General features: G+C 48.0%; 223 protein-coding genes, 4 tRNA genes, 1 other RNA gene and 3 pseudogenes (1 of these 231 cut by a window edge). 118 read left to right on the top strand and 113 right to left on the bottom strand.

The genetic code is table 11. The annotated features are described in order from the left end of the window. The 3 genes in view from JOY44_RS12320 to rnhA are tightly spaced (at most 55 nt apart) and all read left to right on the top strand, a layout consistent with a single transcriptional unit that may run on beyond the window. Positions 1-253, top strand: the final stretch of a protein-coding gene (locus tag JOY44_RS12320; RefSeq protein WP_171574046.1) for a cytochrome c biogenesis protein CcdA. Its footprint begins 482 nt before the window's first position; the window shows 253 of its 735 coding nt (coding positions 483-735); its start codon lies off the left edge, out of view; its stop codon occupies positions 251-253. Positions 254-308: 55 nt separating this feature from the next. Then, positions 309-1697 carry a cytochrome c biogenesis protein gene (locus JOY44_RS12315; RefSeq protein WP_171574045.1) on the top strand — a complete coding sequence of 463 codons (1389 nt, stop codon included), beginning with the start codon at positions 309-311 and terminating at the stop codon, positions 1695-1697. A gap of 19 nt (positions 1698-1716) precedes the next feature. Next, entirely contained in the window at positions 1717-2598 is an 882-nt protein-coding gene (gene rnhA / locus JOY44_RS12310) for a ribonuclease HI (RefSeq protein WP_171574044.1), read from the top strand. Between the two features lie 9 nt (positions 2599-2607). On the opposite strand, the gene JOY44_RS12305 is transcribed toward rnhA, so the two are convergent. The 3 genes from JOY44_RS12305 to btpA all read right to left on the bottom strand — a co-directional run bounded on the left by JOY44_RS12305 (position 2608) and on the right by btpA (position 5091). Continuing rightward, positions 2608-3582: a vitamin K epoxide reductase family protein gene (locus JOY44_RS12305; protein ID WP_171574043.1), complete on the bottom strand. Its 975-nt coding sequence runs from the start codon at positions 3580-3582 to the stop codon at positions 2608-2610. 193 nt (positions 3583-3775) lie between these two features. Beyond that, positions 3776-4195 carry a hypothetical protein gene (locus JOY44_RS12300; protein ID WP_171574042.1) on the bottom strand — a complete coding sequence of 140 codons (420 nt, stop codon included), beginning with the start codon at positions 4193-4195 and terminating at the stop codon, positions 3776-3778. A gap of 26 nt (positions 4196-4221) precedes the next feature. Then, on the bottom strand, positions 4222-5091 hold the full coding sequence (gene btpA / locus JOY44_RS12295) for a photosystem I biogenesis protein BtpA (RefSeq protein ID WP_245404923.1): 870 nt from the start codon (positions 5089-5091) through the stop codon (positions 4222-4224). A 415-nt stretch (positions 5092-5506) separates the two neighbouring features. Here btpA and rimO point away from each other — a divergent pair, with 415 nt between their 5' ends. From rimO to JOY44_RS12280, 3 genes are all read left to right on the top strand, one after another. After that, on the top strand, positions 5507-6862 hold the full coding sequence (gene rimO / locus JOY44_RS12290) for a 30S ribosomal protein S12 methylthiotransferase RimO (protein ID WP_171574040.1): 1356 nt from the start codon (positions 5507-5509) through the stop codon (positions 6860-6862). Positions 6863-6973: 111 nt separating this feature from the next. Continuing rightward, complete coding sequence (locus JOY44_RS12285) at positions 6974-8428, top strand: DEAD/DEAH box helicase (protein WP_171574039.1); 1455 nt, start codon at positions 6974-6976, stop codon at positions 8426-8428. Positions 8429-8517: 89 nt separating this feature from the next. Then, positions 8518-9309, top strand: coding sequence for a PolC-type DNA polymerase III (locus tag JOY44_RS12280; RefSeq protein ID WP_171574038.1), 792 nt, complete (start codon positions 8518-8520; stop codon positions 9307-9309). Between the two features lie 60 nt (positions 9310-9369). Here JOY44_RS12280 and JOY44_RS12275 read toward each other — a convergent pair whose 3' ends face one another. The 4 genes from JOY44_RS12275 to pilM all read right to left on the bottom strand — a co-directional run bounded on the left by JOY44_RS12275 (position 9370) and on the right by pilM (position 14581). Further along, complete coding sequence (locus JOY44_RS12275) at positions 9370-11691, bottom strand: type IV pilus secretin family protein (protein WP_171574037.1); 2322 nt, start codon at positions 11689-11691, stop codon at positions 9370-9372. 67 nt (positions 11692-11758) lie between these two features. After that, entirely contained in the window at positions 11759-12622 is an 864-nt protein-coding gene (locus tag JOY44_RS12270; protein WP_171574036.1) for a pilus assembly protein PilO, read from the bottom strand. Next, a complete protein-coding gene (locus JOY44_RS12265; RefSeq protein WP_171574035.1) occupies positions 12619-13467 on the bottom strand; it encodes a PilN domain-containing protein in 849 nt (282 codons plus the stop codon). Before JOY44_RS12265 ends, JOY44_RS12270 begins: the two co-directional genes overlap by 4 nt. A gap of 1 nt (position 13468) precedes the next feature. Continuing rightward, complete coding sequence (gene pilM / locus JOY44_RS12260; RefSeq protein WP_171574034.1) at positions 13469-14581, bottom strand: type IV pilus assembly protein PilM; 1113 nt, start codon at positions 14579-14581, stop codon at positions 13469-13471. 392 nt (positions 14582-14973) lie between these two features. Between pilM and JOY44_RS12255 the strand changes: the two genes are divergently transcribed. Next, complete coding sequence (locus tag JOY44_RS12255) at positions 14974-16482, top strand: sensor histidine kinase (protein ID WP_171574033.1); 1509 nt, start codon at positions 14974-14976, stop codon at positions 16480-16482. A gap of 31 nt (positions 16483-16513) precedes the next feature. Here the strand turns inward: JOY44_RS12255 and JOY44_RS12250 are convergent, their stop codons facing one another. From JOY44_RS12250 to JOY44_RS12235, 4 genes are all read right to left on the bottom strand, one after another. Next, entirely contained in the window at positions 16514-17578 is a 1065-nt protein-coding gene (locus tag JOY44_RS12250) for an IS4 family transposase (RefSeq protein ID WP_171573521.1), read from the bottom strand. 129 nt (positions 17579-17707) lie between these two features. Next, positions 17708-18736, bottom strand: a complete 1029-nt coding sequence (locus tag JOY44_RS12245; protein ID WP_171574032.1) for a hypothetical protein — start codon at positions 18734-18736, stop codon at positions 17708-17710. A 202-nt stretch (positions 18737-18938) separates the two neighbouring features. Next, positions 18939-19229, bottom strand: coding sequence for an Asp-tRNA(Asn)/Glu-tRNA(Gln) amidotransferase subunit GatC (gatC, locus tag JOY44_RS12240; RefSeq protein ID WP_171574031.1), 291 nt, complete (start codon positions 19227-19229; stop codon positions 18939-18941). Positions 19230-19368: 139 nt separating this feature from the next. Further along, on the bottom strand, positions 19369-19890 hold the full coding sequence (locus tag JOY44_RS12235; protein ID WP_171574030.1) for a photosystem I assembly protein Ycf3: 522 nt from the start codon (positions 19888-19890) through the stop codon (positions 19369-19371). Positions 19891-20166: 276 nt separating this feature from the next. Here JOY44_RS12235 and JOY44_RS12230 point away from each other — a divergent pair, with 276 nt between their 5' ends. Next, positions 20167-21468 carry a hypothetical protein gene (locus JOY44_RS12230; protein ID WP_197985234.1) on the top strand — a complete coding sequence of 434 codons (1302 nt, stop codon included), beginning with the start codon at positions 20167-20169 and terminating at the stop codon, positions 21466-21468. Between the two features lie 60 nt (positions 21469-21528). Next, entirely contained in the window at positions 21529-22509 is a 981-nt protein-coding gene (locus JOY44_RS12225) for a hypothetical protein (protein ID WP_171574029.1), read from the top strand. 19 nt (positions 22510-22528) lie between these two features. On the opposite strand, the gene JOY44_RS12220 is transcribed toward JOY44_RS12225, so the two are convergent. Beyond that, a protein-coding gene (locus JOY44_RS12220) for an IS5 family transposase (RefSeq protein ID WP_415881109.1) occupies positions 22529-23358 on the bottom strand; the annotation gives its coding sequence in 2 pieces (ribosomal slippage) (positions 22529-22968 and positions 22968-23358; 831 coding nt in all). A gap of 59 nt (positions 23359-23417) precedes the next feature. After that, positions 23418-24647 carry an aminotransferase class I/II-fold pyridoxal phosphate-dependent enzyme gene (locus tag JOY44_RS12215; RefSeq protein WP_171574028.1) on the bottom strand — a complete coding sequence of 410 codons (1230 nt, stop codon included), beginning with the start codon at positions 24645-24647 and terminating at the stop codon, positions 23418-23420. Positions 24648-24785: 138 nt separating this feature from the next. On the opposite strand from JOY44_RS12215, the gene JOY44_RS12210 reads away from it, so the two are divergent. Beyond that, entirely contained in the window at positions 24786-25604 is an 819-nt protein-coding gene (locus JOY44_RS12210) for an acyl-CoA desaturase (protein WP_171574027.1), read from the top strand. 159 nt (positions 25605-25763) lie between these two features. Here the strand turns inward: JOY44_RS12210 and JOY44_RS12205 are convergent, their stop codons facing one another. The 3 genes from JOY44_RS12205 to JOY44_RS12195 form a co-directional block, all read right to left on the bottom strand. Further along, positions 25764-27029: a glutamate-5-semialdehyde dehydrogenase gene (locus JOY44_RS12205; RefSeq protein ID WP_171574026.1), complete on the bottom strand. Its 1266-nt coding sequence runs from the start codon at positions 27027-27029 to the stop codon at positions 25764-25766. Between the two features lie 4 nt (positions 27030-27033). Further along, complete coding sequence (locus JOY44_RS12200) at positions 27034-27354, bottom strand: hypothetical protein (RefSeq protein ID WP_245404922.1); 321 nt, start codon at positions 27352-27354, stop codon at positions 27034-27036. A 355-nt stretch (positions 27355-27709) separates the two neighbouring features. After that, positions 27710-27781 (bottom strand) — tRNA-Gly (locus JOY44_RS12195). A gap of 77 nt (positions 27782-27858) precedes the next feature. On the opposite strand from JOY44_RS12195, the gene folB reads away from it, so the two are divergent. Next, on the top strand, positions 27859-28227 hold the full coding sequence (folB, locus tag JOY44_RS12190) for a dihydroneopterin aldolase (protein WP_171574025.1): 369 nt from the start codon (positions 27859-27861) through the stop codon (positions 28225-28227). 59 nt (positions 28228-28286) lie between these two features. Here folB and JOY44_RS12185 read toward each other — a convergent pair whose 3' ends face one another. After that, complete coding sequence (locus JOY44_RS12185; protein WP_171574024.1) at positions 28287-29243, bottom strand: hypothetical protein; 957 nt, start codon at positions 29241-29243, stop codon at positions 28287-28289. A 105-nt stretch (positions 29244-29348) separates the two neighbouring features. Continuing rightward, positions 29349-30317, bottom strand: a complete 969-nt coding sequence (locus JOY44_RS12180; protein WP_171574023.1) for a glycosyltransferase family 9 protein — start codon at positions 30315-30317, stop codon at positions 29349-29351. Between the two features lie 164 nt (positions 30318-30481). Between JOY44_RS12180 and ispD the strand changes: the two genes are divergently transcribed. Further along, complete coding sequence (gene ispD, locus JOY44_RS12175; protein WP_171574022.1) at positions 30482-31177, top strand: 2-C-methyl-D-erythritol 4-phosphate cytidylyltransferase; 696 nt, start codon at positions 30482-30484, stop codon at positions 31175-31177. On the opposite strand, the gene JOY44_RS12170 is transcribed toward ispD, so the two are convergent. After that, complete coding sequence (locus JOY44_RS12170; RefSeq protein WP_171574021.1) at positions 31174-31566, bottom strand: hypothetical protein; 393 nt, start codon at positions 31564-31566, stop codon at positions 31174-31176. The genes ispD and JOY44_RS12170 overlap by 4 nt on opposite strands. A gap of 16 nt (positions 31567-31582) precedes the next feature. Between JOY44_RS12170 and JOY44_RS12165 the strand changes: the two genes are divergently transcribed. Then, a complete protein-coding gene (locus tag JOY44_RS12165; RefSeq protein ID WP_242541775.1) occupies positions 31583-32764 on the top strand; it encodes an alpha/beta hydrolase in 1182 nt (393 codons plus the stop codon). A gap of 27 nt (positions 32765-32791) precedes the next feature. Here JOY44_RS12165 and JOY44_RS12160 read toward each other — a convergent pair whose 3' ends face one another. The 3 genes from JOY44_RS12160 to JOY44_RS12150 form a co-directional block, all read right to left on the bottom strand. Then, on the bottom strand, positions 32792-33442 hold the full coding sequence (locus JOY44_RS12160; protein ID WP_171574019.1) for a cupin domain-containing protein: 651 nt from the start codon (positions 33440-33442) through the stop codon (positions 32792-32794). A 139-nt stretch (positions 33443-33581) separates the two neighbouring features. Then, entirely contained in the window at positions 33582-34154 is a 573-nt protein-coding gene (locus JOY44_RS12155) for a sigma-70 family RNA polymerase sigma factor (RefSeq protein ID WP_171574018.1), read from the bottom strand. A gap of 221 nt (positions 34155-34375) precedes the next feature. Then, positions 34376-35059, bottom strand: a complete 684-nt coding sequence (locus JOY44_RS12150; RefSeq protein ID WP_171574017.1) for a ferritin-like domain-containing protein — start codon at positions 35057-35059, stop codon at positions 34376-34378. Positions 35060-35619: 560 nt separating this feature from the next. Here JOY44_RS12150 and JOY44_RS12145 point away from each other — a divergent pair. After that, positions 35620-36141 carry a photosystem I reaction center subunit XI gene (locus tag JOY44_RS12145; RefSeq protein WP_197985229.1) on the top strand — a complete coding sequence of 174 codons (522 nt, stop codon included), beginning with the start codon at positions 35620-35622 and terminating at the stop codon, positions 36139-36141. Positions 36142-36306: 165 nt separating this feature from the next. Here JOY44_RS12145 and JOY44_RS12140 read toward each other — a convergent pair whose 3' ends face one another. The 3 genes from JOY44_RS12140 to JOY44_RS12130 form a co-directional block, all read right to left on the bottom strand. Further along, entirely contained in the window at positions 36307-37380 is a 1074-nt protein-coding gene (locus tag JOY44_RS12140) for an IS630 family transposase (RefSeq protein WP_171571797.1), read from the bottom strand. Between the two features lie 386 nt (positions 37381-37766). Further along, positions 37767-38345 carry an HdeD family acid-resistance protein gene (locus JOY44_RS12135; RefSeq protein ID WP_171574016.1) on the bottom strand — a complete coding sequence of 193 codons (579 nt, stop codon included), beginning with the start codon at positions 38343-38345 and terminating at the stop codon, positions 37767-37769. Positions 38346-38605: 260 nt separating this feature from the next. Then, the gene (locus JOY44_RS12130; RefSeq protein WP_171574015.1) at positions 38606-38971 is read right to left on the bottom strand and encodes a hypothetical protein; all 366 of its coding nucleotides are present in this window, start codon (positions 38969-38971) and stop codon (positions 38606-38608) included. 347 nt (positions 38972-39318) lie between these two features. Between JOY44_RS12130 and JOY44_RS12125 the strand changes: the two genes are divergently transcribed. Continuing rightward, positions 39319-39675 (top strand): hypothetical protein, encoded by a 357-nt coding sequence (locus tag JOY44_RS12125; RefSeq protein ID WP_171574014.1) that lies wholly within the window; start codon positions 39319-39321, stop codon positions 39673-39675. A 151-nt stretch (positions 39676-39826) separates the two neighbouring features. Here JOY44_RS12125 and JOY44_RS12120 read toward each other — a convergent pair whose 3' ends face one another. Continuing rightward, positions 39827-40027: a chlorophyll a/b-binding protein gene (locus JOY44_RS12120; RefSeq protein WP_171574013.1), complete on the bottom strand. Its 201-nt coding sequence runs from the start codon at positions 40025-40027 to the stop codon at positions 39827-39829. A gap of 676 nt (positions 40028-40703) precedes the next feature. Here JOY44_RS12120 and fusA point away from each other — a divergent pair. Then, the gene (gene fusA, locus JOY44_RS12115; RefSeq protein WP_171574012.1) at positions 40704-42788 is read left to right on the top strand and encodes an elongation factor G; all 2085 of its coding nucleotides are present in this window, start codon (positions 40704-40706) and stop codon (positions 42786-42788) included. 163 nt (positions 42789-42951) lie between these two features. Here fusA and JOY44_RS12110 read toward each other — a convergent pair whose 3' ends face one another. The 5 genes from JOY44_RS12110 to JOY44_RS12090 form a co-directional block, all read right to left on the bottom strand. After that, a complete protein-coding gene (locus tag JOY44_RS12110) occupies positions 42952-44208 on the bottom strand; it encodes a cation:proton antiporter (RefSeq protein ID WP_171574011.1) in 1257 nt (418 codons plus the stop codon). A gap of 450 nt (positions 44209-44658) precedes the next feature. Continuing rightward, positions 44659-44925 (bottom strand): hypothetical protein, encoded by a 267-nt coding sequence (locus JOY44_RS12105; RefSeq protein WP_197985228.1) that lies wholly within the window; start codon positions 44923-44925, stop codon positions 44659-44661. A 23-nt stretch (positions 44926-44948) separates the two neighbouring features. Then, complete coding sequence (locus JOY44_RS12100) at positions 44949-45947, bottom strand: HAD-IC family P-type ATPase (protein WP_171574009.1); 999 nt, start codon at positions 45945-45947, stop codon at positions 44949-44951. Positions 45948-45994: 47 nt separating this feature from the next. Then, positions 45995-46189 carry a heavy-metal-associated domain-containing protein gene (locus JOY44_RS12095; RefSeq protein ID WP_171575943.1) on the bottom strand — a complete coding sequence of 65 codons (195 nt, stop codon included), beginning with the start codon at positions 46187-46189 and terminating at the stop codon, positions 45995-45997. Between the two features lie 95 nt (positions 46190-46284). Continuing rightward, positions 46285-46761 carry a heavy metal-responsive transcriptional regulator gene (locus JOY44_RS12090; RefSeq protein WP_171574008.1) on the bottom strand — a complete coding sequence of 159 codons (477 nt, stop codon included), beginning with the start codon at positions 46759-46761 and terminating at the stop codon, positions 46285-46287. A gap of 325 nt (positions 46762-47086) precedes the next feature. On the opposite strand from JOY44_RS12090, the gene JOY44_RS12085 reads away from it, so the two are divergent. From JOY44_RS12085 to JOY44_RS12060, 6 genes are all read left to right on the top strand, one after another. Then, positions 47087-47941 (top strand): pentapeptide repeat-containing protein, encoded by an 855-nt coding sequence (locus JOY44_RS12085; protein ID WP_171574007.1) that lies wholly within the window; start codon positions 47087-47089, stop codon positions 47939-47941. A 64-nt stretch (positions 47942-48005) separates the two neighbouring features. Then, positions 48006-49127: a sensor histidine kinase gene (locus tag JOY44_RS12080; RefSeq protein ID WP_171574006.1), complete on the top strand. Its 1122-nt coding sequence runs from the start codon at positions 48006-48008 to the stop codon at positions 49125-49127. 215 nt (positions 49128-49342) lie between these two features. Next, entirely contained in the window at positions 49343-49705 is a 363-nt protein-coding gene (locus JOY44_RS12075) for a PAS domain S-box protein (RefSeq protein WP_171574005.1), read from the top strand. A gap of 17 nt (positions 49706-49722) precedes the next feature. After that, positions 49723-51390, top strand: a complete 1668-nt coding sequence (locus JOY44_RS12070) for a sensor histidine kinase (protein WP_171574004.1) — start codon at positions 49723-49725, stop codon at positions 51388-51390. A 271-nt stretch (positions 51391-51661) separates the two neighbouring features. After that, positions 51662-52351, top strand: coding sequence for a DUF305 domain-containing protein (locus JOY44_RS12065; RefSeq protein WP_171574003.1), 690 nt, complete (start codon positions 51662-51664; stop codon positions 52349-52351). Between the two features lie 370 nt (positions 52352-52721). Beyond that, positions 52722-53453, top strand: a complete 732-nt coding sequence (locus JOY44_RS12060; RefSeq protein ID WP_171574002.1) for a class I SAM-dependent methyltransferase — start codon at positions 52722-52724, stop codon at positions 53451-53453. Here JOY44_RS12060 and JOY44_RS12055 read toward each other — a convergent pair. Further along, positions 53374-53607 (bottom strand): annotated as a pseudogene (locus tag JOY44_RS12055) (IS630 family transposase); the annotation flags it as partial. The gene JOY44_RS12060 and the pseudogene JOY44_RS12055 overlap by 80 nt on opposite strands. 68 nt (positions 53608-53675) lie before the next feature. Between JOY44_RS12055 and JOY44_RS12050 the strand changes: the two are divergent. Continuing rightward, positions 53676-54185 (top strand): helix-turn-helix domain-containing protein, encoded by a 510-nt coding sequence (locus JOY44_RS12050; RefSeq protein WP_171573305.1) that lies wholly within the window; start codon positions 53676-53678, stop codon positions 54183-54185. Continuing rightward, positions 54179-54748, top strand: coding sequence for an IS630 family transposase (locus tag JOY44_RS12045; protein WP_171572047.1), 570 nt, complete (start codon positions 54179-54181; stop codon positions 54746-54748). Before JOY44_RS12050 ends, JOY44_RS12045 begins: the two co-directional genes overlap by 7 nt. Here JOY44_RS12045 and JOY44_RS12040 read toward each other — a convergent pair. Continuing rightward, positions 54745-55596 (bottom strand): IS630 family transposase, encoded by an 852-nt coding sequence (locus JOY44_RS12040; RefSeq protein ID WP_171574001.1) that lies wholly within the window; start codon positions 55594-55596, stop codon positions 54745-54747. The two genes, JOY44_RS12045 and JOY44_RS12040, sit on opposite strands and share 4 nt — an antisense overlap. A gap of 262 nt (positions 55597-55858) precedes the next feature. On the opposite strand from JOY44_RS12040, the gene JOY44_RS12035 reads away from it, so the two are divergent. Both JOY44_RS12035 and JOY44_RS12030 read left to right on the top strand, forming a co-directional pair. Further along, positions 55859-56101, top strand: a complete 243-nt coding sequence (locus JOY44_RS12035; protein WP_171574000.1) for a hypothetical protein — start codon at positions 55859-55861, stop codon at positions 56099-56101. Positions 56102-56242: 141 nt separating this feature from the next. Beyond that, entirely contained in the window at positions 56243-56434 is a 192-nt protein-coding gene (locus JOY44_RS12030) for a hypothetical protein (RefSeq protein WP_171573999.1), read from the top strand. A gap of 133 nt (positions 56435-56567) precedes the next feature. Here JOY44_RS12030 and JOY44_RS12025 read toward each other — a convergent pair whose 3' ends face one another. The 3 genes from JOY44_RS12025 to rplS form a co-directional block, all read right to left on the bottom strand. Further along, the gene (locus tag JOY44_RS12025) at positions 56568-57428 is read right to left on the bottom strand and encodes a dienelactone hydrolase family protein (protein ID WP_171573998.1); all 861 of its coding nucleotides are present in this window, start codon (positions 57426-57428) and stop codon (positions 56568-56570) included. Positions 57429-57655: 227 nt separating this feature from the next. Further along, positions 57656-57728, bottom strand: a tRNA-Trp gene (locus JOY44_RS12020). Positions 57729-57842: 114 nt separating this feature from the next. Further along, entirely contained in the window at positions 57843-58208 is a 366-nt protein-coding gene (rplS, locus tag JOY44_RS12015) for a 50S ribosomal protein L19 (RefSeq protein WP_171573997.1), read from the bottom strand. A gap of 139 nt (positions 58209-58347) precedes the next feature. Between rplS and JOY44_RS32825 the strand changes: the two genes are divergently transcribed. Both JOY44_RS32825 and JOY44_RS12005 read left to right on the top strand, forming a co-directional pair. After that, on the top strand, positions 58348-58695 hold the full coding sequence (locus JOY44_RS32825; RefSeq protein ID WP_171573996.1) for an S-layer homology domain-containing protein: 348 nt from the start codon (positions 58348-58350) through the stop codon (positions 58693-58695). Between the two features lie 121 nt (positions 58696-58816). Then, positions 58817-60136: a four-carbon acid sugar kinase family protein gene (locus JOY44_RS12005; protein WP_171573995.1), complete on the top strand. Its 1320-nt coding sequence runs from the start codon at positions 58817-58819 to the stop codon at positions 60134-60136. Positions 60137-60241: 105 nt separating this feature from the next. On the opposite strand, the gene ribH is transcribed toward JOY44_RS12005, so the two are convergent. After that, the gene (gene ribH, locus JOY44_RS12000) at positions 60242-60823 is read right to left on the bottom strand and encodes a 6,7-dimethyl-8-ribityllumazine synthase (protein WP_171573994.1); all 582 of its coding nucleotides are present in this window, start codon (positions 60821-60823) and stop codon (positions 60242-60244) included. Positions 60824-60945: 122 nt separating this feature from the next. Further along, on the bottom strand, positions 60946-61134 hold the full coding sequence (gene psbZ, locus JOY44_RS11995) for a photosystem II reaction center protein PsbZ (protein ID WP_171573993.1): 189 nt from the start codon (positions 61132-61134) through the stop codon (positions 60946-60948). A gap of 214 nt (positions 61135-61348) precedes the next feature. Between psbZ and JOY44_RS11990 the strand changes: the two genes are divergently transcribed. Continuing rightward, a complete protein-coding gene (locus tag JOY44_RS11990; protein ID WP_171573992.1) occupies positions 61349-63064 on the top strand; it encodes a hypothetical protein in 1716 nt (571 codons plus the stop codon). A 47-nt stretch (positions 63065-63111) separates the two neighbouring features. Here the strand turns inward: JOY44_RS11990 and JOY44_RS11985 are convergent, their stop codons facing one another. Together JOY44_RS11985 and JOY44_RS11980 are read right to left on the bottom strand one after the other, a co-directional pair. After that, positions 63112-64218 (bottom strand): sensor histidine kinase, encoded by a 1107-nt coding sequence (locus JOY44_RS11985; protein WP_245404921.1) that lies wholly within the window; start codon positions 64216-64218, stop codon positions 63112-63114. Between the two features lie 4 nt (positions 64219-64222). Beyond that, positions 64223-64927, bottom strand: a complete 705-nt coding sequence (locus tag JOY44_RS11980; RefSeq protein WP_171573991.1) for a response regulator transcription factor — start codon at positions 64925-64927, stop codon at positions 64223-64225. Between the two features lie 227 nt (positions 64928-65154). On the opposite strand from JOY44_RS11980, the gene JOY44_RS11975 reads away from it, so the two are divergent. Beyond that, a complete protein-coding gene (locus JOY44_RS11975; RefSeq protein WP_171573990.1) occupies positions 65155-66951 on the top strand; it encodes a hypothetical protein in 1797 nt (598 codons plus the stop codon). A gap of 149 nt (positions 66952-67100) precedes the next feature. Further along, complete coding sequence (locus JOY44_RS11970; RefSeq protein ID WP_197985224.1) at positions 67101-68456, top strand: homoserine dehydrogenase; 1356 nt, start codon at positions 67101-67103, stop codon at positions 68454-68456. A gap of 1 nt (position 68457) precedes the next feature. Here JOY44_RS11970 and JOY44_RS11965 read toward each other — a convergent pair whose 3' ends face one another. After that, a complete protein-coding gene (locus JOY44_RS11965) occupies positions 68458-69177 on the bottom strand; it encodes a hypothetical protein (RefSeq protein WP_171573989.1) in 720 nt (239 codons plus the stop codon). Positions 69178-69313: 136 nt separating this feature from the next. Further along, complete coding sequence (locus tag JOY44_RS11960; protein WP_171573988.1) at positions 69314-69553, bottom strand: hypothetical protein; 240 nt, start codon at positions 69551-69553, stop codon at positions 69314-69316. A 158-nt stretch (positions 69554-69711) separates the two neighbouring features. Between JOY44_RS11960 and JOY44_RS11955 the strand changes: the two genes are divergently transcribed. Genes JOY44_RS11955 through JOY44_RS11930 form a run of 6 tightly spaced genes read left to right on the top strand, consistent with a single transcriptional unit; the run spans position 69712 to position 73739 of the window. Continuing rightward, positions 69712-70512 carry a hypothetical protein gene (locus tag JOY44_RS11955; RefSeq protein WP_171573987.1) on the top strand — a complete coding sequence of 267 codons (801 nt, stop codon included), beginning with the start codon at positions 69712-69714 and terminating at the stop codon, positions 70510-70512. Beyond that, complete coding sequence (locus tag JOY44_RS11950) at positions 70499-70843, top strand: helix-turn-helix domain-containing protein (protein WP_171573986.1); 345 nt, start codon at positions 70499-70501, stop codon at positions 70841-70843. Before JOY44_RS11955 ends, JOY44_RS11950 begins: the two co-directional genes overlap by 14 nt. Then, positions 70756-71397 (top strand): IS630 family transposase, encoded by a 642-nt coding sequence (locus tag JOY44_RS11945; protein WP_171571819.1) that lies wholly within the window; start codon positions 70756-70758, stop codon positions 71395-71397. Before JOY44_RS11950 ends, JOY44_RS11945 begins: the two co-directional genes overlap by 88 nt. Next, entirely contained in the window at positions 71369-73102 is a 1734-nt protein-coding gene (locus tag JOY44_RS11940; protein WP_203032017.1) for an NACHT domain-containing protein, read from the top strand. The genes JOY44_RS11945 and JOY44_RS11940 overlap by 29 nt, the downstream gene beginning before the upstream one ends. Then, complete coding sequence (locus JOY44_RS11935; RefSeq protein WP_171573984.1) at positions 73099-73446, top strand: type II toxin-antitoxin system RelE/ParE family toxin; 348 nt, start codon at positions 73099-73101, stop codon at positions 73444-73446. Before JOY44_RS11940 ends, JOY44_RS11935 begins: the two co-directional genes overlap by 4 nt. Next, positions 73443-73739: a helix-turn-helix domain-containing protein gene (locus tag JOY44_RS11930; protein ID WP_171573983.1), complete on the top strand. Its 297-nt coding sequence runs from the start codon at positions 73443-73445 to the stop codon at positions 73737-73739. Before JOY44_RS11935 ends, JOY44_RS11930 begins: the two co-directional genes overlap by 4 nt. A gap of 68 nt (positions 73740-73807) precedes the next feature. Here the strand turns inward: JOY44_RS11930 and ychF are convergent, their stop codons facing one another. Continuing rightward, on the bottom strand, positions 73808-74899 hold the full coding sequence (gene ychF / locus JOY44_RS11925) for a redox-regulated ATPase YchF (RefSeq protein ID WP_171573982.1): 1092 nt from the start codon (positions 74897-74899) through the stop codon (positions 73808-73810). Positions 74900-75061: 162 nt separating this feature from the next. On the opposite strand from ychF, the gene JOY44_RS11920 reads away from it, so the two are divergent. Continuing rightward, positions 75062-75328, top strand: a complete 267-nt coding sequence (locus tag JOY44_RS11920) for a hypothetical protein (RefSeq protein WP_171573981.1) — start codon at positions 75062-75064, stop codon at positions 75326-75328. 62 nt (positions 75329-75390) lie between these two features. Beyond that, positions 75391-76872, top strand: a complete 1482-nt coding sequence (locus JOY44_RS11915) for an aminotransferase class I/II-fold pyridoxal phosphate-dependent enzyme (protein WP_171573980.1) — start codon at positions 75391-75393, stop codon at positions 76870-76872. On the opposite strand, the gene JOY44_RS11910 is transcribed toward JOY44_RS11915, so the two are convergent. Beyond that, a complete protein-coding gene (locus tag JOY44_RS11910; RefSeq protein ID WP_171573979.1) occupies positions 76869-77285 on the bottom strand; it encodes an FHA domain-containing protein in 417 nt (138 codons plus the stop codon). The two genes, JOY44_RS11915 and JOY44_RS11910, sit on opposite strands and share 4 nt — an antisense overlap. Before the next feature lie 180 nt (positions 77286-77465). On the opposite strand from JOY44_RS11910, the gene cbiT reads away from it, so the two are divergent. The 4 genes from cbiT (at position 77466) to rlmN (ending at position 81351) form a co-directional block, all read left to right on the top strand. Then, positions 77466-78065 carry a precorrin-6Y C5,15-methyltransferase subunit CbiT gene (gene cbiT, locus JOY44_RS11905; protein ID WP_171573978.1) on the top strand — a complete coding sequence of 200 codons (600 nt, stop codon included), beginning with the start codon at positions 77466-77468 and terminating at the stop codon, positions 78063-78065. 204 nt (positions 78066-78269) lie between these two features. Continuing rightward, positions 78270-79139, top strand: a complete 870-nt coding sequence (locus JOY44_RS11900) for a phosphatidate cytidylyltransferase (RefSeq protein ID WP_171573977.1) — start codon at positions 78270-78272, stop codon at positions 79137-79139. Between the two features lie 70 nt (positions 79140-79209). After that, a complete protein-coding gene (locus JOY44_RS11895; RefSeq protein ID WP_171573976.1) occupies positions 79210-80202 on the top strand; it encodes a ligase-associated DNA damage response exonuclease in 993 nt (330 codons plus the stop codon). Positions 80203-80253: 51 nt separating this feature from the next. Then, positions 80254-81351, top strand: a complete 1098-nt coding sequence (rlmN, locus tag JOY44_RS11890; protein WP_171573975.1) for a 23S rRNA (adenine(2503)-C(2))-methyltransferase RlmN — start codon at positions 80254-80256, stop codon at positions 81349-81351. Here rlmN and JOY44_RS11885 read toward each other — a convergent pair. The 4 genes from JOY44_RS11885 to JOY44_RS11870 form a co-directional block, all read right to left on the bottom strand. Continuing rightward, positions 81348-82031, bottom strand: a complete 684-nt coding sequence (locus JOY44_RS11885; protein WP_171573974.1) for a MotA/TolQ/ExbB proton channel family protein — start codon at positions 82029-82031, stop codon at positions 81348-81350. The two genes, rlmN and JOY44_RS11885, sit on opposite strands and share 4 nt — an antisense overlap. A gap of 109 nt (positions 82032-82140) precedes the next feature. After that, positions 82141-83388: a hypothetical protein gene (locus JOY44_RS31175; RefSeq protein WP_197985223.1), complete on the bottom strand. Its 1248-nt coding sequence runs from the start codon at positions 83386-83388 to the stop codon at positions 82141-82143. Then, positions 83385-83876 carry a hypothetical protein gene (locus tag JOY44_RS11875; protein ID WP_197985222.1) on the bottom strand — a complete coding sequence of 164 codons (492 nt, stop codon included), beginning with the start codon at positions 83874-83876 and terminating at the stop codon, positions 83385-83387. The genes JOY44_RS31175 and JOY44_RS11875 overlap by 4 nt, the downstream gene beginning before the upstream one ends. Continuing rightward, positions 83845-84228 (bottom strand): hypothetical protein, encoded by a 384-nt coding sequence (locus tag JOY44_RS11870; protein ID WP_171573973.1) that lies wholly within the window; start codon positions 84226-84228, stop codon positions 83845-83847. Before JOY44_RS11870 ends, JOY44_RS11875 begins: the two co-directional genes overlap by 32 nt. A gap of 205 nt (positions 84229-84433) precedes the next feature. Here JOY44_RS11870 and JOY44_RS11865 point away from each other — a divergent pair, with 205 nt between their 5' ends. Then, on the top strand, positions 84434-85225 hold the full coding sequence (locus tag JOY44_RS11865; RefSeq protein WP_171573972.1) for an ABC transporter ATP-binding protein: 792 nt from the start codon (positions 84434-84436) through the stop codon (positions 85223-85225). A gap of 3 nt (positions 85226-85228) precedes the next feature. After that, entirely contained in the window at positions 85229-85852 is a 624-nt protein-coding gene (locus JOY44_RS11860; RefSeq protein WP_171573971.1) for an ABC transporter permease, read from the top strand. 253 nt (positions 85853-86105) lie between these two features. On the opposite strand, the gene JOY44_RS11855 is transcribed toward JOY44_RS11860, so the two are convergent. The 4 genes from JOY44_RS11855 to JOY44_RS11840 all read right to left on the bottom strand — a co-directional run bounded on the left by JOY44_RS11855 (position 86106) and on the right by JOY44_RS11840 (position 92946). After that, a complete protein-coding gene (locus JOY44_RS11855; protein ID WP_171573970.1) occupies positions 86106-90050 on the bottom strand; it encodes an AAA-like domain-containing protein in 3945 nt (1314 codons plus the stop codon). 39 nt (positions 90051-90089) lie between these two features. Beyond that, a complete protein-coding gene (locus JOY44_RS11850) occupies positions 90090-91394 on the bottom strand; it encodes an AAA-like domain-containing protein (RefSeq protein WP_171573969.1) in 1305 nt (434 codons plus the stop codon). A 425-nt stretch (positions 91395-91819) separates the two neighbouring features. Beyond that, on the bottom strand, positions 91820-92173 hold the full coding sequence (locus JOY44_RS11845) for a histidine triad nucleotide-binding protein (protein ID WP_171573968.1): 354 nt from the start codon (positions 92171-92173) through the stop codon (positions 91820-91822). Positions 92174-92415: 242 nt separating this feature from the next. Then, on the bottom strand, positions 92416-92946 hold the full coding sequence (locus tag JOY44_RS11840) for a glycoside hydrolase family 19 protein (protein WP_171573967.1): 531 nt from the start codon (positions 92944-92946) through the stop codon (positions 92416-92418). A gap of 388 nt (positions 92947-93334) precedes the next feature. Between JOY44_RS11840 and JOY44_RS11835 the strand changes: the two genes are divergently transcribed. Further along, on the top strand, positions 93335-94861 hold the full coding sequence (locus tag JOY44_RS11835; protein ID WP_171573965.1) for a YifB family Mg chelatase-like AAA ATPase: 1527 nt from the start codon (positions 93335-93337) through the stop codon (positions 94859-94861). Positions 94862-94955: 94 nt separating this feature from the next. On the opposite strand, the pseudogene JOY44_RS11830 reads toward JOY44_RS11835, so the two are convergent. Beyond that, positions 94956-95414 (bottom strand): annotated as a pseudogene (locus JOY44_RS11830) (IS630 family transposase); the annotation flags it as partial. A gap of 88 nt (positions 95415-95502) precedes the next feature. On the opposite strand from JOY44_RS11830, the gene JOY44_RS11825 reads away from it, so the two are divergent. Beyond that, positions 95503-96386 (top strand): IS630 family transposase gene (locus tag JOY44_RS11825; RefSeq protein WP_197985220.1). Its coding sequence is split into 2 segments (ribosomal slippage): positions 95503-95829 and positions 95832-96386, totalling 882 coding nucleotides; the frame shifts between segments, so codons are not numbered across the junction. Positions 96387-96391: 5 nt separating this feature from the next. On the opposite strand, the pseudogene JOY44_RS11820 reads toward JOY44_RS11825, so the two are convergent. After that, positions 96392-96788 (bottom strand): annotated as a pseudogene (locus tag JOY44_RS11820) (IS630 transposase-related protein); the annotation flags it as partial. A gap of 619 nt (positions 96789-97407) precedes the next feature. On the opposite strand from JOY44_RS11820, the gene JOY44_RS11815 reads away from it, so the two are divergent. Both JOY44_RS11815 and JOY44_RS11810 read left to right on the top strand, forming a co-directional pair. Beyond that, positions 97408-98316, top strand: a complete 909-nt coding sequence (locus JOY44_RS11815; protein ID WP_171573963.1) for a serine/threonine-protein kinase — start codon at positions 97408-97410, stop codon at positions 98314-98316. Further along, a complete protein-coding gene (locus tag JOY44_RS11810) occupies positions 98307-98471 on the top strand; it encodes a hypothetical protein (RefSeq protein ID WP_171573853.1) in 165 nt (54 codons plus the stop codon). The genes JOY44_RS11815 and JOY44_RS11810 overlap by 10 nt, the downstream gene beginning before the upstream one ends. Before the next feature lie 65 nt (positions 98472-98536). On the opposite strand, the gene JOY44_RS11805 is transcribed toward JOY44_RS11810, so the two are convergent. Beyond that, the gene (locus tag JOY44_RS11805) at positions 98537-98785 is read right to left on the bottom strand and encodes a Ycf34 family protein (RefSeq protein WP_171573962.1); all 249 of its coding nucleotides are present in this window, start codon (positions 98783-98785) and stop codon (positions 98537-98539) included. A gap of 204 nt (positions 98786-98989) precedes the next feature. Here JOY44_RS11805 and JOY44_RS11800 point away from each other — a divergent pair, with 204 nt between their 5' ends. The 3 genes from JOY44_RS11800 to JOY44_RS11790 all read left to right on the top strand — a co-directional run bounded on the left by JOY44_RS11800 (position 98990) and on the right by JOY44_RS11790 (position 101839). Continuing rightward, entirely contained in the window at positions 98990-100393 is a 1404-nt protein-coding gene (locus JOY44_RS11800) for a CCA tRNA nucleotidyltransferase (RefSeq protein ID WP_242541774.1), read from the top strand. A 198-nt stretch (positions 100394-100591) separates the two neighbouring features. Beyond that, positions 100592-100789, top strand: coding sequence for a hypothetical protein (locus JOY44_RS11795; RefSeq protein WP_171573961.1), 198 nt, complete (start codon positions 100592-100594; stop codon positions 100787-100789). Between the two features lie 153 nt (positions 100790-100942). After that, entirely contained in the window at positions 100943-101839 is an 897-nt protein-coding gene (locus tag JOY44_RS11790) for a S66 peptidase family protein (RefSeq protein WP_171573960.1), read from the top strand. A gap of 23 nt (positions 101840-101862) precedes the next feature. On the opposite strand, the gene mrdA is transcribed toward JOY44_RS11790, so the two are convergent. The 4 genes from mrdA to JOY44_RS11775 all read right to left on the bottom strand — a co-directional run bounded on the left by mrdA (position 101863) and on the right by JOY44_RS11775 (position 105334). After that, positions 101863-103635 carry a penicillin-binding protein 2 gene (gene mrdA, locus JOY44_RS11785; protein ID WP_171573959.1) on the bottom strand — a complete coding sequence of 591 codons (1773 nt, stop codon included), beginning with the start codon at positions 103633-103635 and terminating at the stop codon, positions 101863-101865. Between the two features lie 607 nt (positions 103636-104242). Continuing rightward, positions 104243-104365: a hypothetical protein gene (locus JOY44_RS32365; RefSeq protein WP_281063301.1), complete on the bottom strand. Its 123-nt coding sequence runs from the start codon at positions 104363-104365 to the stop codon at positions 104243-104245. Positions 104366-104563: 198 nt separating this feature from the next. After that, positions 104564-104842: a hypothetical protein gene (locus JOY44_RS11780; protein WP_171573958.1), complete on the bottom strand. Its 279-nt coding sequence runs from the start codon at positions 104840-104842 to the stop codon at positions 104564-104566. Positions 104843-105001: 159 nt separating this feature from the next. Further along, positions 105002-105334 carry an STAS domain-containing protein gene (locus JOY44_RS11775; RefSeq protein ID WP_197985217.1) on the bottom strand — a complete coding sequence of 111 codons (333 nt, stop codon included), beginning with the start codon at positions 105332-105334 and terminating at the stop codon, positions 105002-105004. Positions 105335-106176: 842 nt separating this feature from the next. On the opposite strand from JOY44_RS11775, the gene JOY44_RS11770 reads away from it, so the two are divergent. The 3 genes from JOY44_RS11770 to glgA all read left to right on the top strand — a co-directional run bounded on the left by JOY44_RS11770 (position 106177) and on the right by glgA (position 109734). Next, complete coding sequence (locus JOY44_RS11770; RefSeq protein WP_171573957.1) at positions 106177-107085, top strand: MBL fold metallo-hydrolase; 909 nt, start codon at positions 106177-106179, stop codon at positions 107083-107085. A 36-nt stretch (positions 107086-107121) separates the two neighbouring features. After that, positions 107122-108066, top strand: coding sequence for a bifunctional riboflavin kinase/FAD synthetase (locus JOY44_RS11765; RefSeq protein ID WP_171573956.1), 945 nt, complete (start codon positions 107122-107124; stop codon positions 108064-108066). 192 nt (positions 108067-108258) lie between these two features. Continuing rightward, positions 108259-109734 carry a glycogen synthase GlgA gene (glgA, locus tag JOY44_RS11760; RefSeq protein ID WP_171573955.1) on the top strand — a complete coding sequence of 492 codons (1476 nt, stop codon included), beginning with the start codon at positions 108259-108261 and terminating at the stop codon, positions 109732-109734. Positions 109735-109747: 13 nt separating this feature from the next. On the opposite strand, the gene JOY44_RS11755 is transcribed toward glgA, so the two are convergent. Then, complete coding sequence (locus JOY44_RS11755; protein ID WP_171573954.1) at positions 109748-110890, bottom strand: alanine--glyoxylate aminotransferase family protein; 1143 nt, start codon at positions 110888-110890, stop codon at positions 109748-109750. Positions 110891-111025: 135 nt separating this feature from the next. Here JOY44_RS11755 and JOY44_RS11750 point away from each other — a divergent pair, with 135 nt between their 5' ends. The 9 genes from JOY44_RS11750 to JOY44_RS11710 all read left to right on the top strand — a co-directional run bounded on the left by JOY44_RS11750 (position 111026) and on the right by JOY44_RS11710 (position 117007). Then, positions 111026-111262: a CopG family ribbon-helix-helix protein gene (locus tag JOY44_RS11750; protein ID WP_171573953.1), complete on the top strand. Its 237-nt coding sequence runs from the start codon at positions 111026-111028 to the stop codon at positions 111260-111262. Continuing rightward, the gene (locus JOY44_RS11745) at positions 111262-111600 is read left to right on the top strand and encodes a type II toxin-antitoxin system PemK/MazF family toxin (protein ID WP_242541773.1); all 339 of its coding nucleotides are present in this window, start codon (positions 111262-111264) and stop codon (positions 111598-111600) included. Before JOY44_RS11750 ends, JOY44_RS11745 begins: the two co-directional genes overlap by 1 nt. 262 nt (positions 111601-111862) lie before the next feature. Then, entirely contained in the window at positions 111863-112279 is a 417-nt protein-coding gene (locus JOY44_RS11740; protein ID WP_171571820.1) for a helix-turn-helix domain-containing protein, read from the top strand. Beyond that, positions 112192-112833 carry an IS630 family transposase gene (locus JOY44_RS11735; RefSeq protein ID WP_171571819.1) on the top strand — a complete coding sequence of 214 codons (642 nt, stop codon included), beginning with the start codon at positions 112192-112194 and terminating at the stop codon, positions 112831-112833. Before JOY44_RS11740 ends, JOY44_RS11735 begins: the two co-directional genes overlap by 88 nt. 104 nt (positions 112834-112937) lie before the next feature. Then, complete coding sequence (locus JOY44_RS11730; protein ID WP_171573951.1) at positions 112938-113204, top strand: GmrSD restriction endonuclease domain-containing protein; 267 nt, start codon at positions 112938-112940, stop codon at positions 113202-113204. A gap of 235 nt (positions 113205-113439) precedes the next feature. Then, positions 113440-114317, top strand: a protein-coding gene (locus JOY44_RS11725) for an IS630 family transposase (RefSeq protein ID WP_242541772.1) whose coding sequence is annotated in 2 segments (ribosomal slippage) — positions 113440-113769 and positions 113772-114317 — 876 coding nt in all. Because the reading frame shifts where the segments join, the coding sequence is not laid out codon by codon here. Next, positions 114304-115920 carry a DUF262 domain-containing protein gene (locus tag JOY44_RS11720; protein ID WP_171573950.1) on the top strand — a complete coding sequence of 539 codons (1617 nt, stop codon included), beginning with the start codon at positions 114304-114306 and terminating at the stop codon, positions 115918-115920. The genes JOY44_RS11725 and JOY44_RS11720 overlap by 14 nt, the downstream gene beginning before the upstream one ends. Positions 115921-116240: 320 nt before the next feature. After that, positions 116241-116615: a DUF433 domain-containing protein gene (locus JOY44_RS11715; RefSeq protein WP_171573949.1), complete on the top strand. Its 375-nt coding sequence runs from the start codon at positions 116241-116243 to the stop codon at positions 116613-116615. After that, on the top strand, positions 116612-117007 hold the full coding sequence (locus tag JOY44_RS11710) for an ACP S-malonyltransferase (RefSeq protein ID WP_171573948.1): 396 nt from the start codon (positions 116612-116614) through the stop codon (positions 117005-117007). The genes JOY44_RS11715 and JOY44_RS11710 overlap by 4 nt, the downstream gene beginning before the upstream one ends. Before the next feature lie 19 nt (positions 117008-117026). Here the strand turns inward: JOY44_RS11710 and JOY44_RS11705 are convergent, their stop codons facing one another. From JOY44_RS11705 to JOY44_RS11695, 3 genes are all read right to left on the bottom strand, one after another. After that, positions 117027-118070 (bottom strand): ABC transporter permease, encoded by a 1044-nt coding sequence (locus tag JOY44_RS11705; protein WP_171573947.1) that lies wholly within the window; start codon positions 118068-118070, stop codon positions 117027-117029. Positions 118071-118106: 36 nt separating this feature from the next. Continuing rightward, complete coding sequence (locus tag JOY44_RS11700; RefSeq protein WP_171573946.1) at positions 118107-119579, bottom strand: ABC transporter ATP-binding protein; 1473 nt, start codon at positions 119577-119579, stop codon at positions 118107-118109. A gap of 188 nt (positions 119580-119767) precedes the next feature. Further along, a complete protein-coding gene (locus tag JOY44_RS11695; protein WP_197985215.1) occupies positions 119768-121039 on the bottom strand; it encodes a BMP family lipoprotein in 1272 nt (423 codons plus the stop codon). Between the two features lie 409 nt (positions 121040-121448). Between JOY44_RS11695 and JOY44_RS11690 the strand changes: the two genes are divergently transcribed. Then, positions 121449-121904, top strand: coding sequence for an Hsp20/alpha crystallin family protein (locus JOY44_RS11690; RefSeq protein WP_171573945.1), 456 nt, complete (start codon positions 121449-121451; stop codon positions 121902-121904). Between the two features lie 227 nt (positions 121905-122131). Then, positions 122132-122392, top strand: a complete 261-nt coding sequence (locus JOY44_RS11685; protein WP_197985207.1) for a hypothetical protein — start codon at positions 122132-122134, stop codon at positions 122390-122392. Positions 122393-122638: 246 nt separating this feature from the next. Here the strand turns inward: JOY44_RS11685 and JOY44_RS11680 are convergent, their stop codons facing one another. Then, entirely contained in the window at positions 122639-123271 is a 633-nt protein-coding gene (locus JOY44_RS11680; RefSeq protein WP_171573944.1) for a hypothetical protein, read from the bottom strand. Positions 123272-123743: 472 nt separating this feature from the next. Between JOY44_RS11680 and JOY44_RS11675 the strand changes: the two genes are divergently transcribed. From JOY44_RS11675 to JOY44_RS11665, 3 genes are all read left to right on the top strand, one after another. Then, entirely contained in the window at positions 123744-124085 is a 342-nt protein-coding gene (locus JOY44_RS11675; RefSeq protein WP_171573942.1) for a rhodanese-like domain-containing protein, read from the top strand. A 198-nt stretch (positions 124086-124283) separates the two neighbouring features. Then, the gene (hrcA, locus tag JOY44_RS11670; RefSeq protein ID WP_171573941.1) at positions 124284-125417 is read left to right on the top strand and encodes a heat-inducible transcriptional repressor HrcA; all 1134 of its coding nucleotides are present in this window, start codon (positions 124284-124286) and stop codon (positions 125415-125417) included. A gap of 121 nt (positions 125418-125538) precedes the next feature. After that, the gene (locus JOY44_RS11665) at positions 125539-126627 is read left to right on the top strand and encodes a Gfo/Idh/MocA family protein (RefSeq protein WP_171573940.1); all 1089 of its coding nucleotides are present in this window, start codon (positions 125539-125541) and stop codon (positions 126625-126627) included. Between the two features lie 22 nt (positions 126628-126649). Here the strand turns inward: JOY44_RS11665 and JOY44_RS11660 are convergent, their stop codons facing one another. From JOY44_RS11660 to JOY44_RS11635, 6 genes are all read right to left on the bottom strand, one after another. Beyond that, the gene (locus JOY44_RS11660; protein WP_171573939.1) at positions 126650-127444 is read right to left on the bottom strand and encodes an alpha/beta hydrolase; all 795 of its coding nucleotides are present in this window, start codon (positions 127442-127444) and stop codon (positions 126650-126652) included. Between the two features lie 375 nt (positions 127445-127819). Then, on the bottom strand, positions 127820-129001 hold the full coding sequence (locus tag JOY44_RS11655) for an RtcB family protein (protein WP_171573938.1): 1182 nt from the start codon (positions 128999-129001) through the stop codon (positions 127820-127822). A 125-nt stretch (positions 129002-129126) separates the two neighbouring features. Beyond that, the gene (locus tag JOY44_RS11650; RefSeq protein ID WP_171573937.1) at positions 129127-129999 is read right to left on the bottom strand and encodes a tRNA (5-methylaminomethyl-2-thiouridine)(34)-methyltransferase MnmD; all 873 of its coding nucleotides are present in this window, start codon (positions 129997-129999) and stop codon (positions 129127-129129) included. Positions 130000-130021: 22 nt separating this feature from the next. Further along, positions 130022-132760, bottom strand: coding sequence for an adenylate/guanylate cyclase domain-containing protein (locus tag JOY44_RS11645; RefSeq protein ID WP_171573936.1), 2739 nt, complete (start codon positions 132758-132760; stop codon positions 130022-130024). A 418-nt stretch (positions 132761-133178) separates the two neighbouring features. After that, positions 133179-136073 carry a hypothetical protein gene (locus tag JOY44_RS11640; RefSeq protein WP_171573935.1) on the bottom strand — a complete coding sequence of 965 codons (2895 nt, stop codon included), beginning with the start codon at positions 136071-136073 and terminating at the stop codon, positions 133179-133181. 19 nt (positions 136074-136092) lie between these two features. Beyond that, positions 136093-137421, bottom strand: coding sequence for a P-loop NTPase fold protein (locus JOY44_RS11635; RefSeq protein WP_171573934.1), 1329 nt, complete (start codon positions 137419-137421; stop codon positions 136093-136095). 386 nt (positions 137422-137807) lie between these two features. Here JOY44_RS11635 and JOY44_RS11630 point away from each other — a divergent pair, with 386 nt between their 5' ends. Both JOY44_RS11630 and JOY44_RS11625 read left to right on the top strand, forming a co-directional pair. Continuing rightward, positions 137808-138434, top strand: coding sequence for a DedA family protein (locus JOY44_RS11630; protein WP_197985205.1), 627 nt, complete (start codon positions 137808-137810; stop codon positions 138432-138434). A gap of 281 nt (positions 138435-138715) precedes the next feature. Beyond that, the gene (locus JOY44_RS11625; RefSeq protein ID WP_171573933.1) at positions 138716-140443 is read left to right on the top strand and encodes an ABC transporter ATP-binding protein; all 1728 of its coding nucleotides are present in this window, start codon (positions 138716-138718) and stop codon (positions 140441-140443) included. 11 nt (positions 140444-140454) lie between these two features. On the opposite strand, the gene JOY44_RS11620 is transcribed toward JOY44_RS11625, so the two are convergent. Both JOY44_RS11620 and JOY44_RS11615 read right to left on the bottom strand, forming a co-directional pair. After that, entirely contained in the window at positions 140455-142443 is a 1989-nt protein-coding gene (locus JOY44_RS11620) for an ABC1 kinase family protein (RefSeq protein ID WP_197985203.1), read from the bottom strand. 450 nt (positions 142444-142893) lie between these two features. Then, positions 142894-144294 carry a TldD/PmbA family protein gene (locus tag JOY44_RS11615; RefSeq protein WP_171573932.1) on the bottom strand — a complete coding sequence of 467 codons (1401 nt, stop codon included), beginning with the start codon at positions 144292-144294 and terminating at the stop codon, positions 142894-142896. Positions 144295-144574: 280 nt separating this feature from the next. Here JOY44_RS11615 and JOY44_RS11610 point away from each other — a divergent pair, with 280 nt between their 5' ends. From JOY44_RS11610 to JOY44_RS11600, 3 genes are all read left to right on the top strand, one after another. After that, the gene (locus JOY44_RS11610) at positions 144575-146818 is read left to right on the top strand and encodes a CapA family protein (protein WP_171573931.1); all 2244 of its coding nucleotides are present in this window, start codon (positions 144575-144577) and stop codon (positions 146816-146818) included. A gap of 65 nt (positions 146819-146883) precedes the next feature. Then, on the top strand, positions 146884-147756 hold the full coding sequence (locus tag JOY44_RS11605; protein ID WP_171573930.1) for an aldose epimerase: 873 nt from the start codon (positions 146884-146886) through the stop codon (positions 147754-147756). A 353-nt stretch (positions 147757-148109) separates the two neighbouring features. Further along, positions 148110-148523 carry a hypothetical protein gene (locus JOY44_RS11600; RefSeq protein WP_171573929.1) on the top strand — a complete coding sequence of 138 codons (414 nt, stop codon included), beginning with the start codon at positions 148110-148112 and terminating at the stop codon, positions 148521-148523. Between the two features lie 147 nt (positions 148524-148670). On the opposite strand, the gene JOY44_RS11595 is transcribed toward JOY44_RS11600, so the two are convergent. The 3 genes from JOY44_RS11595 to JOY44_RS11585 all read right to left on the bottom strand — a co-directional run bounded on the left by JOY44_RS11595 (position 148671) and on the right by JOY44_RS11585 (position 151591). After that, complete coding sequence (locus JOY44_RS11595; RefSeq protein ID WP_171573928.1) at positions 148671-149126, bottom strand: DUF29 domain-containing protein; 456 nt, start codon at positions 149124-149126, stop codon at positions 148671-148673. Positions 149127-149251: 125 nt separating this feature from the next. After that, entirely contained in the window at positions 149252-150166 is a 915-nt protein-coding gene (gene minC / locus JOY44_RS11590) for a septum site-determining protein MinC (protein WP_171573927.1), read from the bottom strand. Between the two features lie 126 nt (positions 150167-150292). Then, positions 150293-151591: an FIST N-terminal domain-containing protein gene (locus tag JOY44_RS11585; RefSeq protein WP_197985201.1), complete on the bottom strand. Its 1299-nt coding sequence runs from the start codon at positions 151589-151591 to the stop codon at positions 150293-150295. Between the two features lie 359 nt (positions 151592-151950). On the opposite strand from JOY44_RS11585, the gene JOY44_RS11580 reads away from it, so the two are divergent. The 7 genes from JOY44_RS11580 (at position 151951) to JOY44_RS11550 (ending at position 157577) form a co-directional block, all read left to right on the top strand. Next, positions 151951-152172 carry a Calvin cycle protein CP12 gene (locus JOY44_RS11580; RefSeq protein ID WP_171573926.1) on the top strand — a complete coding sequence of 74 codons (222 nt, stop codon included), beginning with the start codon at positions 151951-151953 and terminating at the stop codon, positions 152170-152172. A gap of 130 nt (positions 152173-152302) precedes the next feature. Beyond that, the gene (locus JOY44_RS11575; protein WP_171573925.1) at positions 152303-152905 is read left to right on the top strand and encodes a DUF3177 family protein; all 603 of its coding nucleotides are present in this window, start codon (positions 152303-152305) and stop codon (positions 152903-152905) included. Positions 152906-152915: 10 nt separating this feature from the next. Further along, entirely contained in the window at positions 152916-153209 is a 294-nt protein-coding gene (locus JOY44_RS11570) for a hypothetical protein (RefSeq protein WP_171573924.1), read from the top strand. 151 nt (positions 153210-153360) lie between these two features. Beyond that, the gene (glmM, locus tag JOY44_RS11565; RefSeq protein ID WP_171573923.1) at positions 153361-154878 is read left to right on the top strand and encodes a phosphoglucosamine mutase; all 1518 of its coding nucleotides are present in this window, start codon (positions 153361-153363) and stop codon (positions 154876-154878) included. 388 nt (positions 154879-155266) lie between these two features. Continuing rightward, complete coding sequence (locus JOY44_RS11560) at positions 155267-156691, top strand: hypothetical protein (RefSeq protein WP_171573922.1); 1425 nt, start codon at positions 155267-155269, stop codon at positions 156689-156691. Positions 156692-156708: 17 nt separating this feature from the next. Further along, the gene (locus JOY44_RS11555; RefSeq protein ID WP_197985200.1) at positions 156709-157119 is read left to right on the top strand and encodes a ribonuclease domain-containing protein; all 411 of its coding nucleotides are present in this window, start codon (positions 156709-156711) and stop codon (positions 157117-157119) included. 20 nt (positions 157120-157139) lie between these two features. Further along, a complete protein-coding gene (locus JOY44_RS11550; protein WP_171573921.1) occupies positions 157140-157577 on the top strand; it encodes a barstar family protein in 438 nt (145 codons plus the stop codon). A 50-nt stretch (positions 157578-157627) separates the two neighbouring features. Here the strand turns inward: JOY44_RS11550 and JOY44_RS11545 are convergent, their stop codons facing one another. Continuing rightward, positions 157628-158089, bottom strand: coding sequence for a GNAT family N-acetyltransferase (locus JOY44_RS11545; protein ID WP_322091347.1), 462 nt, complete (start codon positions 158087-158089; stop codon positions 157628-157630). Positions 158090-158409: 320 nt separating this feature from the next. Here JOY44_RS11545 and JOY44_RS11540 point away from each other — a divergent pair, with 320 nt between their 5' ends. Then, the gene (locus JOY44_RS11540) at positions 158410-159135 is read left to right on the top strand and encodes a hypothetical protein (RefSeq protein ID WP_171573919.1); all 726 of its coding nucleotides are present in this window, start codon (positions 158410-158412) and stop codon (positions 159133-159135) included. A gap of 17 nt (positions 159136-159152) precedes the next feature. Here JOY44_RS11540 and tsaD read toward each other — a convergent pair whose 3' ends face one another. Then, positions 159153-160196: a tRNA (adenosine(37)-N6)-threonylcarbamoyltransferase complex transferase subunit TsaD gene (gene tsaD, locus JOY44_RS11535; RefSeq protein WP_171573918.1), complete on the bottom strand. Its 1044-nt coding sequence runs from the start codon at positions 160194-160196 to the stop codon at positions 159153-159155. 164 nt (positions 160197-160360) lie between these two features. On the opposite strand from tsaD, the gene JOY44_RS11530 reads away from it, so the two are divergent. Continuing rightward, positions 160361-160846, top strand: a complete 486-nt coding sequence (locus JOY44_RS11530; protein WP_171575931.1) for a Photosystem I reaction center subunit III — start codon at positions 160361-160363, stop codon at positions 160844-160846. A 36-nt stretch (positions 160847-160882) separates the two neighbouring features. Then, the gene (psaJ, locus tag JOY44_RS11525) at positions 160883-161011 is read left to right on the top strand and encodes a photosystem I reaction center subunit IX (RefSeq protein WP_171573917.1); all 129 of its coding nucleotides are present in this window, start codon (positions 160883-160885) and stop codon (positions 161009-161011) included. Positions 161012-161407: 396 nt separating this feature from the next. Here the strand turns inward: psaJ and JOY44_RS11520 are convergent. The 3 genes from JOY44_RS11520 to remA form a co-directional block, all read right to left on the bottom strand. Further along, positions 161408-162291, bottom strand: a protein-coding gene (locus tag JOY44_RS11520) for an IS630 family transposase (protein ID WP_197985024.1) whose coding sequence is annotated in 2 segments (ribosomal slippage) — positions 161408-161962 and positions 161965-162291 — 882 coding nt in all. Because the reading frame shifts where the segments join, the coding sequence is not laid out codon by codon here. A 174-nt stretch (positions 162292-162465) separates the two neighbouring features. Further along, entirely contained in the window at positions 162466-163059 is a 594-nt protein-coding gene (gene gmk, locus JOY44_RS11515; protein WP_322091346.1) for a guanylate kinase, read from the bottom strand. 197 nt (positions 163060-163256) lie between these two features. Then, complete coding sequence (gene remA / locus JOY44_RS11510) at positions 163257-163520, bottom strand: extracellular matrix/biofilm regulator RemA (protein WP_171573916.1); 264 nt, start codon at positions 163518-163520, stop codon at positions 163257-163259. A 91-nt stretch (positions 163521-163611) separates the two neighbouring features. Between remA and JOY44_RS11505 the strand changes: the two genes are divergently transcribed. The 15 genes from JOY44_RS11505 to JOY44_RS11435 all read left to right on the top strand — a co-directional run bounded on the left by JOY44_RS11505 (position 163612) and on the right by JOY44_RS11435 (position 180837). Next, positions 163612-165396, top strand: a complete 1785-nt coding sequence (locus JOY44_RS11505; RefSeq protein WP_171573915.1) for an NFACT family protein — start codon at positions 163612-163614, stop codon at positions 165394-165396. A 339-nt stretch (positions 165397-165735) separates the two neighbouring features. After that, positions 165736-166926, top strand: coding sequence for a glycosyltransferase (locus JOY44_RS11500; protein ID WP_242541771.1), 1191 nt, complete (start codon positions 165736-165738; stop codon positions 166924-166926). A gap of 103 nt (positions 166927-167029) precedes the next feature. Further along, positions 167030-167734 carry a sugar transferase gene (locus tag JOY44_RS11495; protein WP_171573914.1) on the top strand — a complete coding sequence of 235 codons (705 nt, stop codon included), beginning with the start codon at positions 167030-167032 and terminating at the stop codon, positions 167732-167734. 243 nt (positions 167735-167977) lie between these two features. Beyond that, positions 167978-169090: a hypothetical protein gene (locus JOY44_RS11490; RefSeq protein WP_203032016.1), complete on the top strand. Its 1113-nt coding sequence runs from the start codon at positions 167978-167980 to the stop codon at positions 169088-169090. Between the two features lie 119 nt (positions 169091-169209). Further along, complete coding sequence (gene hemE / locus JOY44_RS11485) at positions 169210-170274, top strand: uroporphyrinogen decarboxylase (RefSeq protein WP_171573912.1); 1065 nt, start codon at positions 169210-169212, stop codon at positions 170272-170274. 227 nt (positions 170275-170501) lie between these two features. Next, on the top strand, positions 170502-171467 hold the full coding sequence (locus JOY44_RS11480) for an NAD-dependent epimerase/dehydratase family protein (protein WP_171573911.1): 966 nt from the start codon (positions 170502-170504) through the stop codon (positions 171465-171467). Positions 171468-172102: 635 nt separating this feature from the next. Beyond that, positions 172103-172309, top strand: a complete 207-nt coding sequence (locus tag JOY44_RS11475) for a DUF2949 domain-containing protein (protein WP_171573910.1) — start codon at positions 172103-172105, stop codon at positions 172307-172309. 122 nt (positions 172310-172431) lie between these two features. After that, the gene (gene zds / locus JOY44_RS11470) at positions 172432-173901 is read left to right on the top strand and encodes a 9,9'-di-cis-zeta-carotene desaturase (protein ID WP_171575928.1); all 1470 of its coding nucleotides are present in this window, start codon (positions 172432-172434) and stop codon (positions 173899-173901) included. Between the two features lies 1 nt (position 173902). After that, positions 173903-174367, top strand: a complete 465-nt coding sequence (locus JOY44_RS11465) for an SRPBCC family protein (protein ID WP_171573909.1) — start codon at positions 173903-173905, stop codon at positions 174365-174367. Between the two features lie 59 nt (positions 174368-174426). Then, positions 174427-177219 carry a DNA mismatch repair protein MutS gene (gene mutS, locus JOY44_RS11460; RefSeq protein ID WP_171573908.1) on the top strand — a complete coding sequence of 931 codons (2793 nt, stop codon included), beginning with the start codon at positions 174427-174429 and terminating at the stop codon, positions 177217-177219. Positions 177220-177428: 209 nt separating this feature from the next. Next, positions 177429-177932 (top strand): helix-turn-helix domain-containing protein, encoded by a 504-nt coding sequence (locus JOY44_RS11455; RefSeq protein WP_171573907.1) that lies wholly within the window; start codon positions 177429-177431, stop codon positions 177930-177932. Continuing rightward, on the top strand, positions 177929-178504 hold the full coding sequence (locus JOY44_RS11450) for an IS630 family transposase (protein WP_171575927.1): 576 nt from the start codon (positions 177929-177931) through the stop codon (positions 178502-178504). The genes JOY44_RS11455 and JOY44_RS11450 overlap by 4 nt, the downstream gene beginning before the upstream one ends. A 130-nt stretch (positions 178505-178634) precedes the next feature. Beyond that, positions 178635-179441 carry a septum site-determining protein MinD gene (gene minD, locus JOY44_RS11445; RefSeq protein WP_171573906.1) on the top strand — a complete coding sequence of 269 codons (807 nt, stop codon included), beginning with the start codon at positions 178635-178637 and terminating at the stop codon, positions 179439-179441. Between the two features lie 31 nt (positions 179442-179472). Then, positions 179473-179955: a cell division topological specificity factor MinE gene (gene minE / locus JOY44_RS11440; protein WP_171573905.1), complete on the top strand. Its 483-nt coding sequence runs from the start codon at positions 179473-179475 to the stop codon at positions 179953-179955. A 21-nt stretch (positions 179956-179976) separates the two neighbouring features. Next, positions 179977-180837: a shikimate dehydrogenase gene (locus JOY44_RS11435; RefSeq protein ID WP_171573904.1), complete on the top strand. Its 861-nt coding sequence runs from the start codon at positions 179977-179979 to the stop codon at positions 180835-180837. 83 nt (positions 180838-180920) lie between these two features. On the opposite strand, the gene JOY44_RS11430 is transcribed toward JOY44_RS11435, so the two are convergent. Beyond that, a complete protein-coding gene (locus JOY44_RS11430; protein WP_171573903.1) occupies positions 180921-182123 on the bottom strand; it encodes a hybrid sensor histidine kinase/response regulator in 1203 nt (400 codons plus the stop codon). 136 nt (positions 182124-182259) lie between these two features. On the opposite strand from JOY44_RS11430, the gene JOY44_RS11425 reads away from it, so the two are divergent. The 3 genes from JOY44_RS11425 (at position 182260) to JOY44_RS11415 (ending at position 184023) form a co-directional block, all read left to right on the top strand. Beyond that, positions 182260-182592 carry a ribbon-helix-helix domain-containing protein gene (locus JOY44_RS11425; protein WP_171573902.1) on the top strand — a complete coding sequence of 111 codons (333 nt, stop codon included), beginning with the start codon at positions 182260-182262 and terminating at the stop codon, positions 182590-182592. A gap of 951 nt (positions 182593-183543) precedes the next feature. Beyond that, positions 183544-183828 carry an Npun_R1517 family heterocyst differentiation transcriptional regulator gene (locus JOY44_RS11420; protein ID WP_171573901.1) on the top strand — a complete coding sequence of 95 codons (285 nt, stop codon included), beginning with the start codon at positions 183544-183546 and terminating at the stop codon, positions 183826-183828. Between the two features lie 122 nt (positions 183829-183950). Further along, a tRNA-Glu gene (locus tag JOY44_RS11415) sits at positions 183951-184023 on the top strand. Positions 184024-184118: 95 nt separating this feature from the next. Here the strand turns inward: JOY44_RS11415 and JOY44_RS11410 are convergent. From JOY44_RS11410 to JOY44_RS11365, 10 genes are all read right to left on the bottom strand, one after another. After that, entirely contained in the window at positions 184119-184601 is a 483-nt protein-coding gene (locus tag JOY44_RS11410) for a transposase (RefSeq protein WP_415881125.1), read from the bottom strand. Beyond that, complete coding sequence (locus JOY44_RS11405) at positions 184592-184960, bottom strand: transposase (RefSeq protein ID WP_171573899.1); 369 nt, start codon at positions 184958-184960, stop codon at positions 184592-184594. Before JOY44_RS11405 ends, JOY44_RS11410 begins: the two co-directional genes overlap by 10 nt. A 159-nt stretch (positions 184961-185119) precedes the next feature. After that, positions 185120-185193, bottom strand: a tRNA-Pro gene (locus JOY44_RS11400). A gap of 105 nt (positions 185194-185298) precedes the next feature. Next, complete coding sequence (locus tag JOY44_RS11395; protein WP_171573898.1) at positions 185299-187134, bottom strand: ABC transporter ATP-binding protein; 1836 nt, start codon at positions 187132-187134, stop codon at positions 185299-185301. Between the two features lie 104 nt (positions 187135-187238). Beyond that, a complete protein-coding gene (locus JOY44_RS11390; protein WP_171571797.1) occupies positions 187239-188312 on the bottom strand; it encodes an IS630 family transposase in 1074 nt (357 codons plus the stop codon). Between the two features lie 116 nt (positions 188313-188428). After that, positions 188429-189553, bottom strand: a complete 1125-nt coding sequence (locus JOY44_RS11385; protein ID WP_171573897.1) for a tetratricopeptide repeat protein — start codon at positions 189551-189553, stop codon at positions 188429-188431. Positions 189554-189737: 184 nt separating this feature from the next. Then, complete coding sequence (locus JOY44_RS11380; RefSeq protein WP_171573896.1) at positions 189738-191066, bottom strand: M16 family metallopeptidase; 1329 nt, start codon at positions 191064-191066, stop codon at positions 189738-189740. 155 nt (positions 191067-191221) lie between these two features. Beyond that, positions 191222-192514: a M16 family metallopeptidase gene (locus tag JOY44_RS11375; RefSeq protein ID WP_171573895.1), complete on the bottom strand. Its 1293-nt coding sequence runs from the start codon at positions 192512-192514 to the stop codon at positions 191222-191224. 247 nt (positions 192515-192761) lie between these two features. Next, positions 192762-193787 (bottom strand): ABC transporter permease, encoded by a 1026-nt coding sequence (locus tag JOY44_RS11370; protein ID WP_171573894.1) that lies wholly within the window; start codon positions 193785-193787, stop codon positions 192762-192764. Between the two features lie 10 nt (positions 193788-193797). Then, complete coding sequence (locus tag JOY44_RS11365) at positions 193798-193944, bottom strand: hypothetical protein (protein WP_203032015.1); 147 nt, start codon at positions 193942-193944, stop codon at positions 193798-193800. Positions 193945-193989: 45 nt separating this feature from the next. On the opposite strand from JOY44_RS11365, the gene JOY44_RS11360 reads away from it, so the two are divergent. Next, positions 193990-195345, top strand: coding sequence for a cytochrome P450 (locus JOY44_RS11360; protein ID WP_171575926.1), 1356 nt, complete (start codon positions 193990-193992; stop codon positions 195343-195345). 8 nt (positions 195346-195353) lie between these two features. Here the strand turns inward: JOY44_RS11360 and JOY44_RS11355 are convergent, their stop codons facing one another. Next, positions 195354-196970: an ABC transporter substrate-binding protein gene (locus tag JOY44_RS11355; protein ID WP_171573893.1), complete on the bottom strand. Its 1617-nt coding sequence runs from the start codon at positions 196968-196970 to the stop codon at positions 195354-195356. Between the two features lie 276 nt (positions 196971-197246). On the opposite strand from JOY44_RS11355, the gene JOY44_RS11350 reads away from it, so the two are divergent. After that, positions 197247-197729: a hypothetical protein gene (locus JOY44_RS11350; protein ID WP_171573892.1), complete on the top strand. Its 483-nt coding sequence runs from the start codon at positions 197247-197249 to the stop codon at positions 197727-197729. Positions 197730-197820: 91 nt separating this feature from the next. Here the strand turns inward: JOY44_RS11350 and purN are convergent, their stop codons facing one another. From purN to yqeK, 4 genes are all read right to left on the bottom strand, one after another. Continuing rightward, positions 197821-198462, bottom strand: coding sequence for a phosphoribosylglycinamide formyltransferase (purN, locus tag JOY44_RS11345; RefSeq protein WP_171573891.1), 642 nt, complete (start codon positions 198460-198462; stop codon positions 197821-197823). A 7-nt stretch (positions 198463-198469) separates the two neighbouring features. Continuing rightward, positions 198470-198679, bottom strand: coding sequence for a hypothetical protein (locus JOY44_RS11340; RefSeq protein WP_203032014.1), 210 nt, complete (start codon positions 198677-198679; stop codon positions 198470-198472). 64 nt (positions 198680-198743) lie between these two features. Further along, complete coding sequence (gene rsfS, locus JOY44_RS11335; protein WP_171573890.1) at positions 198744-199169, bottom strand: ribosome silencing factor; 426 nt, start codon at positions 199167-199169, stop codon at positions 198744-198746. Positions 199170-199286: 117 nt separating this feature from the next. After that, positions 199287-200018, bottom strand: a complete 732-nt coding sequence (gene yqeK, locus JOY44_RS11330) for a bis(5'-nucleosyl)-tetraphosphatase (symmetrical) YqeK (protein ID WP_171573889.1) — start codon at positions 200016-200018, stop codon at positions 199287-199289. 160 nt (positions 200019-200178) lie between these two features. Between yqeK and JOY44_RS11325 the strand changes: the two genes are divergently transcribed. Further along, entirely contained in the window at positions 200179-201717 is a 1539-nt protein-coding gene (locus JOY44_RS11325; RefSeq protein ID WP_171573888.1) for a dolichyl-phosphate-mannose--protein mannosyltransferase, read from the top strand. 137 nt (positions 201718-201854) lie between these two features. Here JOY44_RS11325 and trmB read toward each other — a convergent pair whose 3' ends face one another. The 4 genes from trmB to JOY44_RS11305 all read right to left on the bottom strand — a co-directional run bounded on the left by trmB (position 201855) and on the right by JOY44_RS11305 (position 205633). Then, positions 201855-202490, bottom strand: coding sequence for a tRNA (guanosine(46)-N7)-methyltransferase TrmB (gene trmB / locus JOY44_RS11320; protein ID WP_171573887.1), 636 nt, complete (start codon positions 202488-202490; stop codon positions 201855-201857). A 39-nt stretch (positions 202491-202529) separates the two neighbouring features. After that, positions 202530-203372, bottom strand: coding sequence for an ATP-dependent sacrificial sulfur transferase LarE (gene larE, locus JOY44_RS11315; RefSeq protein WP_171573886.1), 843 nt, complete (start codon positions 203370-203372; stop codon positions 202530-202532). A gap of 92 nt (positions 203373-203464) precedes the next feature. Then, positions 203465-204769 (bottom strand): pentapeptide repeat-containing protein, encoded by a 1305-nt coding sequence (locus JOY44_RS11310; protein WP_171573885.1) that lies wholly within the window; start codon positions 204767-204769, stop codon positions 203465-203467. Positions 204770-205369: 600 nt separating this feature from the next. After that, the gene (locus tag JOY44_RS11305; RefSeq protein ID WP_171573884.1) at positions 205370-205633 is read right to left on the bottom strand and encodes a ParB N-terminal domain-containing protein; all 264 of its coding nucleotides are present in this window, start codon (positions 205631-205633) and stop codon (positions 205370-205372) included. A 210-nt stretch (positions 205634-205843) separates the two neighbouring features. Here JOY44_RS11305 and JOY44_RS11300 point away from each other — a divergent pair, with 210 nt between their 5' ends. Beyond that, positions 205844-207532, top strand: coding sequence for a SpoIID/LytB domain-containing protein (locus tag JOY44_RS11300; protein ID WP_197985186.1), 1689 nt, complete (start codon positions 205844-205846; stop codon positions 207530-207532). Positions 207533-207709: 177 nt separating this feature from the next. Here the strand turns inward: JOY44_RS11300 and JOY44_RS11295 are convergent, their stop codons facing one another. Continuing rightward, a complete protein-coding gene (locus JOY44_RS11295; RefSeq protein ID WP_171573883.1) occupies positions 207710-208009 on the bottom strand; it encodes a ferredoxin in 300 nt (99 codons plus the stop codon). A gap of 375 nt (positions 208010-208384) precedes the next feature. On the opposite strand from JOY44_RS11295, the gene JOY44_RS11290 reads away from it, so the two are divergent. After that, positions 208385-209359 carry a Gfo/Idh/MocA family protein gene (locus JOY44_RS11290; RefSeq protein WP_171573882.1) on the top strand — a complete coding sequence of 325 codons (975 nt, stop codon included), beginning with the start codon at positions 208385-208387 and terminating at the stop codon, positions 209357-209359. 121 nt (positions 209360-209480) lie between these two features. Here JOY44_RS11290 and JOY44_RS11285 read toward each other — a convergent pair whose 3' ends face one another. The 4 genes from JOY44_RS11285 to JOY44_RS32145 form a co-directional block, all read right to left on the bottom strand. Then, complete coding sequence (locus JOY44_RS11285; RefSeq protein WP_171573881.1) at positions 209481-210422, bottom strand: GNAT family N-acetyltransferase; 942 nt, start codon at positions 210420-210422, stop codon at positions 209481-209483. 108 nt (positions 210423-210530) lie between these two features. Continuing rightward, positions 210531-210740 carry an N-acetylmuramoyl-L-alanine amidase family protein gene (locus JOY44_RS11280; RefSeq protein WP_171573880.1) on the bottom strand — a complete coding sequence of 70 codons (210 nt, stop codon included), beginning with the start codon at positions 210738-210740 and terminating at the stop codon, positions 210531-210533. Between the two features lie 242 nt (positions 210741-210982). Next, a complete protein-coding gene (locus JOY44_RS11275) occupies positions 210983-211753 on the bottom strand; it encodes an OB-fold protein (protein WP_207211191.1) in 771 nt (256 codons plus the stop codon). 297 nt (positions 211754-212050) lie between these two features. After that, complete coding sequence (locus tag JOY44_RS32145; RefSeq protein WP_171573878.1) at positions 212051-213256, bottom strand: N-acetylmuramoyl-L-alanine amidase; 1206 nt, start codon at positions 213254-213256, stop codon at positions 212051-212053. Between the two features lie 231 nt (positions 213257-213487). Here JOY44_RS32145 and nei point away from each other — a divergent pair, with 231 nt between their 5' ends. Further along, complete coding sequence (gene nei / locus JOY44_RS11265; protein ID WP_171573877.1) at positions 213488-214309, top strand: endonuclease VIII; 822 nt, start codon at positions 213488-213490, stop codon at positions 214307-214309. A gap of 14 nt (positions 214310-214323) precedes the next feature. Here nei and JOY44_RS11260 read toward each other — a convergent pair whose 3' ends face one another. Both JOY44_RS11260 and JOY44_RS11255 read right to left on the bottom strand, forming a co-directional pair. Beyond that, the gene (locus tag JOY44_RS11260) at positions 214324-214767 is read right to left on the bottom strand and encodes a hypothetical protein (RefSeq protein WP_171573876.1); all 444 of its coding nucleotides are present in this window, start codon (positions 214765-214767) and stop codon (positions 214324-214326) included. Between the two features lie 28 nt (positions 214768-214795). After that, complete coding sequence (locus JOY44_RS11255; protein WP_171573875.1) at positions 214796-216295, bottom strand: site-2 protease family protein; 1500 nt, start codon at positions 216293-216295, stop codon at positions 214796-214798. Between the two features lie 254 nt (positions 216296-216549). On the opposite strand from JOY44_RS11255, the gene JOY44_RS11250 reads away from it, so the two are divergent. Together JOY44_RS11250 and recR are read left to right on the top strand one after the other, a co-directional pair. Continuing rightward, positions 216550-217281 (top strand): hypothetical protein, encoded by a 732-nt coding sequence (locus tag JOY44_RS11250; RefSeq protein ID WP_197985185.1) that lies wholly within the window; start codon positions 216550-216552, stop codon positions 217279-217281. Between the two features lie 89 nt (positions 217282-217370). After that, positions 217371-217964, top strand: coding sequence for a recombination mediator RecR (gene recR, locus JOY44_RS11245; RefSeq protein ID WP_171575923.1), 594 nt, complete (start codon positions 217371-217373; stop codon positions 217962-217964). 51 nt (positions 217965-218015) lie between these two features. Here recR and JOY44_RS11240 read toward each other — a convergent pair whose 3' ends face one another. Next, complete coding sequence (locus JOY44_RS11240; RefSeq protein WP_171573874.1) at positions 218016-218585, bottom strand: response regulator; 570 nt, start codon at positions 218583-218585, stop codon at positions 218016-218018. 362 nt (positions 218586-218947) lie between these two features. On the opposite strand from JOY44_RS11240, the gene lipA reads away from it, so the two are divergent. Both lipA and psaX read left to right on the top strand, forming a co-directional pair. After that, positions 218948-219901, top strand: coding sequence for a lipoyl synthase (gene lipA, locus JOY44_RS11235; protein WP_197985184.1), 954 nt, complete (start codon positions 218948-218950; stop codon positions 219899-219901). A 171-nt stretch (positions 219902-220072) separates the two neighbouring features. After that, complete coding sequence (gene psaX, locus JOY44_RS11230; RefSeq protein ID WP_171573873.1) at positions 220073-220189, top strand: photosystem I protein PsaX; 117 nt, start codon at positions 220073-220075, stop codon at positions 220187-220189. Positions 220190-220298: 109 nt separating this feature from the next. On the opposite strand, the gene JOY44_RS11225 is transcribed toward psaX, so the two are convergent. Further along, on the bottom strand, positions 220299-221273 hold the full coding sequence (locus JOY44_RS11225) for a branched-chain amino acid ABC transporter permease (RefSeq protein ID WP_171573872.1): 975 nt from the start codon (positions 221271-221273) through the stop codon (positions 220299-220301). 502 nt (positions 221274-221775) lie between these two features. On the opposite strand from JOY44_RS11225, the gene JOY44_RS11220 reads away from it, so the two are divergent. Continuing rightward, positions 221776-224367, top strand: a complete 2592-nt coding sequence (locus JOY44_RS11220; protein ID WP_171573871.1) for an AMIN domain-containing protein — start codon at positions 221776-221778, stop codon at positions 224365-224367. A gap of 10 nt (positions 224368-224377) precedes the next feature. On the opposite strand, the gene JOY44_RS11215 is transcribed toward JOY44_RS11220, so the two are convergent. Continuing rightward, positions 224378-224998 carry a DUF3172 domain-containing protein gene (locus JOY44_RS11215; protein WP_171573870.1) on the bottom strand — a complete coding sequence of 207 codons (621 nt, stop codon included), beginning with the start codon at positions 224996-224998 and terminating at the stop codon, positions 224378-224380. A 181-nt stretch (positions 224999-225179) separates the two neighbouring features. Here JOY44_RS11215 and JOY44_RS11210 point away from each other — a divergent pair, with 181 nt between their 5' ends. Then, positions 225180-226526, top strand: coding sequence for an ABC transporter ATP-binding protein (locus JOY44_RS11210; protein WP_171573869.1), 1347 nt, complete (start codon positions 225180-225182; stop codon positions 226524-226526). A 17-nt stretch (positions 226527-226543) separates the two neighbouring features. On the opposite strand, the gene JOY44_RS11205 is transcribed toward JOY44_RS11210, so the two are convergent. Continuing rightward, the gene (locus JOY44_RS11205) at positions 226544-227266 is read right to left on the bottom strand and encodes a VCBS repeat-containing protein (RefSeq protein WP_171573868.1); all 723 of its coding nucleotides are present in this window, start codon (positions 227264-227266) and stop codon (positions 226544-226546) included. A 236-nt stretch (positions 227267-227502) separates the two neighbouring features. Here JOY44_RS11205 and JOY44_RS11200 point away from each other — a divergent pair, with 236 nt between their 5' ends. Further along, the gene (locus tag JOY44_RS11200; protein WP_171573867.1) at positions 227503-228402 is read left to right on the top strand and encodes a hypothetical protein; all 900 of its coding nucleotides are present in this window, start codon (positions 227503-227505) and stop codon (positions 228400-228402) included. Positions 228403-228488: 86 nt separating this feature from the next. On the opposite strand, the gene queC is transcribed toward JOY44_RS11200, so the two are convergent. Beyond that, positions 228489-229199: a 7-cyano-7-deazaguanine synthase QueC gene (queC, locus tag JOY44_RS11195; protein WP_171573866.1), complete on the bottom strand. Its 711-nt coding sequence runs from the start codon at positions 229197-229199 to the stop codon at positions 228489-228491. A gap of 26 nt (positions 229200-229225) precedes the next feature. Here queC and ssrA point away from each other — a divergent pair. The 3 genes from ssrA (at position 229226) to JOY44_RS11180 (ending at position 230270) form a co-directional block, all read left to right on the top strand. Beyond that, positions 229226-229614: a transfer-messenger RNA gene (ssrA, locus tag JOY44_RS11190) on the top strand. A 53-nt stretch (positions 229615-229667) separates the two neighbouring features. Beyond that, the gene (locus JOY44_RS11185) at positions 229668-230024 is read left to right on the top strand and encodes a VOC family protein (protein ID WP_171573865.1); all 357 of its coding nucleotides are present in this window, start codon (positions 229668-229670) and stop codon (positions 230022-230024) included. A 6-nt stretch (positions 230025-230030) separates the two neighbouring features. Further along, entirely contained in the window at positions 230031-230270 is a 240-nt protein-coding gene (locus JOY44_RS11180; protein WP_171573864.1) for a hypothetical protein, read from the top strand. 18 nt (positions 230271-230288) lie between these two features. Here the strand turns inward: JOY44_RS11180 and lipB are convergent. After that, a partial coding sequence (lipB, locus tag JOY44_RS11175) for a lipoyl(octanoyl) transferase LipB (RefSeq protein ID WP_171573863.1) occupies positions 230289-230686 on the bottom strand: 398 nt, incomplete at its 5' end.

The raw sequence follows: 230686 nt of genomic DNA, 5'->3' as shown, positions 1-230686 counted from the left end.
TTGCAGCACGCCAGTTTTAGCAACGCTACTCGCCTGGATTTCCACCACAAAAGACCCAGTGTTAGGTAGTCTGCTGCTGCTGGCATACACAGCGGGCTATGTGACTCCACTGATTGTGGCAGGAACGTTCACCGCCTCGATTAAAAAGTTGTTGGAACTGCGGCGCTGGTCAGGATGGATTACGCCTGCCAGCGGTCTTTTGCTCGTTATATTTGGGGTTTTCTCCCTGCTATTTAGAGCAACCAGTTTTTAGATTTTGGGTTGATGTTTCATTACCAATGGGGCAATTGTTCAAAGGCACTAAGGCAATGACTGCAAAAGATACTTTTTTATCAAAATTTTCTACCATCGGCGCTGTTCCTCAAACTTTTTTTAAGCGTGAACTGGTGCCGTTTTTGGCAGATCTAAGGTTAGCGATCGCTCTACTCTTGCTAATTGCTCTCTTCAGCATCTCCGGCACGGTTTTAGAACAGGGGCAATCGATCGCGTTTTACCAAGCAAACTATCCCGAACAGCCTGCCCTATTTGGTTTCCTCACCTGGAAAGTGTTGCTTGCGTTAGGACTCGACCATGTGTATCGTACGTGGTGGTTTCTTGGGTTGCTGGTCCTGTTTGGGTCTAGTTTGACGGCCTGCACCTTTAAGCGGCAAATTCCTTCCCTACGCTGGTTTTCTCGCACCTGGAATTTTTATACGCAGCCGCGCCAGTTTCAAAAATTTGCTCTAAGCGCCACTTTAAATCAGCGATCGCTAGATGATTTAGCGCCGCTCTTGGAAAACCGCCGCTACCGCATTTTCCGGCAAGGAGATTCGCTCTATGCTCACAAAGGGCTGATTGGACGAATTGGTCCCATCATCGTTCACATTGGCATTCTAGTAATTTTGCTGGGTGGCATTATGGGTGCCCTGACTGGCTTTATTGCCCAAGAAATGATTCCCAGTGGCAGCACCTTTCAAATTCAAAATATTACGGATGCTGGACCGTGGGCAACGCCTCAAATCCCCAAGGACTGGTCGGTTAAAGTCAACCGCTTCTGGATCGACTACACGCCAGAAGGCAACATTGATCAGTTCTACTCCGATATGTCTGTGTTAGACAGTGCCGGTAAAGAAGTGAAGCGGAAGACGATCCATGTGAATGAACCGCTGACTTACAAAGGGGTAACTTTGTATCAGGCATCTTGGGCGATCTCGTCTGTGCGGGTGCGCCTGAACAACAGTCCAATCTTTCAACTGCCCATGGCGCAGTTGGATACTGGCGGCAAAGGGCAACTTTGGGGCACCTGGATTCCCACAAAGCCTGACCTGAGTGAGGGAGTATCGCTGATTGCCAAAGACCTTCAGGGCACCCTCATTATTTATGGTAACGATGGCAAGTTGATTTCCACAGCGCGAGCAGGGATGGGCACTGAGGTAAATGGAGTCACTCTAAAAATCTTGGAACTGGTTGGTAGTACTGGGCTGCAAATTAAAGCTGATCCTGGAATTCCCCTGGTTTATGCTGGATTTGCTTTGTTGATGGCAGGAGTGATGATGAGCTATGTTTCCCACTCTCAAATTTGGGCATTGCAAACGGGTGGAGAATGCCATGTAGGTGGCACCACTAACCGCGCTCAAGTTACGTTTGAACGAGAAGTGATTAGCATTTTGGATCAGTTAGAGCAGACCAACGAATCAGCTCTGAGCTTGATATCTTGATCGTTGAAATGGATGAATAATGATTCAAAGCATTTATACAGATGGCGCTTGTAGCGGCAATCCGGGACCGGGTGGCTGGGGCGTGGTAGTTTATTTCAGCGATGGCTCTCGTCATGAACTGGGTGGAGCAGATCGGCAAACCACCAATAATCGGATGGAAATGCAAGCCGCGATCGCAGCGCTGAAATTTCTCGCCGATCATCACACGGATACCATCGAACTCTACACCGATAGCGAATATGTCAGAAAAGGCATTACTGACTGGATCAAAGGCTGGAAAAAAAAAGGCTGGAAGACCTCCACAGGTAAAGATGTCGTCAACAAAGACCTCTGGCAAGAATTAGATCTTTTAAATTCTAAACAGGTGCAATGGCGTTATGTGCGTGCCCATGCTGGCAATGAAGGCAATGAACGATGCGACGCGATCGCCCGTGCCTTTAGCCTTGGTAAAAATCCTAAGCTTGCCCAAATTCAAACGAGTCAGATAATCGTTTCTGACGAACCTGAATCCCTAACTCTAAACACCTCTCTTAAATCGGTCGAAATTGAGCTGCCAGCTGCCTTGAAGCTCAACCCAACCCAATCCACTTCTACACTGACCAATATTGAAACTCTTGAACCGATGACATCAGATTCCTCTCTCACGCCAGATACGGTGGATGGCGCTTCCCGTGAGGTCAAAGTCGCTCAACTACGCGACACTGTTGAAGCTCTTCGCATTGCCGATGAGATTGCAGAAAAAAGCTACTTAATCACCAGTTCAGAACTTGCAGATTTAATGGATGTTAACGCCAGCGCTGTCACCAGTCGTGGAGATAATTGGGTCTGGCGCAACTGGACAGTCTCCCGCGTTCGCCGCGAGGGGAACCAGATCCTTTGGCAGCTTGAACGGCTGAGCTGAAAGCTATAGCTATATCGCATTCTTAAAGTTACGTGGTCCTTGATAGCCCGATTTGGTGGCTAAATCGGTCAGTTGCTGAGTGCCCGTCAAATACTGACCCTTAATTTCCCAGGTAGGAAACCCAAAACTTTGTCCAGTTTGCTTCTCAATTTTGGGCGCAACTTCTTGGCAGAGCGCTGCTTTGGAGTTCACTGCATCCGAGGCACATTCCACATAGGGATAAATTGCAGCGGCTTCCTTGCCAAACAGTTCTTTTTGATCATTACAGTGAGGGCACCAGTAGGCTCCATACATTTTTGCCCCAATCTGCTTCAGATGCTTTGCCAATTCAATTTCAGCCGTAGAAGAAGTATTGACGATCGCAGGTCCTGCATTACCATCCGATCCTCGACCATCAACGGGGGAAAGATTTGCATAAATCAGCAGAGTTGCAATCAGGGTAACCATCAGCGTAATGATCCCCGTCATCACCAGTTGACCCACATCCTCCCAGTCGCGTCCAATCAAAGTGAGAACAAACATGCTGAGAGCAAACACGGCAGAGGCAATGCAGTAATAACAAATCCCGCCTGCACCAAATTTTGAAACAAACTGCGTCACCATGATGTACATCAGGTAACCGCTGAAGACGGTCATAGCGGTTGCGCCAATAAACAACAGCCGCCAAGTCAATCCTTCCAGGTTGGTTCGCAGTTTCCGGTTTTGTTCAACGTTGATTGCCAAGGGCGCTAGCGCAAAGACTGCCATGCCGATATAAGCAGCTAAACCAAACAGAGCCAGGGGTAACCCAAACACAGTGGCATAAGGGCTGTCTAAGACTCGTTCACAACCACTGGTGGGACAGGCAGCAACGGTTTTTGAAAGCTTAGTGATAGTAATGTATGCCGTATTGATCGCACCAAGAATCGCGATCGCCCCAATAATTTGGCGTGACCAACGATGAATCCATGGAACATTACGACGACGACCGGCAAGACTAGACATAGCTCAACCCCATACAACTATCAGCAGACTTGGACGTGGAACCTCGTCTTTATTTTGCCTTATCCTGTTCCGAATTGTGTTTAAGGAACACTCTAAAGTTTCACAAACACTGCGTCAGGAGAGTCAATTTAGGCAAGGCAAAGGTTTTTACAACACGATCATTACAACAAGCCGACAGGCTCATCAAGCCGGATTAAAACTTGGTGGAGCCTTTGTAGCCAGACCATTTTGCTAATTCTTCTAAAGATTGGACTCCGACGTATTGCTTTCCATTGATTTCCCAAGTTGGGTATGCGGTCACCTTGGCTGCTTTGCATAGGTTCGGCTTAGCATTTGCTCCACGGGGATCGCATTCAATATAACTAATGGATTGAATTGCAGACTTGCCAAACAGCTCTTTTTGATGAGTACAGTATGAACACCAATAAGCGCCATACATTTTGGCATTGATCTTCTTTAAGTGCAGAGCTAAATCTGTTAATGCACTGCTGTCAGAAACGCTTGCAGAAACTCCACTAGCAGGTTTAGCACTGATAGCTGAGGGGTAAACAGTTATCGCTCCTACGCCAACAGAAAGACCCACTAAAGCGATCGCGTAAATTTGACGATTCATATCAATGTCCTCTAACCGAATGCAAATTAGGAGTGCAAGCGAACGGAGGAGAGAGATTGAGGTTCAGACTCGATCGGTACCCCCCGACGTACAGCCTCTACAAATCGACTAACCCGGATCGGATCAATCGGCTGGTCACGACGACCATGGCGCTTTAACGAGCTACAAGTAATCACGCCATCAGCCGCCTGCATTAAAGTAGCCACATTCTCGCAATCTGCACCACTTCCAATAAATACGGGAGTACTGTGAGCGGCAGCCTTGGCAAGCTCTAGGTCTTCTAAGCTGGGAGGGCTACCTGTTGCCCAACCGGATAAAATGATCGCATCCGCAAGCCCTCGTTCAATCGTATCTTGCACGGCAACAGTCAGGTTTGGAGAGCTAAGTGGACGGGCATGTTTGACTAGTACATCTGCAAAGATTTTGACATCGCTGCCTAATTCCCGGCGATAGCGCAATAGTTCGTAGGCACAACCTTCAATCAAACCCTGGTCGGTTGCCATTACACCCGTCAGCACGTTTACTCGAATAAATTGAGCGTTGGTACAAGTGGCGATCGCCAAAGCACTCCGAGCGTCATTCCGCAACACATTGATGCCAATCGGTAGCGTTACCATATGCATCAATCGCTGCACAATCAGGCTCATGGCACTGATCACGGCTGGATCAGCTTGACCGCTAGTAAATGGCACGTCGAAAAAGTTTTCGACGATGATGCCATCTACTCCACCGGATGCTAAAGCCACTGCCTCTTGCTCTGCGCGTTCTAAAACACTTTTGAGGTTACCGCCCCATTGGGGCGATGTCGGCAAAGGCAGTAGATGGACAACGCCAATCACTGGATTGGAGGTTTTGAAAGTTTGGATTAAGTCCACGTGTTTATGAATCGGACTCATCTAAATGTGAAGAGAATCAATCAACTTGGGCAGATGACAATTAAATAGGTGAAATGTGACAAACGAAGAGTATCTGCATAACACAGGCTCCACTTTGTTATTCATCCTTATCTTTGCGGCTACTGCTCTATCCAAATAATAGCGTTTCACTGGAACGATCCTTGCAGTAAATCATAGCGTTCTCCTAAATGCGTTAGGATTGCCATTGTTAATTCTAGATGAAGCTTTATCTTGTAAAGTATCGTAATACTTGCATTTTCAAGTTAGTATGTAGATTGAACATTATCTGAGCGATTGCACTCAGAAACCGAACAGCCAATGCTAAGTAGGTTTGATGCGAGGGGAGAAGTCCGTCGCGACGCGATCGCCGAAGGCCGACGACTGACAACCCTCTCATAGGATTATTACTAGCTTCATGGGCAATAAGCCAACAATTGCTGTCTCACATCTAGGCTGTGAGAAGAATAGGATTGACACTGAGCATATGCTGGGTTTGCTGGTTCAGGCTGGCTATTCAGTAGACGCGAACGAGGAATTAGCAGACTACGTTATTGTCAACACCTGTAGCTTTATTCAATCTGCTCGCGAAGAATCTGTTCGCACGCTGGTTGAACTTGCTGAAGCCGATAAAAAAATTGTGATCACAGGGTGCATGGCGCAGCACTTTAAAGAGGAGTTGCTAGACGAACTGCCCGAAGCAGTGGCTTTAGTAGGCACAGGTGACTATCACAAAATCGTTGATGTAATTCAACGCGCGGAAACTGGAGAGCGGGTTACAGAGATTTCTTTGCAGCCTACTTACATCGCTGATGAAACCACTCCTCGCTATCGCACTACGACTGAGGGAGTTGCTTATCTTCGGGTTGCTGAAGGATGTGATTATCGCTGTGCGTTCTGCATCATTCCTCACTTGCGCGGAAATCAGCGATCGCGCACTATTGAGTCCATTGTTGCCGAGGCTGAACGGTTGGCGTTAGAAGGGGTACAAGAGCTAATCTTGATATCCCAGATTACGACAAACTACGGGATCGACATTTACGGCAAGCCCAAACTAGCTGAACTCTTGCGAGCGCTTGGCAAAGTAGATGTTCCCTGGATTCGCATTCACTACGCATATCCAACCGGATTAACGCCTGAAGTGATGGTCGCGATTCAAGAAACGCCAAACGTTTTGCCATACATGGATTTACCTTTACAGCATTCACACCCTGAAGTGCTGCGATTGATGAATCGTCCTTGGCAAGGGCAGGTAAATGATACGATTATCAGTCGTATTAAGGAGTCCGTTCCTAACTCTGTTTTGCGAACGACCTTTATAGTGGGCTTTCCAGGTGAAACAGACGAACACTTCGAGCATTTACTAGAGTTCGTTAAAAGACATGAATTTGATCATGTAGGCGTGTTTACGTTTTCCCCGGAGGAGGGAACTCCCGCCTATACTCTTCCAAACCAACTTCCTCAAGCTGTTATGAACCAGCGCCGTCAAGCCTTAATGCAGGTTCAGCAGCCGATTTCTTTTAAGAAGAATCATCTGGAAATTGGCAAGGTTGTCAACGTGTTGATTGAGCAAGAAAATCCTGAAACTGGGGAATTGCTCGGTCGCTCATCTCGTTTCTCGCCAGAGGTTGATGGCTTGGTATACGTTTCTGGTGAAGCGAGTTTAGGGTCTTTGGTGCCAGTCGCCATTGACGATGCTAGTGAATATGACCTGTATGGTCATATCGCAACCGCAGCGGATTTATTTGACCATCAATCTTTAGCTGTTCTCTAAATCGCTGCATTCCAAGAGCAACTCTTTTGAGAGTTGTGGCTTTGTTAGGTTCTTTTCCTTACGTTTAAGCTTTTTGATACCGTCTAATTTCTGATATTTATAGGAGATTCAATGACCCTTTCGTTTAGTAGCCTTGGTCTATCTGATGCCCGTGTCCGTTTTCTAGAATCCATGGGATTCACAGCGCCTACTTCAATTCAAGCAGAAGCGATCCCCCATTTGCTGGCTGGTCGTGATGTTGTAGGTCAAGCCCAAACAGGTACTGGCAAAACAGCTGCGTTTTCCTTGCCAATCCTAGAGCAGATCGATGTGATGTCCCCCGTGGTACAGGCACTCGTTCTAACTCCTACCCGCGAACTTGCGATGCAGGTTTGTCAAGCGATTCGCGATTTTAATGACGATCGCCGTCTGAAAATTGTCTCCATCTATGGAGGGCAAGCGATTGAACCCCAGATTTCTCGCCTGCAACGGGGTGCTCAAATGGTTGTAGGAACTCCAGGTCGGGTACTTGATTTGTTGAGCCGCGGTGACTTGAAATTAAACAATGTCCAGTGGTTAGTGTTGGATGAAGCCGATGAAATGCTAAATATGGGCTTTATTCAAGATGTGGAAAAAATTCTGAATCAAGCTCCTACCGAGCGTCAAACAGCGTTTTTCTCCGCCACGATGGAGCCATCGATTCGTAAATTGGTTGCCAAGTTTTTGCGATCGCCGATCACTGTCACAATCGAGCAACCTAAAGCTGCTCCTAGCCGGATTAATCAAGTTGCCTACATGGTTCCTCGCGGTTGGACAAAACCTCGTGCACTTCTGCCAATCCTAGAACTAGAAGATCCCGATACTGCTCTCATCTTCGTTCGCACCCGCAAAGCAGCGGCTGACTTAACCAGTCAGTTACAGGCAGCAGGGCACAGCGTAGATGAATATCATGGTGATTTAAGCCAATCTCAGCGTGAGCGCCTGTTGCTACGATTCCGTCAGCGTCAAGTTCGTTGGGTTGTGGCAACTGATATTGCGGCTCGTGGAATTCATGTAGATGACTTAACTCATGTGATTAACTATGATCTGCCTGATAGCGTAGAAAATTACGTCCACCGGATTGGACGCACAGGACGAGCAGGTAAGGAAGGTACTGCGGTAACCCTGGTTCATTCCATGGATCGTCGCAAGCTGAGAGATATCGAAAACCATGTTCGTCAACGCTTAGAGATTGTCTCTATTCCCACTCGTGCTCAAATTGAGGCCCGGCAGATTGAAAAGCTGCAAGATAGCCTGAAAGAAGCTTTGGCTGGCGAACGGATGGCATCTTTCTTGCCGATTGTGGCGCAACTTTCGGAAGAATATGAACCTCATGCGATCGCAGCGGCAGCGTTGCAAATGGCGTATGACCAGATCAGACCTTCTTGGATGCGTTCCTCTCAGGAAAATGGTGGGGATTACAACGATGATGACAGAAGTTCTTCACCTAAAACGAAGCCTGTCAAACGTTCTAAGCCTACTATTAATCAGCGCCAAACCGCTTCGAGTTCCAATCGCTCCTCGTCCAATGGCACCCCTCATGCCTAAGCAGTAACTTTGAATTGATTGATTAGTTCTAAGAGGCGCGAAATTTCGCGCCTCTTTTATTAGATGTTTTGTAGGGTTTACAGGCTGCTGTGCTATCAACCGATTTATTATTTTTTTATCGTCAGGTGAGTCATCAGGCTTTAACAGTAGTAGATGTGGAAACCACAGGATGTCATCCCAACTCTAGCCGCGTAATTGAAATTTCGGTTTTGCAGGCTACCTTAAAGTCGGGTATTCATCACCAACAAACTCACTTGATTAACCCACAAGTGCCAGTGCCAGAAAGCATTACTCGATTTACGGGCATTTCTCAAGACATGGTAGCTCAAGCACCCTTAGCGGAAGATGTTTGGAAAAGCTATCTGCCGTTATTAAATAGCGGTACGTTGACTGCTCATAACCTTGCGTTTGACTACGGATTCCTTCAATCAGAATTTCATCATTTAGGCATTTGTTTTACGCGCTCCAACGCTGAACAACTATGTACAGTGATTTTGGCAAGGTTGATGCTACCTGATTTGCCATCTCGCAGTTTGCCAAACTTAGTGCAGCACTTTGGCTTTCCAGTTAATACCTCTCATCGGGCAGAGGCAGACACTCTTGCGTGCTGGCTATTGACAAAACTGTTATTGACAGAAATTCAAAATGAGCCAGACGAAATATTGCTAGATCGCTTTGCTAAACAATGGTTATCGCTACGAGATGCCGCTGCAATTTTAGGGGTTTCTACTCAACAGGCTCGAGCCTCTCTTAAACTAGCCAACGTTAAACTGCGTTTAGTTGGGCAGTATCAGACTCCTCAATATCAGCGAGGAGATGTGGAGCGCCTCTTTCGAGAGAATCAAGGCTCCAATCAACTTTCTTTACTGCAAGATTTTTAGCCATAAAAAAGGCTTGGCGATCGCCAAGCCTAAAGAATCACATTGCAAGACGATCGTTTACTATCGCTGCCCTGCATCAATGATTTTTTGTCCTTCTGCGCTGGGCGTATAGCCATACCCAAAGCCGCTAGCGTTCGTGTCATCCAGAACTCGAGGGGTTAGCAGCACAATCACCTCTTGACGGGCACTCTCTTTCTCCGTGCGACGGAACAAAGCACCCAAAAGGGGAATGTCGCCCAAAATCGGAACTTTTTGAATCGAAGACTGGTCAAGATCTTGAATGATGCCCGACACGATCAGTGTTTGTCCATCTCGCAGACGAATCTGTCCTGATTGCAATCGACGCTCCGACAGGAGCGTAATCGTATTGTTGTTGTTACCAGCTAGCACTTGAGCCGTGGCATAAGGACGGGCGATTGAAGGAGCCACCGACAGCGAAATGAAGCCATTGTCGTCAATTCGGTCTACTTGAATCGGTAAAATCAAACCTGCTTTGCCTCTTTCTGCGGTGATAGTAGTGGTGGTGCTGCCTACGCCACCAGTAATTACAGAGGTGAAGTTAGTAATCACATCTTGAGTCAAGTTTACAGTCGCTGTTTGCCCTTCCTGTACGATCACTGTTGGATCGGTGAGGATCTTAGCATTGCCTGTTCTAACGGATGCCTGAAGTTGCAGCAAAAACCTGCTCACAAAGCCAACAGGATTGCCGCCTAGCAGATTGGCGACCGATGAGCCAATGTTCGTGGCATTGGACGCAAGGTCGTTAGTAAAATTAGTGCCTGATGTGCCCGGTGTAGACCTGCCAAAGTTAAGTACTGCCACGCCTGCCTGGTTGATTACCTGGGTGTCGTTGACCCCAAACGCGAAGCTGCTACCAAAGCGATTGAATGATGCCAAATTAATGTCAATCACGCGCACGTTAACTGCAACCTGACGGCGACGAATATCCAACTTAGTCAGTTGAGATATCGCAATGTTGACTAACTTTGGGCTTCCCGTTAGTGTGACTGAGTTGGTGCGTTCATCTCCCAACACTGACAACCCTCTCAAAATTGGCACCGAATCTATCAGTTGTAGCCGTTGCGACTCAATTCGAGTTTCTGTTGTAGTTTGGGTTTGGGCAATGGGTGTGGCAGTGGCGGCGGTTGAGAAGGGAACGGCGATCGCGCTAGTTACCAATCGCTCACGGCTGACGGCACTTTCTGCCCCCAAACCCACCAAAAAGTTGAGGGCTGTTGTGACTGGAACTTGGTTGAGACGCAGACTTTGCACAACCAAACTGCGGGCTGAATTGGGTAGGCGAGAGCCGACAAAAATGGTTCGTCCAATCCGATTGGCTTCTAACCCAGTGATTTGCAACACATAGTTGAAGACATTTTGAATGGGTTCGTTTTCAATATCTAAAGTGATTTTTGGCCCATCCAGTGCTGCCTGTGTAGGTGTTTGTGTCGCTTGCCCTGTAGCTGGAGGAATGGAGAACGCAAGGTTAAGTCCAGCAGACCGAGCCAAGAGAGACAGAACTTCACGAGCAGAAGCATCCCTCAGCACTAAACGAGGCACTCGTTCAGCGGTGCCCAACTCAATAAGATCAGAAACAGAAGAGGTGGATTGAGAAACGGCAATGTCACCAACTGGGGGCGGAACCGCACGAGGCAAAGGAATTGGAGCGGATGGCGGCAGAGCAATTGGTTGCCCCGGAAACTGACTCGGCTGAAGTGATGACGGACGAGAAGGAGTGATTGAAGGTGTATTGAATTGACCTGAAGGAGTGACTGACGCAGGAGGTATTTGCGCCAGCTGTGAAGTAGAAGAAAAAGGAGCCTGAGCCGCTGGAGCGGTTAAGGGCTGAACTGTTGGTAGCGGCGCTTGAAATGATGGCGCAGGCAGGGGTGGAAGCGTGGCGCGTGCTTGAGTACTGCGAAGGGAAGCATTCGAGGGTTTTGCGGCAGTAGTGATGGGCTTGGTAATGGGCTTCTTGCTAGGAGCCACCTTAGCTGCTTTGGCAGGTGTTGGAGTCAAGCTGAACAAAAGCGCTCCTTGATTGCGCGTGACTTGCCCAACAAGCGCAGATCCACTACTCATAACGGTGACCCGGACGCTATTGCGATCAATTGGGGCAACGGTAACCATAGAAATGCCAGGAGCAGGATTTGCCTGCTGAAACCGACCTCCTGGCATTTCAAGCTGCGTGTTAATCAAATCCGCAGTCCAAGTACGACCGCGATTGACTGAAAATACCTGTGGGCGATCGCCACCATTGGTCTGTAACAACAGCTTGACTCCACTTGCAGCAGGAGTTAGCTGTACAGACGTAACCTGAGCTGTAGCCAAAGCAGGCTGAGCTGCTACCGCGATCGCAGCACTGCTCAACAAACTAGTCATCAAAATTTTAGTTAATCCCTGGTCCGGTTTCACGGTTCCTCCTCACATCATAAATAAGCGCGGGACGTTACTTTGTCTGGGCAGGCTGAGTTGCTGGAGCAGCCTTTACCACTTCTTCTGGTCCTAATGGCAGCAATGCCTCTAGCTGAAACTTGGTCGTAATTTTAGGGTCGGGTTGACAAGGTGATAATCGAGTGAAATCTCCAACACCGGTATAAATCGTCGTATTTTTTGATTTGTCACCTAGGCTGGATGTCAGTTCCCGAATAACTAGTAGAGGCTGAAGTCGCTCAATACTTTGCAAAATGGCAGCCGTCTGTTCATAATTACCAGCTAACTCTACTGAAACAACTTGACGCTTCAGCTTTCCGTTTACCTGAGCACCATAAGAACTATCCGTAATCACACCCGTAAGCACCTTATTGGGCGTAAAGCCTTTCAGCTGAGCTTTGGCAGCCAGCTCACCGTACTTGTCCTCAAACTCACGAACATTTTGCTGGATGTAGGGTGGGCAAAGGGCTAGCTTTTGTGATCTTCGCCTCCCTAAATCCACATTACGAGCATCAATTTGACGATTGAGATCTAGCAAGAGCGTATCTAGCGAAGCTTCACTCGCAAATAGAGTGAGTACATCGTCTCTTTGCCGCTTGGCATCCTCCAGCTCCTTCTTGGCAACGTCGATTTCTTGTAAAAGAGCCTGCTGCTGCTGAATATCACTTTCGGTTTGTTTCACTTTGGCATCCAACTGTTGGTATCGCTCCCATTCGGGCAAGGCCAAATAGAACAGCAAAGCTCCGGCACCAATTAGACCTAGCAATGCAAGCGCAATGCCGCTGACTATCGGAGTAAAGCGTATGCCGAAGACCGTCGGATGATCCGGTCCTGCATCAAACGGTTGATCACCAGGAATAAAGTCTCCACCTGCACTCATGGCTTAACGACCCCCTTCTGGCGTAACGATTCAATTCGAGTAACTAAGCCAGTAGCTTTTTTGCTTTCTAGCTCTTGCAATAATTCCGAGGCAGGTACGTCTGTTAGCTCAGTTTGAATAACAAATGCAACTTCACCCGGCAACTTTATCTTGTCTCTATCTCCTGCTGGGCTTGCTCCGCCTACTTGAATCGCTGGGGGGGATTTCGGCTCGTTCAGCGTGGCACCAACTATTCTGGTTGTGTCGGACTTAACAAATTTTGACCTTTGCAAGATTAGTAAAAAATCGTTGACATCATTAAAGCTGGTTGCTGTACCTATGATTTGAATCATGCCACTAGGGGGCGGTGCAGGAGCTGTCGTGCCTGCAGTAGGGCTAGGCGAGGGACTTGGAGCAGCAGGGCTGGGTTTAGGTAAGGCAGAGATTTCTTGCGCGGTCAGCTCTTTAATACCGAGAATGCGAACTTTGGGCGGGGTGCGAGCGCTAATGTCCCCAAACGTTGCCGACCAGGGCTTAATAGTGTTGAATACGCTCGCAAATGCAGCAGTATCTTCCTTTGCCTGTCTAGTTTGAGTTCTGACTGAGGCTAATCTTGCTTGTTCTGTTTTAATTGCGCTAATCTCAGCGTCCAACTCTGCTTGTCGTTGGACAAGTTTCTCGTTTTGAGATTGCAGAAACAACCAGCCTCCGGCGGCAAGTCCTACCAAGCCTAATCCTGTGATACCTCCTAACCAGATGGGTCGCTTACTTTCAGGCGTACCTAAATCTCGCCGTCGGGGACTTTGAGAAGGTTCTGATCGATACTCTGGGCGATCCTTTAAAAAATTTATGTTTAGACCATACATATTACAAAACCTCCCGCAATCCTAAACCCAGCACAACACTAAGTCCTGCTCTTTCAATAGGAGGAATTTCTTCGCCTACTTCCAGATCGAGTGCTGCAATTGGATCAACTTGAGTACAAGGAAGGCTGAGCCGACTAGCAAAAAATTCATCCAGTTGTCCTATTGCCGCACCTGGACCTGCCAGCAGAAGCTGAGCGACTTCCAAGTTTTCCCCCTGATTTAAGTAAAAATCGATTGAGCGCCGTAGCTCATCTGCCAACTCACCAATGATTCGCAGCATGGCAGCCGAGCCTGGATTAGTACCGCCCATTTTTCCGGTACTGCCGATGGTATCGGATGGCACGATGGGAATGGTCATTCCCTGCAACAACTCTGTTGTGCGAGGAGCTGGCATATTCATGGCGCGGCAAAGAGCGCTTTGCATTTGGTAAGTGCCAATGGAAACCGTTCGAGAGAACTTGGGAACTCCGTCTTGAGCGATCGAAATTTCTGTACTTTCGAATTCAATATCCACGATCGCCACCGCTTCCTGAGAAGAAAATTGCCGTAACTGCTCTCGAATTGTGCGAATCAAGGCAAAACTTGCCACTTCTAAATTGTTTAGTTTTAATCCGGCTGCTTCAAAAGTGCGAATGTAAGCGTCAGTAATTTCTCTACGGGTTGCTACCAACAAAACTTGAATTTTTTCAATGCCATCATCATCAGTAAATAGACCTAACTTTTGATAATCAACGTCGGCTTCTTCGCGAGGGAAAGGTAGATATAAACCGGCCTCTTGATTTAGCACCATCTCGCGCAGTTCATTGTCATCAAGTTCAGCAGGTACTGGAATAATCCGGGTGACTGTATCGCGACCACCCATGACCGCTGTGGTTACTTGCTTTGTTTTAATCTTATGTTCTGTAAATATTGATTGTAGTAGCTCTGCCATCCCTGGAGGGTCCATAATTTGCCCCTCCTGAAACATCCCTTCAGGTACTGGAGCCGAAGCTAAAGTAGCAAGCTTAAGTGACTGCCCCTGCTTGCGTAACTGCGCTACGTTAATGCGGTCTGGGGCAAGCTCAACACCAATCCCCTTAGATTTTTTAGACAGTAAATTACTTAAGGCTTTCACTAGAATGCTGCCTGTTCAACTAAAGTTTTGGACAAAGATAATTCACAATTTGCAAATGCAACCAAAGGGATTCAAGAACTAATGTATGGTACTCAACTTTGATTGAAATGAGCACTTTAAAATTAAAAAGATGACTTACTTTAATTATAAAGATGACTTAGACGACTTGCTTCATACTCCTTTCTACTACTGATTAATCTCTGGTTGAATCTTGCAAAGAGAAATTATAGAGGCGTTCCTTAAATTTGAAGCATTGTCGAGTTAGAAATTTAGTTGCTTCTTTTATCAGCGATGTTACACACAATTTTGGGAATTGCGCACAATTTTTCACTAGAGCGTTAGCTCGATCGCCATACTGCCACAATAGCAAGGGTAGATTTTGAGTTTTGAATATGTTTCAAGCTACTCGTCGTCGCTTGGCGCTTTGGTATACAGCTGTTACGGCTGTCCTGTTGCTGCTGTTTGCCAGTGGTGTTTTTTTGTATGTTCGCACTACGCTCATTGAGCGTGTTGATGACACGCTGAACCATGTGGTAGAGGTGGTACGGCGATCGCTCGTGATTGAACAGACCGACCTTCCCACTGAAGGTGGGCGACTACGGGTCAACATTGAAGCTAGCTTTCGCAATAACGCTGCCACCGCAGAAGCTGATCGGATTGATATTGAATGGTTTAGTCCGATGGGAGAGTTGCTGTGGTCAACGCTTTCTGCACCGCTACAAGTGCCATTACGCTCTACGCCCAATGGCGAAACTGTCAGAATTACCCCAAAAAATTCACCCGATGCGATTCGTGAAACGTTAGCGAAGCTTTCCACAGATCTCCCTGCGGAAATCGACCGCCTCACACTTGCAAGCGTGTCCCAAATTTCTGAGCCACTCGTTTTGCGGCAAGTCACCCAACGTGTTGAGTTGGAGCAACAAGTGCTGGGCTATCTCCGGGTTAGCCATCCTTGGTTCGAGGTAACTAAGCCTAGCCGCGAATTCTTCTTTGATCTCGCAGTAGGAACTGGGCTAATGGTGGGCGCGGTGGGTGCGATCGGCTGGTTTTTATCCGGGTTAGCCATGCAGCCAATTCGCGAGTCTTATCAACGGCTAAAGCAATTTACAGCCGATGCTTCCCATGAATTGCGTAGCCCGATCGCAGTGATTCAGACCAATGTTCAAGTGGCGCTGGCAGATCCGGATCCTGACCCGCTCATTCAGCAACATCATTTGCAGGTTGTAGAACGATTGACCCGACGATTGGGGCGACTGGTCGATGACTTACTGTTTCTGGCACGTCAAGATAGCGGTAGCGTACAGGCACAATGGTTGACGGTTGATCTCGAATTGCTATTAGAGGAAGTGATTGAAGAACAGCAAATTTTGGCAAGTGAAAAAGAGATTGCGATCACTTTACAGCGAGTTGAACCCATTAAGGAACCAGAAGTAACAACCTCTTTAGTAGCTCCAGCCCCAGCCGAGATGACTGGGCAAGCAACGGCAATCATGACTAAACTGCCTTCAAAAAGCTGGGCAGTGGTGCAAGGCGATCGCGATCAGCTTTTTCGGCTGTTTACCAACTTGATTGGCAATGCAGTGAAATATACGCCTGCCGGTGGTGCTGTCAGTCTAAACCTTCAGCGAGTTGGACGACAGAATCATAGTTCCTTGCAAGTGACGATTACTGATACAGGCATTGGCATTCCGCCAGAGGCTTTACCCTATTTGTTTGACCGCTTTTATCGCGTTGATCCTGCCCGTAGCCAAGCCTCTGCCAAAGGTTCAGGCTTAGGATTGGCGATCGCTCAGGCGATCGTGCAAAACCATCAAGGTCAGATTCACATCACTGGCATCCCAAACCAAGGAACCACTGCCACTGTGACTTTGCCCCTACGGCAGGAAGAAGTGAAAGGATAAAAGCGTTTCGTTCGCGCAGTGTATTCATAAGCTAAGTACAGGACAAAAGTTGTAGGGATTGCACAAAGTCGGACTCATTGGACAAGGATGGATTGAGTACCAAATGGCGCAAATAATCGAACCCTAAGCGAAACAGACTTTTGGCGCGACGACCGTGTTTTTTAATCTTAATGGGCTGCCATTGATGCAACCATAACCCGGTTCGCATCGCCCAACATAAAGCTAAAGTCAACAAGGCAAACAATTTACTCAACCGTTCATCATCGGTAAAGTGCGTCGATTCCAGACAGAACCCGCGAGTTTTGAAAATACCAAACAGCGTTTCAATTCCCCAGCGCAAGGCATAGTCTTTGACCAAATCTTGCGCCTTGAGGGGAGCAATCACCACGAGTAACTCCCCATCATCAAGTCGTAGCGCTTCAACGGCAACTGGGTAGCCCCAGACTCGGCAGGTGCCTGTGAGTTGTTGGGATTGACCGGGTTGCAGATGGGCAAAGACGACTCGCGCCGCCAGCACCCTGCCATCATGCTCAATCTGGTCACTGCTGCGAATCCGTAAGCGAAAGGCGAGGGTAGGTTCGAGTAGAAGATAGCGCACCCAGGCTTGCCCAATGAACTCGCGGTCGGCACACAAGTAGTTCACTCTAGCGGTGGGGAACCGTTTGGCAAAGGTCTCCATTAACCGCATCCGCTCGTCACTGTTGGAATTCCCCCGCTTGTCCAACAGCCACCACAGTACCGGGAAGGCAACTCCTTCATGAACTATGCCCAAAGTCAAAATGTTGTACCACTGAGTGCCAAATTTCCAGGTGGTGCGATCCAGGCTCAACACCCAGTCCTCCGGAATCTGCATCCAACTCACCACGACGCTAGCCAGTTGAGCTTCGTCGAGCGCAAACCCTCGGAAAAATCGCTGCAATCGCTTGTAGCTCGATTCGGGCAATGCCCTACCACCAAAGCCTACACACAGTTCGCTCAAGTTCACTGTCTTGACTTTCAGCAAGGCTAACAAGAACAATGCCAGAAATGAAATCCTCGCTCCGTGCCAGTTCAATTGTTCTTGGAGGACTCGCTTTAATTCGCTATATTGGCTCATAGGGTTTCTCCAGAGTGTGGTAATTCTGATGAAACCCTACCCTGCTCATCCTTTCAAGCTTTTTGTCCCGTACTGAGATTCATAAGAAGTATTTTGAGTTTGCTATTCGCCAATCGCAATTCTCAATCGTCATTTTCCATATTCTTCAATACCCAGTAGGTTCACTTCTTCGTAAGCTGCAAGTTGTAGTTTTAAGGCTTGGTTGTGTTCTTCAATTTCTTTCAACTCATGCAAGCGTTCCAAAATGCGTTGGGTGAAGTTTTCAGCATCTGGTAACTGGTCGGCAATCCAAGACGTGTCGATTTCTATTTCAATCATTTTCAGCATGTGTTGATATTCCCGCACTAACCGATGATTGTTGGCAATCTGCTTATTCAGAATATCAATGGCAGTAGTTGAGCGATAAATCCGAGCTGAGTAAATCGCCTGATCAACCTGCGTCATCTTTTGCTTAAGTGCTTTTATCTGTTCAATTAATACTTGATTCGATTGACATTCATGAGTGAGTTCAGTAACTCGCTGCTCTAATTTACGTTGCTGTGATAGCAACCGCTGATCTGCAATTAGCCGCAGTCCTTCTGCTTGGGTAGGATTCAACACGGGGTTGCTAAGGTGGGCATTGTTCGTGAGTTTGAGATATGTCAGCACACCAATCGCGCTAAAGATGGAGGTAAAAAATACATTGCCACCATTCAGAAAAGACAACAGCACAAATCCAGTCACAATGGTAATCAGGGTGATGACATGCTGATTGGTGCCAGGAACCGGATTGGGTAGGACGTAGCTTTTGCCCGTAGTGTGATTGGCGATCGCAACTAATTGCTTCATCACATATCCTTGCATGGTGTAAAGCACTGACACGACATCTCCCCGATGAACAGGAATCACATCGCTCTTACCAGGCACAGAAAACTGAAGGCATTTTAGGGTGCGATCTGCAGTCGTAATTTGAAATGTGTAATGCTGTTTGTAAAAACTTGGAAGCTTAGAAGTTAGGTATAGCAAGGCTTCCGTAATAGATGAGCGCCTAGATAGCTTGCCATAGACTACTCCATATTGCTGACTACAAGATGAACAGGTTACCTGAATAGGAGGGATGCGGCGAGGCAAGTCGCTGATCGGTTTTTTACAGGAAGGGCAATATAGTGAAAGTCTCATTACCAGATTTAATCAAGGGCAGACAAGGGCAATTCCACACCACGATTGCCTTCACATGGGAAGGGGCAATCGATTGTTCCTGGATCTTAGCGAGTCTTTGCAATTCTTGGGGTTTTAATAGTCAAGGTTTGTGAGATTTAGGAAACAGATGTTAGGGGTGAAGTCGAGAAAGTTCTGCTCTCGTTTCCTTAGTGATGATTTTTTAATCAGTGGCGATAATTTGAGGAACTTTAAAGAATTCACCGTCGCGATCGGGAGCGCTCTCCAAAATGGCTTCGCGATCGCTATGGGTTTCCAACACATCTTGCCGCGTGATGTTGCTGGCATCGATCGCTCGAAAAGTTGGCTCAATGTTGGTCACATCCAGTTCGTTCAACTGCTTGAAATAATCCAAAATGCCGTTTAACTGCGTTGTGAACATTTCTTCTTCAGCAGTCGATAATTCTAATCGCGCTAGATGGGCGACTTTCCGAACTTGTTCGAGAGCAATCATAGGAATAAGGAAATTAGGGAGCAGGAATAGAAAGTGAAATTAAGTAGAGACCCTCATCTCCAACTGTTCTCCCCAAGGAGAGGAATTTAGGATAAGGACGATTTGCAACATCTACATTAGATGGAGTTTGTCTACTGCTCTAGAAAAACACGTCAACTTGTGATCGTCCTGTAATCTTCATCCAGTTTTGGGCTTCAATATAGTTGTTTGGAGCGTTGCGGATGGCGCGTTTCCAGTAGTCTGCTGCTTGATCAAACCATTCTTCCGCTTCTTCTTCGTTGCCTTCTTCTTGGGCCCGCTCACCCTTATAGTGAAAGATAACGGCAACGTTGTTCAACGTTTGGGGCATTCGAGGATTTATCTCGATCGATTGAAAGTAGTAATCTAGCGCTCGATCATGTTCGCCATTACTCGCATGAATCAGCCCAATGTTGTAGAGAATATAGCTGCGATCGTTGTCGTCTTCTTCTAATTTGAGAGCTTCATTATAGTTATCAAGCGCCTCGGCATACTCTCCGTCGGCTTGGGCTGACATTCCATCCCGATAATAGGCAAAAGCAACCTTTTCCTTTCTAGTCGCAGGTAGCAGTTTAAGAATTAGGTCTGCCATGACCGTAAAACTTTTGTCGATAAAATTGTCATTGCGTTGAGTTCTGGGCATATAGCAAAGGAGAGTAAGGTCGGCTGATCTGCTGAATCTAAAAGATGTGCGATCGCGAAATGCCTTCTAGTTTAACGTCCTCTGGGGAGCAAAGAATAGGCAAAAAGCGTTAAGAAGAGTATCAAGTATCAGGGATGAAAGGCAAAAAATTGCTTTTTTCTAGCCTCCAAACCCGTACCCCTAGAGCCTATAACGCTAATACGGTTTTCTCTCCTCCCAAGCGCCATACAGACTTTCTATACTGTAGATCACAGTCTCAAACAAAGAAGTGAAAAGATGTCCGTGACTCCAAACCCAGCCATTATGCAAGCCGTAGAGCGATTGGACTACCGCGTTACCGTAGGGGATGTGGCGGCTCAAGCTGGGTTGGAGCTAGCAGTGGCAGAGCAAGGCTTGTTAGCGCTGGCATCACAGGTTAGTGGTCATCTTCAGGTGGCTGAAACGGGCGATGTGGTGTATCTCTTTCCTCAAGAATTTCGTTCCATCTTGAGAAACAAATATTTTCGGTTTCAGCTTAAGGAATGGTGGGAGAAAATCTGGCGCGTTCTCTTTTACCTAATTCGGATTTCCTTTGGCGTTGTGCTGATTGCTTCTATTCTGCTGATTTTCCTGGCAATTTTGCTGATTACCCTGTCATTGAGTGCATCGAGTAATAACGATAATGATTCTGATAGTGGGATTGGAATGCCATCTATGGGGTTTGGTCCTGATATTTGGTGGATTTTTTACCCTGATTACTCTAGACCCCGTGCTGCTTATCGCTCTGATGCAGGTGGAGAAAAGCCCTCTCTCAATTTTTTAGAAGCAATATTTTCGTTTTTGTTTGGGGATGGCAACCCGAATGCAGATTTGGAAGATCGGCGCTGGAGGGCGATCGCAACTGTAATTCGCAACCAAAAGGGTGCTGTAGTTGCTGAGCAGTTGGCACCCTATCTAAACGATTTGGGTCAGGGCTATGCTCGTGATTACGAAGAATACATGCTGCCCGTGCTCACTCGCTTTAATGGACGACCCGAAGTTAGCCCAGAAGGAGGCTTAGTTTACCATTTTCCTGAATTGCAAACGAGCGCGATCGAGCAACGATTGCAGCCCATTGCTGCTTATTTAAGAGAGTTACCTTGGCGATTTAGTCAGGCAAGTGGTGGACAAATTGCGCTGGCGATCGGGTTAGGAGGATTGAATTTAATCGGTGCTATTGCTTTGGGTAATCTTTTAGCAGGAGGCACTGTGGCGGCACAGATGGGTGGCTTGGTTGCTTTTGTGCAGGCGATTTTCTGGGTCTTATTGGGCTATGGCTCAGCTTTCTTGACTATTCCGCTCTTACGCTATTTTTGGATTCAGTGGCGCAACCGCAAAGTAGAAAGTCGTAATCAAGCGCGTCAAAGTCGAGCAGTTTTTCTCAATGAAGCCGACCAAGATTTGCAGAAGAAGATTCTTTATGCCCAGCAGTTTGCTGCGGAAACCGTCGTTGGGGCAGATAATTTGGCATACACAACAGAACAAGATCTGATTGAACAAGAAATTAAGCAGGCAGACAAGATTGATACTGAATGGCAACGCCGTTTGGAACAAGGGTGATCGGTGTGTTATTCGCTCACTGAACACGGTAGGATACAGATGCATTAACAGAATTTAACAATGGTAGAACGTCCGATCAAAAAATCTGAGCGACTGGAAAAAGTTGCCTCAGAAGGAGAGAGCTTACCTGTTCAGCCGTCTGTACAGCGGGAAGATCGTCCTCGTCCAGTTCGTAGCGAAGATCGTGCAGATCGTGCGACTGGAGACCGTCCGACTGAAGATCGTCCCAGTAGAGATCGTCCGAGTCGTGATAAAGACCGTCCGAGTGAAGACCGTTCGAGCCGTGACAGAGACCGCGATCGCAAAGGCAAAGGTGGCGATCGTAAAGAAGAGTTCAAACCTCCTGCCAACGTGGCTTTAATGAGAGGACCAAAACCACCACGAGTCAAGTCCAAAGCTGAGATTGAAGCTGAAGAAGCTGCCGCTGCTGAAGCTGCCGCGAAAGCTGCTGCACAGGCTGAAGCTGAAGCCGCCGCAAAAATCGCCGCTGAGGAAGCTGCTGCAAAAGCGGAGGCGGAAGCCTTAGAAGCCGCGAAAGCTGCTGAGGAAGCCGCTGCAAAAGCGGAGGTAGAAGCTTTAGAAGCAGCAAAAATTGCTGAGGAAGAAGCAGCAAAAGTCGCTGAGGAAACAGAAGTCCATAAGCCTGCAATTACACCCGAAGAACCTGTTGAAGCAGTTGTATCCAAACCGGGTAAACCAGTCTTGAAAAATGTGGCTAAGCCTGCGGCAGAAGTTGTTTCTGTACCAGCAGAGCCTGTAGATGATGGGGTCATCGAACCTGTTGGAGCGGCAGAAGTTATCTCCATTCCGGAAGAGACTGTAGATGATGCAGTAATTGAACCTGTTGAAGCGGCAGAAGTTATCTCCATTCCGGAAGAGACTGTAGATGATGTAGTAATTGAGCCTGCTGAAACAGGCGATGAGATCTTATCCGAACCTGTTGCGGAGGTTCCAGAAATGGGAGGTGCCCCTGTGGAAGCAACCCACGATGCACCTGTTGAGAAGGCGAAAGAAACTGAATCTGTCGAGTCTGACAGCTAGAGTAGAACTCTTGCGTGAATCAAGAAGAGAGCGCAAGTTCAAAGTTGATGATTGCTGCAATGAGATTGAAGCGCAACCCGAAGCGCTTGCGTCGATTTCGATACCGTTCAGCGAGAATCCGAAAAATCTTGAGCTTGCGATTCACATGCTCAGCGACCACCCGCAATCGGGCTAGATTTCGGTTGTGCTGCCGCTCCGCTTTGCTCAGTTTGCTTTGACGCGGTTTTTTGGTTGGAATACAAGTAGAGGGATGTAGCTTTGCCATACCTTGATAGCCCTTATCCGCCAAACACAACTGCTCTGGTAGCATCGGCAGACGATGTAACTTGAACAGCCGAAAGTCATGGATTCTCCCTTTACCAAACGCTGTACAAATAATTTGTCCAGTGACTTGATTGACCAGCACTTGAGCTTTTAGCGTATGCCGCTTTTTCTTGCCGCTGTAGTAGCGTCGCTGTTTTTTTGGGGACGCTCAATCGGGCTTTCAGTGACATCGACCGCCCACACACTCCAGGTACTGGCATTCTGATATAGGTGCTTTTTGCCGGGTAGCCGGAACTTACCTGACTTTATTAATCGACTTTCAACCTTCTGAATCAAGCGGCACACTGCCGACTCACTCAATCCCCAAGTGGTGGCAATGTGAAACTGGGTGCGGTATTCTCGCCAGTACTCGAGTACGACTAGCAGTTGGTCTTCCACTCTTAATTTGCACTGTCCACCCCGCTTCCCTGTTCGGTCAAGCTCAGGACGCTGTACGTCCACCATCTGCGCGAAGGTTTGTGGGTGGATTCCGCAGCGGCGTTTGAATAACTCAGGCTTGAGTTGGCTCAGTTGTTTGTAGGTCATCAGCCCTCCTTGACCTATTTGTAGCCACTTCCCTCTATTCACGCAAGAGGTCTAGTCAATTAAATGGCAGCGATCGCATCAATGGCAGCTTCTAACGCGATCGAAACATGAGTCCAGTGAGTTCCTCCCTGACAAAAAACCGTGTAGGGTTCTCGCAAAGGTCCATCTGCTGAAAGCTCGGAGGTGCTGCCATCAATAAAAGTGCCGCCTGCCATGACTAATTCACTTTCATAACCGGGCATTTCTGCGGGCACCGGGTCAAGATAGGAGCCAATTGGCGACTGTTGTTGAATGGCACGACAAAAAGCAATTAGTTTATCCGGTGAACCCAATTGGACTGCTTGGATTACATCTCGGCGGGGAGCCATCGGCAAGGGGTTCACGGGGTAACCCAATTGGTCAAACACATAAGCGGTTAAATGGTTGCCCTTCATAGCTTCTCCCACCATTTGAGGAGCCAGAAAAAGTCCTTGAAACAACAGCCGATTTTGGTCGAAGGTGGCACCACCGGAACTGCCAATCCCAGGAGCTGTCAACCGACAGGCTGCCATTTCTACTAGGTCTGCTCGTCCTGCAACATAGCCACCTGCGGTCACAATGGTGCCGCCCGGATTTTTAATTAGCGAACCTGCCATGAGGTCGGCTCCAACACTCGTGGGTTCACACGACTCAATGAATTCGCCATAACAGTTATCCACAAAGCAAATCGTGTTTGGGTTCTGCTGTTTAACAATTTGAACGATTTTTTCAATATCCGCGATCGCCAAACTAGATCGCCACGAATATCCACACGATCGCTGAATCAATACCAGGCGCGTCTCTGATTTGATAGCATGGGCTAATGTTTGCCAGTCAACCTCGCCTGTTGTTGTGAGATCTAACTGGCGATAGTGAATCCCAAACTCTGCTAAGGAACCCTGCTGATGCCCCCGTAGACCAATTACTTCTTCCAACGTGTCATAAGGGGCACCAGCCACGGCGAGCATTTCGTCTCCGGGGCGAAGAACGCCATACAGCGCACAAGCGATCGCGTGCGTCCCAGACACAAACTGAACCCGTACCGCAGCAGCCTCTGCCCCCAAGGCTTGCGCGAATACTCGATCCAATACTTCCCTGCCCAAATCGCTATGCCCATACCCTGTCACCCCAGAAAAGTGGTGAGCGCCGACTCGGTGCTGACGAAAGGCTACTAGCAAGCGTTTCAAGTTTTTCTTGACCTGTGTGTCAATACCAGAAAAAATCAGGGATAGTGCTTGTTCTGCTTCCTTTAAAAGAGTTGGACTGTTCATTTTCCGCTTGCTTCTCCAAAATAATTCTCAACGCCTTGTGCTGCGGTAGCTAATCTACCAATCTCCGCGGCAAGACCTTTAGAACGAGCATCTAGCTTTGCGCCAATTTGGCATTGTACTTCTCATTGGGACGAATGCATGACTGTTGCAACTTCAAATAAGCCACTTAAATTAGATTTACCAGTAGTTTTATTCATGGTGATCGTGCATGGTGGTGCTCTCTTTGCCCTGTTACCAAGTAACTTTAGCTGGGCAGCCGTAGGAGTCGCGGTTTTCCTCCATTGGGTTACTGGCGGCTTAGGAATTACCCTGGGTTTTCATCGCCTCGTTACCCATCGCAGCTTTCAAACGCCAAAATTGATTGAATATTTCCTGGTTTTATGTGGCACCTTATCCTGCCAGGGCGGTGTGACTGAATGGGTGGGAATGCACCGTTTTCATCATCTCCATTCAGATCAAGACCAAGATCCTCATGACTCGAAGCGGGGCTTTTGGTGGAGCCACATGGGCTGGATGCTGTTTGATATTCCGATGCGTGATCAAGTGCCTCGGTTTACGAAAGACATCAACGATGACCCGGTTTATCAGTTTTTTAACAAGTACTTCATCCCGCTTCAGATTGCATTGGCAGTGGTACTATATGCGATTGGTGGGTGGCCATTCGTAGTATGGGGCGTGTTTGTTCGGTTGATCGCGGTGTTTCACTGCACTTGGTTGGTGAATAGCGCGACTCATATGTTTGGCTATCAAAGCCATGAATCCAATGACAACTCCCGCAATTGCTGGTGGGTTGCTCTGCTAACGTACGGTGAAGGTTGGCACAACAACCATCATGCCTATCAACACTCGGCTCGCCACGGCTTACAGTGGTGGGAAATTGATATGACCTGGATGACTATTCAACTTTTGCAGTCGCTAGGGTTGGCAAGCAAGGTTAAATTGGCAGGGAAAGATTAACTCTTTTGCAATCACGTCAGTAGACAGACCGAATCAGATAATGTAGATGGCGCGAACCGCCTTCTCCCAAAATCCCTCTTCTTAAGAAGAGGGATTTTGAATATCAATCTCTTCTTAGGAAGAAGTGTTGGGGATGAAGATTCTTGACCAATGTAGGACTCAGAATTGTCCTGTTCCTTGAATAATGTGCTTCACCGTCGTGAGCGTCTCTACACTGATAGGACCCCGACGGTGTCCTTTTTGGTTAGACATGCCCAGAAAAATAGAATCCCCTCGTTTGGGATTGCGAGAAAATCGGGGGGACGCATTGATGTATGTGGAGGCGCTGTTGATGCCCAGAGCAAATTGACGGCTTTCCTGATAGGACTCGGTGACTAAACAATCGGCATGTCCGCTGCTGTTTAAGTTAATCCAGGCGATCGCGTCATCCAAACTGGCAACGAGCTTAAAGGCAATCACCTTCGCTAGGTAAGCCTGCTGCCATTCTCCCTCTTCTGCTAACCGCAAATCAGGAAATTCGGCTGACAGGATGCCATCTCCACGCAACTCAAACCCTTTTTCTCGCAGACTATCCCACAACATCAGCAGCGAAGAGGGATTTTGGCTGGGGTGAATGAGTATTTTCTCAATCGCATTCACGGGATCAGGTTCGCTCTGGTGACTGTCTAAAATCATCCAGCGAACCGCTTCTAAACTGCCGGAAGGCGACCAATATAAGTAACAGTTGCCCATGGCAGATTTTAAGACAGGAGCCGTTGCCTGTCGTACAATCTGCTGCACTAAGCTCGGACGACCGTAGGGAATAATCAAATTCAAGTACTGATCTTGGACAATTAAATCTCTTACTAGGGTGCTGTGGTCGGATGCTACTGCTTGAAGACACCCTTCTGGTAAGCCTACTTTCTCAATCGCTGACCAAAGCGCCTGGGCGATCGCCGCATTGGAATGGCTAGCCTCTCCACTTCCCTTCAAAACCAAACTATTGCCCGTTTTGATGCACAAACCTGCCGCTACTGCTGCCAACTCTGGGAACGCTTCGTAGATCATGGCAATGACACCCAAGGGCATCAATTGGGAGTAGGTTTGGCAGTGATCAATTTGGTACGCCGCGTCCATAACACGCCCAATTGGATCGGGTAGCTCGCTCAGACGCTTGAGGAGTTGAATAGCAGTTTGCAGCCGTTCAGGGGTCAGTTTTAGCCATTCTAAAATCAGGTCAGGCACCGCCATTTCTCGACTGGCTTCTAGATCTAAAGTGTTGGCTTCAAGAATGTCATTTTGCGCCTGCTTTAGGGCCTCTGCCATGGCGTAAACTGCCTGACTACGCAGAACCCCTCTAGTGGTAGATAGATGAATAGAAGCCCGATGTGCAGCTTGCACAGCAGCGATCGGATCAGAAGTGAGACCAAGAAAATCCGTTGTCATTGGGTTACCGTCTATATGCCAGTAAGACCATCAAGGCTGGAAGGAGCGCCAGCAGAATAATGCCAATCACCAGAACAGCACTATGCGAGGTCGGTTTGGCATTCAGTGCCAGCGGTAGCCAAATCACTAGCATGATAAAGACGATGCCCAGCGCGATCGGCAAGTAGCTATCTCTAAAATTAGGGTTGGCTACGTTCCACTGATGCCCATTCCATCGCCATGCTTTTTTGTAGGGATAACTGCTGGCTAGTTGCTCCAACACCTGTCCACTTTCATCAACTACAAAAATTTGTTGGCAACGATTGCACCCAAAAGCTTCTGTCAAAGCGATCGGAGTAAGATGCCCTCTACGCCGACAAGGACAAGGATATTCTTGGTTGAAATCAATCTTCTGGAATTTTTGCGGTTGCACAGGCAGCACCAGGACTGAAATTGCTAGTTTCTTTAGCTAAGAATGGCTACCCATCCGTTTGAGTAAGTTTGGATAATCAAGTATTTTTATTCATTAAGCAAGATTTGAAATTTGCTTTAGTTTACTTGTAAACACAAGGCTTACCAATTGTTGGAATTTTACCACTCTAGCTTTGAAGTCGTCAGTGCTTAAATAAAACGCGATCGCTGCCAGTATGGTAAAAAGAAAGGCTCTCAGGAGCCTCTCTTAGAAGAACTATGCGTTTAGAAGCGGGTGACGCGATTCGAACGCGCGACATCAACCTTGGCAAGGTTGCGCTCTACCACTGAGCCACACCCGCATAATTCGGACGATCATTAGATTCGCATTTTACAATGCATTCTGTCAACCCTAATCTTACACTTTCTAATTTCTCTCATGGACATTATTCGTCTCACAGGCATTCGTGGTTATGGTTATGTCGGCGCGCTGCCAGAAGAACAGGTTTTGGGACAGTGGTTTGAGGTCAATGTAACGCTCATGCTAGATTTGAAAACCGCAGGGCAAAGCGACCGCTTAGAGGACACTCTTAACTACTGCTCAGTGGTTGAGACGGTACAACACTTGATTCAAACTTCCAAGTTTGCTCTCCTGGAAAAACTGGCAAGCGCGATCGCCGATGCCATATTGCAGGCGAACCCTGCCGGAATTCCCATTCATCAGGTCACCATTGCGCTGACCAAACTGACCCCACCCATCCCAAACTTCAGCGGTCAGGTGACGATTGAAATTACGCGCAAGCCTTAAGCCTTTATGGGGAGCAATGAACTAAATTTAAAAACAGGAAAATGCTGACAAACAATGAGCTAGGGAGTTTGGATGGTTTGAGCGATCGCGGCGGCTACTTCTTTACTCTTCCAATAGCTGCCATGGGCATCACCCCCATTGATTAATGGCAGCATCGTTTGACTAAAAAGTTTCATCAAAGAGTTGCCAGGAACCACAATATCCTCAATTCGCACAGTGTTCTGCGCACCTTCTAGCAAGATGGGTAGAACGCCTGCTAATGGATATGCGATCGGATCACCGGGATGAGCATAGTTACGCCAGGGTAAGGGGTTGCCGTCTCGTCTCCCATAAAGCGTCTCCAGCAATTCTTTCAGTTTTGGCGTGAGGTTAAAACTGCGACCACCGGCGGCATTAATTAGGCTGAACAGAGAAATCGGCGATCCCATCGTGTGGATACTGGCAACTGGAATGCCGAACTCTTCGTTTTCTTGAGAGCCCAACCCAAAAAAGCCAGCACGAATATTGTCAATATTTTGTCGAGTTTCGAGGTCTACCTCAGCGGCATCCCAACGGGGTGCAAACAGAATATCAAATAAGATGACGGTGCCCCAGCTATGAGTCACCAGATGCAGGCGATCGCCCCGCAATTTACTACTATCTGGCGGCGATTGTAGCTCACCTAAAGTCAGCCCCATTTGTTGCAGGGCTTGAGTACTAATTTGCCGCACCACTTTAGCGCTCACATGGCGGCTGAGGTACAGAGCCGCATCACCGACAAAGGGCAAAATCTGCTGGGTTCGCAGTTTTTGAAACCAAAAATCAGACCACTTCGGTGAAGCCTTCAACCCTTCTAGCAGTAGTTTAGTGGCTTCTTCACTGACGTTTCCCCAGAACAGGTAAATGGGCTTCAAATTTCTAGATGGGTTTTTAACGGAGGCTTGAATGCGATCAAATAGATACTGAGCATCTCGGCGAAAGCCTGGTTCGCTGTGGGTATTTACTCCATGAATAAATAGCACGTAGTCTGTTGGCATTTTAGAAGCCTCTAATTTCAGTTCATTTCTGGGGAGATGATTCTAAAATTAGGATACGAGCGATCGCGCTTTGACTACGATAAACTTTCGCAACGCGATCGCTTTTTAAGCAGTTTGGCCTGCCCAAATCTTTTCTAATACCGTGGTGGGGTCAATATCTGACATTTTGCCGCTGAGGGATTTGATTCCCATGAAGCGATCGCTTGGGGGCAGCAAAAATTTTGGTTCTGTCGGTCCAAATACCGCCATCATATAAGTTTTCACAGCAACAGCTAAGTGCATGGGGGCACTATCGGTACAGAGCATCAGGCTAGCCCCCGCAATCATAGCGGTGAGTTTGCCAACGTCGGTCGGTATAGTGACTTTTAGGTTGAGATTCGCCCGCACTAATGTTTGGACAAATTCTTCGTCATCTGGACCTTGCACAACGACGATTGGTAGCTCGGGCTGTCTCTGGACGAAATCCTGGATAATTCCCTGCCAATTTTCTACTGGATAAATCTTGTCAATTCCTTTTTCTTTAGCAAGTTGGCTAGAACCACCGTGAATGAGTACATAGCCACCGTTGCCAATGCCCAATCGTTGACGTTCGTTATCGGCCCAGTCTAAATCGCCTGCTGGCACATTTACCGCCAAGTCAGGGCATGGGGTCGTAATGCTTAAGCCCTTAAGCAAATCGTGATACATGGCAGCGGCATATTGGTTTTTATTCAGCGGTACTGGGTTCGTCAAAAACCGATTTCCGCCCCCAGAATATCCCACACGGACGGGAACGCCCGTTAACCACAGTAAAAAACCCACTGTCCATTTTTGACCCAGTGCCAACGCGATTTTATATTCGCGATCGCGCAGGGTGCCCAATAAATTACCATAGTCTGCTAGGCTATTTCGTCCCTTAAAGTCAAACGGGATTACGGAATGGATAGACTTGCTAACCCGGTACGCAGCAGCGGCTCGCGGTTCAACCACTACATCAATTTCCGCATCAGGATAGTTCTGCTTCAGGTCATCCAGGGTTGGAAAAAATAGAATTTGATCGCCAATTCCACCAGGAACCAAGGCTATGATTCGCATAATTCTTTACGCTAAATTCGCTCTTATTCTAAGGGTTAACCGCTAAAGGATAAACCATTTATTCTCTACATTTACCTTTTGCTTTCTCTCTACTTTCCCGCCCCTCTGCTCCAAAGTGTACTGATTGGCGATAATAGAAAGAATTTGTCTCGCGGAGGTGCAGTATGTACCTACTTATTCCAGCCGCAGGATCGGGTCGCCGGATGGGGAGCGATCGCAATAAGCTCCTGTTACCCGTTTTTGGTAAGCCGTTAATTGCCTGGACGCTGCTTGCCGCTAAAGCTTCTCGCTCAATTCGGTGGATTGGCGTGGTGGGTCAACCCGATGATTTTCCTGACTTTAAAGACATCATCAATGGAGTTGGTATGAGCAAAATGGTGCATCTGATTCCTGGTGGCACCACTCGGCAAGAATCCGTTTTTTGTGGATTGCAAGGCTTGCCTGCGGTTGCTGAACGAGTGCTGATTCACGATGGTGCGCGTTGTTTGGTCACGCCTGCTTTATTCGATCGCTGCGCCGAGGAGCTACTCACCTGCGCAGGGTTAATTGCGGCGATTCCTGTGAAAGATACCATCAAAATTGTGGAGCCGACTAAAAAACTCATTACTGGCACCCCCGATCGCCGTAACCTGTGGGCAGCCCAAACCCCTCAAGGCTTTCAGGTTGAGGTGTTAACCCGCTGTCATCGAGAGGGGGCAGAGAAAGGATGGCAGGTGACGGACGATGCCATGCTGTATGAGCAATGCGGTTTGCCGGTCAAAATTGTGCCCGGTGAGGAGACAAACTTGAAAGTGACCACGATAATGGATTTGGCGATCGCCGAGTTCATTTTGCGGCAGCGGTCAAAAGAAGGAGCTTAATAGCTCCAAGTACCCCGTTCTTGAAGCAGCAATTTTTTCCCTTGATACACTTGCAGTGTGCCATCTTCTCTTACAAAGTAGCGGTAATTTCTATTTTGAAATTGATAGCCCAAAAAACGGCAGGGAGTAATTCCATCCTGGCAGGTGGTATGTAGAGTTTTACCAACCAGCCGGATGGATTGACCCGTTTTCAAGTCTCTCCCAAAATATCCAACATTGTTGCAGACAACAACGCCTTCAGGGCAATTTCTAGTAATTTTGACGTTAAAGCTTTTGGTTTTTAATGTCTCTGCCCAAGCATCTACCGTCGCCAGCAGGAGAATGGTTGTGGTCGCTACAGCACCGACGACCAAACGCGCTTCTAGCCCTTTCTTCAAAGAATTAATCATAGTGTTTCGAGCCATATTGCAACTTTTACTTCTATTTTTTAGCATCACCGGACTATTTTTAAGCATTTGGATTATCACAACAGCCCCCGCCTTTCCGCTTTATCCCTTATCAGTGGGTGCGCCAGAACTAAGTCCGGGTTTGCTGTTGGTCAATGGAGCGATCGCCCTACTGGCACTATTGATTTGGCACTATCAACACAAATGGCTGGCGCTGGTGATTTTAGGCATGAGTGTGGTGGCGGCGTTACTAAGCACCTTACCACTGCTGCAACTACCTGCCACCAATCAACGGTTTGCCGCAGAAATGGCGCGATCGCTAGGCGTTCAGCCGCAGACGATTCAACTGGCCAACGGGCGATTGCAGCCTTTTTCATGGCAGACCTTTTTTACAGGAATTCCGCTTTCTCCGGTGCGCTACGATGCCGACATTCAATTCGCTGCCCCCGATGGAATGCCCTTAAAGCTTGATTTGTATCGTCCCGTTCAAGCAGGGCAACACCCGACAGTGGTGATGATTCATGGAGGCGCATGGCAACGGGGCGGTTCTCGCGACAATGCTTCGGTCAGCCGCTACTTAGCAGGACAGGGCTATACCGTAGCCGCGATCACTTATCGGTTTGCACCCCGCTATCCCTTTCCCGCCCAGATCGAAGATGTGCGATCGGCGCTGGAGTTTATTCGCCAAAATGCCGCCAAATTCGAGATTGATCTAAATCGAATGGCAGTCATGGGGCGATCGGCGGGGGCACATTTAGCAATGCTGGCAGCGTATCCTACTAAGCCGCCGTCTAATGAGCCATCTTTTCGCGCTGTGGTGAATTATTACGGTCCTGTGGATTTGACCAAAGGCTACTTTGATCCCCCTAATCCCGACCCAATCGATTCTAAGAAAACGTTAAAAGCATTTTTGGGCGGAACTCCTGACCAGTTTCCTGCTCTCTATCAAACGGCTTCCCCGATTAATTTCGTCCGTCCCAAGCTCCCGCCAACGCTGCTGATTTACGGTGGACGCGATCACATTGTGCAGGCAAAATTTGGACGATACCTATCTGAAAAATTGCGAACAGCCGACAACATCGTTACCTTTCTCGAAATTCCTTGGGCAGAACATGCCTTTGATGCTGTGCCCAATGGAATTAGCAATCAAATAGCGCTGTATTACACCGAGCGCTTTTTGGCATGGGCGATGAGAAATTAACAAGTGGCGATTGACAACCCGCGATCGCTAAACTTGGGCTTCTTCCAAAATTTCGTCATGCAGAGAGGTGCGGAAGAAGAACATACAGCCGCCATGGGTTTCGGGTGCGTGGGTACTGCTGGGAACTGAGCGAATGTAATCTCCACTGCCGTACACCTTATTTCCCATGATCAAGTCGCCTTGCAGCATGAAAATTTCTTCTACATCAGCGTGATAATGCAAGGGATAGCGGACTCCAGGTTCTGCCCGAAACAGCCCAACCGCTTCACGTTTGACCAAATCGATGTGCAGCCGTGCAATAGTTACCCCAGGAACTTTGTACCGTTCCCATTTAATCGCTTGGTGACGAACTTCACTGCGGTTAATCAGCGAGGTGGCGCTGCGTTCGAGCAATCGGGCAACCAGACTTGGAAACGCTGATGCAGATTCTTGAACCGACTGAACTGGGGGAAGGGTGCGCCCAATTCGCTGAAAAAGGCGGTCTTTCAGGTTGGCAGGCAGTTGAACCTGATGAATACCGTAGGGAATAGCAGCCACGATCGCTTCGATTTCTGCCAATTCTGTTGCTAGATCTTGATCGGCGACAATTTGGGTTTCGACCCAAGCGAGATCGCCCTCATTCAGCAATCCAAGGGCATACAGCGGAGCCAATTCACAAAAACAGCGGTGTTCATCCATTACACATCACTACCAAACAGTAGGTATATACGTATTCTATTTGCACCTTTCCCATGCACAACCTAGCATTCGCGATGGCGAACCCACTTCCGCCAGTTTGGTGAACCGGGGTTAGCGTTCAGTGAGCATCTTTCTCAAGTTAGAGTTCCCAACTGCCAAGGGCGATTCGCAACTTGTTCAATCCTAAACGGACGCGGGTTTTGACCGTCCCCAAAGAAAACCCAGTTTGAGCAGCAATCTCGCTCTGAGTCATGCCTTTGTAATACGCCAACTCTAAAACTAAACGCTGCTCTGGAGGTAAGGTTTTGAGGGCAGATAGCACTTGAGTTTGGCGTTCGGAGATCAGAGCATCTTCTATTGGATCTACGCTAAATCCGGCAATTTGGATCTCTACAGCATCCGTAGAAGTGGTGGGAAGTTTCGCAGACCGCTGAATTGCCCGGAGGCGATCCAGGATACGACTGCGAGCCAGCATAAATAGCCATGTATCCACGCGACCTTTTTGAGTGTCATAGCGCTTGGCGATTCGCCAAACTTGGGAAAACACATCTAATACAACTTCTTCGGATTCTTCAACGGAGCCTAGACTTTTGAAAGCAATTGAATAAAGAACGCGCGCATAGCGGTCATACAACTGAGCAAGCGCCGTTTCATCCTGTTGAGCAATTCGGGCAAGGATGAAGGATTCATCAAAAACTGGCTGGGTTGCCATTTAGGAAAAGTCCTTCTCCAAATTTGCAAGGTTAACCTATCGATGATGTATCAAGAAAACAGGCACCATACACCAGCGCTTTGCTTCTTTGAAATCAACATTGATGTCATTTAACCATATGCGACTATCTGCTCAAATAGTCTAAAAGCGCGATTTAGGTAAAAGAGAGTGGGAGTCGGGACGGGCAACCCGATAAAGATTGTGCCCCGACTGGAGTGGAACTATACGGTTAAGACCCAGCGATCGCGGTTTTGAGCGCTGACAAATGCGGCAGGCACCACCTCAAGGTTTACACCGAGGGATTTAAATGCTGCCCGAATAACGGTGGCATGAGAAGCTTCGGTTGCGCCAATGCTAGCGCCTGCGGTAATTAGAGCAGGGGTTTTGAGCCTAGACACTTCTTGGGTGTAGGCGATCGCGGCATCGGTTTCCAGTGCTAGCGCCAACTTAGCAATGTTCACATCCGAATCGATATTTCCCTCTTTCTTTTTTATGTAGCCAGATAGGTCATAGCTAGTTTGAGCGATGACCGGAGTGCCACCCAAGCTACGAATTGCAGATGCCAATACATCTCGATGTTGTTTATGGTCTGCCTGATTTGCAAGGGCGATCGCCAAGACTGCTTTGCCAACACTAGTATTCGTTAGCTTGCCAGCCGCAAAGGTATAGGCCCAAATCGCCTGATGCTCGTAAAACAGCGCACCATTGAGAACTTTGATGTCGTTTTGCTTGTCCATCGGAGCGGCAGCGTCGCTCCGGTTAGGCAATAAAGCTTGCAGCCCAACGGCTCCAGCTACACCCAAACTTGCGATCGCGCCATTGACCAACAAATCGCGGCGGGATTTAGCCACCCGTTGCGTCCGACGAGAAGGGGCAGGGGGCAAACTCAGGCTTTCACGTTCCATAATCGGTGTTTCCTCGTAACTTAAAAAAGGATAAAAGTGCCTAAGAGGCAGAGCGTTGCGATCAAAAGCATCAACATCTCCATCTCTGATAGGTCTATGCAGATTCCGTGCTAAGTAAACACAGGTAAGCAAAGATAATCGACTGCTAAAATGTGTCTTTTCAGCAAGTCTGTGTGGATATACGTCATCTCTCTCTAGATGGATCTGTATGTAAGAAGTTTTTTATAAAGTAGTAGCTTCAAGCTCATCTCATCTTGAATAAAGCAATGGTCTTTAGCGTGCCAGTATTTTCCACTAGACAACAAACGCCATGTCAACTTGTGGTTATAGGCAGAATTCTACCTAAGCGGGTAGGCGTAGAGAAACTCATAGCATTCTCGCCAATGAAGTAGTAATGTACCCCCGCTTTCCACTGTCAAATTGGCAGTTTTCGACTTACCTTGTACCGCAAGAATGATTTTCTCTATGTAAAACTTGTTTATCTTTGTTTGAATCTATATCCACACGTTGAATATCATAGATACGGTTGGATTGAGTATGTTTACTGAGGCAAGCAAACAATGATTAGTGATGCTGTTACCCGCTCAAATAATAATCCTAATGATCCTAGAAATCGAACTGTTATTCACCCCGTAGACGATATCTACAGTGCAAACCTAGAAACGCCTATTAATTCTTCAGGTTTAACTAAGGCGTTTCTTAATAACTTGCCTGCTTACCGCCAAGGAATTAGTGTTTTTCGGAGAGGACTAGAGGTTGGCATGGCTCATGGATATTGGATTTTAGGTCCTTTTACAGTGCTAGGTCCTCTTCGTGATACTTCTATTGCCAATCTAGCTGGGCTACTTTCTACAATTGGACTGTTGATCATTTCAACTCTCATAATCTCTTTGTATGGAGGTAGCAACCCTCCTGCACCGACATTAACATTGACTACTCCACGACCTCCGGAAGAATTCAAAACATCAGAAGGATGGAATGAGTATGGAGGTGGCTTTTTAATTGGTGGAGTAGGTGGCGCGATCGCAGCTTATTTTTTACTATCGAACTTTTCAGTGATTAAAGAATTGATTAACCGCTAACGCTATTTTCTCTAAAATTCCGCTTTAATAAAGCGATGAAGTTAGCTAACTGTTGCAACCTTCATCGCTTTTTATTTTATAAGGACATTCAAAGGGGTTTTAATGAATCGCTTGTAAGTTTTACTTCTTATACGGAATTGCGGAAGGCAGTACTTTTTGACCAGATTAAATTGCTTGAATCCAATCAAAGCCCACTTTGCCTTGAACTATCACAGGATGCTGCATCAACCATTGGCACCGCTTGACTAAGACATCCTCTAAAGCATCAAGATTGTCAAACACTTGATTAGCGATTGCTTCGCGCAGCAAAGACCAGACACATTCAGTGGGTTGCAGTTGGAGGGTATAGGGCAATAGCGGGTAGAAGAAAATGCCGGGGGGCACCTGAAGTTTTTGGCTCATATGCCACGCGGCCTGATCAACCAATAGAATGATCAACTGCTGACGATGGGGATTGACCTGAGCCGCAAATAGCTCTAACGCCATCTGCATCATGGAGACATTGGCACGGGGCAATAAAAGGAAGTAGCTCGCTCCAGTGGCAGGATGGACAAAACCATAGGTGTAGACCCATTGATAGCGGCGAGAATGATGCGCTGATGGGCGTTCTCCTATGGGTGCCCAAACCCGCCTGACAATGGGTTGCAAGCCTAATCGAGCTTCGTCTTCCGCCCAAATTACAATCTCCCGATTGGGAAACAACGAGCGCAACCACGCCACATGACCTGCTAATCCTGCTTTGAACTCTGCTTGCTGCTCAAGGGTTGCGCTTTGATGATGCACCGGACGCGGCACCTGCAAGCTCAACCCCAAACGTCGTAGATACTTCCAGGCTGTTGAGGGGTGTAAGCAAATGCCAAAGTAGGTTTCGATATACTCCCCAACTTTCGGTCCACTCCAGAGTCCGCCATCATCCGGGGCACTCTGTAAGCGTTGCCGCAATAGCCGTTGCTGTTCATCACTTAAAGCCAACCGATTGCCCCCAGGGTTCAAGCGTTGCCGATTGACTAGTCCGACCGCACCCTCGGCGTTGTAGCGACGGGCAATTTTCCGCACTCCACTACAACTGAGTCCACAAATCTCAGCGGTTTGTTCGATGCTCATCGGAGTCTTTGGATGACTGAGCAATCGAATCACCAACCAACGGTTTTTCTCGCCAGCATCTTGGCACTGAACATACCGCTGAGTTAGATCTGCGTAGTCTAGATGAGGGCTAATTTGAGTGCGGGGTCGAGGCATGGACAGAGTACCTTTTTCATCTTGCTAAATGATACTCCCCTACTCAATTCCGTATTACGTTCAGTAGAAGATAGCTATTTTTTATTTTCAAGAGCTCGGCTGCTATCCACTGACTACTCAAGCAGGATAGATATAGCGATCGCACTCAGTTGCAATCATAAAGAAAGTTTGAATCATGTGCTTGCCATCTGCTTAAAACTGCACACCTCAAGAATCCATAGAGCCAGAATATTTTATGGCGCTTATTGTTAGCTCAATATGCAAGTAGAAACTCAATGAATAGATAAGTCAGAGCATATCTTGCATTTGAGCAACAGCTCAAAAACATTCACAAGACACTCCCCGACTTATATCAGTGTCAACTCGAATAGTAAGCGACTTTTAACTTACGCTTCGAGGTTAGAGGGGTTCAAAGTAGAACGCCCACCTAAAGACAACATCACCCGCGAAATGCCTGTGCATAGGATGCTGACTCCGACTAAAGTGCCAATCACCCAAGGCGCGTTTAGAGGCCACTGTGCCCAAATCATGCCGCCTAAAACAAGCGTAACGATGCTATTACCTAAAAGATATAACCAATTTTTTTGGGGACGTACCTTAAACGCCATAATCAGTTCAAACACGCCTTCAGTCAGCAAGAATGTGCCCAGCAAAAGCGTTAAGGACAAAATTCCTGTTCTCGGAGTGACTAACAACATCACCCCTGTCCCGATATAAAGAGCACCAAGCAGAATTTGCCAGATGAATCCTTGGCTAGCACGGTTTTGGAAACCATAAGCGATCTTGGCTCCACCCGCAGTAATCAAAAATAGGGCAATCCATGTTTCTGCAAAAATCGTAGAAAGACCAGGAAGAGCGATCGCAATCACACCCAGCACAACTAGCAGAATACCAATGCCAAGAGAGCCAGTGCCGACCGATGGAGAATCAATTTTTTGAGGGGTTGGAGAAACGTCAGTCGTCATAGTGATTGACCATACTTACTAAACTTTCTATTAGCCTATAAAAGCCTTCATAGTCAAAACAGCACCCGAAGATAGATCTATCAAAACATTGCTAAGCAAAGGTATATTTTCTGACCCTAGTAATAGCTTCTACACGACTAGTAAACAGGATTTAAACCTAAAAATCTCGCTCAATCTAAATCTAGATCAAGCGAGATAAAATGCAACTTTTTTCAACCAATCATCTGAGTAGAGAAATGTATGAAACCGAGAATCAGCGCTTACCACCAGATTCTGTTACCGTTTTCATCCATTCTTGCTAGCCGAATCATGTCAGAGATTTTTTCAGCGTCTTTAACGTGGTGCAGCGCTTGTTGAGTGCCGTCTGGCATGTTGAATATGAAGTAAGTTGGCACAACAATGTGATCGCCTGTGATATCAGGTGCATCCACAGCGACTTGTTTAGCCTTCTCTTCAAGCGTTTTTGAATTGTCGATGCGATCGCCTGGGTTGACGGTTAGCGGTGCCTCTGCGTTGTTAATTGCTGCTTTTTGAGCACGCTTTTGAGCAGGATCAACCTCTTCTGGGGTTAAAGGTTGTTGAATTTCTTTAAACTGATGATTAGATGCTGTCTCTTCGTAAGCCATGGTTAAATCCTCAAATTTATTCTTCTAATCTTAGTAAGAACAAAATTTCTAAGCGTCTTCCAAAAGAGCCAGTTATCGATTACTAAGAATCATCAAAAGTAATGCTTCCTTTGTCAAAAACTATCTTGGTAACAAGCCATCTAAATAGGTAGAGCAGCTAACTGATGAGTAAAATTTATGAGTTGCGAAGCTATCCAAATAGGATGAATTTGTAGAGATATTCAGCCCGTGACAAGTGAGTATATCCCTATGGAAAATGGGTGGAAACCCTTCAGGGCAAGCTGTTACGGGAGTTATACGGACTTTATAATAGGACTATAGCGTAATACATAAGCAGTAGAAGCAGTATGAAAGTTCAATCGTCAACGCTAGTACATTTAGGGTTTGGCAAGTACGTACGATCAGACCACGTTACAGCATTGATTCCTGTTGAAGCAGAACGAGGTCCAGGTCGGCGAACCTTTGTTTATGTGGATGGGCATCCTGACCCAGTAATTGCATCTAGAACTGAGGACACTATTGTGCGAGATATGGTGCAAGAACCTCGCGAAGTGATTCAAGCTCGACAGCAGCAAGATGTTTTGCAAGACTTGCTACAAGATTTGACTAAGGTGAACCCCACAGTACGTCGCATTAGTCGAGACGAAGGTGGGCTTGATTTAGAACAGCTAGAACGCAGAATTCGTCAGGTGCTAGAAGATTAAACACTAACTGGGGCACTTTGAAAGCGCTCCAGTTAATTAGGATGTGTGCATTAAAAAGCTAACTGCTTTGACCATCAAAATACCCATTGATTTTGGTCAAAGCAGCTAGCTATTAAACTTGAGGGTTGCAAAGATTGAGGATAGATTGCCTTTAAGGAACCAGATGAAAGATGTTGCGAACAACACTGTAACCAGCAATATCCCAAGCTAGATAAGCGACAAAACCAATCATGGCGAGTCGTCCGTTCCAAATTTCAGCTTGAGGTGTGAAACCAAACAAGAAAGCATTACGATCTTTACCGTTGTAGGCATTAGCAACTGGAGGTATAGCGTTGGGAGTACGAGTTTCCATGATTGAATCTCCTGAGTGGTGAAGTTTTACTAACAAACATAACTTTAGATTAATAAGTATTGCTAAAGATGAAATCTATCTGTAGTGATAGATCACCACAGCAATGTTGCTGCGCAACTTCAACGTCGTTGAAATTCAAAAAATTAAGTATTGGCTTGGCGGTTTAAATTTCTAGAAAAAATAAAATCTTTGCTTGGCTCCACGCTGTACTGTTGAGCGATACCGCACAGGGTTTATCGTTTTGAGTATGATGGAGGGAGTTGATAGATCTATTCTGAGTAAGATCTGCCCAAGTGAGAACAGCAAAAACATTTGCCTAAGCAGAGCTTTCTACTAGGCGTAGAAAAGAAGTCTCAGTAAGTGAGCTAAATTCTAAAAATGACTGGGGTGGGATTTGTAAAGATTGAGAGGGCGCAGGATAGCGTGGTTAAACAAAAACCTTTTGCACAGATAGGCAGAAGGATAGCGTAGAAGATTTGCGCCCCCTACCTTAATCTTTTTCCCTGCGTCAGCATAACAATTTACAATTAGAAATGTTGTTAGAACACGGCACAAGGATTTTTAATCTTCTGCACGACAAATCTCGCTTAAAACAGGCGAAAGCAGCACGACTCCCCTTGGGTAACGCTTGAAGGTGGTCATCAACAGTTTGTCGCATTCAATCTAGAGAACAATTATGAAAGACCTCACTCGGTATCGCAACATTGGCATCTTCGCTCACGTAGATGCAGGCAAAACCACCACAACTGAAAGAATCTTAAAACTGACTGGCAAGATTCACAAAATTGGTGAGGTTCATGAAGGCGCGGCAACAACAGACTTCATGGAACAGGAACAGGAGCGTGGTATCACAATCCAATCTGCGGCGACAACCTGTTTTTGGAATGACCACCAGCTAAATATCATTGATACGCCAGGGCACGTAGACTTTACGATTGAGGTGTATCGATCGCTAAAGGTACTAGATGGCGGTATTGGCGTTTTTTGTGCGTCCGGTGGGGTTGAGCCGCAATCCGAAACGAACTGGCGCTATGCCAATGACTCTGAAGTAGCGCGAATTATTTATATCAACAAGCTCGATCGCACCGGTGCTGACTATTACCGCGTCGTCAAGCAAGTTGAAACCGTGCTTGCCGCTAAACCATTGGTAATGGTGCTTCCCATTGGCGTGGAAGAGAAATTTTCTGGCGTGGTTGATCTGCTGACTCGCAAAGCATGGGTGTGGGATAACTCCGGCGATCCTATGAACTATGAGATCCAAGATGTTCCCGCTGACATGAAAGACGACGTGGAAACCTACCGTGAGCAGTTAATTGAGCTAGCGGTTGAGCAAGACGACACCCTGATGGAGAAATATCTGGAAGGGGAAGAGTTAAGCATCGAAGAAATTCAACGGTGCATTCGCAAGGGTACTCGCGATCTGGCCTTCTTCCCAACTTACTGTGGCTCATCGTTTAAGAACAAAGGCGTGCAGTTGGTGTTGAATGCAGTGGTTGACTACCTGCCCAACCCAATGGAAGTGAAACCCCAGCCAGAAGTGGATTTGGAAGGTCAACTGACCGGTACTTTTGCGGTCGTTGATTCAGAAAAACCGCTGCGGGCGCTTGCCTTCAAGATTATGGACGATCGCTTTGGCGCATTGACCTTTACTCGTCTATATTCCGGTAAGTTGTCAAAAGGCGACACGATTCTCAATACAGCCACAGGCAAAACTGAGCGGATCAGCCGCTTAGTTGAGATGCACGCAAACTCCCGCGAAGAAATTGATTCGGCGCAGGCAGGCGACATTATTGCGATCGTGGGTATGAAGAATGTGCAAACAGGTCATACACTCTGTGATCCCAAAAATCCTGCCACTTTGGAGCCGATGGTCTTCCCTGATCCAGTGATCTCCATTTCCGTTAAGCCGAAAGTCAAAGGCGGCGACGAAAAGATGGCAATGGCGCTGATCAAAATGGTTCAAGAAGATCCGTCCTTCCATATGGTGACCGATGAAGAGAGCGGCGAGACGATCCTGAAAGGGATGGGCGAACTGCATTTAGACATCAAAGTGGATATTCTCAAGCGGACTCACGGCATCGAAGTGGAAGTCGGCAAGCCTCAAGTGGCTTATCGTGAATCCATTACCAAGCGTCTGGAAGACAGCTACACCCACAAGAAACAATCCGGTGGATCGGGACAGTATGGCAAAATTGACTACATCATTGAACCGGGTGAACCCACTAGTGGCTTCCAGTTTGAGTCGAAAGTGGTTGGTGGTGCAGTGCCCAGAGAGTATTGGACTTCGGTTGAAAAAGGCTTTGAGAGCAGCATTGGCAAGGGCGTACTGGCTGGATTTCCCTGTGTGGATTTGAAATTCACTTTGACTGGCGGTGGTTTCCACCCAGTTGACTCCTCCGCGATCGCCTTTGAAATCGCTGCAAAAGCTGCCTATCGTCAAACCATTCCTAAAGCCGGACCTCAACTACTTGAACCCATCATGAACGTGGATGTATTCACGCCGGATGACTATATGGGCGATGTCATTGGTGACCTCAACCGTCGTCGCGGAATGATGAGATCTCAAGAGACCAGTGCCATGGGTGCACGGATTAAAGCCGATGTGCCCCTCAGCGAAATGTTTGGCTATATTGGCGATCTCCGTACTATGACCTCTGGGCGTGGACAGTTCTCCATGTCGTTTTCCCACTATGCCCCTTGCCCTAGCAACGTGGCGGAAGAAGTGATTAAGGAAGCGAAAGAGCGTCAAGCGGCGGCTTAGTAGTATATTCAATCCCGCATCAGCGCTTGGCGATCAGCATTTATTGATTGCCAAGCGCTGATTTTTTATGAACAGAATACTGAATCAAATTCACGTTGCGAACTGCTAAGCCAGCGCAAGTCCTATGTCCTGCCAACCCTCGGAAAAAATACTTGATAGACCATTAAGCAGCCTCACTTTTTGCCTCAAGTGCTCTTTTTTTCCGGCGCTCAATATGCCGCTCATACCGATTCATTAAAGGAGTTGAGGAAATCCCATGGATGAGAACTGAAACGATGACGGTGATAAAGGTAATCCAGGCAATTTGTTCGCCGACTTCTCCCTTTAAACCTGATCCTAGAGCATAGGCAAGGTAATAGAGGGAACCCACGCCGCGAATGCCAAACCAGCCAAACAGCAACCGTCTCATCGGGCTATAGTTTTCACCCGTTGTGCTAATCCAAGCTCCCAACGGGCGGATTAAAAAAATCAATGCGCCTGCTATTAAAAGACCTTGGGGCAAAAAACGCAGAATAGGTTCAATTCTCAATAAAGACCCCAGCAGTAAAATTGTGGCAATTTCCAACAGTTTTTCCAAAGTTTCGGAAAACTCAAGCTGAGAGAACCGTTTCTCTGGATCGTGATACGTTTTTTGGGCAACTACACCCGCAACAAACACTGCTAAAAACCCATAACCATTGACTACTTCTGTGAGCGAGTAAGTCAGCAGAATCATACCCAGCGCCACAAAATCTTCCATCAAGCTATCAATGGTGATGAACTGTTGAGCTTGTTTATCTAGCCAGACTACCGTTCTGGCGACGATGATTCCCATGACTAAACCGACAGCGATCGCCCAAATCACATCAACCGCGATCCATTGAGTGATCCAGTTTTGCCAGTTGTCGTCCTTTAGCCAATGCAACCCAAAATAAACAAACGGAAACGCCAAAGCATCGTTTAAACCACCTTCTGAAGTCAGACCAAAGCGTAATTCATCCTTATCATCTGGATGTGAAATTTGCACTTCAGATGCCAAAACAGGGTCAGTCGGGGCAAGAATCGCACCCAATAAAATAGCTACACCCCAATCGAAACCTAAGCAAAAATGGGCGATCGCGGCAACTGCAAAAATTGTTAGCGGCATTAATAACCCAATCAATCGAATCGTCGAGTTCCATGCCCAGGTTTGAAGAGGGCGATTCATCTTTAAGCCGCAGCTAAACAGCGAAATCAAAACGACAAATTCGGTCAGCCGCTCTAAAAATTCTGCTTCAGGACGCAACTGAATTAAATTCAACCCGTAGGGACTTAAAAAAATCCCGACTAGTAGATAAATTAAGGCGTAAGAAAGCGGTAAGCGAGAGATTAAACCAGAGCCTAAAGTAACAAATAAAAGTAATAATCCAATCACCAATAGCTTAAGAATGTAAATATCCATTATTCCTGAGCTAATACGCCTAAACTTAAATTGACACCTTGATTATCATTGATGAGCAAGTCGATTTAAGCCCAAAAAAATAGGCCTAAAGAGAGATTTAGGAAGATTAAAAAGTAGAACTTTAAGCTTGGTAGTAACTCAAAAAAAACTTGCTGCTCTTGCCAGAACATTTCTCGAAGCGTACTTTCAGATGGAGCCTAGCGATCGCCCATTTCCTAGCGTCACAGTTTTTTCAGAGGCTGATGTTGGGAGTTTGCACCAGGGATACGCAACTCTTCATCACTTGCAAGAATTGATTACTGGCTGATTATTTGCACAAATCGCGTTCTAGACATGCCATTGTCATGATGAACAGTCCTCGTAATACCGAATGGTTTTAATCGGTACACCACTTTCTTGCACCACAATCTGGCTCGGCTCATAACCGCCATCCACTGTAACCGTGATTTCCTAAACACCCCTGTCTGCGATCGCTTTGCGAGATTTCGGTTTACTCAGCAGAAACCACCAAAGTTCTAAGCCAATTAGACTTAATCCACCTAGTGTGACTGCAATCTTGTTGCTAAGCGGCTGGTCAATCCGTTGAAATTGATTGGATTGGGCGGTGTGCCCTTGCATATCGTTCATGGTGGCTTCGGCTGCACTTGCCCCTGAGAATGCACTTAGCAGAAACCCAAACCCTACCAATGTCCCGAAAAATGTTGCTTTCTTAAACATAGTTATTCCTTCTACCAATTCTTTTAGTGGCTCGGCTTTGGCTGAAAGTTACGTAGGCGGAGGGCATTAGTGACGACGGAGACAGAGCTAAACGCCATGGCACCGCCAGTGATAATCTGGTTGAGCAACCAGCCAAAGATGGGGAAGAGAATTCCGGCGGCAATGGGAATCTCAACCACGTTATAAACGAAAGCAGAGAAAAGGTTCTGGCGAATGTTGTAAATGGTGGCGCGGGAAAGCTCAATGGCGATGACGATGCTTTGAATGTCTCCAGAGATCAGCGTGATGTCACTGGCCGCGATCGCCACATCTGTTCCGGTGCCGATCGTCATCCCCACATCGGCTTGTGCCAACGCAGGCGCATCGTTAATGCCATCGCCCACCATGGCCACAATTTTGCCTGTCGATTGCAGTTTGGAAATCTGCGCCACTTTTTGATCGGAGCGCACTTCGGCAATCACAGTTTCAATACCCACTTCACGGGCAATCGCTTCTGCTGTCTGACGATTATCTCCAGTTAAGATCACCACCTCCAGCCCCAAACGCTGTAAGGCTTGCACTGCATTTTTAGAGGAGGATTTCAGTGCGTCCGAAATGCCCATCACTGCCTGAAGTTTGCCATCCACTGCCAGTAAAACGGCTGTCTTACCCAAGGATTCCAATCGCTCTTTGTCGCGTTGCAGTGCTTGTGTGTCAATCCCCAATTCCTGCATCCAGCGCCGAGTGCCAATCTGCAAAAAACGATCTGAAACACTTCCTTGCACGCCGCTTCCCGCGATCGCCTCAAACGCTTTGACATCTGCCAGTTCGATCTCTTGGGACTGAGCATACCGCACCACGGCTTCAGCTAAGGGATGTTCTGAATTGCGTTCAACAGAAGCAGCTAACCGTAGTAAAGTCTGCTCATTGAGATCGGCGGTGCCGTGAATAGTGATGAAATCTGTGACTGTGGGCTTGCCTTGCGTCAGCGTACCCGTTTTATCTAGAACAATCGTCTGAATATGATACGCCGCAGTGTCCATAAGGATAAAAAGAGCCAATGATGCTCTGATGATTTGGCAGAAGCTGATTAACCTACTGTGTAACCTGCGGCGGCGATCGCTTGCTTGATAGCCGTTTCTGATTGTTGAGTTTCGATTTTGACTTGCTTTGTTTTCGGATCTGCTTCAACGGTTGCGGTTGCGTCGATCGCGGTTATCGCATTCGTAATGGTGGTCACACAAGCAGAACAAGCCAGATTGGGAACCTTGAATTCGAGCGTCATGATGTCAATCCTTAAATCACTACCTCTATCTTGGAGTCTCCAGTTCACTAGAGAGTCAAGCCCTTGCTCAACAGTTCCGCAGAAAGCATCTTGACTCACACCGTAATCTCTTCTCGTTCACAGAAATGGAAGCGCTCAGCCATTGCTTCAGTTTGCAAATTTGGACAAATAGTTTGGTCTGCAACGTCTTCTGATGAGTAATCGTGCCAGCCTGACAACAACCCTTGCAGTTCAGAGCGCAACAATTGTAATGATTCAATCTGCTTAGTAATTTGTTGAACTTTCTTCTGGAGATTTTGCTTGACCTCATCGCAAGGCAGTTGTCCCTGGTCATGCACCATCAGAAGGTCTTGAATCTCTCGCAGGCTCAGACCCAACGCCTGCGATCGCTTAATAAACGCCAGCCGACCTAACACCGTTGGCTCAAATAATCGGTAGTTCGTTTCTGAACGGTGAACCGTTGGCGTGAGCAACCCAATCTCTTCGTAGTAGCGAATCGTTTTGATGGGGAGATCGCTACTGGTTGACACTTCGCCAATTTTCAAGAAGTTCTTTGTATCGGTGATAGTCATTTTCTCCACCTTGCCTCTTACCACTTCAAGGACTTGCCACTTTCATTGTGGAGTCTCTAGTTCACTGGAGGGTCAAGAGAACAGTGGACTAGAGGCATGTTTAAAGTATGCTCAGACTCTCAACATCCCCTGTATTAGCGATAAACACAACTCTCCAAGGGTTTAGCGGCATAAATAATTTAGCGGCAATGGCTCTGAACCAGTCAAAGGTGCGATAGCGGTTTGATTAAACTTTGTATCAAATTAGACCGATTTTTTGCTACCGAGAGTGATTAAGGGCACATTAAGTCTGGATTTGGTTTTCGGCTAATTCGGGGGGCGGAAAATGTACGACTATGAACTTTTGCAAGAATACCTGGAAGGTCAACGAGATTTCAGGGGTGTTGATCTCTCTCACATCAGCCTACTGGGAGCGAACCTGGCAGACATCATTTTGGAGGGTGCTAATCTCACTGGAGCGAGTTTGCCCTCAGCCTATCTGGCTGCGGCTAACTTTTCTAGAGTCAATTTAACAGAGACTAATCTCCATCAGGCATTTTTGAGCAGAGCCAACCTGAGCTTCGCCAAACTCAACCACGCCAATCTGAGCGATGCCGATTTAACGAAAGCAAACCTAAAGGGAGCCTCACTCGTGCGGGCAAACCTCAGTGGTGCAAAGCTGAGTGGCGCAAACCTAACTGGAGTGAACCTACGTGAAGCTAATTTGCAGGCAGTGAATTTTTGCGGAGCAGACTTACGGGGGATTAATCTGCGGTCAGCCAATCTGATGGACGCAAATTTGAGTTGGGCAAACCTGAGTGGTGCCCGCTTAAGTGGAGCCAAGCTGCACGGAGCGATCTTAACCGGGGCGAAACTGAACGAAGCTTACTTGAACGGTGTGGATTTACATGAGACTGATCTCAGTGGCATTAACCTGAGTGAAGCAAAGCTGAATGGTGCTAATTTGCAAGCGGCAAACCTCACAGCCGCAAACCTGAATGCCGCCCATTTACGGTCAGCCATTCTGTCATGGGCAATACTGCGGGCAGCCGATCTGAGTGATGCTGATTTGCGCGGTGCTAGCCTGAAGCACACGAACCTGGAGCGATCGCTGTATACGGAAGATACCCAATTTCCGCGCGGCTTTGACCTGCTCGCACACGGTGCCTACCTTGCCACCGATGACACAATGGCAGCTTGAGATCACCGCTGCCCCAATTCGCTCAAACATAAACTAAACAAATTTTTAGATCGAGGCATAGAACATGGTGCCAATGGACATAACGACCTGCCTGCTGATGACTGAAGGACAGCAGGAATGCTGGCAAGCGCTTTGCCATGATCTCACGGCCAGACTGACCACCGCTGAAATTGAACTGCAAAATGCTCATGCCGACTACCAACAGGTCGAGGCTGCACGCCAACAGCTTGAGGAAAAACTAGAGGAAACGCAAGCTCAGCAACAGGCTTTAATCGATGCCTCTGCGGCGCAAACGCGACAGTTTAGCGAAACCCTCAAACAACTGCGGCAAAATCAGGCTCAGATTGTGCAGGCTGAGAAGATGTCCAGCTTGGGGCAACTCGTCGCAGGCGTAGCCCATGAAATTAACAACCCCGTTAACTTTATCTATGGCAATCTCTCCCACGCTGGCGATTATATTCAAGATCTGACCACCCTGTTAGCACTGTATCAAAACCACTATCCTCAGCCCGTTGCGGCGATTCAGGCAAAAGCAGAGGCAATTGATCTCGACTTTCTCATAGAAGATTTGCCCAAGCTTTTAACCTCTATGAAAGTAGGGGCTGAACGCATTCAGAAGATTGTGCTGTCTCTGCGTAGCTTTTCGCGCATGGACGAGGCTGAGGTAAAGGAAGTCAACATCCACGAAGGCATCGATAGTACGCTGATGATTTTGCAAAACCGACTGAAGGCAAAGCCGGATCGCCCCAAGATCGCGGTCGTCAAAAACTACAGTGAATTGCCTGAGGTGGAGTGTTATGCCGGACAGCTAAATCAGGTGTTTATGAATTTGTTGGCAAATGCGATCGATGCACTGGAGGAGAGCATTGAAGCAACCCAAAATCCGGCACCGAAAATCACCATTTGTACGGAAGTTTTAAACTCCGATCGCATCCGCATTCGCATTGCTGATAATGGTCCGGGTATTCCAGAGCCAGTGCAGCAAAAGTTATTTGACCCCTTTTTTACCACGAAACCTGTGGGCAGAGGCACGGGTCTAGGTTTGTCAATTAGTTACCAGATTATCACTGAGAGACATGCTGGTAATTTGAAATGTGTTTCCTCACCAGAGCAGGGAGCAGAGTTTGTGCTGGAGATTCCAGTGCGATCGCGACAAAAATCGATCGCAGTGTCTCCAACCAAATGACCCATCTCCGTCCAGCCGGATTCTACGTTCGTTTCAACAACATTCGCCTTGAGCACCGTTGCCATAGCGTGACACCAGGCACTACCAATCGATTAAGTTCGTCTAAGAAATAAATTTGTGTTTTGAAAGTCAGTCAAAATAAAACTACTCTTTAATTCTATTTATCTAATGGTCAACACTATTTTGAGACTCAACAAAACCTTACGGAAACGACCATGAAAACCATTGACGAGATTAGGAGCGAAACGGCACTTCCTGCTGTCATTACGAACCAGTTTGGGTTCATCATTTATATCAATGCCTCCTTTGAAGTCACTTTTGGTTGGTCAGCCCAAGACATCATTGGACAGCCCTTAGCAGTCCTGATTCCCATGCTGTATCACGATTCCCATAATCTCGGCTTTTCTCGTTTTGCCATGACGGAACGTCCTACGGTGCTCAATCATCCACTTGAGTTGATGGCTGTTACGAAAGATGGACAAGAAATCCTTTCTGAACATTTCATCACCGCAGAGCATAAAGACGGACAGTGGTTCTTTGGCGCGCTTCTCCGGCCCCTTGCCCCTTGCCCAGCCTGAGCGCCTAAGGAGCAGCCATGACAGATAATTTAATTGGCCTCATCCATGAGCTTCAGGCAACGTTAGGCAAAATGGAGGTTGCTCTGGGTGCGATTAGTGAAGCGATCGTCTGGACTGGAGAAGATGGCAGAATTCAATGGTCGAATGCCACCTTTGACCAACTGATAGAGCGGCAACGGTTTGACGTGCTGGGAGCCAACCTCCTCGACCTTCTGCCGTTGCATCAACAGGGACAGGCAGTTTCTTTAGAACAGCATCCCCTGAATCAAGCCTTAACTGGGCAAGCCAATCAGACCAATATCTATGAATTCAACCAGGCGACTCAGCGCTTTTTGCTCGATATTTCCTCAACGCAAATTGAATTCAAGGGACAACAAATCAGCGCAGTGCTGGTGATTCGAGATGTGACGGCGCGTCATCAACTGGAGCAGCGCCGAGCCATCCAATTTTCTGTGACACGCACGTTAGCGCAAGCAGTCACATTAGAGGAAGCAATTCCGAGGATTCTGCAAGCCATTTGTCAGGGAGATGGCTGGGAGTTAGGAAACCTTTGGCAGCCCGATCCTCAGTCTCAATCTTTGCGCTGGCAGATGAGCTGGCATCATCCGGCTGTCGATTACCCAAATTTTGATGCGCTGAGTCGGACAACCTTACTGGCGCTTGGCGAAGGTCTACCAGGGCGAGTGTGGTTAACCAAGCAGCCTGCCTGGATTCCGAATATTATGCTGGATGCTAACTTTCCGCGGGCCGTTATTGCCATCCAGGAACATCTGCAAACAGCCATTGCCTTTCCCATTTTGAACCAGGGCGAAGCAGTCGGCATTATGGAATTTTTTAGTCCGACGTCGCGCCAGCCGGATGATGACTTCCTGCTAGTGATGCTGGATATTGGCAGTCAAATCAGTCAATTCTGGCAGCGGAAACAGGCAGAGATGCAGATTCAGCAGCAGTTACACGAGTTAGAAAAACTGAATCAGGTTAAGGACGAATTCTTAAGCACCGTTTCGCATGAACTCCGGACACCGATCGCGAATATGCGAATGGCAATCGAACTGCTCAAAACAAGCTCTACGCTGGAGCGCCGCGAACACTATCTAGAAATCCTGCGATCGCAGTGCCTTCGGGAAGCATCCTTAATTAACGACTTGCTGGATCTCCAACGCTTGGATGCCATGTCCTACAGCCCTGTGCATCAAACGATTGTTTTGCGAGACTGGGTGTTTCAGGTGATTGAACCCTTTCGATCTCGCGTGCAAACCCATCAACAACAGCTTCAGATTGAGTTGCCAACCTCAGACTTGTCAATCACAATCGACTGTACAGGATTGGAACGGATCATTGTCGAGCTACTAAATAACGCCTGTAAATACACACCGAAAGGAGGCGAAATCAGTTTAGACATTTGGTCGCTCAAGGAGGCAACAGCGTTAGCCACGACGGTTGTTTTAGTCGTTAGTAATCAAGCGACAATTCCTGCAATGGATTTGCCTCACATTTTTGAAAAGTTTTATCGAGCAACTCAAACAGATATTTGGAAGCAGGGAGGCACAGGCTTGGGTTTGGCGTTAGTGCAAAAATTGGTGGAGCAGATGCACGGCACGATTGGCGTTGAGAGTAGTCACGATAAAACAATTTTTACCGTTCAACTGCCCACTATGCGAGGTTTGGATGTCGTCGTACCTTGAAAATATTGCCTTATCTCTCTCGTGTCACTCTAGCTAAAGTAAACCTGTATAAAAAGCTGTAACCTTTTCATAGTTGGCTTTTCGGCATATACGCTTCATTGACCCAGGCTCTGAAGTGCCGGAAATAAGCTGTAAATACCAAGACTTCTACTGAATAGTGATGTTGTCATTTGGCATTGATTTATTCTTCAATTGACTCTCCAGTTAGCTGGAGCATTCAGAATAGTAGCGTTATCCTCTTCCATTCTTTATCTTCAGCCACGATAAACGTATGTCACGCAAATTCTTCGCAAAAACAGGTTTTTTGGCTCTTGTGCTAGGGGCGATCGCGACCAGTAATCTGATAAACGCCTGCTCAACTTCGGCTCAAAACCAAGTCTCACCAAATCCCTCTGCAACCAACGCTGGATCGATGCAGGGCATGGATCACAGCAAGATGGGCGGTATGAACCACGGCATGGATCTGGGACCTGCTAATGCCGAGTTTGACTTGCGCTTTATTGATGGCATGACTCCTTATCATCAGGGTGCGATCGTGATGGCACAGGAAGCGCTCCAGAAATCAAAGCGCCCAGAAATCAAAAAACTAGCAACTGGTATCCTTCAGGCTCAAGACAAAGAAATTACCCAGATGAAACAGTGGCGAAAAGCCTGGTATCCCAACATGGGCGCTACCCCAATGGCATGGCATACAGAAATGGGACACTCCATGTCGATGTCCGAAGAACAAAAGAAAAGCATGATGATGAGCATGGATTTAGGGAAGGCTGATGACCAGTTTGATCTACGCTTTCTCAACGCTATGATTCCGCATCATGAGGGTGCAGTAGTGATGGGGCAGGATGCCTCAAGTAAATCGAAGCGTCCTGAAAGTCAGAAGTTAGCTCAAGAAATCATTGCCTCTCAAACTGCTGAAATCAAGCAAATGCAGCAGTGGAAACAAGCCTGGTATAAGCAGTAGGTTCCGAGAGTTCATATCGTGTTGTCGATTTACATCTGTGGTTGGTTGGAATCACATCACGTAGCTGCAACGATTTCACTGGTGACCCATTATCCAAAAGCACCCGACAATTACAAAGTCTTGAGGTTTAAGGTCGCACCTCTGGCTCACGTTGTTGTGGGGGTCAATCCCTGTCAGGGAAAGCCCTGCACAGATGTCTTACCTGCAAACATCAAGCGTTCTTGAAGCTTCTAACCCGCCATGAGAACCACTTTGATTAGAGATTGTCTACATTGATGGAATTATCTGATGCCGTGTTAAGTTCAGCCCAATCAATTGGAGGAGCCATCTATGCGGGGCATATTCATTTTTATCGATTTGAGAAAACGACATGGTTGAATTTGTCGTTCAACAACAATATGACCAGCTTGCCAAAATCTATGATCAGCGTTGGAAAACATACATTGAAAATACGCTGAATTTTACAAAACAGTGGGCAAATATTCCTCCAGAAGCAACCGTTTTAGATATAGCTTGTGGAACAGGTGAGTTTGAGCGATTGCTGTTGCAAGATAACCCAAATCAGCACATGTTAGGGGTTGATATTTCAACAGAAATGCTAGCGATCGCTCGTCAAAAGCTGCATCACTGCTCTTCTGTTAGGTTTGAACAAGGAAGCGCGACGGAACTTCCCTCAGCCAATGAACAGTTTGATATCGTAGTTTGTGCAAGTTCTTTTCATTATTTTGATCAACCGGTAGATGCACTAGCGGAGATGAAACGAGTGATCAAGCCCGGTGGAAAAGTAGTGATCCTAGATTGGTGCAAAGACTATCTCCTATGTCGTTTATATGATGCCGTCTTGAAGTTAACGGATCCAGGCTACAGACAGTGTTATACGCAGTCAGAATTTCATAGTTTTTTCTCTACTGCTCAACTGACTATTCAGGCTGCAACCAAGATTCGATTTGGATTAGCGTGGGAATTCATGATTGTTACTGCTACTAATACGGAATTGCGGAAGGCAGTACTTTTTGACCAGATTAAATTGCTTGAATCCAATCAAAGCCCACTTTGCCTTGAACTATCACAGGATGCTGCATCAACCATTGGCACCGCTTGACTAAGACATCCTCTAAAGCATCAAGATTGTCAAACACTTGATTAGCGATTGCTTCGCGCAGCAAAGACCAGACACATTCAGTGGGTTGCAGTTGGGGGGTATAGGGCAATAGCGGGTAGAAGAAAATGCCGGGGGGCACCTGAAGTTTTTGGCTCATACCAATTTAAATTGAGTAAGCGGCAAATGGACTAGACTGAGCGGAGTTGTTTGGAGAGTCTAGTCATGGCAGGTGTAACGTCAATAGACGTGAAAGAAAGTTTGGATGACTTAGCTCAACAGTTGCGGCAAGCCGAAACGCCAAGCGCTAAAGAACGATTGCAAGTGCTCTACTGGTTGAAACAAGAGAATGCGCCGAGCATTAGTGCGATTGCCAAAGCGGTCGGGAAACATCGAAACACGGTGCAAAGCTGGCTATTGATGTATCGCACTGGAGGAGTGGGGGCGATGCTAGAAATCAAGAAATCGCCGGGGGGAGTGCGAGTGATACCCCAATGGGCAGAGGATGCTTTGGCAAAGCGGTTACGACAGAGACACGGCTTTCAAAGTTATGGAGCAGTACAACAGTGGTTGGCAGAAACCTTGGGAGTAGAAGCGGAGTATCACGCGGTCTACCAAATGACCCGCTATCGGCTCAAAGCCAAGCTAAAGGTTGCTCGTCCTCAAAATTGCCAGCAGGATAGTGAACAGCGATCTGCTTTTAAGCAAACCTCAAGGGCGACCTCAGCTTGCTGAGTCAGTATGCTCGCCACCGGGGGCAGGATGAACGTCCCATTCGCTATTTTGCTCAGGATGAGAGTCGTTTTGGACTGCATACTCTGATGGGACGATTGATCACGGCGTGTGGCATCAAACCGATTGGGCAGTGGCAGTGGTTGTTCAAAGCGTTCTGGCTCTACGGGGCGGTTGAACCTGCCACGGGAGAGTCCTTTTTTCTGCAATTTTCTCATGTTGATACCGAGTGTTATCAACGATTCTTGAATGAATTTTCCAACGCTTATCCGGATAGTCTGAACGTCTTGCAAGTGGATAACGGGCGGTTTCACAAGGGTAAAGCGTTGGTGGTGCCAGAGAACATCATCTTGTTATTCCAACCGCCTTACTGCCCTGAGCTAAATCCTATTGAGAGGTTGTGGGAACATCTCAAGGCAAGTTTGAAGTGGGCTGCGTTCAAAACGCTCGACCAACTACAAGTCAAAATCGATCAACTCCTGGCTGAGTTAACACCACAAGTAATTGCTTCTCTCACAGGTTATTCCTTTATCCTGGATGCCCTATCTGCCTTGAATACTGTTTAAATTGGTATCATATGCCACGCGGCCTGATCAACCAATAGAATGATCAACTGCTGACGATGGGGATTGACCTGAGCCGCAAATAGCTCTAACGCCATCTGCATCATGGAGACATTGGCACGGGGCAATAAAAGGAAGTAGCTCGCTCCAGTGGCAGGATGGACAAAACCATAGGTGTAGACCCATTGATAGCGGCGAGAATGATGCGCTGATGGGCGTTCTCCTATGGGTGCCCAAACCCGCCTGACAATGGGTTGCAAGCCTAATCGAGCTTCGTCTTCCGCCCAAATTACAATCTCCCGATTGGGAAACAACGAGCGCAACCACGCCACATGACCTGCTAATCCTGCTTTGAACTCTGCTTGCTGCTCAAGGGTTGCGCTTTGATGATGCACCGGACGCGGCACCTGCAAGCTCAACCCCAAACGTCGTAGATACTTCCAGGCTGTTGAGGGGTGTAAGCAAATGCCAAAGTAGGTTTCGATATACTCCCCAACTTTCGGTCCACTCCAGAGTCCGCCATCATCCGGGGCACTCTGTAAGCGTTGCCGCAATAGCCGTTGCTGTTCATCACTTAAAGCCAACCGATTGCCCCCAGGGTTCAAGCGTTGCCGATTGACTAGTCCGACCGCACCCTCGGCGTTGTAGCGACGGGCAATTTTCCGCACTCCACTACAACTGAGTCCACAAATCTCAGCGGTTTGTTCGATGCTCATCGGAGTCTTTGGATGACTGAGCAATCGAATCACCAACCAACGGTTTTTCTCGCCAGCATCTTGGCACTGAACATACCGCTGAGTTAGATCTGCGTAGTCTAGATGAGGGCTAATTTGAGTGCGGGGTCGAGGCATGGACAGAGTACCTTTTTCATCTTGCTAAATGATACTCCCCTACTCAATTCCGTATAAAGCCTAAATCCCATGCTGAGTTCCATCATTCAACGGGCGATCACCCGACGCTGGTTGATGACTTTCAACGCATCATCCTGACTATTTGGATTGTTCGCACCATTAGTCAAATGCCGTCTTGATTTCATCATTTGCCTTAATCTGAAGATGAGGCTGTTCTAAAAACCAGTTTCCAGTCTGTTTGATGATTCAACTAGGAGTAAAGATGAACAAATTGCCCGGAATTAAAGTTGCGGCTGGCGCGATCGCCCTACTTTCCATCTCAATGGTCATAGTGGACAGCGCTTTTGCTCAAGACAATCAAAAACCAGTTGCTCAAACTCAGAAACCTGCGCCTCAAACGGAGCAAATGAGTGGCTGTTGCTGCAAGAAAATGATGGAAAAGAAGACGGGTGATAGCCAGACCTCTATGCCAGGAATGAACCATTCTGCTCCAGCAGGGAAATAATAAATCCTTGTAATTTCCAAGTGTTGAGGGTTGGAATGTATAGACATGCGACTCTATCAAGAGTCGCTGTATGAGCTAAGTTGTTGAGTATACGATCAAGATTGTCAATTGTCTGTTGCCTGAAATAACGGGTATTGAGCTATGTCAACAATTGCGCTCATAGAATACTTACTGCCCATGTTGATGTTGACAGCAAGAGATCGAATTGAAAATGCAGTAAGTAGATTGAATGCTGATGCCTGCGATCGCATCATCTCTCCAGTTTTTCCTGAATTGCAACTCACTGTTGACCAGTTTTTACAGCTAGATAGCGAGATTGATAGCGAAGAGTGAGTGCGATCGCCTTGATCGGGACTTTGTAGATCTCCAAAAAAAGGGGGAGGGTTGATTTTAGATGCGCAAGCGATCAAGGTGTGGGCTAAAAATTAAATGAGGAGAAGCTCGACCTAATTTTCGTTCCTAACGCTTAAGCCACGCCATACTGCTTGAACCAAGCTTGCAAGCGTTTCCAACCGTCATCTGCGGGTTGCTGACGGTAGCTGGGGCGATAGTCTGCAAAGAACGCATGGGGAGCTTCCGGGTAAACAACAATCTGAGACGGCGCAGAAACCTCTTTAAATGCCGATTGCATCTGCTCTACCGTAGAGACGGGAATGCCCGTATCTTGACCACCATAAAGTCCAAGGACAGGGGCTTTGATCAAAGACGCTAGATCAAGCGGGTACTGAGGCTGAAGCGGAGTGCGATCGCCCACCAAGCGCCCATACCAGGCAACTCCTGCTTTCACTTGCGGATTGTGAGCCGTGTAAAGCCAGGTAATGCGTCCACCCCAGCAAAATCCAGTAATGCCTAAACGAGCGGTATCGCCTTTGCTCATCTGCTTTGCCCAGGTCACCGTAGCATCGAGATCGGATAGCACCTGAGTATCTGGAACTTTGGCAACGATTGGGCGAATCTGATCAACGCTGCTGAGTTTGGAAACATCACCCTGGCGAATAAACAGTTCAGGGGCGATCGCGAGATAACCCAGTTTGGCAAAGCGGCGGCAAACATCCTGTAGATGTTCATGCACGCCAAAAATTTCTTGAATCACCAAAACGATGGGAAAGGAACTGCCTTTGGCAGGCATGGCTCGATAAGCAGGAATAGTTCCACTTGCCACCGGAATTTGCACTGCTCCGGCAATCAATCCCTCAGTACTAGTCTGAATCGTTTTAGCCAGAATAGGCTGAACCGCAAGAGCAAAACCAGATGTGAGAGTGGCTGTAACAAGTTGTCTGCGAGTTAAGGGCAACTTGAGCCGGGAAAACAATGAACGATCACTCATAGTTGTTGAAGCATGAAAAAGTTTGGAGTACCACCAAATTGTAGAAGACCGCAAAACTTTGGTGTTGAATCAATCGTTTTATCCATAACAAAACCTTGCTTAAATCCTGACTAGATTTGGAGAATCATTTAGGCGCACCCAAGCACAATCAGGTACACCCATGAATCTCAACAAAGCCGAAGATTCTCCACTGCAGAGTTTTAAGCTTCAATTGCCTAATCTAAAAGCGCGCCCTTGAGGACTTGAACCCCAGACATCAGGTTTTGGAGACCTGCGTTCTACCAACTGAACTAAGAGCGCAAAAGCAAAAGTGTATAAATACACTATTAACATGTCTAGCTTAGCATCGAAAAATCAGCTTTCAGTCACTCGTTCTAAATGAAGACTAAGGGCTGAAAGCTAATTGCAAAACGTTTACAAAGCTCTGTCAAACCGCTGTTTCAGGCGAGTTGCCTTACCAATACGATCGCGTAGGTAGTAAAGTTTGGCACGACGAGCCTTACCGCGACGTAAAACTTTGATGCTTTCAATCTGGGGAGAATGGATTAAGAAAACCCGCTCTACTCCGATCCCTTGAAAGATCTTACGAACGGTAAGATTTTGGTTGATGCCAGATCCCCGTTTAGCGATGACAACACCTTCATAGGGCTGAGTGCGCTCTTTGCCACCTTCTTGAATAATCACACCGACTTTAACGGTATCGCCAACATAAATGATTGGCAGATCCGATTTCATTTGTTCCGCTTCAATCGAGCGGATAATTTCTTGGGCGTGCAGCATAAGTCTGGCTGATCAAAAACTCACAGTCTTAAACTGTACCTTAGGATGTGGCTGAACGTCTAGAGGCTTGAAGATTGATTTCAAGTAATTCTGTGTTTCGCTACGCTATAGTCATCGAAATAGAAACCGTGAAGTAACAATGCAGATTCTTGGGGTTACTTGTACAGTGGTTGCGATCGCCACGACCACTATTTTCTCTCTTCCCTCAACTGCAATAGCGCAGTCTGGCTCCGTTTCCAGCGATCTCCCATCTCAACTGGACTGTTTAATTGGCTATCCAGATCGGACTTTTCGCGGCGATCAGGCGTTGACCCGCTACGAGTTTGCCGCTGGCATGGCAGCCTGCTTAAACAAATTGAATCAGCAGGTTGATCTGCTCAAAATCAATGCCTCGCCTCAATCCGAGTTCACAAGCATTTTGCAGAAACAGCAAGACTTAACTCAAGAAATCCAGCGGCTCAACGAACGCCTCAACAATCTCCGCTGATCCATTTACTAAGAGTTTGTGAGACAAGATCGCAGCAAAAGTTGTATCACTCAAAGAAAAAGAGCACCCGGCTGGTTCGATAATGGTCATAGCAACCCAACTTCAGCCGCTTTAACAAAAAATGACCCGCCCCAAGATTATTGTTTTAGATGATGACCCTACAGGTTCCCAAACGGTGCATAGCTGCCTGCTGTTGATGCAGTGGGATGTGGAAACGCTGGGCCTTGGATTAAGAGACAAAGCCCCAATATTTTTTGTGCTGACGAACACGCGATCGCTGACTCCTGAGAAAGCGGCTGCCGTTACCCAGGAAGTCTGCCAAAACTTGAAGCAAGCGATCGCGCTGGAAAACATCAAAGATTTTTTGGTAGTTAGCCGCTCAGACTCCACACTGCGAGGACATTATCCACTTGAAACCGATGTCATCGCTTCAGAACTGGGTGCTTTCGATGCTCACTTTCTAATTCCAGCCTTTTTTGAAGGAGGACGCTTCACCCGCGATAGCGTTCATTTTTTGCAGATGAATGGCGTAGAGACTCCTGTTCACGAAACCGAGTTTGCCCACGATTCTGTATTCAGCTACAGCCACAGTTACCTTCCTGACTACGTAGCAGAAAAGACCGAAGGACGTATTCAAGCCGATCAGGTGGAGCGCTTTCTATTAACAGAAATTCATCAGGGCGTATCGGATCGGTTGCTAAATCTGCACGATAACCAGTGCTGTGTGGTGGATGCAGAGACGCAAGCGGATTTGAATCGATTTGCAGATGACATTTTTGCGGCGGCGGCTCAAGGAAAACGTTTTTTGTTTCGGAGTGCTGCCAGTTTGCTGACGGCGCTGGCGGCGTTGCCGCCCCAAGCGATCGCCCCTGAAGCGATGGTGCAATATGTGCGTAACGGCAAACCCGGTGCAGTGATTGTGGGTTCTCACGTTCAAAAAACGACCGAACAACTCCAGCAGTTACTAGAACAGCCCGGAATTGTTGGGATAGAGGTGGAAGTAGGGCAGCTGTTGGCACCGGATAGAGCAGCGGCGCGATCGCAACTTCTAGCCGAAATTTTGAGCAAGACAAACGAGATTTATGCAGATGGCAAAACCTCAGTGGTCTATACCAGTCGGGAAGAACTCACCTTTGACGATCCCCAAACCCGATTAGATTTTGGCGAGGCGGTTTCTGGATTGCTAATGGATGTGGTGCGAAACTTGCCAAATGAGATTGGTTTCTTAATTAGCAAAGGCGGCATCACTTCTAACGACACTCTGAGCACCGGGCTAGACCTTAGAACGGCGTGGCTGTTGGGTCAGGTGCTACCCGGTGTTTCCATGGTGCGAACTGCCGCCGACCATGCTCAGTTTCCTAACTTGCCCATCGTGCTGTTTCCAGGAAACGTGGGCGATGCTACGGCTCTAGCTACAGCCTATCAACGCTTAGCAAAATAAATCATCGACCTAGCGGAGTGTCACCCCATAATTGAGAGGTAAAGGAACGAAGCATCTATTTCTTTGCCGCTTCATCTCTCACCTCTCGGATTAATCGACAGGTCACTAGCCCACGGTTGGCTCAGGAGAAGCACTTTTCAGGGCATTGCCTGGTAGAGTTACCGCTGTGCCCGCTGTTAAATGATTAGTGCCATTATCTTTGGATGGCACGCTTTTCATCTGTTTCATCAGGCTTGCCATTTCTAAAGCGCTCATGGCATAGTTCCAGCCCAAATTGCTCTTGATGCCTGCTCTTTCTAGCGCCTGCTGAAGGGTATCCGTGGTCAACACTCCAAATACTACGGGAACACCAGTTTGAAACCCTACGGCTGCGATCCCTTTGGAGACTTCTGCTGCCACATAGTCAAAGTGAGGCGTTTGTCCCCGGATAATGGCTCCCAAGCAAATGATGGCATCATAGCGATCGCTGAGGGCTAGCTGTCGTGCTACAAGCGGCACTTCAAAGCTGCCCGGAACCCAGGCATAATCTACTTGCGGTCCTTGGGGATCAACATTCACGCCATGCCGTTTGAGGCAATCTTGACAGCCCTCCAGCAGTTTAGTGGTGACTAGATCGTTAAAGCGACCGATGACGATCGCAAAACGAAGAGAATCTGTTTGAGTAAATGTTCCTTCAAAAACTGCCATCGCTGCTCCGGCATAAAAAACCCGTGATCCTCATTATTATAAGGCTCACGGGTTTTGAATATTTTTATCAAAGGTCGTCTTATTAAGGGTCAAGCTCTCAAACAAACGCGATCGCGCTTTGTTTAAATAACCAGGTAGTTAAGAATGCCAACCACAATCACCAAGACTGCCCAAACGCCCGATCCCAAAAAGATCACCCGTCTAGATTGATCCCAGTTTTGGGGAGTTGCTAAGGCAACAGGTGTACCAATAATCATCACAAAAGACAAGAGAACCAATGCTGCCAGTGCAAGCTGAAAAATGATTGTCATGGTTGCGGCTCCGATACGGCAATAAACAGGCAAGTAGGGTTAATCACTAACCTATCAAAAAAATGACCCAGAATATCAGATGAATCGGTATCCGGTGTGAGTCGGGTAGCAGGTGCCGGAATAATGAGAGGTTAAAACCGGATATTTTAGTTCTTAGTTGGTTCCGGTTATTACTTTTCCAATCTACGCTTTAACTCTTTCTGCTCCAGCTTACATGTCTAACTCTGACCCACTCTCTCAGCCTGAAATTGCTCACAGCTCGATGTCTGCGCCTGATCCCACCGTTCGTTCTGAAACCACGATCGCTGAGGCACAGGAAATTCTGTCGCACTCTGAGCTGTCTGATCTAGTCATCCTGGATCAATCAGGCGATCGCGTGGGATCGATCTCTCGCCGCGATTTGGAGATCGCGGCTCACTATGGCTTTAGTCATGCGGCCGTTACGGGACACATGACAGTTCAGTATGCAGTCGGTGAAATCGCGCCAGCGCTACCGAGTCTGTTCGCGGCACGAAGCGAGGGGCATCACTACGCGGGTGACCCGCATTTTCTCTCTTTCCTGCAATCGCGCTTGGATTCGGCTCTGTGTCAACTATTGACGGTTGCTGCAAATCAGGCAAAGGAGCGGGGGTGGCAGCTTTTTTTGGTGGGCGGGGCCGTGCGAGATTTACTGCTTAATTCACAGAACAATTTTGACAATCTGTTGATTGAAGATATTGATTTGGTAGTGGATGGCGTTGATCAGCCTGCTGATGCAGGTGCAGGAGTGGAATTGGCGCGATCGCTCCAAGCTCAATATCCGCAGGCACGATTGGAGATTCATCACAAGTTTCAAACGGCGGCGCTGCTGTGGCAAGATGATCTAGTTTTCAAATGTTTGGGTGTGGATATTGCCACTGCCCGCACGGAGGTTTATCCCTATCCGGCAGCTAATCCTGTAGTAGAAGCGGGTTCTATCCAGCAAGATCTATATCGACGTGATTTCACAATTAATGCGCTGGCAATTTGCTTGACTCAGTCGAGAGGCGAAAATTTGCTAGATTTTTTTTGGGGTACGTTAGATTTGCAAACCAAGCAAGTTCGGGTGCTTCATGCCAACAGTTTCATTGAAGACCCAACCCGCATCTATCGAGCCGTTCGTTTTGCCATACGACTGGGCTTTACAATCGAACCCCAAACGGAGCAGTTGATTCGCTACGCGATCGCCAGTGGCATCTTTCAGAACGTTCGAGATCCTGCCAATCCCCATTTTCGCCATACCACCCCTGCGCTGCAAACTCGCCTAAGATCAGAACTGAAATATGTTTTGCAAGCTCCTTATTGGTTACCCGCCCTGCATCGTCTAGCCGACTTGGGTGCGCTGACTTGCATTCATCCCAGCCTGAAAGCTGATGTTAGCCTGTGGCGACAACTGCGGCGAGGGCAAGCCGCTGGAAGAATATGGAATCTCAATCCTTTACCTGTGTGGCTTTTTCGGCTAGAAATTCTTTTAGCTCACTTGCCGCCTGAGCATCGAGGAGAGCGTGTGGCGGGACTTCAGCTTCCAGTGGAAACGAGCGATCGCCTACAAAGTTTGGCGGCGACTGAAGTGAATATCTCAATCGCAGTATCCAACTGTTCGCTGCCCAGTCAAATTGTGAAAGTGCTAAAGGATTATGATTTGCCGATGCTGATGCTCGTGGCAATTCGTAGCGTAGGCGGGGACTTCCGAAGAACTCGCGCCCTGAGGAAAATGATTTGGTGCTATTTAAGTGACTGGGCGTTGGTCAAACCGCCGTTAAATGGCAAGGCGCTAAAAGCACTAGGTTACAAACCCGGCAGTCAGTTTAAGTCAATTTTAGAGGCACTCACCAATGCCACGTTAGATGGAGAAATTTGCGATCGCGCCGAGGCAGAAGCGTTTTTGCAACAGAACTTTCCCCATCAATAAAATGGAGTACGAAAAAAGCAAATGTTAATCGCTACTCGTCGATCTTTTTACGCGATCGGTAGTGAGAATCGGAAGATGCTGCCTTTGCCGAGTTGACTGGTTGCTTCAATCGTGCCACTTTGCAGTTCAACTAGCCGTTTTGAGATGGCTAGCCCAATACCGCTGCCGCCAGAAGCGCGATCGCGAGATCGATCTGCCCGCCAAAATCGCTCAAACACATGAGTTAAATCATCTTCTGCAATGCCCAATCCTGTATCTTCCACCGCCACCCAAACCTTTTTTGCCTCGCTCCAGGCACGCACCGTAATAAACCCTTCCTGCGTATATCGCAAAGCATTTCCCAGCAAATTCACCAGGATTTGCTCTACCCGCTCTGGGTCGGCTTTGACAAAGAGAAGTTGATCGGAGCAATCCAGCGTCAGCGTGGGACCCTCATCGAGCAGTTGATCAGAAAATTTTTCGACCATCGCCATGAGGAGTGGGCGGAGATTTAGCCTTTCAGTTTGAATGGGTAAGTATCCGGCTTCTGCTTGAGACAGTTCTTGCAGGGCGTTGACTAAGCGGCGCAATCGCGCAGTTTCCTTGGCAAGACGCTGATACATATCCACCGTGGGGTCGATCGTGCCATCTGCCAGACCTTCCAAGTAGCCTTCCAATACCGTGAGCGGCGTGCGCAGTTCGTGGGTGAGGTCGCCCACCAAGTCTCGACGGCGCTGCTCTACGCCCTCTAGATTTGCCGCCATCTGGTTAAAGCTGAGTGCTAAACGGCTCAACTCAGGAATTTCGCTGTCGGGCAGGCGTTCTTCCAATTTACCAGCGGCGATTTTCTGGGTCACTTGCTCCATTTGAATCAGCGGCTGTGTGATGCGTTTGGCAACCAGATAGCTCAATCCTCCAGCTGACGAAGCTCCCACGAGTACCGACCAAAAGGCTCCTTTGCTCCAGGCGGCTTCAAAGCCATTTACTAATTTTTGCCGCACTCGCACCAGGTTAACTCCGCCGCCAATTTGCATATTCTCCAGTTGCACTATAAATAAGCGCGGAGAATAGAGCTTACCCACTGCAACTAGGGTGCTTAAGCCCACAATCATGACGACAAGATGGGACAAAAATAAACGCGATCGCAGTCCGAGTTTAGCCATCGGTTTAGCCATAGATTTAGGACGCACCATCTTCAAATTTATAGCCAACACCAATCACCGTTTTGACAAAGGTGGGATTTGCCGGATCGGGTTCAATCTTTTTTCGGAGACGGGCGATGTGCGTATCCACCACGCGCTCATCCCCAAAAAAGTCGCTGCCCCACAGCTTATCAATCAATTGAGTGCGGTTCCACACGCGCCCCGGATAGCTCATGAAGGTAGACAGCAAATCAAATTCCAGAGTGGTCAAATCCAATGGTTCTAAACCACCTTCTAAGCTGCGCTGTGCCGATCTCTGATCCACATCCACCATAAAATGCGAAGTTCGATAAGACTCCGTTTGTCCGCCTTGGCGCAAGGTTCGCCGCAGCAACGCCCGCACTCGTGCCACTAACTCCTTAGGGCTAAAGGGCTTGACCATATAATCATCAGCCCCAGTGGATAAGCCAATAATGCGATCGAGTTCTTCCCCGCGCGCCGTCAACATCAAAATGTACGGGTCTTTTGTGCCCGGTTTTTGGCGAATACGGGCGCATACTTCTAACCCATCTAACCCTGGAATCATCAAGTCTAGAATGATCAAGTCTGGCTTTTGCTCTTGAAACACTTGCAGCGCATTCATTCCATCTCGACAAACGCGACAGCTAAATCCCTCTTTTTCTAAATAAAGCTGGATTAATTGGGCAATTTCAGGCTCGTCTTCAACAATTAGAATTTCCATAAAAGTGGATGCGGGGTGCGAAAGTATGGGGTGTAAAGTTTTGAGTTCTAGTTTTGAGTTCTAAATTTTCGTCATCTTGGCTTCTGGTTTCTGACTTCTGCCCCTTAGCCACTGCATTACATTTTGCCGTGAATAGATAACGATTCTGTGACGGGTCTGTTAACAAGCAGTGACTAGAACGGATTAGGCGATTACGATAGAAACCACTGATTTAGTTAGAGTGTTTCATGAACGCTGTGGCACAGCAAGATAGGTTGAAGCAAATAGCGCAGAAACTGCAAGAGCAGTTACAGCCGCGATCGCCGTCGATTCCATTACAAGTTCAATGTGCGCTGAAGGATAGCTTAATGGTGCTGGTGCAGCATCCGCCGGGGAATGCCCCCAGTCCACAGCAAGTGTTTGAAACGCTGGAGCGCTCCATTTTAGAGTTGCCGAATGAGTTGACTGCGCCCATCGTCGAGGCACAGGGGGCCAAGGTCAAGTTGTTTTTGCGGGTCTTGGGGCAACCAAAGCCCTATGCCCACCATACGATTGAGCTAGTACCCGCGCTATTTCAATTTGACCCAGAGGCGCTCTTTAGATCATCCGAATCTGCAACAACCTCATTTGCAACTACCCCTGTGGTGGACGAAGCCCCAGTTGCGGCTGAGCCGGAATCGACCGCAGAGAGCTCTGATGAGTCGGGCAGACTGGCGGTGTATAAGGAAGAATTTGCCCTAGAAGATAGCAGGCCTTTACCTGACTACGATGCGAGGGAAACACAGGGGTTAAAGCCCCGACGGTTAACCCTGCCTCCCTGGTTTTGGTTGAGCGCTGGGGGGGTAGTAACGGCGGTGTTAGTGGGCAGCAGCGTGTTTGCGCTGACTCGCCCCTGTGTGGTTGGAGGTTGCCCATCGTTGCAACAAGCTCAAACGTTGGTTCAGCGATCGGCTCAAACGGTTCGCTCAGGCGGATCGTTTCAGCAGTCTACAGCAGACTTATTGGAAGCCCAGCGATTGGCTGGCGCAATTCCGCCCTGGTCTAGCTATTACGGGGAAGCTCAAGCGTTTAAGCAACGCTTAAGTCAAGTATTGGCGGCAGAAACGAAAGCAGCGTCGGCAACGCAGAAGGCAGAAGCGGCGGCTCAGCCGATCGCAGAGTGGCAAACAACTCAAACGCTGTGGAAAGACGCGATCGCCCAGATGGCAACCGTTCCCAAAGATAGCCCACTATTTGGTTTTGCCCAGGAACGATTGATTGCTTATCGGGCGAACCTACTGTTTGCCGATCAGCGAATTAAAGCGGAACAAGATGCCCAGCAGCGATTAAACACCGCCAAAAAAACCGCAGGGCTGGCAGAAGCTCGACAAAACACGGCTCAGCAACTACCGGAGTGGCAGTTGGCGCAATCTACCTGGCAGGTGGCGATCAACAACTTGACCCAAGTTCCCAAGGGCACCACGAGCCAAGCTGAAGCGCAGCAGTTAATGGAAGGGTATACTCAAAAGCTGCGAGCAGTGAGCGATCGCGCAACTAAAGAACAGCAAGCCGCCAAAGTCTACGCCCAAGCCCAGAGCGCCGCCCAACGTGCCAAAGCCTTGCAGCAGCAAAATCAGTGGGCGCAAGCCGTCACCGCATGGCAAGCAGCCTTAGCAGCCGCCAAACAAATTCCCGATGGCACCTCATTAGTAGACCAAGCACAAACCTTGGCGGCAACCTATACCGGATCGCTGAAGCAGGCTGAAAGTGTAGCGCGTGTCCGCTCAGACTTGGAGAGAATTTGCACCGCAGAAGGCAAAATTTGCGATTACACCATTACCAATGCCGTAATTGATGTACGCTTTAGCCCCAGCTACGAGCGCCGGGTTCGCACGTTAGGTGGACTCAGCAGCTTTGCAGGCGATGCTGAAACCCTATATAAAATCGATAGCCATCTTGCGTCACTGCGAACGGCTCTGCAAACCGTATGCACAAACTCTGGGGTGCCGATGGCGGTTTACAACTCGGACAATCAGCAGATCGGCTCTTTGATACCGGGGGGATAATCCACCTCGGAAGTTTTGAAAAGGCTGTCACTGCAATAGATTCCACAATATTCTCCGCAAAAATAGTAGATTCGTTCGGTCGTTTTTTGTCCTGACGTTCACCTGAGGATGGGAAGGACGTGGAGCTTTCCATCTACCAGCTAAAATTGATGAGAGAAGCGATTCAGGATAAGCCGACCGTGGGATTCAAAATTGGTTTGTTGGGGTTGGGAACAGTGGGGACGGGAACGGCGCAAATTCTGCTTGATCCAGCGCAGCGTCATCCATTAGTGCAAGAGTTGGAACTCTATCGAGTGGGAGTGAGATCGCTCGATAAGTCGCGCCCTGTGGATTTGCCAGCCGATCGCTTCACCACGGATCTGGAAAGTATCGTTACCGATCCGGCGGTGGATATTGTGGTGGAAGTGATTGGTGGATTAGAGCCTGCGCGATCGCTCATGCTGACCGCGATTGCCCACGGAAAGCATGTGGTGACGGCGAACAAAGCCGCGATCGCCCGGTTTGGCGATGAAATTTTTACTGCGGCGACAAAAGCGGGAGTCTATGTATTGCTGGAAGCAGCGGTAGGCGGTGGCATTCCCGTGATTGAGCCACTCAAACAATCCCTCTGCGCCAACCGCATCCATACGGTCATGGGCATTGTTAACGGCACCACAAACTACATCCTGACGCGGATGCAAACCGAAGGCGGTGACTTTGCCGATATTTTGGCAGATGCTCAGCAATTGGGCTATGCCGAAGCTGACCCCACCGCCGATGTGGATGGATTGGATGCCGCAGATAAAATCGCCATTTTGGCATCCTTGGCGTTTGGCGGACGGATCAAATTACCAGAAGTGCATTGTGAAGGCATTCGCCAAGTGAGCGCCGCGGATATTGCCTATGCCGACAAGCTAGGATTTGTGATTAAACTGCTGGCAGTCGCCAAACGCAATCCTCAAGTCGCCACCGATCCTGAACAACTACAAGTGCGAGTGCATCCGACGCTGATCCCCAAAGTTCATCCGCTTGCCAGCGTTAATCAGGTGAACAACGCGATTTTGGTTGAAGGTGACCCGATTGGGCAGGTGATGTTTTTTGGTCCGGGTGCGGGTGCCGGTCCTACCGCCAGCGCAGTCGTGTCAGATATTTTGAATATCGCGGCAATTTTGAAAGTGGGTCGTGGTAGCCAAATGCCACTGGATGGCAAGGCGTTGCTTGATCCGCTGCTAGCCTGTTCACATCAACACTATTGCGCGATCGCCCCGATGGATGAGTTAACCACCCGGTTCTATGCTCGGTTTTCCACCAACGATACTCCCGGCGTAATTGGCAAGTTGGGCACCTGCTTTGGGGATCACAACGTCAGCCTGGAATCGGTGGTGCAAACGGATGTTCGCGGCGAATCTGCCGAAATTGTTGTGGTGACCCATAATGTGCGCGAAGGCAATTTCCATCAGGCACTAACTGAAATTCGCGCCATGACATCCGTTAACAGCGTTGCTAGCGTGTTGAGAGTTTTGTAGCTCAATAGCGGGGATAGTTGGAAGGTTGATAGCTAGAATAGCCGGGGGCAAGGGCAAGGCGCGAATTGAGGGTCAGCGTTAGATCAGTGTTTGGCTTTAGCGCAATGGAATCAGTCGTAGGTTTTTGTCCCAGGAGCAAGCCACCTGCGGCACCTAATCCGGCACCCAGCAACACTTTGCCCACCGTGACTTTGCGTCTGCCCGCGATCGCTGAAACCGCCGTAGCCCCGGCACCACCAATGCCAGCCCCCTTCAAAATTGCATTACCATTAATGCCATTGCCTTGCACATCCCTCGTAGTCACCAGCTCAGAATTGGCACTGATTGCAACGCGGCTACCATTTGGCAAAACCAGGCTATCTGCAAGGAACTGTGCTCCTCCATTGACCGGCACAAACTGACCTCTGACCTCGCTGCCTGCGGGAATGAGTAACTCACCATTGGTAGCGCGGATATTTTTAGCCACCGACAAGCTCAACAGCTTAGATTCTGTGGGGGGCACAACAAATTTATCGTTGCCCAGATAGCGGACTGGAATTCTTGCGCCCGCCGGAATGACAACACCAGGAGGCTGAGCAGAGGGGAAAAGCTGAGCAACGGTATAAGGGGCTGGATTTGCAACTGCCACAGGGGACAAGGTGAATGGCGCGATCGCCCCTGCTGTGATGCCTGCCATGACCACCCACGCTGAACCTACCTGCCATCGATTGAGTACTTGCATGATGCCCTCCTATCAAAAGTGCTGCTAGACAATTTGTAGACGATAGATGCATGGCGATAGTTCCGACCGATTTTTTTGAAACCATGGTGCCTTCAGACCGCCCGCGATAGCGGTTTGGAAACAACGCGATCGCCCTTCACGCCTCATCTGTTTGCAATGCTCCCAAAATATGAAGAAATAACCGCCACAAAAACGTTTGCTGCGCCTCGCTTAATGGTTTTGGTTGACTGTCGCCCTCTCGTAACACAATCAAGACCAGAAAGCAGAGTTCGAGCAACAGCAACAACAGACTTGCTTGAGGATTGAGCCAGGTGGCAACCCCCACTACAGCAAACTTGATTACCTTCAGCCACTTTTGCTTGTTAAATTTAGTCATTGTTGAAAGCCTCTCGTGAAATTACTACATTCACTGTCCCAGTTGGGTTTGAGAGATTTCATCCAAGCTTAAGCTGACAAGACTGACTTTAGCTGACTTATACTCAAGAACCACAAATTAGCGGGTAGACTGGGCTGTAAAGTCATTGATTTCAGTGAATGCAGCCGTTACCTCGTGAGTTCGTTGCTGAATTAGCCAAGAAGTATGAGCTTTCTTTTGAACAGGAGGAAGCTTTTGTTGAACGCTTTAGCAGTAACGGGAACAACTTTGAGATTGCAGAAATTCTCTCGATTTCGGAATCTGCGTTTGGAACCCGGATGAGCGGGGTTTATAACAAGTTCAGCATTCGTGGCAAAGGACCTGGGAAACTCCGCAAACTGCACGATTTCTTGCTGAAGGAATATCAAAAGTTCATTCCTTTTGAAACTCCAGGCTCTACTAATAATGAAGTAAATGAGATTGATGAGTTGGTGCGGGAAGTGCGCGATCGCATTCGACCTACGCTTCAAGACAGCTACGGCAAAATTCGGTTATTGAACGGACTACAGATTAATGTAAATGACCTGTTTGTTGAGGTTTATCTATTAAGTTCCGAACGCTTGAACTTAAGCCCAGAGTCAATATTTGAAAGTCATAATTTGGAAACTGATCGACTCGCAATCGGAAACCGAGGCGAACGTCAATCAGGAATAACTGTCGTTGAACAATTTAAGCGTTTAGTCATTTTAGGCAAACCTGGAATGGGAAAAAGCACCTTTTTGCAGCATTTAGCGATCGCTTGCAATCAAGGTGATTTTCAACCTCAAGCTATTCCAGTGTTGTTAGAGTTCCGAGACTTGGATGATACAGCGGATTGCAGTCAGATAGAGGACAATGAAGGATTACAACGTTGGGTCAAAAATGAAGCCGTATTCCATAGACTTTCGAGAGAAGATTGTAAGTGCTATGGAGAAGGGTGATAGCTCGATCCGAAAAGTTGCTGCCCGCTTTGCTGTCAGCAAGAGTTGCGTCGAGAGATGGATGATTCAGAAGCGCACAGAAGGTCACGTCGTTCCCCATAAGCAGGGTGGTTCGGTGAGTCCTGTGATGGAGCACAAAGACCAGTTAGTGGCGATCTTCGAGAACCAGCGCGATGCGACCTTAGCGGAATATTGTGAGCTACTCTTTGATGAGACTGGGCTATGGGTTAGCCAAAGTACTATGTGCCGAACCTTTCAGAGACTCAATTTACCGCGCAAAAAAAAACGCTCCGCTCCAGCCAAGCCACCAGCGAACGAGTCCAACTCCTGAGACAGGAGTACTGGGCACAGGTGACGAGTATAGAACTCAAAGATTTAGTGTTTCTCGATGAGATGGGTGTTCTACTGGGACTCATGCGAACCCATGCCCGTGCTGCACCTGGGGAACGAGCGTATGACTTCAAACCTTTTTATCGGGGCAAGAAGGTGAGTGTCATGGGCGCGATTACCGTCTCAAAGGTGCTGGCTGTGATGACGATAGATCAGTCGATGGACGCGGTTGTCTTTGAGGTGTACGTCTCAAAGTGTCTTGTGCCTCAACTGTGGAAAGGGGCTGTCGTGGTCATGGATAACCTGCCTGCTCACAAGGTAAAAGCCATTGCACCTTTAATTGAGGCGGTTGGAGCGAAGGTTCTGTATCTGTCTCCTTACTCTCCCGAATTTAATCCGATTGAGCATTGGTGGTCACAGTTAAAGGCTTTCCTAAGACAGTTCTCGCCGACAACCTCGAAAAGGGTAGATACCCTCATTGCCACAGCGATGGATTTGATAGATCCTCAACATTTGCACAACTGGTTTGCACACTGCTGTTACTGTCCCTCTTAACACTGCAATCCGCCGTAACAAGTTGGATTTGATCAGTTGGATTACAACCAAGCTCAAACTTGCAGACTTGAAGCAAACCAAACAGCTTTTGAACAATGCTCGTGTGCTGCTGCTGCTTGACGGATTAGATGAAGTACCGGAACAGTGGCAAAAACCTATTCAGGCTCGGTTACGTGATTTCTTTGATAGCTATGATCAGGTACCAACGATCGTTACTTGCCGTACCCAAACGACAGAATTTGTGCCAAGGGGTTTTGAGTGTGTAGAAATTGCAGAATTTAAGCCAAAGCAGATCAAAGCATTTGCTTACAAATGGTTCACGGCTATCAATGCTCAACAGGGGAACAGTAAAGCTGATCTTTTTCTACAGTTAGCTGAGCAAAACAAGCCAGCGGCTAACCTAATGGAAATTCCTTTATTACTAAGTTTGGCATGTTGGATTTTCCAAGATCGTGACGAATTACCCAGCAAGCGATCTGAGCTTTATGAACAGGGTCTTGACCTCTTGCTGGAACAGTGGGATGAAATCAGAGCGATCAAGCGTCATTGCAACAGCGAAGTCTACAAAGCGTTGAACATTGATCAGCGTAAAGATTTACTCAGTCACCTGGCGCATCATAAATTTACCAATCCTCAGCTTCAATCGAATGGAAAAGCAAACTTTATCTTGTTTCATCAATCGGAAATTGAGAATTTAATTAGTGAGCATTTGAGTATTTCTCGTGGAGAGAGTTACAAAGTCTTGAAAGCGATCGAATCCCAACATGGTTTGTTAGTTGCAAGAGCCTGGAAAATTTGGTCGTTTTCTCACTTAACATTTCAGGAGTATTTTGCAGCACATTGGTTCGTGCAACATCAGGAGCAGGAAATTCTCTTCAAAAATATCTGCAATTCACGTTGGCGCGAAGTATTCTTACTCATCACTGAAATGCTTGATACTGCTGAGCAATTATTGTGTTCGATGAAACATAAAATTGATGAGCTTTTAGAAGAAAACGATAAGTTACAAGAGTTTTTACAATGGATAAACGAAAAGGTAAAGTCAATTGAAATATCTTATAAACCTGAAGTAGTTAGGGCTTGTTATTTCATTAATAATATGGGCTTAGCACAAAACCTTCCTAGTTATACAATAAGCATTGACTATGGAGTTAACTTTCTTCGATTGCCTGACCTTCGATTTCAGATAGACTCTAGTTTTTGCTACGATTACGATTTTTTCTTCGATCATTTTCTCCAGGCTAATTGTTACCATGCAATCGCTTTGGCTTTTAACTTACGCTTTTCTCCTACTTTAGAAAACGAGCTGGGTATTCTAAAAAATCTCTTAAAGAAAGCATATGAAAATATGAAAGAAGAAATCAAAAGGATACAAGCTTTAGTAGATGAAGAAGAAGAGAATAAGAAAAAGCAATTGATGTTAGCCATTTTTTCAAATAGTAAAAACTGGAAAAATCAACTGTATTGTAACGGGCACTCTTGGGACGAGAAATTTGCGAAGGTGCTGAATGATTTTTTGAATTTCGATCAAGAGTGGCAGTTTGACCCGGAACAAACACAATTGCTACGTCAATACTATGATGCCAATCAACTGCTGGTGGATTGCCTCAACAGCGCTTGTTACGTCAGCCGCGAAGTGCGTCAGGAAATCGAAGATACCCTGCTGTTGCCGATCTCTGCTGCTTTAGAAAATAGACAGCAATGATGGTCAAACCTATTCGGTGGGTTGGCGCTGCCCGTGAAGAAATCCAGGAGTTGCCGGAAGAAGCGCGAAAAGAAGTTGGTTTTGCACTGTGGGCAATTCAACAAGGTGAGCCACCGCCCGACTTCAAACCAATGGCGATTGTGGGCAAAGGAGTAGAAGAGATTCGGATTCGTACTGAAAATGCCTATCGGGTCTTCTATGTTGCTAAATTTGAGGAAGCGATTTACGTTCTCCACGCCTTTCAAAAGAAAACCCAGAAGACTGCCAAGAAGAACCTTGAATTGGGGCAGAAGCGCTACCAACAGCTTCAACAACTTCGTTTAGAAGAGAATGCTGAACCATGACCGAAACAATGATTATCCAAGCTGCCGATAACATCTTTCTTGATCTGGGTTTCTCAGATCAGGAAGCTGAAAATTTACTGATTCGCGCCAAACTCATGTTGGCGCTGCAAACTCATATTCGTCAGCAGAACTGGACGATCGCCCAAGCTGCTGATCATCTCAACCAGTCCAGCGATGAAATCACTGCCCTGACTCAAGGCAAAATCGGGCGGTTTTCGGTGGATACGTTGATCACTTTCCTCAATCAAGTCGGTATGACTGTCCACGTCGAAGTTCTCCCCAAAGCTGCGTAATTAGCGTCAAAGTTAGGACTACGATGCTGACGAACGTTTGGTGGATTGCCTGAAGAGCGATCGCTTCTCTAAGCGCTGGTGTGAAACAGAATGACATCGCCTTCTTTGACAACGTATTCTTTTCCTTCACTGCGAACCAGTCCTTTTTCCTTCGCCGCTGGCTTAGAACCAGCCGCTATCAGATCCTCGTAGGCAACGGTTTCAGCCCGGATAAAGCAGCGTTCAAAGTCGGAGTGGATGACTCCAGCGGCTTGGGGCGCAACCATGCCAGCGTTAATCGTCCAGGCGCGGGTTTCTTTGGGTCCTACGGTGAAGTAGGTGCGAAGTCCCAGCAGATCGTAAGTGGCACGAATCAGAGATTTCAGTCCGCCTTCCTGCACGCCAAGGGATTCCAGAAAGTCGGCGCGCTCTTCTTCCGGCAGTTCCACCAATTCCGATTCTACTTGGGCAGAGACAATGACCACCTGAGCATTTTCTTTGGCTGCAAATTCTTTCACCTGTTCCACCCATGCGTTGCCCGTTGCTAGGTCATCTTCCGAGACATTGGCAGCATAGATTATGGGTTTCTGGGTCAGCAATCCCAATGCTTTGACAGCGAGTGCTTCTTCTTCAGTGAGGCTAACCTGACGAGCAGGTCTGCCGTCATTCAGCACAGGCATTAACTTTTCCAAAGCATCCACTTCAATCTGGAGTTCTTTGTTGCCACGGGCTTGTTTTTTGGCGCGATCGAGCCTTTTTTCGATCTGCCCCAGATCGGCCAGTGCTAGTTCCAGGTTGATGATTTCGATGTCGCGGATCGGATCGATAGAACCGGAAACGTGAATGATGTCGTCGTTTTCAAAACAGCGCACCACATGGGCGATCGCATCCACTTCGCGAATATTTGCCAAAAACTGATTACCCAGCCCTTCCCCTTTGCTGGCACCTTTGACCAATCCAGCAATATCCACAAACTCAACCCGCGTGGGGATAATCTCGGCAGAAGCAGCGATTTTTGCCAAGATGGGCAGGCGTTCATCGGGCACCGCAACAATGCCCACGTTGGGTTCGATTGTGCAAAATGGAAAGTTGGCAGCTTGCGCCTTGGCATTGGCAACCAGGGCATTAAATAAAGTGGATTTTCCAACGTTTGGCAACCCAACAATCCCGGCTTGGAGCATAACTCACCTAAAGCGATCGCGCTAGTAGAACAGCCTTCAATTGTATCGGTTTGTGACAGGCGTGGGAGAACAGAAAAAACACAAACTCTTGTCACAAATAAACTTATTCCGTCTTAAACGAAAGTTAAATTAGCTTGCATTGTCTACGGAAAGGGTTTTTCGATGCTCTATTTCCTCAGATTAACGGGAGTTTGCGCCGGTTTAGTCGCGGCTGTGAATCTGGCGATCGCGCCCCAGCCCATGGCTCAACCCGACAGCATCCCAGTGCAGGTCGCCTACAGCAAATTGGATGTCAACGCGGTGGATTTGTACAATTCTGAACCGGGTGAGCCAGTATTATCGGATGATTCGGAAGAAGCCGCAGAGTTAGACAGTGCTAGCGATGGGGCAATGCCAGACAACTCGCCGGAAGAAACAAGTTTGCAATAGTTGACTTGTGAATCTGTGGCGCGTAGTTTGTTTAGCGGCAGTCTTAGCAATGGGCGATCGCGATGAGTAGTCAGTTTCACTCTCAAGCAGAGCTGCCGTTGGTTGAGGCACTACGCCACTGCGCCAATCGTCTCCACGCCCCGTTTTATACACCCGGACATAAGCGCGGACAGGGTGTTGCGTCGCCCTTAAAAGATTTATTAGGAGAACAAGTTTTTCGGGCAGATTTGCCAGAACTACCCGAACTAGATAATTTATTTGCGCCCGAAAGCGTAATCTTGGCAGCGCAAGAACTCGCGGCAGCGGCATTTGGAGCCGATCGCACCTGGTTTTTGGCAAATGGTTCCACTAGCGGCGTGATTGCGGCAATTCTGGCGACCTGCAATCCGGGAGATATTCTCCTCTTGCCGCGCACGGTGCATCAGTCTGCTATTTCGGGGCTGATTTTGTCGGGTGCGGTGCCTGTGTTTATCAATCCAGATTACGATCCAGCGCTGGATATCGCTCACAGCATTACTCCAGCAGCAGTGACAACGGCCTTAGCCAACCATCCCACCGCCAAAGCAGTGCTGATGGTGTCGCCGACTTACTATGGTGCCTGTGGCGATGTGAGCGCGATCGCCCAAGTTGCCCATCACCACGGCATTCCCCTAATCGTCGATGAAGCCCACGGTGCCCACTTTGCCTTCCATGCCGATTTACCCAGATCAGCCTTAAAAGCAGGTGCCGACGTCGCGGTGCAGTCTACTCACAAAACTCTGTCTGCCTTGACTCAAGCGGCAATGGTGCATGTTCAAGGCGATTTAGTTGATCGCGATCGCCTCTCCAAATCCCTCGCCCTGGTGCAATCCACCAGTCCCAACTATTTACTATTGGCTTCTCTGGATGCGGCGCGTTGGCAAATGGCAACTCAGGGAGAGGCGCTGATGACCCACACCTTACACTTGGCGGAAAAAGCGCGATCGCAGATTAGCCAGATTCCCAAACTCGCCACGTTGAGCCATCACCACGCCACCACACCCGGATTTGTTGATTTTGATGCCACTCGCCTCACCGTCACCGTTTCTGGTTTGGGCATTGATGGTTTCACTGCCGACGACATTCTCAACACAAAACTGAGCGTAACCGCCGAGTTTCCCTCTCTGCAACACCTCACCTTCATCATCAGCTTGGGCAACACAACGGCAGATATGAATCAGCTCGTCAGCGCTTTTAAACAGCTAGCACAGGAGTGCAGAGTGCAGAGTGCAGAGTGCGGAGTGCGGAGTGCAAGATTCCTTTCCCCTATTCCCTGTTCCTTACCTTCCCTTTCTCCCCGCGAAGCTTTTTTTGCTGCCACTGAAACTGTGGCAATCGCCGATGCCAACCACCGCATTAGCGCTGAATTAGTGTGTCCCTATCCACCGGGCATCCCGGTGCTCATTCCTGGAGAAGTTGTGACAGAAACTGCGATCGCTTACTTGCAAAAGATCCTTGCATCTGGCGGTATTCTCAGCGGCTGCTCGGATGCCAGCTTTGTCACTTTAAAGGTAGTTAAAGCCTAGGCTCTTGAGCTACTGTCCCAGTCATCCAGGGGGATCATGGTTTCATCAAAATTTTGGGGTCGTGTCTGTTCCGCTGCTTGCGTCTGTAGCTGATAAGTCGCGTGAATCTTGGGACCAAACATAATCTCATCATGATCGTTGAGGTCGCAGGCTTGCACTTTCCGCCCATTCACCAGCAATCCGTTAGAACTCGGTTTTCCCTTTGGAGCGCCATCCACGATCCGATAATGATACTCTCCTTCATCGCCAGGAAGCTGCACCAACGTTGCATGACGGCGCGAAACAAACTGCGAAACCAGGCGAATATCACAGTTCGGATCTCTGCCAATCGAATACATGGGCGCATCCAGAATGTGTTCTTTGCGTCCCTGATCGTCTACAACAATCAACACGTGTTTAGCGTCTAAAAGCATTATTTAGATGAGATGGCAAATTGAACGAAAGTATTTTACTATTCACAGCCAAATGGCGATCGCCCGGATCTTCATTTGAATGAGTGAGACATCCTTGTTTGAAGAGGTGAGTGTAAGGTGTAAGAAGTTAAGTCAGCCAGCTTTAGTTTGTAGCCTACTTACCCCCCGTAACCTTCTCTCATGCTTTCCTACTCATGGTCTTATGTTACTCCAGGAATTCCAGATGAGATGTTTGAGCGTCTGCCTGGGATTCCCATGACTCCCCGCGAAATTCGACTGTTGCTTCTATCTTATTTGCGATTAGAGTCAAATTCGGTGCTGTGGGATATTGGCGCAGGCACAGGCACCATTTCAGTAGAAGCGGGATTGCTCTGCGCCCAAGGGCAGGTGATTGCGATCGAGCGAGATGAAGACGTTGCCAGCTTAATTCGACGCAACTGCGATCGCTTTGGAGTCACCAACGTTGAGGTGATTGAAGGGATTGCCCCAGACTGCCTTAAAGATTTGGCGCGATCGCCCCAGCGAGTCTGCATTGGGGGTGGGCGTTCAATTAAAGCAATTCTGCTGGAAGTCTGGCAGCACCTACCAGTTAGCGGGCGAGTGGTTGCCACCGCCGCTAGTCTAGAAGGGTTGTATCAGGTATCAGAAAGCTTTGCTGAGCTACAGGTTCGCAATGTGGAGGTGGTGCAGCTAGCGGTGAACCGATTAGAAAAGCGCGGAATTAGCCAGGTTTTTACGGCAACTGATCCAATTTTTGTACTCAGCGGGGAAAAACTGTAAGCAGCATCAAAACTCAAAACGTCCTTTCTCTTTTTTCCGGTTAAATTCGTTAATTTAAGAGTATTTGGTTGATTTTTTGAAGTGCTGCCCAATTTAGGTAAAACTAAATCGGTTAGAGTGTTTCAAAAGCTTTTAATCTTTCTTAACTCTTAGTTAATCTTGCTAAAACCTGTGTCTGGGTCTTCTTCATCCCCAACAATTTCTATGCCATGGTCTCGTATTGTGAGTGGAGCGATCGCAATTGCGATCGCGCTTGGAATGATTTTGCTGGGAGGTTGGTATTTCACCCTGGGTTTTGGCATCATCATCTACTTGGGACAGCTTGAATATTTTCAGCTTACTCGTGCAAAAGGCATCATTCCGGCTGCAAAAACAACGCTGGTCGTCAGTCAAGCGCTGCTCGTTATTTCCAATCTTTCGCCCACCGTTGCCGATGCAGTGTTTCCGGTGGCAGGCACATTTATCTGTTTCTACCTGCTGTTTCAGCCTAAGTTTGCCACGATCGCCGATATTTCCGCCTCAATTATGGGCTTGTTTTATGGTGGGTATTTGCCCAGCTATTGGGTGCGGTTGCGATCGCTCGGACAAGTGCAGGCAAGCAACCTTCCCCTAGATGGCTTTTGGACAAACGATTGGACAAATCTACACGCCCTGCCCCAAGGGCTAACCTGCACCTTATTGGCATTCATCTGCATCTGGGCTGCTGACATTGGCGCTTATATTTTTGGCAAAGCATTTGGGCGCACTCGCCTGTCTGATATTAGTCCCAAAAAAACCGTGGAGGGTGCAGTGTTTGGCGTTGCTGGCAGTGTTGCCGTTGCGATTGCGGGTTCCTGGTATCTGGGCTGGTCAGGCTGGCCCATCACTGGGGCAGCCCTCGGCTTGTTGATCGGGATTGCTAGCTTGCTAGGCGACTTGACCGAATCGATGATGAAACGGGATGCCGGAGTCAAAGACTCGGGACAACTGATTCCAGGACATGGCGGCATTCTCGATCGCGCCGATAGCTACGTTTTTACCGCACCCTTGGTCTACTACTTCGTTACGCTCCTTTTGCCTCTCCTTCCCACCTAAACCCTTTTTTCTCTTTAAACCTGATCTGTAGTCCCTGCCTCTATGTCCCTGATCTGTAGTCCCTGCCTCTATGTCCCTCATCACCGTTTTGCCAGAAGGGCTCTATTGCGAACAGGGTGGCTTCTTTATTGACCCTTGGCGACCTGTAGACACCGCGCTGATTACCCACGCCCACTCGGATCATGCTCGTTCGGGTTCCAATCAGTACTTTGCCACCCAAATTTCGGAAGGCATTTTGAAAAAGCGGTTAGGCGAACAGACTAATTTGCAAGGTGTGAAATATGGAGATCGCGTCAAGCTAGGAAATACCTGGGTCTCCTTTCATGCCGCGGGACATGTGCTAGGCTCTGCCCAAATTCGGGTGGAGCATAAAGATGAAGTCTGGGTGATATCCGGGGATTATAAACGCTGCGCCGATCCGACCTGTACTGCGTTTGAGGTGGTTCCCTGCGATACCTTCATTACCGAAGCTACCTTTGGGCTACCGATTTATCGGTGGAACACAGGTGAGGAAACCTGTCGCCAAGTCTATGACTGGTGGATCAGCGATCGCGATCGCCCAACTCTCTTGTTTTGCTACTCATTTGGCAAAGCCCAACGAGTGTTGGCAGAGCTACGAAAATTCACCGATCAGCCCGTTTATGTGCATGGAGCCGTTCATGTGCTAACTGAAATCTATCGGCAGATGGGCGTAGAAATGGTGCCGACCATTCCCGTCTCCGAAATGCCGCGCGACTACAAATTCAAGGGCGATCTCGTCTTGGCACCGCCCTCTGGTCATAGATCGACGTGGATGAAACGCTTTCAGCAGCCCCAAACCGCTTTTGCCTCTGGCTGGATGGCGGTTCGGGGTGCCCGTCGTCGCCGAGGGTATGAACGCGGTTTCGTCTTATCCGATCACGCTGACTGGAACGGTCTGGTGAATACAGTCTTGCAAACAGGCGCAAAAACTATCTACGTGACCCATGGTCAAAGTGATGTGCTGGCTCGCTACCTGTCAGAAACCCATCACTTGAATGCCTTACCGTTGAAAACGCTGTTTGAAGGCGACGCAGATATTTAGTCAGACGCTTTAAGATAGAGATTGCTGCCATTCGAGCGATCGCCAACGTCCATGTCTTCACCTTCCACGCTTGCTTCATCAACCCAATTATCAGTTCCCCTACTCGGTCAATCGTTAACAGACCTGACCGCCTGGGTGCAGGCACAGGGGCAGCCGAGCTATCGAGGGAAGCAACTGCACCAGTGGATTTATGAAAAAGGAGCGCGATCGCTAACAGATATCACCGTTTTCCCTAAGCAGTGGCGAACAGAGATGGAAGCGGTGGAGATTGGGCGATCTCAGATTCACTTCCGCTCCGTTGCACCCGATGGCACCGTCAAATTTCTGCTGCGCTTAGCCGATGGACACATCATTGAAGCGGTTGGCATTCCCACCTTCGACTGGAAAAATAAGCAGGCAGAAGGGGATAATCACGATCTCGATCGCCTCACCGTTTGCGTCTCCTCCCAGGTTGGATGCCCGATGGGATGCGACTTTTGCGCCACCGGAAAAGGTGGTTTTGTTCGCAACCTGGCAACCCACGAAATTGTGGATCAGGTATTGACGGTGCAAGAAGACTTTGGACAGCGCGTCAGTAATATTGTGTTTATGGGCATGGGGGAACCGATGCTCAACACGGATAATGTGGTCGCCGCAATTCACAGCCTCAATCAAGATGTCGGTATTGGGCAACGGCTGATGACCGTTTCCACAGTGGGCATTCCCGGTCATGTCAGACGATTTGCCGAGCATCAATTGCAAGTCACTCTAGCCGTCAGCTTACACGCATCCAACCAGGCGCAACGAGAAACCCTAATTCCTAGTGCGCACCACTACGCCTTAAAGGATCTGCTGGCAGAATGCCGAGATTATGTGCGGCTCACAGGACGACGGGTTAGCTTTGAATACATCTTGCTGGCAGAACTCAACGATCGCCCAGAACACGCCCAAGAACTAGCGGCTCATCTTCGGGGATTTCAAAGCCACGTCAATCTCATCCCTTACAATCCCATTCAAGAAGTTGACTATAAACGTCCCACCCCTCAACGAGTGCAAGCATTTGTAGCAGAACTGAAAAAACGCCATATCGCTGTCAGCGTGCGGTACTCCCGTGGACTGGAAGCAGATGCGGCCTGTGGGCAACTCCGCGCTTCAGCTTTGACACCTTAGCTATCGATTGAAACGATGGGAGTGTCTTCAGGCAAACGCGAACTTAAACGCAGCGAAGGTTCGTGCCAAACTTGGCGATAGATGAGTTCTAATTCATTGCCAATCTTATAAAAGTAATCCATTTGTCGCGCCTGCAAGGATATCAGGATGCGATAAGCGATAAACGCGAAGATGGCAACCACTAATCCACTGGCAAATGGAATCAGCGCATCACTAATTCCATTCGTTGCTTTGGCGATATCGATCGCTTGCTCAGAACTTGGTTTGACGTTGGCAAAAATAGCCATTAATTGAGCCACTGTGCCTAATACCCCTAACAGTGGGGCAAGCCCAATAAGGCTTTCAAACCAGCGATCACCCTTGTGCATTGTGGCGAATTCGCGATCGGCTGCTGCTTGGAGGGCTAGGTGAAAGGTATCCGGGGTGAGATTGGTTAACCGTAGAGGAGTGGATAAAAAGCGACTGATGGCTAAGTTAGATGACTTTTCAGCGATCGCGGTAGCATCTTTCAAATCATAGCGGGCGGCTTCCAATATTGATCGCGCAGTGCGTTGATTGCGGTGCAGCAAGCGAAACCAAAATACTCCCCGCTCTAATGCACAGGCAAGCGTCAATACCGATAGTCCCACAATAGGAACCATCATCGGTCCACCTTTCACCAAAAAATCAAACAGTCGCATGAGGAATGGAAAACACTTTTTAAGGTTTTATCAACAGGTAATCCCTCTGTCAGAGTACCTGAGAGTTCCGTCTGCATCGTTAAGAAATGGTAAAAGAAGTCTTAAATTCTTACCGAGACAAATCTTGAGAAGCAAGCAATCGTACAAGGGCCAGCAGATTACTATTTGACGAGGGTGGCACACCCGCGATCGCGTTTTGGCTCAGTTTCGTGGAGTCAGCACTGGGGATCGATTGGGCGATTTCGCCATGCTGCTGTTGGTATGCTTCTAACGCCTGATCAATCATGCCCATGCGCCGATCTTGGTCGTGGCGAATGCTGGCTTCTTTACCCATATCGTCGTAAGCTCTGAGACCGGGCGCATCCCAGCCTCCTTTGCCCGCATCCCAAAACGCCCAGACTCGCGCATCCAAAATAGCTTCATCTCCAGACAAGCCCTTCTTTTTGGCTTCTGCTAAACGCTCTACATAGCCGCCTTCCTCAGTCACCGCCAAGGGAGCCTGGTTGATTAAATCAATGCCATTGATCTCCTCAGCAAGGGTGAGTGGAGCGATACCTTTTTCTGCCGCTTTGGGTAACATCACCGATTCATGAATTCGCTGAATTTTCGCCAGTTGGCGGCGATCGGCTTCATCTGCCGTCAAATTTTCTTCATTGCCAAATTGATAGGAAAAAGTGCCCCGGTTCCAAACGCCATTGCCCGGATCGATGTGCCCTTCATACAAGCTCGTTTTGCCACCATCGGCAGCGCGGGTTCCCTCTGCGGCTCCGACCGTTCGGGCAACTAGCGATTCCGACCCACCCTCAAACAGTTTCTCTCCACTAGGACTGACCGCAGCTTTTTCGGTAACCCCTTGAGGATCGGGGGCAACTTGAGAAGGAGCCGTTTCTACAATTGGTGTGGGTGCATCTGCTATTTGAGCAGTGGTGGGCTCTTGCTCTTTTGCGGCGATCGCCTCTGCGGAGGGGGGATTAAAGTTGAGTGCCCCCGACGACTCTGCTCCGGTGACCGCCACTTCCTTTACAGCAACGGTTTGCGGTTCTGTCGCAGCTTGCGATTCTGCAACGGTTTGGGATTCTGCTACTTGCGCTGCCACTGGCATGTTGCTGGCGACTTCTACAGGCACGGCACTGGAAACCTCTACGGGCATCGTGCTGGCAACATCAACAGGACTATCAGCAGTTGTCTCGGCTGAGGCGACATCTATCGGCACTTGCGCCATCGTCACTGGATTTTGGTCGGCTGATAGTTCGACTGATGGCGTTTCAGCCGCGATCGCAGTTGAGCAGGTGGCGATCGCAGCCACTAAAGACAAGGCAACGGGGAAAAAAGGCTTTTTAATGGGTTTGGTTTTCATGATTTCGTCAAGATGCGTTCAATCATAGGTTTGCTGGGTTCAACGATCGCCCAAGTGCCATCCGGTTGTTTTCGCAGCGTCGCAAAATGGAGAACGTCTCCTGATCCCAGGGAGTCTCCCTGATTGGAGCTACCCAGTCGCGGGTTGGAAATGCCGCACAATCGAAATAGATAAGCAGGCACACTGGGGCTAGAAAAAATTAAGCAGTTGCGCTGATCTTTTTGGGCTTGCCCATCATACGGGGCATAAACAGATTTACCGTTTAGCTCAATAGAAACATCTCCTAAACCAGAGACCACCGGAAAGCCCGCAATTTTATCACCCGGTTGTAGCTGCCAGTTTTGATAGATCTTGAGGTTGATCGTTTCGTTGGGGTTCTCTGTGCGATCGCAGGCATTCAACACCACTAGCGCTAGCGCCAATCCTATTCCTTTGGCGAACCTAATTCGCGATCGCCTAACGCCGGAAGCTGAAGGAATATCCGGCATATTCATCTCCCTCATACAAAACAATCAACCATGTTTTTGGATCAAAAGCGAGAGGATAAGCTTCTCGCTCTGCGGTCATGCCTGCTCGTGGTTGAATTGTTGAAAGGCGACAATAGGGCAACTTCATCACTTGTCGAATGGCTTGCTTATTCGCACGTTCTGGTACACTCAAAACTTGAGTTAGCTGGTCACGAGACAGCACTGCCTTTTCTTGAATCACTTGCTGACAAATATCCTTGCCACCAGCCATCTTGGGTAAAAGCCCTTGCGAGTCTACCAATAAGCCTAGAGCGGCGAGAATAGAGCCGCCAGCCAGCATATATTTCACACCGCTACGATGATCGCGATTCATGGTTCTTGCCTCCATCAGTTGGGCACACACGAGTAAATAAACTCCGATTCAGTACAAGTGTACTATATTCTGATTGAGGCGCAATCCGTAGAACAGTAAGTGTCATTTGCAACCTCCCCAAACCGTATCTTTAGGGTTTAGGGATAAAGATTTGTCAAATGGTAGGGTTAAGAGACATTGAAGCTTGTGTGGAATGGAGGCAGGCATGGAGTGGGATCAGAAAAGCCACATAGCGGCAGCAGCCGAGCCGATTGTGCAGTTTCATCAGGTTGAAGTTGAGGCGAATGGGCGATTGCTCCTGTCCAATTTGAGCTTTACGATTCAAACAGGCGAATTTTTGGTGCTTTTAGGGCGCAGCGGCTCTGGCAAAACCACTACCATGAAGCTGATTAATCGCTTAATTACGCCGACTTCTGGACAAGTGCTGGTTAAAGGAAAAGCGACCACTGATTGGGATGAAATTCAACTGCGGCGGCAAATTGGCTATGTGATTCAAGAGACAGGCTTGTTTCCACATTTGACGATTGAGCAAAATGTGGGCGTGGTGCCGACGCTGCAAGGCGAGAAAACACAGCGGGTAAAAGCACGCGCGCATGAGTTGTTGCACAAGGTAGGACTCGATCCGGCTGAGTTTGCCAGTCGATACCCCCATCAACTGTCGGGTGGACAGCGGCAGCGGGTTGGCGTGGCGCGATCGCTGGCTGCTGACCCGCCTATTTTGCTAATGGATGAGCCATTTGGAGCGCTCGATCCGATCACTCGTATGGAACTGCAACAGGAGTTTCGCCGATTGCAGCAGGATCTCAACAAAACCGTGGTCTTCGTCACCCACGACATTCAAGAAGCCTTCATTTTGGCATCGCGGATCGGCTTGCTAGAAAATGGACGGTTGGTGGAACTAGCCACCCCCGAAGCCTTTGCGCGATCGCCCCATCCCGAAGCCCAAACCTTTCTCAACACGCTGCGATCGGTTCCTGAATTTGTAGTGGGAGCTTAACCCATGCAAGATTTTTTTCTAATTCGCTATGGCTCCGAGATTGTGCAGCGCACGGGCGAACACCTCTTATTGGTGGGCATTGCCGTTGCGATCTCGATTCTCATCAGCATTCCCCTCGGTGTTTTGATCACCCGCAAAAAAGCATTGCGTCAGCCTGTACTCGCGATCGCCAACATTCTGCAAACGATTCCTAGTTTGGCGCTGTTTGGCTTGTTGATTCCCTTGGTCGGCATTGGCGCAGTTCCGGCCATTATTGCGCTGACGGTTTACTCTTTCTTGCCCATCATCCGCAATACCTACACAGGCATCATGAATGTCGATCCGGCAGTGCGAGAAGCCGGACGGGGCATGGGTATGACCGATTGGCAACTGCTATCTCGTGTGGAACTGCCGCTGGCGTTGGGCGTAATTTTGGCAGGCGTGCGGGTCGCTGTGGTGATTGCCGTGGGCATTGCCACCATTGCAGCGGCGATCGGGGCGGGTGGTTTGGGTGTGTTCATTTTTCGCGGTATCGCCGTGGTCAACAACCAACTAATTTTGGCAGGAGCCGTTCCGGCAGCAGCGATCGCCCTGGCAGCCGACTACGGCATCGGCTTCTTAGAACGACGGCTAACGATGAAACGGTAATTCCTCCTCACCCCTCCACCCTCTGACTCTCCAGGGTTATTTCATTGTCGCTAGAGAATTATAGAAGCTCGTATCCTCCTCTTTGGGAAGCGAGCTACATCCCCAATCCTGTTAGCACGCCCTTCGATCTACTCCCCACGGGAAAGGAAGCTAGAACTCTTGTCCCTTCGCCCGTTAGGAGAGGGCTAGGGTGAGGGCAAATTTAGGAATTCATACCTGAATTTAGAACCGCCGAAAAGGGCTAGAACATCCCCTACTTTGGTTTGATTGAACACATGTCGATCTTCTCCAGCAGCCAATCGCAGCCGCGTTGAATTACCCCATCTAAATCATCGACTCGCCAGATCCGGGGAATATTGTCGGTTTGAGCCACCACAATCTGCTTGCCATCAGGACTCAGCGCCATGGCGTAGCCTTCATATTCACCCAGTTGGTTCCCGTAATTATCCCAGACTCCGACTTTTCCGTCCTTATCCGACGTTGCAATGCGATCGCCGCGATCGCTAAACTGCACCGACTCAGATATCTTCGAGAGAGGGTGGTGATTGGATGATCCAACCGTAGCAACAGGTTGACCATCGAAATTCCAGAACACTGCCGGATTACCTTCTTGCCAGAAATAGTTAGTTTGAGGATTGTACTGCATCGCTCCATCAGTCCCCATGCATTCCGAAACCAAGCAATCTTCTGGGTTGGGGACAAACTGTTTTAGCGAAATCTCTGTGCCAATTGGGTTGCCTTGCAAATCTTGTTGGCTAAATGACCACTTGTTACTATCTCTTGGGTCGCGATGGATAATAATCAACCGCTGTTCATCCTGGCTAAAGTAGACAGCTCTTGGAGGTGGAGAGAACATGTCGTTCCACAGGAAGTGCAAGTCTTTGTAGTAGGCAATCTTTTGCCCTTGGTTGGTCCATAAAGTAGATCCATATAAACCCGAGGTTAGAATATAGTTACCCCGTGGGCTAATCCAAATTAATTCAGATTCTTGAGTCGGAGTTCTATCCTCTCCTAGAGTTCTTGTATAGGGATTAAAAGTGGCGATGGGTTTGCCATCTAGCTGCCAAATCCGCACGGATGGGATAGAGGTTTGATAGAAGTTTTCTAGTTGTTTTGAAGTGAGAGATTTTTTGGGTGGAGCAATGTAACGAGACACCCAGTAGTCGCTGGGTAGTTTCTGAGGTTTAGGCCACTCAGCCCGTTCTAGAAAAGCAACCTGCTTGCCCTGCAAATTCCAAACGCGCACTCCGTAGTGATTGTGATAATTATGCTCTGGGAGAACTAGCGTGAGGATACGATCTCCCTTGGCATTAAAGCGAACCGGAACATCATACTGAACACTCGATGAAAAGCCAGGATTGATCTCAGCGATACGGTTGCCCTGTCGATCCCACACCTGCACCTTGCCACTAGCTTCAGTATAAGCAAGGAGATGTTGTCCGGTCGGGCTGAATTGCAAAGCTTGGATTTGTCCTCGATCTTGACCTAAAGGCTTCCCATGCGGATTATGAAGATATTCAATCGATCTTTCACCTACAATCTTCGTCCCATCGGGGCTAAATCTGCCATCTTGAGTCCGAATTGGCTGTAATCGGTTGCCTTGCAAATCCCAAATGTGAGCACCAATATTGCTGCTAATGTTGTCAGAGGCGAGTTGCCCAGCAATGGCAAGTTGCGTTCCATTGGGGCTAAAAGCGAGATTGTTAATCGTCCCAGCATAGGCTTTGAACGTTCGAATCAGTTTTCCCTGGGAGTTCCACAAACGCACCCTACCATCCGTACTGCCCGTTGCCATCAGTTGTCCATTCGGGCTGAACTGGATGCTTTTCGCTCGACTGAAGCGTGATAATCCTTTCTGAAAGGTGGGAAAATTCGCGAGTTCTTTGCCTTGCAGATCCCACAGGCGCAGCCTAGCAATCTCCTCTTTCATTTCAACTGCTGCAATCCATTTACCATTGGGGCTAAATCGGGTCGTCGTAAACGTTCCATCTTTTTGTGTCGGCTTCAGTCTCAGGATCGATTTCCCCTGTAGAGTCCAGAGTTGGATTTGACTGTTATTGGCTTGGGATTCAAGGGTTAATAGGCGATCGCCCGTTGGATTAAACTGAATCGCATCATTTTCGTTGACCAGATATTTGAACTCAGCATGTTGTTTGCCTTGTCGATCAATTAGCCTTGCGACTTGACTATTGCCCTGACTTCTACATTTTTCTGAACTGGGTTGTTCTAGCCCAATATCGCCAAGTTCCAAAGTCACAAGAGAACTGCCATCAGGGCTAAATTGAACGCCCCGAAGGTGCCCTTGATGTCCTTTAAAGGTCATAACAGGTTGATTCTGTAGATTCCACAGACGGGTTGTGCAGTCCCCACCGATTGTCGCAATCCACTGATCATCTGGGCTGAGCGCCCATGATAAGAACTCGCCTGTGTGAATACTTGCCAGCTTTGCACCACTGGCAAAATCGAACATTTCGAGGATTTGGTTTTCGTGCTGATCTCCACGTAAGCTGAAGACTCGATAGCCTTTGGAATTGGATAGCAATTGTGGCATTGATCGAGAAGAAATGTCTCTTAGTTGAATGGTATCGACGATCTTTTGGAGTGCCAAAATCGGACTAGAAGTTGGATATTTTTGAGTCCTTTCCTGCTTGGCAAATTGTTTCAGATTGGAGGCATTGCGTAGGGCGCGGATGAGGGCATCCGTTTGATCAGTGTTAAAACGATCCACTGCATTGCGGCTATTCTGTTCCAGGCGTGTCATGATTCTGGCAGAGTGAATCGTCTGATTGGACCAGATCCCAATCCCCGCTGCTGCTGCCAGAGCCAATCCTAAACCCACCGTGCCAATTTGCAATCGCTGTTTTGCTGTGCGGTTAGCTATGGCAAGAATGGCGTTAGCTTGCTTCGTTTCTCGGTTTTCAACGGCTTGGCTTTCTCGCAAAAACTCCACATCCAGATTGCTCAAGTTGCGAGTAGATGCCCAGGTTAGGGCTTCTTCTAGCGCCTGTCCGCGCAGCAAGCGAGATTCATCTCGGCAATCCGATTCCGTCCATGCCCGAAAGCTATCGGCGTAGGGACGCAAACTGTAAAGGTTTTTTTGCACCCATGCCGCGTTGAAGACTGCGGCATAAATGGGGTTATACACCTGCAAGCGATCGCCCTGTTTCACCACTAAACCTGTCAGGCGCAGTTCCATTTGCCCGTCGCCCTCATCCACGGGAATGTCACCTTGGTTTAGAATCTCGGCATAGAGTCCCAGGAGTTGACTGGCAGATTTTTCGTCACGCAGGAGGCGATCGCGGATTGTCCGCAAATGCTCTGGCTCATCATAGTACTCCCAAGCGGTGATCAGGTGAGCAGACACCAAGTCAGCGATGTGGGATTTGGGGTTTGTGTTTTGAGGTTTAGTGCCGTTTGCTACGACCATCTGACAGAGTTTCTGAGTCAAAAAGGGCTGTCCACCCGTCCAGTAGAGGATTTCTTGCAAGGTTTGCTCAGGATTGGGGACGCTGCCGATCAGTCCTTGAGCAAGGGATGCCGATTCTGGAGGTGTGAAGCCATGCAAGGCGATCGCCTGACCAATGTTAAAGGGAGTCCGGGTTTTATCCTGCATCAAGTCTGCGGGTGTGGCGACACCGAGTAAGCAAAAGGTCAGCCGTTGATATTGGGGATGATCCACCCGTTGGTTGTAGCAGGCGCGGATAAAGGCAAAAAAGTCATTGATGGGGAAGCGAATGCTGAGCACGGTATCAATTTCGTCGATGAAAATGATGATTTGAGAGTGAGAAAATTGGGGCAGTAAAATGTCTTCAATAAATTGGGCTAAAAGCGGCACCAGTGACAGTTCTGGATGGTCTTGCAGCCAGGTTTTCAAATTGACTTTACCGGGTAAACTGGCAGCCCGCCACAATTCTGAAATTACCTGTTCGTACCATTGCTGTGGGGTTAGGTGTTCGCTGCCGATGCGGGTCATATCAATGGCGATACAAGCCACTCCAGCTTGTTTGAGGCGATGCATGGTTTGCACTCGCAAGCTGGATTTGCCCATTTGCCGCGAATTGAACACATAGCAAAAGTGTCCAGCTTGGAGGGCGGCGTATAGGTCGAGATCGGCTTGGCGATGGATATAGCTAGACGCATGGATGCTGAGGCTGCCACCCACTTGGTACTCGTAATTGGAGGAATCAAGTGTTGTCATAGAACGTATCCAAATGTTGATGGGGATTAAGAGGGGGGATTAAACAGAAGATGAAAAGGCTTGGAAATAGCGGCGATAGAGGTCACAGCGCAGAGCCGCAGTATTTCCTTGTAGGGTGATCAGTCCGAGACTTTCGAGGCGGTAGGCGAGGGTGGGTTTGAGTGGGGTTCCTGCCGTGCCAGCCGCGATCGCCTGTTGCAGAGCGGCAGCTAATTCGGGATAGGGATGAATCGTATGAAACAATTGGCGCAGATAGCTGCTGTAAATACCGGTTTGGGTGGCAGCAGTGGCGAGTAAATCTGGCAGAATCATCCCGGTTTGTAGGTGATACAGAGCCAATTGAATCAAGTAGGGATGCCCACCGACCAACTGCACCAAGGATAGGAGATCGCGGCTATTCAGACTGACGACACCATAGCGCTGCACCAACTGCTGCACCTGCTCTAGTGTCCACTCGGAGAGGCGGATCGGCAAACCTACATTAAACGGCGATTGGTGGATGTTTAGCGGAATGTAGACTTCGGTGGAATGCACCACCACCAGCCGCAGAGTCTGCCAAATCTCCAGATTTTTGGCTTCCTCATGCCAACTACGCAACAAGGAAAAAAAGCCCTGCGCCACGGTGGGAAACTGAAATAACCAATCCACTTCATCTAAGCCCAATAGCAAACCACTACTGGCGATGACTTCTAGCAAATATGCCTGAAAATAGGCGGTGCAACTAACCATACTGCCGAGGCGATCGCAGTCCCACAGTTCCTCTAGCTGCAAGGGCACTCCAAGCTTGTGGCTGACAACCATACAAAACCAGTGCAAAAAGGTATCTAAATCGGTGAGGAATGATGCTCCAGCTTGGCGCAAATCGATCCGAATCGCGCGCAAGTTTGCGGCTTGGGCACTGGCGAGCAAGCGGTTAAGCAGAGAGGTTTTGCCCATTCGCTGCGGAGCACGAATCCGAATCAGCGCACCCGGTTTATGGAGTTCACGAATGCAGGTATCTTCAATCGGCTGGCGATTAAGGTAGCAGGTCGAATCGGCAGCCAGAGGACTCCCTGGAAATTCTAGAGATCGTGCCTCATAGCCAATTCCCGGTTTGACCAGTTCCGGGTGGTGTAGCTCAAAGAGCGATCGCAAGTCTTCACGATACGAGTAGTGCTCGCCACAGGTGTTGTGAAGCCCAAAATCTTTGCAAATATTGGCTAGGTGCCGCCGAATCGTCGCCGTCTCCACCGTCAATGTTGTGGCAATCGCTTCATCCGTTGCTCCCGTTAAAAACCCCTGCAACACCTTGCGTTGGCGTGGGGTCAGCTCCTCAAAAATGGCATCAAACTCAGCGCTTGTCATCAGATTTCTGCAACATCATGGCAATGATTCTAAGTCGTTTGCGAGAGCCTATAGGGTTTGTGCACAAAGACGCACAAATAGACCTCTTGCCTTTGCCCTAAAACCCTCTCTCAAATTCGGGAGAGGGACTTTGACTCTAGATCCCCCTACTCCCAAATTTGGGAGTAGACCAAAGGGCTTTCGTAGCAGGGACTGGGGGATGATGGCAAGATTATTTGATTATTGTCAGAGAAATTATAGAAGCTCGTATCCTCGTTCTTTATTAATAGAGTTTTTATACATGACGAAATTAATAGAACTTTTATACATGACGAATGAAGCAATCGGACTTCAAGTTTTCTCTCTTGACCTTGAATAAGCCCTGCCTCACTCCTTCACTCGTTTACTCCTTTATTTCCCCACTCCTCCTCTCCGCCCTCCGCATCTTACCCCGGTGGCCACGCCATTTGCCGTCCACCCAAAATGTGCAGATGCAAGTGGTGAACTGTTTGTCCGCCATCATCGCCATTGTTAATCACCACCCGATAGCCATTGGCTAGTCCTTCCTGTTCGGCGACCCGCTTCACGGTCAGTAGTAAATGTCCCATCAAGGCATGATCCTTAGATTCGGCATCGGAAAGTTGAGCGATCGGCTCTTTAGGAATCACCAAAATATGGACGGGCGCTTGCGGGTTGACATCCCGAAACGCGATCGCCAGATTATCCTCATACACGATGTCCGCTGGAATTTCCTTACGAATAATCTTGCTAAAAATCGTCTCAGTCGTTTCACTGCTCATGCTCTCTCCTCAAAACTCAACCTGTTATAGCAACGGACGGAAGACTTAGGACAAGGGTCAATTCACAAAGCTCACGGGTGTTGATGTTCATCACCAATCTGTCCTAACACACCCGGCGACAGCTATAGCTGAAATTCTATCGTCTGGGAGACTTCTGTCAAAGCCAGCCAACTCACAGCAAAGACCTTGCCTGAAGCAACTGACAACTCTTTATCCATCTATGCCCACAAATGACTTAGCGCCTACTGAATGACCTGACAAGCCTTGTCATAATAGTGCTGGCGGTCTTCTAACCCGTTAGTACCACCATTTACACGCTTAGTGACTTGCTCGACAGTTGCACCTGCATCACAGAGTGCATTCATATTGTTTTTATCCCACCAAAAACCAGCACTGGTAAATGGGTAATGCTGAGCAACATACTCACAGCCTTCCATCACCCGTAGATCAGCAATCAATTGAGAAAATGCTTCGTAATTGCAGCGTCCAGTTAACTGAATCACTCCCGCACCCTTAAACTTAGGACCGTCGCCAGGGTATATATTGCCTAGATCATCGCGTCCTTCTAAATAGCTGCCATCCCCTAGCTCTTGTAACCAGCGCAGCCCACCCGACTCATGAGCAATTTGACTTAAAAAGTGCCGCATTCTAGCAGCCGTGTTGATTTGGTAGCGAGTCAAACACTGATTCAAATCTTTCAATTGGTCGCTAGAAATATCACCGCCAAAAATAGCGTCTGCGTCCTGTTTAGTAACACCAAATTCACTTTGCATGAAAGCCATCACTTTGAGAGCTAAAAAAAGACGATCAGGCAAACAGGCGCAAATTAGGCTAAGAATAACTATTCAAGAATCTGCTTTTATTAATGTTAGAAAAACCTGCAACCCTGTCGTTTCAGTGGATTATATCGTGCTGGTCACCCATCCTCAAAACTCAAGATACGGGCTGTGCTCCAAAACGTGGATAAGAGCTTTAGGCTGTGAGCGGCTACCCCATGCTATTGCTGCCTTTCATTAACCCATGAATCCAACACGCGTTCGGATTGGCAGTAAGGCGGCTGTGTTTCAATAGCTGCGTTTCAAGGGCTGCGTTTCAAGGGCTGCGTTCACTCACTGCTAATTGTGGGAACTCTGTGGGTTATTGGCAATAGTCAGGACTGTCATGCTTGCAAGGGTTTGGAGTGCGTCGCTAGTTGGTATTGATGCCGTCAAAGTGGGAGTTGAGGTTGATATTGCTGGGGGACTGCCAGGAATTGTTGTAGTTGGCTTACCCGATGCAGCCGTACAAGAATCGAAAGAGCGCGTGCGAACGGCAGTCAAAAATGCTGGGTTTGCCTTTCCAATGCGAAAGATTGTGGTGAACTTGACTCCGGCTGATCTGCGAAAGGAAGGTCCTAGCTTTGATTTGCCGATTAGCGTTGGAATTTTAGCAGCGGCAGAGCAGGTGAAAACGACCTTACTGGATGACTATTTATTCGCAGGCGAATTGTCTTTGGATGGTAGCCTCCGTCCCGTGAGCGGAATTTTGGCGATCGCCGCGGCAGCTAAACGTATGGGCATCAAAGGCTTGGTGATTCCAGCAGATAATGTGCGGGAAGCCGCCGTAGTGAAAGGCGTGTCGGTGTTTGGCTTCAAGCACTTGTCGGAAATTGGTGATTTTCTCAACACACCCGATCGCTATCTGGCGGCTGAAGTCGATGGTTTGGCAGAACTGGAGCGCGATCGCTTTTGTGGTGCCGATTTGCATGACGTGAAGGGACAAGCTCATGCTCGTCGCGCCTTAGAAATTGCGGCGGCAGGAGGGCACAACCTTGTGTTTGTAGGACCACCCGGCAGCGGCAAAACCATGCTGGCGCGACGTTTGCCTTCCATTCTGCCACCCTTAAGCTTCGAAGAAGCCTTAGAAGTTACGCAAATTCATTCCGTTGCCGGACTCCTAAAAAATAAGGGGTCTCTAGTGACTACGCGCCCTTTCCGCAGTCCGCATCATTCGGCATCTGGACCTGCTCTGGTAGGCGGCGGTAGCTTTCCACGACCCGGAGAAATTTCTTTGGCACACAGAGGTGTGCTGTTCCTGGATGAGCTGACTGAATTTAAACGCGATGTGCTGGAGTTTTTGCGCCAGCCTTTGGAGGATGGACAAGTCAATATTTCCAGAACCCGCCAATCGGTCTCTTTTCCAGCCCAGTTTACCTTAGTTGCCAGCACAAATCCGTGTCCCTGTGGGTTTTATGGCGATACGATTCAGCCTTGCACCTGCACACCGCGATCGCGTGAGCAATATTGGGCGCGGCTATCGGGTCCACTGATGGATCGAATTGATTTGCAGGTCGGTGTGAATCGCCTCAAGCCAGAGGAGATCACTCAACAGCCAACCGGGGAAGACTCCGCCACCGTGAGATCGCGGGTGGAAGCAGCGCGATCGCAAGCACAACAGCGCTTTCAAGGCACCTCTTTGCGATGCAATGCCGAAATGCAAGCGCGCAATTTACGAGAATGGTGTGTGCTAGATGATGCCACTAAAACTTTGCTGGAAGCGGCAATTCGCAAGTTAGGTCTATCGGTCAGAGCCAGTGATCGCATCCTCAAAGTTGGTCGCACTATTGCTGATTTGGCTGGAGATGACGCTCTCCACACTCACCACATTGCTGAAGCGATTCAATACCGCACCATAGATCGCCTGCAATAATCTGCCTGAGATTGGCGATCTCAATAGCAGCAAGCGCATGGACATCAATGGGTTAGTGATTCTAGCAGATGATGTATAGCTACAGACAACAGTGTTAGGACACGGCATCTCTTAGAACCGACTCCATTGCTTGGCGTAAGGAACTAAAGCTAGACAAGCTGTTGCGAATGCGACTTTTGAGCCAAGCCCAACACTTTTCAATCCGATTGAAATCTGGAGAATAAGCGGGTAAATATAACAACCGACACCCCGCAGACTCAACCAATTGAGCAACGCGACCACCATGATGAAACGTCGCGTTATCGAGAATCAAAACCTTCCCAGGCTTTAGTGTTGGCAGTAAACAGGTTTCTAGCCAGATTTCAAACACGACTCGATTACAAGAGCCGTTCACGGTAAAGGGAGCACTCAACTCGAGCTCACAGTAAGCCGCAATCATATTGATTCGTTGACCCCGTCGCCCTGACTTGAGTGCTTCAAATCGCACACCGGGTTCACACCAACCATACCCATAATCCTCTCGCTCATCCATTCCCGATTCATCGATGTACACTCGGTCGGACAAAGACACTCTGGCTATAGCACTACGAAATCTTATGAGGACGTATAGTTAAGATTGCAAAGAATATCAATGACCTTTTATGCCAGCCCCCTACAGTGACGACCTTCGTCAGAAAGCAATTGCAGCAGTCAAACGAGGAGACCGTAAAACCGAAGTCAGCCGGATGTTAAATATCAGCCGCAATACCTTAGACCAGTGGCTCAAACGAGAAGCCCAAACCGGGAAGTGTGGAGCCATACGCAACTATCAGCAGGGGTGTAGACATAAAATCACCGATTGGCAACGGTTTAGGGAGTTTGTGCAAGAGCATGGCGGCAAGACCCAAGGGCAAATGGCAACTTTATGGGGAGAGGGTGTGACGCAACAAAACATCAGTGATGCGTTGCAAAAGCTGGGAATCAGTCGAAAAAAAAGACGTACGGGTATCAAGAGCGAGATGAGCTTAAGCGCCAAGAGTTTCAAGCGCGATTGAAGACCAAGACAGCGGCTCAGATGGTTTATGTCGACGAAGCAGGCGTTGATAATCGAGACGAGTATCCCTATGGCTACTGCGAGATTGGACACCGCTTTCATGCCCTCAAGTCGGGCAAACGCACCGAGAGAGTCAGTTGGATTGCGGCACTTAAACAGGGGAAGCTTTTTGCACCGCTGACGTTTATCGGCTCGTGTAACCGGGATTTGTTTGAGGTGTGGTTAGAGGAGTGTCTATTACCGCAACTGCAGCCAGGAGATGTCATCGTCATCGATAATGCTAGTTTTCACCATTCTCAAAGCATTGAGGACAGGGTAGCAGCGGCTGACTGTGAGCTTTGGTATCTGCCTGCCTACTCTCCTGACTTCAATCAGATTGAGCATTGGTGGTTTGTGCTTAAGAATTGGATGAGGCAACGGTGGGATGAGTTTGATAGCTTTCGTGAGTGTGTCGATGCTGCGTTCAATCAGTGTTCCAACATTCATGCGTAGCGCTATAACTGCTCTAGAAACTCCGCTCGTTTGTGCTCATCGCGTTCAAGGTAGCCATACGTCTTTTTTTTTCCGACTCAAGCCGAGTTTGTGTAACGCCCTGGAAATCGTGCGAACACTGATCTGCTCTTGCCACAACTCGACCATTTGCGCTTGGGTTTTGCCCCCATGCTGCTTGACAAATTTGGCAAACTTGTCCCAATCGGTGATTTTGCTGCTCGTTCGGTGCGGACGAGTTGTTTTGGCTTGGTAGTCTCCGGTTTCTTTCTGTCGCTTCAGCCATAAATTGATCGTGTTGCGACTGAGTTGAAACACTTGGGCGGCTTCACTCTGCTTCATGCCGTCTAATTGGATGGCATTGATCACCTTTTGCCGCAAGTCGTAACTGTACGCTTTTGCCATAGATGCACTCACTTTCCTATAGGGGGGAATGCCTCTCAGTCTATGTCCTAATTGTCCTGGCAATAGCTATACCCCTCATATGTCACTCTAGTTAAAGTAAAATCCAGGCAAAACGCTGAAAGTCTTTCACCGACTGCTGTCTGGTATATACGCTTCATTGTCAAATGTTTTGAAATATCGGAAATAAGCTGCGTATGCTAAGACTCAAGCCGTATAGAAGCTTCAGCATTTTTGATTAAATTTGCTTTTCCGAAAGTGATTCAAGAGGGATACGAAGCATTTGTCGTTAAAGGTGTGTCGGTGTTTAGCTTAAGCACTGGTCGGAAATTAGCGATTTTCTCAACATCTCAATCGCCAGCTGGCGGCTAAAGTCGCTGAAAAAAGTCTAGGTCAATTCCTCACTAGCATTTCAGAAATCGCCCAAGCTAGCTGTAACCACGGATTGCGCCCCCAAATGGTCAGAAGTCCTCCCCTTCTATGGACAGCACCCAGTTACTTGACAAAGTAAAGGTTAAATTTGTAAAACAAACCAGAAATATCACTGGTTACATTTGTATCTTGTAATCTCCACCGTCTGAATCGCTTACATGATTCAGCAACACTCAATAGCCCCTACGTTATGAGCTACTGTCTAAACCCAATTTGCTCAACTCCAGAAAATCTCAGCCACTCGGATATTTGTCAAACCTGTGGTTTTGCTTTACGTCTGAAAAATCGCTATCGAGCCATCCAAGCGATTGGGCGAGGCGGTTTTGGTCGCACCCTCTTAGCCGTGGATGAAGCGCAACCGCTAAAGCCCCGCTGTGTGATCAAACAATTTCTACCGCAATCAGAAAATCTGACTAATACAGAAAAAGCTTCCGACTTATTTAAGGAAGAAGTTCTGCGGTTGAGAGAAGTGGGTAAGCACCCCAACATTCCCGATTTGTTCGGCTATTGTAGACAGGATGGCTACCAGTATCTGATTCAAGAATTTATTGATGGACGCGACTTGGCGCAGGAATTAACCGAGGACGGGGCTTTCAGTGAACTTAAAATTCGGCAATTGCTTGAAGAACTCCTGCCTGTGGTTCAGTTCATTCACGACTGCCACATTATTCACCGCGATATTAAACCAGCTAATATCATTCGTCGTCAGAGCGACCAAAGCCTGTTTCTTGTAGATTTGGGCGCTGCCAAACAAACGACCGGAACCGCACTCGCCCAAACTGGCACCGTGATTGGGAGCGCAGAATATGTATCGCCAGAACAGGCTCGCGGTAAGGCAGTATTTGCCAGTGATATTTATAGCTTGGGGGCAACTTGTATTCATTTGCTGACTGGCATGTCCCCGTTTGATTTGTATAACAGCCACGAAGGGCAATGGGTTTGGCAAGAGTATTTGCCTCAACTAGTCAGTGGATCGTTGGCATCGGTACTGAACAAAATGCTACGCGATGCCACAAGTAAACGCTACGCTTCTGCAACCCAAGTTCTGGCTGGTATCAGTTTTTGGGAAAGCTACGATGTAACTGCCTCGTGGCTCTAATCATTACTACATCGCGTGATTCTGCAACTTTTGACTTTGATACACTACCCGTTGATAGCTCGAAGGCTTCAGGACGCATGATCACCATTAATCCAAGCGATCCTGAATGGGAGAAAAATTTAGAGCAGCGAATTGGTCAGACAAGTCAAGAATGACCCTATCAGTTCTCTTCCATTTAGTAACTTCCCCAAATCCGCTTGGATGAATTAGTAAACCGCTTTTAAGTTGGCACCAATTCGCCGGGGCGCAGTCGTGACCATTTACCCATATCGGCGGTAAAACTTTCGCAGCCTACTACATCCCATTCCATTTCGATCATTTCGCCATCATTGCGGATGTTTACGTTGATCGTCGGTTGAGTCGCCTCAAACGTGGGATTTTCGGTGAGATGCGGCTGTTGATGCTGCCCCTCAACCGCATGGTAGGTCGTGCAGCGATCGACGTAGTGACAATTAATACAAACACACATCGTTAAAAACCTCCGTGTCTGCGGTTCAGCGACTCGAAGAACCGAGATGCTTTTCTGCTAATGTAGCTCAGGCGACGTGATTCTTGATCACTCTAGCCATAGATTTTTACGACAATTGCAGTCCGTCTAATTTCCAAAATTTTGCCGGAACGGTCTGCAAATGCCGTGCATTTCACAAGTAGCATCGTTAGGATCAGACTATTGTTGGATTTAGAACCTTTAACGCTGAGTCAGGGATTGGATCTTCAAGCAACTGCCTCGATTAATTTTTTAGCCCTTTCTCCCCAAAGCTGGCCTTTTGGATTGGAGTGGTTGCCTGCGTCTGCTTACCTGGTTGGAGGCAGTGTGCGGGATGCACTGTTGGGCAGACGCAGCGATTATTTAGATCTGGATTTTGTGCTGACCGATCGCGTCGTTGAAACGGCCCAAGCGATCGCCCGTCACTACAAAGCAGGATTTGTGCTGTTGGATGCAGAACGACAGATTGCGCGGGTTGTGTTCCCTCAAGGCACCGCTGACTTTGCTCAGCAGGTTGGCGCAACCCTAGAAGAAGATCTGAGGCGACGAGATTTTACGGTGAACGCGATCGCCTATGATCCTCGGCTTGATCGGTTTGTCGATCCCTTACAAGGCTACGGCGACCTGCAACAGCGATCGCTGCGAATGGTGTCGGCAGAAAACCTAGAAGAAGATCCCCTGCGATTGTTGCGGGCTTATCGCCAAGCTGCCCAACTAGGGTTTAGTCTAGAAGCTGAAACCCGTGCCGCTGTGAAACAGTTTGCGCCTTTACTGCGACGAATTGCAGCGGAACGGGTACAGTCGGAATTAAATTATTTACTCAGTACTGCAAAAGGCACACCTTGGCTAACCCAAGCATGGCAAGACGGTTTGTTGCAAGATTGGCTCCCCAATGCGACGGCTCAAAGTTTAAAGTGTGTTGCTGAAATCGATCGCGTCACGGTTTTGCTGCAAGAAATATTGCCAGAGTTTGCTAGAGAGCTTTATGGTCAAGTTCGGCTTGTATCCAGCGGACACTTGCCAACAGAGAGTTCTCCGTTCAAAGCATCCGGTTCGGCACGTAACTGGTTAATTGCTGCCAAGTTGGCATGTTTGCTATCGGCTAAAACAGCAGAGGCCGAGACTCAGTTGCGCCAATTGAAATATAGCCGCACTGAGATTCAAGCAATTAGTACAGTACTCAAATTTTTGCCGCAGCTTTATCCTGCAAACTCAGTTGAAACAAACCAAGCCGTAACTACCCTAGCTTCGCGACTAAACCTGTCGCGGCGAGAGCAATACTTCTTTTTTCAAGGAGTAGGAACAACATTTCCGGCGATCGCCGTGTTGGCGATCGCTCAAGGGCTGACAATAGAAGCGATCTCGCCCTTAATAGAACGATTTCTTGATCCAAGCGATCCCGTCGCTCATAGCATTCCTGTTTTGACTGGACAAGACCTGATGACTGCCCTCAAGTTACCACCTGGTCCACTCATTGGTCAGCTACTAGCAGCAATTCAGTTAGCAAAAGCCGAAGGTTCGCTTTCCACCGCCGCAGATGCTCTAAGTTTGGCAGCGGATCTTCTCGCTCAGCAAAAAACAGAAATGTGATGGAGCCGAGAGGTATTTATTGCTGCTTTACAAGCATCGCTTTGGTTATTTCGCGCGATTTAGAATCATAGAGCATCCAACAGGTATGTTAAAGTAATCTCCTGACTATTTTTTTCAAATGCTGCTCAACTAGCCCTAGTTTATTAAACCAAGGGTAGTTTGTTTGCGGCTGCTATGGCTGTTTTATAAGGGGTAAACATGGCTAAACGCCGAAACCAAAAGAAAGAAAAAGCTCTCAGAAATCAAGCGTATGCTCGTAAGTTTCGGAAGAGAACGAACACAGGTCGGATGAACCGTGGAAGACGCAGCTTTGGAGGTCGTCCAGATGATGAGCAAGATTCTGACACGATGGAACAAAATGAATCAGGGGCTGGAACAGGAGCCGTTGATTTGTAACTAGCAATAAGCTTGAGCAACAAACCTGTAAAGACTTGGGCATAAACCCTCTAAGTGCAGATACTTAGGGGGTTTAGTTTGCTGAAATAGCTGTTAAATTTGGTTAGCTAGCGATACTAACTAAGATTTGGCTTTCCAATTTACTAGAAAGCAATGAATATCTGCCAAGTGCCGCCGCCTTTAAAACCAAATGATTTGCTGCGGGTGATTGCTCCAAGCGGTGCATTACGCGAATTGGAGATGTTTCACAAAGGGGTGAATCTATGGCGATCGCGGGGGTATCGCGTGGAGTTTAGCTCCGGCTTTGATCAACAATGGGGCTATTTAGCAGGCACCGATGATAACCGCCGACAACAGTTGCGGGATGCACTGAATGATCCAGGTTGTCGCGGCATTCTTTGTGCGCGAGGCGGCTATGGTGGCGCACGATTGCTAGAAGACTGGTCGTGGCAGGGGATCGAGCCTAAATGGTTAATCGGCTTTTCGGATATCACGGCGCTGCTAATGAGTTTGAGCCAACAGGGAATTTCTGGCTTACACGGTGCGTTACTCACGACGATCGCCGCTGAACCCGATTGGTCGCTCCAGCGATTATTTGATTGGGTAGAAGGTCGCCCCATTCCGCCATTGACTGGAACAGGGTGGGGGAATGGCAAAATAACTGGAGTGCTTTTGCCAGTAAACCTGACTGTTGCTACCCATTTATTGGGAACACCCTTTCAGCTTGATTTGTCGAATGTGATTTTGGCGATCGAAGATGTGAGCGAAGCGCCTTACCGAATCGATCGCATGCTAACTCAATGGCGACTTTGTGGAGCATTAAAGCAACTAAAAGGAATTGCCATCGGTCGTTTTAGCCAATGCGAACCTCCTGCCCATATTTCCAGCTTCACTGTGGCGGAAGTACTACGCGATCGCCTAGGAGATTTGGATCTTCCCATTGTGTCTGATCTACCCTTTGGTCACGATGGAGTGAACGCTGCCATCCCTATGGGAATCAGTGCAGAGCTTGATGGTGATCAAGGCACGCTAACCCTCTGCGATCGCTGACCCCGTTCTTCTAATATCAACTTCTAGCGGCGAGCTTTCGCAGTTTTGAAATAGGTTTTGTAAATTTGATGGGCAATCGGAACGGCTGATTCAGCGCCAAATCCACCATTTTCCACGACGACCGCCACCGCAATTTTAGGATTGTTAAAAGGAGCAAAACCCGCAAATAGTGCATTATCTTTCTGCCCCAGCACTTCCGCCGTTCCAGTTTTACCTGCCGTTGGAGGAATGGAGCCATCGCTGAGTTGACGAGCCGTACCCTCAGCCACCACTGCTTTTAAGCCCTGTCGAATTACTGCCAAGGTGCCTGGATTAATCCCCATTTTTTTAGGGCGCGTGGATGCCGTTTGGCTTTCGTCTGCCAGCAGATGAGGCTGAACTCGCCAGCCTCCATTAGCGATCGCAGCGTAGATCGCCGCCAATTCCAATGGCGTTGTCTGAACTAACCCTTGCCCAATCGACATGCTGACGGTATCTCCACCATACCAAGGCTCTTTGAACAGCTTTTCTTTTTGTGCTGGCGTGGGGATCATGCCATGACTTCCTCCACTAAGCCTCACATTGATTAGATCACCGATGCCAAATTTTTGCCCCCATTGAGCGATCGCTTCTGGACCGGCAGCTAATCCCACCTGATAAAAAAAAGTATTGCTACTAAATGCCAACGCATCCCGAAAGCCAATCACTCCCTGACTTTGCCCATGTTCATGAAACAAATGTCCACCTAAATTAATTGCCGCATAGGTCATTAGCGTGGAATCCGGTGAGAACTTTCCCGATTGTATTCCTGCGATTGCCGTTACAACCTTAAACGTGCTCCCTGGCGGATACCCTTGAAGTGCCCGATTCAAAAATGGATTTTCTTGACTCTGCAACTGTTGCCATTCCTGTTTGGTAATGCGCCGGGTGAACAAGTTGGGATCAAAGGTGGGTCCACTTGCTAACGCCAGCACAGCCCCCGTTTTAACATCTAATACCGCAACAGCTCCGCGACGATTTGCCAGCGCTTTTTCAGCCGTTTTTTGTAGATCTGAGTCTAAAGTCAGCCGAATTGCTTGTCCAGAGATAGGAGGTTTTAATCCAAGGCTATTCAATTGTCGTCCCGTTGCATCAACTTCAATCAGTTGACCACCCCAAACCCCTTGGAGTTTAGAATTTGCTAATCTTTCAATGCCCATTTGCCCAACCAGCATCCCCATGGAATAGTCTGGATGAGCTTTGAGGTCTTTTTCGGTAGCCTCACTGATATAGCCCAGCACATGGGCAGCCAAGTTGCCATTGGGGTAGTATCGACTAGCCTCTCCTCGGATTTCTAACCCAGGAAAATGGGTAGCCTGTTCTGCAAGAGTAATGAACGCATTGAGTGATAAATCGCGGCTAATACGCACAGGCAGTGCCGACCGAAATCCAGCTTGCTTAAGCTTTTCGAGAATCTCTTCGGCTGGAATTTTGAGAATTGGCGCAAGGCGCTTTGCAGATTCAACCCAGGATGCTTTAGATTGCTCACAAGGGCGGAGATATATAGAGCGTGCTAAACGATTAGCTGCTAATAATGCGCCACTCCGATCCAAGATGTTGCCTCGATCTGCAGGCATTGGCATCAGCACAACTCGGTTTTGCTCAGCTCGCTCTCGATGTGTCGGTCCCTCAATCAGTTGTAATTGAGCTAGTCTCAGTCCACAGCTACCTATCAGCAAGAAAGTCATGCCCATTAACCCGATCGCCCGGTGCGATCGCTGAGTTAGTGGCGCATTGATAAAACGGCTTTTCGTAACAAAAGAAAGTCCAGTAGCCATTGCTGCTCTTTACCAGAAATAGCATTATTAGGAGAAACGCGATAAACCTTCAAATAGCGGCAGCAAACAATATAAGACAGGTCGAAAAAATTCATGTACCGCTTAATTGTTTAGCTGAATGGAAACTTGAGAACTCATCCAGTTCAGTATGCGCTAAGTAAAAATAGACAAGAGTTTATCTGAATACGTTTAAACAATCCTTATCAAATTTCTGAAGTTAAAAGAAGAATCAGGATTATTGGCGTCTAAACTTTACATAAAAGTTGTTGGGCAATAATAATTTAGCTTTGAAGCGAGATTCTTACTCTCTCTATAATTTGATGTGATGCCAATTTAAATGTTGGAGAACCCAGCCAAGAAGCATTGATAGCAGTCGGTATCGACATGGGAGAACTGCCAGAAAAGGGATTCTCCTGTAGTAGGTTCTACAGCGCGATAGAGCCAGAATGCTTTGCACACTCATTGCCATGAGCTAATGGGTTTCACTCCAAAATCCTGGCGCACTTGCTGAGCGTACTGGCTCAACAAACCGAGTTCGTCTGCAAGGTTTGCTTAAATACCTCTCGCTGGTCTCGGTTTTGCTTGAGGTGTTGGGGATGAGCCACTTTTAACTTTGCTTGGAACCGACATCACTCCACCTTGCCTCGGCTTCTAACTTCAAGTATTGCCGTTGACAGAGACAAACGGTCGTTGGAATCGGTTCAAGCTTTGCCAGTCGGGCTTCATTCACTGATCTCAAATGACGAGCTTTTCTTTAACGTTTCAATCCCGGTGGTTCGACTGATTCTGAGTACCCGTGCTGTGTTTTATAGGCATAGACGTGCCGCAGGCAATGCCGCTACCTTAACTGCCCTATCTACAATTTGCTGCTTTACTTTGGGCAGATACCCTCGGTAGGCATATTCCTGGGTGAAGGTGAAATGAATCGTCAGGAAACTGAAAAATCGGCGAATTTGAGATAGTGAAGTAGCAAGCGAATTGAATGCTTCAGCATTGTCACAGGTAGAGGACAGAGGATCTTACTATTATGCCCGACTGATAGTTGCGTAACTGGGTGTTTATCACCTTCCACTCGCATCATATAGGCCTTGCTGACAATCTGATCTTCCGTTGGAATAAAGCAGGGCTGAATGATCCGCCGTCGGTGACGTAGAAATAGCATTGCCATGCCCCGCGATCGCCCACAGAGGAGAAAAAGTCTTCCCACTGTGATCTCCAACAACCCAGTCTAAGATTCCCTGCTTAAAGTGGGGAACCGCCGTCTACAGACAGATAACAGTTGTGGGAATATCTCAAGGCAATCCTCAAGTGGGCTTCGTTCAAAACTTTGGCTGACAAGATTTTAGATGCTGTATTTTATAAAAACTTAGGTTGATGGAGCAAAATTTTGAGCAAACTCTTGTTGACTAGGATAAATATCAAACACTTGATCTATACCAGTAATTTCCAATAGCATCCTTGGCTGTTCGTTAATTGAACACAAAGATATATTTCCGCCAGATGAGCGAACTGATTTAAACGAACTTACTAATCCACCTAGTCCAGAGCTATCGATAAATGTTACTCCTTGTAAATCTATCAGCATCTGTTTGACTCCAGATTTCAAAGCGGTGTCAATATCTTGACTTAGGCTAGCGGTTGAAACACTATCCAAAATGTTAGAAGGTTGAAAGACCTTCACTTCAGGATTTATGAGCATCGTCTAGTTTCCACGCTCTATTATGTTGATCAAATTTGGTAGATGGCGCACAATTCTCTTTTTTCTTAGAATACTTAAATTGTTCTAAGCTTTGCCCAAGTTAACAGATTAGGGGCCATTTGCAACTAGCGATCGCGAAAATGTCTTCCACTATTTACATAAGCAAAAAAGCAATATAGTGATTGCGTTTACCAACCGTGTGAAAAACTGGAGCAATCTGCCGCCGATAAGCTCCCTAGTCAGAAGTATCTCCATCTTCCAGCAGGTTTAAGGAACGGAATACTGGCACTGTAAACAGCAAAAGCTTGACAAGGTCTGGGAGCAAACTAAGTTGACGACTTGGTTAGGAGTGGATTACTTCAACTGGATTTGGCATCATAATTAATTGAGGGCAACAGCGGCTCAACGAGCGAGAGTAACTCTAAAGTATTAGACCTAGCATGAGCTAAGCACTTATCCCACCAATATTTAGTGAACTTACACCCATTTGACTGAATAATTTATTCATCCTAGAGTTTGTAAAACTGCATTTCTTAAACGAAAGCAAAAATGACTTACGCGTTTACATAATGATTCGTATGGGCACTTTAGAATCATGAGAATCATAGAATTGATATGATTGCGAGGTTGAAGGCTTCTGAAACTACCCATAAAGCGATTGAAGGTGTCTCTAATCATTTCCATCAGCGATCTGGATCACTGATAGAGTGACGGATTTATATGAAGCTGTAATAAGGGAGTATGTTCGGACTTTACTGCCTAGGTGAACAAATATGAACAGGGTTCGTCCTTAGCAGAACGGTAATTATTCGAGACTCATCAAAGTTCACAGAGAGATACTCATGTCCAGTGCCCTAGCTCATTTTGTCATCAACTTCTGGGGAGTCCGAGGTAGCATTTCCTGTCCAGGATCAAGTACCGTTCGCTATGGAGGAAATACTCCCTGTGTTGAGATGCAAGTGGGCGGCAAGCGGCTCATTTTTGATGGGGGTACGGGAATTCGGGTATTAGGGCGATCGCTTTTATCCCAAATTCCGGTAGAGGCACACCTGTTTTTTACGCATTCTCATTGGGATCACATTCAAGGATTTCCTTTCTTTGTGCCTGCCTTTGTAAAGGGTAATCGCTTTCATATTCATGCTGCGGTCGCGCCCGATGGGTCTACCATTGAAAAGCGCCTGAATGACCAAATGCGGCACCCTAACTTTCCAGTACCGCTACAAGTGATGGCTGCCGACCTGCAATTTAAAGATATTCAGATTGGGCAATCGGTATCCGTGGGCGACGAAGTGTTGGTCGAAACTGCACTGTTGAATCATCCGGGTCAGGCATTAGGCTATCGAGTTAATTGGCAAGGACACGCGGCGGCCTATGTCACTGACACTGAGCATTATCCAGATCGAATGGATGAAAATGTGCTGAAACTAGCCCAAGATGCGGATGTACTCATTTACGATGCCACTTACACCGATGATGAGTATTATTCAAAGCAATCTAGTAAGGTCGGTTGGGGGCACTCTACCTGGCAAGAAGCGGTTAAAGTTGCCAAAGCCGCTAACGTGAAAAAGTTGGTCATCTTTCACCACGATCCACTGCACGACGATGACTTTTTGGATCAAATAGGTAAGGATGTCGCCAGGGCGTTTCCCAACAGCATTATGGCAAGAGAAGGCGTTTCGCTTCAAATTGCGCCTCTATCCTCTTCCTTAAATTTAACGAAGCCACTGAAAGAAATCCAAGTTTCTGTGTAAGTTTCAGCGAAGGCGTTATGTGTCAGAATGTAAAGCGTGTGGATTACTTCATCGCTCTCTACGATTCTTACTCCAACTGCTGTTGCCCTTGGAAACTTTGATGGTATTCATCAGGGGCATCGACAGGTAATTCAACCTGCTTTGGCATTTAATGACGAGGCGATCGCGTCTCCTGTGTATGCTACTGTCGTCACTTTTCATCCCCACCCTCAAGAATTTTTTTCGGGTCAGTCGCGCAAATTGCTAACTCCGCTACCCGAAAAAATAGTTCAGCTAGACAAAATGGGAGTCAAGCAGCTAGTGATGCTGCCATTTGATCAGCAGTTAGCGACACTGACTCCAGCGCAATTTGTTCAAGAGATTTTGCTGAAACAATTGCAGGTGCGCCAAATTAGTATTGGTTCAGATTTCCGATTTGGCCGAAACCGGGCAGGAACGGCGAAAGAACTCCAGGCGATCGCTGCTGCCGAAGGAGTTGAGGTGATGATTACCTCGCTAAAACTGCTAGACGAGAAACGGATTAGCAGTTCTGCCATTCGCGAAGCCCTGCAAGCCGGGGATATTGCGCTTGCCAATTACTTGCTTGGTCGTCCTTATACGCTAGTGGGAACCGTTGTGGAAGGACAGCAACTGGGTAACACCTTAGGTTTTCCCACTGCCAACCTTCAGCTTCCACCCGAAAAGTGCCTACCTCGCTCAGGGGTGTATGCCGTGCGAGTACAGTGGTGTGAAAAGGGAGATTGCCCCCAACCGGGTACAGCCTGTGAGACAGGGGTGATGAACCTGGGCTATCGACCAACCGTGAATGGAACTCACCTAGTTGCCGAAGTGCATTTGCTCAACTGGGCAGGCAATCTATACGGGCAAGTTCTTTCGGTTAGTCTGGAGCACTTTCTTCGCCCTGAGCAGAAATTTGAGTCGCTGAATGCATTGAAGGCTCAAATTAAAACAGACTGTGATGCTGCCAAAACTGTCTTTTGACCCGAACAATTGATGCCTTGTGCTACTTAAATTTGGAGCAAACTCTACCAGGATGGATAGTGTGATAAATCGCAAGGCTGTTTTGCGATCGCGGCTGAAGTGGTAAGTTGCTCTATGTTATACCTGTACGAGTTTCACCTAGAACTATATACTTTTGTGCAGTTAGAAACAGCGATCGATTGAGGAACAAACATGTACATCGTCCAGATTGCCGCTGAATGTGCCCCTGTAGTGAAAGCCGGAGGCTTGGGCGATGTGGTTTATGGGTTGAGCCGAGAGTTAAGCTTACAGGGTCATACGGTAGAAATTATTCTGCCCAAGTATGACTGTATGCGGTACGACCATATTTGGGGACTACACGAAGCCTATCAAGATTTGTTGGTGCCTTGGTACGATGGTGTAATTAGCTGTACGGTTCACTGTGGCTGGGTGCATGGGCAATTATGCTTTTTTGTTGAGCCTCATTCAGCAGACAATTTCTTCAATCGAGGCACCTATTACGGCTGCAAAGATGACAATATGCGGTTTGCCTTTTTTAGTAAGGCAGCATTGGAATTTTTGCTGAGAACCAATAAGCGACCCGATATTTTACATTGCCACGATTGGCAGACTGGGCTGGTCCCTGTCTTGCTGTACGAGATTTATAAGTGGCATGGAATGACCAATCAGCGGGTTTGCTATACCATCCACAATTTCAAGCATCAAGGCATTGCGGGTGCCGAAATGCTAACGGCAACTGGGTTAAATAATGAAGCCTACTATTTTGAATACGATCGCCTACGGGACAACTTTAATCCATTTGTCCTGAATTTTATGAAGGGCGGCATTGTTTACTCTAACTTTGTGACCACGGTTTCCCCTCATCATGCATGGGAGGCGCACCATGGCGAGTTGGGTTATGGGTTGGGGCACACGCTGCATCTCCACCAACATAAGTTTGGCGGCATTTTAAACGGGATTGACTATGAGTTTTGGAATCCGGAAAGCGATCGCTATCTTTCCGCGCACTACAGCAAAGATGACCTGACAGGTAAAGCTGCCAACAAAAAAGATCTGCAAGCGCGCCTATGGTTAGAGGCTGGAAATAAGCCTCTGATTGCCTACATTGGACGTTTGGATGACCAGAAAGGGATGCATCTAGTTCACCATGCGATGTATTATGCTTTGCAGCGCAATGCTCAGTTTGTCCTTTTAGGATCTGCGACCGAACCCGGTATTAATCAGTGGTTTTGGCATGAAAAGCGCTTTCTCAACGAAAATCCGAATGTGCATTTGGAAATTGGTTTTAATGAGGAGCTGTCTCACCTGATCTATGCCGGAGCCGATTTAATTGTGGTGCCAAGCAACTTTGAACCCTGTGGGCTGACTCAAATGATCGGCTTCAAATATGGCACAGTGCCAATTGTGCGGGGTGTCGGCGGCTTGGTGAATACTGTGTTCGATCGCGATTATGACCAAACCCATTTGCCCGAAGAGCGCAACGGCTATGTGTTTTACCAAACCGACGACTCAGCGCTGGAGTCCGCGATGGATCGGGCAATTGGGCTATGGGAAAAATACCCCGATGAGTTTAAAAAGCTCATCGTACAGGGGATGAACTACGATTATTCCTGGAATCATCCCGGCAAAGATTACCTGGAAATTTACGAACTCATTCGTCACAAGTAAAGCAGAGGCTAACTTATAACACCTGTTTGAGGGCAGCAATCAGGCGATCGCAGCTTTCTGGTTTGCTGTTGTAGCCCATTAAGCCGACTCGCCATACTTTACCTGCCAGTTCGCCTAAGCCACCGCCGATTTCGATGTTGTGTTCAGTCAGCAATTGACGGGCGATCGCTTTGCCATCCACGCCAGCGGGAATGCAAACGGTGGTCAGGGTGGGCAGACGGTAGTCTTTCTCCACATGCAGCGTCAACCCAAGCGTTGCCAACTGCTGCCATAGATATTCCACGTTCGTTTGGTGCCTTTGCCAACAAGCCGCAAGTCCTTCCTCGGCAACGAGCCGCAGCGCTTCCCGCAGACCGTAATACAGGTTAATCGGTGCGGTGTGGTGGTAGACATGCTCCGCGCCCCAATATTTGCCTAACAAATTGGCATCCAGATACCAGTTGGCAACCTTGGTTTTGCGTTGTGCCAATTTTTCCAGGGCGCGATCGCTCATGGTAAATGGCGACGCACCAGGCGAACAGCCCAAACCTTTCTGGCTACAGCTATAGGCAAGATCCACACCCCACTCATCCAGGAAAATCGGCACTCCACCTAAGCTCGTGACGGTATCAATCAGCAGCAAGCAGCCATACTCGCGGCACAAATCGCCTACGCCTTCCATTGGCTGACGCGCTCCCGTGGAGGTTTCCGCATGGACGAGGGCAAGAATCGCCGGACGATGGGTTTCCATCGCAGCTCGCAATTCGTCCAGGCTAAACACCTGTCCCCAGGATTTGGCGATCGTTCGGACATCGCCGCCATAGCGCCCTGCCATATCTACTAAGCGATTGCCAAAGTAGCCCGCTACACCCACCAGCACCACATCTCCTGGCTCTACAGCGTTGGCGATCGTTGCTTCCATTGCCGCCGTGCCCGTGCCGCTGATGGCAAAGGTGCAGGAATTTTCAGTTTGCCAAACATAGCGCAACAGGGATTGAATTTCGCCCATGAGTGCCAAAAATGCGGGGTCGAGGTGACCCACAGGCGATAGGCTCATCGCGTGCAGCACGGCTGGATGGGCATTGGAAGGTCCCGGTCCGAGCAGCAGGCGATCGGGAACTTGCAATGGCGAAAGCTTTAAACGTTGGCGATCGCGAATAGATAAGGTTTGCATCATGTCAGCATCACTTTATTAGGGCATGATGTTGAGTCTAGCTTTCTCCGGGCGGCGATCGGTAAAAAGAATAGCGTTCTTGCAATCTTGGTATGACCAGGGTATAACCAAAAGTGTAGCAATTCAATTCAGGTCACGATGAAAACGGCTATTTCGCTGCCAGACTCAGTTTTTGCAGAGGCAGAAGCACTTGCTAAGCAGTTGGGATTATCCCGCAGTGAGCTTTATGCAAAGGCATTGCAAGCGTATCTGCAAAAGTACAATCAGAATCAAATCTTGAACAAGCTGAACCAAGTTTACTCTGAAGAGTCTTCTGAGCTAGATCCAACGTTGGCAAGACTGCAACTGATGTCTTTGCCACATGAGGATTGGTAATGTATCGAGGAGAAATTTGGTGGGCGAACCTGCCTGAACCAGTGGGTTCGGAACCTGGGTATCGTCGCCCCGTTTTGGTGATTCAAGACGATATATTCACTCAAAGCCGTATTCGTACAGTCATCGTCGTTGTTATTACCTCAAACATTCAGTTAGCAGAAGCACCAGGCAATGTATTGTTACCGCGTGAAGCATCCGGTTTGCCCAAAGATTCTGTGGCTAACATATCTCAAATTCTCACCCTTGATAAAGCATTTTTAGTTGAATGCATCGGTTCCCTTCCTAACTTTTTGCAAGAGGAAGTCGATGAAGGGCTACGAACAATCTTGACCCTTTAGATCCCTAACTTAGCTTGCTTAAGTGGTAGTTCCAGAATTCTCGGCGATCGCTGACAGTTGTACTATCCGAAGATATCAAGAAAGATTTTGCTTATCCTGCTAGATAGCGCACCATACGGAAAGATTCCGTCTATCTACCTAGTTAAGGATGTTATATGGAATACCTAGTTAAGGATGTTATATGGAAACAGACCGATGAATTAATAGTTGGGCTGCTTTGCTCCGCTTACACCTACAGCGGATTGCAGTCAGATAGAGGACAATGAAGGATTACAACGTTGGGTCAAAAATGAAGCCGTATTCCATAGACTTTCGAGAGAAGATTGTAAGTGCTATGGAGAAGGGTGATAGCTCGATCCGAAAAGTTGCTGCCCGCTTTGCTGTCAGCAAGAGTTGCGTCGAGAGATGGATGATTCAGAAGCGCACAGAAGGTCACGTCGTTCCCCATAAGCAGGGTGGTTCGGTGAGTCCTGTGATGGAGCACAAAGACCAGTTAGTGGCGATCTTCGAGAACCAGCGCGATGCGACCTTAGCGGAATATTGTGAGCTACTCTTTGATGAGACTGGGCTATGGGTTAGCCAAAGTACTATGTGCCGAACCTTTCAGAGACTCAATTTACCGCGCAAAAAAAAACGCTCCGCTCCAGCCAAGCCACCAGCGAACGAGTCCAACTCCTGAGACAGGAGTACTGGGCACAGGTGACGAGTATAGAACTCAAAGATTTAGTGTTTCTCGATGAGATGGGTGTTCTACTGGGACTCATGCGAACCCATGCCCGTGCTGCACCTGGGGAACGAGCGTATGACTTCAAACCTTTTTATCGGGGCAAGAAGGTGAGTGTCATGGGCGCGATTACCGTCTCAAAGGTGCTGGCTGTGATGACGATAGATCAGTCGATGGACGCGGTTGTCTTTGAGGTGTACGTCTCAAAGTGTCTTGTGCCTCAACTGTGGAAAGGGGCTGTCGTGGTCATGGATAACCTGCCTGCTCACAAGGTAAAAGCCATTGCACCTTTAATTGAGGCGGTTGGAGCGAAGGTTCTGTATCTGTCTCCTTACTCTCCCGAATTTAATCCGATTGAGCATTGGTGGTCACAGTTAAAGGCTTTCCTAAGACAGTTCTCGCCGACAACCTCGAAAAGGGTAGATACCCTCATTGCCACAGCGATGGATTTGATAGATCCTCAACATTTGCACAACTGGTTTGCACACTGCTGTTACTGTCCCTCTTAACACTGCAATCCGCCGTATTAACGTCTTACAGCCAAGGCTTTCAGCGGGTGATTATTGGCAATAGAATAGTATAAAGGTATTGCAAGCGTAGTTTAGGAATCTGTATGAATATTGAGCCAGCATATACTTCCATTGGTAGCCTATTTGCATACAAACCTATGTTTTTCATTCCAAAGTATCAAAGAGCTTATGCTTGGGATGCCGAATCTATATCCGATTTCATAAAAGATCTGAAAAAGTGCTTTGAAAAAAGGAAATCAAATTCGCCTGTAAATCACTTTTTTGGCGGAATTTTAAGTGTAAAACATTCTGTTCCAGGCACGGTTAATCAACATATCCCTCTTGAATCACTTTCGGAAAAGCAAATTTAATCAAAAATGCTGAAGCTTCTATACGGCTTGAGTCTTAGCATACGCAGCTTATTTCCGATATTTCAAAACATTTGACAATGAAGCGTATATACCAGACAGCAGTCGGTGAAAGACTTTCAGCGTTTTGCCTGGATTTTACTTTAACTAGAGTGACATATGAGGGATATAGCTATTGCCAGGACCAATAGGACATAGACTGAGAGGTATCCCCAGCTATAGGAGGGTGAGTGCATCTATGGCAAAAGCGTACAGTTACGACTTGCGACAAAAGGTGATCAATGCCATCCAATTAGACGGCATGAAGCAGAGTGAAGCCGCCCAAGTGTTTCAACTCAGTCGCAACACGATCAATCTATGGCTGAAGCGACAGAAGGAAACTGGAGACTACCAAGCCAAAACAACTCGTCCCCATCGAACCACCAGCAAAATCACCGATTGGGACAAGTTTGCCAAATTTGCCAAGCAGCATGGGGGCAAAACCCAAGCGCAAATGGTCGAGTTGTGGCAAGACCAACTCAGTGTTCGCACAATTTCCAGGGCGTTACACAAACTCGGCTTGAGTCGAAAAAAAAGACCTATGGCTACCTTGAACGCGATGAGCACAAACGAGCAGAGTTCCTAGAGCAGCTAGCCAAAGTGTCTTTATCCGACCGGGTGTACATCGATGAATCGGGAATGGATGAGCGAGAGGATTATGGATATGGTTGGTGTGAACCCGGTGTGCGATTTGAAGCACTCAAGTCAGGGCGACGGGGTCAACGAATCAATATGATTGCGGCTTACTGTGAGCACCAACTGAGTGCTGCTTTTACCGTGAATGGCTCTTGTAATCGAGTCGTGTTTGAAATCTGGCTAGAAACGTGTTTGCTGCCAACGCTTAAGCCTGGGAAGGTTTTGATTCTCGACAATGCCACGTTTCATCATGGGGGACGGGTTGCTCAATTGGTGGAGTCGGTAGGGTGTCGGTTGTTATATTTACCCGCTTATTCTCCAGATTTCAATCGGATTGAAAAGTGTTGGGCCTGGCTGAAAAGTCGTATTCGCAACCGCTTGTCTAGCTTTAGTTCTTTACGGCAAGCAATGGAGTCGGTCCTGAAAGATGCTGTGTCCTAACACTGTTGTCTGTAGCTATAAATATGAAATCATTGATGGACAACAAAGAATTGCAACATTTACTTTGTTGGTTTCTTGCTTATTAAAAACCTATAAAGAATTAAAGGTAGAAGCGAGTACCTCAAGCGATGCTGCTAATGAAGCAATTATAAAAGGAAGAATAGAGAAGTTATCTGAACGTTTTATAGAATTTAGCCAAGAAGTCCAGAGAGTGGTTACTCCTGTTGAGGTTTTAGAACTTTCTAGAGCCGATCAATCTTTTTATAAAGAATTAATTCGTTGCATGAATCCTTCCGCTTCAAGGGATTCTCATAATAAAATTTTACATGCTTATAATTCCCTAAACAACACTATTAAGTCAATCATTGATTCTCATACTAGGATTGAAAACAAAATTGACGATCTTGAAATAGTTCAAAATATTCTGGATAATGATTTTACTATTCTCCATATGGTAACTGGCAGTCGAGACGATGCATTTCGACTTTTTCAGGTCATTAACGATAGAGGTACTAATCTAACGGATGGTGACTTGCTAAGAGCTAAAACATTAGAGCTTTTAGAAGGTTTTAATCAACAACAGGACGCTGTTGAAAAAATGTGGGACGAAATACTAGCTGATCCTCCTACTGATACCAAGAATTATCTCAATTGGATTTACGAGTCCTGTCAGGGAATTAGGCCTCAGCAAAATGCTTTGTTTGACATGTTTCTCGATAAATTCTTTCCTCAAAATCAGCAGATTAGCCTAACACTGCACCATGCACAGCAGATTCATGAAACGGTAAAGAACATCTATGAGGATATTCTCAAGTGTAGAAAGCTCCTACAAGGTCAGTGGTTATATCCCGAACAGCAGCCTGTCACTGGCTGGGATAGAAGTCGCTTAAATATTCTTTTAGTTGAACTTAGACATGACCTATCAATTCCTTTATTTCTTGCAGCGGCTAAACTTGACCATCGGTTATTCTCCGAAATAGTTCAGATGATCGAAAGAACTTTTTTCAGATACAAATTAATATGTAATCAGCACGCAACACCATTGAAGGGAGTTTACTATCAAGAGTCACTAGCTATCAGGCAGGATCCGAATTCTTATAATATCTCTGGTCTAAAAGCAAAATTGCAAAATCTAATCAGTACAAAGGCTATAGATTCAACATTTATGAATGCTCTTAATATGCTTGAGTACAAAGATTCTGGTGGAAACAAACCACTTAAATATTTTCTTATGACAGTCGAATACCATTATCAATGGTACAAAAATGGTGCGACAGGAACGCCTGTTTGTACTGATAAAAGTAGGGTTTATGACTTTGCAGGAACATCTATTGAACATATGTATCCACGTAATGCGGGTAATTCAGTTTTAGACTCTAATCTTGAGCCACTTAAAAATACACTTGGGAACTTAACAATTATGGATCCAGCCCAAAATACTTTAGGCGGGAATGATTCATTTACGAGTAAAACACCGCTTTATCAAAAGTCTTCTGTTTTGTTGACCCAAGAAATAGGTGCAAAGACAAGATGGGCACAAACCGAAATAGATGACCAAAAGCAGCTTTTAACAGATGCTGCTCTTAAGATTTTTCTTCCATAATTTTAGCTGTGCTGGTAATCAGCCAAACACTTCATGGCAGCAGATGCTCAAAAGTCACTCGTGCTTGGTTCGAGGTTGTCTGCCGCCGCTGCGGTTTGACGTTAGTGCGTCAGACTTGAAGGCGAAAGTTGAGTTTTAGACGCGATCGCTTAGACAAGGGTCGGCTTTGTTGAGGGATAATCCAAAATTTTCAGCATTGCCCTATATCCTTGCACCAATGGAAACATCTAGAGCCTGATCACCCCTTCACTTGAAAACGCGATCGCAGACTTGTGAGGTACGATATCGTTGTTTCCTAGGCAGTTTTAGAGGCTATGGATATGACTTCAATATCCCACCAGCAGACAGCCATCATTCATACAGAGCGGGGGCTGACCATTTCAGGAACGCGCATCACCCTCTACGATGTGATGGACTATGTGACGGCTCAGTATCCCTCGAAGTTTATCCGCTCCCTATTGGATTTGACAGAAGAACAAATTAACGCTGCTTTATCCTACATTGAGGCAAATCGTGTTGAAGTCGAAGCAGAATATCAAGTTGTTCTAAAGCAGGCTGAGGAAAATCGGCAGTATTGGGAGGAGCGCAATCGTGAACGCTTTACCCAAATTGCAGCGATGCCGCCTAAACCAGAGCAAGAGGCGCTTTGGGCAAAGCTCCGAGAGCAAAAAGCCAAACATGATCTAGAAGCATGAATTTTCTGATTGATCACAATTTGGGAGGACAGGCAGAGATTTTATTCGGCAATATCGCGAGTCAAGGATGGTTAGAGCTACTTCCTATTCGTTTTGTGACCTTTAAAGAGATGAATCTCTCGATTGACAGCAACGATCGCGTTGTTTGGCGAATTGCTCAGGAAAATCAGATGATTTTGCTCACAGCTAACCGCAGTATGAAGGGTGAAGAATCCTTAGAGCAGGTTCTCCGAGAAGAAAACACAGCGGATGCTTTTCCCGTCATTACAATTGGAGATGCTGATCGATTTTTAGTAGATCGAGTCTATCGAAATCGTTGTGTTGACCGTATGCTCGCAATCTTGTTGGATATTGAAAACTGGATGGGCACTGGTCGTCTTTTTATTCCGTAGTTTTTGGCGATTACCCCTTTCACTTGAAAACGCGATCGCGCCATTTCACCAACAGGTTCGTTTCGCTCAAGCCGCGCCCCAGTAGGATGAACAGCACCAGCATTCCTTGAATCACTCCGGACAGGGAAGATTCTAAGTCAAGGGCGAGGGGCAACTGCAAACTGCCCACGTTTAATGCGCTGAAAAACAGCGCGACTGGAAGAATGAGCCAAACGTTCATGCCAATGAGCATGGCAATCAGGAGCGATAAAAAGCCGAGATTGCTGGAAATGCCGGGAATGAGGCGATGGTAGACGGTAAGAACCTGCAAGGCTCCAGCAATGCCTGCGAAGCCACCGCAGATCGCGAAAGCGCTCAGCAGTTGCCGAATCGAGGGAATGCCCAGCACGTAGGAGGCTCGGAGATTTTGCCCTACGGCTCGAAGCTGTAAGCCAAAATAGGTGCCCCGTAGAGTAATGAGAGTCAGAATGACCGCCGCGATCGCGATCAATAGCGCGATGGGACTTGCATCCGTATTGGCGATCGTGGGCAACGACAGCGACTCTGGAAACGGCTCCGTGCCGCTCATGGAAGCGACGCCTTCCTTCTTCCAGGGACCAAAAACCAGATAAAGTGCTAATCCATCCGCAACAAAGTTCAGCCCCAATCCCGCAAAAATTTCGTTAACCCGTCCATAAACATTCAGCACACCTGCCAAGATGCCCCACAGCATGCCACCCAAGCCACCCACAAGAATCGCCAACACAATGACAAATCCGGGCGGCAAACTATCTTGAGTGAACCGCATCACAGCCGTTGCCGCGATCGCCCCAAAAGCGATTTGTCCTTCGATGCCCAAGTTATAGAGTCCAGCCGTGAAGGTAAACAATAGCCCACTCGTACACAGCAGCAACGGGACTAACGTTGCCACCACTCGTGCGATGCGATCGGGGGTGCCAAACGCCCCCACTGCCATGTTGGTAACCACCTGAACCGGGGAGCCGCCTGCCAGGACAATTAAAATTGCTATCAGCAATAGGGCGATCGCAAGGGAGGCAGTTTGATAGGAGAGCGATTTTGACATGGGCTAGGGAAAAGGGGAAAAGGCTATGTGTGGGCGTTATGTCTGAGGATCAAATCTGCCGCCAATCAGTTGACCGAGTTTTTCAGCAGTTAGGGTTGCCGTCGCAATCGGCTGAGATACTTTACCGCTAGAGAAGACGATCACGCGATCGCTGTATTGCATAATTTCATCCAGGTCGGACGACATAAACAAAATCGTCGTCCCGCCTTTGCAACGAGCAATCAACTGTTGCCAGACCCATAGCGTTGATTCGATATCCAATCCGCGTGTGGGATGCTCCATCAGCAGCAAGTTGAGTGGCACGGGAAGAAGAGCTAACTGGGTGCGCTGCTGGTTACCACCGGACAGGCGCTCGACCTTTGAGTCGGCTTTACCACGAATGTTGAACAGGGCGATCGCCTGCTGGGTTTGCTCCAGCGTGCTTTGCCAATCGACAAACAGCCCTTTGGCTGGCGTTCTCAGGGCAACATGGTCGTGAATAGTAAGTCCTCGCACTAGCCCATCCTGCAAGCGATCAGCGGGAGAATAGCCTACTCCAGCCTTTAAAAAGTTTTTATAAGGTTGATGAGTCAGATTTGCATCATCAATTTGCAATGTTCCTGCGGAGGCTTTAAGCAAGCCAGCACAGAGCAACAACAAAAGCTGTTGACCGCTTCCTTCCAGACCTGCCAGCCCAATGACTTCGCCTCGATGCACTGCCAAATCACTGATCGCCAACGTTTGGCGATCGTCCCCAAAGCGAACGCCAGTTAACTGCAAGGCAATAGCTGGCTGGCAGGTTTGCGGCTTCAACGGCAGCGCCAATTCTTGCCCAAACATCAGGTCGATCAACTGACTATCAGGTGCCGGAACAGGTAGATTTCCCATCACTTTTCCGTGGCGCAACACCGTTACTTCATTGCATAGCACTTCCACATCTTCTAGCTTGTGAGAGACAAAAATCACCGATTTTCCTTCGGTGGCTAGTTGCTTCATTGCGGCAAAGAGAGCCGTTTTTTGGTCAGCCGAAATGCCCGTTGTCGGTTCATCCAAGATCAGGGTTTGCACACCTAAAGAGAGTAAACGCAAAATCTCCAACTGCTGACGCTCTCCAACCGTTAGGTCACTGACTTGGCGGTGAATATGTAGGTCAAAGTTAAATTGGGCAGCAAGAGAGATCAGTTTTTTGGCAGATTGATGACGATTTAGAAACAGTCCACTGGGTCTGCCTGCCATAAAGTTATCTAAAACTGACAGGGGCGGAAAATCCAGCGGATCTTGGTGTAACATGCCGACCCCAACCTGAATGGCATCGGCAGGCGTGCGAATTTCAACCGGGATGTCGTTCAGCAACACCTGCCCGCGATCGCGTCCAACAAATCCGCTCAGCACTTTCACCAGAGTGCTTTTGCCTGCACCATTCTCTCCCAATAGCCCATGAATGGTACCCGCCAACACCCGCAGAGACACATCTTCATTTGCCTGAACCGTGCCAAACCGCTTCGAGATGTTCACCAGTTCAACGTTCATGAGCAAATCACTATGGAAAAGTTAAAGGGAGCAGGTCACCTTTGCCCTCACCCTAAATCCCTCTCCCCAAGGAGAGGGACTTTCACACGTTTCTACTTCCCTCTCTCGTTAGGTGAGGGCTAGGATGAGGGTGTAGTTCGGATATTTGAGAACAGTACTCTCTACCTGCCAGACGAGGTAGCGATCGCTTATTTGCTTGATCCTTGCATTCCAGCCAACAGTTGCGGCATATACCAAATCTGCTGCTCGGTTGCTTTTTCCCCTTCTTTGAGGAACGGCGTGCCATCTTGATAATTCAGCGGACCTTTATAAAGGTCAATCGTGCCATCGCCCATTCCTTTAATAAATTCAGCCATTAGGGGGGCTTTGTCGCCCAACGCGATGCCATCCATGAACCCGATCATAGAATTTGCACCGTTCAGATCCTTAAAGTCGGGACCCACCCAGACAAACTGATTGGGCATCTTACCCGCGATCGCCTCTTTGATAGCGGTCGTGTAGGATGGCACCCAATTGTAGAATGGCACACCTAAGCAAATATCAGGAGCGAGGTTGCACCCCGCCTTCAAGTCGTAGTGGACAAACTTAACCTTTTTGCCTGCTGCTGCGGCTTTTTTGCCCTGCACAGCCACTTCGGGGGTATCAATTCCCGACATCACCACGTCGTAACCACCGTTGTAATAATCATCGGCAACTTTAGTGGGGTCAAGGGTTTTGCCTGGAATGTTGAACCAGAAGCCAATCCAAGTCACTTTAAATTGCAAATCTTTGGCATCTTTTTTGCGGTAAGTTTGCCAGCAGTGTTTAGCACCCAAGTAGGCAGCCGATACATAGCGACGGGTTTCATCGTTAATTAAGGGTCCGACATAGCCAATTTTGCCTGTCTCAGTGCCAAGAGCAGCGGCGCAGCCTGCCATCATCTTGCCGAATTCCATCCGTCCCATGATGTTGCCAAGATTGGGCTGGTTTTTGAAGTTTTTGCCTTCTTTCCAGGCATAGTCTCCAGAGGCATGGATAATCGGCACGTCTGCATGTTTTTTCGCCGTTGTTAGGGCATCGTCCTTAAAGTCGTCTGAGTTGAAGATGATCAGTTTTGCTCCCTTAGAAATCAGGTCATCAGCCACCTGAGAACCTGTGACATTGGGGCGATCGCCCGGATTCACCTTATCCACATACTCCAGCTTAATTCCCACATCTTTGGCAACTTGTTCCATGCCTTCGTAGTGCGCTTGATTCCACCCGGCATCATTTTTAGGACCGACAAGTACCAGACCTACCGTATAGTCTGTGGTGCCTGCCGCCGGAGAGGACGAAGTGGTTTGAGGCGGTGGAGTAGGACTGCTGCACGCATTTAGGATAGCTCCGAGTGCTGCAATCTGCCAAAAGCGCTTGATCGTAAAAACAGGATGAGCTAGGGAGGGAAAGAATACGCTAGGACGGTTCATTTTTTTCGCTTTCATACTTCACTTTTCACACAGAGATGACGGAGTTCATTAGCAGGGTGGGAAAATCCAAAAATGGCATATGGAACCTGCCACTGAATTGGCAAAAATACAAAGTGGTTTGTTCCATTAAGGCGATCGCTCAACCTAGAAAATGTATCCTATGCAACATTTAGCGGATTCTCTTATGTGGAGACAGATTTTCGGCAAACCCAACTGCTGAATGTCGGTTTCCCCCAATGCTATTCTGTCAACCTCACCTTAAATTAGAAACATGAAAAACAAATGCAAGTTGACATCAATAACAACTTCATTTGTACAGTCGTTGAGAGTTTTTTAATCGCATTGGCTGCTCTTAAAATCAGTCAGCTGAAGAACTCTACACGGTGTTTTGTTGACGCTTGTAATCTTCTAAGGTGAGCATATTATGACACTAATTCGTTGGCAACCCTGGCAAGAAGTAGACTCACTTCGTCATCAACTTGATCAACTATTTGATGAATTGTCTCCAGCTAATCATGGGACGAGCTTGAGAAAAAATGGGGTAAATTGGACTCCCGCGATTGAGCTCAAAAGCACAGAAACAGAGTTAGTTTTGCGGATTGAATTACCTGGCATTGAAGCAAAAGATATGGATGTTCAAGTGAGCCGGGAGGCTGTTTCTATCTCTGGCAAATACAAGGCAGAAAATCAAACAGAAACCCAAAAGGTAGTTTTTTCTGAGTTTCATTATGGCGGCTTCAAACGAGTAATTTCGTTGCCTAATGCTGTTCAAAATGAACAAGTTAAAGCCGAATTCAAAGATGGCATTTTGACTTTAACTTTACCCAAAGTAGAGGCCGATCGCCCAAAAGTGGTCAAGGTGAATCTTGAACAAGCATAGAGTGTTTTTCTAAATTCCCTATGCGTGAGTGCTAAATAATCTGAGGGGAGTGAGTTTTAAAAGACTTAATCCTCTTTTTTATCATTCTCAAAAAACATTTCTTAGCTAATTTAATTGTCTTTTTTAATTGTGATCAGAGCATTATAGATGCAGAGTCGCTACTCTAGAAATAACATCGTCACTAAAAATCTTGTTAGCAGATAGGGCATTACCTATTACTTACTCCCATGCCTCATCCCACGCCTGAGAATTCAATTCCTGAAAAAGACTTGCTTGAATCGGCTTCCTATATGGATATTGATCAATGGCTTGAACGTCTGCGCCGCAGCGATCGCGCTCTTTATAATTCAATGGCACTAGAAGTTTGGTCGATCGCCCGAACAATGGACAGCTTAATTCCAGGCTTTTGGAACCGCTTCATGGAAAATCGTCAAACCGCGCTCAAACAATTTGTGATTCAGCGGAAGAAAGAGGAAAATAGGGAATAAGGGAGTTCAAGGTTAGGAAACTCAAAACTCCATCATTCGATGAATTCAAATGAATTTCTACAGATTGAAAGTTTTTCTGTTTCTAGAGTTAGTGTCAAGGGTTAGAGCATCATTCAGGCGATCGCCCTTATCTATCACTAAAGGCGATCGCTTGTGCGGCACAACCCATTCAACTGTCGGATCTGCAAGCGGGCGAAACGCATTTGATCAAACAGTCATATCCTAAACTTTTTGACCAACGCTATATCACCGGAAAAAGCAGGTTATGCCGCTCCATAGACTGGTCACGCGATCGGCGGGTTTGCTCCCACTCAACAAACCTCCAAGACTACCAGCAGAAAATTCGGTTCCTAGAGAACTCTGGCTTACTTTTACGGTGTAAGCCTTATTGAGCTGAGTTCGAGTTGAGCCGGTGCCAACTCCGTCGATAGTCGTCAGTTTGTTGGCTCCTTGACTCCGACCATCGACTTTCCATCCAGCGAAGCGACCTTTATTAAACTGTAGGGACAATCCATCCGCCCAACTGGCAAAGCCAAGCGGACCCGCACCGCACTCCTGATTCACGCCGCGATTGCGGGGCTTTCCCCGTAAGTTCGTCAGAATTGAAACTACATCGGCTTCCTTGGTGCCAAAAGCGATCGCCCGCGTTGCTCCCGTAGACTTATTCACCACTCGTAATCCCTCGGAGTCGAGTGCCAACACTGACAAACTGGGCTTGGCTTGAGCGATCGGTTTCAGGGAGATCGTCATAGCAGGCGCAATTGATGCTGAATTCTTTGAAGTGAGGGAATCAGAATCTTTTGCAGAAACACTGCCTAAATAAAATAGCGATACACCCGAAACGCACAGTGAAATTAAGAGAGCATTGGTCAGTTTCATAGATCGTTTCCGTTCGTGAATGTGCAGGAATGGGGTAAGACTTTATAGTACTAGCATATTTGCCTGTAGCCTTCGGACTCTCCACACTAAGCAATTACACTAGCTCAGCATCCCTTTTCCGGAAATTTTGGCGGTACAGTTTCGATCGCTTTCTCTCTTCGCAACGCGATCGCTGACCATCTGCGTGAAGAATGAGATCGTCTCTCCATTAGGTTCCGCCCAATGGGTTAGCAGGTTGGTGTTGAGTGTAGCCAAACCCAACAGGAAATAGAATTAGCAAAGAAGGATGTTGGGTTGCGCTAAGTACAATAAGAGCAAAGGGAATTTCTCTAATAAAGATGTTGGGAAATAGTTTTGAGTTTAGTTAAGATTCTGACTCTCTTTTCTGCTGATGTGTTCTTCACGTAGCCGTGAGCATCAAATGGTTATTAAACTCCTCTACGCTACCCTACCTTTTTAGGGCATTACTATTATGTTTACATCGCTGCCAGAAATTACGGTTAAGGAATTGGCGACCCTGTTGGTCGCAGAGGGCGATCGCCAGTTTGTGGATGTACGAGAACCTCACGAATTAGAACTGGCTCAGCTAGAAGGCTTTGTTAACTTGCCCCTGAGTCAGCATGGTGATTGGTCAACCAATATTCACAGTCGCTTAGATGCCAACCAGGAAACGTTGGTGCTATGCCATCACGGGATGCGTTCTGCCCAAATGTGCCAATGGCTGATGAGCCAAGGCTTTGCGAACGTAAAAAATGTGACAGGCGGCATTGATGCTTACTCCTGTGTTGTAGACGCTGCCATTCCCCGATATTAGGCTCTGGTGTTCGCTAAAGATATTAGCGGTGGCAGTGCGACAACTTCTCCCCTTATAGTGAATACAGCCTCATCTACACAATAGTTCGCTGAGAACGCCTTTCATTCAGCATTTCACTGATAATCAGGTTCTACACATAAGCGATAAGCCGTGCGATCGCCCTTGATGCAATCCCTTTAGAATTCGCGCCTTACCCTCATGTCCTCACCCATCAAACTTACGACTCGTCAGCAGCAGGTGCTTTGGGCAACGGTTCGTCACTACATTGCAACTGCGGAACCTGTTGGCTCCGAAGCGCTGATGAAAGACTATAACCTGAGCGTTAGTTCTGCCACCATCCGCAACTCAATGGGCATGTTGGAAAAGGTCGGACTGCTTTATCAACCCCATATTTCTGCTGGACGAGTGCCCTCAGATTCGGGCTATCGAATTTATGTCGATAAGCTGCTGACCCCATCGAGTGACTTTGCGCTTCAGATAGACCATTTGTTGAGCGATCGCCTCACCCGTGAAGATGGGAGCTTGGAAGCGATGCTGCGGGGAGCTGCCCACATCTTGGCAACCGTCAGCGGCTACATTGCCCTGATTACTATGCCTCAAACCTATACAGCGCGGTTACATCACATTCAACTGGTGCTAGTTGACCCCAGCCGGGTAATGCTGATTTTTGTCACCGATTCCTATGAAACTCAGTCGGCTCTGTTGGATCTAGCAACCGGTGAAGATAAGACAACAGCAGAAATGGAATTGCTGGAACGAGAATTGCAGATTTTGTCCAACTTTTTGAATAGTCACCTGCGCGGACGGGCGATCGCTGAACTTACCCAAATGGATTGGACTGAACTCGATCGCGAATTTCAACGCTACGGCGATTTCCTCAAAAATATCTTGACCGAAATAACGCGCCGATCTCAGTCTCCTGCACCAACCCAACTGATGATGAGTGGTTTATCAGAAGTGTTGCGTCAACCTGAATTTTCAGAAGTGCATCAGATTCAAACTATTGTGCATCTGCTCGAAGATGAGCAAGATCAAATTATCCCCTTAATCTTTGAACCTTCTCCCCTTGATCAATTCGGTAAGCGTGTGACGGTTCGGATTGGTTCTGAAAATCCTCTCGAGCCAATTCGCTCTTGCACGCTGATTTCATCTACTTACTGCAAGGGAACAACGCCCGTTGGCAGCGTTGGCATGTTAGGACCCACACGGATGGTGTATGAAAACGCGATCGCTCTAGTAGAAGCTACTGCCGACTACATTTCAGAAGCGATTAGCGAGAGAGCAGGGAATAGAGAACAGGGGCCAGGAGCAGAACCCAAAGCCAAGACCTGAAGCCAAAACCTGAAACATATATCCAACCCATTCCATACTAAGGCGCGGTCAGGAAGCGCTGACCTGTCAGTTGGCACGGTACGTGCGAGAATAAGCCCTACCCCTGTTGAAACCCGTTTTTATGTCGCAGTCTGAAATTGGCGTTGCTATTGTTGGCACAGGTTTTGGTCAAAAAGTTCACATTCCTGGGTTCCAGGCACATCACCGGACTCGGATTGTGGCGGTTTATCACCGAGAGTTAGCAAAGGCTGAAGCGATCGCTCATGCTCACAATATTCCCCATGCGTGCCAAAGTCTTGAGGAAATTGTACTTTTGCCAGAGGTTCAGGCAGTCAGCGTTTCAACTCCGCCGTTTTTGCATTACGAAATGGCAAAAATGGTACTAAATGCGGGAAAACATTTGCTGCTCGAAAAACCCACGACCCTAAATGTGGCGGAGGCAGAGGAACTCCATAACCTTGCTACTGAAAAGAAACTTACTACCACAATGAATTTTGAGTTTCGCTGCATTCCAGCATGGCAGCGCTTGCAAGAATTGCTGACCGAAGGCTATGTGGGAAAACCTCGCTTGATTAAAGTAGATTGGCTGGTTGCTAGTCGAGCAGATGCTTCTCGCCCCTGGAACTGGTATGCCCAGAAAGAGTTGGGTGGTGGCGCATTAGGGGCGATCGGCTCCCACGCCTTTGATTACATTGCCTGGTTGTTTGGTTCAATACGGCAGCTAAACGCTCGGTTGGCCGTGTCTGTACCCCAACGCCCCGATCCTCTCAGCAGTGGTGCGCTTAAATCGGTGGATGCCGATGATGTTTGCCTAATTACGCTGGAATTAGCAGACGGTACGCCGTGTCAAATGACGCTGAGCGCAGCAACCTATCAGGGACGGGGACATTGGCTGGAAGTATATGGCGATCGCGGCACACTCATCTTGGGTAGTGATAACCAAAAAGATTATGTCCATGGCTTCAAACTCCTAGGCAGTCAAGCCGGAGAAACACTGACAGCCCTAGAAATTCCCGATCACCTCGCCTTTCCGCGCACTTGGGACGATGGACGGATTGCTCCCTTTGTTCGCATCATTGATCGCTGGGTGCAGGGCATCGATCAGGGCAAATCCTTAGTGCCGTCATTACAGGAAGGATTATATTCTCAAATGTTGATGGATCTTGCCCATCAATCTAATCAACGTGGAGTCTGGATCGAGGTTCCTTAAACTATTCGGAAAATCTAGAACCCTAGCTCACAGGCGAATTGAGATTCTTACCCATCAGTATTTTTTCTAATAGAGTGGATATTTCGGCGGCTTGATTCACCACCATCAGATGTCCGCCTTTCTCAAGCCTGATTACATCCTTGAGAAAACGCATTAAAAAAATGCGATCGCTCGAACCATGAATATGTTGGAGATTTTCAGGAATTACATTGTTTTTCCAAGTCACAACCTGATGCAATGACCATTTAAGAAAGTGTGGATCAATATCTCGCAAAATTGCTTTTAGCATCTGACGCTCATCCACAGTACTTAAGCTGAAAAACCAATAGGCAATCCAATATTCTACCCAGAGCAAACTTTTGAAGGGAAACACACGATGGATTGGGAACCAGCGAAACATCCGAAAATAGGGAGGAACTTCACAGGCAGTTTTAGTGCTAGAAATCAAGATTACTTTTTCAGTTTCAATCTGCTTAGCAATTTCAACCGCCATCATGCCGCCAAAGGACAAACCCACAATAATGGGGCGATCAGCATGAATCTGAGCTGTTAATCGTTTGGCATAGGCTTGCATCGCCTCGCCTCGCTCTGGTTGCAGCCAATGAATATGAACGGGTCGGTAGCCTTCACATTTCAACAGCCGAAATACGCGTTCATCGGTGCCTAACCCACTCATAAAGTACACATCTTTGAGAGCCTTCTCACAGTTATCCGTCGCTTTCACTTGCCGAATAGTTTCTTCTACAACTTGTTCAGGCGCTTGAGATAACTTGGCTTTTACTGACTCTAGAACAGCATCAGACTGAATTTCTGTCATCGCGATCGCTCTCTTAAAAAGCCCATCTCTCTATTGTCAGGTTTTGCCCCATAAATGCAATAAACCACGCTACATCTCATTATCATTACGCCGCAGATTCCTGTACGATTACAAGCTTCAACACTATTGCTTGCATAGTGTAGTTTAGTCAGGCAGCTAAATCTCTCTGGTGTTAACTCAGCCAGAAGTTGATTGACTTAAATCAGTATTAGGTTTTTAGGCTGAACGGAAGCACTGGCGAAATGAAGCTAGATGGCTTCTAAAGATTAATTACGGGCAAAATTCAGAATTGATTAGGGTCTGTGGGTCTGCACTTAACGAAAAATTCCCTCTGCAACAAATAGGATTTATTACAGGGGAATTTTGATAGTTGAGTTAACCTTTGACGCAAACGACTTGCTTCAGAGTTGCCACTACTTCAACTAAGTCAGCTTGATTTGCCATAACCTGTTCGATGGGCTTATAGGCTCCTGGAATCTCATCTAAAATGCCTGCATCCTTGCGGCATTCCACCCCTTCGGTTTGCTGAATTAAGTCATCCAGAGAGTAAACCCCTTTTGCCTTAGTGCGAGACATGAGTCGTCCTGCGCCGTGAGAACAGGAGCAATAGCTTTCAGCATTCCCCTTCCCTTGGACAATATAGGATTTAGCACCCATTGAGCCAGGGATAATGCCATAGTCTCCCGATTGGGCACGAACTGCGCCTTTACGAGTGACATAGACTGCTTCGCCATAGTGAGTTTCTTTTTCAGCATAGTTGTGGTGACAGTTGACCGAGAGTAAAGCCTTGGTGGGCTTTCCGCCTGCCAGATGTTTTTCAACAATTCGTTGTACCCGTGCCATCATCACTTCTCGGTTCACACGGGCATAGTTCTGCGCCCACTGCAAATCGTGCCAATAGGCATCGAATTCAGATGTTCCTGCTACAAAGTAGGCAAGGTCTGGATCAGGCAGCTTGTTGTTGGCTAATTTCGCCAACTCTTTGCCTGTGCTGATGTGGCACTGAGCTAACTTGTTGCCAATGTTGCGTGAACCGGAATGCAACATAACCCAAACCTGGTTTTCGGTGTCCAGACAAATCTCAATAAAGTGATTGCCCCCACCGAGTGATCCCATCTGGCGCATTGCTTTTACTTGTAAGTCTTGCACGCCGGAATGCAGTTGCTTAAAGTCTGCCCAACGCTGCCAGTTTGAAACGGTTTTTTCGACGTCTTTATTTTCGTTAAAACCTACTGGAATCACGGCTTCAATATCCTGACGGATTTTTTTCAGTTTGTCTTCTAGCTGGGTAGCAGTGAAGGGTGTTTTCACTGCACACATGCCACAACCAATATCGACACCAACGGCAGCAGGAATGATGGCATCTTTGGTGGCAATGACGGAGCCGACTAGCGCTCCTTTTCCTAAATGCACGTCGGGCATGAGGGCTACGTGCTTGAAGACGAAGGGCAAGGAGGCAACATTTTTCGCCATTTTGATTTCTTGAGAACCCAACTCGTGGTTTGCCCAAGACAAAACAGGGGTGGATGTAGAGATGGCTAGGGGTTCGTAGGGCATGGCGATCGCGCCTCCTTGAAACAGATATGTCTTAAAACAGCGCTCTGAGAAACAGCATTCACCGCATCCAGCACTGTTTCTATATTATTTATACTACAATCATACTACATACCTGTCAACCGATTTTAGTCGAGGCTCCAGCGTCGTCGCCAACTGGAAGTAGATTCCAGCTGAGACTGCTGTTGTTCCTGGGTCTGGCGCTGCAAAATGGTTTCGGCTGAGTCGCTGAGGGTGCGATCGCGATAGGGAATCGCCGCGCGGGTTTGCAAGTGCTCCTGTTCTAACTGAGAAAGGGAATGGGGCGGTGGTTGAAAGCTGCCAACCGTGCCGTGAGACCAGTCGTTAAGCTGATGGCCCACTCCCAAAGGGATTGTGCCGATTTTCAAGCCTGCTTCTAGCATCGCCGCGCGCACGGATGCAGAACGAGAATAGGTCGCTAGTTTGCCAGTGGAGATCAGACACTGGGCAACCAAGGTGAAGAATTCTACCGTCCACAGTTGCGGACAACGACGCGGTGAGAACGGGTCAAAAAAGATCGCATCCGCTTGAAAGTTTATCGGGTGAAGTTGCTGAATGGTTCGGCGCGCATCGCCAACCAGCAGGGTAGCATTGAGATTTGCAGTAATGTAGTGATGCTGTTGTGCGATCGCTGTCAAGATGTCTTGAATTGGAGGTGACCAGATGTCGATCAAAGGAGGGGCGATCGCGGCTTGAGGCACGGTGATGTCTAACTCTAAGGCATAGAGTGTCACATGACAGTCAGGGTTCACCGTCCAAATCACTTCTAAAGCGGCAGCGGTGTTATATCCCAGCCCGTAACACACATCCAGCAGGCAAATTGATGGTTGCGCCGCCCTATCTGCTAAATCCGTTGCTTGGGCAAATTTGAGGAATGCCTCCTGCTTGGCACCAAAGCGACTGTGAAACGCTTCATTAAACGTTTTAGAGAAGAAGGTAAAAGATCCATCTTCTGTAGGTAGGGGAAGCCATTCGCTCAAGGTTGCCTACTTTTCAAGCTGCCTATTTCTCGGTCAATGTCCACGAGCCATCCCAATCGTCCTGCGGCGGATCTTGCAGGCACTTTTGGCAACGCTCTAGGTGTAGACTGGCAGCTTTGTTATTTTTATCTAGGCTGAGAACTTGCCCAAACGCGGCCATTGCCATTGGAAAATCTCGCGTTCTAAAATGTTCTCGACCTTTGTGATAGTAATCAATCAAGCGCTGACGCTCATCTGAGATGGGATCGTCCTGGTATCCAATTAACTCATAGACTTCGACGGGTTGGTCTTTGCCCTTCACCCGGATGTAGTCTAGCTCCCGTGCTCGGATGCGATCTGCGCAGGGTTTGTAGGTATTGCCGCTAATGATAATATCGGTGCCGTAAATTTTGCTGGCGCTTTCCAAGCGAGAGCCAAGGTTAACCCCATCGCCGATCGCGGTAAACTCCATCCGCTTACTAGAGCCAATATTGCCGCTAATCACCGTATCTGAGTTGATGCCAATACCAATGCGAATGATATCTTGATTCTTCTCTGTGCGGTTAATGTTGAATGCCAGCAACCGTTGGCGCATTTCTAAAGCCGATTGAACCGCCATCCACTCGTGGTCAGCTAGGGGCAAAGGTGAGCCAAACACTGCCATGATTGCATCACCAATATACTTGTCCAGGGTGCCTTTAAAGGTGAAAACCGCATCTACCATAGATTCAAAATACTCGTTGAGCATTTCTACTACTTGCTCCGCCTTCAGGTTTTCTGTGAGGCTGGTGTAGCTGCGAATGTCGGAAAACAATACGGAAACGGCTTTGCGATCGCCGCCCATTTTGGCAGCATCAGGATTTGCCATCAGCTGTTCAGCCAACTCTTGAGTCATGTAGCGATACATGGTGGTTTTCATCCGCTTTTCATCGCTAATGTCTTCCATGACGACCAGAATGCCAGAGGCTTTGGAACGGTCTTTGGCATCGGTGATGGTGTTGATTGACAAGTTGATGCTGTGTTCTTCCGCCGAGCCGCCCATGCATTCTAGGGTTTGGTCAGGATAATACTGCTCCCGGCTCTTCTCGTCTTTAGGTTCTAGGGCGTTGCCAATCCACTTATCAAAGTCGCCTTTTTTGAGGCGAATCAGTGATTGAACATGGTTGCCTTCCAACAAAGTGCCTTCGTTTAAGCCCAACAGTTCTCTGGCGCTGTCGTTGGCGGTAATGATATTGCCATTTTTATCAGTGGAAATAACTCCATTAGAAAGCGATCGCAAAATGTCTTTTTGCATTTGCTCTTGCTGTTTCACCGTTTCAAACAGCTTGGCATTTTGCAACGCCACACCCGCCTGAATATTAAAGGCTTGCATGAATTCTTGATCACTCTGATTAAAGCTAGCCTTCCAGCGGTCTGGCGCTTCTGGGTAGTTCACCGGGTCATACTCAGGGTAGTCGCCCTGCTTCAGTTTGTTGACTAGCTGAGTCACGCCAATCAAAGCACCATCGCCATTGAAAACAGGCATACACAACATACTGCAGGTGCGATAGCCCGTTTTTGGATCGGTGTCTTTTGAAGTTTGAGAGTTGGGATGATTGTACAAATCAAACGGGATCAGCAGGGGTTCGCCTGTGGTAGCCACCTGACCCGCAAAACCGGCATCCCTAGGAATCCGCAGTTCTTTCAGTTCACCGCCAATGGGAACCTTCGTCCAGAGTTGCTGACGCTCTTCGTCAATTAGCCATAGGGTACTGCGATCGGCTTGCATCAGTTCTTTTGCCTGATACATCACGTTTTTCAAGGTTTCTTCTAGATCCAAACTGCCTTTACTGAGAGATTTCACAGCATTCATCAAGGCTGATGCGGCTCGTTGGCGTTGGGTAGCGCGGTAAAAGGAACGGGAGGCTTCAATAATTAGCCGAATGGATGGGGCAAATTCTTCAAAAACTCGCTCATCCTCATCCGTAAAGCCCTGTCGATCGATTTTTTCCTCTAGGGTTCCGTGGAGATCGTAGTGTGGTTTGAGTTTGTTGAGAAGCTGCACCACTGCGACCAATCTGCCATCTTGATTTAAGAGCGGCAAAGCCAACATTGTGTAGGTGCGATAGTGGTTCTTTTGATCAAGTTTTTTGGCAGCTTCGGAACGGGGATCGTCGTAAAAATCGTAGTCAATTTTGACTTTTTCTTTACTGCTTGCTACTTCGCCAGCGATGCCTACATTGGTGGGAATCCGCAGTTCTAAATTGTTGCCTAGCTCGTCTTTGGCAACGATCGCCCAAAGCTCATGTTTCTCTTCATCTAACAAAAAAATTGTGGTGCGATCGGCGTTTAGTAATTCCCCAGTTTTGAGGGTGATGGAACGCAGCATGTCGTCCAAGATGGCATCAAAGCCTTGTGCATCCAGCAAATTATCTAGTAGCGAGAGCGTGTTGCTCATTACCTCTAGCTTTTGGTGCACGCCACTAACTGCTTCTTTAAAGCCATCTTTCGTTAAGGGAGCAAGGTAGGCTCCAAAGCTCCCTTGACGAGTAACTAAAGCCCCTACTTGAGGCTGCGTGGTCTGTCCATTTTGAGGAGACTCTGGGTGGGTTTCTGATTCAGCAGTTTCCAATTCAGCAACAGTAGCAACCTCAATCGTTTCACTAGTCGGATCGGCAATGGTTTGCAAACTTTCCCCAACGATATTTTCCGCTTCAATGGTTACAACGGTCGCTTCGATAGCTAAATCTGTAGCGCTATCCTGCTGAATTTTCTCCGATAGATGCTGTGGTGAAGTGGTCATAGTTCAGTCGAAGGGGTTGAATATTAGAACATTGCAATGAATAATCTATAAGGCTGCGATCGCTAGCGTTGTGTTGATCCAGCTAGCTTACTTTAACTGTGTTTGCAGAATATCAGTTAAGCAGCTCCGCCTAAAATCTGTATCCATTTCTATCTTGATTACTATTATTTCTGATCAAGGGTTTCCTTGTCAGCATTCCCAAATACCAATCAAGCAACTCAGGGAGGAGCAACTTCTTGCCTATTTTGACAAAATATTTCCAAACTAGATTCACACAAACAGGTGTTATGTTTCAGGCTTCGATGTGAGCTTTCGACCTGCGAGCTTGAGCCAAAAGCTCAGCCAAACGTTGTTAGGGCGTGTTCTACGCAGAAACTGCGAAATTATGTCTTAAAAACGGGCACCAACAATTTTTACGCTATTCTGGCGGATTACTAGACTCTTGATTGTTAGCCTTTGCAAACAGGTTTAATGTGAGAGCAAGTTCTTGAGTCAAGCTTTGAATATCTAGGCTAATTTGATCACGCCGTTGTTTCAACGAGACAATGCTTTTCTCTAAATTTTTCCGTTCATTTCGTTCATTTTCCAACTCTGTTTTCAAAGAAATCACACTCTCAATTTGCTGATTGCGAATGAAGGTGACAAGGTAATCGTGAACAATTTGGTAGCGATTGACGGGAGAGTCAGGAATCAGAAAAATTAGACCCGAACCGACCAGCACTTCTAGCACCAAGTCGAGATCAGCAAGATGAGTGATCAAACCCAAGTCAACCAAATCGGCTTCTAAGTCGTCGCGGTTTTTGAGCAGGCGAGTCTCTTTTTCATTAGTCAACAAAAACAAGATAATCCGGGCGAGTTCTTCGTTTTCGGAGCCACAATCTTTGACAACATCTTCGAGCGATCGCTGCACCAATTTTTCTTTAGGACCCTTCTGCCGATATTTCTCTAGCGTGTCAATATCTTCTGTTTGCAATTGGGCACCGACCACCTGAAGTTCAATCGGTCGTACTTCACCCACGTCGCCTGCCAAATCTTTGACCAACGCATCAATCAGGTCATCTGGCAGATAAAACTGGGCATTGCGCGTCAAATTTTTGATCACCATTTTGGCATCCTCTGGAGTGAAGTCCCCCAAGGGATACAGAATCTCTTTGGAAAGAATATCGTTGTCGATGATTTCCAGATTGGTCAAGCGTTGAAATTCCAGCAGGTAATGGAGATAATCCTCTCGCAAGGACAGCACAACTTTAACAAACGGCATATTTAGACAGTCGCGTAGAAATCGATAGAAGGGCAAACGCGATTGGACTGTTTCGTAGGCAAAAAAGAATTCTTCAAACTGGTCGAAGATCAAAACGGGCAAGCGGAGATGGGTCGTAGTCAGGGAAGAGAGGCGAGACAGAATCGTAAGGGTAGGGAGATCGGAGGTTACTTCACTGCTAACTGCCTCCTGCTGCACCGTAATCAGAATTTTTTCTAGAGCGACCTGCCAATCCGTATAAATTTCTAAAAGGATGGGGATCGTGACCCGTCCTTCGATCGCGTAGTCCATCAACATGGGGATTAACCCAGCCTGAACAATGGAACTTTTGCCTACTCCTGAATTTCCATGAATCACGATCAGCTTGTTTTTGGCATAGTTGAGGCGATCAGTAATCTGTTTCACATCCTGTTGGCGACCCGACGCAGAAATTTCCTGAGCTAACAGTAACTTCTGATCAATTTGAGGCGGCAGCGGAAAAGGGGAGATCGCTTGATACTGCTGAGGCTGCAAGCGCAACGCTCCCACAAAGGCGCGATAGCCATACTGATGTTCTAACAGCCGTCGGGCTTGGCGAGTGCGAAACGCTAACAGATACTCTCCTTTAGCAAAATAGTAGTGGCGTAGGTGGCGCAGAATCTGGATGTAAAGCGGTGGATTACTTTCGGGATGACTGCGATCGCGAGCCGTTTCCAGGTAATAGATGGCAGCTTCTAAATTACCTAAAGCTTTTTCAGATCTGGCAAGCAAAAATAAATACCATCCTGAGTGATAACGATGCGCCAAAGTCAGGCTTTGTTCCAAATGAGGTTCGGGAGGATGTCCATCCGTGTGAAGCTCAGCTTCTACTGTTTCCAATATCTCTAACGCCGTACTAACCTGTTCTCTCGCCAATTTCCAATCAGCCCGTTCCAGCGATGCCTCTGCCAAAAAGCCGTAGTCTCGCGCTAACCGGACAGGATCTTTATAAAGCTTGTGCAGAATTAGCCCTTGTTTTGCAACTTCTTCCAGTGCATCCCATCGTCTGAGCTTTTGCAGCGTTTCTGCTTGAGCCATAATAAATCGGGCAACTAAATCTTGGCGGTTTTCTTCAGCAAACAGAAGCAAGCTACGGCGAAAGTAGTCATGGGCTTGCTCACAGGCATCGTAATAAACCGAACGCTGTAGCACGGCATAGTAGCGCCACCACCACCCCAAGTAGAAGAGAAGACAGGCGGCTCGTTCAGGATAGGGAATGGGAAGGAACTGGGGAGAGGAAGAAGAGGGATGAGCCGGAATGCGGGAGAGCCAAAAGTTGAGGCTGCGTTCATAGAGGGTATAGGCAGCTTGCATTTCGCTGCGAGCGTGGGCATCTTGTCCTAACAGAAAATCTAAGCTGGCTTGCAGGTCGGGCTGGATGGAAAAGTTGCTGGTATGAAGATCAGCGATCGCGCACTTTAACTCACTTTGACGCAGCAAGTTGTTAGGAGATGTGAGCTTCCAATTGGCTAAGAAAGACTCATCACCCAGATCCAAAATGGAGCTAAATAGCCTGTCTGCATGAATTTTCAGCGATCGCTCGAGTTCAAAAGCTGGCATTTCAAAGCAAATTTCTGCCATTCCTGCCCAACTGTATAGATCCAAGGCGAGAGACTTCAATTTACGCAGCACTTCATTATTCACCCACAACACAATCGGAAACGAAAACTGCTTGCGGAGTTCATTGCGGACTAAATTCGTTGCCGTTAACACTTCGTCAAGCTCAATCAGAGATTCCAACCCAAACAACATCAGACATTGAAGCGATTTTCGTCCATCTCCTGGCCCACCCTGAGCGATCGCTGCATGGATCGTTGTATACAAAGTTTTTGCGGTTTCTGGCAGGTGAAGAGTAGAAATGGAGAGATCAGATTGTTGCTGTAACTGGTAAGCAACGCGATCGCGCAATTGCCTATAATTACAACGCACTACGATCAGGGCAAATTGGTTTTCCGAGAAGGAAATTGCCCGGTTCAGCGTTTTCAACGCTTGCTCATTTCTTGTCTCAACATTTTGCATCGGCTCAGGTTTCATCTACATGCCTACCGTTTTGTTATGAGCCTGACTTTGCAGCTAGCCAATCTTGATACCGCTTCGTCTCTGTCAGAATGGGATTGATCCCAAACCAACCGCCCTGAGCATCGTAATATTCAAAGACAAACATGCTGCGGAGCAAGGTTTGGTATTCTATTTCTCCTTTAACGCTTTGATTTTTAACAACCTGAAAAATCAGGTTCCATTCTTCATCATCGATCGCCCGTGCCAGGCCATCTCGTCGCTCTCGGATAACTTGCTCGATCGTGTTCCGTGAAAAGGGCGGATCGCTCTGCTGAATGCAGTTCCAGACTAAGCCAAGCAGATTTCGCACATGCCCACCGCTGACTAAGCAGAGACGGTCTATCAGTTCTACACTGTCAAAGATCTGAGGCAAATAATCAAGCCGCTGATCGACGGTGATATCCGGAAATGCCCGCGCTAAAATCATATGTCTCAGCAAGTTAACGCCATTCTCGTCTTGACCGCCATTGCGATTTTTCACCGGCACCATCGGCAGCACTTTGGGCGAAACGCCACCACCCATCCGTTGCTTTAGGGTTTCGTTTTCATTGGAAAACACTAACCCTAGGGGAATGGTATACACCACATGGCAGTTGAGCCGTGAGAGTTGGTCGCCGCGATCGATAAATAAATATTCTGGCTGGGTGCGTCCGGTTTGCAGTTGGCGAGCATCAACGCGATCGAGGTTATCAATAATCACCACCAGCCCCTTTTTGCCACGTTGCTTTAACTCTGCAATTGCTCTGCCAAACAATTCTTCATTCACAGATTTGAGAATGCCGTTGGTACGCGGCTCCATGTATTGCCGCAGTTGGCTGCGTAGCTTGGGGCTATCTTTGGTCTTAGCCGTCACTTTGCTGATGCCAACAGAAAATTCCATCCCTGTAATATCGATTGGGGTTTGCAAAATTTCACCCACTTCCGCAAACAGGTTAATAAAATAGTTGGGCTTGATGCGAATTTGATTAGCTTCTAGCTTCTCGCTCACCTGATGGGCGATCGCCAGCAAAATATCTGTCACATCTACATCCGACATATCTAAGTCTTCACTAGACTCGAAATAGACCACAAAAAACCCTCGTCCTTCCAACTCTGCTTTCAGCCTGAGCAACTCGGTCGATTTGCCGCAGCCCACGTGCCCTGTAAATAGTTGACAGGTACTTTCCTGCGGTAATAAGTCAATGGTCCGGCGAAGTTCTTGAATCAGGTTGGTGCCCCGCACGGCTGAGAAATCAATATAATATTTGCGATCGACAGGGTTAGCGTAGAACAAGGTGCGGCTAGGGTTACACGCTTTGAAAAACTGGGCAACGTCTAAAGGCATGAGGATGAGGGAATGGAGGGCAATAAGAAAAGTTGTGAGTCTTAGTTGTGAAATGGATGAGTATTAAAGGGGACGCATTTTGAAGTGAAGCGGTTCTCCTTCAAAATTTAGCACTGAGAACTCAAACTTTCTTCCCTCACTGTGTATCCTTGCTTTTTTGCCCTGGCTGAGTCAGCCTACCTAAATTTGCCGTGAAGTCGATCGCTTTCTGATGGCGAATGGCACAAAAATTGATAGGGTTGTAGCCAACATCTTGTTACAGAACTGATGGGTTCTTTCTACGGGCAGTGTGAATCGCCTGAGCTAGAGCATCCTTTCTATTAGGATTCATCTTAGAATCGTCTTTTGTAGGTTCACATCCCTAACAACCTGAAGGAAATCGAGCTATGTCTGACGCGATCGCACAGTGGGTAACCAACACCATGAGCTCAATGGGATATTTGGGTATTGGGCTACTCATGTTTCTAGAAAACCTGTTTCCACCCATTCCATCAGAACTGATCATGCCGTTCGCGGGTTTTACAGTGTCACAAGGCAGAATGGAATTTATTCCAGCCGTGGCTGCTGGAGTGATTGGGACGGTTCTGGGTGCCTATCCCTGGTATTACGCCGGAAAATTGATTAGCGAAGAGCGGATCAAACTACTTGCTGATCGATATGGCAAATGGCTGACGCTTTCAGGAAAAGATATTGATAAAGCCAATGAATGGTTCAACCATCATGGAAACATGGCAGTCTTTCTGTGCCGATTGGTGCCCGGAGTGCGGACGTTGATTTCTCTCCCTGCGGGTTTGAATGAGATGCCGTTGATTCCATTTACGATTTATTCCACACTTGGCACGACTCTTTGGGTCACCCTGCTGACCTTTTTAGGTTTTCAGCTAGGTAACAACTATGAAAACGTCGATCAATGGCTAGCTCCTGTATCCAAAATCGTTGTGTTTAGCTTACTTGGGCTATTCGTATTTTGGATTTGGAAACGAAAAAAGTCTCAATCATCTAGGAAAAATTAAGTTTCAAAGCGACGTGCCTCATACCTGTAAAAGCACCTGGTCTAAGCTGTTTCCTAACTGCGACCACTTCTATCTATACCGTTGTGGGAGATAATGTTGGTTAGCGACTGGAAACAATTTTGGTCGTCACTGGTCGTTAAATCACTGAAGATACTTTTTGGGAATAACTCATCTCCCAAGATGGCTCAGTATTTATTACCGATTGATATTTTGGTAATTATCATCGGCTTGACTGCTCTCTCCATTGTCCATTTTTATCAAGAAAGTAAATTTAGCAAACGTTGAACGCTCGCGATCGCTACTGGCAACTTCTCACTTACATCCGTCCCCAGAAAACACTCATCATCCAAGCTCTGCTATGCACGTTGGTGTTCACGGCAATGTGGCCGGTTCTAGCGTGGTTAGCGGGTGAGATGGCAAAACCGATTGCGCTGGGACACGTTGCAGCAATTGCAAAGATTTCTGGAATTGCTGCTTTAGCGTTTTTGGTGCAAAAAATTGCTCAATATGGGCAAGATACTTTAATGGCAAAAGCTGCTTTGGCGATCGCCTTTCAGTTGCGCACTCAGGTTTATTCCCATCTTCAACGATTGAGCCTCAGCTACTTTGAAACTGCTCAAAGTGGCGATCTTGCCTATCGGATGACAGAAGACATTGACCGAATTGGCGAAGTCGTCAATAAAGCCTTTCATCAATTTTTGCCTAGCCTATTACAGCTAATTGTGGTGTTGGGATACATGATCTATCTCAACTGGCAACTGACCCTCACAATCTTAATCATTGCGCCAGTGATGGCAATTTTGATTACCTGGTTTGGAGAGCGAATCCGCAAGCTGTCCTATCGGAGTCAAAGTAACGTTTCTAACCTCTCTGCACTGTTAGTAGAAGTATTTAGCGGAATGCGTTTGGTGCAAGCCTTTGCCGCTGAAGATTACATGTTGGGGCGGTTTAGTCGGGAAGCGGAACAGAATCGCCTTGCTCGCTACAAAACTGAGAAGCTAAAAGCGATTCAGGCCCCCGTAGTGGGTTCCTTAGAAGCTTTTGCCCTACTGTTTTTGCTCCTGTTTGGGGGCTGGCAGGTTTCGACTCAAAATATTACCGGCAGCGCTTTTGTCAGCTACCTGGCAGCCGTGATTATGCTGATCGATCCGATCGCGTTGGTGACGGGCAACTACAACGAGTTTAAACAAGGGGAAGCCTCTCTCGACCGCGTGTTTGAACTGCTATCGATGCAGCCTACGGTGGTAGAAAAGCCTGGAGCCGAGCCGTTACCACCCGTTACAGGCAAGGTAGAGTATCGCGATGTCAAGTTTGCTTACAAGCCTGAGCAGCCTGTTCTGAAGCAGCTAAGTTTGTTAGCGTTGCCAGGAGAAGCGATCGCCTTAGTCGGTCATTCGGGTGCTGGCAAAACCACCATGGCAAACCTGCTGATGCGCTTCTACGATCCGCAGGATGGGCAAATCTTAGTAGATGGGGTCAATATTTGCGATGTCAGCCTACGAAGCCTGCGCCGACAGATTGGTATCGTTCCTCAGGAAACCATTTTATTCTCTGGCACGATTGCTCAAAACATCGCCTTTGGGCAAAATGACTTAGATCTAGATGCCATTGAAACGGCTGCCAAGATCGCCAATGCTGATCAATTTATTGTGGAATTTCCGGAAGGATACCAAACCTGGGTCGGTGAACGAGGGGTTAATTTGTCGGGTGGACAACGCCAGCGATTGGCGATCGCCCGGGCCGTACTGCTTAACCCACGCATTTTGATTCTCGATGAAGCCACATCTGCCCTCGACTCAGAATCCGAAGCGCTGGTGCAAGAAGCCTTAGAACGATTAATGAATAACCGCACTGTGTTTATCATTGCTCATCGCTTGGCTACCGTCCGCCGCGCTGATCGCATTTTGGTATTGGAACAGGGGTATGTCGTAGAATCTGGCACCCATGCAGAATTGTTGAGTAAAGAGGGACGGTATGCCCGATTTTACGCCCAGCAATTCCAGGACTAGAGGTTTTTTTCCTATCTATTCGCCGGAGCTAGCTGAGGTGGTTTCGGAGATCGCGTACCATTTTTCGACTCAGGTTCATCCGTCAGCAAAAATTCCCGGATCAGACGAGTGAGCGCCCGTTGAGTCAATCCTTCTGCAATCTTCTGCCCCATCTGGCGAGTCTCAGATTTCACCAAAAGCCGAGGAATCACAGGCAAAAGCATCAGTGGGTCAAATCCAGACGTTTCTTGCAAGATGCCCCAAATCCGCTGAATGTGTTCAAAGGTTTTCTGGTCGGTGGAGGACACCACAGGAGGCGTGACAGCAAAACCCAGCCGTTCACGCACCGTATAAGTAAAGCTGCGAAAGGCGCTGTTGCCCAGCGTATCCAATCCCCGGACAATTACATCCACCAACTGAGAGCGAATTAGCTCGCCCCGCGAAGAGAAAAGGTACTCAACGCTTTGATCAAGCACTTTTCCTAAATCATAATCACTGCTATCACGGGCGTTTCTCAACAGATTTTCCAGACGATTCCACCGGAAACTCTCATCCTTGAACAGTAAATCTCGGAGGGAAGCCCGCAGTTCTGGCGCAGGATCAGTCAGCAGCCGCTTGGCAACATAGGGATAGGCTTTGCTCAAAACCTTAAACTCTGGATCAACGTTAATTGCAATGCCTTCCAGTGTGACCAGCGATCGAATGATCAAAGCAAAAAACGCCGGCACCTGAAACGGATAGTCATACATCAAGCCCGACAATTTATCCGTAATAGTTTTGATGTTGATCTCTGCGACAGTGGCACCTAAAGCATCATTAAACACAAACGCCAACGCTGGAATAATCGGTGTTAGATCAGTGTCAGCGTCTAAGAAACCGAGATTGACATAATCATTGGCTAACCCTTCAAAATCGCGATTAACCAAATGAACCACTGCCTCGATCAACCCGTAGCGTTGAGCCGGAGTGACCTCACTCATCATGCCAAAGTCGAGATAAGCCAGCTTACCGTCTGGAGTTGCCAGCAAATTACCAGGGTGAGGATCGGCATGGAAAAAGCCATTTTCCAAAAGCTGCCGTAGAGAACACTGAACTCCGACAGAGATGAGGTAGCTTGCGTCAATCCCCTGTTCGCGGATGGCATCTAGCTGCGTCAGCTTAGTGCCAGTGATCCATTCCATCGTCAAAACACGCCGTCCAGTGTACTGCCAATAAATCCGAGGAACGTAGATTTCGGGGATTTTGCCATAAAGGTCTGCAAATCGCTCGGCGTTACGTCCTTCCTGGCTATAATCTAATTCTTCAAAAATACGGGCAGCAAATTCATCAATGATGGCAACCAAGTCACTCCGAATCTGCTTGACGTTTTTCATCAAAAAGGCGGCAAGCCGACGCAGGATATACATATCTAGCGCAATGCTTTGAGACAATCCAGGACGCTGCACTTTAACTGCAACATCTTCCCCTGTTTTCAATTTGCCTTTGTAAACTTGACCCAAAGAAGCGGCAGCGATCGGACTTTCGGTTAATTCAGCATAAATTTCATGGGGTTGAAAGCCCAGTTCTTCTTTGATGAATTGGTAAGCAAGAGCATTATCAAATGGTGGAAGTTGGTCTTGCAGGCGGGTCAATTCATCTAGATAAGTAGGCGGCACCAAATCAGGACGGGTTGAAAGCGCCTGTCCAACTTTAATGAAAGCAGGACCCAGACGAGTGAGAATTTCCCTCAACCAAATTGCCTGTTTGCGCTGCTGAGCCTCAGAAGGAGCTTTACGATTCCACCACCAAATAAACCCATAGCTAAGAAACGGTAGAAAAATCTGAGCAATCCGGTTCAAGACCTGCAACGGACGCTGAGAGTAAACCGCCGCGATCGCGTCTGCGTCGTATCGAAGAGCTTCAGTATCCGGCAGCGGTGGTTCAGCAGGTTTGAGCAGCATACCCGCTGGCAATGGCTCCTCAGTAAAAAACGACGGCTCAACCAAGTTTTCAGACGTTTGAAGCAAAGGAGAATATGTCACAGGTCGTTTTAGCTCGGGTGAAGTGGCAGTCAACGTTGCAGATTAAGGTTTCGTGGCTGTCTAGCCAGGATATCAACTATTATGTAACGCATTGTAACAAGCAGATAGCAACAATGCGGTTAAAACTGCCTATTTTTATCACGCTCAGGGTTCTGTCCTCGCCAAGTCACCGATGTGGTGGTAGATGGCGATCGCCAATAGGTTATCGCTATAGCAACAACCTAATCTTTGGAGTTTCATGGATTTTGTCCAAAGCGCCCCATAACCCTAACCCGATAGAGATGAAATCTACCGTAGCCCAAAGAAGGATTTTCCCTAAGGTTCAGGTAGAAGCTAAAGGATTCTTCGCATTTCCTATTTTCACCTGACCTCTTTGCCGACCGATACCGTTCGGCTGAGCCCTTTTTGGTTTACAGCGCCCAGGTCAAAGCCCAAATCGAAGCTCACCCATTATTCAACTGCTTCGCCGCCCACAACCACATTCCGAACTCTCAAGCTAGGACCACCACAGCCCACAGACAAACCGCTTTGTCCGCCTTTACCGCAGCCACCTGACTCATCCCAAAAAAAGTCATTGCCGATCGCTTCAATATTTGCCAAAGTTTTGAAGGCATTGCCCGATAGGGTAACATCGCGCACCGGCTCAGCAATTTTGCCATCACGAATCATCCAGGCTTCGCCAGCGGCAAAGGTGAACATTTCTCCATTGGTCATTCCGCCCAGCCAGTTACAGGCATACACGCCTTCTCGAATGCCGTCAAACAAGTCTGCAACGGGAGTTTTGCCTGGTTCAATCCAAGTATTCGTCATGCGAACAATCGGCGGGTAATGGTAGTTTAGGCAGCGTGCATTCCCAGTTGGAGTTTCCCCCAGTTTACCTGCTGTCTCACGAGAATGCAGCCGTCCGACTAGAACACCATCTTTGATCAATTGTGTGGTTGTAGCTGGAGTGCCTTCGTCATCATAGTCATAGCTGCCGCGATGCCCCTCGGAGGCCGCCCCATCAAAAATTTGCAGCTCTTTTGGACCAAACTGCCGACCTATGCTCATGGTCTCCAGCAGATCAGGATTTTCGTATGCCATGTCTGCTTCAGAGAGGTGTCCAAAGGCTTCATGAACAAACAACCCCGTCAAGACTGGATCGATTACCACCGTGTAGGTATTGCCTTTGACCGGGGGTAATGCCAGAGAATCGACTGCTCGTTGTGCTGCGCTACGCACTTGAGTATCCAATCCGCTTAAATCTTCGTAGGCTTTTCGAGATCCTGTGGTTTCACGCCCAGTTTGCACGCGATCGCCGTTGCGAGCAGTCGCCGCATAGCGCATCTCCATATCGACCCACGACTGTTCCAGCATGGTGCCATCAGAAGTTGCCAAAATAGTTCGTTGGGCGCTGTCGCCATAGCGGACTGAAACAGTAGCAATTTGCGAGCTAACGCTTCGCAAAATCTCTCCATAGTGCTGGCACAAACCTTTTTTTTGCGCCAAGGAAATCTGCCGTGGATCGCTGCCCACTAAAGGAAAGATGCAGATGTCTTGGATGGGATCAACGGGTGCCAGCAGGGTTTCTTCATCACCAACTAACCGAGCGGCAGCGATCGCTGCTTCTACTTGCTCTTCGAGTGTGGCAAGCCGATTAAAGCTCGCAAAGCCCCACCCTCCCTTATGACAAGCCCTTACATGTCCACCAATGGAAATTCCTTCACTCAACGTTTCAATTTTATTTCCACGCAGTAAGATATCGGTTCCTTCGGCAGCTTCTAGGCGAATCGCCAAATAGTCCACATGGGAACGGTAACGAGCGATTAAATCAGCTAGTAAATCTTTTGCGTTGGCAGGTAAGGTAGTCATAAGGAAATTTAGACCCGGTAAAACGCTCTATCTATTCTCTAATCAATTGAGACTAGATGCAAAGTAGAGTGCAAAGTTTAGAGCGCAAAGTTTGGGATCAATTGGGATCAAGTATTAGAGCGACTGTGTAAATAAAAGCTCTCTAAAAAGTTTTGGGTGATTTACTGAATATAATTTGGTTGAAATTGGTAGATATAGAGTATTAATAGGTTGTCAATTTCTCCTGTATTCGAGAAAGAGATGATTTTCTGCTAGTGGCAGTGTTTGAGGATGAATGGGTATGGTTCAGTCTGCAATGTTGGGATACTCGCCGAATGTGTTGCAACTCGCTCAGCGGGGAAATTTACAGGCGATCGCGCAGTGGCTTAATCAATCGTTGCGTCCCTATGGGCTAAAGGCACGAGTTGGTTCTAGCAATCCCACCAATCTACGGCTGCTGATTGAATTGCCCTTTATTCCAGATCAGGAAGTCCCTGAAGGCACTTGGCAAGAGCAACTAATGCGATTTGTTTGCCATCATTTGTGGCAGTTGAATTCCCCAATCATTCGGGGTGCCAATATTGCGGTTCGGTTGGCAGATAGACCACAACAGATTCTTTGGAAGCAATCGGTACGGATTGTCACGCCTGCCAATCGGAATCGCTCTCAGCCCCATCAGCAGATGCGATCGCGGATTCACAAAACCGCTCGACGCAAAACCCGCCTACGTTTTGCTCGGACCTTGTTAGTGGGTGGACCTGCCGCTGCCGCCATCATGGTCGGTGGCTTTTTGGGCTACAGCCGAGCGCCCGTCGCTCAAACAGATGCCTCTGCCTCTTCTCAATCGGGTAATAAAAATCTTCCTACCCGCTCTGATACCGTTCGGACTGCCTTAGAAACCGTTCCCGTGTGGAAGCACAATCAAGTTGCCAATCCTCAAGACCCAACGGTGACACTGATGTTTGCAGGGGATGTCACCCTATCAGACCATTTTGAAGAAATCATCGGTCAGGATTATCAACGCCCTTTTGCCGCCATGAAGGAGTATCAGCAGGCAGATTTATCCATGGTGAACTTGGAAAACCCTCTGACCAGAGCAACCCTTGCCATGCCTGGAAAACAGTTTAACTTCAAAGCTGATCCTGATGCGGTCAAGGTGCTGACGACTGGTGGAGTCGATCTGGTGAGCCTGGCAAATAACCACACCATGGATTTTGAAGCGGAGGGATTGAAGGAAACGCTGACAACGTTGGATGCTGCCGGAATTCAATATATGGGAGCCGGAAAGGACATCACTGAAGCCCGCCGCCCGAAAATTATTGATGTGAAGGGTCAACGGATTGCCTATCTTTCCTATTGGGGAGAAGAATACGGTGCAGAAGTAAACAAAGCAGGTGTTAATTCGATTAAGGAAGATCGGATTGCAGAAGACATTAAAGCTATTCGGGATCAAGTGGATTGGGTCATAGTGAACTTCCACTGGGGGCAAGAACTGGCAGAAGCTCCAGCCGACTGGCAAGTGAAGCTGGGGCATTTCACGGTTGACCAAGGTGCCGATGTTATTGTCGGGCACCATCCCCATGTGCTGCAAGGTGCAGAGATTTACAAAGGTCGCCCGATCGCCTATTCCATGGGTAACTTCATCTTTGGTGGTAATTCTCGCACCGATTACGAAACAGCAGTGATGCAAGTTTCCCTCAAAGACAAACAGATGAAAGTAGAGTTTTTGCCGGTTGAGGTGACGGGCTACCAGCCAAAAGTTGCGGAGGGCGATCGCGGGGCTACTATCCTCAAAAACATCACTCAGCTATCTGCCAATTTTCAGCAACCCATGCAGTCCCCTGTGATACTCGATGCCCGTGCGCCCCAGACTCCTATACCCACGGCTGTTCCAGAGGCACTAGCTCCTGCCACGCTGCCAACCTCTCCATCCCTGCCGCGCATCAACCGGGCACCAGCACCGTTATCACCCGATAATTTAATTCCGCCACCTGCTGATGTTCCAGCCGTTGATGCAGGTGTAGGGATTCCTCAAACAACCGTCGCGCCAGAAGCCCTCAATAGTCCAGCGACACCGTCTACCCTAGATGAAGTCAGTACGCCTACACCGATTGATCCAGCAAATACCGATATCCTGCCGGGTTACGGAGAATTGAGCCCTCCTACGCCGACACCTAGGAGCAACCCAGCCGATATCACTCAGCCACCTGCGGCCCAAACCGAGGCTCCGGTGATTTCTCCCAATGCGCCCCAACTTCCTGCTTTCGCAAATCCTAGTAACTCCTTCACCAATTCTCCTAGCCAAACTCCACTCAAAGGCAATCCGCAAGGAAATCAAGGAATTCCCCAAGTCAACCAGCCGACCTCAACAGATTCCGTGGATTCTACGGCGTTACCTGCGGCTCAGCCTAGCAACGTTAGTTTTCAGATTCACCCCAAATCTGTAGTGAAAATAGCGCCCGTAGCTGAAACAAAGCAGGTGACTGAGCCTGAAAAAGATTTTGCCACGCAAGATGTGGCATTAAAAGCGCCGATGATGTGGTAGCTCGTTAACGGATCATTAATCCAAATAGGTTAAAGTGAGGTGTTTTTGGGAGCAAGGAGCCAAGCATGAGCGCGATCGCAACGGAGCAACGCCAATATCTCACCTACATCCTCACCGATGAGGCGACTGGAACAACGCTAGAAATTGTGCCGGAGCGCGGCGGCATCGCCACCAGTTGGCAAATGAACGGTCAAGAGATTTTTTACTTAGATAAAGAACGCTTTACTGATCCAACGCTTACTGTTCGGGGCGGTAATCCGATTCTGTTTCCCTTGTGCGGCAATGTGGTGGATAACACCTACACCCACAACGGCAAGGATTACAGCATTAAGCAGCATGGATTTGCGCGAGAACTGCCTTGGAGTGTGGTGAAGCAGTCAACCGACGATGGAGCCAGCCTTACTCTAGGGTTAACCAGCACCGAACAAACCCGTACCGCCTATCCCTTTGAGTTTGAGCTTGCCTTTACTTATATCTTGAAGGGCGATACGTTGACGTTGAGCCAGCGGTTTACCAATCACTCAGCCGAGCCAATGCCTTTTTCCGTTGGCTTCCATCCCTACTTTGCCGTAACTGATAAGACGGCGCTGCAATTTCAAATTCCCTCCAGCGAATTTTACGATCAGCGTGCCAAATTGTCGCAGGCTTACACAGGGAACTTTGACTTTGAGCTAGACGAAATTGACGTGGCGTTCACTGAACTATCGAGCCATGTGGCAACAGTGACTGATCCCAACAAAAACCTCAAACTCACCTTCACCTTTAGCCCAGACTTTTCTACAGTGGTGTTCTGGACGGTTAAGGGCAAAGATTTTTATTGCCTGGAACCCTGGACTGCTGGCAGAAATGCGCTAAATACGGGCGATCGCTTGATCCATCTCGCCCCCGGAGCCACTCTAGAAGCTGAATTTGCCGTGAAAGCCGAGTCTTTGGGTTAAGGATCTATTGCCACTTCCAATGTCTGCTAAAGATGCTACCCACACTTCAAAGAGCCACCCTAAAATTGCTGATCAAAGTTTCAGCCTTATTATCTAAATCAGGAACTTAAAACCGCCATGTCTAGTCTGAATTGATTGTTAGCGTTCCATCGCACTGATCATCTTTAGAGTGAAAGAAATTAGATCTACTCGACAAGTATTTATGCTTGTTAAAAATCTAATTTCGTCATAGACAGATGTTTTTGGTTTTCTCTGCAAAGGTATGCTTTGGCTATAGTTGAAATTGGAATTAGTGACCATTTTACCGCATAGTTTCTAATTGATGTTCCACCTCTTTCCGCATATGAGGGTGTATGTTACCGACTTGCAAACTTCAAAAATGGTTAGTTGTATCTTTAGTAATGCTTACTTTATCAATGGTTTCATGCAGTCAAACTGCAAACGACAGCAATTCTCAGAATCCCTTTGCTGAAAAAAGCAATCCTCAGAATCCCCTTCTTGGAAAATGGAATAGAGTCCAATATGGTGGTGAATGTCCTGTGCTTAAAGTTGAAATACCAAGAAAGAGTGTAGAGTTTTTCAAAGATGGAAAAGCAATCATATCGCTTGGTGATGAGATTGATGTGGTTGATTATTCAGTTCTTGATGGAAGTCGCTTTTCCTCTGATGGAGAATTGTTTGAGTATGCAATCTCTGACAACACGTTAGTGATGGGTGCAATTAATGCTAAGTGCATGGATATTTATTCAAGGGTTGACTCACCATGAAAGGCTTGTGACAGGTTTTAAAAGTTGATTTTCAACTTCATCAGACGTGACCTACGCTGGGAATAAGTTCATTGCGTTGCAATCGCTAATTTTGTATGTTGGTTTGAAGCATGAAACACAATATGCGTACCTAAAAGTAGAAAAATATTACTCAGGTAAGAATTCGGAATTTATAGTTTGCTCGATCGTGTAAGGGCAAGCTTCAGGAAAGGTGGTGAGTGGTAAACCTGTTTCGTCAGCCGCTTGCTCACAAGCATTGGTGTAGCATTCAGCGAAAACTTCTTGCAGGTAAGGAACCAGGCTAGGTGAGTCTTTCAAGTCGTCGTTGATGCGGCGGCGATGTTCACGGATACTGCTGCGCCAACTGCCCGATCTCTGATCCGTTTGAAACTGCCATTTGAGGAGATGCAACAACACTACAACGAGGTTGCTTTTCAACGCTTTTCGTTCTCGTCGAGACATATCCTCAATTTCCTCGATCAGATTTGCCCAATCGACGGCAGTGTAATTTTGGTTCCGAAGCTGCTTGGCTGTTACTTCAACCCATTGAACGAAATCAGTTTCGTAAAGACTTTTTTGACTAGTTTGGGTTTCGATCACCATTGGTTAGCCTCCTAGCGGAAAGGTGTGCTCTATTGTAAAAGGATCATCCCATCATGTAAGGGCTGTTGCGGGAAATACAGTCTTAACTAGTTTTGGGCTGATAATCCACAAAAGAGAGTGCTTCCTTATTTAAGGGTTCCACGATCGCCCACAGCTTGAGCGCGAGAAAACTCTAAGGCTCTGGAAATGCGGATGGTGCCTTGGGGCGCAACATAGGCAACTTCAGGGTAGTACTGAGCAGGAGGATTTTCGGGTGCTCTCGCAACAAAATCGGCAATGCGGATTTGGGTTGGCTCCATTTGCAGCGCCATGATCAGGCATTGAGCATTGCCTTTTGCGCCTGCATGGGCAGTGCCCCGTAGGCGACCCCAAACGAGAATATCGCCATTGGCAACCACAGAGCTGCCAGGATTCAAATCTCCCAGGATGATGACGGTGCCATTATGACGGACATCGCCGCCAGAGCGCAGTGTGGTTTGCAAATATAAAGGTTCTTCCATCGCCTGGGCAGATTCAGCACCCGCAGGGTTCAGTTGGGCAATGGAAGATTGTTGTTCAACTGAGTAGCCAGTAGTGGCAGCAGCAACAGCGGTTTGGCGGCGGCTGGTATAAACGCGAGTCAGGCGGAGGTGCGCTTCGGTCAGGGCATCAGCGATCGCCTGAAGTTGTCGCCCATCCAGCAAGCGATCACGGGCAATCAAATGTACCGATGTGTCTGCCTGCCATAGCCGCTCTCCTGCATTCAGCCGCTGTTTAAGCTGCTGCAATACCTCTGACCATGTTAAGGAACTAGCAGGATTTGTCTCTTCGGACTCAATTTCCGGTGGCAGCAGCAGCAAAAGTTTGCCGCCCTCACTTCTGAGCCGCACCTGCAAATCGCGCTCTTGCAATCCCTCTGCGGGTTTATCAGGGGCTACTGCTATCGAAGCACTGCCTTCTGAATCGACACTAATTGGAGCTATATCTAGAGCGCCATCAGAAGGCAGAACACCATCAGAAATAGGTGAGGCAGAGGAGGGAACTGAAGTATCAGAAGTCATAAATCAAGTTTTTCGTGGCAGCAATTTGCTGTGATTTTGGTCACCGGATGATGTTCTTGCACAACAACCTGAGGCAACAATTATAGGCAGGCATGTAAAAGTTAGCGTAAATATTACCCATCTGGCTCACGGCTGCCGAAAAATTCCAAATACCGAAGTAAACCCATGTAGAAAAGTGCTGTCACCAACGGGACCAATTTCGCCATTGCAGAAAAAGCCGCTCAGCGGAAGGGCAGGCAAGTAGCGATTGAACAAGAGAGAATCGAAATTAGGCTCGCCATAAAGCCCTTCGCCCCTTCCCGTGCAAGAAAACATTAAGGCTCCACTGCCAGATAAAGTATGAGCAGGATGTCTGGAGGTATAGCGGAGCAGCAGCGTTTCTAGATCTTCCGCCGAAGCTTTTGCATCGCGCAGATGAAACTGGACGCGTTGACCGGGACGAATTCGATCGCCAATTGCGATTGCTCCTACTCTAGGATCAACTCCAATCAATTGCCGAATTAAAAAATCGCCCTGTTCCAATGTTTGCTTAAACTCACTTTGGGCAACTCCAATAAACAACGAATGCTGGGCTAGCTCGCGATCGTCCTCATCCAGGGTTTGAATCAAATCTTGCAATACCTCCAGTGGTGTCCCCTTCTGAGATCCCTTCTGAGACACTCTTGCCCCACCTCCAGCAGACGCAAAACTCATATCTGCCTGATCCAGGGCTAGCATAATATTTCGCTCACCCTCAGTCACTAGATAGGGCTGACCGATGGGGCGGCATCCCTGGGCCACGATCGCCTCTAGCACAATATTGCCGCTCAGTGCCACACCAACCATTCCTTCGTGATGCAAGCAATCATCACAAAAAATTCCGCCAGAGTTGGTGATACTGCCGCTGAGCAAACCACCAATTTTGGTAGATCCTGCATAGGCAAAATCCAGCCCTTGCAACAAGTCATTCAATCGCCCAAAAGATGGGTCACCCAGTAACACAAACTGGGGCTGCTCAGCCGGAGAAATTCCAATCGCGTCTACCCAAGCCGTTGGGGAACTATCTAAATCAGGTAGGTCTTCGGGTGATAGATGAAACGTATGGACGTGAACCTCTGGTAATGATGCCAACATTAAAGTTAAGGCAGGTTCTCCTTCCACTTCACGAGGATTGCCCTGGTGATCCGTCCCTGTAATTCCAGCACCACCGCAGCCAATCAGCGGCACCCCTGCTAGATGCTCTTGCAGCAAGGGCATTAATCGAGAATATTCACTTGCAAAGGCAGATGAAATAAAAATCAATGCCAAGTCAGGTGAAGTTTGCAGCGCTGCTTGGGTCTGCTGCACCACCTCAGCGATCGCCGCTTCCAACGAAGGACGGGTAGATAAAAAACTTGCCCACTTCATTTGTCTTTTTAGCGGCTCTGCCATTGTAGTTTCCCCCATTGGACTGACCTCATCAAACTATTATGGATTGTCAAAGTGCCTGTGTTTAAGGAATTTTTTATAATTAATCCAGTATTCCTGCAAATGCAGTTGTGGTAAATATTCTTGCGACAAAGTAGGATGACAAAATCGACTTGAATCGTCAATACTGGCAAAGCCTTTATTCAAGGAAGGGTGACTTCGCGTTACACTGGCATTGGAAATTACATAGGGTATTTCCCTTCTGTATCATAATCGGTACATGAGTCACTGACCGGTTCATCATCCCTGCTCGTCATGGGGCAGACCCATCGCTGCCAGTTGAGGTAGCTCCCACACTCTTAATATCTCCTTAAAAAGTTGTCTGGAAAGTATCCATCATGAGCGACATCAAGCAAAAAATTGAAGAAGAGCTACAAGAAGCTCGCGAAGTTTGCGATATAAAAGGGGGCGGCTCACCTGAGTGTGCGGCTGCTTGGGATGCCGTTGAAGAACTGCAAGCGGAAGCTTCTCATCAGCGACAAGTAAAGCCCAAAAACTCCCTTGAAATGTATTGTGATGATAATCCCGAAGCTGCTGAATGCCGTATTTATGACGATTAAGAGCAGTACTAATTTTTTGGGACTGGTTGGTTTGTAGCCTCCAAGATTTATAAAGTAGCTTGAATGCGGGTCTGCATTCAAGCTACTTTATTTTTTGCGATCATTTATCTCGTTTCTTTGTAATAACGTTATGCAAAGCCCACCCTGGCTACCTTCTCTCGTTTGGACTGATTATCGACTGGCTGTTTTGTTCACAGTCCTGTTCCCGTTGGCGTTGCTCATTTGGGCGTTTGTCCAAAAATCAGAGTTGATTCAGCACTTGCTGATCATTTATTGGCGGGTTGCTAGCCTGCTTGCAATTACGGTGGGGTTGCTCATAGGAGCAATTCCTTTAGGATTTTTGACTGGTTGGATCGCCAGAATTCTTATACCGCTGTCTTTATGGTTCTGGGTAGATTTGAATTACGAGATTAATGAACAACCTAAGAGCCAATTGAAGCTGGCATTTACTTCATGGCGGTGGGGGGTGACGCTCTACAGTTTAGTGGGCGCGATCGCGGTAATTCCTGCACTTCAATGTGCCTTTTTACCTTCAAAGCAAATGATCGATCAGCCATTTTGTAGCATTTGGCTCCAGCCACCCTGGATATTGAAACAGTATTTTATTGGCGGCATGAAGCCTTATACAATTGGGCTGCTAGCTACCCTAGCATTGGCAATCTACACTTTATATTTGGGTTATTTCATATTTGTTCGCCTTGGTAAGCAAGGACGTTCTGCAACTGGCGTATGACTAAACTACTGTGAATAAACTCTTACGGTTAGAGCAATATACCCTCAAGCGCCCTCAAGAATTGCTGCTAGTCCGGGCGATTGTCGATGACGAACTGGATGAAGTGGCTATTTTTAAGGGCTTTTCCAGTTCTTTAACTCGTTCTACTGCTTCTAATCCAGATGTGCCAATGCTACCGGATACGGCCAGAATTATCGAGATTGATCGCCTATACAGCCCCTACAATCCTGACGCACCGCACTACATTCAGCAAGGGTTAACTTGGGCGGAGATCGAGCCGCTGCTGATCCAGGTAGAAGTTTAGTCCGGATCGCAGCATCGGAGATAGAAAGATAGAAGAGTGAGTTGTGATCTCTGCCTAGAATTCACTTTTTTTAAAATCTCCATCATCTTTTAGGCTGCTTTTCCTGAAGAAGGTGTTATCTTCCTCTGTGTGTAGTGTGCGGAGTTGATCTATGGTTTCGTCCCCTGTCAAGTTGCAGAAAGTGGACAGTATTACCTTACCTGCGGATCTGCTAACCAATAAATTGTCTGAAGATGCAGGCAAAGTGTTAGCGGATGCGGTGAGTGCAGGATTTGCGATTGGAATGCTGCCTTTGCCTGAAAGCCGTCTGTTTGGCACAGATGGCATTCGCGGACGGGCAGGAGAGTTGCTGAGTGCGCCATTGGCATTGCAAGTCGGGTTTTGGGCAGGGCGAATCTTGTTGGCCAATGCCGCAGCTGTCGGTCCCGTGATCATTGGGCAAGATTCTCGTAACTCCAGCAGCATGTTGGCGATGGCGCTATCTGCGGGTTTGACGGCTGCCGGCCTGGAAGTGTGGGATTTGGGATTGTGCCCCACGCCAGCAGTTGCTCATGTGACTTATACCAGTGAAGCGATCGGCGGGGTGATGATTTCTGCCAGCCACAATCCTCCACCGGATAACGGAATTAAGTTTTTTGGGGCGAATGGCAGCAAGTTAGCGATCGCCCTACAAAATCAAATCGAAGCCGCATTGAGAGGTGATTTGCACGCGATCGCTCAACCCTCCATCAGCGGTTGGGGAACTCATTACCACCGTCCAGAATTGGCAAAATCCTACTGCACCGCCATTCAAGCAACTCTGCAATCTACCTCCGATGAGTTGCCCTTAAACGGCATGCGAATTGTGATGGATTTAGCCTGGGGTGCAGCTGTGGAACTTGCCCCAATTGCCTTTCGATCACTGGGTGCAGAAGTGATTTGCTTGCATGACCAACCCGATGGCGATCTCATCAATGTTCATTGTGGTTCTACTCACTTGGGCATGCTTCAGACAGCAGTAAAAGAGCATCAGGCAGACTTGGGGGTCGCCTTTGATGGCGACGCGGATCGTGTTTTAGCGGTCGATAATCTGGGTCGTCCTGTAGACGGAGATTACATCTTGTACCTGTGGGGCACTGCTCTTAAACAGATGAATCAACTGCCAGGAAATACTATTGTTGCAACGGTCATGTCCAATCTGGGCTTTGAGCGCGCTTGGGAACATCAAGGCGGCAAGCTAATTAGGGCAGCCGTTGGGGATCAATATGTTCATGCAGAAATGCTGCGTCATGGTTCCATACTGGGCGGTGAACAGTCTGGGCATGTTCTATGTCGTCATTACGGAGTGAGTGGAGATGGGCTGTTAACGGCTCTCCATTTGGCACAGTTAGTTAAACGATCGAGCGCATCGTTTGCCGATTTAATTGACCAAAGCTTCCAAACGTTTCCCCAAAAGCTAAAAAATGTGCGGGTTGAAGATCGCGCTCAGCGAGTGAACTGGAAGGAGTGCGAGCCTTTGATGCAGGCGATCGCCGCTGCAGAATTGGCAATGGGCGATCAAGGGCGTGTGCTGGTGCGGGCATCTGGGACAGAACCGCTAATTCGCGTTATGGTAGAAGCCGCGAGTGAAGAACTAGTCCTTCATTGGACTGACACCTTGGCATTAGTAGCCCAACGCCACTTAACCTAAACCTGTTTATGCCCCTCATGACCCAAACTGGGTACAAAATGAGGGACGGGTCGCGCATTCTTCATCGTTTTATTACCTACGCGATGTGCAACTAATTTGTCCCGATCCCAACCGTTCTCCTCAAGAAGAAGGGCTTTCGGGAATTTGCTACTCCTCTTCAATGGAAAGGGCTATGGTGAGGTTAGTCCTATCAGGTGTTTCAAAAAAAGCTGCACACTCGTTAGATTGGTTGCTTGAGTAGCGATCGATTTGGGCACTCTGAACCTATTCAAGTGATTTTAGTCAGGGTTATTGGGAATGGTATTGAGCTATGTCCCAATATCTCAACATTCCTGATACCATTCAAAAAACTCAATGCGTCGCACTCAATTAGAGTGGGGAAACTGCCATGCGGCACCGACAAGATCTAATATTTGGACGAGATTATGAGCGTTGCCTGAAAAGCTTAGACTGGGCGATCGCTCAACTAGGCGGCAGCGCAGATCCAGAACAGCTTGCCATTACGGCTGAACTGATCATTCAAACAATGTCAGGCCCTTGGCGCTATTTTCACACCTCAGAACACATCTTTGAGGTGGGCGGATCAGGCGATGCGATCGAGATCTTAGCCGCCTTATTTCATGATTTAGTCTACGTTCAGGTCGATCAAGGAGTCAGCGTCAACATTAGTCGCCGCATTGCGCCCTTTGTCAAAGAGATCGATGGGCAATTGGTGATTTTAAGCCATTCCCAACTTCTACCCGATCGCATATTTGATATGGTTGCTCAAATCTTTGGATTTGTTCTAGAACAAACTCTACAGCCAGCAGCCGGACAAAATGAGTTTCTTAGCGCTTTGATTGGAGCAAAATGTTTGGAACACGCTTTACCCATGAGCGTAATTGCTGAGGTTGTGGCTTGTATCGAAGCCACTATTCCATTTCGATCTAAATCTGAAAGTGGACACACGGCTGGAGAACGCCTCTGCGATCGCCTCTTAATCACCAATGATCAATTTGGCTTCAACTGGAGCAAGGAAGATTTGGACTCCATTGTCCAGCGAGCAGTGCGACTAGCAAACCGAGATGTTGAAAATTTTGCCTACCCCTCTTCAGCAGAGTTCCTTGACAACACCTGGAACCTGATGCCCGAAACAAATCACGACTTGATCAGCGCCAATTCTTACACCGTTTCTGGCTATCGCCTTTCTCTCCAAAAAATGGAAGGCTTTATGTATTTTCTAAAACCAGAAGTTGTATTTCAGCGCTATTTGAATGAGCCAGATTTGCCTACTTACACCACCGCTATTAGTCGCACCCAAAAAAATCTAGAAGTTGCACGGCTTTATTTGGGCAGTAAATTGCTGTCCATTGCCGTCATCGAAGCGCTTTCTCAACGGTTAGGGCAAGACATTCCCTTAGCCACCATGATGGGTGAATTGCCCGGTCGTGGCTTATCCACCGCACAATTGGAGAATTTTTTACCCGCGGTGGCTCATCCTGTTGAGCCAACAACGCCGCTGGAGCAAGAAGTTCTAGAGCTGCTAGAGAAAGGGCGCAGTAAGTCTTCTAGTTATGATGTAAAAAACTCTCCCGTTGCAACTTACATCATTAAATCCTTGGGCTTTTCTGAATCACAGCGGTTGCTTGAATACGCAAAGGAATACTTCAAGCCCAAACTCACGGGTAAACCAAAAACATCGGGACTATCAGGAGAAGAATTTTTGAGCCATTGCGATCGCACGGTGGTAAACGCCATTGTGCAAGCTGTATTGAAAGTATTTGAAAGGCGGATTGCTGCGATCGGCAATTTCAGTGCTAGCGTAAAAATCTAGCGTCACAATTCGTTGGTATGCACATGATTCGCATGGGTATTGGCTGCACAGTCTTGCTGTTTTTGAGTGGTCATGCGGTAATCAATTCTCCTGCTCCGTTACCCGTTGCTTTTGCTAACTCCAGCCCAATGGAATTGGCTTTTCAACCCGCGATGCCGACTGTTTCGGTCAAACAGCTTCCCCCCGAAGCTCGTCAAACCATTACCCTAATTCAACGCGGTGGACCTTTTCCCTATCGTAAGGATGGCACCATTTTCGGTAACCGTGAAAAGCGCCTACCCATCGCACCGGGTCGCTATTATCGAGAATACACGGTTCCCACGCCAGGTTCTCGAGATCGCGGTGCACGACGGATTGTGACCGGGCAACAGCAGGAATATTACTACACTCAAAATCACTACCGCAGCTTTTCTAAAGTCAAATTGTAAAAGCAGCAAAGGCAGACAGCATGGATGAACTGATTTCAGCATTGCAAGGCGATCGCACCCCTGGACTTTACCAAAGTGCAGCAGACCTAGACTTAGAAGAACTCACTGTTAGTTGTCAGGAACAAGATTTTCAACTGGGGCATCTAGACGGTGCCACCATCGCCAATAAAGCGGAATTTCTTAGCGCTTGCGCTACAGCACTACAGTTTCCTGACCATTTTGGGCAGAACTGGGATGCTTTAGAAGAGTGCCTCACCGATTTAGAATGGCTTCCGGCTAATGGTTACCTATTGCTTTACAGCAACCCCAAACCATTTGCCCAAACTCATCCCAAAGATTGGAAAACCCTGCTTGAAATTTTTCAATCTGCGATCGATGAATGGAGCGAAGCAGACATCCCCATGTACATTGTGTTCAGCGGCGATCGCCCCTTGCTATCGGCAGTTGAAACGCTATAACGAGAGGGCGCGATCAAGCGGTCAAACGCCGTGTCATGCCATGTTAGAAATCAGTCTGGATACCAAAACATTCCTTTAATGCCCTCAGGATCGGACATAAAGCCGAGTCTGCGATAGAAATCTACGACCTGCGGATCAGCAAACAGAGTGATATTGCTAATATCTTCGCTACGTAATTTTTTGATGATGTGCTTCATCAAAGCTTTGCCAAACCCTTGGCTCTGAAAATCGGGATGAACAACGACATCCCAAATCGTAGCGTTGAAAGCATGATCAGACGTTGCTCGCGAAAACCCAACAAGGCGACGTTGGTTGCCCCGTTGTTCCCACATCGTAACGACCAAAAAGCTATGCTGAATCGCTTTCTTTACTTTCCTTAGAGGGCGACGAGACCACCCTACAGCGTTACAAAGCTCCTCTAATTCGTACAGGTCAATCTCTCGATCTGTACTAAAGTAAACTTGAGAGCCGTGATCGCTCGTCCCTTCAACAGATTCCAATCCAATCGACATCGATTTAGTAGCAGAAGGAGCATCAGCGCTACTGAATAGGCTTTTCCAAAAACCCATGTAAGCGTAGGTAAGATAATAAAAGTTTGATCTCAGTACAGAATAGTATAGCCTTCATCCCCTTTTATCATTGATTACTCAGCTTTGAAGTCATTCGCAACCCAATCAACTTAATAAAGTTACACAAAAGAGATAAAGCGAAGGCGTAGCCAAGGCTTCTAAATTAGTTTAGAGTTATAGCTTCTCTGCCAAAGCCTGTCTATCCCAGCAGTTGCACCCACTTTAGAGTTTTTAAGTTAAGTAAGCGAGATAGATTTTTAATTATGGCTTTAGGTTTAAAGTCATCCACTGTAGATCTGCTAAAACGCTTTAATCGAGCGTTTCCGCAGTTTTATGAGCAATTTGTTAGCAGCGAAATTCAACTGCAAAATCTACGGTTGGCTTACCAGCTTTACAAGACCAAGCAAGCCGTCATCGAACTCAAACCTGAAGGCAGCAAAAGCGCCTTGCATTTTGCTTATCGAAATCAATCTTTTTTGCTCAGCGATATTTTTGGCGTATTAGCTGCCTATGGCTTAACAATTCATAGTTTGAGCTTATACGGGCAGATTTATCCGCCGATGCTCGTATTTGTAAAGCTAATTGTGTCGCGCAGTGGCAAAGCTTTAACCGGAAAAACTGCCGAAAATGTTTGCCGAGCCGTTCGAGAAGCGTTAGCAGGTCGGTTTGAAGTAGAAGAAATGCTAGCGGTCGAATTTAACTTAGACGCTGGCCTAGAACAGGTAGAGACAGAATTTTACGTTGATCCGGTTTTTCACCTACCCGCTCTGCTGATTGAAGCGGATAACCAACCTGGGCTGTTCTACAAGGTCATGTATGCCATTTGGCAGGAAGATTTGATGGTCGTGAATGCCAACTTGCTCGTTTGGCGAGGGCGAACCCGCTTGATTCTTTATCTCCTCGGTCCTAACGAAAGTATTATTCCAGAGTACCTGGGGCAGAAAATTGCCGAAGGTGTGCGACAGCGGCTTTTAGGCAGGAGATTTTAGGGAGGCAACTATCTTAATTACGGCCTGTAAAGCTGACTGACGTTGGCAATCGGCATCCGCGAGAGAACGCCCAAGGTCAAAGGCGATCGCTCTCCTTGGTTAAAGTGTTCAGCGGCAGCACAGGCAATCATGGCGGCGTTGTCAGTGCAAAATTCTAGCGGCGGAAACAAAACACGCAGATTGTGTTGAGCGGCAGCAGTTTGAAGATGTTGGCGCAAACCGCTGTTGGCTGCCACGCCCCCGCCGACAGCGATCGTGTCTAATCCATGATCAAGGGCACAGGCGATCGCTCGCTTAGTCAACGCTTTTGCCACCGTTTCCTGAAAGCTTGCTGCCAAATCTTCCACAGGCAAAGCAGGCGATTCTTGCTGGAGCTTTTGAGTCAGGCGCAGAACGGCAGTCTTTAAACCGCTAAAGCTAGAGTCGTAGCGATGAAAGCCGCCTTCGGGCAAAGAAATTTGACCTTCGGGCAGGGGGAACGCTTTGGGGTTGCCTTTTTTTGCGAGGCGATCAATGAGAGGCCCACCGGGGTAGCCCAAACTCATCAGCCGTGCCACTTTATCAAACGCTTCTCCAGCCGCATCGTCGCGAGTTTGCCCTAGGGTTTCATAGTTCCCACAGGCTTTCACCCAAATTAGGCTGGTATGCCCACCAGAGACCAGCAGACACAGGAAAGGTGGCTCTAGATCAGAACTACTGAGATAGGAGGCGTAAATATGTCCTTCTAGGTGATGAACTCCCAAAAAAGGCTTTTGATGAACGATCGCTAAGGTTTTTGCCGCTGTCACTCCCACCAACAACGCACCTACTAATCCGGGCGTACAGGTGGCGGCAATTCCATCAATGGCTGACCAGGTAAGCTGGGCAGATGAGAGTGCTTGGGCGATCGCGGAATTTAGCAACTCCACATGTTGACGTGAGGCAACCTCCGGCACCACACCCCCATAAGGTTGATGAGTCGCAATTTGAGACGAAACAATGCTACTCAAAATTTGGCGATCGTTGACTATCGCCACGGCTGTTTCGTCACAACTTGTTTCAATTGCCAAAATGGTTGCCATTTGCTGGTAATTTCTTGAAGAAATAGGCTTATTTATTGAGCTTAAACTTGGACGAATATGCTCACGCGCTTGATGCTAAACAGTCTAGCGAACATAGCCTTACAAACGTCCATTTTCATTGTGTTAAAACAACGTTCATTCTTGTAACGAAGGGAAACAATTCCATGCGCCGATTGTTTGCTCTCATGCTTGCGGTTACCCTCTGGTTCGGATTTACTCCGTCTCAGCCCGCTTATGCTTTCAATCTGACTCCTTGCAGCGAAAGTGCCGCTTTCGCACAACGTGCCAAAGACTCAGTTAGCCCCACTGCCGCTCGACGCTTCGATGCCTATGCGAAGTCTGGAGTGCTGTGTGGTGAAGATGGTCTACCTCATCTGATCGTGGATGGTAACTTAGCCCATGCTGGTGAATTTCTGATTCCTAGCATCCTGTTCCTGTACATTGCAGGTTGGATTGGCTGGGTTGGACGAGCATATATCCAAGCAGCTAGAAAAAGTGGTTCTCCTGAAGAGAAGGAAATCATTATTGATGTACCTCTCGCCATTAAGTTCGCGCTTTCTGGTTTTGCGTGGCCTCTGATGGCTTTGAAGGAATTCACCACCGGAGAATTGACTGCTAAGGATAATGAAATTACTGTTTCACCCCGCTAAAGCCCCTACCCTAATTTATTCTTAGGAGAATCCTTCATGAAATATTTTTTGAAGTATCTGTCTACTGCTCCTGTGATTGCCACCGTTTGGATGGTTATCACCGCTGGCATTTTGATTGAGTTCAATCGTTTCTTCCCTGATTTGCTGTTTCATCCCATGCCTTAAAGCAGGGACTAGCTAAGAAAGGGGGCGATCGCAGTACTGCGATCGCCCCCTTTCTTGTTTGCGGCATCAAATTCTCCGCGATCGTCGCTGCTGTAGTTCTCGTGTTGTGACAACCGCGATTGTCACCAGTGTCATGGGTAAGATGGAAAACACGAGTGTATTGCTGAAAATTGGCAAACCAGGGTGTTTATCCCTCATATGTCACTCTAGTTAAAGTAAAATCCAGGCAAAACGCTGAACGTCTTTCACCGACTGCTGTCTGGTATATACGCTTCATTGTCAAATGTTTTGAAATATCGGAAATAAGCTACATATGCTAAGACTCAAGCCGTATAGAAGCTTCAGCATTTTTGACTAAATTTGCTTTTCTGAAAGTGATTCAAGAGGGTTATAGCACTACGAAAGTACGTTAGGACAGTTCTTAAACGCGGCATCGACACAATCCCGAAAGTTGTCAAATTCATCCCACCGTTGCCGCATCCAGTTTTTGAGCACAAACCACCAACGCTCAATCTTGTTCAAGTCAGGAGAATAGGTCGGCAGATACCAGATCTCACATCCTGCTTCAGCCACCAGTTCAGTGATGTATTGAGAGCGATGAAAACTGGCATTGTCAATCACAATGACATCACCGGGTTGCAATTGAGGTAGCAGACATTGCTCTAACCAGATTTCGAATAAGTCTCGGTTGCACGAACCTTCAAAGGTTAGTGGAGCAATCAGCTTTCCTTGACAGAGTGCGGCAATCCAACTGACGCGCTCAGTTCGTTTACCCGATTTGAGCGCGTGGAAGCGTTGCCCAACCTTGCAGTAGCCGTAGGCATAGTCCTCTCGGTTATCAATGCCTGCTTCATCAACGTACACCACCTGAGCCGTTGGTTTTGTCTTCAAGCGTTCCTCAAACTCTTGACGCTTGAGGTCATCGCGTTCTTGATAGCCGTAGGTCTTTTTTTTCGACTTAATCCAAGTTTACCTAACGCATCACTGATGTTTTGCTGACTCACCCCGTCTCCCCACAACTTCGCCATTTCCCCTTGGCTCTTGCCGCCATGCTCTCGGACAAACTCACGAAACCGTTGCCAATCTGTGATTTTATGTCTACATCCCTGCTGATAGTGAGTAATCGCTCGGCACTCTCCTGTTTGCTCTTTTCGCTTCAGCCACAGGTCGAGGGTGTTACGACTGATGTTGAACATCTGACTCACATGACTTTTGCCTTCTCCGCGCTCAACTGCCGCGATCGCTTTTTGGCGAAGGTCATCGCTGTAGGGTCCTGGCATGGGCAATTTCTCTATGCACTCTCATCCCTATGATATGTCCTAGCACTGATTTGTAGCGCTATAATAGAATCTGGAAAGAGGTAGATCGCATAGGCATAGTAAGCTAGGCAACCAAAACCTTCCCAGCGGGTAATCAGGTTGCCTGTATAGCAAATAGGTAAGCAGGCGATCGCCCTAGCACATGGCAGTGGCAAACAAGACGGTTTCAATCCGATCCAATGCTTTTTCAAAATCATCATTGATGATCTGAATATCAAATTCGGTGGCTGCGTTGATCTCTACTTCTGCCCGATGCAAACGCCGCGCGATCGCGTCTTCTGTTTCAGTTCCTCGGCTACGAATGCGATATTCCAACTCAACCAAGGAAGGCGGCAAAATAAAGATTCTCAGCGCTTCGGGAAACGCTTTGCGAATCAAACGAGCACCTTCTAACTCAATTTCTACAATCACCCATTGCCCCCGGCGGATTTGCTCTTCTACGGCAGTTCGAGGAGTGCCATAGAGATTGCCAGCAAATTCTGCCCACTCTAGAAATTCGCCATTGGCAATCATGCGTTCAAAAGCGCTGCGGCTAAGAAAGTAATAGTCCTTGCCTTCCACTTCACCGAGCCTCGGCGATCGCGTTGTCGCCGAAATGGAAAGATATAGCTCAGGGTGGCGCTCCATGAGCGATCGCAGTAGGGTTCCCTTACCTACCCCACTTGGTCCAGTTAAGACAATTAATTTGCCCATGCCCATCTGCGTTTCCTCTCGCTTGAGATCACTCACTTAAGATCTCTTAATACTCCAACATACACCTGAAAAGAACAACTTCTCGCAGGAGGAACTAAAACTTACAAATAGAATTGGAGTTACCTAAGAATAAAGTAAGCAGAAAACTTTAAGTTTAACAATTCAGTCTTTCTCAGTCTTCTCCATTCTCTTTGTCAGCCTTTCAAGCAGACTAGAATTAATTAGGTGGGTGGTTAGTCTTCTCCGGATCCATCTTTGCTGACCACAAATCGATTTGCAACCGTTTCGGGTTGAATAGACGAGAGAATCACATGACCAGAATCGGTGATAATCACAGCACGAGTTCGACGACCATAGGTCGCATCAATTAAGTGCTGGGTCTCTCTGGCATCCGTAATAATGCGTTTAATGGGTGCAGACTCTGGGCTAACAATGGCAATGACCCGGTTTGCCGACACGATATTACCAAAGCCAATGTTGATTAATTTGATATCCATATTGGCTGAATAGGAAGTGGGATGAAAAGCATGAAACGTCTAAATGTTTGATCGGACTGAGAAAATTTGAGCCTGAAGGCAATAAATAGCTGTGCAACCTGTTGACTTTACTACCCTAACCGCGATTTGTTCTGAACTCCGAGCAGACTGGCTTCCTGCCCGTGTTGAGCAAATTTATCAACGCGATCGCCACACCTTATTTTTAGGGCTTCGTACCTTAGACGCACGCCGCTGGCTAATGGTTTCCTGGCATCCTCAAGCCGCTCGGCTTTGTTTGAGCGATCCGCCGCCTCGCGTTCCCGATACGTTTACCTTTAGCCAGCAGTTACGTCATCAAATCGGCAATTTGGCGCTCGTGGCAATTGATGCGATCGCCCCCTGGGAACGCGTTCTCGATTTGCAGTTTGCCCGTCGTCCCGGAGATCCGGCTCTGTGGCATCTCTACGTAGAAGTGATGGGTAAATATAGCAATGTCATTTTGGCAACTGGAGAAAACCAGATTGTGACGGCGGCTCACCAGGTTAGTGCCCAGCAATCTAGTGTTCGCCCCATTCAAACTGGGCAAGCCTACGAAGTGCCACCCATTCTGACTGAAGCAATGCCAACCCTAAGCGAATCGTTTGAGCGCTGGCACGAGCGGATTAGTCTGGTGCCGGGCGGGCTTAAACGGACTTTGCTAAAGAACTATCGTGGGCTCAGTTCTTCACTGGTCATCAGCTTGATCCAAACTGCTGGGTTGAATCCAGAGCAATCTACTGCTGATCTGACTGCTGATAACTGGCAACGGTTGTTTCAGCAGTGGCAAACCTGGCTGATCATGCTGGAAAAACAACAGTTTCAACCAGGCTGGACGGAGGCAGGCTATACCGTGTTGGGTTGGGGAGTAACCCGCGAGGCGAATAGCCTTCAGAAACTCATCGATCGCTATTACAGTGACCAAATCAATCAGCAAGAATTTGTCCAGTTACGCCATCAACTCACCCAAAAACTGGGTCATTTGCTAGCGAAGCTTCGGGTAAAAGCGGAGACCTTTCAAACTCGGCTTGATCAGTCTGATGGCGCTGATCGCCAACGAGAGCAGGCAGATTTACTCATGGCGCATTCCTATGACTGGCAGCCCGGTATGAAAGCGATGACTTTGCCCGACTTTGTGACAGAGAAGCTCGTTACCATTACGCTCAATCCTGAACGGAATGCGGTTCAAAATGCTCAGGCGTTGTATAAGCAACATCAAAAACTGAAACGGGCCCGCAACGCGATCGACCCCTTGCTAACCATTGTCAACACAGAACTGCACTACTTAGAACAAGTAGAAGCTGCGTTGATTGAGCTATCTCACTATGAATCTCAGGAAGACTTGAGCGCCTTAAAAGAAATTCGCGAAGAGTTAATTCAACAAGGATATGTGCCCAGTCCAGCCCATCAAGCCGCTATTTCAAACCACGATGCGTCTGCTAGTCAGCCTTATCGCTACATCACGTCCGGCGGCTTAGAGATTTTGGTAGGTCGCAATAACCGCCAAAACGATATCCTCACTTTTCGCACTGCTAGCGACTATGACCTTTGGTTTCACACTCAAGAAATTCCGGGCAGTCATGTGTTGCTAAGGCTAAATCCAGGAGATAGCCCAGAAACAAAAGACTTGGAGTTAGCCGCAGACTTGGCATCATACTATAGCCGTGCTCGTCACAGTGAGCAGGTGCCGGTGATTTACACCGAGCCAAAGCATGTTTATAAACCGAAAGGGGCAAAGCCAGGAATGACGGTTTACAAACACGAGCGCGTTTTGTGGGGACAACCACAGCGAATTTTAAAGCAGCTTTCAGCAGTTGTTGCGCAAAGCCCAAAGGAATTGTCAAGAGATCCGCATTTGTGATTTTTTGTTAAAAAAAGTTTGTGTTTGTTGTTACAATCCTCCTTATGAGGGATTAATAATCTTTGAAAGCCTGCTGCAAGTTTGGGAACGCGGAGCAGTTTCCTTCATTGAAAAGAACAACGTAGATATGATTAAAAGACCAGCGGAAGTTTGGTCTTTTTTCTTTAAGTGCCACTTTCAAAGCCGACTATCGTCATGCGATCGCCTACTATCAAAGCGCTATCATGCTTGGCGTTGCGTCACACTTTTAGGATTCAGCATTTGTTTCGCCGATATTGCTGTCCTAAAAACTGGCTGTGAGATGCCTGGGTATGTAGAAATCGTTGGCTATTGAGTACTGTGTTGGACAATCCTGCCGCTTTAGCAAATTTGAAGGTTGCGCTGATCCATGAATGGCTCACACCAAAAGCCACAGGTGGCTCGGAGTTAGTTGTTCAGGAAATTTTGCGATCGCTGGATGCCGATCTTTACGCGCTGATTGATTTTGAATCAACAAATCCCGATAGTTACCTATTTGGGCGATCAATTGGCACGACGTTTCTGCAAAATTTTCCATTAGCGCGAAACGGCGTGCAGAAATATTTGCCTTTGCTACCTTTGGCGATTGAGCAGTTAGATGTCCGTCAATACGACATCATTCTGTCTTCCTCCCATGCCGTTGCCAAAGGGGTGTTAACGGGTGCTCACCAAATGCATGTGTGCTATTGCCATGCGCCCATGCGCTATGCCTGGGATTTAACCATTGACTACCTGCACAGTAGCCAGTTAGGGCGCGGTATACCGGGTGCGCTCACGCGCTATCTACTCCATCGGCTGCGTCAGTGGGATGTAGTTTCGGCAAATCGAGTCGATCATTTTATTGCAAATTCTCGTACTACAGCACGTCGGATCTGGCGTTGCTATCGCCGTTCGGCGGAAGTCATTTATCCACCTGTCAACACCGATCGCTTCCAATTTCAATCGCAAAAGCAAGATTTTTACTTAACAGTGTCGCGATTAGTCAGCTACAAAAAAATCTCGTTGATTGTCAAAGCGTTTAACCAGCTAGGGCGATCACTCGTGGTGATTGGGGATGGAACCGAGTTAGAGTCTCTGCGTCAATTAGCAAAACCCAACGTCAAAATTCTCGGTTGGCAGCCCAATGAAGTCGTCGATCGCTATATGGCAGAAGCCACTGCCTTTGTCTATGCCGCCCACGAAGATTTTGGCATTGCCCCTGTTGAAGCCCAAGCTTGCGGGACTCCTGTGATTGCACTGGGTCTGGGGGGGACCTTAGAAACAGTGCGAGATATCCGGCACCATCCTGAGAAGGGAACTGGCGTTCTCTTTCCCACTCAAACGGAAGCAGATCTGATGGCAGCAGTTCAGACCTTTGAGGAATACCGCGATCGCTTCAACCCAGAAGTGATGCGCACTCATGCCCTCTCCTTCAGCACAGAACGGTTTCAGCAGCAGTACCTCAGCTTTATCGAGCACTGTTACCAGGATTTCCAGACACAATCTGAGCACCCAGCAACCAAAAGATCCTGAGTTGAACAAAAAATGTACTGAATTGCAGCAAAACAGAGCGTAATAAGAGGTCAGTGGCTTTACAATCAGGTTGTGTGTGTGGTGTGGATATGTAAGGAGTAAAATGACTGCTGAAAGTCAACTCGTTTCCCGCAGGTCGCTGCGAGCGATTCTAAAACGCGGTGTTCTACCGTTTTTCTGGGATTCCTTGAATGGTGATACTGCCAAGCGGATCTTTGATATTTGTTTTTCGTTAACGTTTCTAATCGTTTTTTTCCCACTATATCTTTTGCTCATTTTGCTGGTTGCGCTCAGTTCTCCAGGTCCTGTCTTTTACGTTCAAGAGCGGGTTGGCAAGAACTATCAGCATTTTAATTGCTATAAGTTTAGAACAATGGTTAAGAATGCCGATGAGGCACTGCATGAAATGATGCAAACCTCACCCGGTATGCGCCAAGAGTTTCGGGAAAACTTCAAGCTTAAGCACGATCCTCGAATTACTTGGATTGGTAAGTTTCTTAGAATTACTAGCATGGACGAGTTCCCTCAGTTTTGGAACGTCCTGAAGGGGGATATGAGTGTGGTAGGTCCTCGTCCATTGGTCGTTGAAGAGCTATCTAGTTATGGCGAGTCTATTGACCGTGTGCTGACCATTCGCCCTGGTGCTACTGGGCTATGGCAAGTGTCTGGACGCAATAATATTCCCTATCCTCGCCGCGTCCAAATTGATTTGTACTACGCCAATTCTCGTCACTTCTTAATGGATCTTTGGATCATTGTGAAAACAGTGGGGGTTGTGATCTTTCCTAAAGACAATGGCGCTTACTGACCAGTGTTTTTCTAAGGACAATGGCACTGTGCTGATTAGCGGTTATGCATCCGTCTCAGGGATGTTGTTGGTTTAATAATGTGACACTGAAAATTGAGGAACAGAGGAAAGAAGAACAGTGATACTGTTCTTCTACAGTCTTAAGAACTAATCCTTAATGTTTGATCAGCAGGTTAGTTCTTTCATTTCACCTTAAATATGGGAATGCTTATGATAATTCGTCAGATGCTTAGCAAGCTTGCAGTGACCAGTGCTGTCGCAGTAATAATGGTCGGGACGATCGCAAGTCTGGCAGAAAGTGTTCCGATTACTGATGGGCAAACCGTCAATGGGTTTATTCGGGCTGCATCTCGTGTCTATCAATTCAAAAATTTGACCCGACCAGGAACAGCGATTCAAACTGCACGAGGTGACGAATATACGTTTACAGCCCAACGTGGAGACAGTCTTGAAGTGGCGGTGACAGCAGAGGATGGTAGTGCCCTGCGCCCTGCGATCGCTCTAATAGACCCGACGGGACGGCAGGTCAGCTACAGCGAGAACCCTAGCTTCTTTAAGTATCAAATTGTTCGACCAGGCACATATAAATTGCTGGTATTGTCGCGTAATAGGTCATTGGGACGCTATACCGTGGCGATCGATGGGCTGAGTGCACCGGCAGTGGCAGTGGCAGTTCCTTCAGCCGATAGAGTCATGCGAAATACCCTACGGCTACGCCCTATTGGTTGCGGTATTCCCAATGTTGCCAAAATTAGAATTGGGACCGAAGAACGCTGCACCCGCGATATCGAAGCTGGTGTTTATACTTATGAAGAAGCGTCTCAGAGTATCAAGATTGTTGATGCTCGTCGTGACTTAATTGCAAAGCAACTTCAAGTAACGGTGTTGGAGCGCTGTCCGGCTACAGGTACTCCCGTCGCTCAAATCACTATGACTGAACCCCAGGATGGCAGAGATTATACGTATTGCGCCACTCCTAATCGCTATGTACAAGCGGGTGGCTATCGCTATAACTCAATCGCTGACACTTTAACGCCCCTCAGTACAACTTCCACGGGCACAATTCCTCCCACGACTACCTTACCCCCTACGACTCAACTGCCTACTGATTCTAGACGGCAACAGTTGCAGCGAGACTATGGGTTAGCAGTGTTGGATAGTTGTCCGGCTGCCCGTGATTCTTATGTCGTTGTCAATTTTCCAGAATCCAACCAGATTTATCAATACTGTGCGCCTCCTACGCGGTTTTTGACTGCCGGGGAGTATACCTACAATCCCACTACAGGCAACCTAGATGCAGCAGCTAAGCCAGCAAACTGCACGGTGACGATAGGCGGTATTTGCATCGTCAAATAAGCTAAGTGCAGACAGAAGGCTCTTCAAAAAAGCCTTCTAAAAGTGGGAGTGCCGTAAAACGCCCTTCTTGGAGTGGTAAGCTATCGAATGCACTTAAAAACCAGTAGGACAATAGTTAAATGACCGGGTCTGCCCAGGTGCCTTATTTGTTGAGAGCCGCTCGTGGTGAGATATTGGAGCGCCCTCCTGTTTGGATGATGCGCCAAGCAGGGCGGTACATGAAAGTCTATCGAGATCTGCGCGATCGCTATCCTGCCTTCCGCGATCGCTCCGAAAAACCAGAGTTAGCGATCGAAATTTCGCTCCAACCTTTCCGAGCGTTCCAGCCCGACGGCGTGATTATGTTTTCCGATATTCTGACTCCCCTACCGGGCATAGGAATACCATTTGATATTATTGAAAGTCGGGGTCCGGTTATTGATCCACCCATCCGCACCCTTGAACAAATTCGTCAACTGCACCCCTTGAAGCCTGAGGAATCCCTATCTTTTGTCGGGCAGACTCTCAAAGCCTTACGGCAAGAAGTAGGTAATCGCGCAACAGTGCTAGGATTTGTCGGCTCTCCATGGACTTTGGCTGCCTATGCAATTGAAGGCAAAAGCTCCAAAGATTATTCCACGATCAAACGCATGGCATTTACCGAGCCAGCGATGTTGCACGAATTATTGAGCAAACTATCAGATGCGATCGCCACCTATGTTCGTTATCAGATCGATTCAGGCGCTCAAGTCGTGCAGTTGTTTGACTCGTGGGCAGGGCAGTTGACTCCTCAAGATTACGATGTCTTTGCCCTACCTTATCAGCAGCGCATTGTACAGCAGGTAAAAGCAACTCATCCCGATACGCCGTTGATTCTCTACATCAGTGGCAGTGCTGGCGTGCTAGAGCGCATGGGACAATCGGGTGTGGATATTGTCAGCGTTGACTGGACAGTGGATATGGCTGAAGCTCGTCAACGATTGGGTGCAGGCATGGGCGTCCAGGGCAATGTAGACCCTTGTGCTTTGTTTGGATCAAAGGATTTTATTCGCGATCGCATTTTAGACACCATTCAAAAAGCAGGTCCTTCAAAGCATATTCTCAACTTGGGTCATGGTATTCTGCCGAACACACCCGAAGAGAATGCTGCCTTCTTCTTTGAAACGGCAAAACAAGCCGATCAACTGCTGCCTGCCCGAACATAAAGTTTGTCCAACCCATCGTAGTTGTTCAGATTGAGCGATATACCTACATAGGTAGGCTTTTGCTGTTTCTGGCAGTTTTTTTGTTATCACGGGTTGTAGACAGCCTGCCGTACATGCGGCATGGAAACGGGAGTACAATCCGTGATTCTGGTTCAATTCATCAATTCAGCCTAAAATCACAAGATCAATAACTAAGTCTCAAATCTGCTATTCATCCTAAAGCCCCGATGACTTCCAAACGAATTTTTGTGACTGGCGCAAGTGGCTGCATAGGTCATTATATAGTCGAAGCTTTAATTCAAGAGACCAATCACGATCTATTTTTACTTGTTCGCAATTTAAACAAGTTAAAGATCGACTATGGCGCTCGTCCAGGAATTACAGTCCTAGAAGGAAATATGCGAGAGATTGAGCAATTTGGTGACTTGCTCAAAACGATGGACTGCGCGATTTTGATTGCTACTTCCTGGGGTGGTCCTGAAGAAGTATTTGACATCAACGTGGTTAAAACCATCCGTCTGCTCAATTTGCTAGATCCAGAAGTTTGTCGTCAAGTTATTTACTTTTCTACAGCGAGTATTCTTGATCGAAATAATCAGCCAATGAAAGAAGCGGGCGAAATTGGCACAGATTATGTTCGCTCTAAGTACAATTGCTTTCAGCAGTTCTCAAAGTTAGCCATTGGTCCCAATATCATTACGTTGTTTCCTACTTTGCTATTGGGTGGAGAAGCTCAAAAGCCATGGTCACATATTTCTGGGGGGATTTCTAAAGAAGCGAAATGGATCAATTTCATTCGTTTTTTTAGCATTGATGGCAGTTTTCACTATATTCACTCTAGAGATGTGGCTCAAGTGGTTCGGTACTTGGTCGATAATCCTTTGGATGAGGAAGACTGCCACAATCTGGTGTTGGGCAATCCGGCGATAACAGCGGATCAGGCGATCGCAGAAGCCTGTGCTTATCTCGATAAGCGGCTCTACTTCCGCATTCCCTTGACCCAAAAGCTGTTGGATATTATTTTTAAGCTTTTTCGGATTCAGATGGAAGACTGGGATCGGTTTGCGATTAACTATCGCCATTTCGTTCACACCAATCCCGTTACCCCTTCAACCTTTGGCTTGCCAACCTACTGCTCTAGTTTTGAAGATGTTCTAAAAGTCAGCGGCGTTCCCCAAAAGAAACAACCCTAAGAACTAATTGTGAATGCGGAACTTGGGCGTTGGCAGTTTGCTCGTGTAGGTAGCAAATAGGTAGAAAAGGCGTAAATATTTTTGAGCTTGGCTTTAAGGCACTTTTTGCTTTTAATCCCTGAGGGTCAATTCTCCGCAGTTTGCTGCGTCAGGTAATTACAGCGTCCTAAGGCTGCTTTGAGCGGAATCGAGTCGCAGCATGGTGAGTCAAACGAAGTGATACTTTACCCGCTTGCGGCGGTGACGTTCATTTCGATTTGATAATTTTTATACCCAAATGCCGAATTACGAGTAGCATCTATCTTGGATTTGAAGCCAATCTGACTCTATATGTAAAAAACACTTGAGTAAAAGTCAATTTTGCAATCAAACTTTAACGTCAAGTTTGAGTAAATGTGGTTTAACAGTAGACGTATATCAACAAAGTGACCTTGCCCAGGGTTCGATCATCCAGTTGAACGAATCGACCGGATGAAGTGTGCCATTGTGCGATCGTTTAACATAAGCGCGATTCTGTTTACAACCGCAGTTCAATCAGAACATTTACCCGTTTTTTTTGAGATCAATCAGCGGCAGAAAACGGGTTCAATTCCATACCATTCCTGCTTAACCTACCTAGTGTCCCCAAGAAAACAGTGCAAGGTTCAATCGTAAAAGCCAATTGTGGCGACTCTCAACTCATTCATTTTCTGCAAGAGAAGCTGAAGCTCTCCACAAACGCGATCGCGATCGCCCTGCGTCATTGTGAGCAAGACCCAGGACCTTTGCCGATGATTCTGTGGCAATACGGGCTAGTTTCGTTAGAAGAGCTAGACCAAATTTTTGATTGGCTCGAAAGTTAGTCGAATCGACTGAACGGGTTCCGATTCTATTAAAATATGTAAACGGTTGGGACAGGTTTGGAGTTTTTAAGGACTCAATCTCGATTTTCAACGTTTCCCTATTTGAACTCAAGAAGAACAACATGCGAGTTGCGATCGTTGGTGCAGGATTAGCCGGATTGGCAGCAGCCGTGGAACTCACCGATGCTGGACACGAGGTTGAGCTCTTTGAGGCGCGATCGTTCATTGGTGGCAAAGCAGGCAGTTGGATCGATGCAGACGGTAACCACGTTGAGATGGGGCTGCATGTGTTTTTCAACAACTACGCCAACTTGTTTAATTTGATGAAACGAGTCGGGGCGTTTGAGAACCTGTTGCCGAAAGAGCATGTTCATACCTTTATCAATCGCGGTGGGCAAATTGATACCCTTGATTTTCGCTTTTTGCTCGGCGCGCCATTTCATGGGCTAAAAGCGTTTTTCACCACCGGTCAGTTGACGATGCGGGATAAGCTGCAAAACGCGATCGCCCTCGGCACCAGCCCCGTTGTTCCCGGTTTGGTGAGTTACGATGCCGCCATGAAGTGGATTCGGGCACTCGATGGCATCAGCTTTGCAGATTGGTTTCGCAGCCACGGCGGTTCTCAAAATAGCCTCAAGCGTTTATGGAACCCGATCGCCCTTGCCCTCGGTTTCATTGACACCGAAAACATTTCCGCCCGCTGCATGCTCACCATCTTCCTGATGTTTGCGACCAAAACCGAAGCCTCTCGCCTGAATATGCTGGCAGGGTCTCCCGCCGAGTATCTGCATCAGCCCCTAGTTGATTACCTGGAAGCACGGGGCACGAAGCTTTACACCCGTCGCCAAACTCGGCGCATTTTGTTTGAAGAAGTCGGCGGTGAGACCAAGGTGACTGGGATTATCACTGCCAACGGAGACAGCGAAGCAACCATTACCGCCGATGCATACCTCGTCGCTTGCGATGTTCCGGGCGTTCAGCGTTTGCTGCCTCAAGAATGGCGCAAATGGCAGGAGTTTGATAACCTATACCAGCTTGAAGCCGTGCCCGTGGTCACCGTGCAACTGCGATTTGATGGTTGGGTCACCGAAATGCAGGATGCTGAGCAGCGGCAACAAGTCAAACATGCCGCTGGCTTAGATAACCTGCTGTATAGTGCGGACGCGGATTTCTCATGTTTTGCCGATCTTGCGCTCACTAGTCCCAAAGACTATTACCGCGAAGGGCAGGGTTCCCTGATGCAGGTGGTGCTGACTCCGGGCGACCCATTTATCAAGATGAGCAATGAGGCGATCGCCCAACATGCCCTCAAGCAGCTTCACGACCTGTTTCCCTCCTCCCGCGACCTGACTATGACCTGGTACGGTGTCGTTAAATTGGCTCAATCTCTCTACCGCGAAAAACCTGGCATGGACCCCTATCGTCCTGCTCAAAAAACCCCGATCGCCAACTTTTTCCTGGCTGGCAGCTACACCGCCCAAGATTACATCGATAGCATGGAAGGTGCCACCATTTCTGGAATGCAAGCTGCCCAAGCCATTTTGGAGCCAACAGGTTATAAGGTGAAGGGAGAGGGGTTATTCAGGTATTGATATGTCCAACTGGCTCGAACATTCGGTTCAAATTGAAGTTGATGCATCCGTGGATCTCGTGTGGAGTCTGTGGTCCGATTTAGAACAGATGCCTCAATGGATGAAGTGGATCGATTCAGTGAAAATATTGGAAGAAGATAGAGATTTATCCCGCTGGAAGCTAGCAACGAGTGGGTTGAACTTTACCTGGCTGTCTCGGATCACGAAGTTAGTCCATCACCAAATCATTCAGTGGGAATCAGTAGATGGGTTACCCAATCGGGGGGCAATTCGCTTTTATGATCGCGGTGAGCAAGGCAGCATTGTGAAATTAACTGTGGCCTATTCTGCCCCTGGTTTTTTGCTGCAATTGATGGACAATCTCTTTGTTGGGCGAATTGTCGAATCAACCCTGCACGCCGATATGGAGCGATTTCGAGTGTACGCATTGCAGGCAAAAGATCAGGTCTCTGAGCCAACGACCTAAAGCCCCGCTAGATTGTGGCTTGCGCTAAAGTCATTAAGACTGTAAATTATGGGTGCTCCATGACGGATTCGGCTGCTGACTTAACTCAGCTTACGGAAGGGCTACCGGAGCGGCTGGTGAAGTATCAGGTGCGATATGCCAACCACCGAGATGTGAATCGAGAGGCGCTCACGCCGATGATGCGGCACTATGTGGAGATCAAAGATCAGTATCCCCACGCGCTGCTGCTGTATCGGATTGGAGATTTTTATGAGACGTTTTTTCAGGACGCGATCGCGATCGCCCGTGCCTTAGAACTGGTGTTAACCGCCAAACACGCTGGCGAAGAAATTGGGCAGGTGCCCTTGGCTGGCATTCCTCATCATGCGCTAGATCGCTACTGCACACAACTGGTAGAAAAAGGCTTTTCTGTTGCAGTCTGCGACCAAACTGAAGATGCTGCCGAAGCGCAGGGGCGGCTGGTTCAGCGGGAAGTAACGCGGGTAATTACTCCAGGAACCGTGCTGGAAGAAGGGATGCTGAATGCGCGGCGCAATAACTTTTTGGTCGCCGTAGTCATTGCGGGGAATCATTGGGGCTTAGCCTATGCGGATGTCTCCACAGGCGAGTTTTTGACCACACAGTCCGAAGCCCTGGAACAGCTCACTCAGGAATTGCTGCGACTCCAACCTGCCGAAGTGCTCGTGCCCACGAATGCTCCCGATTTAGTCAGTTTGCTGCGTCCAGGAGAACGCTCTGAGCAGCTACCCGGTTGTTTGCCAACCCAGTTTTGCTACACCCTGCGATCGCAATCGCCGTTTGTGCTATCCGAAGCGCGCTATCGGTTATTGCAACGGTTCAAGCTGCGATCGCTCGAAGGTATGGGCTGCGATCATTTACCGCTGGCAGTTCGTGCAGCAGGCGGTTTGCTGGAGTATCTCGAATCCACTTCCGAACGAGGAGTTGGGGAGCAAGAAAAACGCTCCATACTCCGCACGATTCACTCCGCACGCCAACAAGTTCCCCTACAACCCCTCTGCACCTACACCCTGACAGAGTTTTTGACGATCGACTATCAAACGCGGCGTAATTTGGAGATTACGCAAACGGCACGAGATAGTACCTTTCACGGATCATTGCTGTGGGCATTGGACCGCACCGTGACCGCGATGGGCAGTCGGTCACTACGGCGCTGGTTGCTGCAACCCTTACTCAAGCTAGAAGAGATTCAGGCGCGGCAAGATTCGATCGCAGAACTGGTTCACAACAGTGCTTTGCGCCAAACCGTGCAGAAGGTGTTGAAGCAAATTTATGATTTAGAGCGGTTGGCCGGTCGCGCCGGGTCGGGCACCGCGAATGCACGGGATTTGACCGCGTTAGCAGATTCCTTTGCCAGACTGCCTGATTTGGCGATGGTGGTCGCAAAGACCCAATCCCCCTACTTAAAAGATTTACAATCCGTGCCGCCCCAGTTAGAAGCCTTGGGACAACACCTGAGATCGCACCTGACCGAGCATCCCCCCCTAACCCTCACCGAAGGCAACCTGATTCGCCTTGGAGTCAACACCAAACTGGATGAACTGCGGCAGCAAGTGGAAGATGACCAAAACTGGATTCGCGATTTGGAGGCGATCGAGCGCACCCGCACAGGCATTCCCACCCTCAAAGTCGGCTACAGCAAAACCTTTGGCTACTACATCAGCATTTCTCGTGCCAAAGCCACGCAAACCCCAACCGACTATCAGCGCAAACAAACTCTCACCAACGAAGAACGTTACATCACCGTGGAACTTAAAGACCGGGAAAGCCGGATTTTTGCCGCACGGGATGAACTGAATCGGCTGGAATATGAGATTTTCGCCGAGTTACGTCTCGACGTAGGCACCCACGTTGAGCTAATCCGCACCGTTGCCAAAGCAGTTGCCGCCGCTGATGGGCTGTGTGGCTTGGCAGAACTCGCCACCCTGCAAGGCTATTGCCGCCCACAAATGACCCTAGGACGAGACATCCAAATCATCGAAGGTCGCCACCCTGTTGTTGAGCAATCCCTACCCGCCGGATTTTTTGTGCCTAATTCAACGAATCTGGGGACTAAGGAAGCATCGACTGAGATAGATGTCCCAACTCCGCACTCCGCACCCTGCACTTCCCCTCCCAACTCAACTCTTTGTTCCCAACTCCCAGCCCCCGATCTAATCATTTTGACTGGACCCAACGCCAGTGGCAAAAGTTGCTATCTGCGACAGGTAGGGTTGATTCAGCTCTTGGCGCAAATGGGCAGCTATGTCCCGGCACAGGAGGCAACTTTGGGGATTTGCGATCGCATTTTTACCCGTGTGGGCGCTGTAGACGATCTAGCAACCGGGCAATCCACCTTCATGGTGGAGATGAACGAAACAGCAAATATTTTGAACCATGCCGCCCCGCGATCGCTGGTGCTGCTGGATGAAATTGGGCGCGGCACGGCGACGTTCGATGGCTTGTCGATCGCTTGGGCTGTGGCAGAACATCTAGCAACAGAAATCCGTGCGCGGACTATTTTTGCGACCCATTATCACGAACTTAACGAGTTGGCATCTATCCTCGCTAACGTGGCGAACTACCAGGTGATGGTGAAAGAATTGCCCGACCAGATTGTGTTTTTACACAAGGTGCAGCCTGGCGGAGCCGATCGCTCCTATGGCATTGAAGCCGGACGATTGGCAGGATTGCCAGCCTCGGTCATTCAACGCGCCAAGCAGGTAATGACCCAGATCGAGAAGCACAGCAAGATCGCGATCGGTTTGCGGAAAAGCAATCAGCCCGAATCCGTGAAAGAGAAAGCTATCAAATACGCTGCTAAATCAGACGAGCAGTTGGATATCTTTGGTTGAGAGGAGAGATCTGTCCTGTTTGAACTCGCAACAACCTTCTTGCTTCAAACGCGATCGCTGAGAATCTCGTCGTCTTAACGCAAAAACGTCGTGATTTTGATATGCAGCGATTGAGTTTCTAAAACTGCGCTTTTAACCCTGTCATACCAAATTGAAAAAAGGGAGTAACAAATGGGAGACTAAGTTCTACCGTGTGGAGAACAACAGCAATGGTGGGTGTCACTCGCATCAAAATCCAGGAAACAGTGGCAGAACTAGAAGCTCTGATTCAACAGCAATCAAATCCAAACCGGAAAGAGCGGTTGCAAGTGTTGTACTTGCTGAAGTTAGCGGATGCCAGGAGTATTAGTGCGATTGCAAAAGTGGTCGGGCGGCACCGGGGGAGTGTGCAACGCTGGTTGAGCCAGTATCGGGAAGCGGGACTGAACGGATTGCTCGAAACTCGCCAAAGTTCAGGACGACCGCAGGTGATTCCAGGGTGGGCGCTCAAGAGCCTGCAACGACGATTGGATGACCCTGAAACAGGCTTTGGCAGCTACACACAAGTGCAGCAATGGTTATCAGAGACCTTGAACGTAGAAGCCGAGTATGCCACCGTGCATCATCTGGTGCGCTACCGCTTGGGTGCGAAGTTGAAAGCCGCCCGTCCGGTTCATGCCAAGCAGAACCCAGAAGCCCTTGAGGCCTTTAAGCAAACCTCAGCGACGACCTGATTCTGCTCAAACAGTATGCAACGCTAGTAAAACCGGAGTTTGAACGGATTCGCTACTTCGCTCAGGATGAAAGTCGATTTGGGTTGAAAACGACAGTTGGACGATTGATCACGAGCTTAGGAGTCAAACCACTAGGCAGTTGGCAATGGCAGTTCAAAGCCTTTTGGATCTATGGTGCGGTGGAACCGACCACCGGAGAGCAGTTCTTTTTGCAATTTACCCATGTCGATAGTGAATGCTATCAGCTTTTCCTCGACCAATTTTCGCAAGCCTATCCAGATAGCCTCAACATCCTCCAAGTCGATAACGGAGCCTTTCATAAAGCCAAAGACCTGGTGATTCCAGACAATATCATGCTGCTGTTTCAACCGCCTTACTGCCCTGAGTTGAATCCCATTGAGCGGTTGTGGCAGCACTTGAAGAAGGATTTGCGCTGGGCACTGTTCAAGAACCTAACTCAACTACAAACGAAAGTGGACAAATTGATTGCCGATTTAACGACCAAAACCGTTGCTTCTCTGACTGGCTTTAGCTTTATTGTAGATGCACTATCTGTCGCAGGCATTTTTTGATTTGGTATCACTTTTCATCATCTTTGCGCTTTTCGAGTATAAGGAAGCCAGGTTTGATATTGTTGTATAACTCAGGGCGTTTCCGTGGGTTCCGACAAGCGTTTAGTTGTTTAGTGATAAATCTCATTCCATGAGTCGCGTTATTGTAGTCACCTCTGGCAAGGGTGGTGTGGGCAAAACTACCACCACCGCTAACTTGGGTATGGCGTTGGCAAAGCGGGGTCGCAAGGTGATTGTGATCGATGCGGATTTTGGTCTACGAAATCTTGACCTGCTGCTGGGGCTGGAAAACCGGGTTGTGTATACTGCTGTCGATGTGTTGGCGGGGCAGTGTCGTCTGGAGCAAGCGTTGGTCAAAGATAAGCGCTTCCCAAATTTGATGCTGCTGCCGGCGGCGCAGAACCGAACTAAAGATGCTGTCAAGCCCGATCAAATGAAGCAACTGGTGAATGCGCTAACGAAAGCGTTTAACTATGTGCTGGTGGATTGCCCTGCGGGAATTGAGATGGGGTTTCAGAATGCGATCGTGGCGGCAAAAGAAGCTTTGATCGTCACCACGCCCGAAATTGCGGCGGTGCGCGATGCCGATCGCGTGATTGGTCTACTTGAAGCCAACAACATCAAGCAGGTTCGTCTAATCATCAACCGTCTGCGCCCCGCAATGGTACAGGCAAATGACATGATGAGTGTGGCAGACGTGCAGGAAATTCTGGCAGTTCCTTTAATTGGTGTTGTTCCTGATGATGAGCGTGTGATCGTGTCTACGAACAAGGGCGAACCTCTTGTATTGTCAGAAACTCCTTCTTTAGCAGGAACCGCCTTCGACAACATCGCCCGCAGACTGGAAGGTGAAACCGTTGATTTTCTAGATTTAAGCGTGCCAGACGATGGATTTCTCTCTCGTCTACGCAAAATGTTCTCGACCAAGCTTTTTTAAAGTTGTCATCCCCACCTAATCCTTCTGTTTCATGTTATTTGAACTGATTGAACGTCTCTTTGCTCGCCCAACCAACAGTCGTCAAGATGTGAAGAACCGTTTGAGGTTGGTTTTGGCACACGATCGCGCTGATTTGCCGCCCCACATGATCGAATCCATGCGAAAAGAGATTCTAGAAGTCGTTTCTCGCTACGTTGAGCTAGACACCGAAAGTATGGAGTTTTCTCTAGAAAGCAATCAGCGATCGACGGCCCTAATCGTCAACTTGCCCATTCGTCGAGTGATCTCTTCCACAGAACTCGATCACCCTGAAACCGCGGACATCGCCATTCCAGAAGTGACCTTAACTGAATCGGGCGACCCGATCGCAGCATCTACTGATGTCAAGCCAACAGAAGCAACACTCAGCACCGCCATACCCTCTGAAATGTCTCTAGATAGTTCAGTAGAAGTGGCAGATCTTGAATTCCCTTCGGCACCTACGGAATCAGCCAAACCAGAATCAGTGGCTTAACCTATTCTCCTGCTTCATCCTGTGATTACTGGCAAAACAAAACTACTTGGCGTAATTGGGCATCCAGTATCGCATTCTTTATCGCCTGTGATGCATAACGCAGCGATCGCCCATCTAGGCGTGGATTTTGTGTATTTGCCGTTGCCCGTACAGTCCAAGGATTTAGCCAAAGCGATCGCTGGATTTACAGCGATCGGGCTAGAGGGCTTCAACATTACCATTCCCCATAAGCAGGCAATCATGCCGTTTTTGACGGAAATCAGCCCCATCGCCAAGGCAGTCGGTGCAGTGAATACCGTCTGGCGAACCGAGCAAGGCTGGAAAGGCACCAATACGGACATGATTGGATTTCTAGCTCCACTCAAGCAGCGTGATCAGCCTTGGACAGAAACAGACGCGGTGATTTTGGGCAATGGTGGTGCAGCAAGAGCCGTGGTGGCAGGCTGTGCCGAGTTGGGCTGTCGGTCGATTCGCGTGGTCGGACGCGATCGCGCCAAATTAGCAGCCTTTCAGTACTGGGCAAATTCCGCTGTAACAACTCCACTTTATACCCATGAGTGGAGTGACCTAGCAACCTTGATTCCTCCAGCAGGCTTAGTCGTCAACACTACGCCGATTGGAATGCATCCCCATGTGAATCAATCACCTGTGGAGCTTTCCCTGCTAAAAACGCTGCAACCGGGCGCGATCGCCTATGACCTAATCTACGTTCCGCAACCGACGCTATTTTTGCAGCAGGCAGTTCAATGTGGCGCGATCGCGATCGACGGGTTAGAAATGCTCGTGCAGCAAGGAGCCGCTGCCTTAGAAATTTGGCTCCAGCAACCTGCGCCTGTGGCTATCATGCGGCGATCGCTTCAGCAACATTTGAACCTCGCATGACGCATTTCTCAATCTCACATACGAATCCAGCTTGGAGTCCCACAACCCGCGGCCTGGAAGCAATTTAATGTGGGCTACCACAGTCAATTCTCCGCAAAAACTGGTGAGTACAGACTATATGCCTGTTCAAACAACGGTAAAGTAAACCAAAAAGTTGAGCCAGTTTCAGGATGACTCGTAAATCCAATCTGTCCGCCATGCGCCAATATAATTTGCCGACAAAGATAAAGTCCTAACCCTAAACCCACCGTGCGTCGAGCCGGCTCTCCTCGTTTATAAAGTTCAAATATGCTGGCAGCTTGTTCGGCGGGAATGCCGATACCATTATCGTGAACAGTGCAGCGCATCATCGAGACAGTAGCGTGAGGGACTTGCTCAACTTCGGCTGTTAGAGTCAGAGTCACCCCAAGAGGATTATGTTTAAGGGCATTTGCAATTAGGTTTTCATAGACACGCCAAAGTTGGTTAGAGTCAGCGTTAACTAGCGGTAAGTCAGAGGCAACTTGATTTTGCAGTACGGACTCATCTTGCTCCAGCATCGGTTGCCACTCGATCGCTAGTTGATTGACCAACGTGAACAAATCCACAGCTTGACACTCCAGCGTGACCCCGCTCATATCGTTCGCATGAGTTTCCAACAGGGAATTAATTAGGGCAAGCTGGCGATCGTGGCTTTGAATCATCCGTTGCAAAATAGAACGAGACACCGCAACAGCTCCCCCCTGTGCCTCTGCCTCTTTGTCTAGGCTTTTAAGCACCATTAACCCACCTGTAACCGGATTCCGTAGGTCGTGGGAAACAGCATTCAGAAAAACCTGCACGGCTTCTTGGGCTTTTTGGCGATCGCAAATTTCGGCTTGCAGTTGCTCAGTTTGAGTTTGAAGCTGATTTTGTAGTTTCTGAATCGCCAAGTGAGTACTCACTCGCACCAGAGCCTCTTCTATTTCAAAGGGTTTGGTGATGTAATCCACAGCGCCCACTTGAAACCCTTTGACCTTATCAAACACATCTGACATCGTCGTCATAAAAATAATTGGAATAGCTTGAGTTTCGGGAACCGCCTTCAAGCGGCGACAGGTTTCAAAGCCATCGATTCCTTGCATCATCACATCCAACAAGATCAGATCAGGTTTAACGGAGGGAACCTGAGCGATCGCGCTTTCCCCATTCTGCGCCACCCGCACCTTATAGCCCGCTTCACTTAACGATTGAACCAAAATGCTTAAATTAGTGGCATTATCATCCACTAGCAAAATCACACTCGCCTCAGCCCTGCTGCTATTCATCGAATTCCCACCAAGCGCTAACAACAGCCTACTTTCAACTCTGCTCTAAAAACAATCCACAGAAAAACTCTGTATCCTTGGTGAGTCATACTACAATTGTAATACGAAACACTTGAAAATTTTGCTGAGGCATTCAATGCATACACTCACTCGAACATCCACCACCGAAATGGAAGTCACTAGCATTCGTTTAGAGCGAGAGCTAAAAGAGAAATTAAAAGAATTGTCTGGGAATCAAGGCTACCAAGCATTAATCCGAGATATTTTATGGAATTACATTCAGCAAAAATCCGGCGACTATCACTCGTCCGTTTCTCTGCCAGAGATTCGCGCTACAGTTTCCGCCACAGCCCATCAAGAAGAGAGGTGTGCTTTGACTGGTAAAGCGATTCCATTAAATGCGGCAATGCTGTTAGGGTTTACGATCACAGGAACGATGGTTCCCCTTAGTACGGACAGCATTTTATAAAAGGCAGAAATCAAATAACACGATAGCGATCGAGTAAAGCTATCTCAAAATAATCCATGGTTGCTTATGTGTTGAGATAGTAAAGACTCATCTTCTTGTATCCGTAGAAACGCAGTGCTATTCATTACAAAATAATTAGCATTTAAGAAAGCTATCTCCCCTTCAAACTTCTTGAAACTGCCTTTTTAAGAAGCGAATGATTACTGCGATCGCGGTATTTTCACGGATAAATTAATAGTTCCTCTGAAAAGACTGGAAAAAATTACCAATAACGGGTGATTTTCCAGTCTTATTTTTATAGTTTTTATATTTTTTCATAAACCACAAGAAATATACTCAACCTTCCAAAAGCATTTTGTAAAGTACTTTAAATACTTTTAGTCAGGCATTCATCTACTAGCCTCACCAAGGCATAAAACTCTTGCCTTAGCCTTCTCCCATTGGAAAAAAGGAAGGGGACGAGGATAATCAAGTTGGTGTATTAAATATATGATTACCCTCAGGCATCTGATGCGTTTCAGTGTAAGCACAACAAATTCAATCTATTAAACGCTTTATCTAAACTTTATCTTTTTTGATAAAAGCTTTATATAAATAGTCTTAGTAGAACGACGAGACAACTCAACTAGTTAACAACTGAAAAGCGCGTGTATCAATCAAGATCAGTAGCTTCTAAGGGCTTCCTTTAGTTATTAAAAGATTGTTTAAAGATGAATTTTATTCGCTTGAAAGTTCAGCTATTTAGCTGATTCTAGACAGACAGACAAGAATGCTAGGTTTGTGTTGCGATGCAGGTTTTGCCTAAGCATTCTTTGGGCAGAAAATAGTTGTCTGCACCCTCATCCTCCTCAGATTCAACTTTGTTTCTTGGATTAAATCTCAGCATTTGTAAGCGTCCAGTGTTTGATTTTCATAAAGTTTTACTTATCACACAAAAGGTTGCCATTCCCCATGAGATCTGATTCTTTGGACTGTTCATCAACGTCATCTCCCAAATTAGGCGTATACGAGTGCGAGATTCACCTCAAATTCAGGCTAGTTGAAGAGAAAGGCGCATTTGTAAATCGTGACCAGCTTCTAGAGCTTTTACTAGATGCCTTTTCCTATGGATCTGACGAATATATGGAACCTACACACGTAGAGGTCGCAGCTCAAGAGATTTGTGAGTTATCAGCTTCACCTCAAATGCGCCGTCAATTGATTCGCCTACGCAACTCTAGTGATGGGATTCAGTAGGTTAAGTCACCTACAACCACACGCACTAAATTCAGAAAGTAATATGGCGCTCTAAAATTATCAATTAATTGTATTGACAGAGGTTCCAATATTCGCTACCTTGGATAAGGTCTAGCTGATGTGCCCCCATCGTCTAGAGGCCTAGGACACCTCCCTTTCACGGAGGCGACGGGGATTCGAATTCCCCTGGGGGTATAGATTAAATAGAAAAAGCGAAGAGAAAAACTCTTCGCTTTTTCTATTTCGTCATTAGTCTAAAACTTTCAGGAAGAAGACTTTCTAAGTTGCTTCTACAGATAAGAGAATGTTTGAAAACGAGTGTTAAGCAGTTTTTGTTTCCAGCGTCTGCGGTTATTTTCTAATCGCCGTAGCATTAACCGAATCATGGCAACATACACCATTCCTTCATGATTCTCGCTCAATCGTTCGTAGTCTCGTGTTAACCCTCGACAATTTTCGAGCCATGCCCAAGTCCGCTCCACAACCCATCGTTTGGGTTGGACTGAAAATCCCTTTCCCTGATGCTCTACAACCTCAAATTCAACGACATAGACCGCTGCTAAATCAACTTCTAGATCGCCTCGATACCCCTGGTCTGCCAAAATCTTAGCCAGTCGTTCATAGGTTTCTATCACCCAAAACAACACCCAAGGCGCTGCTTTAACATCCGCTTGGTTGGCAGCCCCCACATGACATTTGAGGACTAATCCCAAGACATCAACGACGATAGTTCGTTTTCGTCCCTTGACCTTTTTGAAGCCATCTACGCCGATCTCCTCGCCCCTTTTTCTCCCAATCTGACTGACTGGCTATCAATGATACCTAAACTCGGTGCTTCTGCTCGTCCTGCTGAACGTCGCACTTCCTTGACCAAAGCCTGATTGAGCGATTCCCATATCCCTAAACGCACCCATAAGCGAAAGTAACCATACACGGTTTGCCAAGCTGGAAAATCAGCCGGCAAGTTACGCCACTTCACCCCATTCTCAACCCGGTAAAAAATGGCATTCAAGACTTCCCGTAAAACCACTTCCCGCAATCGTCCCACGGGTTTATCTAGGGGTAACAAAGGTTCAATTCTTTGCCACTCAGCATCGGTTAAATCACTGCTATAAGTTTTGAGTTGTCCCATGTCTCAACCTTGATACAGCCTGATTTCTTAATAGGATTTTTAGCTGAATACGTAAACCTACTGGCAATAGTTATTTACAAACGTTCTCTAAAAAGCTAAAGCTCGAAGCTGTAGAACATCATTCGCTTTCAGTAGCCTTCGAGCCAGCATTTATAACAATCGGGATGACAGGATTCGAACCTGCGGCATCCTGCTCCCAAAGCAGGCGCGCTACCAAGCTGCGCTACATCCCGTAAAAATTCACTTTTCATAGTATACCTTGCTTTTACCACCTTGTTACGAATGAAGGCAGGGAATCAGTACTTTTACGTTCTTAGGGAATCAGTACTTTTACGTTCTTATTGATAGCCGGCTGCTTGCAGAAAGAACAAATGAGCATAGCGTCCCTTAGCTTTTAACAGTTCTTCGTGGGTTCCAGCTTCCAGGACTTCTCCGTTTGCCAGCACCAGAATGCGATCTGCCATGCGAACGGTAGAAAATCGATGAGAAATCAAAATAGCCATTTGATTTTGAGTCATGGCACGAAATCGATCAAAAATTTGGGCTTCAGCTGCCGCATCCATTGCAGAAGTTGGTTCATCTAGCACTAGAATGTCGGCTCCAATCCGCATGAATGCGCGAGAAAGGGCGATTTTTTGCCATTGTCCACCGGATAGTTCTCGCCCGCCTTTGAACCAACGTCCTAGGCGGGTCCAATACCCTTCGGCAAGTTCAGAAATCGCGGGATGCGCCATGCCTTTTTCAGCAGCAATTTGCCACCGCTGTTCATCTTGTAGGGCGGTGACATCGCCTGCCCCAATATTTTCGCCTACAGTAAATTGATAGCGAACGAAGTTTTGAAAAATCACACCAATCCGTCGCTGTAAGGTCAGCAAATCCCATTCTTCTAAGTCACGCCCATCTAGCAAAATTTTTCCAGAATCGGGAGTGTAAAGGCGGGTGAGCAGTTTAATTAAGGTGGTTTTACCGGAACCATTTTCCCCAACGATCGCCAGTTTTTCTCCTGGTTTGAGGTGAAAGGACACATTTTGTAGCGCTGGTTTAGGGTTGCCGGGATATGCAAAGCTGACATTTTCAAATCTCAAGCCATCGGTTGGCAGTGCTCCTTGGGTAGCGCTGCCTAAGGAGTCAAAGATTGGTTCTTCTAAAAACTCATATAGATTGGAAAGATAAAGGCTATCCTCATACATGCCGCTGATGTTCGTTAGCAGGTTAGAGAACGTTGTTTGCCCTTGGCGAAACACTACCAGATACATGGTTAGGTCGCCTAAGGAGATACGTCCCGCGATCGCTTCTAGCGCAATCCATACATATGCCGCATAAAATGCCAAGGTGCTCAATAAGCCTAGTAAATAGCGCCACACACTGCGGCGAATAGTCAGCGCTTGATCTTCTTGAAAGAGACGCTGGAACGTTGCTTTATATCGATTTAACAGGGTGTCACCCAACTGATATAGCTTCACTTCCATCGCGCTGCTTTCATTGGAGATCAGCCATTCCAAATAGTTTTGCTCACGGGTTTCAGGAGCGCGCCACTGAAATAGCCGAAATGCCTGGTCGGCAAAGCGCGTTTCGGCGACGAAAGCCGGAAATGCAGCAACCAGCAGCAGGATCACAACACCACCCGAAAAACCGAGTAGTAACCCGCCAAAAGTCACCAGCGATAAGCCATCCTGCACTAACCCAAAACTGCGTCCGACTAGGCTTAAAGGACGGCTGGAAGCTTCTCTGCGAGCACGCACCATTTTGTCGTAAATTTCTGGATTCTCAAAGTGCGCCATGTTGAGCGTCAGCGCCTTTTCCATAATCATGACGTTGACATCTTGCCCCAATAACATCCGCAGTAGCGATTGGCAAAGCATCAGCCCTTGGCGGGAGGCAGTCAGCAGGGCAGTAATGCCAGCCTCTAGCACTAGATACTTCATAACCGACCAGCGATCGCCAATGGCTCCGGTTTGGGCTGCTAGCACCACACTATCCACAATCAGCTTGCCCACATAGGCAATCGCTGCCGGAAGTAAACCGCTAATTAGGGTTAGAACAGCAAACGTGATCGTCAGCGTGCGATCGCACTGCCATACCAGTTCTATTGCCCTGACACAATATTGATAGGTTGAAAGCGATCGACGAAACTCTTGCCATCGCCGCCGTAAAAAATGTCTTCGATGATTCATCCTTCCACAATAGCGACTGCAAGGAAGGTCTGCATGATTGCTCGGTTTGTGGCAATCAAAAAAGAGTTATACGGAATTGCGGAAGGCAGTACTTTTTGACCAGATTAAATTGCTTGAATCCAATCAAAGCCCACTTTGCCTTGAACTATCACAGGATGCTGCATCAACCATTGGCACCGCTTGACTAAGACATCCTCTAAAGCATCAAGATTGTCAAACACTTGATTAGCGATTGCTTCGCGCAGCAAAGACCAGACACATTCAGTGGGTTGCAGTTGGAGGGTATAGGGCAATAGCGGGTAGAAGAAAATGCCGGGGGGCACCTGAAGTTTTTGGCTCATATGCCACGCGGCCTGATCAACCAATAGAATGATCAACTGCTGACGATGGGGATTGACCTGAGCCGCAAATAGCTCTAACGCCATCTGCATCATGGAGACATTGGCACGGGGCAATAAAAGGAAGTAGCTCGCTCCAGTGGCAGGATGGACAAAACCATAGGTGTAGACCCATTGATAGCGGCGAGAATGATGCGCTGATGGGCGTTCTCCTATGGGTGCCCAAACCCGCCTGACAATGGGTTGCAAGCCTAATCGAGCTTCGTCTTCCGCCCAAATTACAATCTCCCGATTGGGAAACAACGAGCGCAACCACGCCACATGACCTGCTAATCCTGCTTTGAACTCTGCTTGCTGCTCAAGGGTTGCGCTTTGATGATGCACCGGACGCGGCACCTGCAAGCTCAACCCCAAACGTCGTAGATACTTCCAGGCTGTTGAGGGGTGTAAGCAAATGCCAAAGTAGGTTTCGATATACTCCCCAACTTTCGGTCCACTCCAGAGTCCGCCATCATCCGGGGCACTCTGTAAGCGTTGCCGCAATAGCCGTTGCTGTTCATCACTTAAAGCCAACCGATTGCCCCCAGGGTTCAAGCGTTGCCGATTGACTAGTCCGACCGCACCCTCGGCGTTGTAGCGACGGGCAATTTTCCGCACTCCACTACAACTGAGTCCACAAATCTCAGCGGTTTGTTCGATGCTCATCGGAGTCTTTGGATGACTGAGCAATCGAATCACCAACCAACGGTTTTTCTCGCCAGCATCTTGGCACTGAACATACCGCTGAGTTAGATCTGCGTAGTCTAGATGAGGGCTAATTTGAGTGCGGGGTCGAGGCATGGACAGAGTACCTTTTTCATCTTGCTAAATGATACTCCCCTACTCAATTCCGTATTACACCGTATGTTTGGTAACTCCACAGTGATTTTATTCAGTCCCTAATTTGACTTGCAAGCTTACTTGCGAGAAAGATTTTGCCGTTGAGAGGTATAGTCTGCCGCTTTAATGTAGTCACCGATCGCAAAACAAGCCACTTTCAGGTTACCCAACACCTGTTCTTCAACCCGAACATCATTCATCAAGCGGGCAAGGGCAAGGCGTTGTTCATAGTAGCGGATGGCATTGGTATAGTCTCCCAATGCATCATAAGCAACACCAATGCTGCCCATAGCCTGTTCTTCGCCCCGCAGATCATCAAGTTTGCGGGTTGCTTCTAACCGTTGTTCTCCACATTCAATCGAACGGGCATAGTCTTCCATTGCATAATAGGCATTCCCCAAATTTCTCAGAATTTGGCCCTCCATCCGGCTATCTTGTAATAGTCTCGCTAAGACTAATCGTTGTTGGTAATAGTCAATCGCATTGGCATAATCTCCTAAAGCGTAGCAAGCATTGCCCAGATTTTTGAGAACTTGCTCTTCTATTTGCTGCGCCCCCAGTTCACGCGCAATGATCAGACTTTGCTTTTCGTAAGAGATTGCTTGCTCATATTGACTCACTGTTTTGTATGCCAACCCTAGATTGTTGAGGGCTGCCATTTCACCGGGGCGATCGCCTACATCTTTTGCCAACGCCAAACTTTGAAGCTGACACTCGATTGCCTTATCGGGGTCTTTAAGATGGCGGTAGGCGTTGCCGAGGGTACTCAGAACAATAACTGCACTGGGGCGATCGCCGGTGCGGCGCGCATAAACTAAGGCAGACTGTGAATACTCTATCGCTTTGCTATAGTGCTTCAAGCTATAAAATGTTAAACCGATGCTACTCAGCGATCGCCCTTGACCCAAATCATCCTGAGCCTCTTGATATAACGAATAGGCTTGCTTAAAAAGGTCTAAAGCCGTTTCGTATTGGCCAGCCTGATAATTTTCTCTACCTAATCCTAAAAGTCGATTTGCCACGCTTTGAGAAGTTTCAATCGGCTCCAAAAATTCACCTTCAGCCGATTCACTTGAAAGAGGCGTGTTATCACTCGCTGGAATCACCGTCTCCCGCAAAGAATTAGAGTTTTCAGATTGATCTATGAGAACACTAGGTACTTGATCGGAATTCTGATCAAAGTAAATAATTTTGTTGTCCATCGATTAACGCCTCCCGTTTCATGCTGGCTCAGATTGCCTAGGTGGTAGAGACTCCCTATAGGTGATCAGACTAACTTGGCTAGCTAGAGAAAGTATTCGGTGATTTCCAGGCTTTTCCTAAAAACTGCTGCCGTGAGACCAGTATATTTAACGATTTCCATCGACTCAGTTGCCTCTAGTTCAGTTAGCCAACTGCACTAGCAGGTCCTACAAGAGAAACATATGGTTTCGTTAGGTACCGCCGAGCAACCGCTTGAGCCTGTTCAGCGGTAATGCTGGCGATTTGTTTCTGAAAAGTCTGATCAAACTCAATGCCTAAACCCAATGTTTCATACCAGCCAAACGTTTGTGCAATCTGTGCATTGGTCTGTTTTCCTAATGCATATTGCCCCAACATCTTATTTTTAGCGGCTTGTAACTCTTCAGCCGAGAGGGGAATAACCCCCAATCGGTCAATTTCGAATTGCAATCCTTCTAAACCGATCGCGGTATTCTCTGATGCCGTTCCCATGTAGGCCACAAATTGAGCCGTATCTAGCCGCGTTGTATAGAAAGCCGATACTTCGTAAGCTAAGCCGCGTTTTTCTCGCAATTCCACAAATAACCGACTTGATAGGCCGTTCCCCAAATGCGTATTCAGCAACTTGAGCGCGGCATAGTCGGGATGAGACTGCGAAGGAGAGCCGTGTGAAATGGGTTGGGAGCCTGGTTGCGATGGCAGACTGACTACCGCAGGAGCAAGGTATCCCAACATCAAGATAGATTGTTGGGTTTCTTGCGCCGTTGTTTTGTGTACAGGGTTTTCTAAAACGGGCGGAGATTGGAGGATCGGCAGTGGCTCATCTGGGCTTTGCCAATCGCCTAAGACGGATTCAATGAGGGAAACTGCGACCTCCGGCTGAATGCGCCCTGCCACACTAATGATCAAATTATCGGGACGGAAAAAGGTATGGTGGTAACCGAGTAAATCAGTCTGGCTTAGCTGAGAAACGGTTACTTCTGTGCCCAATCCAGACAGGGCATAGGGATGGTTCCCATACATGCTGCTTCTGAGTTGGTCATAGGCAACGGTGAAAGGCTGCTCTTGCTGAGAGCGAATTGCCTGTAAGGTTAAGCGGCGTTCTAGTTCCAGCTCTTTCTCGGGAAAGGTGGGCGATCGCAACAACTCTCCAGCCAAAATCAGCATTTCCTTAAAATCGGCTGAAACCGCTTTTAGACTAAGCAAAAAGTAATCTGTTGTGGCATCAGTTCCCAAACTGGCACCGACCGACTCTACCTGTTCAGCAATTTCTAAAGAAGAGAGTGTTGCGGTTCCCTTTGTTAACACAGCAGAGATCAAATGAGATAATCCAGCCTGATGGGCTTGCTCCCAGCGGCTACCTGCCCGGAGGAAAAGCCGAGCAGCAATAATATCGGCAGTTGGATTCTCAGTCACTAGCACCACAATTCCATTGCTTAAAGTGGTGCGGTGGACTAATTGAACAGGTTGAGAATCGGTTGTGCAAAGTGTCACAGGAAATTCCTTCAGGATAGGGGCTAAACGTTAGGGTCAAAAGCAAATGACTCAGGAGCTATTTTTGGCGAACTTCATCTAAAGAAGCAAATACATACAGCTTCCTGATGGATGCAAGCAAATGCTTACTCTATTTGGTTCTCAATTGCACTCTGCTACATGGGTTTCACAACTGTTACTGCGTAGTGGTATGGAGAAAGATATTGAGCAGCCAGTCGTTGCAGATCTTCAGGCTGGATTGCCTGAATTCGCTGAGGATAGGTGCAAACGATTTCGGGGTTAACAATTATGCTGTAGTAGCCGTAGAGTCCGGCAAGTTGACTAGGGGTTTCGGTAGAAAACGCATAGTCATTGCAGAGTAATCGCTTGCAGCGGGCAAGTTCGGCTTCAGAGATCGGAACGGATGCCAATTCTGATAGGCGATCGCAAATAATCGCTTCCACCCGTGCCAAGTCATCTGACTCTAGCCATGCAGTAATTGTAAACAAGCCAGATTCGCGCTGCACAGAAAAACCACTGCTAATTGCTTGCACCAAATCGCGTTGTTCTCGTAATTCCCAGACCAGTCGAGACGTGCGTCCTTCTGCCAACAGTACGGATAAAAGATCTAGCCCATAGGCAGCATTCAACTGGTCATCTAAGCTTTGTACCGATGAATCCATTCCAGGTCCTAGCCATGCCATCATCAGACGCGCTTGCTCAATCCGGGGCATCAGCAATTCTTTACGACGAATTTGCGTGATGGGGGGTTCTGCTTCAGGACGATGCTGCGGACAGGTTGCCCGCTCTGAAAAGTTGTGAAAGGTGCGATCAACCAGGCTTAGGGCAGCATCCTGACTCACATCACCCACGACCACAACGGTCAAGTTTTCGGGCTGGTAGTAGGTACGGTGAAAGGCGCGCATATCATCGGGCGATCGCGCCATCAACGTTTCCTCGTCACCTAAAATTGGACGACCATAGGGATGACGTTGATAAACGGTTTCAGAAAGTACTTGAAATGCTACACAATCTGGATTGTCATAAGATTGGCGAATTTCTTCTAAAACGACATCCCGCTCTCGGTCAAATTCATCATCAGGAATCGCCGCATTTAACAAAATATCTGCCAAATATGGCAAGGTTTCTTCAAGATGCTGGGCGGCGGTAGTAATGAAATAGTGAGCATAGTCATAACTGGTGGCAGCATTCGTGATCCCGCCTCGATGTTCTACCTCGCGATCAAATCTGCCGGGGGCGGTCTTTGAAGTTCCCTTAAAAATCATGTGTTCTAGAAAGTGCGCCATGCCTGACCACTCATCAGGTTCTACGACTGAACCCGCTTTGACCCACACATCCACCGCTGCAACCGGCATCGCAGGCGTATGTTGATGAATCACTGTCAAACCGTTATCTAGTCGGACGATGCTTGCGGGAAATGGCTCAGCTTTTAACAGAACTTTGGTCAATTTTTAACCCTGAAGCGTATTAGGGATATCATAACGTTGCCTTGGATCAAGTGATGGCAATGTTTAATGTCTGCTTAATGTATTGGGGCAACGAAGTACGGAGTGCAGAAGGTACGGAGTGCTAAGTGTAGAGATTAAAATCCGCCAGCAACAGTCGTCATGCAGCGTTCATATCTTAATTCTGCATAACGACTGTTGTGGACTGTAAGCAGAATCAAGTTTCAGCCTTTTCCTGTTTCCTTGGCTCTTAGTAACGAATTCTGGGATCGATATAAGCGTTGATGATATCGGTAAGGATGCTGGAAATTGCGACGATCGCAGCAAAGAAAACTACGATGCCTTGCACAGTGGGATAATCTCGCTGGGCGATCGCGCGATACAACCGATTTGCCAGCCCCGGCCAAGAGAAAGTCACTTCTGTCAAAATCGCGCCGCCCAGTAAGGCTGCAAAGGTGAGTCCCAAAATGGTGATTACAGGAATCAAAGCATTTTTGAGCGCATGGGAGACTAGAATACGAGATTCCGAAATGCCTCTAGCCCGTGCGGCTTCGATGTAATCTGCCTTGAGGGTTTGTTTCAAATTGACTCGCACGATGCGTTCAAAAATGCCGCTGATCAAAATTCCTAAAGTTAGACAAGGCAACGCCAAATAATACAGTGCTGTAAAAAACTGATTAAGATTGGCATGAAGTAAGCTATCCAAGATGTACAAGCCAGTGGGTCCATCGGGTGCAGGAATAGTGACCGGAAAGCGAGTGCCTAATGGAAACCAATTAAGCTGCACAGCGAAGACCAATTGCAGCAACATTCCCAGCCAAAACATGGGGATAGAGTAAGTGAGAATGCCAAACAGCCTGCCAGCTAAATCGAGCGATGTATTCGGACGGGAGGCCGTAATCACCCCAACCGAAACACCCACAACTAGAGCGATCGCCAAGCTACACAGCGCTAACTCGACGGTTGCTGGAAAAAACTTTTGGATAATCCCCCAAACAGACTGCCCCTGAGTGGTGAGGGAGTTACCCAAATCTAGCCGCAGTAGAGAACCTAGGTAACCCACATACTGCACCCACAATGGCTGCCCTAAGCCTAGCTGCTGCCTCAATTCATCTTTGGCGGCTTGGGGTGCCCGTGGACCGAGCAGCGCATCCACCGGATCGCCTGGAGTCGCCCGCATCAGCAAAAATACTAGAGTCGCAATCAGCCACAGCATTAGCGGAGCCAACAACACACGAGCCAAAATATAGTAGCGCAGAGAGCTAGAGCGAGACATAGATTAAGGGTTAGGAGCTAGGGAATACTTTACCGCAGCGTTGGGTACGAAGTGCGGGGTACGAAGTGCGGGGTACAGGGTTGTATCGCTTCAACTCCGCACTTCGCACCTGCCAACTCCGCACTCTCTGTTGGCGATCGCGGTTCAAATCGCTCATGATAAAGCTAAGGAATTCTGTATTGACTTTAGCCCCCAAATCCCCATGAACACGCCTCTTTCAACTCCTAATTCTTTATCTATGCCGCGCCTGCTACAACAGCTCAAATGGGTAGCTGACCCAATTGGCTACATGGAAGGTGCTGTTCGCCAGCATCCCGACATTTTTTCGGCAGGGGTTATCGGCTTTGGCAATAATCTGGTGTTTGTGAATACGCCTGGAGGCATTCAAGAAATTCTCACAAAAGATCGCAAAACCTATGCGGCACTAGGCGGTTTGAACCGAATTTTGACTCCCCTGCTGGGCGATTATTCGATGATTTTGATTGAGGGCGATCGCCATAAACGCCGTAGACAGATGTTGATGCCGTCGTTTCATGGCGATCGCATCCGCACCTATAGCCAACTAATTTGCGATTTGACTGAAAAAACCTTGGACAAAATTCCAACAGGTACGACTTTCTCAGCGCGAACTGCGATGCAGGAAATTTCGTTGCAGGTAATTTTGCAAGCGGTGTTTGGGGTGTTTGAAGGAGAACGTAGCCAGGAGCTTAAAACCAGGCTGACAAAGTTGACGGATGTGTTTGCGTCGCCATTGTCTTCTAGCCCACTTTTCTTTCCCGTGCTGCAACAAGATTGGGGAACGTGGAGTCCTTGGGGTAAATTTCTGCGCGATCGCCAGCAGATGGATGATGTGATTTATGCAGAAATTCGCGATCGACGTGCTCAGCCCCAACCCAATCGTGTGGATATTCTGTCGCTGATGATGGCGGCGATCGACGATGTAGGACAACCCATGACCGATCAAGAACTGCGGGATGAACTTGCAACCCTGATGTTTGCCGGACATGAAACCACTGCCACCGCTTTATCTTGGGCGCTTTACTGGATTCATCACCAACCAGACATTCGAGAAAGATTGCTGCATGAGTTACAGTCTGCCGATTTGTCAGACCCCATGAGCATCGTCAAACTGCCTTACCTCTCTGCCGTCTGCAACGAAACTCTCCGCATCTATCCCGTTGCCATGCTCACCTTTCCAAGAGTGGTGCAAGAGCCGACGGAACTGCTCGGCTATGCGCTGGAACCGGGGATTGCTGTCGTTGGTTGCATTTATCTGACCCATCAACGCGAAGACCTTTATCCAGAACCTCATCGTTTCAGACCAGAACGCTTTTTAGAACGGCAATATTCTCCCTATGAATTTTTGCCTTTTGGTGGTGGTGTGCGGCGTTGCATTGGCGAAGCCCTCGCCCAACTGGAACTGAAGCTGGTGTTGACCACGATTTTGATGCGCTACGACTTGGCGCTGGCAGACACAAAACCCGAATATCCCCGCCGCCGAGGAGTTACCCTCGCCCCCGCCAATGGCGTGAAAATGAAAATGATTGGCAAGGTTTAAGTCAAAAGTTAAGCTTTCCGCAGGGTGGAGAAGGGGACTTTTTGAGTAGCTTCGAGGGTGGCTCCTTGAACCATTTTTTGGGCAAACAGGTAATCTTTATTTTGCCAGAGCGGAATGAACGGCACGTCTTTGGCTAACTGGTTTTGCAGGTCGGCAAACAGTTGTTTGCGATTAGCGGGGTTTTGTTCTTTACGGCTTTGGTTGATCAGTTGATTGACGCGATCGCTGTAATAAAACGAGCCTTGCAGGAAGCTCGATCCATCTTCGCAGCCACCTTTTGCTGACCCTTTGGTACATTCCATGAACGGCTGAATGTAGTTGTCGGGATCAAGAAAGTCGGGTGACCAATCCAACAAAAAGATGGGATATGCGCCTTTGTCCAAGTTTTTGTAGGCGGTGGTAGATTCCACGCTTTTCAGATCGATTTGCATCAGATCACCCAATTTTTTGTGGGCGATCGCCCTCAGCGTCGTGACGGCTAGTTGGTCGTTGACCAGGTTAGAGCGATACCACAACTCCAGCTTTAAAGGATTTGTGGTGGAGTATCCCGCTTGAGTCAGCAGTTCCGTGGCTTTAGCAACATTGCGATCGCCGAATGCTTGAAACACTGGCTTTTGCACATCCAAATTGGTCGGAATCAAACTATAGAGCGGCTCAATTTGTTCTTGAAAAACCCGATCTTGCAGCAGCGGTCGATCCATGATGGCGGAGATCGCTTGCCGCACTTCCAGCTTATCTAACGGTGGCGATCTGAGATTCAGCGTCAAGTAATTAATCCCGCTGCCCGACTTTTCCACGACCTGCCAACCGTTTGTCGCGGCTCCAGTTTGCAAGGTGCGAATTTGACCGAGGGCAAGACTTTGGTAAGCAACATCCACCGACCCCGTGCGAAAGGCATTAAACAGGTTGGCAGGACTGGAAAAAAACTGAATGTCGATGCCCGTGTTTTCCGGTTTCTTGCCCCAATATTGATCAAAGGCATCCAGCCGCATTTGGTCGGTGCCATATTTGACCAATTTATAAGCTCCCGTGCCCACAAAGGTTTCTGACTGAAAGGAGCCTTTTTTGATCTCATAGGCTTTGGGAGAAACAGCACAAACGCCTGAAAACGCCAGCAACGCAGGGAAAGCAGCAAAGGGTTTGGTCAGTTGAATCGTTAGCTCATGAGTTGCCGTGGCTTTGACAGACTTGACCAAATCGGACAGCAGAAAGGCAGGAGAACCACTGTTTTGAATAAAGCGATTCAAGGAAAACGCCATTGCCTCAGCGTTAAACGGGGTGCCGTCATGAAACACAACCCCGGTTCTTAAGGGAATGGTATAAGTCAATCCATCACTACTGATTTTGGGCAAGGCGGTTGCCAGTTGAGGTTCTAGTTCGGTGGTGCCGAGCTTGTAGCCATAGAGGCGATCGCCCAAGTTATACAGCAAGTTACCAGCAAAAATTCCGTAAGCATCTGCCGGATCAATCGTACTGACAGAGGCAGTAGTGCCCAGCACAATCCGCCCAGTTTGATTCGCAGCACTGGGTTCAGGGGTCGAGCGGCTACAGCCAAATGCCAACCCGCAGCAGAGACAGAATAGGAGTAGTAATCTAAGGGGCGATCGCCCAAGTTGACGCAGCATCAAATCGTTGACTCACCAGGAAAAAACCTTTGCAGTTAAGCATCGCACAATTGTGCCAAAGGTTTGAGAACGCGCAAAATTTGGTAGAGATCATTATTAGGTCTTCTTTACTGACCCAATATCTCCTGGATAATCCCCGGCGCTGAGGGGCTATCAGATGAACTGAGTGCAGCGTGAATTTCCATTCCTGAAGCAATCTATTTGTCACAGAATTGCCATCGCAACCGATCACAATCAAGAGGTTGAACCTTTATTTATAGAGTTTGGCAATCAATCATGTTTCGTCCTGATGTATTTTCTAAACCAGCCGCAAAAGCGTCTCTCTTAATCAGCACAATCGCTGGTAGTGTTCTCGCCGCTTCATTCCTGACAGCACCGACCTCGTTTGAGTCACGAGCGATGCACCTGGATGCCTCTCCAACCAATGCAGACACATCTAACGTGAATCGCGGTGCTGTACTAGCGATCGCAGTGGGTGGCAGTGTAGCGCTCTACCAAGGAGTAAAAGCGAGCGTGGATCGCCGTTCGCCATCTGCCCATCGTTCCGCTGCCAATCTATCGCTTCAATCCTCCCAGGGTGTCAGTCTCAATCGGGCAAGTCGTTCCCTGCAACGCCAACTGCTGCTATTACTTCATGATGATCAAGCGACTGCCCATCGGCTATTCACGCAAGCCAGCCTCCGATATCCAGGGGAAAAACCCAACTGGTACGCTGAGAAAGTCATTTATGATTTGGAGCGCGATCGAGGAGCGCGGTAAGAATTAAGCCGCTCAGTCGTGCGGTTTATAGGTAATAAATGGCGCAAGAGGACCGAATAGTTGTGATGCGTATTTAAGTTCTAACGCCATTTTACAATCGGGCAGCGATCGCGATCGCCTGTGGAAAGATGCGATGTTCCTGCACTTGAATCCGAGCTTGTAGCGTTTCCACTGTATCATCGGGCAAAATCGGCACAGCCGCCTGCATCAAAATTGGTCCACTGTCCACTTCCAAACGCACTAAGTGAACCGTGCAGCCCGTAATTTTCACTCCAGTCTCAAATGCTTGCTGAATGGCGTGCGCTCCTTTGAAGCTCGGTAATAAACTGGGATGAATATTGATGACGCGATCAGGAAAGGCATCAATCAAACTGCTCGTCACAATTCGCATCCAGCCTGCCATGATCACCCAATCCACATCATGATCACGCAGGGTTTGGACGATCTCCTCGTCTAGCGCCTCTCGACTGCCAAAATCACGATGATTCAGTAGCACAGCAGGAATATTCCAGCGTGCCGCCCGTGCTGCTGCCTTCGCATCTGGATTGTTGTAAATCAGGACCTGAATTTTGGCGTTGAGCTGGCGGTCGGCAATTGCTTGGACGATCGCCTCAAAATTACTGCCGCTACCCGATGCCATTACACCCAGTTTCAGCGGTATCGCATTGGAATTAAAAGGCAATTCCTCATTCGGTGAGATTAAACTTGGCGGATCATTTGGCGCAAGAATCATGAAGTCTTCAACGGAGATAACGGATCATGCTGATTATGCCAGTAGTTCGGTTGCAACCCCACCACCGGATCTTCAACACTCGCCTATCAAACACCGCTAAATCCGCGATCGCCGTTACGTTGGCGTTCCCAGTCTGAGCCAGTTGAGCAAGCTGTTGCTGACTCATCCGCTGACTCGGTGCCGTTTGCAGCAATCGTTTGGCGCAATAAAGATTCAATCAAATTTAAGCGATTGCCCAGTTTGCTTACAGCGATTTTCCTTTTCTTTCAAAGGCGTAGTGATTATGCCAGCAGTTCTGCATAATCTACTTTCTCGGCATGTCCCCAAAAGGCTTCTAGATCATAAAACTCGCGCTCTTGAGGCATCATTACATGCACAATCACATCGCCATAATCTAGTAAAACCCAGCTTGCTTCTCCCTGCCCTTCCATGTGTTGAGGCACACGCTGCAAGTCATCTTCGATTGCATCGGCGATGATGTTGGCGATCGCCCGAACTTGCACCTTAGAAAAGCCCGTGATTATAACAAAATAGTCTGCCAATAGAGACACTGCCGTCGTTCTTAGCAAGATAATGTCTGCGCCTTTCCGATCTTCAGCGGCATGAACGGCGCTCAGCGCCAATTGTAAGCTTGAGTCTGCCATGGGTGCAGCCATGCCGGAAGTCTCGAGAACGGAGGTTGGGGAAGTGTTGGGAGAATTTTGCATTCAGTGTTTCCTTAATAAATAGGGTATGAATTTGAGCAGTGAGATCAGAGAGATTGGTTCGGAAAAATCAAATTTTTATCGTTGAGCCACATCGCATCAGGTGAAAAAGTGAATCGACTAGGCGCTACTTAATTTAGGCTTGTCGCCTTTGGCGGATTGCTGTGCCATTTGTAGCGCCCAGTTGCGAGTCTGTAAAACGCGAGGATGAATTAAAGACCGACTCGCAAACAGCGATCGCATCGAGTCTTCACAGATCTGCAAGACGGCACGATGCAAATTTTTGCGGCTGAGCTTGCGGATTTCATTCAACTCGGTTGTGTCGCCCCGCCCAGGCTCCATGCCATCTGCCAAGAACACAACGCAGCTTATCAGGCTCATTCCCGGACGACCTAGGGTATGGTTGTAAATCGCTGCCAGCACTTCAGTATCAACCACGCCGAATTCATCCCTAGCAACGATCGCGCCTACATCGGCGTGAAGCAAATGAGGATTGATTTCATCCACCGGGTCAAGTTTTATTCCATCGGCTTTTGCTATTTCCAATAAACGCTTTGGCTTAAAATACTTTGCTAGGTCATGGAGCAATCCAGCTTGAGCGGCTCGTTCCCAATCCAGGTTGTGGTACTCAGCCAGTTTGATGGCAGTCTCTTCCACCCGAAGAATGTGATTTAGCCGCTTTTCAGGCACATTCTCACTTAACCAACCTAAAACCCGCTTGCGATCCAACAGTTTTATAGAATTTTTTGGGGCAACCAGGGTTTGAGAAGATGGGTCAGGTTCGCAGATAATTGGTAGGCGCAAAGCGTCATTTAACGAACCGCAATCTGCTGAATGCGAAGGGTGACCCATCAACGCGAAATGCTCCTAGTTTTTGCCAACATGGGTAAAGCTGCTCATCTACCGTAGAAGATTCATTTTAGAACTAAAGATGAAGATATTGCCATTCTAGCCTAACCACATCTTCCAAGAGTATGAGACAGTTGAGACAAAAAAGTTACGCTCGCTAGGTATGGCACTGTTCAAAACAACTAACCAATCTTTTTCTTGGTTTAGACCTTATCTGATTGGTTTGCTGCTGCTGTCTTTAGGATTACGGTTTTGGGGCATTCATCGCTTCAATACATTGGTTTTTGACGAGGTTTATTTTGCCAAATTTGCCTACAACTACTTGAGTTGGACTCCATTTTTTGATGGACATCCGCCACTGAGCAAATACTTGATTGCCGTTGGCATGTGGGTTGGCAGTCGTCTGCCCTTTGGGCAATCGGAGGTCAATGGGTTAGTCGGGGGCTTGTTTGCCCCTTGGACTTATCGTTGGCTAAATGCGCTGACGGGTTCTTTGATTCCTTTGGTGATTGTAGGCCTTGCCTATCAAATCACTCACCGCCACCGTTATGCCGCGATCACCGGATTATTTGCTGCACTGGATGGGCTGTTTTTGGTGGAATCGCGCTACGCCCTGAATAATGTCTATTTAGTCATTTTTGGACTATTGGGTCTGTGGTGTTTGCTGTTGAGCGTGGAGGATGGACATCCTCTCAAACGTGGCGGTTGGTTGCTACTGTCAGGGATTTGTTTTGGAGCTTCGGCATCGGTCAAGTGGAACGGTCTGTGGTTTTTGCTGGCAGCCTATGGCTTGGGGCTAGCGGCTCAGGTGAACTGGCAATTATTTCGGCGATCGCCCGCTCAAACGTCCAACTTTCCGCCATCTACCGCTTCTCCAAAACCGGATGGACTAGAAAATCTAGCGCGATTGCGCAGGTGGCAAGGTGTCATCTATCTCATCGCCCTCATCGTCGTTCCCTGCATCACTTACATTTTGATTTGGATTCCCCATTTGCAACTCAATGCCAAGCTGGGGTTTTGGACAGATTTATGGAACCTGCAAGTTGAGATCTTGAGGTATCACGAGCGGGTAGGTAGTGGACCGAAGGTGCATCTTTACTGCTCTACCTGGTATAGCTGGCTGATCATGTGGCGACCCGTGGCTTATTTTTACAAAATTACAGGCAAGGGCGATCCGCTGCCCTCAGAAGTCGCCTTGCCGCCTAGCACTGCCGAGAAGGTGATTTACGATGTCCATGCGATGGGCAATCCATTTCTATGGTGGTTTTCCACGGCAGCGATCGCGATCGTCCTGGTGCTGATGGGCTGGTTACTCGTGCAACAGATCGCTACCCGGCGCAAGCGGCGGCTCGATCATCAGGCACAAACAGACTGGATGTTGCCGCTAGCAGTGAGTTCAACCGAGCGATCGCTGCTGATTGTCCTTGCCGTTTGCTATTTAGCAAATCTGCTGCCCTGGCTGCGAGTCACCCGCTGTCTGTTCATATATCACTACATGGGCGCGTCGGTATTTGCGTCAATGGCGTTGGCATGGCTCGTCGATCGTTGGCTTAGCAGTCGTCAAGCTCAGTTACGGCAACTGAGCATTGCCATCATCGCGATCGTGACGCTCTCTTTTCTATTCTGGCTGCCCGTTTATTTGGGCTTACCCTTGTCTTCTCTGGGTTTCAGCCTGCGGATGTGGCTAAGATCGTGGGTCTAGAAGGGAAAGACTTTCAGCTTCTGACGGGTTCAGTTTTCTATGGATGAGGGCTAGTGGGTATACGAAGTCTGTTCTGATAGACAAAACACCTCACATGGGGGGTTGAGGGCATTCCCAAGACTTAGATGAAACGCCAGCTAGCCCTTAAAAAACAGCGCTCGATATACGGGTTCGCTGCTGGTGGCAAGAGTCGATCGCTCTCGTTCGGTCGAGATCGGCATCGGATTATTGGGCAACCAGTGGTCATGCTGACGGGTGAAGGCGGGATGTTCATCGAAGCGATCGCGCATTTCACTCGCCACCTCCTCCACATCAGATTGCACAAACACCACGCCACCAGGAATCAGAAACTCTGCCAAATCTACGACCAATTCTGGCTGCACCACCCGCCGCTTTTGGTGCCGTCGCTTAAACCACGGATCGGGAAACTGAATTGTCACCTGCTGTAAAATTCCTGCCGGCAAAGACGTGAGCAGCGGACGCAAAGAATTATTGGCATTGCAAAATAGGTAGTGCAGGTTGCTCAAGCCCAGTTCATCTCGCCAGCGATTGGCTTGATCCACCAGCGGTTCACGGATCTCTAAGCCGAGAAAGTTGCGATCGCTCTGAAGCTTTGCCATATCTTGGACAAAATGCCCTTTACCACAGCCAATATCCACATGTAGCGGCTGGTGAGGCACAGCATAAATCGCTTGCCAATTCGGTGGAGTTGCTGGAACCTGATACTTTTTGCTGAGCGGGTTGACATGTTCGCGCACACGGACAATGGACAAGGTTGTCCCCTCCTTCTAAACAATGCTGGTTAGTCGCTTTTAGACCGATGGGCGATCGCCCACGGTTGCTAGTTGCAACACTTGATTTAACTTACCGCTACGGAAGCCTTCCAAATCTAGAGTGACATAGACAAAGCCGAAGGATTGCAGTTTTTCCACTAGCATCGGCAAATCCATTGTCAGCACAACTTCTTTGATCTGTTCAGCCGGAAGCTCAATCCGGGCGGTATCGCCCTCCGAGCGCACTCGCAGCGTTTTCAGCCCCAGTTTCCGCAAGTAAGCTTCGGCTCTGCCCACACGATGCAGTTTTGCCATCGTAATTTCTTCGCCATAGGGAAAGCGCGAACTGAGGCAAGGCTGGGCGGGTTTATCCCAACAGGACAAATCGAGATGCTTAGCAATTTGCCGCACTTCCAACTTGGTGATGCCAATTTCTGCCAGGGGCGATCGCGCACCTCGTTCTTTTGCCGCCTGAATTCCGGGTCGATAGTCGCGCAAATCATCCGCATTTACGCCATCCACCACATAGGGATAGCCGCGCTCCAGCGCCAACGGTTTCAGCGTGTCGTGCAGTTCACTTTTGCAAAAATAGCAGCGGTTAACCGGGTTGGAAGCGTAGTTGGGATTCTCCAACTCATGGGTATTCACCAATTCGTGAGCAATGCCAATTTCAGCGGATTGGATGCAGGCTTCTTCTAAATCTTCCGGCAACAGCGATGGAGAAACGGCAGTCACCGCCAAAGCGCGATCGCCCAACACATCAAACGCCACCTTTGCCACCAACGTGCTATCGATGCCGCCAGAGTAAGCAATCAGCGATCGCTCCATCTCCGCAAACAGCGATCGTAATTGTTCTAGCTTATCCAAATAATCCTGCTGCATTATTCAACCTCTCCCTGCCCAAACATCCCAGGCAAGTCATCCTTCCACATCTACCTTAGCGTTTTCAGTCCCGGAACATCGTATTAAACTGACTAGGGCAGTGGAATGCCGACTAGCTTTAATGCGAGAGGAACAATTGCCTTTGCTGCTTCACTAACCGTAGTTTCGCTAGCTTTGTTCGCCAATGTTTTACCCCAGCCTACCAATTTCCCCATCACGGTTGGGTTACTTTCCGCCTGTTTCGCCAAATCTGTCGCCACCTGCTCCTGGGCAGTTTCAATCGTTACGCCCGATTTCTGCAACTGGTTCAGCAACTCCTGAATTTGCCTCGCCGCCTCAGTTAAATCCTGGCTCATGTTGACATAGTTGCCCTGGATGTAATTGCCGCCACCCGTGTTGATGGTTTCGTAGTAGCTGCCGCCGCCCGTGTTGATATTGCGCTCTGCCATCGATTGACTCTCCGCTGTTGCTCTTGCTTCCACATTAATCGGTCTACTTGCCATCAGTCGAGCAATTTCCATCAGGTCAGCGCCTTGCTGACGATGGAGTTCAATTTCCCGATCCTTTGCCTGCAACTGATGGTGGTATTGCTGCTCCAGCACCTTCAACGCCAGATCGTATTGTTGCTTCACAAACTTCTCAACGGCTGCCTTATCCGCATCTGGGGGCACATTCACCCGCACCACAAAAGCACCATCGTTTTTGTTTTCAATCGCCTGCACCGTCAACTCGGCTCCATCCGCCTCAACCCGCAGCTTTTCCAGGGCTATCAACAAGGCTTGCCAATCCACCCCATCGCGAAAAATTAGGTCAACGGTGCTGAGGGCTTTCTGAAACAGCTTGGTGAATTCCCCCCGTGCAAAGTCTCGATTCGGATCGCTGGGACGACGCTCTTGCTTATTTGCCTTCAGGTAAATGTACTCGCACTCCACATCATCTAACCTTGTTTCACTGTTGATGTTCCAGTCCTGGATGCAAGCACCCATTAAATTAGCTCCTGTAAAATTTGCACCAATAACTTGAGTTGTGCTGAGGTTGGCATCGCTGAGGTCAGCCCCACCGAGGTTGGCATTGCTAAGGTCAGCCCCACTCAAGTCAGCATCACCGAGGTTGGCATTGCTAAGGTCAGCCCCACTCAAGTCAGCCCCACTCAAGTCAGCCCCACTGAGGTCAGCTCTACTGAGGTCAGCCCCACTGAGGTCAGCACGCCTGAAGTTAGCATGGCGGAGGTCAGCATAGCTGAGGTCAGCACTGTGGAAGTTAGCACTGCGAAGGTTAGCACTGCTGAGGTCAACCTGAGAGATGGATACTTTAACACTCAGATTATCTCTGCGCCACTGATTCCAAACATCCACACCTTCCTTCAGTAGTCGTTCCAGTTGTTCCCGGTTTGCCATAGGAGATTTCGTCTGCTGCGATTCAAGGGGGCACTTGTTCATCCACTATGCTTGATTCCCCTGAAAATCTGCAAATTCCACACCCATTTTGAGAATCGCTTGTGCGAACCAATCTCCCCTCGACGTTCAGCAACCCTTGGAAAGGATTAAATCTTCTGCTTAAAGGCATTGGGGGATGCCCCCAAACCCCCATTGAGGGACGGTTGCGTCCCTCAAAACTCCCTCCAAACTAGAGTTTTACCGATTGAACAAGAAACAGTCGCACTAATTTTGGGGCTACATCCCAGAACTCTTATGCGGGGGGTTTGGGGGAGTGAGTCCCCCAAGCAGCGGGGGCACGGGGGGAAGCCCCCCGGCATTGACTCTCAAAATAGCCGAGGTGTATGTATCAAGTAGGGCTAACAGTTTCACGCCGCGATCGCGCTGATTTCATCCCTCTTCTGGATTCACGCCCAACGCCTTTAGCCGAGCCTGCAATCGTGCCATTCCATGTTCTTCTGCCCGTTGATGTTCTTGCTCAGCGCGTTCTTCTGCGCTTTATCGTGACAGGGTTTCTGCTCGGAGCGCTTGCACCAACTCACCAGGGGCAAAGCGGTTGGTCTAAGCCAAGTGGCGCTGCAACACCGATCGCGGAGCGCGACGGACTCGGCAAAGGATCGTATCGTGTCCTAAGCGATCGCAGGCTTCATATCGATGACAGCCCGAAAAACCATAGTATTCGCCTTCCACTTCCAACACATCGATCGGTTCCTGCAAGCCAATCTCCTGAATCGACTCCATCAGTGTGGCAACTTTTGCCGGGTCGTTCTGTCTAAACAAAGGGCGACGAATTTTATTGAGGGGAATGGCTTCAACGCGAACCATGGTACTTTTTCCAATTCATCTTACTAAATCCTAGTCATTACGAGTATGAATTGCAAAGTGTGAATAGTGGGGAAAGGTTTGGGTTGAAAATAGTTGAGGATTGATATGGACGCTGAGCGATCGGATTTTGTGAAGGGTGATGGGCTGCGATCGCATCTAGACAGTATCTTAGTATCTGAATGAAAAGCATTTTTTGAGTAGGTAGAGATTGTGGCTATTGCACATCCTGATGGGAAATTGATGAATGCAGCATGGTTGGGGCGCTTGCGACCGGCGGCTGTGGCGATCGCTACAGGCACATTGACGGTTGGCTTTGTTGTGGCAGCAAAACAAATTATCTCGCAGCCCGCATTATCTCAACAGGCGGCTCCAGCAAAGGATGTGGTGTTGCAAGTGGGGATTGTGCAGCGGTTTGGCACTCAACCGACCGATACCGTGACGTTGCAAGCCCAAACGGGCGATCGCTTGACCATCAAGTTTCCGCAAGCGGATGGCAAACAGCAAACTCTGACGACCAACACCGCGACCTTAAAGGTATTGATGCAGCCTTTACCAGAATCGCAAGTACAGGAGCGGGTTGTTCTCAGCACCCATCGCAGCTTTGAAAGTGCAGAAGATAACGCCAACGATTGGCGATCGCAGGGTATTCCCGTAGAAATTGCCCAGCCCAAACGGTGGCAGGTGTGGGCAAAACGCGATGTCTATACCACGCCTCTTTTGCGCCGCTTGTTAATCCAGAGCCTACAAGTCAAGGGCATTCAAACTGCTTTTGTGGATAGCCGCCTCTTGAAGCAGCAACCCAAAGCCGCTTTGCTAATCAATGGCAAATCCTACCTGAAAGATAGCGTCCAAATTTCGGCAGGTCGGGGCGTAGTGCAGGTGCAAACTGAGTTAAAAGACGATCGCAACAAACGATTTTATACCGGAAGTCTACGCCTTCAGCCGAACACCTATGGCACCTACACTCTGGTGAACCAAGTACCCCTGGAAGCTTATTTGCGTGGGGTGGTGCCCAACGAAATTGGCACGACTGCGGCATCGTCGGTGCTTCAGGTGCAGGCGATTTTGGCACGTACCTATGCCTTGCGAAACCTGCGGCGGTTTGCCGTGGATAACTACCAACTGTGTGCCGATACTCAATGCCAAGTTTATTTTGGTTTAAGCGGAGCTGCTTTGGCTACCGATTCTGCGATCGCGGCAACTCGCGGCAAAGTATTGACTTATCAAAATGAACTGGTCGATGCGGTCTATTCTGCATCCACTGGGGGGATCACAGCCTCTTTTAATGACATTTGGGAAGGACCCGATCGCCCTTACCTCACGACTCGCGTTGACTCCGTTACGAGTAAATGGGATCTATCGCGACAGCCATTAACCAACGAACAAACCGCACGCCAATTTCTCAAACAAACCAAGGGCTTTAACGAAGCTGATCAAAAGTGGTTTCGCTGGCAGTACACCAGTAGCCTGACCGAACTCAATAAAGATCTGCACGCCTATTTAAAAACTCTGAATAGCCCACTGGCAAACTTTAAAAGCATTGAGCAGTTAAAAGTTGAGCAGCGATCGCCGGCTGGACGAGTGCAAAAACTGCGGGTGACAACCGATTTAGGCGCGATCGACCTGGAAAAAGATAACATCCTGGTTGCGTTCTATGCGCCTGCAAGCTTGTTTTTCTATCTCGACCCAGTGCTGGATGCCAAAAAAAAGCTGACAGGCTATGCCTTCTCCGGTGGCGGCTTGGGGCATGGAGTTGGACTCAGCCAAACCGGCTCTTATCACTTGGGTAAACTCGGTTGGAGCAGCGATCGCATCCTCAGTTTCTATTATCCCGGCACCCAACTTCAACCGCTTAATAACTCCATTGTTTTCTGGCGCGATCCGCTAAAAGTCAGGTGAGAAGCTGCGAAGGGGAAGTTTTGAGTTCTATAAATCGCCCTTGCCCCTGCCAAAAAATACACCTCACAGCACTACTGCCATGAGGTGAGTTTTTATAGCTATAACTCGTCGCCAATTTGAGTGATCGCTCAAATTGGCGACTGCATCAAAATCTTGCAAGCTGTTAGAGAAGAAGCACTAGTACAGGGCTTCTTCTTGGTGGGTTTGAATGGTGACATCAGAAGTAGGATAGGCGACGCAAGTTAACACATATCCCGCTTGAATTTGGTCATCATCTAAGAAAGATTGATCAGATTGATCAACCCCACCAGAAACGAGCTTGCCAGCACAGGTGGAGCAAGCACCCGCGCGGCAAGAATAGGGGAGGTCAATCCCTTGTTCTTCAGCTGCATCAAGGATGTACTCATCATCGGGAACGTCGATGGTGGTATTTAGCCCTTCTGCTTCGTTGATTAATGTGACCTTAAAAGTTGGCATGCAGTGGTCCTCTCTTTAATGGATACAGCACTTTAAGAAAGCTTGTTTAAAGCTGACTGTGCATTCTTATAAGTTAAGACTGCTTTACATCTCAGCCTCACTAATCTTGATACTACGGGATAACGAGCGGTTTATGACTCCTGATCTCCTACTAATACGAATGGGATTCATGATGGAAATGGTCAATCCAATCTACTTATCTTATGAGACAAGGAAAAAGCGCTTAATAATCACCAATTTCCCCTGAAAAAACCACTAAAACACAACAATCTATTGACTTTTACATTTTTTTGTTGGCCAAATAAGTATCTGTTTTGAATGATTTGAATCATGATAGTTTCTTATATATTCTTAAAGCTTTGAGCCGTATTTTTTATGCGAGTGGGATTGGTGGGAACCGGACATGCAGCGAAACTCCGGGCAGAAGCGCTTCAGGAAGAACCGCGGGCTGATCTGGTCATAGTCGCGGGAAACGATTTAGAGCGAGCCCAAGCATTTAGTCAGCCCTATGGCGCGATCGCCTGCGGGTCTTGGCAAGACCTGATCGAGCGCGCCGATGTGGATTTAGTGGTGATTGCGACGATTAATCGGGATCATGGCGCGATCGCCCAAGCTGCCCTTAAGGCTGGAAAGCATGTAGTTGTGGAATATCCCCTCGCGCTAGATATTGCCGAAGCGGAAGCCGCGATCGCCCTAGCAAAAGCTCACCAAAAGCTCCTGCATGTGGAACATATTGAACTACTGGGTGGCGTTCACCAGGCCCTTAAAGCCTCGCTAGCGCTGATTGGCGATCCCTTCTTTGCCCGCTATATCACCCTCAAACCCGAACGTCCCGCCCCGCAACGCTGGAGTTATACCCTACAAGATTTCGGTTTTCCTTTGGTGGGTGCCCTCTCTCGTCTTCACCGCCTGATCGATCTCTTTGGCGAGGTCGCTTCCGTCACCTGTCAAGCCCAATTTTTTCACTCTTCACCATCCAGCCCTTACTATTCCACCTGTCTTTGCACTGCTCATTTACGCTTCAAAAGCGGGCTTTTGGCAGAAGTGACCTACGGCAAAGGAGAAGCGCTTTGGCAAGCCAAGCGTACCTTTGAGGTGCAGGGCAAAACTGGAGCCTTAATATTTGAGGGAGAACAAGGAACTCTAATCCGGGCGGAGGGCACTGAAGCGATCGCGATCGGCAGTCGGCGCGGATTATTTGCCAAAGACACCGCCCTGGTGCTAGATCACCTCACTATCGGTACACCGCTTTACATCACCCCAGAAGCCAGCCTCTATACCCTCAAAGTTGCCGATGCAGCTAGACAATCTGCCGCAACAGGCAACGCTGTAAAGATTGACACCGCTTGATATCCGAATCTAGGCGACGGCACGAAGTCAAAGTTCTTCGAGTTCTACATCAAGCTGGATAGGTGAACGATCACCAAAAGCGTAAGGGTTAAGCTCATTTCACCACTCAAACCCAGTTTCACTAGCGCCAATCGTCCAATACAAAAACGTCTGAGCGGTTGTAACCTGGTTCGTTCGGCTTGTGCATTAGAACACCGATAATTTCAGTACGAAAATGTCGAGCCACCATTCTGCTATAAGCGCCATCACGACTGGTATTAACTCCAGCGACAAGACGCAACATTTTTTGAGAAGCCCCGTATGCTTCACAGCGATCGAGTAACTGTTCAAATTGTTCTCCGGCCTGAATGCCTGGGCGCACTGCTCCAAACTTGATGTAGCAGACCTCGCTACCCGCTTCGCTGCCAGCACCACAATGACAAATCGCAAAGCCCACTAGATCGGTCTCATCCCAGAGCAAAACGGTATCCCCTAAATTTTGAGCCTGAACGATTTCAATCTCACGCGATAGATCTAGCCCAGAATAGATTGTATCGGTGAGTTGAAAACACTCTTTGAGACACTGCGATCGCTGTTCGGGGGAGAGTTCAGAGTACTTTGTTCCGAGTAAATTCTGCTGAACTGACTGAATGGGTTTCGCCATAACAAAAGTCAGCAAGCGCGGGTAGAATCCAAACTTCTGATAAAGTGCATGGTGCTTTGGGCTATTTGGAAAGGTAAACAACCCAGCCTGTTGCGTTTTCCATTGAGCAAATTGAGCCATCACAGGTTCAATCAGCCGTTGAGCAACGCCTTGATCCCAAAAGTCGGGATGAATTGTGAGCGGTCCAAAAAAGCCAACGCTACCCCAAGAAATGGCAATGTTGGAGCCAACTAGTTTCCCATCACTTTCCGCAGCAAATGCTGCTGTCGGATCAACTTTCCATCGGGATTGAATATAGTTCGCATCGCCGCCAAAACCAGTGGGTTGAGGCAAGCCAATGAACGTGCCAAAGGCAAGCCGAAAGATATGGTCAGCCTCTGCTAGCTCATGTTCTTGAAGGAGCCGAATTGAGATATCCATTCGCGGCACTCTCCGCTATCAATGTGGAAAGTTTACCAATAAATCCTTATCAACTTAGAACAACGAATTTTAATCTTCGCTAACCATAAATGCGTGGAATGCCAACATCTAACTACTCCGCCCCAAATAGCGCAAAATTCCTTTCGCGATCGCGGCTGCCATCTGGCTGCGAAAGCCCGTATCACGCAATCGTGCTGCATCGGCTGCCCCGGTGACGAAACCTGTTTCTATCAACATTGAAGGCATTGAGGTGCGGCGCAGGACATAAAAGCGAGATGATCGCACGTGGCGCGGACTGTTTGCTAAAGACACTGCCATGGTGCTAGATCACCTCACCATCGGTACACTGCTTTACATCATCCCAGAAGCCAGCTTCTACACCCTAGAAGGTGCCGACGCAGTTAGACATCTGTCGCAACAGGCAAGGCCCTAGAGGTTGACATTTCTTGAATGCGCGATCTCACCAGCATAGCAAATTCAAAATTCTTCCATTTTGAATTTCTGCTCAGAAACTAAACTGAATCAAAGCTGAAAAGGGTGAATCATCGCTAAACCCTAGCTCAGCGTCCTATGCAGTCTTGTAGCTGAACGGCATTCACTTTGTTGTCAAAGCCTTGGAAGCGCCCCACTAAAGTCGCACGTTGATTGGTTTCCAATGCTGCAACTGCGGCATCTTGATTTTTAGCCATCGTACACAAAACCGTCATCCGATTCATCTTGTTTGTTGAGGTATTGCCCACAGCAGGTTGAGCACTGTCGAACGACACCGTATAGGAACCACTGCTCTCCGTGATGCCTAGCACGTTTCCATTAACCCGGAAAGTTTTGCCGACAAAATTTAACCGCAGGCGGGCAGGATTATCTGCCGACTCTTTAACCTGCTTAGCCAGCGTTTTTGCATCGATCGCGATCGCCATAGAATCATCCTTTATTGGCAGAGCCGCCCCATTGCCCTTGGGCACCAATTGATTGAGCGCGTCACACAGGTGCTTCTTCACGGTCTCCTTGCGTGCGGTCACTCCACTCGGTAGGGTAAAGACCATCTCAACATTTAATAAAGAGCCATCCATGGATGCAAACACATCAATCGGCAACGCACGCTGAAAGAAGGTTGCAGGATTTTCGGCTTTCATCACTCCCGTGCTGACATCAGCACTGATTGTCTTGATACCATCGCGAGCCAAAATAGGACGCAATTGGGAAAACACTTTCTCGACTGTTCCCCCCTCAACTTGAACCCGCGCTGCAAAGGCGGAACCGTTAAGAAAGTCGCCTTTTTTCTGAAAGCTTTCCTCACAGGTAGAGGCTATGGCAGGACTGGTTAAGCCCATGAAAGCTAGAGTCAAAAAGAGCGAGCGCATATCAACTATGTTAGAAAATTAAAGGCTGTCAAACCTAGCATGAACTACCCATCAACCGATTGGCAAGTGATCGGAATCCATAACAGCATAATTTTTGAATGCTGATAGAAAAACAGTTGTAGGCAGCGTTTGCTGGGGCAACGCACCATTGCAACCTTGTTTAAACGCACTGACGTGAATAAGAAGCTTGTATTTTTGGCTCAAAAAAGCCCTCAAAGCTATACTTTTCGACACGCTCGGTCAGAATTTCCTTTACACCAAGAGCGATCAACTACTCCGCCCCAAATAGCGCAAAATGCCACGAGCGATCGCGGCTGCCATCTGGCTGCGAAAGCCCGTATCACGCAATCGTGCTGCATCGGTTGCCCCGGTGACGAAACCTGTTTCTATCAAAATTGAAGGCATTGAAGTGCGGCGTAGGACATAAAAGCGAGATGATCGCACTCGGCGATCGGGAACGCCTGTGTCTTCCAAAATAGTGCGGTGTACTGTATCTGCCAGAGCTTTTCCAGAATTGTAGTAATAGGTTTCCAATCCATTGACGTCTGGACGAGACAAACTAATTGCATTGGCATGAATACTGACAAATATCGCAGCATCTGCCTTATTTGCCATTTGTACACGCGGTTCTAGCCCCAAATCATACTCGGCACTGCGCGTTTGAATCACCGTCACGCCCTGACCCTCCAGCAGTGCAGTGACTTGGCGACTAATATCTAACACAACATCCGTTTCCTTCAAGCCCCCAATGCCTACTGCACCTGGATCGGGACCTCCATGCCCTGGGTCAATCACCACCACCAGACGACCATTGGAAGCTTGGAAAACAGGGCGATTAATTGCAGGCGGCGGTGCCATTGGTACCGCAGATCTAGTACTGCGATCTGGCAGAGAAAACCCCGAACTAGGCGATGGTTCGGATGCCATATTTGGTTTTGCCGGAGTTATGACATAGCCAGGATTGGGTGATGGAACTGCTGCACTTGAGTTGAATAGTAAACTTTTGCCAGCAACGACTTCGGGAGCTTGGGGAACCGCGATCGCCTGACTAGGCAATTTAGCGAGGTCTGCCAGCAAAGGTAGCACCGTAGGCTGAGGCAATTCCACCGTCCACTGACGAGCCTTGCTATGGCGAAACCGCACCTGGGTTGGGTCAAGTGTATAGCCTCGCGCCAATTCCAAGACAATGCGGGTGGTGTCTCGCTCAAACTGGGCAACCCGCAGAGAAGTGATTGTGCCCCGATAGGTTTCAGTTTGCTTTGGGCGACCGAGCCGCGTTCCAGGAAGATCAATCACCAATCGGGCTGGATTTTGCAGCAATTGGGCGCGGGGTTGAATCCCTTGGTCGGCTCTTATTTCTAGCCGATTTTGTGCCTGACTAAACCGCCAAAACTGGAGCGTAGCAGCCTCTGCAGCGGCAGATAGCGCTAGGAAAAAGCTAACAATACCGGGGAGTAACCAACGCGATTTCACTCTAACGCTAACCTCGTCTAAATACCTTTTGAAGCTGTCAAATTAAAGGGTGAATGGTTGCCTGATTGATTGAGTTGACAGCTTACCATGTTCCTAAACTTTCTTAGAAAATGGAAGCAGCAGGAAAGGGAAGAGAACAGAAGCTAGGCTGAAGAAAAGACAGCCAGAAGGTGAAATGCTATTCTTCCTGGGTGGTTGCCCTTCGTTCTTTGATAATTAAAAATTACATTCATGCCAGAAGGACCGGAGATTAAACAAGCGGCGGATAAGATTGCGATCGCGATCGTTCAGCAGCCATTGACAGGCATTTTTTTTGCATTTGAACATCTCAAGCCCTACGAAGAACTATTAGTCGGTCATCAGGTCACTTCAGTCAAGCCTCGTGGCAAAGCCTTGCTGACGCGATTTCAAAATCAGATCAGCATCTACAGTCACAATCAGCTCTACGGCAAATGGGTTATCCGTGCTGCCCACTCTTACCCCACAACCAACCGCCAGCTGCGCTTAGCCATGCACACTCCAAAGAAGTCAGCATTGCTTTACAGTGCCTCAGATATAGAAGTGCTGAGCGATGAACAGATTGCAACTCACCCCTTTTTAAGCCGATTAGGACCCGATGTATTGGATGAAACGACAACGGTAGAACAAGTGCAAGAACGCTTGTTAGACAAACGCTTTGCCCGTCGTGGTTTAGCCGGATTGCTATTGGATCAACAGTTTCTTTGTGGCTTGGGCAATTACCTCCGGAGTGAGGTGCTATTTGTGGCGGGAGTGCATCCAACGTTGCGCCCGGTAGATTGTACGTTTGAGCAACTTGCGAAGCTGGCAATGGGAGCGATCGCAGTCAGTCGCCAGTCTTACCAAACCCACGGCATCACCAATGATTTAGATATTGTTGCCACGCTGAAACAACAAGGCTGTCCGCGCCGCGCTTACCGTCATTTTGCCTTCAACCGCGAAGGACAACCCTGCTTCATTTGTGGCACAGAAATTCTAAAAGTAACTCTAGCAGGTCGCCGCCTTTACTACTGCCCCACCTGCCAATTTCAATAATCCCTTCTTATTCATCACTCGCTCTTTCCCTTAGATAGCGCTCCGATCGCATCTCCCAGGGCGGTGGTTAGGCTTTTTCGGGTTTGAATATGGTTTGCCTGTTCCGTTTGCAGAGCTTGAGTCAGGCGATCGCATTCCACAAGGACTTGCGTTAAGCGCGATCGCAAATCGGCTTCTGTCTTCAGCTCACCCACCGCTGCTTGGATTTCGGGAGTTCTACCGGTGCCGCTCTCATCCGGCTGCATTCGTCCTTTAAGCTGCTGAATTTCTTGCTGTAGCACTTCAATAGTTTGCTGAGTCAGCTTTGCTTCAACCCGTCGCTGTTGGGCTTCTGTTTCATAGCGCTGCTGCCAGTTAATCGCACTAGCATAAGCATCTTCTCGCTCTTGGCGAACCTCTACCAACTGCTGCTTTAGCGCTCTAATTTCGTCTAGCCATTGAGTTACATTTTGGGTCATCGGCTTAGCACCATTCCATTTAGCACCATTACATGTTCAAGAGCGTCGTCAAAAATTTGGGAGCGGGCAAAATAATTAACAATAGCAATGCTAGAGAAACAACGCCCCATAAGTCGCGGCGATTGTCTAATTCAGTCACATCGTTGAGCGCAGGTTCATCCATGGCAGGCATAAGGAACAAAATGATCGCCCAAAGCAACAGATACCGCTGCCAGTAGGACAAAACCAGTAAAAACAAACGGGCAATTTGACCCACTATTGCACCCATGCGTTGCCCCAACATGGCATGGACAATGTGCCCACCGTCGAGTTGTCCGACAGGCATCAAATTAAATGCGGTCACAATTAATCCTAAACTGCTGGCAACAGCAACCGGATGCATTTTCAAGGCAGTATCAGCCGTCAAAGTGCCACCCAAGGTTATCTTGCTCAAAATGGTTAGCAAGAGGGAGAATTTCGGATCAAATGCCTGAAAATTAAGGAATTCAGACGTTGCGGGCAAGGCGACTAAAGTAGAGTGTGCCAATCCCCAAATCAGCAACGGTAGGGCAACTGCAAAACCGACTAGAGGACCTGAAATGCCCACATCAAACAACGCTCTGCGGTTTGGAATGGGAGAACGGATTTGAATAAATGCACCAAACGTGCCAAACGGAAACCAGGGTAGCGGCAGTACAGGAATAAAGTAGGGTAGCGTCGTGCGAATATGATGGCGACGAGCGGCGAGGTAATGAGCGAGTTCGTGGACTCCCAGAATGGTTAACAGGGCGATCGCATAGGGAATTCCTTGGATGATAGAGATCGGGAATCCTTGCCCAAAATTGCCTGCTCCGCTCGAACTTCCGCCAATTTGCAACCAGGCAAGACAAGCCGTGAAAAAAGTTGCCGCCAGCAAGCTCAATGCGATAACGGGACGGTTGAAAGTGCTTTGCCCACTTTGAGTGCCTTTAGCGTGAGGATTGGTCACCAACGCAAAGAATGGCTTACCGTTGACCCCTTCTTGAAAGACAACTAAAAAGCGATCGCCAAACTTCTCCTCCACATTGGCTCGAATCGTTTGATACGCCACTTCTGGCTGGCTTTTTAGATGCCCCCGACAAATCACCGCTTGAGGGCGATACTCTAAATTTTGTAAATAATAAATCGACCATGGAAAACAGGCTTGCAAATAGCGCTCCTCTGATTGGTCAATGGGGCGAAGACTAGCCTGTTCTTTCGGCAACTCGCCCTCCTCCGACAGGGACGCGCCCAACTCACGGTTTGCAGAAGAACTTGCTTCTGAAGTTGGAATCCGCCCCCACTGGATCAAAAAGAAATACAGCGTTAGACAAACGACTAAAGGAATAAATATTAAATAGAAGGGTGGCGTTTTTTTGTCATTCGCTAGCGTCCATCCAATCCAAATGGAGGCAGGCATCATGGCAACTAGCCACAACAACCAGGTTGGGGTTCGAGATACGCTAGAAACCCCTCGCACGATAAAGTAAGTAGTCAGCCCTAGCAGAAAGAGCAAAAATAAAGGATTCATGGGTTTATATAAATCGGGCTGAGAAAAATACACTCCCAATCAGAGCAAAAAAGGAAAAAGACTGACCTGCGCGATTTTAGGCTTGAGTTCAGAATTCACCCAGTTTAGAGTTCGATTGCTCAAAGGTAAAAGATTTCTTCGACCCGCTTAGACATTGAATTATAACAATTTACTCAGAATGAGCCGATACTCAATTAATCCTACCTAGTTATCTCAATTGACTAGTTCAAAATCGCTTTTTGTTAACTAAAGCTGTGTCTCTAAACTCTCAAACTACACCAGAATCGACCCAACGCCAGCAACCAGATAAGGTACCAAAACTCATTCTGGATGCGAAAGATACTGCCAACTCGTCCGCTGTTTTTTCCTTCTCGCCTAGCCGAGACACTCTAGGAGGCACCGCTTATCTCATTGTAGAAGAGGTGAACATTTTAATAGATTGTCCCGCGTGGAACGATATAAACCAACACTTTTTACAACAGCAGGGCGGTGTGCAATGGTTAGTTTTGACCCATCGTGGCGCGATCGGTAAAGTCAAAGAAATTCAACAAACCTTCGGCTGTAACATTCTCATACAAGAGCAAGAAGCCTACCTGTTACCAGGATTAACCGTTACGTCCTTTCATCAGCACTTTGAGCTAACATCCCAAAGTCATGCCATTTGGACTTCAGGGCACTCTCCCGGTTCATCCTGTTTGCACTATAGCGGCTTTGGCGGCGTTCTATTTACTGGTAGGCATCTATTACCTACGCCTCAAGGGGCTGTCATGCCAATCAAAACTGCCAAAACATTTCACTGGCGGAGGCAGCTTCAAAACCTCCAAAAACTTGTGGCGGAATTCACTCCCGAAACCTTACGCTATCTGTGCCCTGGAGCCAATATCGGATTTTTGCGCGGTAAACCCTACGTTGACCAAGCCTATGAGCACATGAGCAAAATCAATGATGAGCAGCCGCAGCAAGGGTGTTTACCACCTAAAACCTGATACCTATTACCTAATTATTAGATCCAAAGCTGCGATCGCAAATCCCTCGTTAAAATAGAATATCCCAGGCTTTTAGAGGAAGGTTCCAGATTTATACTCGTCCACTTGCTCGCTTGATTGAGCACCTTCAACATTTACCGGGCATTGGTCCTAAAAGTGCCCAGCGGTTAGCGCTTTATATTCTCAAGCGTCCTGAAGAAGAGGTGAAAGCCTTGGCGATCGCTCTGATGGAAGCAAAAACCCAGGTTGGTTTTTGTTCTGTCTGCTTTCATCTATCTGCCGATCCTGTCTGTGAAATTTGTCGATCGCCCAATCGAGACAGCAACGTTCTTTGTGTCGTGTCAGAGTCCAAAGATGTGATTGCTCTAGAGAAAACCCGTGAATATCGAGGTAAGTATCATGTATTAGGTGGAACCATTTCACCTATGGATGGCATCGGTCCTGACCAGCTTCATATTCAGCCATTGGTGCGGCGAGTCAGTCAACAAAAAATTGAAGAAGTGATCATCGCCATCAGTCCAAGTGTGGAAGGGGAAACCACAACTCTGTACGTAGGACAACTGCTGAAACCCTTCACCAAAGTGACTCGCATTGCCTTTGGATTACCCATGGGCGGCGATTTGGAGTACGCCGATGAAGTCACTTTGGCAAGAGCATTAGAAGGGAGACGAGAACTAGATTAGGCATAATGCACAGCAAGGGCAGGTCTTGCGCGTTCCCGTCAGAGTCTTGTGCTATTTCATCCGTTGCTTGATGAAGTTGAGAATTTGACCCATTTGCTTCTTCATGCCGTCAATTTCCGCCTGCATACTCGCGATTTTTGCATTCAAAGCCTGAATATCGGCGCTACTAGAACCTGCGGCAGTTGCAACGGCGCTGGTTGCTGCTGGTGCGGTCGCTGCAACGGCTGCCACTCCTGCGGGTGGGCGGCGCTTGGCTTTTGCCATTGCGGTTTTAATCGCAGTGATTAGCTGAGGCTGATCAAATGGTTTTTGGACAAACTCAAAATACTCAAATGGTTCCTGAAGCTTTTCAGTGACTTCTTCTTTGCGCCCCGACATTAGCACCAAAGGAATAGCTTGCAGTGCAGGTTGGGTTTGGATGTTTTGAAACACTTCCCAGCCGCTCATTTTAGGCAGCAGGAAATCTAACATGATCAGGTTGGGACGCTCTTGTTGGATTAAATTTAGCCCCTGAACGCCATCCTTTGCTTCGAGCACTTCAAAGTTACCTTTGGGTAACATGTCGCGAACCATGGTGCGGATAACGTTGCTGTCGTCGATAACCAGGATTTTGTGAGCCACAGCCTAACTCCTTGGTGGTCTGCGAAATGGTAGAGAGGAAGAATTTCTAATTAAATTAGAGCGTATTTGAAATAACTAAATTAAACAGGTTGACCATAACAATGCGACCGCATCAATCTAACTCTCAGTATTGTACTCATGCGACACAATTACGCCACAGCCAGATGAATTAGTTTAGCTTTAACAGGGTTGGATCATTTGATTTCGAATTGGAAGGATTATAAACGGCAATTAATCACAGCCGCTTAACAAGCCAGAGCAATCTGGTGAAACCCCCAGCAGTTTTTCTCTTACCTGCTTTTGAATGGAACGCCCTAGAATCGTTATCATGTCGGTTTTGATGGATTATTTATTCGCTAGTCATGGCTAGTGTTCCCGTCTTTATGCCTGTTGAAACGAACTCATCCGATTTATTTAACCAGGGCGATCGCAGCCAATTGGTGAACCTGCCAGCCTGGTTGCGTCGTCCTGTAGGAAAAGCCAGCGAACTCTCCACGGTGCAGCGCATCATTAAGCAGCGGCAGATTCATACTATTTGTGAAGAGGGTCGTTGTCCGAATCGAGCAGAATGTTATGCCCAAGGCACCGCCACATTTTTGTTAATGGGACCGACCTGCACCCGTGCCTGCGGTTTTTGCCAGGTGGATAAGGGTCACGCCCCCATGCCGCTTGATCCAGAGGAGCCACGTAAGGTGGCGGAAGCAGTCAGCCTACTGGGACTCAAGTATGTTGTGCTGACATCCGTAGCGCGGGATGATCTGCCTGATCAAGGCGCAGATTGGTTTGTGCAGACAATGAATGCAATTCGTCAAAGGCATCCTGGCACTCAAATCGAGGTGCTGACCCCAGATTTTTGGGGCGGCAAGGAAGCAGACCTTTCACCAGAACATCTCCAACAGCAGCGCGTGAAAACGGTGGTCGAGGCTAAGCCTGCTTGCTATAACCACAATATTGAAACCGTGGAACGGCTTCAGGGAAAGGTGCGACGTGGTGCTAAATATGAGCGATCGCTGCGAGTATTGCAACTGGTTAAAGCTATCGATCCCGCAATTCTCACTAAATCAGGCTTGATGCTGGGGCATGGCGAAACTGAGGATGAAATTTTGGCAACCCTACAAGATTTGCGGTCGGTGGATTGTGATCGCCTGACCCTGGGTCAATATATGCGACCCTCGCTTGAACATTTGCCCGTCCAAAAATATTGGACCCCCGATGAGTTTCAGCAGCTTGGCGCGATCGCCCGTGACATGGGCTTTTCCCATGTGCGATCGGCTCCTTTAGTCCGCAGTTCGTATCATGCAGGAGAAGGGAGGTGAAAGGAGTCTCTAGTTCCTAGTGCCTCAAAACTCATATCCGTCACTTCACACTCAAAATAAACTCCGCTATCCAATTAATTTGCCTAGGACGTTAAATTTGACCTTAGAGTGTCGCAAAGCGAGCCATTCTTTGGTATCTCTTAAAAAGTCTATTCTTTTGGAGTACCATTTATGGCAACGCAAGCAACAACCAAAAAACCTTATACTTTCCGCGCTTTCTGGGCAATTTTGCTGCTGTCAGTCAATATTTTAGTGGCAGCTATTTACGCGCATATCGTCAATATCTAGAGGGGATAGGGATTCGGGGCTGGGGTTTAGGGATTCAGAGAAACCATCCCATCTATAGACCTCTTCCCCATTCCCTTCACTTAATTTGCCACTTGCCACTTGCTTTTCGCTAAGTCGTTCCTTTAAACAAACCTTGGGGGCGAACTAGCAATACAACCATCATAATGACGAGCGCGACAGCGAGCTTATATTCATTACGAATGCAAAGCCGACTTAGCCACGTTGGTAGACCCGCTGGACAATAGGTGCTGGCTTCTTGAGCAATTCCAATGACAAAGGCACCCACGATCGCACCATAAGCGTTGCCAATGCCGCCCAAAATGACGGCAGCAAACATTGGCAAAATCAAAAACCAACCCATATTGGGACGCACCGCTTCGACTAAGCCCAACATGCTACCGCCCAGCGCGGTCAGTCCGCCTGCAATAATCCACGTCCAAAAGATCACGCGGTCAACCTTGATCCCTGCCACTCGCGCTAGATCGAGGTCATCTGCAACCGCACGCATGGCTTTACCAATTTTGGTGTTTTGCAGCAAGTAATGCAGTCCGATGATGGCAGCGATCGCCATGCCAATCACCAGCAGATCATAGAGGGGTAGCCGCAGATTGGAGAACTCAAGTGCTTCAGCAACAGGCAAGTTATAGCGCTGGTTGCTGCCACCCCAAATCAAAATAATGCCGTTGCGAAGAAACAGTGCCAGCCCGATAGAAATGATAATCAATGTGGCAGGGGTGGCACGGCGCACCCGCATCGGTGCCCAGATGAGTTTTTCGGTTAATAGGAAAGCGGCGATCGTCACCAATGCCCCCGCAATCATGGAAAGCCAAACATTGATGCCCAAGCCGTTGATATACAGCGTTGCATAAGCGCCCAGGGTCATAAAATCACCATGGGCAAAGTTTGAGAGGCGCAAAATGCCGTAGGTAAGGGTTAAGCCAACCGAGCCAAGGGCAATGATGCTGCCCAGAGAAATGCCATTGAGAACCAGTTGGGCGAACTGAACCAATTCGGGACTTATTTTCAGTCCTGAATTATCCAGAGAAATACTATTGAGAATCAGTTGGACGAATTGAGCGGACATCCGGCAATGCTTGTAGGGAGCTTAATCTTCCCGATTGTGCCGGAATTTAAGCACCGAAGCAACTTGTAGATTGAATTAGCGCGATCGCGTTTTGGGGTTATTTGCCAAATGATATCAGCACGAGCTTCCATGCCAGGTTAGAGCGGATAGCGGCGATTTCCCTTAGCAAAATAGGAGCGTTCTAGTTGAAGGGTCACTATCAGGGCAAAGTGATGCTGGAGGGGACCTCTAAGCAATTACGGACTCAATTGGATCATTACTTTAAATACTAGAAATTTTTGACGCTGACATTCACGCGCGTAATTGTAAATTTTCTTAAAGCTTGCGCTACATTTAGCAAGATCTAGCGTAAATAGTAGCAATCTGGCTCTATATCTGGTGATATGCCGATTGGCTGGACGAAAGTGCGATCGCTGATTCTGCTGAAATCTTTCTAGCGCAATCTTTCTAGCGCCAAGTCTAGCGCAACTTTCAGAAACCCTGTGCCTATTCCTAAAACACCATGCAAAACCCAGAATTTGAGCCTAGACAGAACTCCTTTCCTACCGCGGATTGCTCGGTGGATGTTCCGCAGCTATTCAAGTTGGGGCTGGTGGGAATGCTGGCTGCTGGAACGCTGGCGATCGCGGCGGCAAAAGTGCAGGCTGCGGCTCTAACCAATTGGCGCTACGACCCTTCTGCTCGGCAATTGGAAGTAACTGTAAAAGAGGGCGTAACGCCACGCTATTTTTTAATGGCGCAACCCGCCCGGATTGTATTGGATCTTCCTGACACTGAAGTGGGCAAAGTCAGCGTCAAAGAAACCTACTCTGGGGCGATTCGTCAAGTTCGCGTCTCACAATTTCAGCCCGGTCTAACGCGAATTGTGATGGAGCTTTCTGCGGATGCGGTCTTTGCTCCAGGACAGGTGAAATTGGAAAAGGCAAATAAATCAACTTGGGTATTGCGCCCGTTAATCGCTAGTGCGCCAACGGATGTAGCCGTGGAAAGCCCTGTAAAAAAACCAATTCGGGCGATTTCGAGCCGTGAAAGTGCCAATCAGCCCAGCCCAGTACCTGTCTCGGTTTTGCCACCCCCGCCGCCGGTGATCGATTTACCTTCCAGTGCGCCATCATTGCAATCGAAGCCATCCACTAAGGTAGTCACCGTTCCCCCACCGAAGACATCAGTTAAAGTGGATGCCGTTGGAGCTCAGCCGATGCTGCCGCCTGAAGGTTCTGATGTCAGCCCAATGAATAGTAATTTGATGGAGGGTGATGTTTCCCTGCCGCCAGTTACTCGCCAGGTTGCTCCTTCCCAGTCTGTCCAGGCAAGCCCTGGTGGTTTGTCAACGGCACCATCCACACCAACTCAGACGATCTCGCAAGTATCTCCCACCGAGCAAACAACTCCATTGCCGCCCAGCACAGCGCAGCCAATTTCTGATCTGTCGGTCGATGTGACGAAAGCCGTCAAGTTGGAAGTGCCACCGCCGCTCTCGCTACCCGGAAACGGCTCTCCCGGAAACGGCTCTAGTGTAGTGGTGCCAACCGAGCGATCGCTTGCCATTCCGGCAACGATGACGGGTCTTTCAACTTTTTCAGGATCGGGAGCGCCAGCATTGGGAGTTGTCAGCCAGGGCACTCGTACTCTGCCAGTGCCGATACAAACCCAACCCTTGACCGTCCCAGCGATCGCTCCCATGGCCGATCCAACGGCAGTTGCAGCAAGCAAACTTGGAGAGGCGATCGAAATCCCATCGACGCTGCGAATAGCCACCAATCGTTCTGCCCAGGTCAGTGTTCCAGCCATCACAGCGTCAACCCCAACCCAACTGACCTCCGTTCCTCCTTCCATTACATTTTCTGCGCCGCCTCAGGCTGCCATGCCTCCCCTCAACTTACCGATTCTCCCTGCTCAAGCATCACCCAGGGTCATACAGCCGCCGATTTCTAGCGTGATGCAATCACCCATAACTGGGTTTCAACCTCAGTTACCGACCCTTCAACCCGCACCCCTACCAATCCTACAGCCGCCAACCTCCAGCGTGATGCAATCATCCGCGCCACTCCAACTGCAATCGCCTCAATTGCTGCAACCAGTGCAAACCATTCAACCACCCATTTCCAGCGTGATGCAGTCTGGACCACCGATGGTGACGCTGCCATCTGCGGTGACTCAACCGCCTATTTCTAGTGTGATACAAACGAATAGAATACAGATGCCTGCGGTACAGTCGCCTCTGTCTAATCCTCAGGCGATCGCGTTAAGCACGGCTCAACCTGTGCCCAGCTTACCCCAGTCTACTTTTGCAGATAGGGCAGCAAATCAATCAGCCATGGTTTCAGTGCCTCCTTTGCCAACTACAGTACCCGCGCCTCAAACTTCAGTCGTTTCGGTGCCGCCATTACAGCCCCTGAGTCTCCCTTCTGCGACTGCGGCACCTGCTCAACCGTCTCCTACAGCACCTTCTGGAGATGCGTCCACCCCTCCGTCTACCATTGAGTTTGGCAAATCCTTACCGATTACCGGAGCGACGGCACTAAATACCGTTCCCACGACTCTGCCGAATTATTCAGCCCCAATGATGCCATCAGGGACCTCGCCGCTAGCAATGCCGATGGTGTACCAATCCTCGGTGCCCAGTTTGATTTTGCCGGCTGGAGCAACGCTAATTTTAAGCTATCCCGGAACCATGAACCTCAGCTTAGATGCGGGAACTCCCCGGCAGGAAGTGCTGATTTTGCAAACCGAGGTGCGCGACTCTCTCGGAAATGTAGTGTTTCCAAGAGGCAGTTACGTAACTGGACAGTTTGATACAAGCCGCGAAGGCAGTCGGTTTATAGCAATGGCAATTTCCCAAGGCGATCGCGCAATTCCCTTTGCTGCCGAATCTGATCCGATCAATGGCAATCGAGAGATTTCAGGATCATCCCTAGCGATCTATTCAGGAGCAGGCGCATTGGCAGGTGGGGTAGTGAGCAAGTTCTCAGGTCTAGGCGTTTTGTTAGGCGGGGCTGCCGGGGCTGCAACCAACCTCTTCACCTCGCCTAAACCTGCCACAATTCAACCAGGGCAAATAATTCAGGTTCGCATGACCCGTGAAGTGCGTTAACTAAAATGAGTTAAAACTGCTTGTTGTCAGGTTCAGCAACGGGTTTACCATCAGGACCGTTTTGATCTAAAAACAGATTTTTGGCAACATCGTTCTGGTAAATACAGCTAATGTCAGGAGAGCTTTCCAATGCTCCAGTAAAGCCAAACGTGTTCATTCGCCGCTTACATTCATTCACCTGTTCAGAATTCACCAATTTTCGCTGCTCCAAAATTGACCAGTTGTTGGTTCGCAACACGCATCCAGGACGAGACGTTGGCTGAGAAACATAAAAATTTAACGGGTTCAGCGTTACAAAAACCCGTAGATCAGTAACGATCGCGCTGGCACCAAACTGAACACAGATTTCCGGGTTCGGCGCTTTGGTATCCAGGTCGCTCTGGGTCACAATTTTTGTACCTGTATTGCTGTTGCTGCCACCTACAGAGCTAAAGCCCATGCCCAAACCAATTCCCAGGATCAAAACCCCCGCTAATACCGCCAGTGATGTAGCGTTAAGACCCGTAGGTTTTTCAGGCTTGCGGGGTGGCTTATTACTCGGTTCTGAAGCGGGATAATCATCGTACTCACGCTCAAACTCGCGATCGCGTTCGTAGTTGTCGATAGAGGAACGGGGACGACGCTTTGCCATGGGTTTGTCTATTCAATATGCATCACAGTTTCTGTTTGAGTTTAGCAGTTGGGGCGAGAGATGACAGGCGTTTATCCAGAGATCGGGGTGAAGTGTGGGTTGATTCAGCTTAAGACGTGAGCGCATCTTGAACTTGCCCTAAGATGGGGAAGATCAATAGCGGGTTATAACGTCAAGCATCGTGGCACAAGTCGTTTTAGAAACTATTTATAAAAGCTTTCAGAAAAAAGCGAAAGAGTCGGAGAGTGCGGCAGTCCCAGAACAGACCTCGCTCCGCCAGTCGGCTGCGGTTCTGCGAAACATTAACTTAACGGTCAACGATCGCGAGTTTATGGTGCTGGTTGGTCCATCAGGCTGTGGCAAAAGCACCCTGCTACGGCTGATTGCCGGATTAGAAGACCTGACGGGTGGCAACATTTATATCGGCGATCGCCTAGTCAATGATCTGCCGCCTAAAGACCGCGATATTGCCATGGTGTTTCAAAATTACGCCCTCTACCCCCACATGACGGTCTACGACAACCTGGCATTTGGGTTGCGAAGGGCGAGTAGAAAGTACGGAGTTCAAGGTGCGGGGTACAAAGTGCAAGATACGGAGTTCAAAACTCCAAACTCCGTTCGCGTAGCGTCTCCAAACTTTGAACTCCAAACTCCGAACTCCAAACTCCCTTTATGGCTAGAAAATTTGCTGATTGAAACCACCCGCAAACTGCCAAAGGGATTGCGCTATCAGCCCCAGCGAGAAAAGGAGATTGATCAGCAGGTGCGGAGTATTGCCCAAATTTTGCAAATTGATGGCTTACTTGATCGGTTGCCAAAACAGCTATCAGGGGGACAAAAGCAGCGGGTAGCGTTGGGCAGAGCCATGGCGCGAGATCCACAGGTATTTTTGATGGATGAACCACTCTCCAACCTAGATGCGAAATTGCGGGCAGAAACACGATCGCAAATTGTTAAACTTCAGCGTCAACTAGGCACAACAACAATTTATGTCACCCATGACCAGACAGAAGCGATGACCATGGGAGATCGCATTGCTGTGATGAATGCGGGACAGATTCAGCAAATTGCTTCTCCACTGGAGCTTTATAATCATCCAGCTAATCGGTTTGTCGCAGAATTTATTGGCTCACCACCGATGAATTTCTTGCCAATTCAGGTAAAAGCGCCGCTGTTGATTAGTCAAGATCCATTTCGGCTAACACTTCCAGCCGTTTGGGAAGCGGCCCTCAAGCGCTACGACGGGCAAGAAATTTTGCTAGGAATTCGTCCAGAACATCTGAGTGTGGGGATGCCAGCCCCCAAAAACTTGCAGGTGCGGGTGGAATTGGTGGAAGCCTTGGGCAGCGAAACCTATCTCACCGTGCGCTGGTTAGATGCACCAACCAAGCACCCGATGTCGCTGCAAGCCCGAATCGAACCCGATCACTCCGTTCAAGTGGGAGATGATGTGTGGTTGGCGATCGCCCAAGACAAAATTCACCTGTTTGATCCAAGCACCGGATTAGCGATCGCCCAAAAACCCTAGTAAAGTCCCTACATTAGTTACTGTTCAATTGGCACCAAGGTCGGCTGCATCAGCATAGTAAAACTTTGAGTCTTCTGTTGAGTAGGGCAACAGGCAGGATCTTTTTCACCTTGAACGAGCATATCTAGCTTAACCCGCTTGTTTTGCGTTTGCATCGAGTTCACCCTAGTGCGATCGCCCAAAATCACGGGAGTGAGCGGTTTTAGGGTGCCATTGTTATTCCAGGCTGTACTCAAATAAATAAAATTGGCAGAGCCGCCTGTATTCACGCCCAGCAGCGCCACTCCATCTTTTTTACCATCGCCTGTCAGGTCATCAAATATCACCATGCCGGGTTGGATGCCCAAAGTCACTGTGATTTGCTTCTGAGGATTTTTATAGCTGCCGTTTGTGAGGGTGACGGTGCCCACATCGGGAACTTGATAAGTCGCATTTTGCATTTGCTTGAGAGCATTGCACCAAGCCTGTTTGTCCGCCGTCCACACTTCACGGGTTAAACAATTATGCCAAGGGTTAGAGGTGCTGGTTTTTGGCGGCACTACTGCTGGTTTCGTTTTAGGACCATAGCGATCGCACCAAACTTTTTTCTCCGCACTCCAGACTTCACGCGTCAGGCAATTGTAAGGAGGCTTTGCTTGGGCGATCGCAGAAGACCGGGTCTGCGCTCCCGCCAATCCACCTAAACTCATCAATCCCAATCCTGCACTTAAAGCACCTAACACGAATGTTCGATTCTTCATCAGTTCTCGCTAACCCACGACAATAGCTGACCATCCTACATCAATAGGACTCTCATTCTTTGTCGAACATAATCGGTCAGTTGTTTCGCTGCATCCCATGGAAAACGGGAATACAAGCCTTTTTTATCAACTCATTCATAAAGTTGCTGGCGGTAGTATTTAGCCTAATATGATTTACCGAAAAAATTATTTCGTAATTTTTAAGCCCCAAGCGAATTTTTAAGGCACATCATTACATGGTTTCTAATTGGACTCTATTTTCTTTGCTGACGACTCTTCCAGTTTTACTCAATCCTTTAAAGGTGGATGCCCAGCAATGGTTACCCATTCGAGGAGGCAGCGAAAATGGCATTAGTGGAATCGCCTTGCTAGAACATAGTCCGCGTTCCACTTCATTTTTGGTTGTTCATGACAACAAAAAGGACAATGAAAAACGCGTTGGAATAGTTCTGCTAGAAGATACAAAACTCCCTCAATATCAACCTCTCACCTGGCAAGCAGATTCTTTACCTGTAGATTTAGAAGCTCTCGTGATGGTGCCGAGAATGACAAACTCGTTTATTGCTTTAACGAGCGATGGCACCGCTTATCATTTGTCGCTTGATTCCTCACATCGGGCTGCTATCGTCCATAAAACATTCAGCCTGCCAAAAGCAGCCCCCAAAAGCAACTTTGAAAGTTTCGCCCTACAAACCGTCAATAATACACTGGTCGCTGTTTGGGCACATCGGGGAGGAGATGAAACACCTGCCATACTCTATTGGAGCTTATTTAATCTCAAAAACTATGCCTTTTCAGAGGTGCGATCGCTGCCCGTAACAGTTCCCTATCCTGCACAAGATGTTCGTCATGCATCCGATGTAAAAGTCGATCCATCGGGCACCGTTTTTATCACAGCTACATCCGACCCAGGAAACGATGGACCGTTTGAGTCTGCCTTTTACATCGCCGGACAAGTGAGCATCGTTGACGGCAAACCGATATTTATTAAGAACTCAGCACCTGTACGCCTAAATCACTTTCTTGGACACAAAATTGAAGCATTTGAGTTAGTTCCAGGCAAAGATGGCGGCGTTGTCTTTGGTACTGATGATGAAAATATGGGATCTTCAGGTTTTTACAAGCCCATGTTTTAAATCGTGTCCTGTGTTGTTTTAAAACTCTTTAAGATGGTGACCATCAACCTATCATTTTGCCAAAACAATCGTCGTAGCTTAAAACTTTACTTTTTTGGAGAATAAGGTGAAGACCAAAACTCAACTCCGATCGCCGTTGCTAAATCAGCGCGTCCTGCGTCAATTAAAGCTTTGTCTCGAATTCGGCAGGAATCACATCGTCCACATGGGTCTGCATCCCCTTGATAACAAGACCAGGTGAGTTCAATTGGAATGCCAAACGTCAAGGCCTTACGCACAATATCGACTTTGGAATCCATGACCAACGGTGCAATTAAAATGGGTGCACTGCCTTCTAAGCCTGCTTTAGACGATAGTGTAGCAAGTTGCTGAAAGGCGCTGAGATAAGCAGGGCGACAGTCGGGATAGCCAGAATAATCCACAGCATTGATGCCAAGATAAATCGCATTGGCACCTTTGGCTTCTGCTAAGGACAGGGCGATCGCAATGAATACAGTATTCCGCCCTGGTACATAGGTGACTGGAATTTCTCCTGACTGAATCCCTGTTTGAGGAACCGCGATCGCGGAGTCTGTGAGCGCTGACCCGCCCCACTGTGCCAAATCGACACTCAGGATGAAGTGGTCTTGAATGTCCAAATGAGCTGCTACTTGCTGTGCCGCCAGAATCTCGCGATCGTGCCGTTGCCCATACCGTAGTGAGAGGGCGATGAGTTCATAGCCATCGGCGATCGCTTGGGCTGCCGCAGTCGCTGAATCCAACCCACCCGATAGTAATACAACAGCTTTTGGTTTCATAGAGCTATAATGGTAAAACACTACGCGGGGCTGTAACGGTTTCGACGTGCTGGCGAACGTTATGTTGTGATGCAGGTCGAGAGCGAGCTAACTCTCGGAAATCAATGGCTCAAAAAACAGTACATGCGAACAACATCGTACCCTTTGCTCGTAAGCAAGCACTAGTTGCTGCCTAACAACCCCTAGCGGTTCGAGCGTCCGTCATTTGACTCCGTTAAGGATGATGGACCAACCCCCCAACGGATGCTCCAGTTCACCGTCTCTGGTTAGTAGCTGGCTAAGACTTTACCAGAGAATCCCATCGTCCGGGATAAGGGACGATTCCCGCGTTGAGGATCAGAAACGCTAAACCTGTGAATGAGTGATGTATTAATACCCAGGGCGGACACGGGTTCGACTCCCGTCAGCTCCATTAACTAGCAAAAGAATAAGGTAAATTAGGGGCGTATCACGGTATGCCCCTAATTTATGAACATTACTCGCTATCTCCATACTGCGATTCTGGTTGACGACCTGGAAAAGGCAGAACATTTTTATGGAACTGTGTTGGGTTTGGAACGGTGCGATCGCGCGCTTAATTTTCCCGGTGCCTGGTATGAAGTGGATGGATACCAAATCCATCTGATGCTAGGCACACCGGCAGAACTACATAATGTGGAAAGGTGGGGACGAAATCGACATATTGCCTTCGCAGTGGCAGACTTAGAGGCGGCAAAGGCACAATTGCAAGCGCATGATTGCCCCATCCAACTAAGTGTTTCTGGTCGAGCAGCAATTTTTTCACAAGATCCGGATGGAAACATCGTTGAGTTGAGTCAACTATAAGAGCGGGTGCCAAATCAAGCAGGTAAGGTGCAAAAAGTAGAGAGTTCATCCATTGGAGGCTTACCGACTTACGAGCCTAAACAGCGCGTGTTGGCGGTCACCTCCAAGTATCGAGGTTTAGGAGACTGCGGTTCTCAGGCGAAATATAGGGTGGAGAACACGGCGCTGAAGCTGCTGGAATTTAAAGCTAAGTTTGCCTGTGATGGCAAGTTAGCGCCTCTTCAAACGTTGTACAGGACAAAGTGAAAGCGAATAAGGCTTCTGCTAAGCATTCGTGAGTTGCATTTGAAAGACATTGGCAAATGCGATCGCCACCTGTTTCCTTACCTGAGCAATCTGAATCCCTGGAATAAACTGTTCCATGCTGCCAACGGCTTTGTCGGCAATGCCGCAGGGCACGATTTGCTCAAAGCCACTCAGATCAGGACACACGTTGAGCGCGAACCCGTGCATCGTAATCCAGCGGCTGACTTTGATGCCGATCGCTGCCACTTTGCGATCGTTCACCCAAACGCCCGTCATCCCCACAATTCGCCTGCCCTCTAGCCCATACACTCCCAACACTTGAATCAACACCGCTTCCAATTGACGCAGGTACCAATGCAAATCTTTTTGGTGGTAAGTCAAATTCAAAATTGGGTAGCCCACCAACTGACCAGGAC

The organism is Leptolyngbya sp. Cla-17 (assembly GCF_016807185.1).
In the GTDB taxonomy this organism is placed as follows: Bacteria; Cyanobacteriota; Cyanobacteriia; order Leptolyngbyales; family Leptolyngbyaceae; genus ULC077BIN1.
This window is presented reverse-complemented; position numbering and strand designations above follow the sequence as displayed.

What these genes read in the sequence shown, in the direction of transcription:
- JOY44_RS12315 (WP_171574045.1), top strand. Translation starts at nt 309, where the DNA reads ATGACTGCAAAAGATACTTTTTTATCAAAATTTTCTACCATCGGCGCT.
- rnhA (WP_171574044.1), top strand. Translation starts at nt 1,717, where the DNA reads ATGATTCAAAGCATTTATACAGATGGCGCTTGTAGCGGCAATCCGGGA.
- JOY44_RS12305 (WP_171574043.1), bottom strand. Translation starts at nt 3,582, where the DNA reads ATGTCTAGTCTTGCCGGTCGTCGTCGTAATGTTCCATGGATTCATCGT.
- JOY44_RS12300 (WP_171574042.1), bottom strand. Translation starts at nt 4,195, where the DNA reads ATGAATCGTCAAATTTACGCGATCGCTTTAGTGGGTCTTTCTGTTGGC.
- btpA (WP_245404923.1), bottom strand. Translation starts at nt 5,091, where the DNA reads ATGAGTCCGATTCATAAACACGTGGACTTAATCCAAACTTTCAAAACC.
- rimO (WP_171574040.1), top strand. Translation starts at nt 5,507, where the DNA reads ATGGGCAATAAGCCAACAATTGCTGTCTCACATCTAGGCTGTGAGAAG.
- JOY44_RS12285 (WP_171574039.1), top strand. Translation starts at nt 6,974, where the DNA reads ATGACCCTTTCGTTTAGTAGCCTTGGTCTATCTGATGCCCGTGTCCGT.
- JOY44_RS12275 (WP_171574037.1), bottom strand. Translation starts at nt 11,691, where the DNA reads ATGACTAGTTTGTTGAGCAGTGCTGCGATCGCGGTAGCAGCTCAGCCT.
- JOY44_RS12270 (WP_171574036.1), bottom strand. Translation starts at nt 12,622, where the DNA reads ATGAGTGCAGGTGGAGACTTTATTCCTGGTGATCAACCGTTTGATGCA.
- JOY44_RS12265 (WP_171574035.1), bottom strand. Translation starts at nt 13,467, where the DNA reads ATGTATGGTCTAAACATAAATTTTTTAAAGGATCGCCCAGAGTATCGA.
- JOY44_RS12255 (WP_171574033.1), top strand. Translation starts at nt 14,974, where the DNA reads ATGTTTCAAGCTACTCGTCGTCGCTTGGCGCTTTGGTATACAGCTGTT.
- JOY44_RS12250 (WP_171573521.1), bottom strand. Translation starts at nt 17,578, where the DNA reads ATGAGCCAATATAGCGAATTAAAGCGAGTCCTCCAAGAACAATTGAAC.
- JOY44_RS12245 (WP_171574032.1), bottom strand. Translation starts at nt 18,736, where the DNA reads ATGAGACTTTCACTATATTGCCCTTCCTGTAAAAAACCGATCAGCGAC.
- gatC (WP_171574031.1), bottom strand. Translation starts at nt 19,229, where the DNA reads ATGATTGCTCTCGAACAAGTTCGGAAAGTCGCCCATCTAGCGCGATTA.
- JOY44_RS12235 (WP_171574030.1), bottom strand. Translation starts at nt 19,890, where the DNA reads ATGCCCAGAACTCAACGCAATGACAATTTTATCGACAAAAGTTTTACG.
- JOY44_RS12230 (WP_197985234.1), top strand. Translation starts at nt 20,167, where the DNA reads ATGTCCGTGACTCCAAACCCAGCCATTATGCAAGCCGTAGAGCGATTG.
- JOY44_RS12225 (WP_171574029.1), top strand. Translation starts at nt 21,529, where the DNA reads ATGGTAGAACGTCCGATCAAAAAATCTGAGCGACTGGAAAAAGTTGCC.
- JOY44_RS12215 (WP_171574028.1), bottom strand. Translation starts at nt 24,647, where the DNA reads ATGAACAGTCCAACTCTTTTAAAGGAAGCAGAACAAGCACTATCCCTG.
- JOY44_RS12210 (WP_171574027.1), top strand. Translation starts at nt 24,786, where the DNA reads ATGACTGTTGCAACTTCAAATAAGCCACTTAAATTAGATTTACCAGTA.
- JOY44_RS12205 (WP_171574026.1), bottom strand. Translation starts at nt 27,029, where the DNA reads ATGACAACGGATTTTCTTGGTCTCACTTCTGATCCGATCGCTGCTGTG.
- folB (WP_171574025.1), top strand. Translation starts at nt 27,859, where the DNA reads ATGGACATTATTCGTCTCACAGGCATTCGTGGTTATGGTTATGTCGGC.
- JOY44_RS12185 (WP_171574024.1), bottom strand. Translation starts at nt 29,243, where the DNA reads ATGCCAACAGACTACGTGCTATTTATTCATGGAGTAAATACCCACAGC.
- JOY44_RS12180 (WP_171574023.1), bottom strand. Translation starts at nt 30,317, where the DNA reads ATGCGAATCATAGCCTTGGTTCCTGGTGGAATTGGCGATCAAATTCTA.
- ispD (WP_171574022.1), top strand. Translation starts at nt 30,482, where the DNA reads ATGTACCTACTTATTCCAGCCGCAGGATCGGGTCGCCGGATGGGGAGC.
- JOY44_RS12170 (WP_171574021.1), bottom strand. Translation starts at nt 31,566, where the DNA reads ATGATTAATTCTTTGAAGAAAGGGCTAGAAGCGCGTTTGGTCGTCGGT.
- JOY44_RS12160 (WP_171574019.1), bottom strand. Translation starts at nt 33,442, where the DNA reads ATGGATGAACACCGCTGTTTTTGTGAATTGGCTCCGCTGTATGCCCTT.
- JOY44_RS12155 (WP_171574018.1), bottom strand. Translation starts at nt 34,154, where the DNA reads ATGGCAACCCAGCCAGTTTTTGATGAATCCTTCATCCTTGCCCGAATT.
- JOY44_RS12150 (WP_171574017.1), bottom strand. Translation starts at nt 35,059, where the DNA reads ATGGAACGTGAAAGCCTGAGTTTGCCCCCTGCCCCTTCTCGTCGGACG.
- JOY44_RS12145 (WP_197985229.1), top strand. Translation starts at nt 35,620, where the DNA reads ATGATTAGTGATGCTGTTACCCGCTCAAATAATAATCCTAATGATCCT.
- JOY44_RS12140 (WP_171571797.1), bottom strand. Translation starts at nt 37,380, where the DNA reads ATGCCTCGACCCCGCACTCAAATTAGCCCTCATCTAGACTACGCAGAT.
- JOY44_RS12135 (WP_171574016.1), bottom strand. Translation starts at nt 38,345, where the DNA reads ATGACGACTGACGTTTCTCCAACCCCTCAAAAAATTGATTCTCCATCG.
- JOY44_RS12130 (WP_171574015.1), bottom strand. Translation starts at nt 38,971, where the DNA reads ATGGCTTACGAAGAGACAGCATCTAATCATCAGTTTAAAGAAATTCAA.
- JOY44_RS12125 (WP_171574014.1), top strand. Translation starts at nt 39,319, where the DNA reads ATGAAAGTTCAATCGTCAACGCTAGTACATTTAGGGTTTGGCAAGTAC.
- JOY44_RS12120 (WP_171574013.1), bottom strand. Translation starts at nt 40,027, where the DNA reads ATGGAAACTCGTACTCCCAACGCTATACCTCCAGTTGCTAATGCCTAC.
- fusA (WP_171574012.1), top strand. Translation starts at nt 40,704, where the DNA reads ATGAAAGACCTCACTCGGTATCGCAACATTGGCATCTTCGCTCACGTA.
- JOY44_RS12110 (WP_171574011.1), bottom strand. Translation starts at nt 44,208, where the DNA reads ATGGATATTTACATTCTTAAGCTATTGGTGATTGGATTATTACTTTTA.
- JOY44_RS12105 (WP_197985228.1), bottom strand. Translation starts at nt 44,925, where the DNA reads ATGTTTAAGAAAGCAACATTTTTCGGGACATTGGTAGGGTTTGGGTTT.
- JOY44_RS12100 (WP_171574009.1), bottom strand. Translation starts at nt 45,947, where the DNA reads ATGGACACTGCGGCGTATCATATTCAGACGATTGTTCTAGATAAAACG.
- JOY44_RS12095 (WP_171575943.1), bottom strand. Translation starts at nt 46,189, where the DNA reads ATGACGCTCGAATTCAAGGTTCCCAATCTGGCTTGTTCTGCTTGTGTG.
- JOY44_RS12090 (WP_171574008.1), bottom strand. Translation starts at nt 46,761, where the DNA reads ATGACTATCACCGATACAAAGAACTTCTTGAAAATTGGCGAAGTGTCA.
- JOY44_RS12085 (WP_171574007.1), top strand. Translation starts at nt 47,087, where the DNA reads ATGTACGACTATGAACTTTTGCAAGAATACCTGGAAGGTCAACGAGAT.
- JOY44_RS12080 (WP_171574006.1), top strand. Translation starts at nt 48,006, where the DNA reads ATGGTGCCAATGGACATAACGACCTGCCTGCTGATGACTGAAGGACAG.
- JOY44_RS12075 (WP_171574005.1), top strand. Translation starts at nt 49,343, where the DNA reads ATGAAAACCATTGACGAGATTAGGAGCGAAACGGCACTTCCTGCTGTC.
- JOY44_RS12070 (WP_171574004.1), top strand. Translation starts at nt 49,723, where the DNA reads ATGACAGATAATTTAATTGGCCTCATCCATGAGCTTCAGGCAACGTTA.
- JOY44_RS12065 (WP_171574003.1), top strand. Translation starts at nt 51,662, where the DNA reads ATGTCACGCAAATTCTTCGCAAAAACAGGTTTTTTGGCTCTTGTGCTA.
- JOY44_RS12060 (WP_171574002.1), top strand. Translation starts at nt 52,722, where the DNA reads ATGGTTGAATTTGTCGTTCAACAACAATATGACCAGCTTGCCAAAATC.
- JOY44_RS12050 (WP_171573305.1), top strand. Translation starts at nt 53,676, where the DNA reads ATGGCAGGTGTAACGTCAATAGACGTGAAAGAAAGTTTGGATGACTTA.
- JOY44_RS12040 (WP_171574001.1), bottom strand. Translation starts at nt 55,596, where the DNA reads ATGCCTCGACCCCGCACTCAAATTAGCCCTCATCTAGACTACGCAGAT.
- JOY44_RS12035 (WP_171574000.1), top strand. Translation starts at nt 55,859, where the DNA reads ATGAACAAATTGCCCGGAATTAAAGTTGCGGCTGGCGCGATCGCCCTA.
- JOY44_RS12030 (WP_171573999.1), top strand. Translation starts at nt 56,243, where the DNA reads ATGTCAACAATTGCGCTCATAGAATACTTACTGCCCATGTTGATGTTG.
- JOY44_RS12025 (WP_171573998.1), bottom strand. Translation starts at nt 57,428, where the DNA reads ATGAGTGATCGTTCATTGTTTTCCCGGCTCAAGTTGCCCTTAACTCGC.
- rplS (WP_171573997.1), bottom strand. Translation starts at nt 58,208, where the DNA reads ATGCTGCACGCCCAAGAAATTATCCGCTCGATTGAAGCGGAACAAATG.
- JOY44_RS32825 (WP_171573996.1), top strand. Translation starts at nt 58,348, where the DNA reads ATGCAGATTCTTGGGGTTACTTGTACAGTGGTTGCGATCGCCACGACC.
- JOY44_RS12005 (WP_171573995.1), top strand. Translation starts at nt 58,817, where the DNA reads ATGACCCGCCCCAAGATTATTGTTTTAGATGATGACCCTACAGGTTCC.
- ribH (WP_171573994.1), bottom strand. Translation starts at nt 60,823, where the DNA reads ATGGCAGTTTTTGAAGGAACATTTACTCAAACAGATTCTCTTCGTTTT.
- psbZ (WP_171573993.1), bottom strand. Translation starts at nt 61,134, where the DNA reads ATGACAATCATTTTTCAGCTTGCACTGGCAGCATTGGTTCTCTTGTCT.
- JOY44_RS11990 (WP_171573992.1), top strand. Translation starts at nt 61,349, where the DNA reads ATGTCTAACTCTGACCCACTCTCTCAGCCTGAAATTGCTCACAGCTCG.
- JOY44_RS11985 (WP_245404921.1), bottom strand. Translation starts at nt 64,218, where the DNA reads ATGGCTAAACCGATGGCTAAACTCGGACTGCGATCGCGTTTATTTTTG.
- JOY44_RS11980 (WP_171573991.1), bottom strand. Translation starts at nt 64,927, where the DNA reads ATGGAAATTCTAATTGTTGAAGACGAGCCTGAAATTGCCCAATTAATC.
- JOY44_RS11975 (WP_171573990.1), top strand. Translation starts at nt 65,155, where the DNA reads ATGAACGCTGTGGCACAGCAAGATAGGTTGAAGCAAATAGCGCAGAAA.
- JOY44_RS11970 (WP_197985224.1), top strand. Translation starts at nt 67,101, where the DNA reads ATGAGAGAAGCGATTCAGGATAAGCCGACCGTGGGATTCAAAATTGGT.
- JOY44_RS11965 (WP_171573989.1), bottom strand. Translation starts at nt 69,177, where the DNA reads ATGCAAGTACTCAATCGATGGCAGGTAGGTTCAGCGTGGGTGGTCATG.
- JOY44_RS11960 (WP_171573988.1), bottom strand. Translation starts at nt 69,553, where the DNA reads ATGACTAAATTTAACAAGCAAAAGTGGCTGAAGGTAATCAAGTTTGCT.
- JOY44_RS11955 (WP_171573987.1), top strand. Translation starts at nt 69,712, where the DNA reads ATGCAGCCGTTACCTCGTGAGTTCGTTGCTGAATTAGCCAAGAAGTAT.
- JOY44_RS11950 (WP_171573986.1), top strand. Translation starts at nt 70,499, where the DNA reads ATGGAGAAGGGTGATAGCTCGATCCGAAAAGTTGCTGCCCGCTTTGCT.
- JOY44_RS11935 (WP_171573984.1), top strand. Translation starts at nt 73,099, where the DNA reads ATGATGGTCAAACCTATTCGGTGGGTTGGCGCTGCCCGTGAAGAAATC.
- JOY44_RS11930 (WP_171573983.1), top strand. Translation starts at nt 73,443, where the DNA reads ATGACCGAAACAATGATTATCCAAGCTGCCGATAACATCTTTCTTGAT.
- ychF (WP_171573982.1), bottom strand. Translation starts at nt 74,899, where the DNA reads ATGCTCCAAGCCGGGATTGTTGGGTTGCCAAACGTTGGAAAATCCACT.
- JOY44_RS11920 (WP_171573981.1), top strand. Translation starts at nt 75,062, where the DNA reads ATGCTCTATTTCCTCAGATTAACGGGAGTTTGCGCCGGTTTAGTCGCG.
- JOY44_RS11915 (WP_171573980.1), top strand. Translation starts at nt 75,391, where the DNA reads ATGAGTAGTCAGTTTCACTCTCAAGCAGAGCTGCCGTTGGTTGAGGCA.
- JOY44_RS11910 (WP_171573979.1), bottom strand. Translation starts at nt 77,285, where the DNA reads ATGCTTTTAGACGCTAAACACGTGTTGATTGTTGTAGACGATCAGGGA.
- cbiT (WP_171573978.1), top strand. Translation starts at nt 77,466, where the DNA reads ATGCTTTCCTACTCATGGTCTTATGTTACTCCAGGAATTCCAGATGAG.
- JOY44_RS11900 (WP_171573977.1), top strand. Translation starts at nt 78,270, where the DNA reads ATGCCATGGTCTCGTATTGTGAGTGGAGCGATCGCAATTGCGATCGCG.
- JOY44_RS11895 (WP_171573976.1), top strand. Translation starts at nt 79,210, where the DNA reads ATGTCCCTCATCACCGTTTTGCCAGAAGGGCTCTATTGCGAACAGGGT.
- rlmN (WP_171573975.1), top strand. Translation starts at nt 80,254, where the DNA reads ATGTCTTCACCTTCCACGCTTGCTTCATCAACCCAATTATCAGTTCCC.
- JOY44_RS11885 (WP_171573974.1), bottom strand. Translation starts at nt 82,031, where the DNA reads ATGCGACTGTTTGATTTTTTGGTGAAAGGTGGACCGATGATGGTTCCT.
- JOY44_RS31175 (WP_197985223.1), bottom strand. Translation starts at nt 83,388, where the DNA reads ATGAAAACCAAACCCATTAAAAAGCCTTTTTTCCCCGTTGCCTTGTCT.
- JOY44_RS11875 (WP_197985222.1), bottom strand. Translation starts at nt 83,876, where the DNA reads ATGCCGGATATTCCTTCAGCTTCCGGCGTTAGGCGATCGCGAATTAGG.
- JOY44_RS11870 (WP_171573973.1), bottom strand. Translation starts at nt 84,228, where the DNA reads ATGAATCGCGATCATCGTAGCGGTGTGAAATATATGCTGGCTGGCGGC.
- JOY44_RS11865 (WP_171573972.1), top strand. Translation starts at nt 84,434, where the DNA reads ATGGAGTGGGATCAGAAAAGCCACATAGCGGCAGCAGCCGAGCCGATT.
- JOY44_RS11860 (WP_171573971.1), top strand. Translation starts at nt 85,229, where the DNA reads ATGCAAGATTTTTTTCTAATTCGCTATGGCTCCGAGATTGTGCAGCGC.
- JOY44_RS11855 (WP_171573970.1), bottom strand. Translation starts at nt 90,050, where the DNA reads ATGACAACACTTGATTCCTCCAATTACGAGTACCAAGTGGGTGGCAGC.
- JOY44_RS11850 (WP_171573969.1), bottom strand. Translation starts at nt 91,394, where the DNA reads ATGACAAGCGCTGAGTTTGATGCCATTTTTGAGGAGCTGACCCCACGC.
- JOY44_RS11845 (WP_171573968.1), bottom strand. Translation starts at nt 92,173, where the DNA reads ATGAGCAGTGAAACGACTGAGACGATTTTTAGCAAGATTATTCGTAAG.
- JOY44_RS11840 (WP_171573967.1), bottom strand. Translation starts at nt 92,946, where the DNA reads ATGCAAAGTGAATTTGGTGTTACTAAACAGGACGCAGACGCTATTTTT.
- JOY44_RS11835 (WP_171573965.1), top strand. Translation starts at nt 93,335, where the DNA reads ATGCTTGCAAGGGTTTGGAGTGCGTCGCTAGTTGGTATTGATGCCGTC.
- JOY44_RS11815 (WP_171573963.1), top strand. Translation starts at nt 97,408, where the DNA reads ATGAGCTACTGTCTAAACCCAATTTGCTCAACTCCAGAAAATCTCAGC.
- JOY44_RS11805 (WP_171573962.1), bottom strand. Translation starts at nt 98,785, where the DNA reads ATGTGTGTTTGTATTAATTGTCACTACGTCGATCGCTGCACGACCTAC.
- JOY44_RS11795 (WP_171573961.1), top strand. Translation starts at nt 100,592, where the DNA reads ATGGCTAAACGCCGAAACCAAAAGAAAGAAAAAGCTCTCAGAAATCAA.
- JOY44_RS11790 (WP_171573960.1), top strand. Translation starts at nt 100,943, where the DNA reads ATGAATATCTGCCAAGTGCCGCCGCCTTTAAAACCAAATGATTTGCTG.
- mrdA (WP_171573959.1), bottom strand. Translation starts at nt 103,635, where the DNA reads ATGGCTACTGGACTTTCTTTTGTTACGAAAAGCCGTTTTATCAATGCG.
- JOY44_RS11775 (WP_197985217.1), bottom strand. Translation starts at nt 105,334, where the DNA reads ATGCTCATAAATCCTGAAGTGAAGGTCTTTCAACCTTCTAACATTTTG.
- JOY44_RS11770 (WP_171573957.1), top strand. Translation starts at nt 106,177, where the DNA reads ATGTCCAGTGCCCTAGCTCATTTTGTCATCAACTTCTGGGGAGTCCGA.
- glgA (WP_171573955.1), top strand. Translation starts at nt 108,259, where the DNA reads ATGTACATCGTCCAGATTGCCGCTGAATGTGCCCCTGTAGTGAAAGCC.
- JOY44_RS11755 (WP_171573954.1), bottom strand. Translation starts at nt 110,890, where the DNA reads ATGATGCAAACCTTATCTATTCGCGATCGCCAACGTTTAAAGCTTTCG.
- JOY44_RS11750 (WP_171573953.1), top strand. Translation starts at nt 111,026, where the DNA reads ATGAAAACGGCTATTTCGCTGCCAGACTCAGTTTTTGCAGAGGCAGAA.
- JOY44_RS11745 (WP_242541773.1), top strand. Translation starts at nt 111,262, where the DNA reads ATGTATCGAGGAGAAATTTGGTGGGCGAACCTGCCTGAACCAGTGGGT.
- JOY44_RS11740 (WP_171571820.1), top strand. Translation starts at nt 111,863, where the DNA reads ATGAAGGATTACAACGTTGGGTCAAAAATGAAGCCGTATTCCATAGAC.
- JOY44_RS11730 (WP_171573951.1), top strand. Translation starts at nt 112,938, where the DNA reads ATGAATATTGAGCCAGCATATACTTCCATTGGTAGCCTATTTGCATAC.
- JOY44_RS11720 (WP_171573950.1), top strand. Translation starts at nt 114,304, where the DNA reads ATGCTGTGTCCTAACACTGTTGTCTGTAGCTATAAATATGAAATCATT.
- JOY44_RS11715 (WP_171573949.1), top strand. Translation starts at nt 116,241, where the DNA reads ATGACTTCAATATCCCACCAGCAGACAGCCATCATTCATACAGAGCGG.
- JOY44_RS11710 (WP_171573948.1), top strand. Translation starts at nt 116,612, where the DNA reads ATGAATTTTCTGATTGATCACAATTTGGGAGGACAGGCAGAGATTTTA.
- JOY44_RS11705 (WP_171573947.1), bottom strand. Translation starts at nt 118,070, where the DNA reads ATGTCAAAATCGCTCTCCTATCAAACTGCCTCCCTTGCGATCGCCCTA.
- JOY44_RS11700 (WP_171573946.1), bottom strand. Translation starts at nt 119,579, where the DNA reads ATGAACGTTGAACTGGTGAACATCTCGAAGCGGTTTGGCACGGTTCAG.
- JOY44_RS11695 (WP_197985215.1), bottom strand. Translation starts at nt 121,039, where the DNA reads ATGAAAGCGAAAAAAATGAACCGTCCTAGCGTATTCTTTCCCTCCCTA.
- JOY44_RS11690 (WP_171573945.1), top strand. Translation starts at nt 121,449, where the DNA reads ATGACACTAATTCGTTGGCAACCCTGGCAAGAAGTAGACTCACTTCGT.
- JOY44_RS11685 (WP_197985207.1), top strand. Translation starts at nt 122,132, where the DNA reads ATGCCTCATCCCACGCCTGAGAATTCAATTCCTGAAAAAGACTTGCTT.
- JOY44_RS11680 (WP_171573944.1), bottom strand. Translation starts at nt 123,271, where the DNA reads ATGAAACTGACCAATGCTCTCTTAATTTCACTGTGCGTTTCGGGTGTA.
- JOY44_RS11675 (WP_171573942.1), top strand. Translation starts at nt 123,744, where the DNA reads ATGTTTACATCGCTGCCAGAAATTACGGTTAAGGAATTGGCGACCCTG.
- hrcA (WP_171573941.1), top strand. Translation starts at nt 124,284, where the DNA reads ATGTCCTCACCCATCAAACTTACGACTCGTCAGCAGCAGGTGCTTTGG.
- JOY44_RS11665 (WP_171573940.1), top strand. Translation starts at nt 125,539, where the DNA reads ATGTCGCAGTCTGAAATTGGCGTTGCTATTGTTGGCACAGGTTTTGGT.
- JOY44_RS11660 (WP_171573939.1), bottom strand. Translation starts at nt 127,444, where the DNA reads ATGACAGAAATTCAGTCTGATGCTGTTCTAGAGTCAGTAAAAGCCAAG.
- JOY44_RS11655 (WP_171573938.1), bottom strand. Translation starts at nt 129,001, where the DNA reads ATGCCCTACGAACCCCTAGCCATCTCTACATCCACCCCTGTTTTGTCT.
- JOY44_RS11645 (WP_171573936.1), bottom strand. Translation starts at nt 132,760, where the DNA reads ATGACCACTTCACCACAGCATCTATCGGAGAAAATTCAGCAGGATAGC.
- JOY44_RS11640 (WP_171573935.1), bottom strand. Translation starts at nt 136,073, where the DNA reads ATGAAACCTGAGCCGATGCAAAATGTTGAGACAAGAAATGAGCAAGCG.
- JOY44_RS11635 (WP_171573934.1), bottom strand. Translation starts at nt 137,421, where the DNA reads ATGCCTTTAGACGTTGCCCAGTTTTTCAAAGCGTGTAACCCTAGCCGC.
- JOY44_RS11630 (WP_197985205.1), top strand. Translation starts at nt 137,808, where the DNA reads ATGTCTGACGCGATCGCACAGTGGGTAACCAACACCATGAGCTCAATG.
- JOY44_RS11615 (WP_171573932.1), bottom strand. Translation starts at nt 144,294, where the DNA reads ATGACTACCTTACCTGCCAACGCAAAAGATTTACTAGCTGATTTAATC.
- JOY44_RS11610 (WP_171573931.1), top strand. Translation starts at nt 144,575, where the DNA reads ATGGTTCAGTCTGCAATGTTGGGATACTCGCCGAATGTGTTGCAACTC.
- JOY44_RS11605 (WP_171573930.1), top strand. Translation starts at nt 146,884, where the DNA reads ATGAGCGCGATCGCAACGGAGCAACGCCAATATCTCACCTACATCCTC.
- JOY44_RS11600 (WP_171573929.1), top strand. Translation starts at nt 148,110, where the DNA reads ATGTTACCGACTTGCAAACTTCAAAAATGGTTAGTTGTATCTTTAGTA.
- JOY44_RS11595 (WP_171573928.1), bottom strand. Translation starts at nt 149,126, where the DNA reads ATGGTGATCGAAACCCAAACTAGTCAAAAAAGTCTTTACGAAACTGAT.
- minC (WP_171573927.1), bottom strand. Translation starts at nt 150,166, where the DNA reads ATGACTTCTGATACTTCAGTTCCCTCCTCTGCCTCACCTATTTCTGAT.
- JOY44_RS11585 (WP_197985201.1), bottom strand. Translation starts at nt 151,591, where the DNA reads ATGGGGGAAACTACAATGGCAGAGCCGCTAAAAAGACAAATGAAGTGG.
- JOY44_RS11580 (WP_171573926.1), top strand. Translation starts at nt 151,951, where the DNA reads ATGAGCGACATCAAGCAAAAAATTGAAGAAGAGCTACAAGAAGCTCGC.
- JOY44_RS11575 (WP_171573925.1), top strand. Translation starts at nt 152,303, where the DNA reads ATGCAAAGCCCACCCTGGCTACCTTCTCTCGTTTGGACTGATTATCGA.
- glmM (WP_171573923.1), top strand. Translation starts at nt 153,361, where the DNA reads ATGGTTTCGTCCCCTGTCAAGTTGCAGAAAGTGGACAGTATTACCTTA.
- JOY44_RS11560 (WP_171573922.1), top strand. Translation starts at nt 155,267, where the DNA reads ATGCGGCACCGACAAGATCTAATATTTGGACGAGATTATGAGCGTTGC.
- JOY44_RS11555 (WP_197985200.1), top strand. Translation starts at nt 156,709, where the DNA reads ATGCACATGATTCGCATGGGTATTGGCTGCACAGTCTTGCTGTTTTTG.
- JOY44_RS11550 (WP_171573921.1), top strand. Translation starts at nt 157,140, where the DNA reads ATGGATGAACTGATTTCAGCATTGCAAGGCGATCGCACCCCTGGACTT.
- JOY44_RS11545 (WP_322091347.1), bottom strand. Translation starts at nt 158,089, where the DNA reads ATGTCGATTGGATTGGAATCTGTTGAAGGGACGAGCGATCACGGCTCT.
- JOY44_RS11540 (WP_171573919.1), top strand. Translation starts at nt 158,410, where the DNA reads ATGGCTTTAGGTTTAAAGTCATCCACTGTAGATCTGCTAAAACGCTTT.
- tsaD (WP_171573918.1), bottom strand. Translation starts at nt 160,196, where the DNA reads ATGGCAACCATTTTGGCAATTGAAACAAGTTGTGACGAAACAGCCGTG.
- JOY44_RS11530 (WP_171575931.1), top strand. Translation starts at nt 160,361, where the DNA reads ATGCGCCGATTGTTTGCTCTCATGCTTGCGGTTACCCTCTGGTTCGGA.
- psaJ (WP_171573917.1), top strand. Translation starts at nt 160,883, where the DNA reads ATGAAATATTTTTTGAAGTATCTGTCTACTGCTCCTGTGATTGCCACC.
- remA (WP_171573916.1), bottom strand. Translation starts at nt 163,520, where the DNA reads ATGGATATCAAATTAATCAACATTGGCTTTGGTAATATCGTGTCGGCA.
- JOY44_RS11495 (WP_171573914.1), top strand. Translation starts at nt 167,030, where the DNA reads ATGACTGCTGAAAGTCAACTCGTTTCCCGCAGGTCGCTGCGAGCGATT.
- hemE (WP_171573912.1), top strand. Translation starts at nt 169,210, where the DNA reads ATGACCGGGTCTGCCCAGGTGCCTTATTTGTTGAGAGCCGCTCGTGGT.
- JOY44_RS11480 (WP_171573911.1), top strand. Translation starts at nt 170,502, where the DNA reads ATGACTTCCAAACGAATTTTTGTGACTGGCGCAAGTGGCTGCATAGGT.
- zds (WP_171575928.1), top strand. Translation starts at nt 172,432, where the DNA reads ATGCGAGTTGCGATCGTTGGTGCAGGATTAGCCGGATTGGCAGCAGCC.
- JOY44_RS11465 (WP_171573909.1), top strand. Translation starts at nt 173,903, where the DNA reads ATGTCCAACTGGCTCGAACATTCGGTTCAAATTGAAGTTGATGCATCC.
- mutS (WP_171573908.1), top strand. Translation starts at nt 174,427, where the DNA reads ATGACGGATTCGGCTGCTGACTTAACTCAGCTTACGGAAGGGCTACCG.
- JOY44_RS11455 (WP_171573907.1), top strand. Translation starts at nt 177,429, where the DNA reads ATGGTGGGTGTCACTCGCATCAAAATCCAGGAAACAGTGGCAGAACTA.
- minD (WP_171573906.1), top strand. Translation starts at nt 178,635, where the DNA reads ATGAGTCGCGTTATTGTAGTCACCTCTGGCAAGGGTGGTGTGGGCAAA.
- minE (WP_171573905.1), top strand. Translation starts at nt 179,473, where the DNA reads ATGTTATTTGAACTGATTGAACGTCTCTTTGCTCGCCCAACCAACAGT.
- JOY44_RS11430 (WP_171573903.1), bottom strand. Translation starts at nt 182,123, where the DNA reads ATGAATAGCAGCAGGGCTGAGGCGAGTGTGATTTTGCTAGTGGATGAT.
- JOY44_RS11425 (WP_171573902.1), top strand. Translation starts at nt 182,260, where the DNA reads ATGCATACACTCACTCGAACATCCACCACCGAAATGGAAGTCACTAGC.
- JOY44_RS11420 (WP_171573901.1), top strand. Translation starts at nt 183,544, where the DNA reads ATGAGATCTGATTCTTTGGACTGTTCATCAACGTCATCTCCCAAATTA.
- JOY44_RS11405 (WP_171573899.1), bottom strand. Translation starts at nt 184,960, where the DNA reads ATGGGACAACTCAAAACTTATAGCAGTGATTTAACCGATGCTGAGTGG.
- JOY44_RS11395 (WP_171573898.1), bottom strand. Translation starts at nt 187,134, where the DNA reads ATGAATCATCGAAGACATTTTTTACGGCGGCGATGGCAAGAGTTTCGT.
- JOY44_RS11390 (WP_171571797.1), bottom strand. Translation starts at nt 188,312, where the DNA reads ATGCCTCGACCCCGCACTCAAATTAGCCCTCATCTAGACTACGCAGAT.
- JOY44_RS11385 (WP_171573897.1), bottom strand. Translation starts at nt 189,553, where the DNA reads ATGGACAACAAAATTATTTACTTTGATCAGAATTCCGATCAAGTACCT.
- JOY44_RS11370 (WP_171573894.1), bottom strand. Translation starts at nt 193,787, where the DNA reads ATGTCTCGCTCTAGCTCTCTGCGCTACTATATTTTGGCTCGTGTGTTG.
- JOY44_RS11365 (WP_203032015.1), bottom strand. Translation starts at nt 193,944, where the DNA reads ATGAGCGATTTGAACCGCGATCGCCAACAGAGAGTGCGGAGTTGGCAG.
- JOY44_RS11360 (WP_171575926.1), top strand. Translation starts at nt 193,990, where the DNA reads ATGAACACGCCTCTTTCAACTCCTAATTCTTTATCTATGCCGCGCCTG.
- JOY44_RS11355 (WP_171573893.1), bottom strand. Translation starts at nt 196,970, where the DNA reads ATGCTGCGTCAACTTGGGCGATCGCCCCTTAGATTACTACTCCTATTC.
- JOY44_RS11350 (WP_171573892.1), top strand. Translation starts at nt 197,247, where the DNA reads ATGTTTCGTCCTGATGTATTTTCTAAACCAGCCGCAAAAGCGTCTCTC.
- purN (WP_171573891.1), bottom strand. Translation starts at nt 198,462, where the DNA reads ATGATTCTTGCGCCAAATGATCCGCCAAGTTTAATCTCACCGAATGAG.
- rsfS (WP_171573890.1), bottom strand. Translation starts at nt 199,169, where the DNA reads ATGCAAAATTCTCCCAACACTTCCCCAACCTCCGTTCTCGAGACTTCC.
- yqeK (WP_171573889.1), bottom strand. Translation starts at nt 200,018, where the DNA reads ATGGGTCACCCTTCGCATTCAGCAGATTGCGGTTCGTTAAATGACGCT.
- JOY44_RS11325 (WP_171573888.1), top strand. Translation starts at nt 200,179, where the DNA reads ATGGCACTGTTCAAAACAACTAACCAATCTTTTTCTTGGTTTAGACCT.
- larE (WP_171573886.1), bottom strand. Translation starts at nt 203,372, where the DNA reads ATGCAGCAGGATTATTTGGATAAGCTAGAACAATTACGATCGCTGTTT.
- JOY44_RS11310 (WP_171573885.1), bottom strand. Translation starts at nt 204,769, where the DNA reads ATGGCAAACCGGGAACAACTGGAACGACTACTGAAGGAAGGTGTGGAT.
- JOY44_RS11305 (WP_171573884.1), bottom strand. Translation starts at nt 205,633, where the DNA reads ATGGTTCGCGTTGAAGCCATTCCCCTCAATAAAATTCGTCGCCCTTTG.
- JOY44_RS11295 (WP_171573883.1), bottom strand. Translation starts at nt 208,009, where the DNA reads ATGCCAACTTTTAAGGTCACATTAATCAACGAAGCAGAAGGGCTAAAT.
- JOY44_RS11290 (WP_171573882.1), top strand. Translation starts at nt 208,385, where the DNA reads ATGCGAGTGGGATTGGTGGGAACCGGACATGCAGCGAAACTCCGGGCA.
- JOY44_RS11285 (WP_171573881.1), bottom strand. Translation starts at nt 210,422, where the DNA reads ATGGATATCTCAATTCGGCTCCTTCAAGAACATGAGCTAGCAGAGGCT.
- JOY44_RS11280 (WP_171573880.1), bottom strand. Translation starts at nt 210,740, where the DNA reads ATGGCAGTGTCTTTAGCAAACAGTCCGCGCCACGTGCGATCATCTCGC.
- JOY44_RS11275 (WP_207211191.1), bottom strand. Translation starts at nt 211,753, where the DNA reads ATGGGCTTAACCAGTCCTGCCATAGCCTCTACCTGTGAGGAAAGCTTT.
- nei (WP_171573877.1), top strand. Translation starts at nt 213,488, where the DNA reads ATGCCAGAAGGACCGGAGATTAAACAAGCGGCGGATAAGATTGCGATC.
- JOY44_RS11260 (WP_171573876.1), bottom strand. Translation starts at nt 214,767, where the DNA reads ATGACCCAAAATGTAACTCAATGGCTAGACGAAATTAGAGCGCTAAAG.
- JOY44_RS11255 (WP_171573875.1), bottom strand. Translation starts at nt 216,295, where the DNA reads ATGAATCCTTTATTTTTGCTCTTTCTGCTAGGGCTGACTACTTACTTT.
- lipA (WP_197985184.1), top strand. Translation starts at nt 218,948, where the DNA reads ATGGCTAGTGTTCCCGTCTTTATGCCTGTTGAAACGAACTCATCCGAT.
- psaX (WP_171573873.1), top strand. Translation starts at nt 220,073, where the DNA reads ATGGCAACGCAAGCAACAACCAAAAAACCTTATACTTTCCGCGCTTTC.
- JOY44_RS11225 (WP_171573872.1), bottom strand. Translation starts at nt 221,273, where the DNA reads ATGTCCGCTCAATTCGTCCAACTGATTCTCAATAGTATTTCTCTGGAT.
- JOY44_RS11220 (WP_171573871.1), top strand. Translation starts at nt 221,776, where the DNA reads ATGCAAAACCCAGAATTTGAGCCTAGACAGAACTCCTTTCCTACCGCG.
- JOY44_RS11215 (WP_171573870.1), bottom strand. Translation starts at nt 224,998, where the DNA reads ATGGCAAAGCGTCGTCCCCGTTCCTCTATCGACAACTACGAACGCGAT.
- JOY44_RS11205 (WP_171573868.1), bottom strand. Translation starts at nt 227,266, where the DNA reads ATGAAGAATCGAACATTCGTGTTAGGTGCTTTAAGTGCAGGATTGGGA.
- JOY44_RS11200 (WP_171573867.1), top strand. Translation starts at nt 227,503, where the DNA reads ATGGTTTCTAATTGGACTCTATTTTCTTTGCTGACGACTCTTCCAGTT.
- queC (WP_171573866.1), bottom strand. Translation starts at nt 229,199, where the DNA reads ATGAAACCAAAAGCTGTTGTATTACTATCGGGTGGGTTGGATTCAGCG.
- JOY44_RS11185 (WP_171573865.1), top strand. Translation starts at nt 229,668, where the DNA reads ATGAACATTACTCGCTATCTCCATACTGCGATTCTGGTTGACGACCTG.